Here is a 223,562-nt window from a genome sequence, read left to right as displayed (position 1 = left end):
GACCAACTTACATTTGAGCAGGTAATTTCTGTCTCTTCTTATAACTTTATCCTGGAAGCTCTATTCTATGCAGCTTCACATTGAATTGGTATTACGCATCAAGTACAAAATGTAGGGGCAATACCCTGTGGGAAGCCCTCCGGCTTGGTGCAGTCGCTGATGGGGTAAACCCCCTTCTCTACCAGACGCTGCGCGTTGGCGTAGCCTCTCGTAGAGAAGGCGTTAGCCTCTCCCTTTGGGAGAAGACCGCGCTGCTTCGCTGCTTTGCGTCTACATGAGTTGCCCCTACGGTAAATCAAGGCTTTCACTGCCTTTTTGCGTAAGTCCTGAGATTAACTTGATTTAATTATGAATTATGAAAGTCCCCTTACATAACATAATGATGAATTATCAATTATGAATTTTTAAGAGAACTTCGTCAGAAATCCCAACAATTTTTTGGTATTTAATGTCAGGAGTGTACGACGATAAGCATCAGCTGCTTTTTTAATAGCTTCGGCTTGAGTCGGATAAGGGTGAATTACACTGCTTAACTTATTTAAACCGATTTTATTCACTATTGCTGTAGTCACAAGTGATATCATCTCACCCGCGTGATTGGCAACAATAGTTGCACCGATAATTTCATCAGACCCTTTTTTATGGTGGATTTTGAGAAATCCGGACTCTTCACCATCTGCGATCGCTCGATCTACACTATCAAAAGGTATCTTGATTGTCATCACTTCAATACCCAATTTCTGCACCTCGTGTTCGCACATCCCTACATGGGCAATTTCTGGGTCAGTATAAGTTACCCAAGGCATCACCAGATTACTGAGTTTAGAGCGTCCCAAGCCAAAGGGAGAAAATAGCGTATTTTTAATCACAATCCGCGCCGCTGCATCAGCTGCATGGGTAAACTTCCAGTTCATGCAGATATCACCAGCTGCATAAATTTTGGGATTGGTCGTCTGGAGGTAATCATTTACCTTCGTACGCCAAAAACCTTACTCCTGAGCAAGTTAAATCTGCTATAAATTGGGATAAAGCGATATACGACGAGGATTTTCGTGCCAAACTAGGTTTACCACCAGAACCAGCTAAGTGAATACTTTGGGTTGCGTTTTTACTTCTACCCAATCCCGCGATGCAACTTTCCACAAACTTTTTCTACATCATTATTCGACTAAAAGTAGTTGTTTAGTGGTCTTCTTTGTCTCTATAGGCAAAACAAAAAGATTTATTTATCAGAGCAAGCAAAGCGATCGCTCTTTATCAGAGATTGCTTCGCTGGCAATGAGTTTGTATAATTAAGCGATCGCAGCAAACAAAAACTAACCCTGAAGTAACGTTCCGTCAACTCTGAAGCAGCTTTTGCGAACCCTGAAGCAACTTCCGCAAATCTCTACATCTAATCTGAAAAAATGGTATCAAAGAGCGATGCCTGCGGCGGTCTACGCCAACGCTTGACTCTAAAATTCATTGCCAGGATGCCTTGATACAATTGGTCTGTGCAGCTAAGTGATTTTCAAAGAATGAATTATCGCAAAGATAACCGCCCTTAGTACAATTATATCAACTACCCCAATAGCTACTTCCTCTAGATTATCAGGGAGAAAATGCCAGCAAAAGATGTATACCATGATGCAGTTAAAAATGCCTTAGTTAACGATGGTTGGATAATTACAGCCGATCCTTATCCGATTAAATATGAAGAAGTTAAACTGTTTGCCGATCTTGCTGGTGAAAAAACCATTGCCGCGAGTAGAGAAGGAAAACAAATTGTTATTGAAATTAAAAGTTTTCTAAGTCGCTCTCCTATGCGGGATTTTGAAACCGCATTAGGTCAGTATCTCATTTATAAAGCTTTACTTTCTCTTGAATATCCTGAAAAGCAATTATATTTGGCAATAAGTGAAATAATTTATGAGGATTTCTTTCAAAAACTTGCAATTGAATTTATTTTGGCAAAGTATGAAGTCTCACTATTAGTTATTAATATGAATAAACAGGAGATTGTCAAATGGATAAGCTAACTCCATATCAAAATCTGATCAAGCAAATTTTAACAGAGTATCAAAGAATATCTTCACAAGTTACTGTTGTTGATGTGGATGAAGTGTTAATGTTTGATGATCAAAGAAGTCAATATTTGTGGCTCAATATTGGTTGGAAAAAAGGCAAAAGAGTTAAAGCAATTTCTGTCTATATTCGCATTAAAAATGAAAAAATTTACATTGAAGAAGATTTGACTGAGGAAGGAATGGCAACTGAGTTAATGGGTTTAGGTGTTCCTGCTAGTGATATTGTCTTGGCTTTCCAGCCACCAGAAGTGAGGAAATATACTGAGTTTGCAACGGTTTAAAGATTATTTTATCTGGGAATGATTACGTTGACAGTCCCTACTAGAGCGGCTGAAAGCAGCTTATTAGAGCATCTCATCTGAAAAAATGGCATCAAAGAGCGATCGCTCTTTTCAGAGATTGCTTCGCTCACAATGAGTTTTTATAATTAAGCGATCGCAGCAGACAAAGACAAACCCTGTAGTTAGTTCCGGGAACTCTGCATCTAATCTGAAAAAATGGCATCAAAGAGCAATTATTAAGTGCCATAATCTACAATAAATCTGTTTCTCAATTAGTAATTTAATGATTATTAATCCTCAAGAAGTACCTAGTGAAATACGCACAAATTACCCTGATGAGTTCAAGCCAATGGTTGCAGGAAGAATACGGCAACAGTTAGGTAACTTTGCAGAATTGCAGAACTTTGGAGTAAATCTGGTAAAGTTAGAGCCTGGAAGCTATTCTTCTATAAGACACTGGCATTCTCATCAAGATGAGTTTATCTATGTCTTGGAAGGTGAACTTACATTAGTCACAGATAGAGGTGCAGAAATTCTCACACCGGGAATGGCAGCAGGATTTCCTGCAGGTGAGGCAAATGGACATCATTTCGTAAATCGTTCATCGGTGGTTGCTATTTATTTAGAGGTAGGAGATCGTACTCCCAATGACAAAGTTACTTACCCTGATGAAAATTTGATGACAACAGCTAGCCCTGATGGTAAATCTAGAAAACTTATTCGTAACGATGGCACACCTTATTAAATTTAGTCCTAATTTAGTCTATTGGTTATCAATCAGGTGAGTTGTGATTGAAAAGCGATACCTACGGTGGGCTACGCCAACGCTACCTACAAGTTCGCTTACAATTTAGCTAAATTTGATGTCATCCCCAACATTATTCCTATGACAGCGATCGCCATTAATCTAAACCCGATCATTCAACTTACCGACAACCAATTTTATCAACTCTGTCGGGAAAACCCTGAAATCAAATTTGAACGGAATGCAGAGGGAAAACTACTAATAATGCCACCAACAGGCGGAGAAACTGGAAATCATAATTTTGAAATTTCTGTTGAGTTCGGAATTTGGAATCGTCAAACTCAACTAGGAATTTGCTTTGATTCTTCCACCTGCTTTAAACTACCCAATGGTGCAAACCGTTCTCCTGATGTCGCTTGGATAAGAAAAGATAGATGGAATGCACTCACACCTGAAGAACAAGAAAAGTTTCCGCCGATCGCACCAGATTTCGTTTTAGAGTTAATGTCACCAAGCGATACTTTGCGAGAAACGCAAGAGAAAATGCAGGAATATATCGATAACGGAGTTAGATTAGGTTGGTTAATTAATCCGAAAATGCATCAAGTAGAAATCTCTCGTCTTGGTCAACCAGTGGAAATATTAATATCTCCACAACAATTATCAGGAGAAGATGTTTTACCAGGGTTTATTTTAAATTTATCAATAATCTGGAGATAAATAGCAAAGCTGGATCTAAATCTGGAAAAAAACTACTATACTGGCTCAACAACTCTATCTTGCTTCCAAATAACTGATTCTTCCATTATTCCAAGTTCTGCAAATGTCTTGGCAGCTTTCAGGGTTGTATTTAAGTCAATGCATGATTTAGCAGGGTAAACACCTTCTTGCCCTCCAACTATCACAGTTTCATCTATATTTGACTTTGATAGATCAACAAGGTAATAAAAATTCTCATTATCAAATGTCACATACACCACATATTTTTGTATACCGCCACCAATAGCCATATGAGTTTCACCCTCAGTTTTTAGGGTTACAAGCGTCTTACGGTGCCCATCTAGTTCTTTGATAGCTGCTTCTATTTTTAACCAACTCTGTGCTTGTTCTACACTTCCTCTGTTCTGATTTCCTATCCAATCTTCAACTGAAAACTTGGAAATGAACATATCAACCTCACTTCAGTGTAATAATCTGACGACCGCTAGGGCTAATAACTTCTATTTCTTCCAGCTTAAGCTGTCTAGCCATTCCTTTCACACCTCCATTCTGACTACATGCTCTGCAAAGATCCCGATCAACGATTAGACGAGATTAAGCTGTCGTGATTCCACAAACTTGTGTTGTTCATAGGATTGACGGAATGCACCCTATGGAAACCCCCAGCTCCCCCTATTGCTGTAGAACTGAAACCGTCCAAAGCCGAGAAATTGTCCGTGGGAATTTTCACCCACTGGGAACGCTGTCACACCTAGTAAATAGACACCAGAAAAGCTCGGATTTTTCACAGGGCGGAGGGCGATTGTGACTGTCTGTCCTGGAGTGACGGGCGGATCAAAGCTCACAGTAACTGTGCGTGTCTTGCGTTCGCCGATGACTGCGCCTAGTGTAAGTCGCGTTTCTTTGCGATCGCTCTTTCCGACAAACGCGTAGGTATGATCAAGATCGTAGCGGATGTTTTCTGATCCCTCCCTCTGGGTGATCGTTACCTTCTGGAGAGATTCTCCAGCATTATCCGGCAGGTTGATAGTGAAATAGTAAGTTGCGCCCCAAATATTCACATCTTTGTAAGTAGTTGTTGCGTTAACGAGTTTCGGCGGTTGGACAAAGTAGACTGTTCCATCTCTAAGCTGTACTGCAGGAGTCACCGGAACGGTTACTCCTGCAATGCTTATTCCTAACGACAGTGTTATCCCAAACAAAATTGCAACGCGCATAATTTCAGATATAAAAAACGCACTCATTTCAATTTTAGTTCTTTGAGAATAAGTGACTTGGGAATAATAGAAGCTTGTTTTTCCGAATCAGAAGATTTCGTGTACCACCAAGCCCAAGCAATTAAAACTGCTTGAAAGGGAAGCCTGACTACCTGTACCCAAGGTGAATCTGGTATGTGTTCTAAATGAATATGATTAACCGCCATATTGATATTGGCAGGGAAAACGGCAATAAAAAGAGCAATAAGTCCCCAAGCAGCAGCTTGACTTACAGGCGGGACTAATAACCCGATACCACCTAAAATTTCATAAAAGCCACTGAGATAAACTAATCCTAAAGGGTAAGGAAGTTGCGGTGGCATAATTTTGACATACGGTTCTGTAATAATAAAGTGTGTCACTCCAACCACAATGATGCATATAGCAAGGACGACACGTAAGATTTCCTTATACTTATTCATAGGTTTTGCCTGATTATATACTTGTCCCTATTACTTCAGTTTGGTTTATGGATGTTAATTTGTCTTGAGTCAATAGGAGTAAAAATCGGCAAAATTTTCCCAGATACCACTTCCTTCAGAGATTCATCTAATTGTTCATCACATCTTACAGCTATATGAGCGATTCTTTAACGCTCACATAGCTAACAATTATTTATAAAAAATATGAGCGATGCCTTTAGCCGACTTGCACCCTTCATCCAAGAATATATTTATCATCACCAGTGGACTGAATTGCGGCCAGTTCAAATTGCCGCTTGTCAAGTTATATTTGACACTGATGCTCATTTGCTAGTTACTGCTGCAACTGCTGCGGGTAAAACAGAAGCAGCCTTTCTGCCAGTTTTGACTTTATTACATGCCAACCCTGCCACAACGATAGGGGCATTATATATTAGTCCCATCAAAGCTTTAATTAATGATCAGTTTGAGCGCCTCAACGACTTACTCAAAGAAGCAGATATTCCAGTTTGGCACTGGCACGGTGATGTTTCTCAAAGTCGAAAAAACAAGCTTTTAAAGAATCCTCAAGGCATTCTCCAAATTACACCAGAATCTTTAGAAAGTTTGTTAATCAACAAAAATAACGACCTACTTCGCTTATTTGGTGATCTAAAATTTGTGATCATTGATGAAATTCACGCTTTTATGGGTTCAGAACGCGGTTGTCAAATTATTTGCCAATTACAACGTTTAGTAAAGTTGACGCAAAAACAACCGCGCCGTATTGGTTTGTCGGCGACTCTTGGTGATTACTCAACAGCTGAAGAGTGGTTGCGTTCGGGAACAGAGAAGCCAGTTATTACACCGCAAATTGACGGGATAAAACGTCAAATAAAACTAGCTGTAGAACATTTTTATATTACTGATGAAGTAGATGAATCAGAGGCAACAGCTGATGAACAATATATTTTCAACCTCAGCAAATCTCGCAAATGCCTGATATTTGCTAATAATCGGACGCGTACTGAATCTGTAATAGCATCTTTGCGACAAATTGCCACAGAACAAGGACTACCAGATATATATCATGTGCATCATGGAAGTATATCTGCTAGCTTACGGCAAGCAGCTGAGAATGCGATGCGTGAACCTAACAATCCAGCTGTTACTGCCGCTACTCTGACTTTAGAATTGGGCATAGATATCGGTCATTTAGAGCGAGTTATTCAGTTAGAATCACCCTTGTCTGTAGCTAGCTTTTTACAGCGATTGGGACGCAGTGGTAGAAGAGGTGAAGCTGCCGATATGCGCTTTATCTGTACCGAAGATAAACCATTACCAGAAGCTTCTCTACCAGAGCAAATCCCGTGGCAACTTTTGCAGTCTATCGCTATCATTCAACTTTATTTAGAAGAGCAATGGATTGAACCAATCAAACTGATTAAATACCCTTTGAGTTTGCTTTATCACCAAACAATGAGTATTCTAACAGCAACAGGGGAAATTTCACCTAATGCCCTAGCTAAACAAATTTTTAGTCTGCCGCCTTTTGCTGCTATTTCCAAAGAGGATTTCCAACTATTGCTCCGCTATTTAATTGATATTGGTCATATTCAGCATACTGAACAAGGTAAATTAATCCTGGGTTTGACGGGAGAAAAGGTGGTGAGAAAATTTCAGTTTTATGCTGTCTTTGCTGAACAACAAGAATATCTTGTTAAGCAAGGTGCAACAGAAATTGGCAGTATCGTCACGCCGCCTGCTGTTGGCAATCAATTTGCTTTAGCTGGGAGAACTTGGGAAGTCGTAGAAGTTGACTTTAAAAAGAAGGCTATTTTTGTTAAACAAGCCGAGGGGAAAGCTAGTATTTATTGGCGTGGTAGTTGTGGCACTATTCATACCAAAGTTTTGCAACGAATACGGCAAGTTTTATTTGAGAATGTCGAGTATAGTTACTTGCAAAAAAATGCTTTACAACGTTTATGTAAAGTTCGCCAATTGGTGCAGCAGGTTGGATTAGATAAACAAAATATCTTACAATTAGAAAAAGGGAAATGCTGCATTTTTCCCTGGATGGGTACGGTTGCTTATCGCACTTTGGAAAGATTACTCAACTCCTACTGTCGAGAATCATTGGAAATTACAAGTTTTGGCGGAGTAAATCCCTATTATTTAACAATTAAATTAGGCAAGAATAAATTTAAATATCTTTATCGTGAAATTGCTTCATTGTGTGAACAAAGAATTAGCCCAGAAGATTTAGTCAGTACTTCAGAAGCACCGGAAATTCAAAAGTATGATCAATTTATTCCTCATCCACTTTTACGGAAAGCTTTTGCTAGCGATTATTTAGATATCAGAGAACTCAGACAGCAAGTGGCACTCTGGAGAGAATGAACAAGAGTACAAATTCCCCTAGATGCAACATATGGTAGAGGCACAGCAATGCTTATTGGTGTTAACTTAACGTAAAAGCAAGTATAGATTTAAGTCCTTGTTAGTAAAATGGAACCTGAATTCAACTTTTTTCAGCAGTGGTATCCTCTCTCACCAGTCGAAGATTTAGCTTTAGAGCAACCAACTTCGGTGACACTTTTGGGAGTGCGTTTAGTTATCTGGAAACCCAAATCATCTCAAAGTTTTCGGGTGTTTTTAGATCAATGTCCTCACCGCCTTTCACCCCTAAGTGAGGGGCGCATTGATGACAAAACGGGGAATTTAATGTGTAGCTATCATGGTTGGCAATTTGATGAGCAAGGACTTTGTACTCATATTCCCCAAGCAGAAAATCCAGAACTTGTGAGTAAGAATAAAGAAAATCTGTGTGCTGTAGCACTACCAGTTCGTCAGGAACAGGATTTACTCTGGGTTTGGCCAGATGCAAAATCAAGCGAACAAGCTGTTAATACACCCTTACCTTTATCACCGCAAATAGATGCTACTATTGGCTTTGTTTGGTCTTCTTATGTACGGGATTTAGAATATGACTGGCAAACCCTTGTGGAAAATGTGGCAGATCCCAGTCATGTTCCTTTTGCTCATCACGGCGTGCAGGGCGATCGCTCAAAAGCAAGACCTATACCGATTAAAATTTTGCAATCTACACCAAATTTGATTGAAGCGGCAACAGTTGGGAGCTTTGAAACAACAATCACTTTTGAACCACCTTGTCGCTTGGAGTATGCAATCAAGTTTGGTAACTCTGAAAAGCAGGTTGGACTTGTCACTTATTGTATACCAGTATCTCCTGGTAAATCTCGGATTGTTGCTCAGTTTCCCCGTAACTTTGCCAAAACACTCCATCGTCTTATACCCCGTTGGTGGGATCATATTAGCGAACGCAATCAAGTTATTGATGGAGATATGGTTCTTCTCCAGCAGCAAGAGTATTTTCTACAACAGACACAATCGACCCCTAGCTGGAAAACTTCCTATCGACTACCTACAAGTGCAGATAGGCTAGTGATTGAGTATAGGAATTGGTTTGATAAATATTGTCAAGGACAGCTACCCTGGAATCGAGTAGGAATAAGTGTTCCAGAAATCAGGAATATAAATAACAATCGAGAACAAGTTTTGGATCGCTACAAACAGCATACGCAGCATTGTAGTAGCTGTCGGCGGGCGCTGAAAGGTGTGCAACGCTTGCAGGCAGCGTTTTTGATATACTTTGCTACTACTGTTTGTGCTGTTGCTCTCCTTCCTGACACTTTAAAAGTTAAGCTGGGTTTACCCCTAATTGTGACAGCACTACTAAGTTTAGGAGCTTACGCTTGGTTGAAATTCTGGCTTAGCCCGAGGTTTTACTTTGTAGACTATATCCATGCACAAAGATAGGCATCAAGGATTATAGCCGATCAGCTTATGTTGTACCATCACCTAGAGGGAAATACCTTTGCTTTGTCTTGTTTGTTGTTGTCGTTCTGATTCTATTATTTGTTGCAATATGCGTTCTGCTTCTTGCCAAAGGTTGAGGTCTTCCCTTTCTATCTCCCCCACATTAATCGGTGAATAAAAAAGCTTACCTGACTGGTTTCGGTTGACAGACACTCGAAAAATTTCATCTCGATTATCATGTGTAAACACCAGTTCTTGACCTTATTTCTCTAGAGTTGCACGTTTGAATCTAAGGCTATATTGTGTTCGCGCATCATTTACGCGAACATATTTTTTTTGATTTTACCTTCCATTTCCCTTAACCGAGCAGTATTGGAACCACTATAAGATTGCTAATATAATTCCTAAAAATCATAAGTAGGTAATCCAGTAACATCAGTTTGGAGAGCAAACAAATCACCAGAGGAGAAACTTTTTTCGATCTCTGCTTGGCTGAGTCCAACTGAAGCAGTGGTAATGTAAAGTGTTTGCAAATCCTCGCCCCCAAAAGTACAGCTAGTTGGCAATTGTACAGGTAGCTTTATCCGCAATATCTCTTCACCCTTGGTGTTAAAACGAATCACACACCATCCATCCCACATAGCTGACCAGATATATCCTTCACTGTCTATTGTCAACCCATCTGGGTAAAAGGATTCATTAGTTAAATCAACAAAAATACGGCGATTACTAATGTTTCCTGTTACTGAATTAAAGTCGTAAGCGTATATTTTTTTGTGAGGGGAATCTGTCAAGTAAAACGTCTTCTCGTCAGGACTCCACCCCAGACCATTAGAGAGAGTCAATCCCGTTTTCATCACATGCAATGAACTGTCAGGGTCATAGCGATAGAGGCTAGCCTGGGGTTTTTCCAAAGAACACATTGAGCCAAACCAAAAGCGGCCTTGAGAGTCGCATTTGCCATCATTAAGACGGTTATTTGGCAGATTTCCTTCAATTTCCAAAATGGGGGTAACTTCACCTGTCTGGGTGTTGAGGAATGCCAAGTGATGACGCAGCGCCATAATTAATCTATCTGCACCTGCTGTTGCGATCGCGCCTACGACATCTCCCACATCAAAAAAGCTGTTTTTCCCCGTGGCAGGATGAAACTGATGCACCCGATGGTTATAAATATCGACCCAGTACAGGAGGTTTTGGCTAGAGTCCCAGATCGGGGCTTCACCTAAGCGGGCACGAGCTTCTAAAACATTGTGGAGTGGATATTGCAACTCGTTCATTTTATCAACCAACAACACCATTTACAGAAAGTAATTTCAGTGAAATTGACGTAATGCGTTAACAAACGTCTGCCTTACCAATAGACAACAGGAAAAAATTTTATTCATATTCAAGTAAAAACTAAAGACACGATGAATTGCGTCTTTCCAAGGTAAGATAAAAGATTATTTATTTTGACTAAGGCTGAGATTCCCGACTTTTTAGAGAAGTCGGAAATCTTATTGTTAAACAGCTTGTAAAATCTCTTCATCTACAGAAAAATCTACTTCGGCTTTGTCTTTTGCATTAGCCAAATAATCATTTTCCAAGGAGTCATTCAGCCCAGAAATTAAATCATATTCAGGTTGCCAGTTTAATTCTATTTGCGCTTTGTTTACTGAAGCAAAGAAATGCTGCACCCGCATCGGAAAAGCTTTACGCTTGCCGAAATCAAACTTTTTCGGGTCGTAATGGACGATTTTTACAGTATCAGGTGACTTTCCAGCAGCTACAGCGCTAGCACGGGCTAAACCATCAAAAGTGACAAAGCGATCGCCAGAGATATTATAAATCTGTCCTATGGCTTGTTCATTACCCAAAACCTGAGTCATTGCCTTTGCTAAGTCTTTTACATGACCTAGCTGCGTGATATGCAACCCATTTCCAGGGATGGGAATCGGGCGATCGCGCACAATTCTATCGAAAAACCAGCCTTCCAACTCATTATAATTACTAGGGCCGTAAATGTAAGTAGGACGAATAGAGGTAAAGGGCAATCCCAATTGAGTCAGATAAGCTTCTGTTTCATGTTTACCCTTATGGCGACTTTTGGGATCTACTGGATCACCTTCTACATGGGGTAATTGGTCAGATTTGAGATACACCCCCGCAGAACTCATATACACAAAATGTTGCACTCGGTCTTGAAAAATCTCTGCTAGTGGTTGAGTATCACTCAGTTCTCGCCCATTATTGTCAAAAATGACATCAAACTTTTCTTGGGATAATTTTGCTTTTAATTGGGTAGCATCCGTGCGATCGCCTATAATTTGTCCTACTCCCTGTAAAGAAGGTGCTGGCCGATTCCCACGATTGAACAGCACCACCTCGTGTCCTTGTTTCACCAGTAGTTGAGTCAAATAGACACCAATGAACCGAGTACCACCCATAATTAGAATTCGCATAAATTTCCCCTTTCTATATCAGTTGTCGTCAAAGGATTGGAAACTGGGGACTGGAGACTAGGGAGACAAGGAGAATAACCCATGCCCAATTCCCAATTCCTAATTTCCAATCCCCAATCTGAGGTTATCAGGTTGCAGCATCCATCTGGAACCTCTGAGGGAAGATTGCGTCTTATGTGCTAATCTGGGGCGCTTCCCGTTAATTAATCACAAGGGGAAACTTTTCAGTTAACCTGATCAAGTTGTTTAAGTATTTTCCATTTATTCAAGTTAGCTGTGGCCTTGAAATATGCTCTAGTTCATGAGTGGCTGACACCCAAAGCCACCGGTGGTTCAGAACTCGTTGTCCGAGAAATTTTGAATCACATTAATGCTGATTTGTATGCCCTGATCGATTTTGAATCCAGCAATCCTGAAAGTTATTTATACAAGCGTCAGATTGGCAAGACGTTTCTTCAGGACTTTCCCTATGCCCGCAATGGTATACAAAAATATTTGCCAATGTGGCCTTTGGCAATTGAACAACTTGATTTGCGGCATTATGACGTAATTCTGTCTTCATCTCACGCTGTTGCCAAAGGAATCCTTACCACTCCCGAACAGATGCATATTTGCTACTGCCACAGCCCTATGCGCTATGCCTGGGACTTGACCTTTGATTATCTGTACCACAGCAAACTGGGTAGTGGTTTCGCTGGGTGGGTGACGCGATATTTATTACATCGTTTGCGCCAATGGGATGTATTGAGTGCCAATCGCGTTGATTATTTCATTGCCAACTCGCAGCATACAGCTCGGCGGATTTGGCGTTGCTATCGGCGAGAAGCAACAGTTATTTACCCACCGGTGAATATTGCAGAATTCCCATTTCTGTCTGAGAAAGAGGACTTTTACCTGACAGTTTCTCGATTAGTGAGTTACAAGCAAGTATCGTTGATTGTTAACGCTTTTAATCAACTAAAACGACCATTAGTAGTCATTGGTACAGGAGATGAAATGAAAAAGATTCGCGAGATGGCAAACTCCAATATCCAAATACTGGGATGGCAACCCGATAATGTGGTAAAAAAATATATGTCTAGGGCTAAAGCTTTTGTCTATGCAGCTTGTGAAGATTTTGGTATTGCCCTAGTGGAGGCACAAGCCTGTGGCACGCCAGTGATTGCCTACGGTGCAGGGGGTGCTCTAGAAACAGTGCGAGATATCCGCTCTTGTGGGGATACAGGGACAGGGATATTCTTCAGGACGCAAACAGAGGCGGCTTTGGTGGAGGCAGTAGAAAAGTTTGAAATGTATGAGGGTTCGTTCAGTTCCGAGTATATGCGATCGCACGCCGCGCAGTTTTCACCGCAAATCTTTGCAGATCGTTATCTAGATTTTGTAAACAAGTGCAACGAAAAAAGACCGTTTTTGGAATGATCGTCTTGGTTAATGTCTGATTTTTTTAGGCTTTTGGCAATTTCCCCCCAGAAGCACCTCATTTTGGCTTTAATATTGGGACTATGTGTGGTGTGGATTATTAAGGAGTATGATGACTGCCCAGAGCTCACTCCTCTCCGGCAAGCGAGGCGTACGGCAAGACACTAGAGCGTCTACGCGTACTTTCTTAAAACGCGGTCAAAAAACAAAGACGCCAAAAGTTAAACCCAAAGGTTTATCTTTTCAGGGTTTAAACGGAGAGTTTGCCAAGCGACTGTTCGATATAGTGTTTTCGCTGTCGGTGCTAATTTTGTTCTTCCCCGTCTACTTAATCTTGGCCTTGCTAATTGCTTTCAGTTCAGAAGGTCCAATTTTTTATGTCCAGGAACGGGTGGGGAAAAATTACAAAGCGTTTAATTGTATTAAATTCCGAACAATGGTGAGCAATGCAGACGAAATCCTCGTGCAAATGATGGAAACATCGCCCCAGTTGCGACAAGAATTTGAGAGCAGTTTTAAGCTGAAACAAGACCCCCGGATTACCAAAATTGGTCGATTTTTGCGAATTACTAGCTTAGACGAATTTCCCCAGTTCTGGAACGTTTTAAAAGGGGACATGAGTGTAGTCGGCCCCCGACCCTTAGTGGCAGAAGAACTGCCAAAATACGGTTGTTACATTGATGAGATTTTAACAATCCGTCCAGGAATTACTGGATTATGGCAGGTGTCTGGGCGTAATGACATTCCCTACCCTCGACGAGTCCAAATAGACCTGCATTATGTCAAATTTAGGAATTTCTGGCTTGATTTATGGATCATCTTGAAAACTGTTGATGTGGTCATTCTGCCCAAAAATAACGGGGCATACTGAATAACTACTTAGGGTCGATTCTGTGGGGCAGTTAATGCCCCTAAGTACCAATTGTTCTTGTAAAACTGAGTGTTCATCTTTTTTATAGTTATCTATATTTGTTTCTTTCTACTTAGCTCAGACCTCTTTAAGTGGGAATTTTTGGTTCGTTTTACTCATATTCAGATTTTTGCAAGAAGTATAATCTAAAAATACCTATTTTATTCAGTCTTCACAAAACCAGAAATATATGAAGTTTTGACAAAAAACAACGTATACAATAGACAATATTTAAAGAATATTGATCTATTTAGGATAAAAAATATACATGATTACACAAACTTGATCTATTTAAGGTTGAGCTTACGTGTTAAATTCCTTTTTATTAAGTATATTCATTGACGGCAAAAGTCTCCTAACGATAATAACTCGTAGGTTTCCCATTAGGCAATTCAGCAATTAGCTGCTAGGTTGTATCAGATTAGTTGTAACTTTTTAATCAAAGACAATAAGGGATAATTGAGCATGACGCAACAGAAGCGAGCGTTGATTACTGGTATTACCGGTCAAGATGGTTCATATCTAAGTGAGTTTTTGCTGGAACAAGGTTATGAGGTTCATGGCATTATTCGTCGGACTTCTACCTTCAACACAGACCGCATCGATCACATTTACGAAGACCCCCACAAAGAGGGAGTGCGGTTGTTTCTTCACTATGGTGACTTGACAGATGGTACGACATTGCGGCGCATTTTAGAAGAAGTCAAGCCAGTAGAGATTTACAATCTTGGCGCTCAATCCCATGTCAGAGTCAGCTTTGATTCACCAGAATATACGGTGGATGCTGTAGGAATGGGCACGTTGCGTCTGTTGGAAGCAATTCGGGACTACCAACAGCGTACCGGAATTCAAGTGCGATTTTACCAGGCGGGTTCTTCAGAAATGTACGGTTTAGTACAAGCAGTACCTCAAACTGAGACAACGCCCTTTTATCCCCGCAGTCCCTATGCCTGTGCAAAAGTTTACGCCCATTGGCAAACTGTAAATTATCGTGAGTCTTATGGTTTGTTTGCTTGTAATGGCATACTTTTTAACCACGAGTCACCAAGGCGGGGTGAAACCTTTGTAACCCGTAAAATTACTAGAGCAGTAGCTGGTATCGTTGCTGGTAAGCAGAAAAAAATTTACATGGGTAATCTAGATGCCAAGCGAGATTGGGGCTATGCGAAGGATTACGTCAAAGCAATGTGGTTGATGTTGCAGAAAGACCAGCCAGAGGATTACGTAATTTCTACTGGTGAAACTCACTCGGTGCGGGAGTTTTTGGAGCTGGCATTTAGTTATGTGAATCTCAATTGGCAAGATTATGTAGAGTTTGATGAGCGTTACCTCCGTCCATCTGAGGTAGAGTTATTGATTGGCGATTCTACCAAAGCACGGCAGAAGTTGGGCTGGACACCATCAATAACCTTTGAAGAACTAGTTTCCCTAATGGTAGAAGCAGACTTACAAGCATTGGGTCACACTTCACCCAATGGAAATGGTTCGCAATTTCCACATGATATTGCGACTGTTCGTCAAGAACTGGGCGCTTTGCACTTCTGATTCGCACCACAGAGGATAAAAATATGACCGCCTTAGAACTAAAAAATCAACGCATTCTCGTCACTGGTGGGTCGGGGTTTCTAGGTCGTCAGGTGATAGCTCAACTGTGTAAAGCAGGGGCTGCTCGTGAGAAGATTACAATAGTGCGATCGCGCGATTGCGATCTGCGTGTCTGGGAAAATAGTCAACGCGCAATTGACCAGCAAGACATAATTATTCACCTAGCAGCTCATGTCGGTGGCATCGGTCTGAACCGCGAGAAACCCGCAGAGTTGTTCTATGATAACTTGATCATGGGAACCCAGCTAATTCACGCTGCCTATCAAGCCGGAGTAAAAAAATTCGTTTGTGTTGGGACAATCTGCGCTTATCCTAAATTTACCCCAGTCCCATTCAAAGAAGATGATCTTTGGAATGGTTACCCAGAAGAAACCAACGCCCCCTACGGAATTGCTAAAAAAGCACTTTTAGTCCAATTGCAATCTTACCGCCAGCAGTATGGTTTTAATGGGATTTACCTACTGCCAGTGAATTTATATGGTCCAGAAGATAACTTTGACCCCCGAAGTTCCCACGTCATTCCAGCGTTAGTTTGCAAAATTCACGAAGCCCAAATTAAAGCAGAAAAGCAACTTCCAGTTTGGGGTGATGGCAGTCCCACCCGTGAGTTTCTGTATTCAGAAGATGCAGCGCGGGGGATTGTTATGGGCACTCAATTCTATAACGAATCAGAACCAGTTAACTTAGGAACAGGTAATGAAATCTCCATCCTTAATTTAGTAACTCTAATTTGCAAATTGATGGAGTTTGAGGGTGAAATTGTTTGGCAAACTGATAAGCCTAATGGTCAACCCCGCCGCCGTTTAGATACTGAACGGGCAAAGCTTGCCTTTAATTTCACGGCTCAAGTGAGCTTTGAGCAAGGGCTAAAGAATACGATTGAGTGGTATCGTCAACACGCTGCATAACGATGTACTGGTGAGTTTAGGGTGGTATAAGCTGGGCGATGCCCAGCTTATTTATTTGACGCTAAAAATTTTCATGGACAAAGTTAATCATCAACTAAATAAAGCAGAACTACGGCGAAAGCTTCTGAAAACACGTCAATCAATGTGCGTTCGAGAGTGGAGAGAAAAAAGCGATCACATTTGTTCTCATTTACAAAACTCTACTTTGTTTACCCAAGCAAAAACAATACTTGCTTATTTCAGCTTTCGCCAAGAACCTGATCTGACTCCACTATTTACAGACAGCAAATACCGTTGGGGATTTCCTCGCTGCGTTGATAAATCCCTATGTTGGCATATTTGGCAGCCTAACGATTCTGTCCAAAGTGGCGCTTATGGCATTACTGAACCCCACCCCGATGCTCCAATATTAGATCCGGCTGAAGTGGATTTGATTCTTGTCCCCAGTGTAGCTTGCGACTATCAAGGATATCGCCTGGGTTATGGCGGCGGATATTACGATCGCTTGCTCAGTTTACCGCAGTGGCAGACAAAGCCGACTATCGGAATTGTCTTTGATTTCGCCTATTTGTCCCAAATACCTATTGAACTTTGGGATAAACCATTACAAACTGTTTCTACGGAAATAGGATTTACTCAAAAAGGCTGAAGGATTCAGGATAATGAAGACACATCATCAAATGTTTTATGACTAATCCAACGTTATCTACCACTGAGCAACAAGCAATCATCGACGAGGTAGCAACTAGCCTCCAAACTCAACAAAAAACAGGCCCAGACCTTTGCCCTAAAAATCTGATAAATATTTAATTTATACAACACAATGCCTATTCTCAATTAGAGACCAACTATGAATAAAGACAATGAACTAACTGAAAAACTAAATAAGATGTTGACTGAATCCGTAGATCAAGAATCTGTTATTAAATTCTTGAGATTGAGTAATTATTCAAAAACCAAATCAATTGAAATTTTCAAAAAGGTTTTGGGTATTTCTTATTATGAAGCACAAGATATCATTCACAATAGTCAAATATGGAGTGATGTAAAAGAAATTGACGCCAAAATCATGAATGACTTTTTTGATATTCTGGAAGAATTAGGGAGTTCAGAAAGTGAAGAAACTTAATTATATTAATATGTAAATAAATTTAATAACAGAATTAGGTGAATTAATTTAACCATATTTCTCAATCATTTTTTCTCTTTTAATTGTAAGTCTTTAAGCGCAAAATAGTAGGTTTAGAGTATTTAGGTTATTAATCAAATGCTGAACTGGAAAAAATCACGATCGCAAATTCTGCTAATGTATGCGCTATTGGGAGCGATCGCACTGGTGATGCTCTTTCCTTTACTGTGGCTAATTAGTACAGCCTTAAAATCGCCTACGGAAAATATTTTCCAGTCGCCGCCACAGTTGTTGCCTGCCTCACCTACACTAAATAACTTCTTTAGTGTGTGGCAGTCTCTACCTTTTGGACAATACCTGTATAACAGTACTTTGGTATCAGTGCTGACTGTGGGCTTAAATCTGCTGTTTTGCGCTTTAGCTGCTTATCCCTTGGCAAGATTGTCGTTTGTGGGGCGAGACTGGATTTTTGTAGCGATCGTCTCCACGATTATGATTCCCTTCCAAATCGTGATGATTCCCCTCTATATTTTGACAGTCCAGTTGGGTTTGACAAATAGTTATTTAGGGATGATTTTTCCGAGTTTAGCTTCTGCCTTTGGTATTTTTCTGTTGCGCCAAGCTTTCATGAGTGTCCCCAAAGAGATAGAAGAAGCCGCCCGAATGGATGGTAGTTCGGAGTTAGGTTTGTGGTGGCATGTGATGTTACCTGCAATTCGCCCAGCACTGGTAACTTTAGCTATTTTTGTATTCATTGGTGCTTGGAGTGACTTTTTGTGGCCTTTAATTGTCATCCAAGACGAAAATTTATACACTCTTCCCTTGGGAGTCGCAAAGCTAGCAGGTACATTTTCCCTTGACTGGCGGTTGGTAGCTGCTGGTTCAGTGATTGCGATCGCCCCAGTATTATTACTATTTCTATTTTTACAACGTTATATTGTACCGACAGAAACCAGTAGCGGCGTCAAGGGTTAAAAATCTCTCTTTTCATGCCCAATGCCCCAATTTAATAAGCACCAGTCTTTTTAAATACTACCCAGATAGTTTTAACAATCAGACTCAAGTCGTAAGTTACAGACCACTTGCGTTGATAATCTATATCCATCTTGACAATGGTTTCAAAGTCTGTAATGCTCGAACGGCCATTAGCCTGCCATTCTCCAGTAATGCCTGGTTTGACTCGCAATCTATCCCAGTGGTGTAGATCGTAATGACTAACTTCATCAAGAGTAGGTGGACGAGTACCAACTAAACTCATGTCCCCTAACAAAACATTCCAAAATTGGGGTAATTCGTCTAAGCTAGTACACCGCAAAAATTTACCTACAGGAGTGATGCGAGGATCGTCAATAGATTTAAAGATGTGACCTTTGGCTTGATTTTCAACCAAATGCTTGAATTTATCGGCATCGACGATCATGGAACGGAATTTCCACATGCGGAAAGTTTTTCCGTTCAAACCACAGCGAGTTTGGGAATAAAATATTGGACTTGGCTCATGAATAAAGGTAGCAATTGCTACAGGAATTGCTACCATAAATGTAATTATCAGCCCCACAATGGCTCCAACAATGTCAATTAATCGTTTTCTGGCGCTTAAAGTTGACGGGTGTGAAGGCTGTTGCAAACAATTAACTGAATAAAGATAAAGATTATTCACGAGGGCTAACTTATTTTATAACTGGAATTTTTGTATCAGCAGTGTAGACATGGACATGGTTTTTAGTCAATTTTTACTGCTTTTGTCGCTCCTACTGAGTGTTAATATACACAAATTTGACACAATAGAAAAACTCAAAACTCAAAATTTACACAATCTTTCAATTAAACTCATAGATTGTAAATTTACAGTATTTTTATCGATCAAATAAAAAAGATACTACTATCGTACACATCCAAAAAACTACTGCTCTGAAGTACTAGTAGTACTTTACAAAATCCCAAATGCTTACGTTATATGTATTTGGGATTTTGAGTAGTATTCTTATTTCTAGCGTCATGTCCTAGTATCAATGATCAACCTCTAAGGCAAAATTCACCGTATATGGTTCCTCCAGTGATTGCTGATTACTAGCCTTGATCGCATCTAGATAATGACGCAAAGACAACAGTTGTTGGGAATTGGGACGATAAGTAAGACTCCCTTGTTTTTCAAAAAGTGGTGCTGTGGCGATCGCCTGATAGTCAGGATTTTCTTGCGAATTCTGGGTGAGCCAGGTTGAGTCTGTGACTGAAGGTATCAAACCCGAAGGCAGTTCACCTTCCAAAAAAGCCAGCAGGCGTTGCTGACAAGTGCGAGTATTGATCCCACGACCCTCAAATAACTGGATAACTTCACCGAAAGATAAGGGTCGATCTGGTAGCAGGCGCAGCAATTCTGTAAATAGGAAATAATCAGTGTATTGTTGCCTGGGTATATCTAATATCTGGGGATGTAGAGGCAGCATCGCCAAACCATAGGCAACCCGACTGCAATTGGGAGCGCCGTTTTCGCCGAGATATAAATCTTGAATAATCTTAGCGTTGGGGAGTTTTTGCCGTAGCCAGCGGTTCACTGTCCCGATACAAGCCACCCCACCAGTCAGGATAGCTTGATTAATTGCTTCTGTGGGGATGCCACGAGCTACCAATAACTTGTTGAGTTCTCGGTTCAGGCGGCGCACAAACGGGATAAATACCTGGCTTTCTAAGTCTCGTCGCTGCAAAATCCATCGCTGATCAGCTAATTCTAGGGTAAAAGAGTCTTGGTGTTGCAAAATCAGCTTTAGGGCTAGTGCCGCATCTAATATCGCCTGTCCCAGCAGAGAACTTTCTAGACGCTGCTGGAGGCGAATCCGAGCGGTGATATCTGGTTCTCCGACTCTAGGTAGTTCTAATTCTTCCAACCCTAAACTCTGCCAACGCATTTGGTCTAAACCGGGAATTGACGGTTGCCATTGCCAAGGATTACTGGTAATAGTTTTGCGTAGGCTACGCCCGCCGTAGGCATCGCTTTGTGTTTCTGGGCGTGATTGCCGAGATTTAGGTGGCAATAGCAGCTGGCAGATAATATCTTGTTCAATTCCCTTGCCAGCATAGGCAAAACTGTGGAGCATGAAATCATTGTATGTCAATTGCAGCAATGTTTCTGGTATATCGACCAGCAACATTTCTGTGGCAGTTGTCCCAATGTTAATCACCAGGGTGTTGCCAATAATCGGATGTTCGCTGGTTTTTGCCGGATGAGAACCCTGACGTTCGCTTAATTTTACTTGCTCACCGTTAGCAGCATCGAGTTCTGGGAGTAGACTAGCGATCGCTTCTTCTACAAAAAAGACTTGCTGCGGATGTTGGATAAGTTTGCTGGTGAGTAAAGCTTCTCGCACGTTAAAGCGGTATTGTTCTGACCAGCTAGATGGACACGTACAAATGATCCCAGCAATATTATTGATAATCTGCGGAAAATTTTGTTCGCTGATCCCAACAGCAGTAGCGATTAAACTAGGGGTGGTAGAAGTTTTTTCGGATTTAAGGGTCAATAATAGCTTAGAGAGCGATCGCACAACCCAAATCAAAGGCCCTGCCGAAAATTCATTTAATTGCAAAACAGGTTCCCATTTCTGTCGTTCACTTTTGTAGGGAATGGCTACTTGTAAATAGGGTTTCAACTGTGCCGAGTAGAGATTATTTGTCGTCTGATCTGCTGTTGATCTCGGTGTTGCAGGAGTGGTGGCCGAGCGATCGGGCACTTTATCTTGGGCAACAGCCGCAGGTGCTGTCTGCTCATGTGTTTCGATACTTTCACTTTCACCGTGGGGTACAGAAGCTGTAGGCAGATAAACCTCTGTTGGCAAACGAAACGATTGCTGGAAGGAAGTTGTTCCCGGCGGATTTTCTGCTGACCAGTAGATAGGGTGTACAACAAAAGTCGAGCGATTTAACAATGCAGCGGAAATTCCTGTTGTACCTAAATCAATTCCTAAATACCAGACTGATTCTAGAACATTGAGCTCAACTTCTGGATTGTTGATGGAATTGGAAATTGAAGGTAAAGAACTTTCTTGAACAGGAGTTGTGACTTCCTTTTTTTCAGTTTCTACCTGAGGAACTGCCAAACTGGAGAAAGCAGCAGTTGAGGTATTTTCTGCTATTTGAAGATTTTCTGGCGATCGCTGCTCAGGGGAAGTTGTGGAGATTGTGTCTTGACTTTTACCAATTAGTTCCGAGAAAATATCCAAGTTAGTAGCTGGCTGCGACTCAGAATTTAGCTGCTGATCAAAATTAGCCAAATCCCGATCTAATTGTTGCAACTGTTCTTCATCTAAAGAAATATTCGGTATGGCTGAAGCCTGGTTTGACTCAATAGAAAGCAAGTTTTCCTGGGGTGAAGCAGCAATGTAGTTATCTGAAGACGATTCTGGCTGATCATCGTTAATTAATACTTGCGAAGTGGCGATACCTTCTGGTGCGTCCGCTACGCCTAGCTCACTTTTGAGTAGGGGTACGGTAGGCAACTCTTGGAGACGCTGACGCTGCGCGTAGCTTGCTTCCCCGTAGGGGTATGCCAACCCAATTTCTGCTACTTCTGGAGTAACTGGTGCTGTAGTTGTGGCATTATCCACAGAGGATGACACTTCCAGCAGTTGCTGTTCACCACCTGCATCAACTTCCAGCAGTTGCTGCTCACTACCTATATCAGGCAATAGGTCAGTTAGGGTATTAATTGTATCAACACTAGCTGGCTGAGTGCCAAGTTCCACGGGGAAACTATCTGTTTGTGGCACAGAGTTACTAAGAGGCGAGTTTAGGTAAGTATCCTCTTCAAAAAATAGTTCTTCCTGTGGCTCTGATGATGAATCTGTGGTTTCTACTAAAGTCTCTGGGATTGAAAGACCCGCATCTGTTGTCACAACTGCAGAATCCACGGTTTGAGGGATAGGTGGGCCCTCAGCGATATTCAATGGTGATCGGGAGGCTGTGGAAGCAGATAAATCATTTGTGGCAACATTGAGGCTTGGATTATTAAGATCACCAGTACCAAATAAACTGGCGTAAAGTTGGTCTCCTTCATCACCAATTAAGGCAGAAATATCTTGCGGTAATTCGGTCGGGGTTTCAGAAGATTGAGATGAGTCTAAACCAAGCTGCAACAGCACTGCATCTAAATCCTCTGTGAGGGTAGTCTCCTGTTGCTCAGAATTAATAGTGAGTGGAGATGAAGTTTCTGGCTGTATAAGATCCAAGGGTTGGGGCGCAACTCCAGCAGCGATCTCGCCTGGATCAGCAAATGATTGTGGTGTCTTAGATTCTATCCCCAGCAAAGATGCCTGGGAACTAGGGGATTCTTGCTGCAAATGCTGAGTCAAATTGTTGAGAAAGCTGCCCATCAGCTGTTCGCCTTGCATCCCCTTGCTATGCATTCTTGCCAGTGCTTGCGACAGGGATTCGTAATAAGTATTAATGTTGCGCTGTAGTGCCTCAAAGACTACATTCACAGTCCCATCTAATGATAATAGGCGTTGATCCAACTCCCTGGCCAGCTGGGTTAATTGCTCCACACGGTCTGGGGATTCTAACAAAGGTTGAGTTGCAGAGGTTGCGTGATTAATTACTCCTGAAGAACTGGCGGGATTTTCCCCCGTCTGTGCTGCCAGTGGCGTTAAAGTTGGCACAAGACGACTCATGAGTACCTGTAAAAACTCGGTAATCATTTGCTCCTGGTTTGTTAACTGCTGCGCTAAGGAGTAGTTTTGCAAACGCTTTTGTTCTAGCTGCCGAATTTCCTGTATGAGAGTGGCTCGCTCTTGCAATAGCAATTCTAATTCCGATCGCAATGGCTGTATCAAGCTCAAAAATTCACTTTTTAAATGTCCTGCCCCAACAGTACTCTGTTCCTGATCGAGTTCGAGCGGCGGTAGTGGATACTGGTTATAATCATGAGCAATAAATTTTGTTAACAAAGGCGTTGGTGGAGCCATCGCCAAGGGCGAACGCGGTTCTTCAGAAAACTGATTTGGGATGCCGCTCTCTAATGCTTTTTTTTCTTGTAACTTCATTAAGAAGTCGCGAATTCGTTCTAAAACTTCTTTAGGCTCTTGCGCCTGACCAGACAGAAATCTAGACAGGCGCTTGCCACCGCTGGCAAGCAAGTTGTCAATGTCTGCAATCAGCTTTTGAATTTCATCTGCACTGGAAGTCACTTTTCTCACCTTACCTATAAATGTATGTCAACTAATGTGACAATTACTTTACAATTATCGTACCCCTGCTCAAAAGCCTGCTACGCGCAGCGTCAACCATAGAATAAGTTTTGAGTGGTAAAAGCCGCTGCTTGGACTTGTGACTGTCATTATGTTATGGATTAGTGGGAGTCGTGGCAATCTACAGTCATCTAAAAGGACAAGGGAAAACCCCATAGATAAATCTAGTTGCTCTGAAATAAGGACATACAGTACCTCGTTGCAAGCAATCAAGGGAACAATTTTTATTTTTCTCCATAAATGAATTCAGTTGCTCTGAAACTCTGTGGACAAGCGTTTTTTCTTTTTTCCCCTTGTCCCCCGAAGTTCAGCTCGTCGTCAGCCGACACTCCGACTTCTCCCATTGTCTCCCCTTTTGGTTGTCCTCTTTAGTCAGCGTTTGTTTAAGAAGCTTAGTTTTGCCGCTCATTGATTCCCTATTTCTGAAAATCGCTAAAATACCTGAGCAATAATTTACTCCCTTTAGTATCATTGATGTTGTTTGCCTATATTCTTAACTAATCAAGTTTGCAGTGCAGCTAGCCCCTAAGCAATACAACCGCCGGCTATAAACTACTTTTTGCAAAACTTTTACCCCGTTTAAACTTATAGGTAAAGATGGTTTAAAAAAACGTTCTTGTCGCTTTCTTATGTAGCATAGTTTAATTTTCTCTTTGAAAGGGGCTGTGCTTTGATGGCTGAGTCTGAAAATGGCGCTCTTGTTTGTTGTGTGTATATAGCAGCTTGAATAAAAATGTCGTAATGGAAGACCGATATAGCTTGCAAGCACAGGCTAATCCCTGGATGATCACCTCAGCTCCCTTTTTTCAAGGGTTGCCAGAAACTGCTGTGAAATCAGCCCTCATCCATCTTGTCACCCGTACTCACCCAGCCAATCAGGTGATTCTACTGGAAAATGACTGGGGCGGTTCTGTGTATTTTATTCTGGACGGATGGGTAAAAATTCGCACCTACAATCTGGAAGGAAAAGAGGTAACGCTGAATATTCTTGGCAAAGGGGAATTATTTGGTGAGATGGCAGCGCTAGATGAAGTACCTCGATCCACAGATGTGATTACCTTGGCCCCGACGGTAATTGGCAGTATGCCTGCTCAGGATTTTGTCAAGTTACTTCAGATAGAACCCTTGGCGGGAGTTCGATTGGCGCAACTAATGGCACGACGTTTGCGGCAAGTAAATCGCCGACTGCGGTTGCGGGAATCTGATAGCCAGTCACGGGTGGCAGATACGTTGCTATTTTTGGCAGAAGGACAGGGAAAAAAAGGACAAACAGGAACCGAAATCCCCAATTTACCTCACCGGGAATTGAGTAGTTTGAGCGGACTGGCGCGGGAAACGGTGACACGAGTGTTGACAAGGCTAGAAAAAAAAGGCTTGATTAAACGGGATCAAGACACTATTTGTATTCCCGATTTGTCAGCCTTGGAAAGAATGATCGTTTAAGAACTTGTCAGATATGAGTATTTTAGATTCTCTGCCAGATGAACCGGAGGAAGATCCATTCCCTGAATCTCCAACTCCCCACAATCATTGGTTAGATAAAGAACAACAGTTAATGCCTCTTCAACTTAAGGCTGATGCGCCCTTAAGGATGGTGGAAACGGCGTTTTTAGCCAGTACTGCTAGCTTAATTTGGTTTATTAATTTCTACTTTCCCTTGGGCCCAGTCTTGCGGATATTTTTTCCGGTGCCGATCGCTCTAGTTTATCTGCGTTGGGGCAAACGTGCGGCATGGATGGCAGCACTCACCTCCGGGCTACTGCTGACAGTACTGATGGGGCCAGCCCGCAGTTTGCTGTTTGTTATGCCCTATGGGTTCATGGGCGTGCTTTTGGGGGCGACGTGGTATCGTCGTCGTGTTCCCTGGATTGTTTCCATCACCTTGGGTACGCTGTTGGGTACTTTGGGAGTTTTTTTTCGGCTGTGGTTGCTGTCTGTTTTGTCGGGTGAAGACCTGTGGATTTATGTGATTATCCAAGTGAGTGAGTTCATTGAGTGGGTATTTTTGAAGCTAAGTTTGTTGGCGAGTCCCAGTGTATTTTTGATTCAAGTGGGAGCGATCGCTTTAATTATACTCAACAACTTTATCTACCTTTTTGTGATACACCTGGCAGCATGGTTGCTTTTTGACCGTCTAGGCAACCCTATTCCCCGTCCACCACACTGGGTGCAAGTCCTAATGGATTATGAGGGATAGTGAGGAGTTGTAAGTTAGGAGTTATGAATTAAACTGCTAACTCCTAACTTTCCAAATGATTAGTATTTATACCCAAAAAGAACAAGGTAAAGATTGGCTGCGGCAGTATCGTGGTTGTCTACCCGTATTTGCCTGTGTTTTAGGATTTACTGAAACTGGTTTAATTCCAGGGATTTCAGCAGCTGGTCGCACTCCAGAGGATCGGAAATATACTGCTTGTGCCGATGCCGAGTTTTTGTATTACGGCCCGGAACATAATGCCCAATATCCCCTACCACCATTAGCAGCTGGGGCTTCGCCTGTGCTGATTTCTCGCGCTGTCTTTGAGTCACTAAAGATACCAATTCATTTGTTTAATGCTGGTTTACCCCAGCCTCCTGCTGTGCCAGTAATTGATTTAGGTGGTGCTCCTGCTAAGTGTTTAAGTGGAGGTGCTGCTATGGAAATCACAACGGTACACCACTTGTTTGAACAAGGGCTACTTTGGGGAGAACGCCTGGCTGCCAATATCCAACAGGGGTATTTGATTGTCGGTGAGTGCGTCGTCGGAGGTACTACAACTGCCCTGGCAATCTTAACTGGTTTGGGTATAGATGCTGCCGGAAAAGTTAACAGTAGCCACCCCGTTTGTAACCACGCGCAAAAGTGGGCACTAGTACAAGCTGGGCTGGAGAAGGTGAAGGGGAGCAGGGGGCAGGGGGCAGGGGGAGAAAATTTTACCTTATCCTCATCTCCTCCAGTTAACCCCTTACAATTCGTTGCTGCCGTGGGTGATCCCATGCAGGTGGTGGTAGCTGGGATGGCGATCGCTGCTAGTCGTAGTTGTGGTGTAATGCTTGCTGGTGGGACGCAAATGCTGGCGGTTTATGCGCTGATAAGTGCGATCACTCAAGCTTATGCCTTATCATGGCGACCAGAAGCAGTAGTTGTAGGCACAACCCGCTGGGTGGCAGAAGACCCTACTGGGGCTACGGTTGACTTAGCCCTCAGCTTAGGAAAAGGCAGCTTAATTCAGAGTGGAGAAACCCCTCCCTTATTAGCAACTCATCTGAGTTTTGCTGATTCTCGTTATCCCCAACTGAGAGCTTATGAGCAGGGCTTTGTCAAAGAAGGTATGGGTGCTGGAGCAGCTTGCATAGCCGCCCATCTGAGCCAAGATTGGCAGCAACACGAACTTTTGGCAGCCATTGAAGCCCAACTTGAACAACTAATATAAGTACAGCATTTAATTAATTCGTAGCGAATCAAATTGGGCAAGACTCTGCGCCCCAATCGAAGTTATAAGCGGACGTTTCCTCCGATCATACTTCTCTGTGAATTTAAATTTTAACTAGCCCCTATCTGCTGATAGAAAAGGGGGTTATTAGGAGCAAGTCCCTTATATACAACTATTCCTGCTGCTTCTTGAGGGCTAAGTAGTTTGCCGAAATAGTCGTAATAGCCTAGCGGTTAAGTAGGAGCAGGTTGCAAAAGATAAATCTTAGAGGTTGTTTGAAAAGTGGTTGGCTGTAATTTTAGGCACTTATTGATTCCTCCTAGCCCACGCTAGTCGCTCCACTTGGGGAAACCCCTCTGAGCGACTGGCTCCCCTTTTTAAGGGGAAACGGAATCAAAGTCCCCCAATTTATCGGGAGATTTAGGGGGATTTAGAACGTTTTGCTACCAACAAAAGGACTTTTCAAACATCCTCTTAGCGAAAGCTGTCTGGCTTGCGATCAACCAACTTGATAACAAGATACCAAAAACACTAATAATAAAAACGCAGATCAATAAGAAAATCTTGATTTTTGAACCATACAATACCCTAACGACAGCAGTCTTAGGGTTGTTTTTTTTGTTTCATAGTTAGGAATGTACTAAAAGCTTATAGGTAGACATATTCCACTATTACGTAGATATATGTAATAGTGTATTTATAGTTTGTATCAATTTAATAACCTAATTAGTCGCTTATACTTATATATATGCCGACAAAGCCATCACTTGATATTAAACCTAAAGGCTTGCCTTCCTACCTCTAGTCATTTTTTCAATTCCTTGAACTCAGGTTAAATTTAATGAATTCTCTCTCTAAGTAATTGTTCTTCCAAGGCAGCAATGCGATTGTAGGCTGCTGTTAATTGCGCTGTCAGTCGTTGTATTTGAATTTCTGGTGTTATGTTATCTCCACCTTGACGATGCATGTCTAGATAAATACCATCTGTCAATACATCCTTGTGTTCCATTTCTGGATTGAAACTGATACGTCCTTTGAACTGGTAGCCTCCAGCCGCACCATTTTCCTGATAATTATCCCTTGCTTGTGTATTCGCTAAAGAACATTCTGAGAAAGCTTGAGTGACTTTCTCATCAAGATGCTCAATCACTTGGCAGAGGGCATCCAGTTTTTGTCTTAAATTCAGGACTTGCTTCTGTAATGGCTCCATTTAATACCCTCATCAGCAGATTTTCTTTATGTTATTCAATTTACTCTCAATGTTAACTATACTTAGGAATTATTTAAGTATTGACGTTTTTGGTGGAAATCCAGGATTTAAATCATTATTTTTAAATATAAGTAAACATTTACTAGAAGTACCATTAACGAAATTTATTGAGGAAAATTAATTATTAGCCAGTATTTGCCTAAAAAATCGCTACTTTGAGTGAAATATTCAGATTTATCGCTATTACCAACAGAAAATACAGAGAATTTTTCAACTACACTTTTTCAGCTGTCAGCCTCTGGTGAATCTCTGCTTAATATTAGGTATAATCAAAAATCTCAAATCCAAAATCAATGGATCGACGGTCTTTTTTGCTAGGTACAAGTACATTGGCACTTTCACAACTGCTTTTTGGCTGTGGTGAAAACAACCAAACGCAACTAAAAGTACAGTTATTAAAAGGTTCTATACCGGGTCAGGTAGTTAATCAATTCCACAAAGGTTTGCAGCAACAGGTGCAGTTAAAGTTTGCTCCAGTTGAGCAGATACAGGATTTATTTCAGCAATTACAAAATTGGCAACAAAAACCAAAAACCACTGATGAGCAGGGATGGAGTCGCTTTATACCCTTTAGGCAAGGTCAAAAAACGGCTGATGCAGACCTAGTGACATTGGGAGATTACTGGCTAAAAGCAGCTATTGAGCAGAAACTGATTCAACCACTTCAAGAGGTACAGGGAAACCAATTAAAGCAGTGGTCTGCTTTAGATGAAAGGTGGAAGAAACTGGTAACGCGTAACGACCAAGGTAACTTGGACACTCAAGGGAAGATCTGGGGTGCACCTTACAGGTGGGGTAGCACGATGATTGTTTATAACCGTGACAAGTTGCAAAAATTGGGATGGACCCCCAAAGATTGGAGTGATTTGTGGCGAGATGGAATGCGGCAACACATTTCCCTACTTAATCAACCACGAGAAGTTATTGGTCTAGTCTTAAAGAAGCTAGGAAAATCTTACAATACAGAGAACCTTGACCAAGTACTAGACTTTGAAAAAGAATTACAGACATTAAATCAACAGGTGAAGTTCTACAGTTCCAATAACTACTTGCAACCTCTAATTATGGGAGACACTTGGCTAGCCGTTGGTTGGTCAAGCGATATACTGCCAGTTCTGGGACGTTATCCGCAACTTGCAGCAGTTATCCCCCAGTCAGGAACAGCAATCTGGGCAGACTTGTGGGTACGTCCTGCAGGTATTACTACAAGTACTTTATCAGATCAATGGATTGATTTTTGTTGGCAACCAAACACAGCTAAACAAATTTCGGTGCTCACCAAAAGTAATTCACCAATTTCTACAAATATTGTCGCTGACGATATCCAAGAACCATTATGGAGCCTGTTGCAGAGCGATCGCAAAGTTTTCGATAAAAGTGAATTTTTGCTTCCCTTATCCCCATCAACAATAAAACAATACGAGTCTTTATTCGCCAAAATTAAAGTTTAATTGGGCATAAGGCATTGGGCACTTGTACTGAGCTTGTCCTGAGCGTAGCCATAAAGCCTGCGGCATAGCTTCTCTTCTTAGGCTGCGCCTTAAGCGTTGGCGCAGCCTCTCCAAGAGTTTTATTGGACATTGAGCATTAAAATTTTCCCATTTTCCTTATCTCCCCCAATTCCTAACTCCTAACTATTTAATACAAGAGAACACCACAGAATGATTGATCCTATGATCAGAGAAAGATAATTTCAGTATGCAGCCTACCTCATGTCTCCAAAATCTATCATTCAACTCACCGAGAACCTAAAATCTCTTTATATCAAAACAGCCAAAAAACTCAAGGGAAGCGACCGACGACAATTCATGGCAGAAGTGGTCAAAGGTTTGGGAATAGGTGGACAGACTTTAGTAGAACGTGAGTTGGGATGGAATAGACGCACTATCCGTAAAGGGATGCAGGAGTTGGAGAGTGGTAAGCCTTTTATTGATGGTTTCGAGCCTAGTGGACGTAAGCGGGTTGAAACAAAATTACCAAACTTGTTGGAGGATATTAAATCGTTAGTAGACCCACAAAGTCAAACTGACCCCAGCTTTAAGAGTACACGCTTATATACGCGCTTTACTTCAAGTGAAGTACGTCGTCAACTAATTGAACAATTTGGTTACAGTGACAAAGAACTACCTTCATCAGAAACAATTCGAAGACGATTGAATAATTTGGGTTATACCTTAAAACGAGTTCTTAAAACCAAACCTATCAAGAAGATTCCAGAAACAGAAGCTATTTTTGAACAAGTCGAGCAAATTAATGCTGAAGCTGATAATGACCCTCATACTCTCCGTATCTCCATTGATGCGAAGGTGGCAGTCAAGATTGGAGAATTTGACCGAGGTGGTAAAACTCGAATGCCAACTACCTCATTAGACCACGACTTTCCGACCGAGACGACTCTGATTCCCTACGGCATTTTTATACCTGAGTATAACGAGTTATTTTTATTCTTCGTTTCTTCCAAATTAACTGCTGATTGTATTGTTGACTTGCTTGAAAGTTGGTGGCAAACTGTCAAACACCGATTTGCTCATATTCAAAAACTGGTAATTAATCAGGATAATGGACCGGAAAATCATTCTCGTCGCACTCAGTTTATGAAGCGGATTGTAGATTTTAGCACATCATCTCAAATGAGGTTACAACTTGCTTATTATCCGCCGTATCATAGCAAATACAACCCGATAGAACGTTGCTTCGGTTGGTTAGAACAGCATTGGAATGGTAGTTTACTTGACACCGTTGAGACCGTACTGAATTTCGCGCCAACTCTTACATTCAAAGGTAAAAATCCGGTTGTCACATTGGTAAAAAAAGTTTACTCCACAGGAGTTAAACTCACAACTTCAGCTATGGAAGAAATTGAAACACAGATTAACCGCCTCCCCAATCTCAAAAAATGGTTTGTGGAAATTTTTGCTAAACCAGCATAGCTATTGGATCATCTTTTTTGTGGAGTTCTCCAAAGAACGCTGTAACCCTATCTTGTTCTTAACATTCGTTTGGATACTGCATAAAACTGGACTTGTAGTAAAGTTGCAAGTGTAGGTTGCCAAGGGTTCTTTTTGATAATTAAATACCCGGACATTGTAACCAAAGTTCCGTGCAGCGCTACCCAAGCGATTTACAAAGTCATAGCGCTCTACATACTCTAGTAAGCTCCAAATTTGCTGATTCACGATCAAGTCTACTCGTGCAGGTTCTTTTTCAGAAACTGGATATGCTATCCAATTATCCAATAGCTTTTCCTCAGAGTTTTGTTGTGCCCACCATAAACTGGGAACAGTTAATCGCGCTGGGTTTATGGTGTTAGCTGTAATCACATAGTCTTTTGGCTTGGTCAATAAGTCTAATTCCAGAGGCGCACTAGAAGGTAAGGGTATTGCGGGGGTTTGGGCTAGTGAGGGCGAGACTAGTAAAGTGGTCAGGCTAATGGTTAGTAATAATGAAAACGATGTCTGGCGATGGCTGCACCAACGCCTGCCGGAGGATGCCCAAAGGGCTGTAGGGCGATCGCACAATTTGGGTATATGCATAACTGATACTAATTCTTAATTAAGGCATAAGTCAAAATTGGCATAATCTAAAGTTTAATGGCAATGATCCGAATTCTTCGATAATCCGCTCTCCAAGTTCCTTGTTGATACAGTGTTGGCTTCAGATATTCTTCCACGACGCGAATTATTTGTATTTGTTGCTCATGAGAAAGTCCTGTTAAAAAACTGCTGGCGAACATCTGAATCCAGTTTGCCATACCGGCTTCTGCATCTGCTAAAGGAGTTGGACGAGCAAACAAGCTACTATAGATGACATCAAAGCCTTGCTGTTCTAATAGGGTAGCGTATCCACCAATACTAGGGTAATACCAAGGATTTTCAACTTGTGCTTGAGGGATACCAATGGACTCTAAAGCGCTGTATAAGGCTTTGACGATCGCTTGTATATTTCCTTTACCACCAAATTCTGTAACAAAACGACCTCCAGGTTTTAGGGCTTGGTGTATGGAAGCGATCGCACTATCTGCTTCTTTCACCCAATGTAATACAGCATTGGAAAATACAGCATCCAATGGCTTGTCTACTTGAAAGTTCCTAGCATCAGCAACATCAAAGCGGATATGGGGATAGTTTTGTCTTGCCTTCTCGATCATCGTGGCTGCATGATCAACTCCCATTACTTCAGCCCCAGCTTGAGCAATTTTTTCTGTAAGTTGTCCAGTACCACAGCCAAGATCCAAAATGGATTCTCCTGGCTTAGGATTGAGGAATTTTAGTAAGTCCTCGCCATACTGCCAGACAAAGGCGTGTTTGTCTTGGTAAAGGGCAGTATTCCAATTATTGGGTATAGAAATATTATGCATAACTGTAAAAGTACAGATTGTTGGCTTGCCAATTTTCAACCATATGTTTGAGGTGGATGACTGGCTGATCATCACACTAAAAAATATTTTTACTTATGTCCAATATATATTTTCACCTTAACTAATATTTTAAAGATATCCAAATCAGTAAAACTTTATACCCATATTTTTGCATTAAACCGATCTAAACTGAAGTAAATCGCATCTGCCCCATTTTCCACAGCAGCTTTAGCACAATTCTAATTACCTGCTGGTGTGAGTAGTTCTGGACATTGAAGGGAAGGTTGGGAAGCGATCGCTTTTGAGCAGATTTAGGGAAGGTTAACTAGCACCATAGTAATTTTATCGAAGTTTGCGGGGAAGGGGCGATCATAGTCCTCATTTCTCCACAACGATTGCCTGCCTATATTCCTCAATAGTTAACAATATATACCATTAATCTACCCAAAGCTACAAAATTTGATGAATACTCTCTACTACCTGCTCAATAAAATCTACTGTATCACCAACCATTGATTCGTCGATATACCAGCGATTACCTATGTTGAGGGTAGGATCGATATCTGCTTCATGAGCAATTTTGTTTCTGCGATCCACAATTAAAGTAAGTTGTTGCTTAATATCTTCAGGAGGTTTATTCATTTTCCTAGCAACCTCATTCCACAATTGTTTATCCGAAATTTGCCTAATTGCATCAGCTATTTTCTCAGACTGCTGAAAGCTTTTATAACTTAAACCTTTTCTAATCTCATCTTCTAACCATGAAGTATTATTTAATCTGTTCAAAATACTATTTGATATAGCTGGAATTAAACCAGAAATAGTATGAGACTGCTGTAAAAAGTTAGCTCCATAAACCTGCTGTATGTCACTCTCTATCCAAGAGGCGATATCTATGGCTATTTTTCTATCCTCACGAGCGCTTCCCAAGGAAACTTGAAAACGGGAAAAAGCTGAAGGTGTTGGTTCAGTACGTTGTCCTCGATGAATTTCTAGCATACCCAATGTGACAACCTCATGGATATAATAATCTAAGGCACTAACAGTTAGAACTAGGGCAGCTCGTAATATGTCTGAAAGATCCAGAACAGCAGTAGCTTGAGCCTTAACGGAAGTATGAAGAGCAATCAAATCCCGAACACGCTGGATACTAATGCGAAATTGGTCAAGCGCTGACTGCATAACTGGATGAGAGTGCAATAATTTTATCTGCTAAATCAGAAAAAGTTGTTTTAAATTCCTCTTGCTTTCTTTGATTATTCTCACGTACTATACCAGTTTGTCTTAATTGTTCCGTTGTCAGCGCATAAACAGGTGTACTGTGTTCCTGTGATAGAGCAATTAAACTGTTAAAATTAGAAATTTTTGTCAGAGTACAACTACCATTTATACCCTGTTCAGTATAGACTGCTTTAGGTAATAACAGATTATTTTTATCTAGAATTGGTACTAGTTTATCAAATACTGCATCCTCAATTTTTTCTATCCATGTTTGAAATGCTGCTGTTTCTTTACCCCTAATAATTCTATAGTTCTGAACTATAATTCCTAAAAACTTCAAGTTAAATTCTGGAAATGGATAAGTAGCTTCCTTTAATATAGGGCTTATGCTTGCCATCCTTGCCCAACTACACCACTTTGATAAAATTCTAGACAGAGAATCAATTGCCATAACAGAGAAAAAATCAGCCGTTGTAGGCACTAAGAAAAAGTCACTTGTCATCAGTAAGTTCTGATTGATTGCTCCTAAACTTGGACTCATATCAATCAGAATATAGTCAGCATTAAATTTATTAGCAGTTTTTTCTAAAAGATCAGAAATAGCACCTGGCAAGTTTTTGAGTGTCTGAATTGAGCCACTGAGTTCCTGCGCGATACCTAATGTTACTTCGTATTCAGCAAAACCTACATGACCAGGTAATAAAAATAAACCTTCTTGTCCTTCTATCGGAATACAATCTACAGCTTCAATAGCCCGTGGCTGTGACTCAAAAGCAGGAGCCAAGCCAGTTTTGATATTTGAATGTGTGTTGTAAATATTTTCTATTCTTGCTTCATCATCTTCAGTTTCTTCTTTGAGAGCTATTCCTGTTAGATTACATTGAGGATCAGTATCTACAAGGATAACTCTCTTACCCTTTGAAGCAAGCATCCAACCTAAGTTAAAAGTCGTTGTGGTCTTACTGACACCACCCTTGTGATTGAACAAGGCAATTTTGTGAACCATCTTATTTTGCTTTTGATACTTCTGAAATCTTTTGAATACAGGTATCATTTCAGAACCTGTATGACTTAAATATAGCTTCTAAAAAGCTTACAGAACAGCAAGTCAATCGTGTTTTGAAGCAACTAGGAGAAATAAAGGAGGAAGAATGAACGATCGCTACAGTATGGTAATTCAATGGTCAGATGAGGATAATTGCTACTTGGTACACTTACCAGAATTTCCTTGGCAGCAATTCCACACTCATGGTAAGAGTTATGAAGAAGCCGCTAAACATGGACAGGAAGTGATTGAGTCTCTGATTGAATGGTATTAAGAGCAAGGAAAAACTTTGCCAGAGCCAATTACTTTTCCTCAGAAATCGTTAAAAGTGGCTTAAATCTTTTTAAGATACTCTGCACAAGTAAAGCGATCACTACCCTACCCCAATTCCTCAACATCAGCACTTTCCCCTTCCGACTCAACAACCTCAAACTTTACCTTGTTGTATAAATCCTGTAGGGAAATCTCAAAGGGTACGGTTACAAGTGCGATCGCTTCATCTTCTTCATCATATTCACGAAGCGTCCATTGCTTTTTACCAGTTTTGGAAAATTGATCTACATGAATCCGAGTTTGGTCAATTAATAGATATTCTTGGAAAGTAGAAATTGTGCGGTAAGCCTCAAATTTATCTTCGCGATCGTAGCCTTTGGTCGATTTTGATAAAACTTCCACAATGATCTGTGGGTTGACAATTATATCCCTCCGGTTGTCGAAATACTCCGGTTCATCTGCCAAAATCATCACATCTGGATATGTGTAGGTACGCTTTTGGGCTATCCACAAACGAACATCACCCATATACACTCGGTAGCTTTGCCTTTTGAAAGCAAAATTTAAATCAGTACTTAAGTTAAGCGCTATTTGATTATGATTTATCGTCCCACCCGCCATAGGAATTATTTGCCCATTAATATATTCACTTTTGTAGTCAGCAGCTTCTTCTAGTTCTAAATATTCTTCTGGCGTGTAGTATCGCTGTTGTGTAACTTGCATAATTTTATAGAATAACAACTGCACTCAAGGAATTTCAGCAATTTATATCGAACAGTCTAACGTAGTTGGATAAGGGGCTAGGTGCTTTGACAAGGTAGGTGATCGCTATCTCAATTCACAAAGTAACTGCTAGCCCCCTTTGCTATTGATAACCAGCTGCTTGTAACTGAAACAACTTGGCATAACGTCCTCCTAGCTGTAATAATTCCTTGTGAGTTCCCTGTTCTATAACTTCACCGTTTTCTATAACTACGATTTTGTCAGCCATCCGTACCGTCGAGAAGCGATGGGAAATCAAAAGTACCATCTGATTTTGAGTAATAGCGCGAAAATGATTGAAAATCTCAAACTCAGCTTGGGCATCTATTGCCGATGTTGGTTCATCCAACACTAAGATATCTGCTTGTGATCGCATAAAAGCACGAGACAGGGCAATTTTCTGCCACTGTCCCCCAGAAAGTTCCTGTCCTTCCTTAAACCAACGACCAAGCTGAGTCTGGAAGCTTTGGGGTAATTGGTCAATAAAAGATTGGGCCATGCCTTTTTGGGCAGCAGTTTGCCAGTGAGTTTTGTTTTTGAGATGTTCTACATCACCCACGCCAATGTTCTCACCCACAGTGAACTGGTAGCGGACAAAGTTTTGAAAAATCACACCAATGCGACGCCGCAGCACATCCACATCCCATTCCTGCAAATCCAAGCCATCTAAGAAAATTCGCCCAGAGTCAGGCGTGTAGAGTCGGGTAAGTAGTTTAATTAAGGTAGTCTTTCCAGAACCGTTTTCACCTACAATTGCCAGTTTCTCTCCGGGTTTCAAATGCAGCGAAATGTTTCTCAAGGCTGGCTTGGAACTTCCTGGATAAGTAAATGATACGTTCTCAAAACGAATACCATCTTGGGAATCTAAACCAATGGTTGCCTTACCCCAAGACTTTGGTACTTCTTCTTCTAGAAAATCATAGAGATTTGATAGATATAGGTTGTCTTCATACATCCCTCCAATAGAAGTGAGGGCATTGGAGAAAGTAGATTGTCCTTGGCGAAACACAGTGAGATACATTGTCATATCTCCCAAAGAAATCTTACCTAGCACTGTTTCCAGCACAATCCAAGCATAAGCTAGGTAAAAAGCACCAGTACTGATTAAACTCAGGAGATATCCCCACAGTCCTCGCCGCAGAGTCAAATCGCGGTCTTCACCATAGAGTTGATCAAACAGATTACGGTAACGTTCTAGCAGCATCTCTCCTAGCTGGTAGAGTTTGACTTCTGTGACAAAATCTTCCCTCGCTAGGAGATTTTCTAAGTAGTTCTGTTGACGAGTTTCTGGCGCACGCCAACTAAACAAGCGAAAGCCTTCTCCAGCAAATTTCGTTTCCGCAATAAATACAGGCATAGCTGCCAAAACCAGTACCACCAACGCCCAAACTGAGAAATTTATTAGCAAAACACCGTAGGTGATCAGAGAAAGGGCACTTTGCACCAACCCAAAGGTGCGGCTTACTAGAGAAAGAGGACGAACTGATGCTTCTCGTCGGGCATTGGTCAATTTGTCATAGAATTCTGAGTCTTCAAACTGCCTAAGATCCAGTGTCAGCGCTTTTTCTAAGATAAGTACATTTACCCGCTGACCCATTAGCGCCCGCAATAACGACTGACAAATGATGATTCCCCGCTGACTGCCTGCTTGTAAAATTATAGCGATCGCTTCTAATCCTACATAAAATAGCGAGGGATAAATATTGACAAAACCATTGTGTGAGTTAACTTGAGATGCAAATACCACTGCATCAACAATTAATTTACTGATGTAGGATATCGCCGCCGGTAAAAGACCAGCGACTAAAGTTAAACTAGCCAGAAGAATAGTAAGCGATCGGCTAGTAGTCCATACTAAGCTTACAGCCCGTCCACTGTAGCGGAAAACCGTCAGTGATTGGCGCAGGACATTTCTTTTTTTTTAATTTTCATCTTTTTTTGGACGAGATACCCCAGGTGCAGCGGATCTTCCTGACTTTATTTAATCTTTATTAATTTTACATTTTTATGGGCTGTGATGCTGTGATAGGCGCAAAACATAAAAAGAGAGAGGCTTTAAAATCTTACCCTCCAAGGCTACAAGCGTTAGAGTTGGGGGTTAGGTCTGTATTCCATCCAATTAAGAATCGCTATAGAAATCAGAAGAGTGTCAATCCCATAATCTCCTACCTGCTTTCCCACTTAATTTTTGGTGAGTATCTTCCAATAAAGCTGGAATATTTAACTTTTCTGGACACCGAGGCAAACAGTCACCACATTCTGTACAGCGGTTGGCTTTCATTCCAGGGAACCAGTGACCAGCATTTTCAAACATTCCGTAACGATATTGTCCATAATCTTTCATGTCGTATGCTACGGCAAGATTACGTAACCGCAACACCTCAGGAATATTGATATTTTCTGGACAGGGTAAACAAGCATAACACTGGCTACACTTCTCAGTTTGCAAAGCAACTTTTTGGTGATTTTCTAATTTCTGTAAAGCAGAAATTTCTGCTGATGTTAACTCTCCATCATAGTCAGCTATTCGCAAAGGTTGCCTTAATTCATCTGGGTTTGCTGGCCCTATACTTAAAGTAGTAATACGGTTATCTGCAAGTAAAAAACGATAACTTAGCTCTAAGGGTGAATACGGCTGACACAGGTCTGTTAAGGTTTGGGGTGGCGTATAGAGGCGTCCTCCCTTGTCAGCAGGAGAAATTATAAAAATGCCCATGTCCTTTTCGGCAGCTAGCTGAATCGCTGGTGCGTGCCGTTGGAAAAAATAGTAATAATGCAGATAGACAAATTCAAAAAAATCTGTATTGATTGCTGCCTGAATTAGCTCTAATGGCCCGTGGGTGGAAAAACCAACGTGTCGGACTCGACCATCAGCAACAGCTTCCTCTACGGCTTGCATACAGCCATTTTTGGCTTGCACCCACTCCAAATGTTGCCAAGTGTTCAAGCCATGAACACCTAAGCAATCTAAATAATCTAGCTGTAATCGTTCTAAGGATTCATCGATATACCGACGCATGGAGTCAGCATCTGCTGTGGCTGAGATTTTGGTAGTGACGTGAAGCCTCGTTCGGGGTACTGACAACCCAGCTTTTAGCGCCCTACCAAGATACTCCTCACTTTTGCCGTAACCTTTGGCGGTTTCTAGATGATTAATTCCTAGCGCTAAGGCTTGTTCGATAGTCTGGTGAGCATTTTCAAAAGAAGCCAGGTAGCGCATTGTTCCCAGAGAAAAAACCGAGAGGCGCAGATTCGTTTTCCCAAAACGTCGGTATTGCATCTTTAACAAAGTTAGGAGCCATTCAATTTTAGATTTTAGATTTTAGATTTTAGATTTTTCCTTCAATCTAAAATCCAAAATTCAAAATCTAAAATTGGCCTAGCTGTCGCCATTACCAAAGCGCTTGATCAAATCTTCAGGACGGAGATTGGAAATAAATTCACGGAAGGCTTGCTGTTCGGCTTCATCTGCATCGCGATCAACAGGGATAGAAGCATCGGCAATAACTTCTTCCATTACCCATATAGGGGTATTTGTACGGAGGGCAATGGCGATCGCATCACTAGGACGCGCATCAATTTCTTTTTTGACCTCACCTTGCTGGACGATTAAAGCTGCATAAAATGTATCCTTTTGCAGTGAATGAATGATCACCTTTTCTAGAGTCATATTCCAAGTCTCTAGAAGATTCACAATCAGGTCGTGGGTTAAAGGTCTGGGAGGCTTTTGATTCTCCAGTGCGCCCATAATTGCTTTAGCCTGTTCCTGACCAATGTAAATTGGCAAAGCCCGCCGATCTGAAGAATCTTTCAAAAGTACGATCGGGCTGCGGGTTATGGCATCTAATGCTATGCCAGCGACTTTCATTTCAATCATTGGCTAAGCCTCTACAATCCTTTGAGAGCCTTGGATGCTGTGTAACAAATAGTACCCCTTTTTGGGCGGTTTGGTGAGAGTAATAAACATAAGCATTTGTTCTCTATAATTGCTTCTATTAAACTCCGAACTTGTGGTGAAAACCAGAGTAAGTCAAATTGGTCTTCTTAGACAATAACCTTCTTACCCAAGTATGCCTTGTGAAGGATGCTAATGTGTTAATATTCCTATACGAGAAAAAGTCAGAAAATATACTTGGATGCTCGAGATTTCTGTGACAATTACCAATTGATTTCAACCAAAATTAGGCCATAAATAGAGTTAGTTTGACAAAAAAGCCGTGTTTACAGGATTAATCCAGGCATTAGGAACGATGGAACCCTTAGGGGGTGATTCTTGGCAAATTACTTGTGTAAGCCAACCGGGTGAAGTAATTATGCAAGATTTGACTTATGGTGACAGTGTTGCAGTAGATGGCGTTTGCCTGACAGTAGAAAAAGTTTTAAACGACGGGTTTATCGCCACGGCTTCACCGGAAACGCTACGCCGCACCACGTTAGGAGGTGAGCAAACGCAACAGAAATATGTCAATTTAGAAGCGTCGCTAAGGGTGGGCAGCAAAGTTGGCGGTCATTTTGTGATGGGTCATGTAGACGGCATAGGTCGATTGCTAGTGGCAGAACAAACAGCTAGTTCTTGGGAAATGACCTTTACTGCATCCGATGCGATCGCCCGGTACATTGTCCCCAAAGGTAGTATTGCCGTTAATGGCATCAGCCTCACAGTAGCCGCATATGAGCCAGAATCCCAATTCAAAGTGGCGGTAATTCCCCTCACCTATGCCGAGACAAATCTTCGCTATTTGGTTCCTGGCAGTTTGGTAAATCTAGAAGGGGATATTTTCGGCAAATACGTGGAAAAATTCCTTTACTCTGGCAACCCACGCACCACAGCCCCTGATGACAGTAGTATAGATGGCATTACACCCGCATTCTTAGCAGAACACGGGTATCTCTGAATTTTAGATTTTAGATTTTGGATTTTAGATTAATTTAAAATTTAAAATCCAAAATCCAAGATTCCCAATCTAGCTGCCTGGTTGCTGGCTTACCTGAGCTGTTTGTAAGCCTCGCACTAACTGGCTGAGGGCGGACTGTAATTGCACACCTGGGTCAGTAGCAACCCACCCATCCGGTGTGAGATGACGGACTTCAAAGTGCAGGTGAGGACCTGTGGAGTTCCCAGTGCTGCCAACTAGCCCGATGACAGTTCCAGGTTGTACCCACTGACCAGGTTGAACAAGGATTTCTGACATGTGACCGTAGAGAGTTTGTTCAGCAGATTTGTGATTCAGGATAACGGTTAAACCATAACCACCCACCCAGTTAGCAGTTTCCACTTGACCAGCAGCAGCTGCCAAAACTGGGGTTCCCGTAGGTGCACCCAAGTCTGTACCAGCATGGAAGCGTTGATTACCTGTGATTGGATGAATTCGCCAACCAAACAACGAGGTAATGGGAGCGGGAATAGACAGTGGATACATCATTCCCGTACCACTATAGGCGACTGCTCCAGTGTAGGGGATTTGCGGCAATACTGATGCCAATGAGAAATCGTAAGCTACGTTGCTGGGGCGGGGTGCAATGTTGCCATCTGCCATTGGTGGAGGTAAAGTCCCGCCACTGGGCGTGATGGGAGTTGCACTCACTGTTGTGGGGCTGAACTCGCCGGGATTCGGGATAAACCGATTCGGGCGAAATGCGCTCTTGGTGACACCACTAGAACCACTTTCAGTAGGACGCCATCTGCTGGTGTTGCCAGTAGTTGCAATCTGCCGCACGGGTGGAACTACTGGTAATTGTGCATTTTGACTTCTTCTGAGCCAATTAGGTGCTGGTTTACCATTTGAATCAGCTACACTCCTTTGGGGTACTTTGGCACAAACGCCGCCTAATACGCTTTGCCCTGACGGCAAGATGGCTCGACAACCACTGGAGCGTTCTGTGAGAATTACGGAATTTGGTGCTTGATAAATACCTGTAGCACCACTGTCATAACTATTAGGATCAATATAGGCGTTATTATAATCCTTGGTTTTCCCCGCCGTTGCACTGACAGTGCTGTTCGAGTTATTTGCTGGTTGAGCAACTTCTGGAGGTTTTTCAGGTAAAGAGCGGGCAGGGGTATTGGGTTTTTCCGGTCTCACCCTTACAGGAGCAACCTGGGAGGCTTCTACTTTGGGCTTTGACTGTCTGATAATCACAACAGCTTGGGCAGCTTCGATTTTAGGTGTAGATTGCCTAACTGGCTCTTTTGATTGAGCAACCTTTGGCTTATGTAATCTCTGGCTGAGTCTGGCTCGTCGTTGGGAAAATTCCGGTTGCACTTGAGCAGCTTCCGGTGCTACAGCCTGTTTTTTAACTGGATTTGTAACTGCTGTTGGTTGGGAACTTTCAACAGTCGGAACGATGTTGTCTATTTGTGCTTCCGTTTGGGCAAACACAAAGCCGCCGCTAAGGAGGCTGACGCTACTCAGCCAACAGAGGCTCTGAGCTGGTAGCGTTGAGGCAAACCGTTTTTTCGTCAGACCTTGCTGCCATAAGTAATGCAAACGATGAGGGGCAGAATTATTGCGCTGCGTCATTTGTTCTCTCAGTTGTGTGTAATTAGCCTAAAGAGATGATGCTAGTGGTTTGTCTTGCCCAAAGAGGGAAATTTTAAACAAACCTCAAATTTAAACGGAAGATTTATGGTACCCCAAACTGATTGTACCGGGTTCAATATAAATTTCCGGTGTAATTAGTTCCTTTGTATCATCTGTTTCCAAATCAACTCGTAAATTTCCTTGAAGAGTCACCCCAACCACTGTACCTGAAAGATTATTGATGTATACGCGATCGCCCATGTTTGTAAGCAAATCTAGATAGCCAGACAAGAGTACCTTTACTCCTTCTTGACAAAGGCACTCCATACCGGATTCTATTCCCAGTAAGACTTTAGAGGTTAGCATTTCCAGACAAGAAATTGGTTTGAAATCTTGGGAAGCTTGCCACGATTCCAGATTGATTCCAGTTTCTGGTACTGGGTTTGTCCAATTAATCCCAACACCTATTACTGCTTGGGTGATTTGTCCTTGGTTTACTTTGGTTTCTGTCAAAATGCCGCCTAGTTTGCGACTATTTAAAACTAAATCATTGGGCCATTTTATCCCAACATCTACACCGCACTGACGCAATTGAGACGCAATTCCCCAAGCAGTAGCGAAAGTTAGCTGGTAGCTGTCAGTAGCCTCTATTTTGTGGTTGAAAGAAATCGCCACGGAAATATATAATCCCCCAACCGGAGAAATCCACTGGCGTCCCCATTGTCCCCGCCCAGCAGATTGCACAGTTGCGATTACTACTGTTCCTGAGATAGCCCCTTGGTTGAGTAAGTTCCAGAGGGTTTGGTTAGTTGAGGAGACACTTTCAAAAAAGTGGAGAGAAAATGGTAAATATGTATACTTACGCCCTGCTTTCAAGGCTGCTTCCAAGTTTTGCAGATTAAATCCCACAGCAGTTAACCCAAATTCCGTTGTTCAAGTTAGCATTGATTGGCTGATGAGTGATTTCTGTTTAGGTTTGGTTGAAGATGCACACTTGGCACTGGCACAATTGGGAAGGACTGCCCTATCTAACTTGTAGTATTCTGGAACGTTGGGATCACGGCTTCTTTACCCAGCATTTTTGGCCGCGATCGCCACAAGTTATCACAGAAGTATTGCAACCTGAGGCATCAGTCTATCGCTTAAAGCAGGTACATGGCAATACTGTTCTCACCCCCCAAGAAGTTGAAAGCTTCTTAAGCACTGTTGGGGAGGATTTAGTATCGGCGGATGGTTTAATTAGTGAACAGCCTCTACAAGCTGTTTGGGTAGCTAGTGCAGATTGTACACCCGTGCTGATTGGGGATGTGCAAACTGGACGGGTGGCAGCATTACACGCAGGCTGGCGGGGGACTGCCAAGAAGATTGTGCCCCTAGCGATCGCTCGACTACAATCTCAAGGCAGCAAACTCGATGATTTACGCATTGCGATGGGCCCGGCGATCGCTGGTGAGGTTTACCAAGTCTCTATCGAAGTGGCTGCTGAAATCGGAGCTAGTATTATACCACATGAAGACGAACAAAAAATTATAATTGCATTACATGAGCTACCAAATTCACCCTTACTAGAAGATCCCAATCCGCGAAAGGTACGGCTGGATGTCCGGCGAGTGAATACCTTACAACTGGAAAACATGGGAATTAATGCAGAACAAATTGCGATCGCACCTTACTGTACTTTCCAAACTCCAGAGCATTTCTTTTCTTACCGCCGAGAGAAAGAAAAAAAAGTTCAATGGTCAGGGATTGTCAGTGGGAAAAGGCAAAACTGGTTTTAAACTTTAGCATCAATATGTTAGAAAATAATCGCGCAATTGCTTGCTATACAAAAGCTCTAGAATTCAGAAAAGGCAAAAGTTTTTAGAGAGTAACAGAAGCTGTTTACGGACGCTATCGCTTCCGTTATGGATGGAAGAAACAAAATTAAGAAGCACCGAAAAAAATTACACTTTTATTATGTCCTGACAGTTAAGACCGTGTATGCTCTAGCTGATTGGTTGGCTGAATGTGGCGTGAAAACTGTAGCAATGGAATCAACGGGGGTGTATTGGATTGCATTGTTTCAAATCTTGGAGACAAGGGGCTTTGAAGTTAAACTTGTCAACGCCCATCACGTTAAAACATTGCCTGGACGTAAAACAGATGTTTTAGATTGCCAATGGTTGCAACAGTTGCATAGTTATGGATTATTGTCTGGTTCTTTTCGCCCGGAAGACCAGATTTGTGTATTGCAAAGTTATATCCGCCACCGGGATAGTCTCCATCAAAAGTGCTTGTATTCACATTCAACGGATGCACTCATGTTTTAACCCAGATGAACGTGCAACTGCATAAAGTAGTCAGCGATATCACTGGTATTACTGGCATGGCAATTATTCGAGCAATCACCGCTGGAGAAACAGACCCACAAATTTTGGCAGCTAAAAAGCATTACCGCGCTAAACGCTCGGAAGCAGAAATTGCCGCCGCGTTGAATGGAGATTATCGCAGTGAGCATATCTTTGTACTCCAACAAGAACTACATCTGTACGATGTTTATCAAACTCAGATAAGCTAATCGGCATTCAAATTGCATAATCAGGGCGCTCATGTTGCCTACCCCACAAGATATTGAGAAAATTTTAATATGCAAATTAGATGTGTTCTAGCTTAGCAGCTTGCGATCGCCAAATACAGGAGTGCTTGGCTCAATTTAGCAACAGAGTTAATTTGAATGAATCTCCGCTTCCACAACTAAAGCACCCCCGCCATAAACCCCAAGGCAATCAACCTGCTTTTGATTTACGTACCCATTTTTACCGAATTAGTGGTGTGGACTTCAGGGCCATTGATGGTCTTGGTATCCTAACAGTGCAAACCATTATTTCGGAGGTCGGTTTAGATCCTACCCGATTCCCAACTGTTAAACACTTTACTTCTTGGCTTGGTCTTTGCCCTTGCAATCGCATTACTAGTGGTAAAATTAAAATTTCTAAAACTCGCCTTGTTGTCAACCCGGCTACCAATGCTTTCCGAATGGCAACAAACAACAGGCAAGAGTAATTCTGCCGAGTCGTGCTTTTTACCGTCGTTTACGTTCTCGCCTGGGTACACCCAAAGCGATCACTGCTACTGCTCATAAGTTAGCACGAATTTTCTACCGACTTTGGATATCTGGAGGTGACTATCAAGATCCTAGCATGGATTATTATGAACAACGTTACCAAGAACGAGTCGTCAATAACCTCCAGAAAAAAGCTCTAGCTTTAGGTTTTGAGCTTGTTCCCCAGCCCGAAGCAAATACGGTTTCTTAGGAGAGGGATGAAATATACAGATAAATCAAAATGATAATCGGTCTTTGGCGCTAACCCAAGCGGATTGTAGCTGATGTTGGTTTTTACAGCCTCTAATCGGCCGTTCCCATGCAGAGCATGGGAACGAGAGAACAATGAGAAATCGAGCTTTTTTCGACTTGTGTATACACCGTAGCTCCGAGTCGGAGAGAGACGGTTTTGCGTAGTAAAACCTCTTAAAGGTTTTTTGATTCAGCTAATTAGGCGCACACTATATGAGCCGTCGAACTCATGTTAAAAGAACGCCGCTTGGTGGCGAATCAAGTTAAAAAATTCTTCGCGAGTTTTGTGCTCCTCTTGAAATACACCAACCATTGCGCTGGTAACAGTCCAAGAACCTGGTTTCTGGACGCCCCGCATAACCATACACATATGGCTAGCTTCCATCACTACGGCGACGCCTTGAGGTTCTAGAATCGTCTGAATTGCTTCGGCAATTTGGCGGGTTAACCTTTCCTGTACTTGCAAGCGGCGAGAATACATCTCAACAATGCGGGCCAGCTTACTCAATCCCACAACTTTTTGGTTTGGGATATAAGCAACATGTGCTCTACCCATAAATGGCAGCATATGATGTTCGCATAGACTAAAGAAATTAATATCTCTAACTAGTACCATCTCGCTATGCCCTTCATCAAAGATGGCATCATTAAGGAGTTCTTCAAGGGATTGGTTGTAGCCACTGGTAAGAAACCGCATTGCCTCGGCCACTCGCTTGGGTGTTTTGAGGAGTCCTTCGCGTTCGGGGTTTTCCCCAACTCCCAATATTAGTGTCCGCACGGCGTCCTTCATTTCCTCCATCTGTTCCTCTGTTGGCGGGAATACATCCGCTTGTCGCCCATTATGGGTATTGCGATCCGGTCTAGGAGTTATGGCTTCTGCCAAGTCGGGAATCAGAGGTGATTGAGAGCAATTGGAACCGTTGGAACTAGCAATAGTCATGATTAAGTCTTGGTTATGGTTTGATTTAGTTAGGAGTTATGAGTTATGAGTTAAAAATTCTAATTCCTAACTTCTAACTTCGCAATTAGAGTGCGCCAGCACTGGGCATTAGAGTCAATTCATCAATAACTGCCTGTTGTGGTAACAAGACTGTGTGGAGAATTGACTGAGCTACTATTTCCGGGGTTAACATTTTGGAACGGTCTAGGTTGGCATGGACTGTTTCTGTGTCCCAAAGTTCGGTATTGACTGCACCAGGACAAATAGCTGTGACACGAATGCCGTGGGTGCGTTCTTCCTGTGCCAGGGTTTGAGAGAGGGCGATCAAACCAGCTTTGCTGACGCTGTATGCTCCCCAATTGGGAAACGGTTGCTTGGCGGCAATTGAGGTGATGTTGATAATTGTGCCTGTGCCCCGATCGCGCATTGAAGGTAAAATCCCCACGATGCACTGAAACACGCTGGTAAGATTCAAATCAATTACCTGCTGCCAGTCCTCTACAGGGGTTTCGCTCAAAGTAGCTGTATAGGCTATGCCAGCACTGTTTACCAAAATGTCTATATCACCAAAGTCAAGGGCGATCGCTTGGATCTTTTCTTTGACTTCAAACAGCCGTGCTAAATCTACAGCGTAAGTTTTCGCTTCCACCCCACTATGCTGTAGAGCTTCTTTTACCACCTCTAATTTATCCAAAGAACGGCTGACTAAAGCCACATCTATTCCCGCTTTTGCAAAGGCTAAAGCCGTTGCTTTCCCAATTCCACTACTAGCCCCAGTAATCAGGGCGCGTCGTTTTTGCTCAACACTCATGGTGTCTCCCAATTTTTTGGCAGTTCCCAAAGTCCAATTAAACTCAATGAGGTTGTCACCAACCCCGTTGGTCTTCAAAACCGTGCGTGAGGCTTTTACCTCACACGGCTCCTCAATGACTTGGTGCTTGTCACGCATACCTCATTACCCATTTTTCCTCGACTTTTTCAAGTTTTCTGGTGGGCTTAGGCTCGGCACTATTACAGCCAGATTTTGTGCCAGGACTGCCATCTAAGGCTGTCTTTGTATCGTGGCAATGTCTGTGTAGAAGTTGCAAATTATCGTAAATATCCTTACCACCTTGCGATTTGGGGATTTTATGATCAACTTCTAGCACATCGTTTTCACGGAAGAACAAATCACAGTGAGTACATTTCCCTTTTTGCTTTTTCAGGAGTTTTGAAATTCTACTTGGCATTTCTGGGTTATTACCCATTCTTGTACTCCAATAAACCAGATTACCGTCGTATGGTGACGATTCGCCTTTAACTCTCACATGACGCACTATTGGCGTGTCGGCATGGTTTAGTAACCGAAGTGGGGTTAAACCTTCCTTCCTGGTTGCGAATACCCAGTTATCACCGCCTATGGACTGCCAATACCTTTTTGACACCCATTTCCAGTACTTTTTGGAGTGGCAGCGTTTTGCCCAAGCGTTTAACTTTTGGTATATGAGGTTGTCAATATCTGAGTAATTTTTCTTACTTACTACAGTCGCGTAGTAGTTTGCCCATCCCCTAATAATTGGGTTTAGATGGCTGATTAGCGCCGCTTGCGGTGCTGACTTATGGGCTTCAATAATACTGGCGATTTGGTCGTAATGTACCTTCTGTTTCTGCTTGCTTGGGGTGATGATTGTTTTAAAACCTTGCTTCAAGTGATACTTTCTTACTGGAAATTGTTGTATCTTAAAACCAAGAAAGTCAAACCCTGGTTTTTCTTGCTCATATTGGTTGAGGGTGTGAGTAAGTCTCGTTTTACTGGGCTTTAATTCCAAACCCATGCCATTTAGCCATTCAGAGATAATCTCTTTACATCTTTGGACTATGGTTATGTTTTCGTAGAGAATCACGAAGTCGTCGGCATAACGAATTAAACTTAGGCGACTGCGGTTATCCCGCTTACTTCCTTTCAGCGTTTCTGCAAATTGCTTAATCCGTTCTTCCATCCCATGTAGGGCTATATTTGCCAGTAACGGGGAAATGACCCCGCCCTGTGGCGTACCCTCAGATGTTGGAAACAACTGCTTGCCGTCCATCACCCCCGCTTTTAACCAAGCTCGAACTTGTCGGCGAATGGTGGGGGATGTATTTAATTTTCTTAGCAGTGCTTTTTGGTCGATGCGGTCAAAACATTTTGATATGTCGGCATCAAGTACAAATTTTGGTTTGAGCTTGATTGCATTAAATATTGCATCTACCGCATCATGGCATGAGCGTCCGATTCTGAACCCGTATGAGTTAGGCTCAAATCGTGCTTCCCATTCTGGCTCTAGTGTCAGTTTGACAAGCGCTTGCAAGGCTCGGTCTTTCATTGTAGGTATGCCTAAAGGTCGCTTCTCTTCCGTTCCGGGCTTAGGAATCCATACCCGCCTAGTTGGGCTAACCTTTGTCCCCAGGTTTAATTTTTGAGTCAGTTCTAGACGTTGCTTTGGAGTCAGCGATTTAACACCATCTACGCCAGCCGTCTTTTTCCCTTGGTTATCCTGGGTAACTCTACGAACCGCTAAAGCTCTTGCTGACCATGACTTCATCAACGTCTTTTGGAGTCTGCGATATGCTTTTACATCACCACGGGCAGAGGCTTGATAAATTCTCTTTTGGAGCTTATACACATTACGCTCTAGCTTACGCCAGTTTATTTTGTGCCATTCCACCATCAGTTTTTGAGACTGTGTATTAGACATATATACTCACTACTTGAGACTTTATCATCCAAATCACCGTAAATCTGTCAGCATATTCTGGGTATTACCCCAGACGTTCGCTTCTGACCCCAGACGTTCGCTTCTGATTTAATCTCCCCTACTCGCTGCATACGGTTAGCACCTACTCAGGTATTTGACTACCTGAGAGCATACGAAAGGTTATATCGTTCCGAATGACCATACTATGTACCTTTAGAGTGATGCTTTTCGCCGGGTTTATGGGATGTGCTTATTGGTCAATGGCAAACTTGCCAACTCCGTATCCTTTGCCTTTTAGCTCCAGCGCATTAAGCCTTATTTCGCTGGTTAACGGTTACGACGATTAAATAGCATCTTCAAGCCGTGGCTTTACTCATGGGTACTTTGCTTGATGCTTACCAACTTAGGCTGTCAGTAATAGCACCTTTTCACCCCGCTTCAGGCTTTGATGGCTAGTCTCAAACCTGGGGGTGATACTTTCACCGTTGCACCTACGGGGTAGGATTTGAGGTTTCTAGGATACTTACTCTCACCTACATGGTCATTCAGTTATCAAGGTGCAGCCTCTCCCTTTTTGGGAGAAGGTTCTGTACCTTGCGGCTAATCCTCAAAACCCTTATGGATTTTTAGTTTCTAGGCAACGATTCGCACTTACCACCCCATTATTCACACTTCTCGGTTTGGATATATTAAAGGAATCTAAAAATCTGATGAATTCCATTAAACAACTGCTATAATGCTGTTCAATAGTCGTGTATCTTGTGAGTTTTACCAGTGAAGACAACAAATCCCCGTCTGGAAAACCACGCCGTCCACTCAAATTAGATTACTTAATAATACAAAACCTACCCAATCAAATTGAGTAAATTTGTAAATATGCAAATGCCTATGGCTAGATTGTTAAAAATCTTTAAGCACATAGGCAATTATAGCATCGCAGTTCGGCTAATCAATCATTATGTAGTGCTGTTAGTGGGCAACTTCTGTAAAAACACCAATTTTGCGGAATTTTTCATACCGCAGTTGGCGGCGTTCTGGAGCTGTTAAACGATTGAGTTCGTCCAAATTTTCCAGCAGCACTTGCTTAAGAGTGGTAGCGGCTTTTAATGGGTCGGAATGAGCACCACCAGTGGGTTCAGGCAGTATTTGGTCGATAATTCCCAACTTTTTCAGGTCGTGGGAAATAATTTTCAGAGCAACGGCGGCTTGGGGAGCTTTACCAGCATCTTTCCACAAAATGGCGGCACAGGCTTCGGGAGTGGCGACGGTATAAACGGAGTGTTCAAACATCAGCAGGCGATCGCCTACGCCAATACCGAGTGCGCCACCGGAACCACCTTCACCAATGACTGTGCAGATAATTGGCACATCTAAGCAGAACATTTCCCGCAAGTTGTAGGCGATCGCTTCTCCTTGACCTTGGTGTTCTGCTTCTACGCCAGACCAAGCTCCTGGCGTGTCGATAAAAGTTAGTATTGGCATACTAAACTTGTTGGCGTGTTCCATCAACCGCATCGCCTTGCGGTAGCCGCCAGGGTAAGGCATTCCAAAGTTACGGGCAATATTGTCTTTGGTATCGCGACCTTTTTGATGACCCAACATCACCACAGGTTGCCCACTCAGACGACCGACACCACCAACTAAAGCCGGATCGTCACCACCACAGCGATCGCCATGCAACTCCATCCATTCATCACTAATAGCCTGAATGTAATCGAGAGTACTGGGGCGACGCGGATGACGAGCGACTTGCAATCGCTGGGACGGGGATAGACTAGTGAAAATTTCCTCACGCAGTTGCATGGCGCGTGTTTCTAGTTGACGAATTTGACCAGAAACATCGACGCCATTTTCTTCTGCAAGTTGCCGAATTTGATCAATTCGTGTTGCAAGTTCTGCTAGGGGTTTTTCAAAATCTAACAGTAGCGGTTTACGCTCGGTAGTTGCCATCGTAGGGGTTATGAATTACGAGTTATGAGTTTTTCAGAGTGAGGAGTTAGGAGTGAGGAGTCAGGAATGAGGAGTTAGGTATTAGAAGATATGTACTTATGAAAGTTATTAATTCTTAACTCCTGGAGAGACGTGATTAATCGCGTCTCTACTCCTAACTCTTAACTGTTAAACCAGCAGCGGTCTAAATCCATGTTTCACTGATACCCGACCAATCTGCTCCATTTTGTCTACGGTAATCTGATTGCGTCCCCACGAAAAGTTCGTGTATAACTTCTCAAATTCCAGCAGCATTGATTCGGCAAAACAAGCAAACAACTGGCGGGCTGGCACGTCCATATTGACTATTTTCATAATTTTCCAGTCAATATCCAGGGAATGCTCTACAATTCCACCATTTAACACGTGTACACCAGGATGCTGAATTTTCGTTGCTAAGTTTTTAGGATAGCCACCATCAATCAACAAACAAGGTTGTTTCAAAGTCGTGGCGTCAATTTCCACGCCTTTGGGCATACTGGCAACCCAAACTACCACATCAGCTTGGGGTAGTGCTTCTGTCAAACCCATGATTTTTCCCCGTCCCAGTTCGCCTTCTAACTCTTTGAGACGTTCTTGGTCACGGGCTATCAGCAGAAGTTCTTTAACATCTGTTCTTGCATCTAGCCAGCGTGTAACTGCACTACCAATATCCCCAGTTGCCCCACATATGGCAACAGTCGCGTTTGACAGATCAATTCCCAGTTGTTTCGACGCTTCTTCCACCTGCTTACAAATAATGTAGGCTGTATGCGTGTTTCCTGTGGTAAAGCGTTCAAACTCTAGTTTGATGTTGCGGACTTGGCTAAACTGCTCTAACTTAAAGTTTTCAAAAATAATTGAGGAAAATCCGCCTAAAGCTGTGATGTTAATACCATGCTTCTGTGCATGGGCCATGGCGTTGAGGATTTTGCGTGTTGCGGCTTTGATCCGACGAGTAGCTAGCATCTCTGGCAAAAAGCAAGATTCTACATACCGTCCTTCAATTTTTTGCCCAGTTACACTGGTGACAATAATGCTATCGACAATTTGCGGCGGGGCGCTGCACCAAAAGTCTAGCCCTTGATCGGCATATTCTGGGTATCCCAATTCTTGAGCTACCGCTTGAGCGTGTTCTAAACTAGTCAGATGTCCAATTAGACCAAACATGTAGTGATTATTAGGCTTATGCCGTCTTGAGCGCGTGGAATATTTAAGTGGTTCAGTAGTCCTGAGTCTTAAGTCCTGAGTTCTGAAGTTCTGAATTTAAATTTGAACTATTCAGCAACGCCAGTGTATTAAGTCGGCAGAGCCGACGGCAGTTACTACCCTACGGGTTCCGCTTTAGCGGTACAAGTCGGGAAACCGCAAAGATGCACTGCCTCCCCAACGCACTGGCTCCTCAGCACTAGTTACTCAGCAATTTTTTAAGCGGCTATGAGTCCATAGGCTGACAAGCGCATAATATCGCGAGTCGTGAAACCGATATTACTTAATGCTTCACCGTACTGAATCATAAAATCTTCTACCAAAGCATCTTTTTCCATGGCCATTGTGTGGGCATCACCTTCTACTTTGTTCAGCATTCTCCAGACGATGGGCAGGTTCTGGCGATTTGCTTGTTCTAGTTCAGCTTTGGATTCTGTAAAATGTTCTTTCAACCAAACTTCTCCAAAGTTGAGGTGGCTATATTCTTCTTTTACTACTCCCTCCGTGATTTTGCGGGCAAAAGCGTCAGCTACGGGGATGTAAATGTTGTATGCTGCGATCGCAAAACATTCAATAATCAAAGACTGAATCAACAGACAAGTGACGACCTTCCCTTCCACCGCCGCTGTTTGGAAATTTTGGTGTAGTCCAGAGAAAAACTCCTTGGCAAATTGTAAATCTGGTGTTACTTGCAAATTGCGTCCACAAGCTTCAAATCCTTTTTTATGGCGACTTTCCATCTTGGATAGGCGAATCAATTCATCATGAGATTCTGGCAGCAGTTGGGCTAGTGTGATGTAATTTTCATGGGCTTCTTGTTCCCCTTCAATCACGATCGCATTAATCCGGCTATAAGCATCTTTGTATGTTTCGCTCTTGAAATCTAATTCTTTAGATTGGTCTGCTAGCTGCTGCATGGTATGTTTACTCCTGTAAATTTGAATTATTTGATACCAGGATTTAATTTACCCTATGAGCTGAGGGTAACAATCACTGTGGTTTATTTAACTTAACTTAACAAGTAGACTATGTTTATAGATTAATTGTTGCTAGGGGCAATGCTCTAGTACTAGCGAAACAAATGCTTTGCAGTTCAAGTCATGTCCAAACTAAACCCGAATCTGAAATCTGGCGATTTTTTGAGCCTAGTAGTCTTACTGCTAGGGGCATTTATCGTTCTACTACCTCTATTTGTGGTCTTTCTCACCTCCTTTGCAGCGACGGCCGCCAGCCCGGAAAATTTGTTCAAAAATAACTGGTCTTTAGCTAATTACCAGATTGCATGGCAACGGGGAAAATTTTTGCTGGCGTTTGCTAATTCTACCTTGGTAGCGATCGCTGTGACGGCGTTTCAGATTGTCACTTCTGCTTTGGCTGGTTACGCCTTAGCACGGCTGAAGTTTCAGGGACGCCAAGCACTGCTATTGGTGGTTTTAGCAACTTTGGTGATTCCCTTTCAGTTATTGGTGATTCCGATCTTTTTGGTTTTGAAGTGGGGACACTTGATAAATACCTATGGGGCGCTGATTTTACCCACTGCTGTCAACGGCTTTGGCATTTTCTTGTTACGTCAGTATTTCCAGACAATTCCCGTGGAGTTAGAGGAAGCCGCAGCTATAGATGGGGCGAACCGACTGCAAATTTTGTGGCGGGTAATGTTACCTTTAGCTCGTCCGGCGTTGCTGACGCTGTTCTTGTTCACCTTCATCGGCGAATGGAATGATTTGTTTAAGCCTTTAGTGTTTACAACACGTCCCGAATTAAGAACGGTGCAGCTGGCGTTGGCTGAGTTTCAAGAGCAATTTACGAATAATTGGCCCTTGATGATGGCGGCGGTGACTATAGCGACAGTTCCAGTGATGGTATTATTTCTCATCGGTCAGCGTCAGTTTATTCAGGGTATTGCTGCGACGGGAATTAAGAATTAGTAGCGCTAATTTTGCAATTACCTTTATACAAGCGATCGCTATTTTGTCTTGTAGTATTGTATTATTTTGTAGGTAAACGGATAATCTAAGCAAAGTCTATATCTAAAGGGTTTATGTGCTGGAGTCGATAGTCAGTACCAAACCAAGTTTAAATCTATATTTAAATGTTTTACTGACGAATGACACCACTCTAAATGTTGAGCAGTATTAAAAGCAACGCAAGAGTCGGTTAGTGTGACTGCGCTGTAAAACTATGGCTCGTGATTTATTCCACAATATTGTGAGGTCTGCACTAGAGAAAGAGGGTTGGGTAGTGACAAATGATCCGCTCAATATTCGGTGTGGTGGGGTTGATATTCAGATTGATTTAGGTGCAGAGCGACTTAGAGGATGTTTTAAAAGTGTTTTGCTGTGACTTAGATACTTATTGATCCCCCCTAACCCCCCTTAAAAAGGGGGGAACCGGAATCAAAGTCCCCCTTTTTAAGGGGGATTTAGGAGGATCTAGAACGTTTTGCTACAGACAAGAGGACTTTTAAAACATCCTCTTATGGCTGCGGAAAAAGCAGGAGAAAAAATAGCAGTTGAAATCAAAAATTTTGTTAGTGCCTCAAAAATTTCCGAATTTCACATGGCGCTAGGACAATTTATTAATTATCAGACAGCATTGCGTGCCGAAGAGCCAAATAGAACCTTGTATTTAGCTGTATCATTGGCAACTTATAATGACTCTTTTACTCTTTTTAACTTGTCTTTTATTCAAACTGTAGTTAATGAAAATAAATTAAAGCTGATTATTTATAATGTGGAAACAGAGAGAATAGAACAATGACAAATTAAATGATATCGGATAAAAGTTAGGCAGATGTTAACTAAATATCTCCAGTACAAGCCTAGTCACTGAGATGTAGAAGTCGAACAAATTTTTGATACAGAACATGACCATTATCAAATTATTAGCATTGGATGGAACAATCAAAAGCGGATTTATGGCCCAATAATGCACATAGATATCAAGAATAATAAAATTTGGATTCAACAAAATACAACAGAGGCGGATATAGCTTTAGAACTGATAGAAATGGGTATAGATAAACAAGATATTGTGATCGGTTTTCATACTCCAAAAATGCGCCAATTATCAGGATTTGCTGTGGACTAAAGGAGAGAATAATACTAAAAAAATATATTTGTGTAGCGTTTCGTAGGAAAGGTATCGCTGATTCGCAATCACCTTCATACAAGCGTTCGCCTTTTCTACTAAACTATGCTGTCAGTGCGATCGCTGATTCACAATCACCTTCACACAAGCGATCGCCGCTTGTAATAAACTAAGTGTCAGTGCGATCGCTTCTTTGCTATGACCTTTATACAAGCGATCGCCCTTTGTACTAAAACTAAGTTGTTGGTGCGTTGGCGTAGCCCACCGTACTCCTACGGGGAAGCAAGCTACACGTAGTGTTCTGCAGAAAAGGTATCGCAAATTCCATCATCCTCAACACCCACACAAAAAACATATTTGATTTTTTGGTGGAATGAGAAAGATAAAACTTAGTAATGGTAAAGCTTCAGCCTGTACGCTTATCCAAACTGTAAGCAGAGTGTGAGAGTTGAGAAGGTATCAATTACTCAATCCTCTTGAGTAAGCAACGGTCAGTAGCCAGATTCATGAATACTTTAAGAAAATCCAACTGAAATATATGAAGTTTTGTTACGCAATACGTAATTGTTACTAGCCAAGCTGAAGTCATAATTATGGGATGTTCGCAAGAGCTTTAGAAACTTAATGCTTTCGTACCACTCTAAACTCTGTATTATTGATTCCTTTGTTGCCAGAATGTACTCATTAAAATCACGTTAATTTAGTACATCACAAGATAAGTTCACATATTTACCAATCTGCAAGGAGAGCAAAAGTCATGGAATCTCACACTTCACAGCCAACAGTCATAGTTCCTCATACATTACAGCAGTTAGAAGACGAGATTAAGAACGAATTGATTAACATACTGAAGAACTCTAATTTCGGCGAAACGCTTGAAAAATATGGCATATCAGGAAAAGACATTTTAAAAGTTCAATGCTTACTCGATTTAACTAAAATCGAAGTTAGTAATACTGTTAATAATCAGCAAGCCAATAAATTATTGCAAACAATTAAAGAACAAAACACAACCTTTAGAACACTTTCTTTAGGCGGTTTTTGTAACCCTTGCCCAGTACCTGGCTATCCTGGTGGCTGCTGGGTAGCTTAGATATAGCTAAACTCCCATATAGTGATGCTAGTGAAGGTAAGCAAGGCAAAGAATTTTCATAACCAATTTTGCAACAGTGAACAATGCTAGTGAAATTGTGACAGTAAAACTCTTGCCTGCTACTTCGCTATCTTCAAGATTTATACTACTAAGTAATATCACTTATCTTGCTAGCGAGAGCTTCTATAGTGAGTATGAAAATGCTAATTTATTCACTGATTAGCTAGGCTATATAGTTCACGTTACACAAGCATTGGTTTCAAGAATTAATCAGCAGGATTTCACTACTAAACTATTCTTTCTAAGGTGCAAATTTTGTTATGGCTCAAAACAGTAGCATTTGGTGCTGGCAGTTAAGTCTAATGAGTTTTTTAGCAATTACTGGAACATTCGCCTTATCTGAGTGTTGTGCCTTCGCACAGACTAAAGAGATTAAAGAGGATGGCACTCTCGGAACTAACAGTTCAATAGTTACACCCAGGCTGATTAATGGTCAACCTACTGACCAGATTGATGGTGGGGCAACTCGTGGTACAAACTTGTTCCACAGTTTTGAACAGTTTTCTGTTCTTACTGGCAGAACAGCCTACTTTAACAATGCAGCAAATATTGATAACATCATTACCCGCGTAACGGGCAAGTCTATTTCTAATATTGATGGTATACTTCGAGCTAACGACAAAGCCAACCTCTTTCTAATTAATCCCAACGGGATTATTTTTGGACCCCATGCTTCTTTAAACATCGGCGGTTCATTCGTAGCAAGTACGGCGAGTAGCCTAAACTTTGCCGATGGTACTAAATTTAGCGCCACAGATCCCCAAATTACACCCCTTCTGACAGTCAGTGTTCCCGTTGGCTTACAATTTGGAGCTACACCAGGAACCATCCGCAATAAATCCCAAGCAAGTCTAGATGGCGCAATCAATTACCAGAGTGCGCCTGTTGGTTTACAGGTAAAGCCAGGTAAAACCTTGGCACTTGTAGGCGGTGATCTTGTTTTGGAGGGAGGAAATTTAACAGCAAAGGGTGGACGAATAGAGCTAGGAAGTGTTGCTCTTAATAGTCTGGTTACAATGAACCAAATAGACCAAGGTTGGGACTTAGGATACGAAAGTGTAAAAAATTTCCAGGACATCAACCTAATTTCGCGAACTGAAATCCCTTCTTATGTAGATGTCAGTGGCGAGGGTGGAGGTAATATCCTGGTGCAAGGCAGGCGCGTGCTCTTAACTGGTTCTTCACAGATTTTGGCTAACAGCCTGAGTACGCAACTAGCAGTAAATTTGACGGTTACTGCCTCAGATACTGTAGAACTAATCGGTGGTAGACCTTTGACGGTTGGGATTTTTGGTGGAGGAGACGCTGGAAAGTTAACGATCAACACTAGGAAGTTGATTGTCAGTAATGGAGCACAAGTGTTTCTTGATAATTCTGTCTCCGATTCAGTGGCACAATTGACCGTGAACGCCTCAGATTCTGTCGAATTAATCGGTGGTTTATCCTTTCCAAGCTCTTCTTCACCAATTGGTAATTTTATACCTAGCGGATTGTTGAGCATAACTTATGATGTGGGAAATGCTGGTAACATCACGATTAACACTCGAAAATTAACTCTCCAGGAAGGGGCACAGGTGTCAACACAGTCTGACGGACGACTTCTATTTGCTGAGAACAAATTTAAACCCGCTACGGGGCAAGGAGGAAAGTTGACTGTGAACGCCTCTGAGTCCATAGAATTAATTGGAACCTCACCAAATGGTTCTAAGCCCAGTAGCTTATCTGCTTTAACTAGAGGTTCTGGCTCTGCTGGAAATTTAGATATCACAACAGGGCAATTGATTGTCCGCAATGGGGCTGAAATCAATGTGAGCAGTGAAGCTCGAAAGGATGTGAACTACCAAGAGGGTGTACCCAATTTAGGGAAAGCAGGTGAACTCAATATAACCACTCCTTCCATACTTTTAGACAAAGGAATACTCACATCTAATAGTGAGTCAGGTGAAGGTGGGGATATTAAGCTACAGTTGCAAAACTTATTACTAATGCGCCACAATAGTCAAATATCCACTAATGCAGGAGCTAATGGAGATGGCGGTAAAATCACCATCAATGTACCTAATGGCTTTGTTGTCACCCCTCCCTTAGAAAATAATGATATCACCGCCAACGCCAACTTTGGCTCTGGTGGTAAAATCACAATCACCGCCAAGAACATTTTTGGTTTTGTGCAGCGTACCCGTACAGACTTGGAGAGGCTGTTGAATCCTAAAGAGCCACTAGACCCAAGTAGGTTGCTAACAAGTGACATCACCGCATTTTCTCAGCAAAACCCTACATTAAACGGCACAGTACAAATCATCTCACCAGATGCTGACCCCAGTAAGGGATTAGTGGAATTGCCCGTAAATGTAGTTGATGCTTCCCAGCAAATAGCTGCTAATTGTAATTCTGGTGGAAAAATAGGAAGGGGTTCATTTATTAAGACTGGGCGTGGAGGATTAGTAGCCGATCCCACGCAGCCATTGATGGCTGATGATGCAGTACTGGCAGATTGGATCACACTCAAGCCAGAGAGTCAGAATCGTGCTGGCGGTATTCAGAAAAGAGCGGTTGTTCAAGCACAGCGAAACACAAAAGAAAAATCACAGAAAGTTAATTCTGTGAATGAACCTACTCAAATTGTAGAAGCTCAAGGGTGGATTATAGATGCCAATGGAAATGTGGTTCTGGTTGCTCAAGTACCCACTGCAACGCCCCATAATTTCTCACTCATGCCTACATTTTGCACTGCTCATTAGAATTTGAGATATCGTGAGATTCTCTTTATGAATCATCTTTAAGAAAAAATTAAGTTTTGTAAGTCGAAAATTATAGAATAACAGATTTTTATTTATTATGGTGAATGATCAGTTTATTAGGTATAGTGACACCTGGTTAAGTCACTATTAATTCTTGGAAAAAAGGAGCAATTCAAATATGAATAATATTTTGGGCAAAGTTAAAGGTTTAGGATTGGTAATAGCAGGTTTAGTAGTTATTTCTGGAAACTCTGCTATTGCTGTAATGAACCAAGTCACTACTCTACCTGAAAACTACAATACATCATCAGGAGAGCAAACCAGTAATGCTAATTACAGTATCGACAATAATAAAACTAAAACTGAAGGCAAAGATACTGTTGAGGAAAAGGAAACTAAAAGGTTCCTAAAAACAATTCCAAGCAACGAAATTATAATCGCTGGTTGTATTATTACTAATCAAGGTATGGTTTGTGGTTAACTCTAAGCTGTAACCCAGATATCAAATAATAATTAAAAGAGTATAAGCGGTATTTTTCACATTATGGTGATAAAACCGCTTTTATTTTGTATATGTAACGTTCAGTTTTCGTAACTTTGCAGTAATTGCGATCGCAATTACTCTCTACAAGTTGTGATGCCATGAGATTATGAAGAATTCATAGGCTTCTGAATTCTACAACAACGCAGATGATGACTTGCTTCCAGAGTAGAACTTTGACTATCGCAAAGCCTTGCCCAACCGTTTCGCCAGTCAGCAAGAAAAAGCTCCTTTGAGAGTTACCCTAGATGCTGATGTCGCTGAGATATTCAAAACATCAGAAGCTGTTAACAACGCTCTCCGTGCCTTACACTCAGCAATTCCAAAGGCTGAAAGATAAATTGCGTAGGCATCGCCCATTGCCTATTCTCTACTTCGTCTGATGGATAGAATAAGAATACCTTTAGCAAAAATTATGGTAAACATTAATGAATGTATCATTAACTCCAGAGCTTGAGCGGTTTATCCAAAGTCAGGTTGAAAGCGGTAAATACTCCTCGTCCGAAGAAGTGATTTTAGCAGCTATCAAGCTATTAGAAGTAGGAGAAAATATTTATAAGGGGCGATTTTAGGAGTTACAACGCTCAATTATGATTGGTGTTGAAGCTTCCGAACGAGGTGAGGTTGTTGATGGTGAAACAGTTTTCCAGCAACTGCAACAGAAGCTACAGCAGCGTCGGGAACAGGCTAGTTAATGAGTAATATTTGCTCTTTTACTGTTTCAGCTAGTCGAGATATTGAGAGTATTATCGATTTTATTGCTGATAGCAGTGGTTTGGATGCAGCTGATAGATTTCTCAATAAAATTAACGGTAAGTGTAATAATTTAGCAATGTTTCCCAGTCAGGGGCATAAGAGGATATCTGAAAAGTTTTTTTGTATACACCTAACCCTTGGAGATCCCCCTAAATCCCCCTTTTTAAGGGGGACTTTGAGACTCTTATTCACCCTTTTTTAAGGGGGGTTAGGGGGGATCAACAAATATTTGATACTTCTCAGACATCCTCTAAGCGGTCTGAGCTTTTACCTTCATTGCGGAGCTTTCCAGTTGATGATTATTTAATATTTGATCGCCCAATTGAAACTGGAATTGAAGTTCTGCGAGTGGTTAGTGGCTATCGTGATTTAGATGCGCTTTTTGATCAGCCAGACTATGAGTGAATGTCATATTAGATGACCCACAAACCCAAACTTATCCCCAGTGAAGGAAAAGAGGAGAGCAGGAGGAGAATAATTTCTAACTCCTAACTCCTAACTCCCCACTCCTTAACTCGTCTCCTGAATTTGCAAACGAATAGTGTGTTCAGTCGCACCACTAAGTTGCAATTCCATGATTTCACCACCCAGAGGTTCCAAGCAAGTGAGGAGCGATCGCAAGTTGGGTGTACTTGCGCCAGTATCCACATATAATCGATCTGCTAAATTACCAATCCGTTTCCAAGTCATGTAGAGTTTAGCGATCGTTTGTTCAATTTGCGATGCTTGATTTACCAAATCAGCAGCAATGCTCAAACAGCCAACTCTTTGGGCTTCTTCTAAGGCTGTTTCAATATCAACATCTTCCTGCGTTAGCGCCTGAACTTGAGCCGCCCCTTTGAGATATTTCGCCAAGTTACGCGCTTCGTTAGTTACCTGTTTGAGGGTGTCCACATCAGGGTTAGCAGCAATTTCCTTTTGGATAAACTTTTGGTGCGATTCTGGCAGTTTTTCCATTTCCTTCACCAGTGGGGCGATGTAGCGTGGAGGAAGGGTGTTATCTGCGGCTTTTTCCTTGACTGCTTCAGGTAATAAATCTGAGGACATAGCTGTCCATTCATCGCTGAGTTGACGCACTTCGCGCCTAGTGATGCGATCGCCTTTTTGTGCGGCTTCACTCACCATCTGTTGTACTTCTGGGACTGCTTTGGAGGTTTCGACAAAAGCCCGTTTGCTGAAGTTGTTCACAGATCCGGGATCAAGTTTACCGTCTTCGATGAGAGTATCGGCACTATTCGCTAGTTGAATCCAGGCATAAGCTTGACTTTTGCTGATTTCTCGCTCTTTTAGCCATCGCAGAAAGCCTGTACCACGTCCGTCACCACCCACTTTCTCTCTGTCGCGGATAGCCCGTAAAATTCGCCCCCGCCAGATTTCAGTTTGCAAATCAAAGCGATCGCATACCTGCCAAGCTATTTCTAGCTGCTGTTGAAAATCTGACTCTAAAATCTGTTCATCTTCTGGATCGGGCAGTTCAAAGCTGATATCTACTGGCTGTTGTAAGGCAGCAGCAAGGTCATTGATGGAGTCGGTGTCTTGCACGATTGATGACTAACTAGTGGATGCGATCGGCTTATTATGCCACAATCTGTGGACTATCACTTAAGGGGGAGTACGGTATTTAGAATTACAACAAAATAGTAGAAAAGGGTAAATGACCTCTGTCAAGTCTTTAATTGATCAGAGACAATAAAAATAAAACGATGAACCAGGTAGACTACCTCCGCATTAGCTTAATTGATCGCTGCAATTTTCGTTGTCAATACTGTATGCCAGAGGGAGTAGAACTGGACTATATTCTCAAGCAACAGCTATTGACTGATGAGGAGTTGCTCACTTTAATTCAAGAGGTATTTATTCCAGTAGGCTTTAATCGGTTTCGTTTGACTGGGGGTGAACCCTTATTACGTCCGCGTGTGGTAGATTTGGTAAATGCGATCGCAACTCTCCCCCAAACTCAAGACCTCTCAATGACCACCAACGGGTTTTTACTGGCTCCGATGGCGCAAAACCTCTACAATGCTGGTCTGCGACGAATTAATATTAGTCTGGACTCTCTTGATTCCGACATTTTTGACCAAATTATCGGTAATCAGGGTCGTTCTCGTTGGCAACAAGTTTGGCATGGCATTCAAGCTGCCCATCACGTCGGATTCGACCCCCTGAAGCTGAATGTAGTGGTGATTCCTGGCGTCAACGACCACGAAGTTCTAGATTTAGCCGCCTTGACAATTGACAAACAGTGGCACGTTCGATTTATTGAATTTATGCCTATTGGCAATTTTGATTTATTTGGCGATCGCGGTTGGGTATCTTCAGCCGAGTTACGACAACGTATCTGCGATCGCTGGGGCTTGACAGAATCCCAAGTTCGTGGCGCTGGCCCTGCTGATGTCTTTCAAATTCCTGGTGCGAAGGGGACACTGGGATTTATTAGTCAGATGTCAGAATGTTTTTGCGATCGTTGTAACCGGATGCGCCTGAGTGCTGATGGCTGGCTGCGTCCCTGTTTATTGAATGAAACTGGTCAAATAGATTTAAAAACTGCTCTGCGTTCTGGTATCAGCACCGCTCAATTACAAGAGCAGGTGAGGCATTTACTCGGAATCAAGCCAGAAATTAACTTTAAAGAGCGCGATTCTGGCATTTCAGGTACATATACCCGCACCATGTCGCAAATTGGTGGATAAAAATAGTTAGGAGTTAGGAGTTAGAAGTGAGGAGTTAGGAATTATCGTCTTTCAACTCATAACTCATAACTCCTGTACAGACGCGATTAATCGCGTCTCTCTAAGCTTGTCGTGAGTAGTATTCCACCACAAGTAGTTCATTAACCTGTAGTGCCACCCATTCTCGCTCAACAATGCTGTTGACTTTACCAACCAACTTATTTTTGTCAAACTCCAAATGACTGGGGAGGTTGGCCAAACCGGGATATTGCAAGTTAGCTTCCACCAACTTCCGTGATTGTGCCCGATCCCTGACCGCAATTACTTCGCCAGGACGGCATTGGTAGCTGGCAATATTAACCACACGACCATTAACAGTCACGTGACCGTGATTTACCAGTTGACGAGCAGATGGAATAGTCGGGGCTATACCCAAGCGGAAAACGGTATTATCCAAGCGCATTTCTAGCAATTGCAGCAGCACTTGTCCGGTAGAACCAGTAACACGTCTGGCTTTCCGCACATAGCGCAGCAATTGCTTTTCAGTTAAACCGTAATTGAAGCGGAGCTTTTGCTTTTCCTCTAGACGGATAGCATATTCAGAGCGCTTCTTGCGGTTCTGACCATGCTGCCCTGGTGGGTAAGCGCGTCTGGCGCTTTTACGAGTCAATCCTGGTAAGTCGCCCAAGCGACGGACAATTCTGAGGCGTGGCCCTCTATATCGGGACATGAGTTTCCTTAATCTAATCCTGTTTAAACTTTACCCAAACATTCCATTTTGACATTCCACTGATTAGAAATCAGAGATTCTTGGTTCTTTGAGGCTGCTTGCCTTGGTATGACGTATCCTACCAAAGTAGAGGCATCAACTTTTGCGCCAGTTGCTTTAAGTCGGTAGAGCCGACCACTAGCTGCCAAGCCTGAATTCCGACGTGCCCCGCCGTACTCCTGACAATAAGTTTTTTGTGTTTATTTAGTTTCGTAGGCTACTCAATCATCAGATTGGTTTACGCAGTATTCTTACTCTGAAATACTTTTTACGTCGCCTACTTATCTTTCAAACAGTTATACTAACACAATTTTCGGCATAATTAATTATGTCTATACCTTGCTCCCGCTGAAATTCTTTTATTGCAGAGGATTTTTAAAATATTTGAGTTAGCATAACCTTGGGTGTTTGGAGAATGGCAATGTCAATGAGCAAAAAAGTGGTTAACAAAGGTAAGAACAAACAAGCTAGTTCCACCTCCAGGATTTTAATAGTACCAGTTTTGGCTATAGCTGGATGGTTGACAACGATCTTGCCTAATGTGGCTGTTGCTGCCTCCTACAGCAATGATTATAGTGTCTGTGCTGGTCGCGTTTTGAAGGTGGGTGTAACGGCAGAAGCGGCATCAGAAGCTTGTGCAAAGGCACTGCGTCCAAAAGATTTGGCTGCTTGTGTGGTTAAAATTGAAAAGCAGACCCAAATTGCAGCCACAGATGCTCTTTATTCTTGTGGCAAGGCCCGGCGTCCTGAGGAGTTAGCTACCTGTGTTGTCGGTGTAAGTTCAAGTACTAAGGAAGCAATTAATCCGGCAGCTTTAGATTACTGTGGTCGCAGTTTGTTGCCCGTGCGTTTTGGTCAGTGTGTAGTTGGCTTGCGTAGTCAAATCGACCTTCCCCCTACCCAGGTATTGGATACTTGTATTAATGCTAGTGACAGTGTTATCGGTGCTTCATCTTCGTCTACACCACCCACTTTAATACCTGTGGAATCAAGTCCAAGTCTCGAGACTACCCCAGTTCCAACGCAACCGCTTGTTCCAACGCAACCGCTTGTTCCAACGCAACCGCTTGTTCCAACGCAACCTGGCACTAATTAAATTACAGTGCTTTGTAATTGACTGAAAATACAGATTAATTTTTTGTAGGGTGGGCATTATAATGCCCACCCACTATAACTTGAGCGACACTATTCATCTAAAAGTTGTCATAATTGCCTTCTGTTTACAAATTCTGCAAACTAAATACTTACAATACAAAAGTCACAAAACTGCTTGTGACTTTTGTACTACTAGTAGAGTTTTATAGTGTAAATAGACCAGTCATACCCCTACTTTTAACTGGACTTAGACAGATGACAGATGGTTTGAGGCGCAGGTGGGCAAATAAACCTTTGAACACTTTTACTCAAGCTTTAGAAGTCTTCAGAACAGCTATGTATGAGTCGATTTTTCGATTGGTTGACCCTTCATCGTGACGTGTTTGCTGCAAATATCGCCAGTTTGGGCTTGATTTGGGCTTAATTTTGGTCTAAGTCCCGTTAAGCAAGGGATAAAACCAGTGAAAAGCTTACTTTATAAGCTTTTTGAATTTTGAATTTTGCGTAGCGGTACTAGTTATAGCTTGGCAAAAATCCAGCTACCATCTAATTAACTAGACAATTAATTAAGCCCCTTGTTAAAGGTAGGCAAACTGACACCACAGGGTACTAGTACGTCACGGCGGAAATAGAGCAACCATTTAAAATCCCTAAAAAGCCCATTCCATAATACTTTTGACTTTTGACTTTTAACTTTTGACTTGCGGTACTAGTCTTCTCTTTCGCCAAAAGCCGTCTGCAAAATCACCGCAATACCTCCGTCTTGGTGATATTTATCTGCCCAGGCACGGATAACTTCATCCAATTCTTCCATAGCCTGCTCCATTTTTTCTGGAAGGATATCAAGTTCTTCCAGCAAGCGCATGGCATTTCGTCGCCGTTCTGCCCAATTTTTCATCATCCGGAAATACCGAGCGGTATCTTCCACCATGATGTAAGTGCGTTCTTGATCGTCTGCTGGGGCATAAAAAGGACGGGTAAGAGCGTAGAAGGGCATTCCCCAAGGAGAATCAACGCGTGTTACTGTGCCTGAGTAGAGCAGACGGCGCTTGATATGCTCACCCAAGGCTTCACTCAAAGGCATTTGGTGTTCAGGTGGCAAGTCTTCTTGCGATCGCTTGTGCAAAAACTCAATCAAATCCAGAAACTCAAAAGAGCTAACTAACTGGGCATCAGGTAGATTACTTGGCAGTTTTTGCTCAATTTGTCTTTTTTCTTCACTTGTTAAACTGCTACCAGGAACGCGCGATCGCCCCGGTTGCCAAGGATACTTTTCTAGCCAGACATAAGGCAATTGAATCAAATAGCGAGGTTCCTGAGAACCCAGCATTTTTAACAGTTTGCCTTCTGTTAACGCCTGTCTGACTTCTTCTACAATAATTTTTACCCGTTTCGGCTCCAAGTGGTGCAAATGCCCTGTCATTCGCAGGTTTTGTCCCTGCTCGAGATAGGTCATGTAAATTGCACACTTTGCTGCTGTTGCGGCTGCATCCAAAAATGCCCCATGCCTGTGCCCACTCGTCCGCATGGCACTAAAAGCCAGATAAAGCATGATCTGATCCATCGCACTGGGGTCAAGACGTTTGATCAGATCTATGTCGTTACTCATATTACAGACAATTGAATAGCACGTTTACACAATTTTTAATCGAGTGAAAATAGGTAGTATACACCTGGCTGAAGGCTATCTTTACTTCAGACTATATTAGTATGCGATAACGACGATATCGGTGGTAGCACAAACTACCATTTTCGCATATTTTCTGGCACAAAAGCAGATTTGGTGGTTGTGACTATAACTGTCTCTGCATCTAACGGAAAATTACAGACACCACCAAGTCCAGCTTAACGGCGGTTTATATCCCAAAAGTCAACTGTGTTGCAATTATTCTACAAAGCCTTTCAGTTCTCTGAAGTTTTTCTCATCTCTTAATAGCAACTAACGTCAAGCTGTTTACACCTAATTATGGCACTATGCCGACTTAGAGTAAAAACTAGTTTGCGCAGTTCATCTGGGATATTTGTTACTCGAAAAAGATGGTTTTTTCAGCTTTGGCGAATTATTTTTAGTACACAGGTGGCTAGAAATAATTGGGAGTGGTTTAAAAAGAAATCTCTTACCAGCTGTAACCACATTTAGAGGTTGAGCCACACGGCCTGTTGTCAACGATCATCCCGTTCACAACCTCCAGTGATGTCTCGGCAGTATCAGCCGTTGGCTTGAGGGAAGATAGTAGACATCAAGTAAAAAAAATAATTCCAATTTCAAAATACCTGTTGTTTTATCAAATATCGTTCATTATCATATCATTGTTTTTTGGATTTGGAATAAAATTATATATTTTAAAGTTTATAAATGATGCGTATTTAAACAATTCCTGTTTGGCTAAATCAAGGTTTGATGATATTTTTATTTTCCATCCCAAATCCAAGTTTTATTTATCCTTTTTCGTTAATAATTTGACACAGAAAGCCGCGATCAATTCTGATTAAATCGCGTCGCCATAAGGCTTTGTTGCTCGTGCTAATAACCTAAATATTAGTTACTAGCCATACATATAATAAAATACCTTGGATTCCATCTGACGATTATTTAGAGATTTTTTTCAATGAATTTATATTTTTTTCATGAAATAATTTTAAATTTTCATGATTTAACTAATTCATTGGCTACGTTCAAGTATGTTTTTACCTCCCTGTTTTATATATTTGAGAGACTTTAATTACGTAGATAGTTTGTTGCTAGAAAAGGAGGATAATCCGCAGCAAGCTACGATATAAGTCTTTCTGTTGGTGTCTGTGCGATCGCAGACCAAATTGACTAATACAGACCGACAGAAATAAATATACCATCTCACCAAACTCAATAAGTGAGTGGGCGTGAATAATTAAAGGTTTACAGTGAGTTGGTGCAGTCTTCTCCCTTGGCGTTAGCCTCTTCCTTTGGGAGAAGGGGAAACGCTTTAGCGGATAGCGCAGCGTAAAGCCTGCGGCATAGCGTCTCGTAGAGAGCGTCTGGGAGTTTCCCCCATGAGCGACTAACGCTCCTTCGCAGCGTTAGCGAGTCTTCTCCCTTCGCGCAGTGTCTCGTAGAGAAGGGGAGATGCCAAGCGGCGAACGAGCGTCACCCGTTCGTGCAGCGTCTCCGTCAGGAGAAAGGTAAGCTGCTTCAGCCTTTACTAGGAGACAATTTAATTAATTTTACATTGCGTAACATAGTTTAATTTATTCTTGCCCACTCACTTAGGCTCTCACGCTGAAAAAACGGGTTACTCTGAATACTTCTGCTACTTCTTCATCTCCTAGTTCCAAAAAGTGCTGCAATGGTCTTAACTTTTTGCCAATCTCCTCTGTGAGCAAGTACTCGTGCTTAATTGCTAGAGTCAGTACTACTCGTACTGCTTATATATACGTGTTTTCCCTACCTGTATCAGGCAAAATCCATAAAAATATATTACAAGTCAAGTTATTCTGATTACTGCTTATATACAAGTGTTATCCCGACCTGTATGAAGCTAAATCCATAAAATATATTATTAATAATGAGATATTAATCGCTGATAGCGCTTCTCGTACCCTCTAGGAAGCCGCTACACGATAAATGAGGCACAAGAGTAGGGTAGCACAGCTAGCTGTGCTACCCTACGAATTGCTGTACTTCATGCAATTGAAAACTGCTATATAGAGACGTTGTATTGCAACGTCTCTACACGGAGCAAATTACCACTCAATCTGATTGACGCTGACTACTCCAATTTTTTTATAGATATAAAAATTTAGTATCTAAATATATACCTGCGATCGCATTAGTGGCGTATTAACCTCAGGATTCATGCTGAGAGTGATGGAAGGTAAAGTGGCTCCCATCACACCTAAATTGATTGAACTCGCCATTTAATTCGTGGGACTAGAGGGTTTAACCTGATTTCGCATTGTTTCAAAGCTGAAAGCAGCAGTGCCAAAGGTCACTAACAACACTCCGAAAATTTGCCCGATATCCAAATTTTCTTGAATGATTAACCCAGCGAAAATTACAGTTAAAACTGGGATGCTACCACCGATGAGTGCCGATCGTGAGGCACCTAGTTTACTAATGCCAAGATTGTTCAGCAAATAGCCTGCAAGAGTCAGCACACCCAAAATAAATGCGCTTAAAACCAGTTCCAGCATCTTAGAGGGGTCAACTACCAAGTTCCAACTGCTTGGTAAAGGTAGCATTAAACAGATAAAGCTCAACAACAACATGGTAGCGAAGTTAATTAAAGTAAAAGTCACAGGATGCAGTTTGCTAGCACAAACCCGCGTCAGAATTATGTAGGCAGCAAAAGCCACGCCCGAAAGAATGGCGGCGCTGCTTCCCATTGAAATATTACCCAAACCTATACTGGCAGAACTCCCTAAAACCAACAATTCACCGCAGCAAATCGCAGCGATCGCACTGATGCGGAATATAGTAGGGCGATCGCGAAACAGAAACCACGACAATAGACCACTAACCATTGGATAGACAAAGAACAGTGCGATCGCCATTCCAGTCGTGACTTGAGCGATCGCAATGTATATGAGCACCTGAGACAAAAACAAAAAGCACCCACTCACAATCGACAACAGCAAAATCTGCTTGGTAGCTGCATTAGCAGATGTGGGATTTCCTCGGACTGAAGCGGCCAAGTTTTCCAGGTCTTGCCACAATCGGGGATGCAATATAGGAGACAACAGTACCATTAGTGGGACCACTACCATAAATCGTAGCGTCAAAATTAACAGAGTATTACCCAAAGTCGGCCGCAGCAACCGCTCCACCTCTAATACTCCAAAAATCTGGGAACCTTCATGGAAAATCACCTTGATGGCTACGTTGTAAAGCGATGACACTACTACCGATAAGACAATCAGCAAGAAACCGATTTGGATCGACGATAAGCCTGAAGATTTGTGCGATCGGGATTCTGGGGGTTTTGCTTCTGGCTGCGGCTCTAGCGCAGTTGCAGATGAAGATTTAGTTTTGCTTTGTGACACATTTCTGCGGAGGACAGAAGTTGGTTCAGCAGCGTTTCTCCTTAGTGAAGCTGGCATTGCTCCTGGCTGTGGCACGGATGCAGTCGGAGGCTCTGATCTAGTTTTGTTTTCCGGTAAGTCCTTATTGAGGACAAAAATTGGTTCGGTGGCATTGTCCTTTGGTGGCGGAACTACAGCAGCAGTCGGCTCTGATTTAGTTTCCCTTGAAAACAAGTCCTTGCTGGGGACAGGAGTTGGATTAGCAGCGTTTTCTCTAACAGATGGAGGCTCTAATTTAGTTTCCCTTGAAAACAAGTCCTTGCTGGGGACAGGAGTTGGATTAGCGGCGTTTTCTCTAACAGATGGAGGCTCTGATTTAGTTTCCCTTGGAAACAAGTCCTTGCTGGGGACAGGAGTTGGATTAGCAGCGTTTTCTCTAACAGATGGAGGCTCTGATTTAGTTTCCCTTGGAAACAAGTCCTTGCTGGGGATAGGGGTTGGGTTCGCGGCGTTTTCTCTAACAATCGGCGGCTGTGATGTCGTTTCCCTTTGTGAAAATTTATTAGGGATCGGGGAAATTGGCTTAGGGGAATTTCTTACTACTTCGCCAAACGGTGGCGGGGATGTCTCAAAAGAACTGTTTTTCTCTGGCTCCGTAAACTGCAAAACAGTAGGTGTACTTGCTGTTGCTGGTTTGCGTGAAGTTTCTTCTATAGTTTTTTCTAGTTCTCCATGCAGGCGATTAACAAACTCCGTCAAAATCGTTTCCCCTTGCTGCTGCTGGCTATACATCCGTGACAACTGTTGGGAAAGATTACTTTGATAGTTCTTCAGCTCCTGTTGCAGCGAGTTAAAGGTAACAGTAACGGTGTCATCCAGGCTGTCAAACATGTGTTCGACTTTTTCATTGATTTCACCTACTACATTGCTGCTGACTTCAGCGGACTTCAGCGCAGCTTGTTCGTAAGATTTGCCCTCTATAGTTTGGTTAGCTAAAGTTGCCAGAGAGGATTGCAGTTGTGAAGATATATGCTTTGCCAGAACTTCTGCCAGTTGACGAATTAACACTTGCTGCTCAGTGATTTGGCGCACTTGTTGTAAATGCTCTTTTTCCTCTACCAAGCTTTGAATGTCATCAGATAACTGATTTTTTTCTGACTGAAGCCGCTTTACGTCTTCCTGCAACCCTCTGAGGACATTCTGCTGAAGATTTTCTAAGTCTTCAACTACAGCCCAAAGAGCATTTTCTGCTGCTCTGGATAGCTCGCCTCTGACTCTCGGGTTTTCTGGTTGCTTCTCGAATCGCCCCATTAGCTTCTAACCTCTAACACCTTGACGATAAAGCTGCTTCCCGTACAATTTCTTGGCGCTCATCTTAATTTCCTGTATTTTGTCAGATAAATTAAAAATTTTAACAGCACTTCCGCATTTCAACGTAATTCTGTCATACTGAACACAACTTGGCAAAGCATCAATTTTACGATATTACTTAATACACAGTGTTTTCTTCAGCATTGACAGTATTTGCTCAGTTTAATTTACATCTATTCGCCAATGAGATTTTTACTTTGAAATAAATCTCACTCCAATAGGACTTACGCAAAAAACCTCTCAAACTCTTATTCCTCCGTGTTTTCTGCGTCCTTTGTGGTTCGATTTTCCGTTACCTGTGCGTAAGTCCTGTCCAAATAAATATTTATTGTTTAGCTGCCAATAGTAATTATCAAAGACTTGCAGATGCGTGCGCTACCGCCACAAAATTGTCTGACTTGCGAAACCAGCTGTAAATTCGTGTGGAATGTAACTTGTGTGACAGTTTACATCTCTCAATAGAGATTAAAGTATCTTTCTGTGGAAATTCAAAGTTACGCTATCCCCTGCACAACATTCTAATGAATGAGCAGCAATTCTGCAAAAATACGCTTTTTTGGCGTTGTTGCAGTCTAGGTTTTGCTGGGAGTAAATGCAGTAGAGAAAAAAGTTAGGAAAATATTAATAATTCTTAGAAGAATAAAATCCGGGCAATGCTAAAGATGGCAGCGCTAAGGACAGCACTCACGGGAATTGTAATTAGCCATGCGGCGGCAATACCTTTTAGTGTTTTGAATTTAATCGACTTGATATTTTGCACTAGTCCAATACCAACTACACCACCGACAAGGGCGTGGGAGGTGGAGACTGGTAAACCTAGCCGGGAGGCGATGAGGATGGTGGTAGCAGTAGCAAGTTCGGCACAAAATCCACTACTAGGTTGCAAGGCAATAATATTTTCGCCAATGGTGGCAATGACTTTTTTACCCCAGACAGCTAAACCACCAATAATACCAGCACCACCAAGGATTAAAATCCAAATGGGAATAGTGATACCATCTGTAGGTACGCTACCAGTGCGATTAATGTAGACGATCGCAGCTAAAGGAGCGATCGCATTTCCCACATCATTAGAACCATGAGCAAAGGCTACAAAGCAAGCACTTAGCAGTTGGAATCGTCCGAATAAGCGCTCAACTGGATCTTGGATTGATGGTAATTCCTGAGTCTGGAGTGGAAATTTTTCCTCTACTTCCGCCAAATCTCCCAATTGTCGCCAACTAATGATTGTGAGTCCAACTGCTGCTATTGCACCCGTTAACAGTGGGATGTCGTAAGCAGGGATTGTAAAACCAAGCTCAATTACAAAATTGGTTAGCGGTTCAGTCAGCGATGGTAATACAATCACGCCGAATACACCTAGCAGTAGAGTACTCAACCAGGGAATCCACTCTTGTAACTGCACTAGTTGATTGGGTTGATCCAAAATCCAGTGCTTGATTTGACTGTAAAATAAAGCGGCGATCGCACCACTAATTAACGGCGTCAAAACCCAGCCAATGGTAATTAAGCCAATTGATGACCAATCAATTGCATTTACTCCTAAAGCTACCCAACTAAATCCGGCGATCGCACCAACAACTGCATGAGAAGAGGATACAGGTAAACCGCGTGATGTGGCAATTTGCAACCATATACCACAAGAAATTAGCACCGTTACCATTCCAATAACGAATATTTGGGGTGTAGCAGCGAATAAGGCGGGATTAGCAATTTTCGTCGCTAGAGTTTGGGTTACCTCATGCCCAAACAATACAGCACCCGTAAACTCTAATACCCCAGCAATTATTAGTGCCTGTTTGAGAGTAACAGCTTTGGAACCTACAGAGGTTCCCATCGCGTTAGCAACATCGTTTGCTCCGAGATTCCAAGCGACGTAGAAAGCTAGTAGAGCAACTGCAACTAGGGTAATAAGCATTTTTTTGAGTTTAACAAAAAGACGAGGGAGCAGGAGGAGATGGGGGAGAAAAATTACTTCCTCATCTCCCTCATTTCCCTTTTACGGATAAATTAAGATTTTATAAGTATCCGGTGTGGGTGCGATCGCAACTTCGACAGCTGCTGATAAATCTTTTAATGGATAGCGATCGCTAATCAGCGCTTGCACGTCAATCCGCTGATTAAATACAATATCAGCTGATAGACTCTGAAGCCGATAAGATGAGCTGTAACTACCTATCAAGTCAATTTCCCGACGGTAGAGGATATTGGGGTTGATGGAAATTTCCACCTCATCAGGGAATTCGGCGAAAAACAAGATTTTCCCACCCTTGCGGGTACAATCAAGTGCTTGAAAGAAGGCTTTATCACTAGGAACAGCCAGCAGGGTAACATCAACACCCAGTCCACCAGTTAAGGCATGGATTTTTGCTGGTAAATCGGGATCACGAGCATCAAAAGCCGCCTCTGCACCGACACTCAAGGCTTTTTCAATTCTAGAGGGCAGTAAATCGGTGGCGATCGCTTTTGCTCCGAAATACTTCGCCAACATAATGAACATTAACCCAATTGGCCCAGCACCAGTAACTAAGACAGTTTGTCCTGGGGCAATTTGGGCTTTTTTAACAGCTTTCAAGCAGCAGTTAGTCGGTTCTACAAAACTCGCTTCTTCAAAACTGATGCGATCGGGGATGGGAATTAGCCCACCGTTTTGGACAATATGTCCGGGAACCTTGACATAATCAGCAAAACCGCCGCCACTAGCGTTAAAGCCTGCGGTTGTGGAGATGTTTTTGTAAACATCGCACATGGAGAAATTATCATTTAGGCAGTAGGTGCAACGCATACAGGGGATGTGGTGCATCACCGCTACCCGTTGTCCAACTTGCCAACCTTTGACATTATTGCCTAATGCTGCGATCGTGCCGGCAGTTTCATGTCCAAAAATGCGCGGCGGTTCATACAGTGGATAACGAATTTTTTTAATATCTGACTGACACAACCCCACTACCCGCACCTGTACCAGCACTTCATCTGGTTCTAGGGTTGGAACTGGGATATCTTCGTAAGACAGTTGATTGACGCCTCTAAATACTTGTGCTTTCACGTTGGTTTTCCCTGCTCAACGATACTAGATGTAACATTAGCAGTCAACGTTAGGCTATCAGTTTTCCGATTTCTGTGTTTTAGCTTGTTCTAATTGTTGCTCTAAGCTTTGTTCAAATATTTGGAATGCCTTGATATCCGCTGATAAAAGACTTCCCTGAATTTTCCCATTCTCAACTCGCAGGATTTCCCCTCGGTTGTCTTTAGCCGTAATTGTTAAAATTTCCCCTTTTTGCCAGAGTCGATACTGTTCACCCTCAAAATATCGACCACCCTTTGGTGCTATTCTTGCAAACTTACTCTTCAAGGTTGTTTTGGCAATTTGCACGATTACATCAGAATATTCATGGAAGCGAATGCTACCAGCAAATTTTGTAACATTATTCTTTTTTTCTAAGTTATCCAGCAATTCAACAACAGTCAGCGGAGGGTTCTTGAGATCCTCTGATTGCTGCCGAATTACTTCAATCATTTTTCCTGGAAATTGCTCATTAAGATAAACCAAAAAATCATCTGGATGCCAAGCCTCAATATCCCAAGGCTTTAAAGCTTCTGCTGGAAAGTCATCTAAATCAGCAGTAACAATTACTTTTGCCTTGGCAATTATAGCAGCAGCGACAACATGGTAATCACCTGGATGATTTGTCATTGATGCAACTAGCTGTTCTGGTACTTCCACTATTGCTTCAGGAAAATGCATCTTGAGCATTTCTTGAAAGCGTGCTGCCTTGGCATCTGTCATCTTTCCCTTCTTTACAAGGTTGCGAGTAGCACCTTCTAGAATTTCTTGTGAAAAATGAATTTGGTAAAGTTCTGCCTCAGCAGCACGGAATAACGTATCACACAGAGGCATAGGGTAGATAACGCAGGAGTCCAGAACAACAGAGAAAGAAAGCATCTTATTAGTCTAATTTGCTACTCTCCTCATCATAGAACCCCTCATCTTGCAGAAATTGAGTCAATTCCTTCAAACCTTCTCGGCGCTTGGTGTCCCGCTGTTGTTTATATTTCATTAAATCATCAAAACGAACCCGGCGATGTGAACCCACCTTGATGTAATCAATGTCGCCTTGTTCTAATAACTTGATCAAGTAAGGACGTGATACATTAAGGAGTTCAGCCGCTTGTTGTGTCGTCAGTTCCTGTTGTTGAGGAATTATAGATATAGCCTTACCTGATGCCATTGCATGGACAACTTGAAGCAACATCTGATAAATCGGCTCAGGAATGTTAATTTTTTCTCCGTTAGCTCCTACCAGTTTCGCCTGAAAATCTTTAACGCTCAGTATGCGATCCAGTTCTTTGATAGATTGAGCTTCTAGCTGTGGAGATATTACAGAATCTAAAGACATGTTCTGTCTTAACATCATATTAGTCTCCTACTGTGTTGCAGGCTTTGTCATTAGCAATGCAATTTACACTGACAATTTTATTCACTATCTTAATCATACACACTACATAAACGAAATATCCGAAAAAGAAAATAAATTATCTTGTCTGAGTCCAAGCTATCTGGAGAAAATATGTCGAAAACTCAGAGAGGTTAAGCGATGGTTGATCATACATATACATCTGATGTCTTAGCTGTCGGTGGAGGAACCGGAGGAACTGCGGTTGCTATCCAAGCGGTACGACGGGAAGCCAAAACTATTCTGGTGAGATAGTGTAGTAATCTGTCAAGTTTGATTTAATAGGTTCGTAGTTGGCGCTGTCTTTGCTAAAGCGCAAACTACGAACAATCCGCACCCCTCAATTATTTATTGACAGACTACTAGGGTGTGTTACGGCTTTCGGAACGCTGTTAACGCTGTATTATTTTTGAATATTTTCTCAAGATTTTCTCCAAGACGGTAGCAATGACTATTCGCCATGCAACTGAAACTGACTTGCCTACTATTGTGGCAATTTATAATGCTGCAATTCCTAGCCGCATCGCAACCGCTGATTTAGAGCCAGTATCTGTGGAAAGTCGCCTTCCTTGGTTTAAGGCGCGATCGCCTTCACAACGCCCACTTTGGGTAATCGAAGTAGAGGGGGTAATTGCTGGATGGCTTAGTTTCCAATCGTTTTATGGGCGGCCCGCCTATAGTACGACTGCCGAAATTAGTATTTACATAGCCCCTCACTTTCATCGATGTGGTTTGGGACGACAACTATTAGCACAAGCAATTAGCGAAAGTCCTAGTTTGGGTTTAAAGACCCTAGTATGCTTAATTTTTGCCCACAATCAACCCAGTTTAAAACTTTTTGAAACATTTGGTTTTCAACATTGGGGACATTTACCTAAAATTGCTGAAATTGACAGTGTTGAATGCGACTTAGTAATCATGGGACTCCGAATTATTGACACTCCCACAGCTTAAAGTTGTGGGAGTGCAAGGTTTCAGTGAATCTGTTCATTGTTGTCAATAAGTTATGGCAGAACCAATATTTTGATCATCCTATACTGCGAGCGCTTCAATTAGTTACCATAGTAGGCAAATGTAGAGACGCGAAATTTTGCATCTCTAAATATTTCTTAACAACGCTGCACCTGTGTTAACAACACAACAATTTCATCAATTGCTTGCCGCACAACTGTTGCAGGTTGCTCTGATTGATTCACAATAATACTAAAAACCAACGGCTCATATTTAGGCACATTCATATATCCAGATAGGGAAACTACACCCGTTAAAGTACCTGTTTTTGCTTGCACAATGCCCTCAGCAGGTGTATCTTGAAAACGGCCCTTTAGGGTTCCACTTTTCCCAGCCACGGGTAAAGATGCGCGATACACATATGCTGCTGGTGTTCTTGCTATTCCTCGCAAAGTTTGTACAAAAGCTTCTGGTGTGACTAAATTACGACGTGATAAACCCGAACCATCCACTAAAACATAATTTGCTGGATCAACTCCCAATTGAGTTAAACTCGCTTTAACAACTTCCAAACCTACATCAGCGCTAGTCTGATTTTTCACTCTGGTTTTTTTCACAGCTAATGCTCTCAGCAGTGCTTCAGCATAAAGATTATTACTATTCTGAAGAGTTTCCATTAATAATTCAGATAAAGGTGGCGACTCTACAAATGCTATTTCCTCTTGATTAATACCACCACTTACTACTAATGTTTGTCCCAAAGTAATTTTTTCTGTTGCCAAAGCACTACGAAAGCGCCGTAAGAAGTAATAATTAGGGTCAACTACAGGCAAATCTATTAAAGACGGTTCGGAATTCGTTGTCAGTTGTCCTTTAATTCGTAATACTGTTCCGGATAATTCACGGGTAACGTTAACGTAGCTTGGTTGATTTTGTGCAACGGTTACTGACTGATTAATTATCCGCCACTGTTTTGCCTCGCCAGCATCAATCCACTGCACTTGTAAAGATTTACCTACAGCCTGCGGTACAAGTTTTAAGCTAAAAATATTTTGATTTAGAATAAAGCTGCTGACTGGTGCGCCATAGTCTGACTGCACATCTTCCCATTGCCAGCTAGGATTAACAATATCACCTTGAATATAACTATCATCAGCTATCAACCGCTGAATTTGGGTAATACCTTTCTGTTTTAGCTGCTGTGCCAATGTTTGCAGTTGAGTATCACTTAAGCTGGGATCTCCCCTACCAACAACACGTAAAACACCATTGCCATTTTGATAAATTGAGGTACGAATCCGAAAATTAGCACCCAACTGCTGTAATGCAGCTGCTGTTGTCAACAACTTGAGGTTAGACGCGGGAGTAAAATATTTCTGAGCATCCCGACTGTAAAGAGTTGTCCTAGTTGACAGGGGTTGCACCAAAATTCCCCAGCGCCCTCGACTGAATAAGGGACGATTGATTACAGTATCTATAGCTGTTCCCAGTTGGCTAGAGCAAATTGATTTTGTAGAAGTTGTTGGTGCAACTGGGGTTTGTGCTTTAGCAACTCTAGAACTAAATCCTATGTGGCTAGTTAAAAATAGTAACAAAACACCTAGTGATTGATTGAAAGTTTTAAGTCTCACCAATTCTCCTTATCCCAAAGATAGATTTTTTAACCTTGCTAATAACTTCTTTCCGGAAAGAGAAGAATTAACTCAGTAAAGTTACTTAATTAGTATAAGGAAGATGTTCACATGTTTCATAGGTGGGCGATCGCACAAACATAGTTTATGGGACTACAAAATAGAAACGTAAGTCAACCTGAATATACACAAATACGGAATCGAGGCAATGGTGTGAGTACATTTTTATCTGGTGTAGCTGTATTACTCTCTACTTTGGCTTTAGGATGTAGCGGCTATGTAGCTTACGAAGTTTTCACGCTACAGCAGACACTAAATGCCAATAATACAGTCACTAACACCATTCCTATTCAAGTGCCAAGTCGTAGAGCTACAACTTCTCCCCAAGCAACGGCTTCACTATCGCCAGCCACTGCTACAACCTCAGCAATTAGCCCTGGTCAATTTGTGCAGCCTGCTTTTGGCAAAAAGGCAGAAATTGAGTTACTTTCAGCAAAGCGAATTAAAGATCCAGAAACTGGAAACCGTGATGTGGTAAATGTGCAAATGCGTATTCGTCGCCTTGCCACAGACAGAGTTGTTGGTGGTGATATTATATCGGTTGCTAGTACAACAGCCCGCAATCCTGACACTAGCGTAACCTATAAAGGAGTTGCTCTTGATCGCTCAACAGGAAGTGTTTCTTTGTTTCAAGTACGTCCACAAGCCTCCGCAGATTCTTATATCTGGCTAAGAGTTCCCGATGGGATCAATAATTTAGACATTTTTGTGCCAGATACAGCTGCATTTAAAAATGTACCAATTTCTAATTAGTGATCTATCGGATTAATTTTGATAACGTGCAAGATTCCCAACTTCATGGATAAATTGGGAATCTAAATAACTTAACTCAAACAAAATTATTTCGTACTCTAAATTAGCAACCCCAAATTAACGATGGTAGATGACTGAGGCTACAATTTAAAATGGATTACTCCTCTTCTTCGTCTTCCTCTTCTTCCTCTTCGTCTTCCTCGTCTTCCTCTTCTTCGTCTTTGAATACTTCGTCTATCAGTTCTTGTGCTCGCTTGTCTGAAATCTTTAAGGCTTCCTGAAGCTCAGAGATATAATCTTGTTCTGTTTCGGGTACTTCCTCATCAATCCCTACGACTAAGATCGCAGTGGTGTATGCAGCTTCGCGATAACCTTTATTCGGTAGGGATGCGATCGCCTGCTCAATTAAAACTTCAGGATCTTCTTCCTCTAGCAAGCTGGCGACTTTCTCAGTCAACTCTTCATAGTCTTCATCAGAGTAATCTTCAAATTGTGAAACGGCACCCAACATTTTACTCAAAGCGTATTGTTCTTCTAGGGTTATACCATCACCATCAGCAGCCGCAGAAAAGAGTCCAATAACTGCGATCGCAACTTCTGGTTCTAGAGCCACTGAACTGGTGCTACGGCCTTTGGGCAACTTGCGTTTAGACATAATTATCCTTTAAAAGTTACGTGATATTTCAGGAAGTAACACCTTGCGGTTTAGAACGCTTCCTAAATTTAGGGTTCCCAAAAGAATGCGGAGAAATACATTGGGATGAATCTTTTTTTCATCAAAAATCCGCTGAAGATCCATTCCTCTGCGGATAAAAACGGTTAAATTTCCTTGAATTATCAAGCTTTTTAGGACTTTGATCTCACTTCCATTCCTCTCTCTTAAAAGCAAAGAGGCTTTGAGGCTTACTCCCCAACGCTAGCAGTGAAGGGGCTGGGGATTAGGTCTGTATTAGACTCAATCAACTGCAAACTGCTATAATCCCGTCTTTACAAGATGTTCTATCATTTCTCTACTTACTTCTTATCTCTAGGATGATAATTGGCGCTTGGTTATTAGCAAACCTATGCTAATAAAAAGAATGTAGCTAAAACATTGTTCCTGGCGAGTTGCGTAGGTTGGGTTAAGGAACGAAACCCAATAATTAACGCTGAATGTTGAGTTTCACTTCGTTCAACCTAACCTACAATTATCGATTTATTATCTCATGATTCATTGATGGAATTAGGGGATGGAAAATAAACGGGTGATATGGCACAAAAAGCTGTCCAGAATTCTGGTCTTTTAATATGCTTTGCTTGATCACCAGAAACAATTTCTCTACGCAATGATTTGACTGTGGCATTGGCAGAGGCAAAGGTAGCGTAAGCTAAGTCAAATTATTTTGTGTTTTGGTATAAAATGTCGAGATTTAACAAAGTTTCTGCATGGTATTGAGGAAAGGCGCTGCGGATTCTTACTTCCAGTGCAGCAGAAAAAGCAGCGATCGCTAATTCAATCTTCTCTGCTCGTTCTCCGAATATTCTGTTACAAAGCCTAAGCTTTATTGCAAGATACTTTGACTTCTGCTGCTTGCCTCAACATATCGCTTTCTTAACAAAACCGTATTTCACCCCTTCAACAGTGCAACTTAGACGGGGTGATTTGTCATAAACATTTTTTGTATTAATTGAAGAAACAGACGAATGACAAAATATATCAGCTTGTGTACAGGTTTTGGCTGGTTTGCGGTTTGAGAAAAATTTGATTAGACAGCTTTTTAGAGAGGAAATTATGCAAGAATCTGTAATTTACCAAGACATTCTGCAAAAGGGAGAAGAACGAGGAAAGAAACAGGAGGCTCTACAACTGATTTTGCGTCTTTGACACGACGGTTTGGTGCAATTGAGCCAGAGGTGCAACAGCAGATTTGCACATTATCCATAACTCAACTAGAAGAGTTAGCTGAGGCGCTGTTGGATTTCTCTAGTCAAACTGATTTAGTCAATTACTTAGGAAATATCTCTTTACCTCAACCTAATCAGGGAGATTAAGTGATGCATAAGCAAGAGGAAAGGGGGCAGGGGGGAGAAAGAACCCCATAAATAAATTTATTTGCTCTTAAACTCTTGATTGCTGACGAATTCCAGCATCTTTCTCTCCTGCTCCCCTGCCTCTCTAGTCAAAATGATCAAAAAGCGTCACAACTTTGTCCCACACTCAGCGCAGAAGTTATGAGTTGGAGCATTTTTTGCATTACAGTGGCTACAATAAACTGGCTCTGCTGCTGCTTTCGGCGGTTGCTTCTGTAAGCCGACCATTTGAGCATTGCTCTTGCCAGGAGCTACCATTGGATAGCAGTTTTCGTCTCTAGTGACGTGGGCATTCAATATCACCGGGCCTTTGTGTGCTAGCATTTCGGCGATCGCATTTTTCAATTCACTGCGATCGCTGATTACCATGCCCTTAATCCCATAGGCTTTTGCTAACAACTCTACGTCTGGCATCCCTACCTCCATATTTGAGCATGAGTAACGCTCACCATAGAAGGCTTGCTGCCACTGGCGTACCATCCCTTGCCAGCCGTTATTGATAATTATTGTCTTGACATTTATCCCATACTGTGCTAGCGTACCAAGTTCCTGCAAACACATTTGGAAACTGGCATCACCGCTAATACAGATGACTTCTTCATCAGGAAACGCCACTTTCGCGCCCATTGCCGCAGGTAAGCCAAAACCCATTGTTCCCAAACCAGCGCTAGAAATCCAGCGCCTCGGGCCATTCTTCAAGAATTGTGCTGCCCACATTTGATGCTGTCCCACATCTGTGGTGTAGAAAGCATGGGGTGCTTGGTTACTGACTTCTACGATCACTTCTTGGGGGGAAATGCTGTCGGAATGCTGCGGCACTATTAGAGGATACTCTTCGCGCCAACGGTTAACTAGATTTAGCCATTCTTGGTTTTGATTAGGTGTAGCCTTGACGCCTGCTTCTTTGCATCGACGCAATAAGTCTACTAACACGTTTTGCACATCGCCGACGATGGGCACTTCCGGAACGCGGTTTTTGCCAACTTCTGCTGGATCGATGTCGATGTGAATTACTTTGGCACGAGAGGCGAATTCGTCTAACTTGCCTGTAACGCGATCGTCAAATCTAGCACCGACGCAAATTAGCAAGTCACAATCACTAACGGCAAAGTTAGCGTAAGCTGTGCCGTGCATCCCCAACATTCCCAAAGCTAGGGGATGATGTTCGTCAAAGGCACCGATCCCCATTAAAGTTGTGGTGACAGGGATGTTGAATAATTCGGCTAGTTCTTTGACTTCTTCATGGGCACCAGCTGCGATCGCACCACCACCGACATATAGTAGAGGACGGCGACTTTCTGTAATCAACTGGATCGCGGCATTAATTTGCCGGGGATTTCCCTTTACTGTGGGACGATAACCGCGTAACTTTACTGAACCTGGTTTCACAGGTATATAGTCAAATTCTTCTAAAGCTACATCTTTGGGGACATCAATCAAAACTGGCCCCGGACGCCCAGTGCTTGCGATGTGAAAGGCTTCGGCGACAATTCGCGCCATATCTTTAGGGTCACGCACTACATAGGAGTGCTTGACGATCGGTAGGGTAATCCCGTAAATATCAGTTTCCTGAAACGCATCTGTACCAATCGACGGACGTGCTACCTGTCCTGTTACTACAATCATCGGGATCGAATCCATGTAGGCTGTGGCGATGCCTGTCACCAAGTTAGTTGCTCCTGGACCAGAAGTGCCAAAGCATACTCCTACTTTCCCCGTTGCACGGGCGTAACCATCAGCGGCATGAGCTGCACCTTGTTCATGTCTCACTAAAATGTGCTTAATAGCACCAGTTGCTTCTACCTTATACAGGTCGTCGTAAATTGGTAGAATTGCCCCACCAGGATAACCAAAAATATAATCAACCCCGTGGCGATGAAGGCTGTCAAGCAGAGCAAAACCGCCAGATGCACGTTTGGGCACGACTGGAGGGCTAGAAGTACGAGACTGTTTGTGATTCTCGATTTGTGGGAAACTAATTTGGGAAGGTAATTCTCCTGCGGAGATACTTTGTGAACGCACGGCCAAACCTCAGATTATAGCTAAAATTAATGCTGAATTCTGTAGTTAAGATTTCATTTTAATTGAAAACTTCAATCAAAATCTTATAAATTTTTATATTAAATATAAAGTTAGACTATTAGCCTACATTAATTAAATTACGTCTTGCAAGACTGTGCGAGTATTTTTCCAAGCCCAAACACCGACAACTACGACAACAATACTCATCCCTACAAGCACAAATCGCAAGCCCAGAGCATCAGTTAATGGCCCAGCAATCGCCAGAGGTAACGCCAGAGCGATGTTGACGGCATGATTTTGAAAGCCAAATACTTTACCGTGCATCGTAGGTGGTGTTTGCTGTTGAATTAAAGTTTGCATGGGCACACCAATTAAGGCAGCACCTACACCTAAAAATGCACAGAGTCCTAACGCCAGCAATAAATTGTGCGTAAAAGTGAACACCCCTAAAACTAGTGCAATCATCAAAAATCCCATCAAAGGTAGGGGCTTGTGACGCAATTTATCACCCCAGTGACCTAAAATCGCTGCACCAAATACCATACCCACCCCTGCTGCTGCCAAGAAAAAGCCAAACTGTTTTTCTTTGAGACCAAACTCTGCGGCTAATCGAATTGTCAGCACTGTTAAGGCTGCAAACACACAATATAAAGTTGTCAGTTGCAACATGGCGTTTAAAATCAAAGGGTTTTTCTTGAGATAGCGCAGGCTCTCGGTGAATTCAGCCCAAGGGTTATTTGATGTCCGCTGTTCCTTCGGTCGTTTGGGTTCTTTAAACTTAATCGGCTGGATGATAGCAGCCGATAATATGTATAATCCACCAACTACAAGCTCTTGACCGTATTCTTCTCCCATCAAGCTTTTCGCCAAACTCAAAATCGGCTCTCCGACTGCAAAGCCAACAATTAAAGCTCCCATCATCGTGCTGCTAAACAGCGCATTAGCTGCCAACAAATTCTCTCGCTTCACCAACAAGGGAATGGCTGCTTGTTCAGCTGGTGCAAAAAACTGCGTCACCGTGGAAATGGCAAAAGTCAGGATTAACAGAATCAGGAACTGCCTTGGCAACAAGGGAAGACACAGCGTCAATAGTCCACGCACAACATCTGAGCCGACCAGAATCAGTTTTTTTGGCAAGCGGTCAACAAAGATACCACCAGCAGAGCCGAACAGAATTGCTGGTATTGTAAACGACAGCATCAAGGTTGAGTACATTGAGTTTTGTGCCAACCCAGGAAGCGGTGGGTAGTTCTCCAGCAGAGCAATCAGCAAAACGAAGAAGACCTTATCTGCTAACTGGGACAGCAGTTGCCCAATCCACAGGAGCATAAAACCACGGTTTTTTAGCAGTGCGCCAAACCCGTTATTAACAGCAGCAGGTTCAGTTGGAAACATTAGATACTTTGGGTAGATGGGTTATGGGGCATAGGACATGGGGCATAGGGCAGAGGGGAGAATAAATACTGATTCCTAACTCCTAACTCCTAACTACTCACTCCTCATTCCTAACTCCTGCTTGCTTACTCTATTGTCCGGACTAATTTGCTTCATAGCGCTTTAACAGCATAAGCAAAAACTCAGCTGCTGTCAGACGACCTTTGGGTGGAGAAATTCCAATGGACGAATCTACCCAGCAGCCTTGTACAGTTTGGAGCACAGACGCAGAGCGGCTTGTCGCTAGACATCGCCACATAGACAAATGATCAACTGCTGGCTGTGCATAAAAGTTATTTTGCCCACTACCTAGCAAACAAGAACTCCAATGGGTGAAATAATCATGACTTATCCGATGAATAGGGAAATTACCTTGTAATGGTACTCCCCATCCATCTATAGCAATAAACGCTTTCACACGACCACCCAAGAGTTGCCACAAACACGCCGCCCCTATTGCCCCGACTACGCCAGCACTAAAGCTGATGAATATAAGTGGTGATTTTAGCTGATCGCTTGGGCGATCACGCAAAAACTGCAAGATGTGAAATGCTGATAAAACCAAAACATCTTTTCCCGGATAAATCAGTATATTTGCGGTATTACAGGCGATCGCGCCATTAAAAACCATATCTAATAATCCGACTTTAAAGCTTTCAGTTAAGTTTGACTCATGAATTCCAGGGCAAATAATTATACTCATTTGTCAATTTTGAAAATTGGGTATTGGAGGATTAATATTTGTGCCTGCACGATCGGATGTATATCGTACTAGCAGCTTTATAATATTAATAACTTAAATCTGCTGTGGCGGTCTATTAACCCAAGTTGCGGGTTATCAAGCTGTGAATGCTTTGCACTTGAATAGTCGTGCGATCGTTCACGATGAAGTGGCGGTTGCGCGACGCGTAACCGCCACTTCAACTAATTCAAAAACACAAATACTGAATTAGATTAAAGCATTATATTTGACTCATTCAATAAATGCTTGTTTCAAAGTAAAAGCAAAAATGAATGCTTCTAACTTCAGTAAAAACCCTTTATAAGTTACTGCATGGATTGACTTTGGAAAGATACAAGTGATGCTACTAAATACCGTTTCAATGTAATGTCTAGTGGACTGCTTGATATACTGATTCCACGGCTCATCCTTACGTTTAGAGTTCTTTTTCCGCATTACTTTCAACTCGATCTCAGATGAGTCGCAAAGGTCATCCTCAGCATGATAATCAGTGTACGCTGCATCACTATATACTTCACTGCCGGATGGTAAATTTAATGGTAGAGCATTTAACGCACGCACATCCGAAGCACTACCAGGCATAAATACAAATTCAACCGGAATACCATTTTTTGTGGTTAATAGCTGAACTTTCACCCCATAGAAATAGCGTTTTTTAGAAGCAATGTAACCCCTGTATTCCTCGGACTTTATTAACTTTACGTTGAAAATCCGAATATTATCACACATTGGTACAGGAAATGAATCTAAAAGATACTCAGTACAATTACTATTTTCTTTGAGTATCATACCTATTTGATGAAATAAATCGTTAATTAACATCGCAACATTGTGTAATCTCCGATTATATCGTGACTTTTCTAACATATCTGGTATGAAGTTGTGGTCTTTCATATAGCTACAAGCATTACTATGATTACCATGAAAGAATATTGCCGCAACCAAAGCCGTTGTAATAATTTCTGCGTCACTCATCCCACGACGAATATCATCTTTATGCCCGATCGCCTTCAACAGGTCATCAGTGATAGCATAAATTGTAATTATTTCGTTTAGCATTACCCCTCCTAATTTTTCCTCTGGAGGGGATTTTATTACTTATGCAACGCTACCCGAACACCTGCAAGCATAACTAGCAACTTGGGTTATTAGCGAAGGACACGTTTGCAGAGCGTCTCGTTGACACAGCCTCTTATAGAGAAGAGAAAACAATAAAAAAATGAACTTTTCACAAATGCTTTAGGATTGCTACATTACCTTATTTCTACTGAGTAGATTATAGCTAATCTACATATTTTTCCGAAATAATACTATTTGAAAAACTATTAGTCTAAGTTATGAATAATCTTAAATCAACTATGTCAGCAACTCCTGATTAATGAACACAAACCAACGAGAAAATGGGCAAAACAACTTTAATTTACAGAAAAATACTGCAAAATGTTACAATTGTTCAACCAAAATTTATTAACGCCAATATTCATACTATTAATCTTGCTAAGAAACAGGTAATTAAATTAGAAGATCCAGAATTTGCTAAACTTTTCACTGTTTATGGTGATGATCAAATAGAAGCACGTTATGTCTAACAGCGTATTGCAGGTAAATGAAGTACACGGATAGGGGCACAATATGTTGTGCCCCTACGATGATCTGTACCTCACCTCGGCGTAGCCTAAGAAGAGAAGTTGTAATCTGCTGTATCTATTAATTTAATAGATAAAATAGTTAGCTTTCGTAAAAAAACCAATAAAAATTTTTATATTTCCTTTGTTGATGACATGATACACATAGCTATTAAAGAAGCAATAGAAAATAATATTATTTCAACCTAATCTCTATAAAAGTGTGTTAAGTTTTGCACCTTTAAGAGAATATTTTGCAACTCTCAACTTGATGTTGGAAATTGTTGAAGATTTAAATATTGATAGAGATATTTGGCAAAAACCTGCACCGAATTAATTTCATTGAGAATGCAACTTTTCAGCATCTTAACCGCTTTCGCTATTCCAGCGATATAGCCATTTTCAATTAGATGAGGTACGCAGATAGACCTACCCCCCTAACCCCCTTCCCGTGTCGGGAAGGGGGAAGAATTCAAAGCCTCTCTCTTTTAGGAGAGAGGTCAAAACTGTACCTTTGATTCAATTTTCCATGCTCAATACCTAATGCTCCACATAAATCTTGTATGTCTTTTGATGTATTATTTTGATTTTCCTACCTATCCTATCCCCCTGGATGGGATATTATTTTACTAGTAGGGGAAATGTGCAAGCTATTCCCTAACTTTATATCTCTCTGCACTCTGGTTATATTGAGGAACTCATTGTGGTTGCCACGCCGGAAAAAGTACAACACACCCACGAGCAATTATCAGGTAAAGACCGTGTAGCCGTACTGCTTATGGGCTACGGCGAAGTCGAAAGCTACGAAGATTTCGCCAACTATAACGAACAGGCTTTAAATCTACTGACAGCAAAATTCGCACCAGTACCAACCTGGATTTATCCCCCCCTGGCGAAACTTTTGGCGCTATTTGACCGCCATGAGTGGGGACACACACACCATGATTTTATTTCCCCACACAATGCCATCTTTGAACAGCAGCGGGCTGGGATCGAGAAGCATATACAAGAAAAGTGGGGTGAGAATGTTCAAGTTTTCAAGGCTTTCAACTTCTGCGCCCCTTTCTTACCCAATCAAGTTCTGGCAGAAATCAAAAACCAAGGCTTCGATAAGCTGCTAATCTACCCACTGCTGGTTGTTGATTCTATCTTTACCAGTGGGATTGCGATCGAGCAAGTTAACAACGCTCTTGTTGAGTTGACTGATGGTGAAGAACACTGGGTTAAAGCACAGCGCTATATTCCTTCTTTCTTCAATGAACCAGCCTACATAGATTTAATGGCTCATCTAGTTGAGGAGAAAATTACCGCTGATTTAACCACAGCTTACCTACCTTCTCAAATCGGCATTGTGCTAATGAACCACGGCTGTCCCCACAAAGCCAAAGGATTTACTTCTGGGATTATCGAAAGTCAGGCGCTGTACGATTTGGTTCGGGATAAATTGATTAACCGCTATCCCTTAATCTCGGTGGGTTGGCTCAATCATGATACGCCCTTAATTGATTGGACACAGCCAAACGCCGAGCAAGCAGCAAATAACCTGATTCAATTAGGTGCAAAAGTGGTAATTTTTATGCCAATTGGCTTTGCCACAGAAAACCACGAAACTTTATTGGATGTACACCATATCATCCATGCTTTAGAAAAACAGCATCCTGGTACGAACTACGTGCAAATGGCTTGCGTCAACGACCATCCGGAATTTTTGGCTATGGCGGGCGAATGGGCTGATGCTCATATTGCACAGTTGCTGTCAGACCAAAATTTGGCAGTTAATCCCCAACTAGCTGGGGATCACCATCATCACCACCATCATCATTAAGTAAAGTTTGAGTTTAGTAGGGTGGGCATAGCTATGCCCACCCTAAACTTTATAGTGTACTCAGTTAACACTCCTACGCTTCAAAGTGTGGAGTTTTTTTATTGAAACTAAGCTTTCTCTGTGCCTGTTACTTAAGCTTAAATTTCCCCATGCTGCATGATATTGATATACAATTATTTTTTTTAATCTATTCTCTAAGTAAAATTAAGATATTACTTACGCATATTCACAGAAATTGCAAGCTCTTGACCATAGCAGGAGCAGACTTTTTAGGTAATATTACATATTGAAAACTGAGATGCAATTTTAACTTTTTATTGATCAGAGCGACAAGCTTTGCAAAATATTTGGTTGGAAGTTTTGAAAGAGCAATACTTGAGTGATTATCTCCGTGTGGGCGAACGATTAAAAAGTAATTGTTGAATTTGAATCACTTAAAAAGAAAATATTTACGTATTTTTACTTATTCATTCTTTATAAATGTTGTAATTAGACTGTAGTTTATACCGGTTACAACCAGATGGAAAATTCATATCTTTAAAGCATGTTTGAAAAACATAAAGTTTACTAAATGCTTATCTGCATTAATACTGTCGTGTATCACTGTGACTGGATTCTATATTTTTCCGAGAGGTCAAGCATACGATTACCTTAGGCTGTTTCGGAAAAAGTAAAACATCCCTTTATTTTGGGCGAAGGTATTGTTAAAAAGACATTTTTTCAAACTTTTTTAGATAGATATTTATAAGATAGACGTGAGGTAATTAATTATAGTATTTACGCACTGTACAAATTGATTATTATGTGCGTTTACAAAAATATTTAGTTTCAGACTTTTCTCAATTATCCTTTGATCGGTAACGTGGGTATCGCTGAAAAAACCTCGAAAAATCAAGCTTAAATACCTGAAAACCGTACTACATATTTGGTCTTTTCTGTCAATGTGTAAATCCAATAGTGAAAGTAAAAACCCGCAATATTTATCACTCAATTTGAGTGAATTAACACCATGAAAAACCACATTCAATCTCGGTCTAGCGCTACCACTTTAGAAAAATTTCCAGAGCATAATAGCTATCTTTTGAGCCAGCCTCAAAATCCAGTTTCGATGCTGGTAGTCATAGACCCCAGAGTTGAAGACTATCCGATGCTAGCAGCAGGAGTTCATGAAGGGGCAAATGTTTTAATTCTTGATCTTCATCGCGATGGTGTTGAGCAAATTACAGAGATGCTTGTCGATCATCCTGCTTCAGCGCTGCATATCGTCTGCCACGGTTCACCAGGCTGTTTAGCTCTAGGTAACACTTACCTCAATCTAGAAACCTTAAACTACTATTCAAGGGAACTGCAAGCTTGGTCAGCTTTTCTCGCCTCTGCCCCTGTATTTCTCTACGGTTGTAACGTCGCAGCCGGAGAAGTTGGAGAAGCCTTCTTAGCACGACTTCACCAGCTTACTAGAGCAAACATTGCAGCTTCTGCCAACCCCACTGGCAGTGCTAAAAAGGGAGGAGACTGGGAACTGGAAGTTACCCTTGGCGACATTGAGGGTCCCTTAGCGTTTTCGGAAGCTGTCAGGGAAGCTTACACTTCGGTGTTGATTATCTCAATCAATCGCCTAACAGGTCCACTACCAGGTCCAGGTTTAGCTGTGAGGGAAGGGGATACTACTCCACTGACCTTAGCAGTAGGCATTGACCTGGGTACTGACGGTCTCGGTAACCCCATTGCCACCCTAGCCGATGCAACAATAACTCTCACACCCAATGCTCAACTTGACTTGGGAAATGGGGCAGGCGCTCCCATTAACGTCACTATTGCTGCTGGTAGCACGGTTGGAAACACCAAAAACGTCTCTGTCTTTGCTGTATATGACGGTATCCCTGAGAGCAATCAGACTGGTACAATTAAGGCCACTATTTTAAGCAGTAACTCCATTCTCAATGCACTGCCTCCTGTCAGTGTTACTGCCAATATCAGCGATCCACTATCACTCCCTGTGCTAAGTCTGACTTTACCCAATAAGCCACTAACAGAAGGGGATAATACTCCACAGACATTAGCAGTGGGCATTAATTTAGGTCTTGACAGCTTGGGTGTCCCTATCCGCACCTTAGCTGATGCAACGATTACCCTCGACCCCGACGATCAGCTTGACTTGGGAAATGGGGCAGGCACTCCCGTTAACGTCACTATTGCTGCTGGTAGCGTTGGAAACCCCAAAAACGTCTCTGTCTTTGCGGTATATGACGGTATCCCTGAGGGTAGTCACACTGGTACGATTAAGGCGACGATTTCAAGCACTAACCCCATTCTCAACGCGCTGCCTTCTGCTAGTGTTACTGCCAATATCAACGATCCAGTATCACTCCCCGTCCTAAGTGTGACTTTACCCAATCAGCCACTAACAGAAGGGGATACTACTCCATTGACCTTAGGAGTGGGTATTAACTTAGGTCTTGATAGCTTGGGTGTCCCTATCCGCACCCTAACCGAGGCAACGATTACCCTCGACCCCGACGATCAGCTGGACTTGGGGAATGGGGTAGGTAAGCCCGTTAACGTCACTATTGCTGCTGGTAGCACGGCTGCAAACATTCAAAACGTTGCTGTCCTCGCCGTCAATGATGGTATCGTTGAAGGCAATCATACTGGTACGATTAAGGCGACGATTTCAAGCGCTAACCCCATTCTCAACGCCCTGCCTTCTGTCAGTGTTACTGCTAATATCAACGATCCACTATCGAATGGCACTGGTTCTGGTGGCACTGGTTCTGGTGGCACTGGTTCTGGTGGCACTGGTTCTGGTGGCACTGGTTCTGGTGGCACTGGTCTTGGTGGAACTGGTTCTGGTGGCACTGGTTCTAGTGATTTAGGGTCGTTGAAAGTGATTAACTTAAGTGCCCAAGCCAATCAGCTAGTTAACTTTAACATTGATATTAAGAGCGAAGCTACTTATAACAATAGTTGTGGTCTATATGTCGTTCAAGATTTACAGGGTACTATTATCGATCAATTGACGAACGCCAAACTTACCCCAGGCGACGCCAACTATGCACAAGTCGCAGTTCGGCAAACTATATCTGTCTCCAAATTTGAATTGGGAAACAATCGAAGCGCGTCGGGATCAGAGGAGTTGAACGGTGGGGCTATCTATGCACCTTATTTAATTGCCAACGGGACTCGTGATGGATTTCTATCGTCAAATCCCTCAGACCATACAGACCAAGGAACCAAAGGACAAGTCCCGCTCGCTTACTTTGCGTTTTTAGGGGCTAATCCTGATAAGTTTGAGCATTTGAAATCACTTGGTAACAATACCTTTGGCTTTGAAGATTTGTTTGGTGGCGGCGATAAAGACTACAACGACTTGGTCTTGAAAATGACTCCGACTGTAGCTGCTTAACCTCACACGAAAGTGCCCATTCACCCCAACTCTATCCTTACGCCACTTTGCTCAACAGGGGAACTTCGCCCACGCAAGTGACTCCCTTTATCAAGGGGAAGGTTGGGGCGGGTTACTTTTTTCTCCAGTATCTAATGACATCAAGTCCGATTAATTCCTTATGATATATCGTTGCGTTGGCGTAAGCCTTCCCGTGGGGTACGCAACGGAGTAGAGTGAAGGTGAATTGAGAGTACCACGCTACACTGTGCCTTCCCTCACAATTTTGACTTATATTTAAGCGGACATGATATGAATAGTAGTTTCGACTGACGGTTCCAAATCAGTTAGCGATCGCTCCACGTTCCCATATAAATGTTCTAACTAATTTAATGGGCTGGTTTACAGTATTTTTAAAGGCACTTCAGCATTTAATAAATCCAGAAATCCCGGATTGATAGCTGTGGGGTGGGCAAAGCTTTGCCCACCTCACAACTAATTTACACCCCGTAGCTTGCGAGTATTATCAACTAAACTCTGAGCAAATTGATCAAATCTTTGAGAGAGTTTCTCATCTACTAGCTTGCCTTCAGGGCTGAATGCACCCCAAGCTTGTCCAATCGCAATTTGTTCGGGAATCACCCAACCATGTACCCAACGAATAATTAGCCGTAGCTCATTTAAAGCATTACTATTAGACTGACCACCCAAAACACTGATTAGTCCTGTCACTTTATCCGATAGTTGGTCAAAACTCATCAAATCCAGGGCATTTTTTAGGACACCACTAACCCCACCATGATACTCAGGTGTGGCCAAAATTAACCCATCGGCACGACTAACTGTGTCTTGCAAGCGCTGAACATCTGGATACTCTGGATACTCCTTTGCGCCAGTACAAAACGGTAGCTGCAACTGCCGTAAATCAAGAATTTCTACCTCTGCACCCACAGCTTCAACCCTTTGCACTGCTACTTCTAAAGCAAGCTGGGTATAGGAGTTGGGTCTTAAACTACCACCAATGCCAACAATTCTAACCATAATTAACCCACAAACTATTAACTAGCTACTATCATCAGATTTTTTCTAAAGCGAAATCGTTATGACTATGCTTATTGTAGCGATTTGTGTCGGAATGTGTCAAATTAAAATCTCCAGGAAAATTTTATAACAAAGGAGTTAAGCTGTTGTGCATTTAATTTACACAACAAGGGCGCTCATGTTGCCCACCCCACAAGAGATTTATTTTTTGGAGGATGCAAATTAAAAGATTTTTAACTTAACCGCTAGGAGTCAGGAGTAGCCAGCATCTTGGTGGTTGCAAGTATGCTGAAACCTTTGTTATAAAGTTAAATTTAGTTTTGTAAGTCCCATATGTATTCTTTTTTACCGCCCAAAAACTATCAACCTCTCGTTTCTATTGCTCTGCATAGGAATGAATTTGGGTGGGCTGCTGCTGAGGACTATAGGCAGAGCCTCGCTTATAAGCATTCTTATGCTCTGCATGGGAACGAGAGCATGTCACCAAAACGCGGGCTAAAGTTAGGAGTCAGGAGCCAGAATAATTATCTAGGTTGCTCAACTTCATGTAATAACCGGAAGAAACTTGGGAATGGTTTTGTGTGGAAGTTAGACTAGATAAGAAAAGTGTAATTTCCAGTTATTACAATTTTTGCTAGAAGAATAGGCATAAAACCAGCGCTCAACTTGTGGCAGCAGACAAAGGGTAATTATTATGACAAATTTGGGAAAAAAAGCATTGATAAAAAGGCAGTCCTCAAAGCGCGTTGCTTGGGTTGGTGCGCTAGCAGCTAGTTTGATTATGTTGCCAGGAATTTTTGAGAGTACTCCCGTCTTAGCCCAAAAAGCAGAGAGCACCTCTTTAAATTATGGCGACTTGCTCAAGAAAGCGAACGCGGGAGAAATCCAAAAAGTAGATATTGACGAAACCGAACAGATAGCAAGGGTTTATCTCAAGGGGCAAAAAGATAATACACCACCCCAACAGGTAAGACTTATGACACAAAACACAGAGTTGATTAACATACTCAAAGAGAAAAATGTTGATTTTAGCGAAGTTTCCTCTGCTAACAGTCGAGCTGCTGTTGGGCTGTTGATCAATCTCATGTGGATTTTGCCGCTGGTGGCTTTAATGCTATTGTTCCTCCGTCGCTCTACTAATGCTTCTAGCCAAGCGATGAATTTTGGCAAATCCAGAGCTCGCTTCCAAATGGAGGCAAAAACTGGAGTGAAATTTGAAGATGTAGCCGGGGTTGAAGAAGCTAAAGAAGAACTTGAAGAAGTTGTTACTTTTCTCAAACAGCCAGAAAGATTTACTGCTGTAGGCGCACGTATTCCCAAAGGAGTGCTGTTAATTGGCCCCCCTGGTACAGGTAAAACTCTACTAGCAAAAGCGATCGCAGGTGAAGCAGGTGTACCATTCTTCAGTATTTCCGGTTCAGAATTCGTGGAAATGTTCGTCGGTGTGGGTGCATCTCGCGTGCGCGACCTCTTCAAAAAAGCCAAAGATAATGCCCCATGTCTAATATTTATCGATGAAATAGATGCAGTAGGTAGACAACGGGGCGCTGGTATCGGTGGCGGTAACGACGAGCGCGAACAAACCCTCAATCAACTCCTCACCGAAATGGATGGTTTTGAAGGTAACACAGGCATTATTATCATTGCTGCTACTAACCGCCCAGATGTTTTAGATGCAGCCCTGCTCAGACCAGGACGCTTTGACAGACAAGTGATGGTGGATGCACCGGATCTCAAAGGGCGACTGGATATTTTGAAAGTCCACGCGCGGAATAAAAAAATTGATCCTAGCGTATCATTAGAAGCGATCGCTCGCCGCACTCCTGGTTTTACTGGCGCAGACTTAGCCAACTTACTCAACGAAGCTGCCATTCTCACTGCTAGGAGGCGCAAAGAAGCTGTCACCCTTTTAGAAATTGATGCTGCTGTAGATCGAGTCGTTGCAGGTATGGAAGGTACCGCCTTGGTAGACAGCAAGAGCAAGCGCTTAATTGCCTATCATGAAGTTGGACATGCTTTAGTAGGCACATTGCTTAAAGACCATGACCCTGTACAGAAAGTTACACTCATTCCCCGGGGACAAGCGCTAGGATTAACTTGGTTTACTCCCAACGAAGAACAAGGGTTAATTTCGCGTTCCCAACTCAAAGCCCGAATTACTGCTACTTTGGGTGGTCGCGCCGCCGAAGAAATTGTTTTTGGTAAGCCAGAAGTGACCACAGGTGCAGGAAATGATCTGCAACAGGTGACAGGAATGGCACGGCAAATGGTGACACGGTTCGGCATGTCAGAATTAGGCCCATTGTCCTTAGAAAATCAGAGTGCAGAGGTATTTTTGGGACGTGACTGGATGAATAAATCAGACTATTCTGAGAAAATTGCCGCCAAAATTGACGCACAAGTACGCGAAATTGTCAATAGTTCTTATATCAAGTCAAAAGAACTGTTGCAAGAAAACCGCATAGTTTTGGAGCGTTTAGTAGATTTGCTAATAGAACAGGAGACTATTGAAGGTGATTTATTCCGCAAAATTGTTGCTGATAATAGCCAGGTAGCCGATGCAAAATTGGCTGTACCTCATTAGAGAATAGGCAAAAGTCAATAGTCTATCAACTTTAGACTAGTACAGTGTGGCGTCAGTTTGCCTACCTTTAACGAAGAGGCAGGGGGCAGGGGGAAATGAAAAGAGACTCCTGCCTGGTTTGCGGAGTGGAACATGGGTCTGAGTCCCCCACTTCTATGCTTGTGGTTCTTGTTCAGGTGGGGTCGAATCCCCATTCTTTTTTATCCCCCTTGCTCCCTGCTCCCTGCCCCCTGCTCCCTTGCCTCTTTTTTAACAAGGGATTTTGCCCGATTGCAATTTGTTCGGGAATCACCCAACCATGTACCTAAGGAATAATTGCCCCTTGTTAGCTAGCTGGATTTACGCCGTGGTGTACTAGTGAAAATCCAAAAGCTCAGATTCCTGACTTATTTAAAAAGTCGGGAGTCTTTTTGAGCCTTTCCACGGCTTAAACCCTTTGTTAGTTGATAAATACGCTTGACTAGCTACTTCGTTGTTTGAGATTTAAAAAGTCGGGAGTCTTTTTGAGCCTTTCCACGGCTTAAACCCTTTGTTAGTTGATAAATACGCTTGACTAGCTACTTCGTTGTTTGAGACAGACGCTTTACTGATGACTTTTGACTTCCCCGTTCGCGTAGCGTCTCCTTGGCGCAGCCTCTCGTAGAGAAGAGTTGGGGCTGACCTCTGTTCAGATAAGACTGCGACCAATACTTGCTCCACCGTCTACAAATAAGGTTTGTCCTGTGATGAACGCTGCTTCCCCAGAGCAGAAGAAGGCGATCGCGGCAGCAATCTCTTTGATCTGACCGAACCTACCCATTGGAATCATGCTTGAATATAGCTGTTCTTCCTTACTGCCGGGAGAAACTTTTTCATGAAACATTTCAGTTTCAATCATCCCAGGTGCGATCGCATTCACGGTAATTCCAGTTTTTGCCAGTTCTAACGCCCAAGTGCGGGTCAAGCTGATTAATCCTGCTTTAGCCGCCCCATAACTGGTGCGATTAGCCAAACCCAAAGCCGCTAGGCTGGAAATGTTAACAATGCGTCCCCATCCTGATTGTTTCATCGTGGGCAGCAGCGCTTGTGCGATCTGCACTGCCGGACGTAAATTAAGATCCAAGACAGTGCTTAAATCAGGCAAATTAATTCTTTCTACTCTCCTTAATCTCCGTAGACTGACAGGATGAATATTGCAAAGTACACAACTGTTATGTATGCAACGCCCTTTTTTCCAGTGGGCTGCGGACGGTTGCTTTGAGATAGATGCTTCTTAAGGGCAGCATACATACTACATACTCAGCAATCAATCAGTTTGCAATACTTAATATTCGAGAAACTAATAATTAGTATTTCATGATATTGTGATCTCCAGTACATATTTTTTTGTATCCATCGTGTAAACTTTATCTGCGAAGTAAGATTGCTAGATAAATTTATGATAATTCGAGCGCCAAGCAGCAGCATTCCTAATTCTGCTGTGGTATTAACCTGACTTAAAATTCTGTTATTTCATTCCTTATAGAGGAACTAGTAGGCAACTAAAGCGTAAGTTTAGTTGCTGCCAAAGCATTCCATTATTAGATTCAGTGTCTAGCAAGAGGTGAATACCTGAGAGCCAGACACGAGTACTTCAAAGCTTTATAGGGAAAGTATTTTATCGATCTGCCATCCTTTATATTTTTTGGGCGGATGTCAGCGGTTGAAAGTAAACATGCTGTTGTCTACTCATCAGATATTTGCCGCCATGAAGGTTTGACCAAGATGTGTCAGGCATTTGAGCAGTTAGGAATTAACCAAGCGATCGCAGCAGTAGTGAAAGTAATAGCTGACGTTACATAAAAAGCCATTAATTATACGCAAATCAGCAATCATACTATAAAAAAGAAAAAAGCATATGAGCACAACACGCAAGTTTCGTTTAGGTGCATTTATTCAAGCCACTGGTCATCACGTATCTGCTTGGCGTCATCCCAATTCACAAGCAGATGCTGGATTTAATTTCGAGCATTACAAGGAAATTACCCAGACTGCCCAACGCGGCTTGTTCGATGCAGTTTTCCTTGCTGATAGCCCAGGAGTCTGGGGCGACGCTCCAGAAACTCAGCATCGCAACGGTAAAATCGTCCATTTCGAGCCGGTCACCCTCTTCTCAGCCTTGTCCTCCGTGACCCAAAACATCGGCTTCATTTCCACCGCCTCGACTACCTATGAAGAACCCTACACCCTAGCGCGGAAGTTTGCTTCCCTGGACTACTTGAGTAATGGCCGGGCGGGGTGGAATGTAGTCACCACAGGAAATGAGAATGTCGCTCTTAATTTCGGACTTGAGCATCACCCAGAACATAGCCAGCGTTATGAACGCGCCGAAGAGTTTGTGGAAGTTGTGAAAGGATTGTGGGATAGCTGGGAAGATGATGCTTTCATCCGTGACAAAGAATCTGGGATCTATTTCGACCCAGATAAATTACATACACTCAACCACAAGGGCAAATATTTTTCCGTAAAAGGCCCTTTAAATGTCGGTCGTCCGCCTCAAGGCTACCCAGTGATTGTTCAGGCTGGAGCCTCCGAATCAGGACGGGACTTGGCTGCACGCACTGCCGAGGTAATTTTCACTGCCAATCAAACCCTAGCCGATGCCCAGGAATTTTATGCTGACCTCAAAGGTAGGCTGGGGAAATATGGGCGCTTCCCAGACGATTTAAAAATTATGCCTGGTGCTTTCCCAATCATTGGCCGTACCGAAGAAGAAGCTCAAGAGAAATACGAATTCCTGCAATCATTGATTCATCCCGATGTGGCCTGGGGGATTTTAAAGAACTATTACAAGGGTGTGGATCTGGCGAAATATTCCCTAGATGATGTGGCTCCGGAACTACCCAGCGACACCAACACCAACAAAAGTCGTCTCAAACTAGTCAGAGATTTGGCTACTCGTGGAACTCTCACACTGCGCCAATTGTATCTCTCTCTTGCCACCGCCCGAGGACATCGCACCATACTTGGGACTCCCGAAACCATTGCTGACCAGTTAGAAGAATGGTTCAACAACGGTGCGGCAGATGGCTTTAATATCATGCCACCAATTCTCCCCACAGGATTAGATGATTTCATTAACTTAGTCGTTCCCGTTCTCCAGAAACGCGGACTGTTCCGTACTGAATACGAAGGCAGTAGCTTGCGAGAAAACCTGGGATTGCGTCGTCCGGGCAATCGTTTTGCCGCCAAACAAGTAGATGAAAAATTGGTATTGGCATAAATGACTTTTAATATCTGCACTGTGCTTAAGCAGCCCATCTTCTGTAGATCGCCGCCCTATAGAATCGGAAGATTGTAGCCAAAAACTTGACACAAAATATGCTTACTCCCTTGCCTTTTCCTTTGCAACGGGGAGGCAGTTTATTGTGCGGCTTTGCAGACATGGACTAATACAAATTAACCAGCATCCAATGCTGCGAGAAAAACCCTGTAATTTTTTTGAAGGAAAAAAACATGAGTGAATATAGCCGATTGAAGACTTCGCCCTCTGCGGCAATCAAAGCAACCCTCGATTATCCAGTAATCGACACTGACGTTCACACCAATGATTTCACCCCGGCATTTGAGGATTACATCGCCAATTACGGCGGCGTGAAACTGGTAGATGAATTACGCAAGACCGAAGCTTCGCGTCTCAACTCCAAGAGTGGGGGTAAAGACTGGTATCAACAAACCCCTGAAGAACGTCACTACAACCGCACAATCCGATCGCCTTGGTGGGCTAGAGTCACCAAGAACACACTGGATCTCGCTACTTACACCCTCCCTGGACTGCTCTATGAGCGTCAGGCAGAGCAGGGATCAGACTATTCGGTGTTGTTTCCAAACAATGTCCTGGCACCGGCTGGAGCCAATCCAGAGAACCGTCAGGCACTGCAACGTGCGGTCAATCACTATCATGCTGATATCTACCGGAAATATAGCGATCGCCTGACACCGGTAGCTGGCATCCCATTAACTACTCCCCAAGAAGGCATTGAGGAGCTAGAGTTTGCTGTGAAAACACTGAGATTAAAGGTAATTAATATAACTGGTGGTGTAAAACGGCCAATTAAAGCGATCGCTGATAAGTATCCAGCTGATAAATTCCCGGAAATCGCCAAGTATGCGTCTTATATCGACTTTTACGGACTGGATAGTGAATACGACTATGATCCCTTCTGGGCCAAAGTAGTTGAACTAGGCGTACCCGTCACCACCCATTACGGCAGTCAGGGTTGGACTGGACGCTCCTCCACTAGTAATTACATGAATAACCATATTGGCCACTTCGCCGATGGTTCGGAAGCCTTTGCTAAGGCGCTATTCTTTGGCGGTGTTACCAAGCGTTTTCCGCAGCTGCGAGTGGCTATGCTGGAAGGTGGCGCAGCTTGGGGTGCCAATGTCTACATACATCTGGTGGATCGCTTCTCCAAGCGCAATCTGAAGGCGCTGCAAAACTACAATCCAGCGCTGACAAATGCCGATGAGCTGTTTGAGATATTTGAGCGCTACGGTGCGGAAATTACTCAAGGGCATTCCCTCGACAAGGAGGAATTGACCAAGAGTGTCTTGGGATCTTCATTCAGCCGTTTTAGTCGGGCGCCAATTGGTAGCGAATTGGAAGATTTTGCAGCAGCAGGCATTGAAACAACCGAGGACATCCGCGATCGCTGGGTGAACAGTTTCTTCTTTGGTTCCGAGTCCGACGATCGCACGATCGCTGCGGCATTCAATGACAAAGCTAATCCCTTGGGAGTCAAAATTAACGCGATCTATTCCTCCGATGTTGGTCACTGGGATGTACCAGACCTCACCGCCCCCTTAGCTGAAAGCTGGGATTTGGTGCAAGAAGGCGTTATTTCTGAAGCCGACTTCAAGTCTTATGTATTCGCTAATCCCTACAAGTTTTACACCCAAGCCAACCCCGAATTCTTCAAGGGTACGGCGATCGAATCCAAGGTAGGTAACACCGAATTTAAACAAGTGGACAAGAGCCTGGTAGTGGTCTAAAAGGCAAAATGAGGGAGAAACATGAAGAATATTCTCCCTCATCACCTTCTTCGATAACAAAGAATATACGCTTTCAGCCTGGGAGATCGACATGACGATAACGACTGACCCTGATGTTGGGGCCCGCGAGGCACTACGCCTAATCGGCCCTGATCCCGATAACTGGATACCCGACCGCCCAGGCATCGATCACAACGTCACGGTGGTGGGTGGCAGCGGTAGCGGTAGCACCTTTGCATTTGCGCTGCGGCGTGCCGGCATCGGCCGCGTGACAGTGATCGACGCGGCTGATAATGAGGCTCATGCTGGCGTGTGGCTCAACCGAGCGCGGATGAATAAACTACGCACGCCGAAGAACCTGCCTGGCCACGAACTTGGGATTCCAGCGCTGTCGTTCCAAGCTTGGTACGAGGTGCGGCACGGTACTGAGGCATACGCAGCGATCGACCGCATCCCCCGCTTGCTATGGGCTGAGTACCTCAGTTGGTATCGGCAGTTTTTGGGCATTTCGGTTCGGTACCGGACACGGCTGGTGCGGATCGAGCCAGCAGAAGGTTTCTTTCGCCTGCACCTTGAGGTGAATGGTGTCGCGCAGGTGGAAACCACGCGCAAGATCATCTTTGCCAACGGTGTGGCTGGCACTGGTGGCCCCTACGTGCCATCGGTGCTAGCTGGCTTACCACGCACGCTGTATGCACACACCGCCGATGCCATCGACTTTACGGCGCTACGCGGCAAGACCGTGGCAGTGCTGGGCGCTGCGGCCTCGGCCTTCGACGCCGCAGGGGTAGCGCTCGAATCGGGAGCAAAGGTGGTGCATCTGTTCGCGCGGCGGGCAGCGATCGCATCACTGCCTATAATTCGCGTGCGCGGGTATCCTGGCGCTTACTACAACTATCCAGAACTGCCTGATGCAGCTCGCTGGTTCCAGGCTTGGCGCTTTCGCCAAGTTGGTTCTACGCCCCCACCCGACGCGATTGAACGGGCGATCACCTTCCCGAACTTCCACCTACACCTGTCGGCAACATGGAGATCAGCGCACGAGCAGGGCAACCGCATCGTCGCGCAGGTGAACGACGATGTTTTTGAGTTCGATTTCGCGATCGCTGGTACTGGTTACTTCGTTGACCCGACGAAGCGGCCTGAACTAGCCGACTTTGCACAGCACATCGCCCTCTGGCGCGATCGCTACGAACCACCGGCTGACCAACGCAACGACGATCTGGGCATGCACCCCTACCTCGGCAGTGCCCACGAATACCAGGAGAAGGTATCTGGTAGCGCACCTTACCTGAAGGATATCCACGTCTTCAACCCAGCCGGCTTTGTGAGCTTCGGTCTGCCCATCGGCGACGTGCCCAGCATCCGACGCGACGTGCCGGCGGTGGTGGCACGCATCAGCCACGACTTGTTCTTCGCCGACTGGGCGCTACACGAGGCACGGATCACAGGCGACAACATCGCGCCAGACTTTGATGCCTCGCTGTACGCAGCCGCACTGTGGAAACAGCCAGCCAAGGCGGCAGTTAGCTAGGAATTTTAGATTTTGGATTTTGGATTTTGGATTGAATTCCAATCCAAAATTGCAAATCTAAAATCCAAAATTGAATTGCCCAAATCAAATTAGGAGTCACAACTATGCCCCTCGAACAACGTTCTCACGACACCAGCAATGGTTCCTTGCCTTATCTTTTCTCGCCTGTTTCTGACAATGCCAACAAGCCTGCAACCCTCGTGCTATTTTTGCACGGAGCACGCGATCGCGGGACGGATCTGAATGTGCTACTGAAATGGGGTCTACCTCGTTTCGTGGATTTATCCGACTCCTTATCTTATGTCTTCGCTGCACCCCAGATTCCAGCCGAACAGACTTGGGTAGATCGAGCAGATGATGTGCTTGCTTTGCTCGATGAACTGATCGCCTCCCAGCCCGTCGATCCAGCGCGGGTGATATTAGCCGGGTTCAGCTTAGGCTCGGCGGGTATCTGGCATATCGCTGCTTTGCATCCCGATCGCTTCGCAGGTCTGGTACCTGTGTCTGGACGTGTACCCAAAACATTAGGAGAAACCGAACTAGCTGCACTCAAAAACATTCCCATTCAGATATTCCAAGGTGGACAGGACAAAAACCTGCCGATTGAGGATACAAAGAATTTTGTTGAGCGCTTACGCAAAGTAGGAGGGAAAGTCGATTTGACAGTCCTACCGGAAGGCGATCATTTTATTGCAGATGAGGTATACGGCGACTCGAAGTTGCAACAGTGGCTAATTTCACAGAGACGTCGTGAAATTTCTGTAATTGTTTAATGGATTATGTCTTACGCACCACCCGATCACTGGAATCAAGTCTTTGCTAAATGGAAGGATGCTGGCACCGATCTAGATTGGGGAACCCAATGGACGAAAGTTCACCTTCCCTTCCTCAAGTCCGCCAACGTTAAAACTGTGCTTGACCTTGGTTGCGGGACAGGGAACGACGTGTTACGTCTTGTAAGGCAAGGTTTTATAGTAATTGGTGTGGATTTTTCAAATGAAGCAGTGCAACAAGGACGCGAGAAAGCAAAAAAGCTAGGACTAAGCGTACAGTTTGTAGTTGCGGATATGGCAAAACGTTTGCCTTTTGATAGTGCAACATTGGATGCTGTCATGTCCAATGTTGCCATCCACATGTTTTCAGATCAGATTACACGCCAGTTGTTTAAAGAAATTCGATGAATAGTACGCCCCAACGGATTATTTGTTTTCCATGTTAATTCTACAGAAGACGCTTTAGTTCGGACAGAACGCCACCCACCCATACGCGAAATCGAGCCAAATTACTTTCTAGAACATGATGGACAAACTATGCATTTTTTCTCTAAAGAATATTTGCTAGACCTTTTATCTGACTGGAAAGATGTAGAGCTAAAACATTACGAAATATTGTATCAGCAAACAGGCAAGCCGTTTAAAAGAGTTTGGTGGGGTAAGGCAACACAGCCTGACTAATCGCCTCGTTAAGAGTCTTAAGAATGGGATGTATTACGAGAGGGCTGCTGCGTCTGGATGGGAACCAGTCAATATATTAATATCTTTGTGAGATGGAAAATAAAATCATGAACATAATGCTTCGTCCCAAGTCAAAACCGAACTTTTTCGCCAAAATTCAGTTGATTTATGTCAGATTCTCGCAAAGAAATCAGAATTTGTTTTATTGGTGAATCCTTTGTCAATGGCACAGGTGATCCAGAGTTTCTGGGTTGGACAGGTAGAGTGTGCCGCAATGCTGAGTCAAGAGGATACGCTATCACCCATTACAATTTAGGGGTGCGGGCAGAGACGAGTCGGTATCTTAAAGAACGTTGGTACTCAGAAGTCTCCTATCGTCTCCCAAGAGAATCCGATGGTCGAGTTGTGTTTTCCTTTGGCGTAAACGATTCAGGATGGGCGGGTAAACAGCAAGGAATCGAATTGTCAGAGTCAATTGCAAATGCTCGCAGTATCTTAAGCCAAGCAAAGCAACTCTATCCGATCTTGATGGTTAGTCCGCCACCCTGTGGTGATGTCGCTCAAGAAAAAAGAAATCAAATTCTCGCAAATCTGTCACAAAAATTTGCGTTGGTTTGTGATCAACTAGATGTTCCGTATCTCGATGTGTTTTCCAGTTTGGTGAAGTCACCCATCTGGCTAGCAGAAGCAAAAGCCAATGACGGTGCTCACCCAAAAGCAGATGGTTATGCAGAATTTGCAGCGATCGTACAAAACTGGGAAGGTTGGTTAAATTGGTTTACACCTTAAAAAATGCTGACATCGTTATCCTATTGGCTAATCATGGCTTAGTACAGTTTTGCGTAAAAGCGTAGCATTAACAATGCAAGCGACGCATTAATAATGCAAGCCGATGCATTAACAATGTAAACCGACGCATTAACAATGCAAGCCGACGCATTAACAATGTAAACCGACGCATTGGCATTGCAGGGTATTACCTTTCATTAATTCGCTACGAATTAATGGAAAGGCTGTACTGAGTCGATGTGTCCTACAGGCTTTTAGTTCTGCGTTAGCGAAACGGGGCGGAACGCACGTCGCATTCTATTTAAAAATTTCAACACTTTCTCAATCAACTACTTTCAATCAACAACATCTCCATGACATTACCAACTACCAAGCTCGGTAAAACCGGATTGACCGTTTCCCGCCTTTGTCTCGGCACCATGACATTTGGATTGCAGACCGACGAAGAAACTTCCAGGGACATCCTCGACACCGCTGCTGATGGCGGTATCAACTTTCTGGATACAGCCGACGTTTATCCTCTCGGCGGCGGCCTTGCCACTGCTGGTAGCACCGAAGAAATCGTTGGGCGCTGGCTCAAAGGCAAACGCGAACATTTTATCTTGGCTACCAAGTGCGTCGGCCGCGTTGGCCCTGCACCTTGGGATCAGGGGGCTTCGCGTAAACATATTCTGGATGCGATCGATGCTTCCCTGCGGCGGCTGGGAACTGACTACATCGACCTGTACCAATTGCACTCCGACGATGCCTCAACTCCCCTCGATGAAACTCTGGAAGCGCTGGATGCGGTGGTTCGTGCTGGCAAAGTACGCTACATCGGGGTTTCCAACTTCTTAGCCTACCGACTCGCCCGTGCCTTGGGTCGCGCCGAGACGCGCAATCTAACTAGGTTCATCTCAATTCAGCCCCGCTACAACCTGCTGTTCCGCGAAATTGAGCGAGAACTATTGCCCCTGGCGAAAGAAGAAGGACTGGGTGTAATTTCCTATAATCCTTTAGCGGGCGGTCTGCTCACCGGCAAACACATTCTCGCCAAAGGCCCCACCTCAGGCACCCGTTTCACGCTAGGTGCTGCCGCAGAACGCTATCAAGATCGCTACTGGCACGATCGCGAGTTCAATACTGTCGAGGCTTTACGCACAGTAGCGGATCTCGCCGGATTTTCCCTTACCACCCTAGCAGTGGCTTGGGTTTTATCTAATCCGATTATCACTGCCCCCATAATTGGTGCTAGCCGCCCAGAGCAACTTGCCGACTCTCTGAAGGCAGTAGAACTAAAGCTCGACGATAATTTGAAACAAAAGTTAGATGACCTAACCGCTGAATACCGAAGGGGAGATTCTCTTCGTTAGTTTCTATTTATTTAGGACTTACGCAAAAATTGCTAAAAAGCTTAATTTATCGTAGACACGTAGTGGCTTGCCGCAGGCTACCGCCATCTCTACGAAAGGCTGACGCCAACGCGCAGCCTCTCGTAGAGAAGAATCTTAGAGTGTGCGTAAGTCCTATTATTAAAACTCCAAACCTCATGCTTGCAAAGTTGTATTAATACCAATTCGCGATGAAGATGCACTTAATTTTTCTTAAACGAACCGCCCGGATGGCTTATCCAGTCATCCATTTTTCTATTGCAGAAAAGCTAAAACAATGCCACGCGACCGACTTTCATGACGAAAAAAGCCAGACAATCCAAATCCTTTCAACGTGCTGCTGATGCACCAGATTTGCCATCAACTCCATTCAGGTTCATTTGCTATTTCATTAACCAGTTCCGCTGGTGGTATGTGGCAGCGGTGATCCTGGAGATAATACACGCAACCTGTGGCATTATGTTGCCCTATGCCATTGGTGAGATCATCCGGGGCGTAACGCGATCGACGGGCGACAGCAAGCCCATTTTTGATGCCATGAAGCAACCCCTGATGCTGTTCACCGCCTTGAGTGTGGGTGAAGTGGTATTCGGGCGATCGGCTGGACTCTTGCACACCATCCTCCATCCAATCCACCGACAGCACATTGTGCGATCGCTATATGCTTACTTGCAGCACCATTCGCATCGCTACATGAGCAACAGTTTTTCCGGGGCATTGGCACATCGGATTAGCGAAACTTCTCTGGGTGTTACCCAGACGATGCAAATGATGATTACTGAATTTATGCCAGTAATCGTCGTGTATACCGTCGCCACAATGTTACTGTATCGCGCCTATCCTCCGCTTGCTGCACTGGTGGGGATATGGGCAGTTCTTTTCATCAGTATTTCGTTTTGGCTAGCAACTCGCTGCCGAATTTACTCCCGAAAGGCCGCAGCTGCAAGAAGTGAGACAACTGGCATCATTGTAGATGCAGTAACAAATATTACTAGTAGTAGACTGTTTGCTCGCTTGGGTTTTGAACGACGCTATTTGAATGAGCAATTAAGGCGCGAAATCAAAGAGGTGAGAGAGTCCAATTGGTATTCGGAGCGAATCCGCTGGTTTCAATTCATCTCAGCAGCCATTCTGAAAATCAGCACCCTATATTACTCACTCTCCCTCTGGAGTCAAGGAGTGATTGCTACTGCTGACTTCGTTGTGGCAACCAGCCTGTCGCTGCTGATTATCAGTGAAGCCCGCAATTTGAGCCGCCGCTTTCTGGAATTTTTTGAACATATTGGTAATGTCGCTAATGGTGTCTTGATCATCGTTCAACCCCACGAGTTGATTGATCGCGATCGTGCGATCGCCCACTCAATTACCCAAGGTAAGATTGAGTTTCGGCGGGTGAATTTCAACTACTCAGATGAGAAGAAAGTTTTCCACAACCTTTCTGTTACTGTTTTAGCGGGACAGCGTGTCGGCCTAGTGGGCTTGTCCGGCTCTGGAAAATCCAGCTTTGTCAATCTAATTCTGCGTTTGTTCGATCCACAATCTGGACAGATTATCATTGATGGGGTCGATATTCGAGACATGACTCAGGATGCCTTACACGCTCAGATCAGTTTGATTCCCCAAGATCCGTCTCTGTTCCATCGCACTTTGCTAGAAAATATTCGTTACGGACGCTTGGATGCAACTGACTCCGAAGTGATCGAGGCGGCGCGAAAGGCTAATGCTCATGATTTCATCATCCAAAGTAAGGATGGTTACGATTCTATGGTGGGCGAACGTGGTGTCAAGTTGTCTGGAGGGCAGAGGCAGCGGATTGCGATCGCCCGGGTAATTCTCAAAGATGCGCCGATCCTGATCTTGGATGAAGCCACCTCCAGTCTCGATTCAATCACTGAAAAAGTAATCCAGGATACCCTCGACTTAGCAATGAATGGGAAAACGGTGATCGTAGTAGCTCATCGACTATCTACTATCGTCCATCTAGACCGGATTTTGGTGTTCGACAAAGGTCGCATTATCGAAGATGGTTCCCACACCAAACTGCTGGCACTCGGCGGCGCTTACCACAGGTTATGGAAAATGCAGGCAGGTGGATTTCTACCGGAAAATCTCGGCGAGGAACCCATACGTGAAGCTCGCACTGGCACAGATAACATCGAAGAGGGAATGATTGCTTGACATTTGCCGCTACTTAAGGTTTATTTGCAAATTCAATTCAGGAATTGTGCGGGAAAGAGTCCACAAAACTAAAGTAATGTAATTGAAGTAGGGTGTGTTATGCCGGAGCCTAACGCACCTAAAATTGTCAGATTTCACGAATAGCTTATCAGCTTCAGCTTGTTGCTGTGTCAACATAGCCTAATAAGCATCATCCAGGAATTTTAGCCTGTGTTTTGGGAGACAGAAGCTCTGAAACATTTAAATTGTTGTGGTCGATTATTAAATGTTGGAATTTAGATTCCCAAGTACAGATAGTTATCCCGTTTATCCTTATTTTATAGCAATACGATGTCTACATTGTTAGCAAAATATAATTGACTTGAGTAGAAGCTGAAAATAGCCGTTTCAGGCATTATCTTGCTCGTCTACATCGTAAAACTTTCTACTACTCTAAAACCGAAGAAATGCTGAAATATTCAATTCAATTAGTAATATATTATCTCAAGTACGGTTCTGTGGCGCTGTGGGGCTATGCGCCCACAAGCTTGAGGCGATGTCTACGACGGGCTACGTCTACGCCTGATTCATAATTCCTATTCAGCAACACCCACAGCCGAATTACAGGCAGATCGAGTTTGGGAAGCAGCAGAAAACTTAGTCAAAGCATGGGAAACTCCAGCAGTTGAGTACACAGCTCAAATTATAGGCATCGATGGTGGTGACGTTGTTGTGGAAATTGAAACCCATGAGAGGCTGCCTCTAAAGAAATGGATAAAGCGTTTACGTCTTTTTACTTATTTTTTACCGTTATAATTATATCAGTAAACCAAAAAGTTTTTTCCCTAAGAGCGATCGCCAAAGTTTTTGTAGTCTACGATACTGTTTCCGACCCAATCCTTTAACTAGCAGACATAGTGCAGATAATGATTACTTATGATTAGCTGATTAATAATTTTTTGACGCTAACCTGATGGAATATAAATACCTTCAACTACTTGATATTTACGCTCAATAGCTTTAGATAAAAAGGCTAACATCTGTTTGAGTCCGAAAAGTGGGCGATAAATCAATCGACTACTTTTCCTTTTACAATTGATTCTCAACCAAAAAAGATTTACCCAAATATTAACTAACAAAAAAGAGATAACAATAAATAATAATCTCAATAATTACACGAGATTTTAAACTATTTACGTATATTTTTAAGCATTCTTTTTTTAATTTTTCAGAGTAACCCTGCTGTTTATAATAATCGATAAACTAACGGCTAAAGTTAACACATACATGCCCACAGTTTACCATATTTTTTGCGATTTTTGCATATATGAGTTGATGCACACCTTGGACATTGGATAGCCATATCTATGATGATCACTGACTTGTACTGAGCGCAGCAATGCACTGAGCTTGTCGTTGGCGCAGCCTCTCGTAGAGAAGTGTCGAAGTAGCTTTGTCGTATCACTTCTCCTTCTCCTGACGGAGAGGTTGCGCCAACAAAGACGCTAGCGCGAACGTGGAAGCAAGCTAGCAAGAGCGTCTCCAAGAGTTGTGCGGGCTGTTAGGCGTCACTTGAATTCATACTTAAATTATGCAACACCAAGCAGGTTATTAATCTTGCATTTAATTTTTTGCATAAATCTGCTTTGGTCTTGTTTGATTACTATTAATCAAAAACATTAATGTCATAAAATTGGTCTCCTTCTCAAGACTGATTTTTACTAAAGAAATTAAATAGAAGAGATGATTTAAGTATGATTTAATAGTCTGAAATTTGACGTTAGCAAACAATCTGTAAGGACTATGCGTTGATTAGTAAAGCTTTTACTGAGAACAGACAGATGGTAGTCTTTGATAGCTTCTGTTCGGAGAGTTTTAATCAGCACTAATCATACTGTAGGTAGATTCCAAGGAAATGAGAGAATATCGAAAATAGTATTACAAATAGTAATAATTTCTGATTGCAGATGAATATACTGTGTCGCTGTTCCCGGAGATGGAAAAATGGTTTTTATGGAAAGTAAGCGCTTGTCCTTCGTTGCTGACTTTCCATCTGTACAACTCGATAAAAACTTTCCTCAAACTTTAGTCCAAATACCGCCATCAGTGCATTGTGAAGTTTGTGTAATTGTTCCAGTTCGTAATGAAGCTCAGACGTTGGCAGCAACCCTTACTGCCCTAAGACATCAAGTTGATCTAGAAGGACAGGTTTTAGACCCCAGACGCTACGAAATAATTTTGTTGGCAAATAATTGTAGTGATGATTCAGCAACTATAGCCCGGAGTTTCGCTCAACAACATCCAGATATAGCACTGCATGTAGTTGAAAAAACTCTGCCTGCTGCGGAAGCCTATATTGGTCGAGTGCGTCAGATTTTGATGGATGAAGCATACCGCCGTTTCTGTAGTTTAGGACGCACAAGGGGGGTAATTGCTTCAACTGATGGAGACTCGCAGGTAAGCCCAACTTGGATTGCTGCCAACCTGTACGAAATTAACTGTGGTGCTGATGCTGTAGGTGGGCGAATTCTCACCGATCGCACTGATCGCACTAATCTAGACCCCTACACCAGAGCTTGCTATCTGCGCGATGTAGGCTACCGTCACTTAATTGCAGAATTAGAAACTTACCTCGACCCCGACCCCTATGACAGCTTTCCTCGGCACTATTATCATAATGGGGCAAGTCTAGCGGTGACAGCAGAAATGTATGCACTGGCAGGAGGCTTACCACCTGTGCGGACTCCCGAAGATGTAGCGTTTTATCGGGCTTTAGTGCGAGTGAATGCTCGTTTTCGCCACAGTTCGCTAGTGCGGGTAGTAACTTCTGCAAGACAAATTGGACGCACTAGCATTGGTATGGCGAATCAGTTGAGTAAGTGGGCAGAAATGGGACGGAAACAGCAATCATTTTTAGTAGAGTCAGCAGCGGCTATCGAAACTCGTTTTGTTGCACGTCGCCAATTACGAGTGATGTGGTCGTGCGCTCTCAATGGCTATCAGCCAAGTCATCCCAGTGTCGCGTCTTTGGCACAGATGCTGGGAGTTTCAGCCCAATGGCTTGTCCAGAAATTAACGCAACCTTATACCTTTGGTGAGTTGTTTGAATTAATCGAAGAACGCCAGCAGGAAGAAGGAATTTGGGCTTCGCGCTGGAAATTTGTGGAAATTGAACAAGCAATTGGGGATTTGCGCTTGCGTCTTGAGAGTTTACGTCAGTAATTGCTAAAAGGAAGCATTACCCTACTCTAGGGTGAGGCTTCCAAAGCGGTTTCTTCTAAAAAGTAAAACTAAACACCAAAAAATAAAGCAGGTTTAATTTCTTAGACTCGCTCGAATAAATCAAGTCGATATTCTTCCTGGCGTTGATCTTTTAAATACTGTACCCGTTGACCTTTTAAATGCCGCAGTTTATTTGGGGCTAACTCAAAAAACGAGTTATGAACTTCATCACCACTCAACGGATAATCACGGGCATAGAGTGTCCAATGAACTAAAAGTAGATGTCCTCCAGGTTCCAGGTGTTCTAAAATGCACTGTTGGGATTTTTTCAGGTCTTCCCAGCTCCAGTAATAGCCAACTTCCGAGACTAAGGTCAAATCAAACATCTGATCAGGATATTGCTCTGGGACACGCATAATCTGGAACTTGACATTGGAGAGATGCTGACAGCGCTCTTTTGCTCTATTCTGCGCTAGGTTTGACACATCAATCGAGAGCAGTGAGTCACAACGCTCTTGTAGCTTTTGAGTCAAAACACCAATGGAACCGCCGATTTCAAAGGCAGACCGATAGCGCTCTTTTGGTAAAGCCGCAATCGTGGCAGCATATTTGTTAGCTTCATATTCCCTGGTCTCAAACTTCCATGGGTCAGGATCTTCGCTGTAAAGTTTATCGAAGTAGCTAGGTGGTAAGGAGTCAGATTGTAACGGGTTCATTGGATTTCCTCTAAATAAACTTCCCAAGGATGAGTAAAGTTTGCTAACATTTCGGCACTCAGGCGAAAACCTTCTGGGTCATCGTCAATTAAGTCTGTAATTTGGGAACGATAAGCAGCGATCGCTTGCTGTTTCAACTCCACTACCGTGCTAATATTCAACCGCCAGGTTGTCACCTCAAGAGATGCTGGCAGACTCCCTCGTTGCTCTGAGTCCCAATCCCAAATAGGATACTCAATCAATCGTGGGGATAAGTGCAAATCATCCAAGGCTGCTTTGATTAACTTCCACGTCGCTCGGTGGTCTGCGTGAGGGTCATACCGCCACGGTAAAAAGATAATTTGTGGGGCGATTTCTGTGATGTAAGCACGACAACTAGCTACTGCACTTTCATACTGTGTTGAAATTGACCCATCTTGCATTCTACAGAAGGTGACAGCATTAACCTCTACACCCAGCAATTTCATTGCTGATAGCGTTTCCGCTTCCCGCAGAGTTAGGAGTCTATCTGCGGGATATTTCAGAGAACGAGGGTGTGAAAGGGTACCATCACTGATAACTAAAACTTGCACATCACAATTTAAAGACCGTAACAGAGCGATCGCACCCCCACAACCTAACGTCTCATCATCAGGATGGGGTGCAACGATTAATGCCGGACTACAAGCGATCTCGTTAACTGAACGCCAGGGCAAAATACTAGGATTGCTTAGTGGTAATCCAATCATGCCGAATTTATTCATCATTCCAAAGCAAATAACCAGGATTACTTTCATGCAATACATACTGCCCGACATTTGCCAAGGCCGCATCAAAAGCAGGTTGACGCAGATATAGAGTCAAATCTCGGATAATGCGTTCCATCGGATTTGGTGGGAGTAAGCCGCGAGTCCCAACAGAACGTTCGCACAAATTCATTACATCAATGCAAATTTGTTCAATTGCTGTCCTCACCATATTTGCATAAGCAACGAGTTGGTCTGCTTGCGGGTGGGGAACTGTGGGATCGCCACCAAACATAGGCGCATACGCTGCTACCTGATCCGCAGCCCCCCGCAGCCAGAGATTGCCACTTTCAATGGCGATCGCCATTCTGCCAAGTCGTTCTTTTTGATATGGATCATTTGTGTATTCCAACTTCTGAAGATACTGGCGAGTCAGATTAAATAGTGCTTCTGCCCCACCTAGTTGCACAGCGGCAAACCGAATTACCCCAGCAGACAACCAGGGCTGTCGATGGTAATCTCCTGCTTGGCCGATTAAAGCGCTCTGATCCAACTCTACACCGCTAAAATCCACTTTGTAACTTGCAGTAGCTCGCATCCCAGAAGGTTGCCACCAACTTGGATCACTAACTGTTGTAACTTCCTCCATTGGCACAATGCATATTTGCCAACCGCCGTCTGGCAATACTCCATTCACGAAAGGACGTTCTACATAGCCTGCACCAGTACAAAACGTTTTAGAACCTTCCAGGCGATAACGTCCATTCTCCAAAGAAATTACCTTGACACCATCTGAGGCTTCGGCATTCCAAACGCCAAATATTTTATGACGATCGCGGGCATCACGAGCGTAGCTTGTGATTTGTTCTCCAGTACCAAAGGTCTGAATCAGTTGCAGGGCGTTGATATGTCCTTCATAAATTCGCCCAACAGCCAGATTGCCATACCCCATCTGCTTTAATAGGATTAAAAGCTCATAGGTAACATTAGCATCTATTCCTGCACCCCATCCGCCTAATTCTTTCGCCAATGGTGCAGTCAATAACCCAGCCTTAGCAATCAGCTCAAACTCCTGCTTGGGAAAAGCATTATTGAAATCTATAGCAGCGGCATTATTTGCACAATAATCAGCAATTTCCGTGGCACGTTTTAGATCCAGAGCAATGTTGGAATCATGCCATTTTGGGATGACAACATTTTTTGATAATTGGATGCTAATAGCTGACTCCTTTGTGTAATATTTCTTTATATATTGTTGATAGTAATGAAATTAAGTCGGTTAATATCTCTATCTTTTGTGTGATTCTATACTCAATAAAAAGGGAGAAAATTAAAATACCTCTAAGAGAATATTTTAACTGTCCGTGCGCTTATTTCGATCTAACCTTTCAAATTACAATCGGGTCAAGCTGATTTTAGTCTCTGCCAGCCATGCAAAATTGGCATGGTAAACAATCCCCACGCCAAACCCGTAATTAACCCAAAGGGAGTGACCAGATAGTTATTAAAATTCCACAAACCAAAAATCTCTGCTGCCAATTCCAAAGGATAAGCCATCATCAGCACACTTGCGTAGCTTGCCCCCGTAAGGATTGCCGCACTACTCCAGCCATACTGACTTAACCAGTAAAATCCCTTACCCCCAGTTACCCCATACAGCAGGCGAGTAATCAGCAAACCTGTGACAGTACCGTAACAGCGCATACACACAGCCATAATAAACGGGGGAGTCAAATCTAACCCCATAGTCGGTTGCGGACATACATGATTACCCATGAAATAAATGATGTCCGCAATCCCAGGAACCAACCAGACTCCAGACGCAGCCAGAAAGGGAGCCACTGGCGGGCCAAAAACCATCCCCGCCAGCATGAAATCAGCAATAAAACTGACCCAATTTACTTGCAACTTTTCACTGAAAGCTACTCTTGTCATCTCCATTTCTCTGCGCCCTCTGCGCCTCTGCGGTTCCTTTCTTAACCTACCTTATTTACATAGGGACTTGTCAACTTATCCAACTGCTGAATTAACAAACTAAGGAACAATCCCACATCTGTCACCACACCTACCGATTCCACAGAACCGCGATCGCTTAACTTAGTCACCACAGCTGGATTAATATCCACACACACCATCTTCACCCCAGCCGGAGTCATATTTCCGACGCCAATGGAGTGCAGCATTGATGACAGCATCAAAATCATCTCCGTACCTTCGAGGTGTTTAGCATAAGCCTCCTGGGCTTTAATCAAATCCATTTGGGTATCAGGCAAAGGCCCGTCATCCCGAATCGACCCAGCAAGCACAAAAGGTACATTATTGTGGACACATTCATACATGACGCCACTTTTAATTGCTCCCGCTTCCACAGCTTTCGGAATGCTGCCATAACGACGGATACTATTAATTACCTTCAGGTGATGGCGGTGTCCACCATGCACGGCGACACCCCGCTTCATGTCCACACCCAAGGAAGTGCCCATGATATTTTGCTCGATATCATGAACTGCGATCGCATTACCAGCCAACAGTGCTTGTACATATCCTTGACGAATCAGTTGTGCTAGGTGTTCACCGCCACCAGTGTGAATCACCACAGGCCCAGCCGTGACAACTACCTTACCACCAGCATCGCGGATTTTCCGCAATTCCCAAGCCACTTGCTCAACGACTAATTCCACCCGCCGTTCACTGGAAACGCCCGCGGACATAAAACTAAATTCTTGGGTGCTGCGTAGTTCGCGCGATTCAGTTTTGCGAATGGTGCGGATACCTAGCACGTCTACAATTACCTGTTCGCCAACTTCTAAATCGCGGAGTATTTTACACCGAGCGACTAAGCCATTGGCAGTTTGGGTAATTGCGATCGCCCCATCCATGCGCTGATTTTCCACCTTCATCCACTGACTATTAATTCGGACTTCGGTGGGATAAATCGTACTGACGTAGAAATCATCAGGTGCTACGCCATCTTGGATTACAGGCTCTAAGATCGCATCTCGCTCATCATGCGGTAAATCTACTGCACCCAAATCAATCAACAGCGAGATGATTTCTTCCATCACCTCATGAGATGGTGCTGATACCCTGACTTCGGCAGCTGAGGTACTTTGGCGCTGTTCTCCCAAGTTGAAATTTAGGACTTTAAAGCTTCCGCCGGCATCTATAATCAAATCCAAAGCACGGTTAATTAAGCCTGCATCCAGCAAGTGTCCTTCCATGCGAATGACGCGGCTTTCTACCGAGACAGTGGCATGAATTTCATCTCTAACTGGTTCTGTTACCCGCAGAGTTAAACATTTAGCTGCGCCACCAGCTTTGAGAAATTCCGTAAGCTGCGTTTCCAGTACTTGGAAACCTGCATCCGTAAGGCGGGTTTTCAAAGCATCACTCGCCTTATTCATGATCACGATGCTATCCACATTCACTGCATTACAAGCGAAATTGACTGCATCAGCTTCTTCAATTGCGATCAGCTTTTCTGCTGCGACTCGCATTTCGATTAAGCGATTGGAGTAAGAATCAAAAGCGCCTGGATAGTACAGCAAATACCCATTTGCTAGGGGACAAAAACAGGTATCCAGGTGATAGAAACGTTCGTCTATGAGTCGCAGGGATAGCACCTCAATATCAAGCCATTTAGCTAGATAAGGGTGAGAATCTAATTCCGAGCGGAAACCGTATCCCGCCCATAACCAGCGGCCTTCCCGATCCAGCAGTGCGTCCCCTGCTCCTTCAAAGGGCAAATCTTTGGGAAGTTCATTGACTGTATAACCATTTGCCTCAAACCATTGTTTGAAGAAAGGTTCCTCTCCCTGACGTTCTTTGTGCAAAAAGCGACTAAGGACGACGTTATCCCCCAGTACTAAGCCCGCGTTGGCGGTAAAAACTAAATCAGGCCAACCTTTTTCAGGTGGTACTAAGTCTACAATGGCGTGTTGTTTAAGGATCTGGTGTAGTCCCTGCCACTGTTCCACGGCGCGATCGCGTGATGATTTGTGAATATTCCCTTCCATCCAGGGATTAATCACATAGTCCACATCGTAGTGGTCAGGGGGACACATTAAAAAGCGAATACGGGAAGTCATAAAAATCTTACAAGCGTTTAGATGTTAGAAGCTTACTTTGAATACAGATTTTCATTTTTCTACATGTAAAATCTGCCACGAGAGCTTCTATCTTTTGATAGTTGAAGTCTTTACAAAGGCTTCGTTCTTAATTCTATTACTGGAAGAGACAAAGTGAGGAGAATAAGTACAGAAGGTGGCAAAATGGCGTTAGGCTAGAGCTAATCTTACAGATGAATGACGTTAGATTCTCCCGTTTCTTGGTGTCGCTGGCGGTGCGATTTCATGTTACTCTAACGGCACTTAGTGCTGATAACTCGGATAGCAGAGCTAAAAATCACAGTTAAGGATAATCCTGACCCAGAAGCAATTCGGCTCTTGATCAGCAATCTGGTGGAATATAACAACGATCATCAACTAGAGAAAGACGAATACCAGCCATTGGCTATCTGGCTGCGAGATCCTAGCAGCACAATTGTTGCTGGATTAGTTGGTAAAACACAATAGACATCTGGTGAAATTAAATATGCGTTATCCACAACCCTTGTAGAGACGCGTTAGCGCAGCAAGAGGAAGCCCAGTCCAATTTCGCGTCTCTACATTCTTTTCCAAAGATGTCTAATGGGGATGGTGTCTCGTGTGTCTCGTTAAGAATATCTGACTGGGAATGCCTAATTGGGGGGCTGCCGCCTCAAGTTGGTGTTGGGTTTCGTTCCTCAACCCAACCTCAGAATATTTTTCTTTTTTCAGAGGAATAAAAGAGCGCTAAAAGATTTCCCCCAAGATATAAACGGTGTTTTTGACAATTTTTAAATATAGAGCGACAAATCAGTCAATAATCAGTTAAGAATAGAATGAGTTAGGTAAGCCATGAATAGGCGATCGCTAGCTTCGTCTACTCGATAAACCCGACTTAGGATCTTCCTCTGTTACAAGGTTGGGGTTTAAACAAACGTTAATTTACCTTTGGTTTCAATGCAACTCGAAGAAGTCTTTATAGTCTTTTTATATAAAATTTATTAAATCTTTTTATTTTTTAACACAAGTATTTTACATCTCGATTAACTTATACTATACGATCACAGATAAACAATTGTCTTTTAGTATGGAATATTATTGCCAAAAACTGCCAAATCATTGAAACTCATTCTGTGGACATAGAATATTTTTAGCTCAAATATTTTTAGACAATTTGATAGTACTTAAGTATTAAACTTGTGAGATAAAATCTAGATGTTGACTTGCTATTATACTAAACACAAAGAGTTAGAAAAACGGCAAGACTAAAATAAATTAACTTTTGGTCTTAATCTTATAACTGAATATTATGCGTTAAATTTTAGGTAATTATTTAAATTAAACTTAGGACAAATTAAGCTAGTAATAATCAATCAAAACTCCCTTGTGCTAAATTTGTAAATTAGATAAATCATAATTTTTGTCCATTAGCATATTCCGAGATACTAATTTACTTTTGCTATTGCCAATTGGCTATTAAAAATGTCTGAATTGCCTTTTACAAATGTGGATACAAATATTTTCATCTAATGATTCATACTTATTACAGTGGGTGACAATATCCACAATTTGCAATTTCTGGGTTAACCGGAAACTGAATCTGGCAGTTGATCAGCATAAAATAGTTGTAGCGTCTGGCAATACGTCTTAAAGGATGGCTTAAAAGTCTAAATTTATACTGTTTGTGGTAAGTATAAATTGCCTGCCACCGTTTATTAAGGTTTTGAGGAGATTGAAAACTGCATGAAAAAGCAATTGTCACAGAACTGGATTATTTCTAAATCTTGGCTACGTTTTTTAATCATCATTTTATTAGTAATAGGTGTATTTTTTCGCTTTGTCAATATTGACAAAAGAATTTATTGGGGTGATGAAGTTTTCTCATCATTACGCATTTCTGGCTATATGCAGCCAGAAATGATTGAGCAGTTAAGTAATGGTCGTTTAATCAGCATAAAAGATTTGCAGAAATATCAGTATCCCAATCCTGAAAAAGATACAATTGATACAATTAAAGGGGTTGTTTTAGAAGACTCACAGATTTTGCCGTTATATATTTTGATGGCCCGGTTTTGGGTAGAGTTGTTTGGCAATTCTGTAGCAGTGACAAGAAGTTTTTCGGCATTTATTAGTCTGCTCACTTTTCCTTGTCTTTATTGGCTATGTCAAGAATTATTTAAGTCTTCACTAATAGGGTGGATAGCGATCGGGTTGGTAGCTGTTTCACCTGTTCATGTCGTGTATGCACAAGAAGCACGAGCATACAGTTTATGGATAGTAGCGATCTTAATATCGAGCCTAGCACTGCTGCGAGCCATGCGCCTTAAAACAAAGGTTAGTTGGTGCATTTATACAGCAACATTAGTACTAGGGTTTTATAGTCATATCCTTTTTACCTTTGTTGCTCTTGCACAGGGAATTTATGTAGTTGCAATCGAACGCTTCCGATTCAGCAAAATATCGATTTCTTACCTGCTATCATCGTTTGCAGGGTTTATAACTTTTGTCCCTTGGCTGTGGATTATTATTACTAACCCTCAGCCAGAAGCAGTAACTTGGGCGAATATTAAACAACCATTATTTTCATCAGTTGCAAGGTGGGCTGGTATCTTTAGTCGGACATTTCTTGATTTAGGTATTAGCCCTAGCGATCCAGGAAAACTTAAGATTGCTTTAATTCCTTTTATTTTAATTATTTTAGCTATTATCAGCTACTCAATTTATTTTCTTTGTCGAAGAACCTCTAAAGAAGTTTGGTTATTTGTCTTAACCTTGATTGGATCTATAGGGCTTCCCCTACTGGTAGTAGATTTTGTCTTTCAAAAGCGATATGCAACTAGTCGATATACACTTCCTTCAGTTTTAGGTATACAGTTAGCTGTTGCTTACCTATTTACCACTAAGCTCACGTCTATTTATACTAAAATTTGGCAAAAAAAGCTCTGGTCATTTGTAGCGGTTATGGTAATTATGGGCGGAGTTATATCTTGTATCATCCACTCTCAAGCCCGGATTTGGTGGAACCAACTCCCTGAAAGATACCAAGAATATCCGAAAATTGCTAATATTATTAGTCAAGGGAATAAACCGCTTTTAATTACTGATGATAGCATAATCCCATCAATACAAATACTTGGTCACTTAGTTGCTCCAAAAGTGCAATTGCAAATTGTAAAACCAAATAAGTTACCAGAGATTACTAATGGCTTTAGTGACATATTCTTGTTCAGACCCTCTGACTTCTTAAAAGCTGGAATCGAGAAAATTTATAACTCAAAGTTACAGCAGATAAACGACTTACTCTGGAAAATAATAAAATCCACTTAAACCCAAAATACAGGTGCATCTAGCGTTTGGAAGACTGCAATGCGGAACCTAAAAGCAGACAGTTAGCATTTGAATATCGTTCGGAGGTTAAAAATTAATATCAATTAGCTTAATAAGTGGCACAATTAGAGCCAAAATATACTTTAATTAAACCCATGATTTAAGTATATACTCATATGGCTGCGGCTTATGTCATTGCCTCTTGACCACCCGCTAAAATTTGAAATCAGACTGCCATCTTCCCATCCTCAGTTATTAGAAGGACTGGACATATGGCTGCGCTTAGGTTTGATATCCGACACCCAAGTTAGGCAGCTATGCCAAGAGTTTCTCGTCTGTACGGTGGTGTTGCAACCCCAGGCTGAAGCTGAAACAAAGGTAGCGTTTGTAACTTCTGAACCTGTGCAGCAGTCGCCTGTAGCAGCTTTACAATCTAGTAGCCGTAGACAACCGCAACAAAAACCAGCTAAACCCAACTTTCTCAGCACAATGTTGCTGTCCTTGGGGGCAGAACTGAGTGTGCGTTGGCTGCTTTTTCTAGGGGTATTCCTAGTAGTGGTGTCTTCTGGGGTACTGGCTGCGAGTCAGTGGGAGAGGTTTCCTGCTTCTGGACAGTATGGAGTTTTATTTGCTTATACTTTGAGTTTCTGGGGATTAAGCTTTTGGGCGACTAGGCAAAGCAACCTCAGATTGACGGCTCAGACATTGCTGATTGTCACCCTTTTGTTAGTCCCAGTAAACTTTTGGGCAATGGATAGCTTTCGGTTGTGGCAAAATCCTCTGGATTGGATTGTAGTTGCGATCGCCTGTCCTGCTCTTACTGCTATAACTTTTTTACTCTTCAAAAATCGGACTATTTTTGCCAATTTACATACCCGCAAATTACCTCTAGCAAATATTTTGGGGCTGAGTTATCTGCATTGGGGTTGGCAATTAAAAGGATTTCCCTTAATTGCTGTTTATGTGGCAATGATCGGCACAACTATTATTACCCTCTATCACAATCTTTACCAACAGCCTAATCCGATCAGCGAGGAAGATCAGCGCGATGTCTACGACGGGCTACGCCTACGCCGCAGGTTAAGTATTAGTTTACCTGCGGCTGTAATTATTTATGCTTTAATAATCCTGCTAGTGCGGGCAATTTTTGTTGCTGGGGTAGATGTTACGCAGTTGGGGTTAGCTATTGGCATTTGCGGCTGGTTGGTGACTTGGTTAGCAGAGCGAGTTGGGGAAGCAGGGGAGCAGGGGAGCAGGGGAGCAGGGGGAGCAGGGGGAGCAGAGGAAGTAACAGTAATATTCTCCCCATTTCCCTCATCCCTCTTACTCTGGGAAAAACTCGGTGGCATTTTAATCTTCCTGGGTTGGCTGGTTTCGGTAGTAAATTATCCCTGGCAAGCAATAGCTGTGAGTGGCTTGGGTTTGTGGTTTGTGGGAAGTTGCTTGCAGCGGTACAGTTTAAAGGCTGACTTAGCAGCAGTTTTTGTGATCGGCTTACAGACAATTTGGCTCTTTTGGCGGTTAATACCTGATAACTTACAGAAATGGGCGATCGCAACTGGCACTCAACTCACCAATTCTCAAAATGAACCTTGGGCGTTACTGGGGGTAGCTTTATTTCCCTACGTAATTTTGATGGTGGCGCTTACAGATAGCCTATATCGCAGCCAAAAGCGAGAATTGGCTAAGTTTGGCGAACTGCTCACCCTCTTACTTGGAACTTTTTTAACAACGATCGCTATAGTAAATCCCCCATTGCGAGCCCTAAATCTGCTATTTTCCACAATCACTCTGGCATTCGTCACTCAACGCCGCTCCCCCTCATCCCTTCCTCTAATATATCTAACTCACATCATCGGGGTGCTGACATTTTGCTCGACGATTAATTGGTTATTACCAACCCTAACTCAACAAGCCTGGGCAAGTATTTTATTAGCTCTGATGGTTGCAGAATGGCGATTTAGCCTGAGCGAAGGTTTATGGGAACATAGTGCATGGGACATTGGTTTAGGACTAGCCGCCGCTAGTTTTTTCCTATTGTGGATCAATGCAGAATCATCTTGGTATGGTATAGCTGATAGCCGAGCTGATTGGGGACTCATCTGGCTAGTTACGCCTATAGCTCTTACGGGTGTTGCCAATGCCACAATTATAGAGCGTCGGACTACTAGCCGTTACTTGAGTGTCTTGACTGTAGGAGTTGCCCAATTACTTACTTTACAGCTACCAGGAACCAGATTAATCGGTTTGGCTGTGGCTGCCGGATTGATGTTCGCAAATACGCGCTATTTGCGAAACCAAACATCTGCGGTAATTACAGAAGGATTTGTTCTGAGTTTTATTGGGGCGCTGCTATGGACAGGTGTGCCTGGTTTACCTCGCCTGGCGCTAGCAGGTTGGTTTGTCGCCGGAGCGATCGCAACCCTAACTCTATGGTTAGCACAGACAGTTTTGAGCCGACGGGGTAGCGAATTAGCACTTATATATGCAGCCGCTAGTGATAAATGGGCGATCGCATTGTGTGGTTTTGAGTTGTTGAGTTTGACGCTGCACTCAGTGCTGATTTACCGAGGGTTTACTACTTCCGGTTTTTTGTACTTAATTGCCACTGCTATTACCTTGGCAGCCATTGTTTATCGCAGTTGGCGTGAACCGACAAATTGGGCATTTTATGGCATTGGTTGGTGTTTGGAATTGTTGATTGCCCAGGTGCTAGGGTTTGGGGAACGCTCAATTATTAAAATAGCGATTGCAAATATCGCCTTAGGTTTAATTGCTCAACTTGTCGGAGAGTGGTGGCAACGACGACATCAATTAGAAAGGCTTCCCAGCAGTTTTCACATTTTGCCATTAATTTATGGTGCATTCGGTGTATTACTGCGTTTGGACACCTTCACCGAGTGGACTGGTTTGTGTTCTTTGGGTGTAGCTTTAATTATCATTGGCGTGGGGCGACGGCACGAGAACTTTAAACCCCTGCTGTATTTAGGAATCATTGGTGTATCAATTTCTGCCTATGAACTTTTGTTCTATCAAATGTTACAAGCTTCAGGAGGAGCATTAGGTGATGGATTGATAGCCATGTCTGCACTTGGTACTAGTATCATGTATGCTTACCGCATTCTGTCGCCTTGGCTTGTCAGCTACTTACGCCTAACTTCCCAAGAACTGAAAGGAATTGCTCATATTCACTGGGCTTGGAGTAGTTGCTTATTAATGGCTGCCATTCCTCTTCCCATCGGAGTTAACCGTTTGGTGGGATTGGCAACTGGGGTATTTTTGATTCGCTATGCCATCTTTCAGGGACGAAATTCGCGCACTTCCCCCAGTATTTTGGCAGGAATTACAATAGCCGAGATGTGGGTTTACCTTGGCTTATTAGAGGTAGCCGGCATGAGAATTTATTGGCGCGAGACAGCAGTAGGAAAATTTTGGGCTGGGCCGTTAGTTCCTTGGAACGGTGCGATCGCCTGTGTGGTAGCCTATTTTCTGTACATCCTACCTTGGGAAAGTTGGGGTTGGTCTAAAAGACCTTGGCAACAAGCTGCCTACATCGTACCACTGATCATTTTATGGGAAACCAGAGTGCGAGTTTACCCCATTACCTTGCTACTCGCAGCTGGATTCTACATCTTCCTCGCAAAAGTGGGTGAAAACATCCGTTTTACCTATATTAGTGTGGCGTTGATTAATTGGGCGCTTTACCGTTGGTTTAATTCCTTACATCTAACTGATGCTTTATGGTATGTAACACCCATTGGATTATCACTGCTTTACATTGCTCAAGTCGATTCCCAACTAAAACTACCAGACTATAAAGTATCTCGTCATATTCTGAGAGTGCTAGGTAGTGGTTTAATTTGTGGGTGGGCAATTTTCTTTGATCAAGATACAGCCTGGATACCGGGAATTTTTAGCCTCATCGCCATTTTTGCCGGATTAGCTTTGCGAGTCCGGGCTTTTCTCTACATTGGTACAGCCACTTTTTTAATCACTACAATCTATCAATCGGTAATTTTCAGTTTGCAGTACTCTTTTTTAAAATGGATTGTTGGCTTGCTTGTTGGTATCTTACTGATTTACATCGCCGCCAATTTTGAAACTCGTCGCGCTCAAATAACTTCCTTAATTCGTAGCGCCATTGATGAATTTCAATCATGGGAATAGCGGTAGTTAGATTAATTCGTAATTCGTAATGACGCTCTTTACGAGTATAACTATTTTCGTCATTGGCAACGTTTAGGAGTAGGGCAAAAAATTCACACACAATTGCAACGCCAAGTTCGTGAAAGTATAAATAAAAAATAAGAGCCAACTGCTGCCATCATTGATAGCCAATCAGTGAAGACGACAGAAAAAAGGGAGGTATATCAGTAAACCACAAACTTTTGGGAATGAATCTTAAAATAAGGGTTTCAGCCCTCATGAACCAGGAGTATTCATCATTGGTTTAAGAGCGATGTCTACGACGGGCTATTCGGCGTCGCTTTAAAGTCGCTAGTGCCATCGGCTGAAATGCTCAACTTCAGGTTGATTTGTAGTATGCTTGGATTTGAAATGATTCACGAATGCCATAAGTCATGTTTATGAGGCTTGATTTAATTTTGTCGCCAGAGTACCTTCAGCGGTGTTTACAAATGTGTCTCTATCTTGAATAATTGCTTGGGGTATTAAAGTAGCGGAGTGGGTGCTAATTCCTGGCAGCTTTTTGATAGCAGTACCAATCGCCATAAACTCGATAATCCCACTACCTAACTGATAAACATAAGTTTTAATACCAATTACTTGATCAGCGCCACTATTACGAGCATCTGTGGCGATGTGGGCGATAGCTTGTTCGCGTGCTTCGTAAATTAATGTAGTCAATTCATTAATTTCACCACGGACAAAGGACTTGAAGGCTGATGTGATTCCCCCAACAAAACCAAGAGAATATACGGAAACACCCAAAACCAACTTTAGGGGCATATAACCCAGGTTAATCAGGTTCCACATTTCCTGATTAGTTAAATCGCTGGTAATGAGACTATGACTAAAACCAGAGGTAAGGATGGGATGGTAGGAAGCAGTACCAATCATCACCATCTCTTGCATCCCGGCAAAGGGAATAATTGATGTCTGAATTCCTACCACAGCATTAGCACCTGCATTCTGGGCTTCAGACTGAATTCGCTTTAAGGCTAAGTGACGGGTTTGGTTGAATATTTCAGAGAATTCTTTAATTTCTCCCCGTTTTAAACTTTTGAGAGAGCCAAGTATTCCACCACCTAATCCAATGGAGTAGGCAACATTGCCAAAGACAAACTTTTTCGGTGTAAATCCTGCATCTATTTGGCAGTAGAGTTCCTGTCCGTCAGCTGAGGTAGAAAATTCCAATTTTTCAGCTTTTTCCTCACCTTGGTGAACACAGGAGCCAATCGAGAGGAATTCTACATTGCCGACTTGTTGGATTAACTCATTATTAACACCTGTGATGCCAATTCCGCCATGCCTTTGGGCTTCAGCCAACATCCGGGCATAAGCTTTTTGCCTTCCTTCATGAATTATGCTGGTGACTTCGCTGACTTCTCCACCGACAATCGTTTTCAGTCCTGATGCAATTCCCCCAATTACCCCCAGTGAAAAGACACTGTTCCCAATGACTAAATCTCCCGGATACATACCCTGTTGTCGAAGACAGAAGATTTCATTGCCAGACAGTCCGCTGATTGCAACCATGCCTTTGACTCCAGTAATTTAGATGAGTCTATGATAATACCGTTGAAAAAGGGGGTTAATCATTAGTTATAAATTATTACTCATATTCGCGCTCATAACTAGAGAGTGCTGCTGACTCTAACGCACCCAGAAATCCAGTTAAAGGGAAAGAGGCGTTTTCAGTCAAACTCCTCGGCCATAGTCAGTAACCAAATCTGTAGCCATTAAACATCTCCAGTGTTGTGAAATATTTCTGAAAGAATAAATAAAAGTGCGATCGCGCCCTAAAGAAGATAATAGTAGAAATAAAGCATAATAATTTCGAGTTCAGCACCTGATAATTTCGCGGTGTTGGCTGCGCTCGCCTATTTATTATGCTTCAATGGTCTTTTTCAGTGTGCATTGGCACAACCAACACTTTATCTACTCGGTTTCCATCCATACTAACTACTTCAAAGCATAATCCCGCCCACTCAAAACGTTCAGCAACCAAGGGAATATGTCCAAGCTGGTTAACGACAAATCCCCCTAAAGTTTGATAGTTGACCCCTGCGCCTGGTAACAACTTTCTAACGTCTAAAATTTCTTTGAACTCGTCAATCGGTAACAGTCCATCTAATAACCAAGACCCATCTTCACGCTGCACCACATCGGGGTCAGCTAGCTCTTCACTAGTTGGGATATCACCTACTATCGCTTCTACAATATCAGTGATTGTAACCAGACCCTGTGTCACGCCATATTCATCTACGATTAAAGCAAGGTGAGTAGCAGATTTCTTAAATAACTCCAAAAGTTTCAAAGCCTTCATGCTTTCCGGCACATATAAAAGTGGTTTTAATAAGACTTGCAGTTCAATGGGTTGAGTTGGATTTTGGGCTAAAAATTCTTTGGTTTGCACGATACCTAGCAAGTTATCAAGGCTCTGTTGACCGACTGGGAAGAAAGAATGAATACTTTCGATGACTTGGCTGCGGATTTTTGACAACGGGTGATCAATGTCAAGCCAAACCATCTCTGTACGTGGTGTCATAAATGCACTGACTTGTCTGTTACCAATGCTAAACACTCGCTCTACTACGTCTTGTTCTGCTTCTCCCAATAGACCCCCTTCATGACTAGCCGCCACTAAAAGTTTCAACTCTTCAGTGGAATGAAGCAATTCTTCGCTACTTCCTGGTTCCAAGCCTACAAGCTTAAGAACAAAATTTCCTAAACTATTCAAAGCTTGGACAGCGGGGCGAAATATCGCTAAGTATAGTTCTAAGAGATTGATAACCGCGAAGGCAGTTCTTTCCGTGCGTTGGAGTGCTAAACTCTTCGGAGCCAATTCTCCCAAGACGATGTGGAGAGACGTGATGATTGTGAAGGCAATCAGTGCTGATAAGGTATGGGCGCTAGTTTGCGATAAAGATTTTGGCAGCCAGTGGAAAGCGGGTTCGACGAGTACAGCAATTGCTGGTTCTCCAAGCCAACCCAAGCCCAAGGAGGATATGGTAACGCCAAGTTGGGTAGCTGCTAGATAAGCGTCCAAGTTGTTCACTGCCCGTTGTAAAGCTTTTGCACGGGGATGGGCTTCTGCAACCAGCTGCTCGACACGACTACGGCGGAGTGCAACTAAGGCAAATTCAGCTGCCACAAAGAATCCGTTGGCTATCACCAAGAAAAGCACGGATAGCAATTTGCCCGCAGTAAGCCAACTCAATGGATTGTTCATGACTATCTATTGTAGCTGTAGCCTTTGATTTTACCAGCTGTGTTAAAACAGTTCTTTTTTATGTTTAAGAGTACTTTTTTTAACTGTTTGATAACGAATTTTATGCGCACGTAGTTCTCCAGTAGGCTAGCCAGGAGACTTTCCACGGGTTTTGGGTAGGTATACCAATTGTGGCGAAAATTGCACTCATCGCTTAAGCAAGCCGTCCTGGGCCAACTTAGACTGTTTCTTCTGCCAAGCATCTGAAAATCGAAGTTTTTATAACCTATCAATCCCAATTTTGAGACTCATGGAAGTTTTCTAACTTGTAAAGGGAAAACTAAGGTTATAGGACTAGCTTTTTCAAGGTGACTCATAAAATCTCTTGTTTTCTCAGCGCTCTCTGTGCCTCTGTGGTTCAAAAATAGTTTATTTTACCGCAGATATATAGAAAACACAGAGATAAGAGGTTAAAGAAGAATTTATGGACTAAGATTTCCACCAACCTTGAAAGGGCTAGTACTAGGTTATATCCTTGAGGAGAAAATCATATGAGTCAAGAATGCTTCAACAAAAATAACCTAATAGGGAAAACACCTGAACACGCTCTGAGTTTATTAGAAGGAACAAAGTACTGTTTCTTAGGATTAGTCACACAAAAGACCAAGTATCTAGCACCAAAAACAAATCTGGAAAACCCTACAGTCTATGCTGTAATCACAAATGGATTAATAAGTGAGATTGTATCAACTCTGAATCAAGAGAACTTACAATAGCCAAATTTTCCCCATTTCTAGCCATGCCTTCCCACCACACAAAGGGACGGCTTTTTTATGATTTTATAACGGAACCCAACTAAATCCAGTTAGAGAATAATCTGTTATGATTCATTATCTTGCTCCTGCCCAGACTTGATGTAGAACTCTCGGTTTGAATCGACAATCTGATAGCTGTTGGCTTCAATCCACTACAAAACTGCTGCGTAGGCTGAAGTGAGCGTTTTGTAACTACTGTCATCAACAAATGTACACTAAGAAATTTTCGGTTGCTGCCATATAATGAGTTTCAATTGAGAACAGTAGTAAGCCCTATTAATGATTTGGTCTTCGTGTTCAGCTATCCAATCATAAATTTGTACGGCTTTTGCTAATGCCACTTGTTCTGAACGATAAAGCCGAGGGGTGGGGCAGTAAGCTTGACCATTGATATGTATAGCTGCAATCTGCCAATAATCGCTCTCTGGTACAACTTCTAAAAACCCGTTACTGTAAGGCTCGATTATTCCTATATTCATCTACAACCATCAAACTTTCAACGAAGGGCACAACAAAGCTGATACCAGCCAATTCTTGCAAGTCTTTGCTGGAATCACAGGGAATGCAGTAGCAACCCCCACTAATCATTTTGTGTTCGTGGTCAATGGAAATCTGAATTATTGGTCACTTTTTTGCTAGTTGTCTTAGTACTAGTTTGGGCTTGATGGTCAAGCAATTTTGGATTTTGGACTTTCCTGCGGAACGTTACGCGTAGCTTGCTTCTCCGTTCGCGGAGCGTCTGTCTGCGACACGCTGCGCGAACGTAGAGAAGGAGTACGGCTACGCTCAGTCGAACGATTTTAGATTTTAAATTGAAAAGAGCAATCAAGTCAGGCGATGCACGCTCGCTAGCCGAAGTGGGCAAGTCAATTAATGCATAGACTCAGTCTTACAGGTGACTAGTCGTGAACTAGCTGCCTAGCGGGCACTATATCAAAAAATGTTTCCTTTTTGCCAGTAAATTTGCAATACGTATGATATTCTTGCTATGTGTTGAGTGCCATGCTGTAGCAGCCTTTTATTTTTTTTAGTCTTTTAATATTGTAGAAAAACTGGAAAAGTCGGACTTTGCCAATTCCTCATTATTCATGAACGCAACCATTGCCAATCCACAAAAATACTATACTCGTATCTTGAGCGTAGCTATAGCAGTTTTATTACTGTTACTGGGCATATTTGCCAGTATTGCCTACGGTGCTGCTGACATTGCCATTGCCAAAATACTTACCGCCTTTACCAACTTTGATGACTCCACCGAACACATAATTATCCGCTCGATGCGCCTACCGCGTACACTGATTGCAAGTATGGTCGGTGCTAGTTTGGCTGTAGCCGGGGCGTTAATGCAAGGACTGACTCAAAATCCCTTAGCTGCGCCTGGGATCTTGGGGATCAACGCAGGTGCAGCCTTAGCAGTGGTAGTAACGGTCTTTGGCTTGGGTACATCTTCACCAGCCTTGATTACTCTTGTAGCATTTTTAGGAGCATTGTTAGCAGCGATCGCAGTTTATTCTGTCGGTTCCTTGGGACAAGGGGGTGCAACACCACTGAACTTGACTATTGCTGGTGCAGTTCTAACTGCCTTGCTATCTTCAATTACCGCAGGCGTACTGATTTTGAGCTCACGCACTCTTGAAGAAGTACGCTTCTGGCTAGCAGGTTCTTTAGCCGGACGAGATTTCAATTTATTTCTGACTGTCCTGCCCTGGATGATAGTAGGGTTATTAACAGCTTTTGCCTTGAGTAGACAGATCAATGTCCTCAGCTTAGGAGAATCGGTAGCCACAGGCTTAGGTCAGCAAACAGGTTGGATCAAGTTGGCAACAGCATCGAGCGTTGTCATATTAGCCGGGAGTGCTGTAGCATTAGCAGGGCCTATAGGCTTTGTTGGTCTGGTAGTTCCTCATCTGGTACGGGGAGTGATCGGTGTTGATTATCGTTGGGTATTGCCTTGTGCAGCTGTGTTTGGTGCAGATTTAGTCGTATGGGCAGATTTAGCAGCCCGTTGGTTAATTAGACCCCAAGAATTGCCTGTTGGTGTGATGACAGCAATGTTAGGAGCGCCCTTTTTGTTGTATCTAGTGCGTTGGCGGGTGAAGAGAGGATGACAACAATTCAAAATTCCAAATTTAAAATTCTAAATTCAATACTCGGTAACCAGCCTGTAACTAGAGTATTATTGTTGCTCCTATTACTCACCCTCGCTGTCTTGGGGATCAGTCTCAGTTTGGGAGATTATCCTGTCCCACCAGCAGATATAGTTAAAGCTGTTCTTGGTTTACCAACAATAGATCCAGAATCTCCTTTTGTTGTTGTTACCTTACGTTTACCAAGAGTGTTAATCTCCTGGTTGGTAGGAGTTGGCTTGGCAGTTGCTGGTGCAATTTTACAAGGATTGACACGTAATCCTTTAGCTGACCCTGGCATTGTTGGAGTCAATGCAGGTGCAGCCTTAGCAGCTGTTACCTTAATTGTATTATTTCCGGCTGTACCGACTATGTATTTACCCTTTGCTGCCTTTGGTGGTGCTTTTGTTGTGGCGTGTTTGATCTACTTGCTAGCTGGGACAGGAGAAAAATCACCTCTGCGATTGGTTTTAGTGGGAGTAGCATTAGGAGCAATTATGGGAGCTTTTACGACTTTGATGCTAACTTTTGGTCAAATCAACGATGTTACTAGAGCGCTGGTATGGCTGGCGGGTAGTGTTGCTGGTAAAAGTTGGGAGCAAGTCTGGCAACTGCTACCTTGGATAGTCATCTTCGTTCCCTTAGCTTTACTGCTGGCGCGGGAACTTGATACTCTGCAACTGGGTGATGCAGTAGCTAAAGGACTCGGTAGCCGAGTCACATGGCAGAGGAGCAAATTATTGTTAGTGAGTGTGGCGCTAGCTGGATCAAGTGTGGCGATCGCCGGGACAATTGGCTTTGTTGGATTAATGGCTGCTCATTTGGCACGTAGACTTGTTGGGTCAATACATCAAAATTTACTGCCAGTTGCCGCTTTAATCGGGGGATTATTGGTAGCAGCAGCAGATTTTTTAGGTAGGACTTTATTTTCTCCGACAGAATTACCCTGTGGTTTGCTGACTGCTGCTTTGGGAGCGCCTTATTTTATCTATTTAATGTATCAAAGACGGCGGTTATAAAAAGTCAAATAGCTAGCTCGGTAAGTCCCCTTAGATGCAGTTAAATCACTCTTTTGTCAGCTGGTTAGCTGCTGACAACTGTCTTTTGTCATGCTGTGAACCAAAATACTCAGAGTAGGAGTAGTTGCGAACCGAGCGGGTATGCCATTCAGTAACAATAGCCTTACGGGTGAGTGATGGATTGGGTGCAGGCATAGTCCCATGAATTACGTTTGGATCAAACAGCACCACGTCGCCCTTATTAATCGAGAACGGAACTCTTGGTAGTCCTTGTGTTAAGGAAATCGTCTTCTGACAAACCACTTTCCAAATAGCTCGGTTTTCTAGAAATGCACTCTCTGAATCATTCAGCGACGGTGAGCGAAGCAGATCAAAAATCTCAGGATTGCTGCCCAGAACCTCGTCATAAATACGAAGACGCTCATTGTTGTGCGTTCCAGGTATGACATAAAACATTCCGCAGTCCGGATCGATGTCTTCGAGCGCACACCATGTACGACAGACCTGATCAGGTGGATCGCGGAACAACATCACTGTGTCTGAGTGCGGCTCACGGCCTCTCTCCCATAAGAGGATGTCTGAAAAGTTTTTTTGTATACACCTAACCCTTGGAGATCCCCCTAAATCCCCCTTAAAAAGGGGGACTTTGAGACTCTTATTCCCCCTTTTTTAAGGGGGGTTAGGGGGGATCAACAAATATTTGATACTTCTCAGACATCCTCTAAGGATGTAGAGCCGTATTTGAGTACCGCCTCTTCTTGGAAAAGGGCATTTAAATACTGACGAAGTGTGGGATCATTTCTAAGACTCTTTGTGGGTTCATGGTTATCATCTAGGGCAAGTGATTCCTCCCCAAAGGCTTTTTCGTTTTCCAATGGGTCTTTTCTCCAAGGAAATTTTTGATAAATGCCATGTCGGCGTTGAATTTCCTCACAAGCTGCTACATGAGCATCAATTAATTCTAAAGGCAGAATCTTTTCGAGTACGACGTAACCGTGCTTACGGTAGTGGTCGATCTAGTAGCTATTCGCTTCCTCACTGTTCATGATCATACATTTAGTAAAGATTAGTTTAAAAGTTTGATTGAGATTGACAGCTAGTTAAATTTATTACCTCAGCTTGAATGAAAATCGTAGAATATAATACCACTTCCAGAATTTTTACCAACTATATTGGTAAAAATCTTAATATTACATCAGTAGCGATCGCATTTTCTCAAAATTCCTGGTATATCGGTATTCCCGTTGCACCACACGTACCTAACGATCAACTGTTTTGATTGGTTACTCATTGGCAATCAAATTCTTTGAGATGATTTTGGAGAATTTCTTTGCTAGCAGTTCTAATTTGTCACCATTCTATTACCAAATATATTGGTAATAATAACCAATGGTTGGTATTATCTTAGCATTCATGTTGATCAAAGATAAAGGCTGATTGTTTTTGCGATCGCGCCCAAAATGACCTTTTTAAGTATTTACTCTCAATTATAAAGCGTCCTTGAAATCTACTAAATTACCTATTATAATGACACTCATTCTTTCACAAGCAGATTATTCAAAACTACTGTACCAAGCAGACATAATTCATAATAATGATATTTCAGATAGTTTTGATATTACCAGAAAGTATCAATTTGGAGAAGGGTATTGGCGACATATTCAGCTACGAGATGGCATATCCTTAGACATCTCCGATTATCAGCAGCCCAAATCATTAATTTTAAAATGTCATGAGCGAAAGCATCCATTAGAATTTCGATTCTTGGTTTTGCTAGAGAGCGAATTTAAAGACCTTGAGTTCAAGACTGGAGAATACTTTTTGAGTGGTAGTGGGATGGCATCTGAGTGTGATGTATTCGAGGCTAAATCACAGCGAATAGTAGAAGTAGCTGTTCACATACATCCAAATGCATTTCGCTACTTTACAGAAAATACATCTGGTAAACTTCCAAGAGAATTAGAACATCTTATTAGACGTTGGGATCAACCGACTTATGAACGCTATGGGACTCAAACTTCTGCAATACAAATAGCAGTACAACAAATTCTTCAATGTCCCTACCAAGGCTTTACTAAACAAATTTATCTTGAAGGTAAGATTTGGGAGCTAGTTGCAATGGTAGTTGATCAAGAAGTACAAATCAAGCAAGGTTGCTTCCAGATTAATCGACTTAAACCATCAGATATTGACTGCATCTATGATGTTAAGGAAATTTTGTTGAAACATTTAGACAACCCCCCCTCTCTTATCCAGCTAGCACGACAAGTTGGTTTAAATGATTGCACAATGAAGCAAGGCTTTAAGCAGATTTTTGGAACTACGGTATTTGGTTATCTGCACCACCGCCGGATGGAACTAGCCTATAAGCTGCTTATTGAAGGAAATATGAAAGTCACAGAAGTTGCACAGACAGTAGGCTATGCTAGCCTGCCTTCATTTAGTAATGCTTTTCGTAAGAAGTTTGGGGTAACTCCTAAGTCTTGCCAGAAATAAAAATTCCGGATGGAATAAAAAAATTCCGGCTCGAATAAGACGCAAATATTGAAAAGTTGTATATTTTTACAATAATTAGGTTGGTATAAACACATTTTTTCACCAACTTAATTAGTAACAGTACTTGGGAACTAGGAGCTGAGAAGGAAATTATACTTAATTGCCAATTTTAAGACTTAGTACCCGTTGAGGAGTGGATGTAAAATGTTCATTAAACTACAATATACTGCTGTTTGCTGGTTAATATCTGTTGTTTCTCTTACTTTAGCTAATCCAGCATATTCTCAACAAGCGTTAGTCAAAAAAACTTTAGTGCGTTCAGGTGAAGTTTTCCAAGAAATTCAAACATTGAATCAGTTAGAACTTCCTAAAACTAACGCTTCATATTTATGGAGAGTACCTAGAGAACAGAACAAACTTCTTGAACTTAGTCAAGCAACTACAGATGTGGTGTTAGTTACGGATGTGAAGGTTAACTCTACTGATAAAGGGATAGAGTTAATTTTAGTCACAGCTAATTCTCTTAAATTACAAGTTTTACCAAAGACTGAGGGTAATTCCTATATTGCAGATATCCCTAATGCCAAGTTGCAATTAAGAAGTGGGGATTTTAAACAAGAAAAGCCAGTAGCCGGAATTGCAGAAGTAACAGTTGCAAATGTAGATGCGAACACATTGCGAGTAACGGTGACTGGGGAAGCTTTTGCGCCTGCGGTGGAGTTGTTTGATAGTACAAAAGAAGGTTTAGTTTTTGGGGTGACTCCTAGTGCTTCCACTGCTCAACAGCCAACAACAACGCCAGAACAAAAACCATCTACAACAGAGCCAGAAAAGCCTATTGAGTTAAACGTGATAGCTCCACCAGATATTTATCGGATACCAGATGCAACTACTGCAACGAAAACAGATACACCATTGCGTGATATTCCCGCTTCGGTTCAGGTGATTCCACAGCAGGTTATCGAAGACCAACAACCGCGTAACTTAATTGGGATACTCAGAAATGCTGGCGTTGTCCAAAATAATTTTTCATCTCGAATTGAAGATACTTTTTTGATTCGAGGTTTTACAGCCAGAAATGTTTACAGAAACGGTGTGAAAGACCGCTTTGCAGATGTTGCTGCTTTTTCAAGTTCGCTGACAAATATAGATAGAGTAGAAGTTGTTAGAGGGCCAAACTCTGTAATTTACGGTCAAGTCAATCCAGGTGGGATCATTAATGTAGTTACTAAAAAGCCTTTGAGTCAACCTTACTATGCCTTAGAGGTAAGGCGTGGTGCTTATGAACTTTTTGAACCTTCACTTGACCTTTCTAGTCCTCTAACAAAAGATGGCAGTCTGTCGTATCGTTTAAACACTTCTTACAGAACCACAGAAGACTTTACTGATTTTTATAATGAAAAGCGTTTTTTCGTTTCGCCTGTTGTTAATTGGCGTATAGGGAAAAATACAAATCTAACTTTTGATTCAGAATATGAAGACATACAACAGTCGCTAGGTACTGGTGATGATCAGATTGCTAGTGCAACTATACTTCCTAACCCAAATGGCAAAATCCCTATTAACCGTTATTTAGGGGAACCGACTGATTTCCTTAACCGTCAGCTTAATAGATATAATTACAATCTAGAACATCGCTTTAACGATAACTGGTCTATTAGTAATTCATTTCAAGCTGCATTTTTAACCATTGATTTACGTGAAACAGATGTTTCCAGTCTACTGGAAGCAGACAACCGCACTGTCGAAAGAACACAGATTACTTATTCAAAGCCAACAGAGTATGAAGCTTATACTTTAGATACTCATGTTGTTGGTGATTTTAACACTGGTAGTATTAAACACAAAATATTGCTAGGGTTTGACTTATTTAGACAAACCCGAAGCACTGGTATAATTAGAACAGCTGCGGCCCCTCTTGATGTCTTTAACCCAGTGTATGGTCAACCACTAGGTGATACTCTTGGAAGAATTGATATCTACACCAGAGATGATGCTTTGGGCTTTTATCTTCAAGACCAAGTGACACTTGCCAATAACCTCAAACTGCTTGTGGGCGGACGTTATGACTTAGTAGAGAACGAGTATGCTAATCGGATTGCTTCAACGGCGAGTGTCCAGTCTGATTCTGCCTTTAGTCCAAGGGTAGGCATAGTTTATCAACCCATAACGCCTGTCTCCCTCTACGCCAGCTACAGCCGCTCTTTTGAACAAGTAACGGGTGCAGGTCGAGATAACAGCCTTTTTAAACCACAGCTGGGTACTCAGTATGAAGTGGGCGTTAAGACTGATTTATTCGATAACAAACTCTCAGCAACACTTGCTTTATATCAACTGACATTAACTAACATTTTGACTCCCGATCCTATTGATCCCGATAATTTTGAGGTGCAAACAGGAGAACAAAGAAGTCGGGGAGTAGAACTGAGTGTCACCGGAGAGATTCTTCCCGGTTGGAATGTGATTGGCTTCTACGGTTATACAGACGCACGCATTACCAAAGACAATGATCTTCCAGTCGGGAATCGAGTAGAAGGAGTACCAGAAAATGTCGCTAGTTTGTGGACAACTTACACCTTTAGTACTGGCTCTCTCAAAGGTTTTGGAGGTGGAATTGGCTTTAACTATGTTGGAGATAATAAACCAGATAATTTCGATACATATACGATCCCAAGCTACTTTCTTACCGATGCAGCTCTGTACTATCGGAATAATAACTTTAGCATTGGACTCAACTTGAATAACATATTTAATGTTCGATATTATGAAGCAAGCTTTGACTATCTCCAAAGAATTATTCCTGGTCGTCCGTATACAGCACAGTTGACAGTGAAGTGGGAACTTTAATGAGAACAACTCATTGGTTAACCAAGTGTTTTGTCCTATGCCTGCCCCTTTTAGGATTGCTTGCTGTGGTAGTGTGGCTAAACGGTTGTTTCTTTTTTAATTACCCAAAAGTTAGTCATGACAAAAGTGTTTTTTCTTTAAGTCAGGTTCGAGTCGTTCAGCACTTAATGGGTAAGACAATAGTTCCTGCTCATCCTCAACGAGTTGTTGTGCTTAGTGGTCGTTGTTTAGAAAATGCTTTGGCGTTGGGGATCAAACCTATAGCTGCCTCAAAGTTATTTGTCTCACAATTGCAGCGATTAGTAGGCCCGCTATCAGGTATTGAAGATGTAGATTGGCTCTCTCCTAGTATCGAAAAGATATTGGCTCTTAAGCCAGACCTAATTCTTGGTATGCATTTTCATCAAGATATTTATCCACTGTTATCACACATTGCACCCACTGTTTTGGCTCCTCCTGGAGCCAGTGGAGCTTGGAAAGAATCTTTTGCTTTCACAGCCAGTGTTCTGGGTAAAACTAAAACAGCCCAGCAGGTAATGGATAATTATTATGCACGTTTAAAACAGTTTAAAGCAAAAATGGGCGATCGCCTGAACACAACTTTAGTCTCGGTTGCCGAATTGCGTACTGATGCACTTTGGCTGTGGGCGAAGGCAAGTTTTTCAGGAGTTATTCTTAAAGATACGGGTGTTGCACGTCCTTACTCTCAAACTTTGGATAGTCAAGCAACCCTAAGTCTAGGGGGTGGCCCTGCTGCCTATGCTTTATCAGAAGAATTCTTGAGTGAGTTAGATGGGGATATTTTATTTCTAGTATCAGAAGACGCATTGGGCACAAGGGATTTACACCCAATACTTGAGCAACTGAAAACAGAACCGTTGTGGTCGAAGTTGAAAGTTGTCCAACAGGAAAAAGTTCATGAGGTGGGGTTTTACTGGGTTCAGTTTGGCCCCCTTGCAGCCAATCGGATGATAGACGATTTGGAGCGATATTTAGTTAAACAGCAATAAACTATTTGAAAGTTTTTTAGGAGGGATTATGTTGAACTTGAGTGCAATTAGTAATGCAACTATGCAGTCAATTCCTTATAAATGGATTGTATTTGAAAACTTGCTTGACACTTCAGTACAATCTGAACTAGCAAATAGTTTTGCTACTACAAACTATAAAGAATATCATGCTAGAGACTTTGAGCCAGATGGATACCCGGAATATACATATGATGACTACAGGTTTTTTGCACGCTGCATTCTGGATGAAAGTAAGTACAAAGGTCTACAAGATATCAAGGATCTGAGTCTGAGTTGGCAAAAATTGATTGAACAACTTCTCACTCCTGATTATCGAGAGGCAATGGAGCATCTTACTAATTTGGATTTGAAAAACCATTCACTAACAATTTATTTAACACGACATGATTTAGGATTCTGGAACCGTCCTCATACAGATATCCCGCGTAAACATGTAACTCAACTTTTCTATTTCAATGAGGGATGGAACCCAGAGTGGGGAGGGTATTTTCAAGTTCTTAAAGATAATCAGACTACTTCTGTAATTCAAGAAGTTCCACCATTGCCGCAATATTCAGTTGCTATTGTCCGTTGCGATCGCTCTTGGCACATGGTTTCCCCTATTTCCTTGAATGCAACTCAACACCGTTTGCATCTAGCGACTACCTTTTGGCTACCAGAGTCTTAGGTTATTAGACCTCTTGCAAAAATCCTTGAATCACCCCTCCCCAACCCTCCCCGATATATTGGGGAGGGTGCAAGATTTCAAGTTTCCCCCCAATATATCGGGGGGATTAAGGGGGGTCTATTCGACTTATGCAAGAGGTCTATTGTTTAGCAGATTATGAGGATAATTTTGCTCAAAATATTAATAACTAACTAATTTAACCATAAATTATTGCTGATAGGGCGACAATTTGTCGCTCCGTTAGCAATCGTTGGTTTTAAATAAATGGGTTCAAGTATCTGATATTTGTGATACCTCCAGTTTTAAACCGCCCCGCAACGTGAGTATCTAAATCATAAACGTAGTAATTGACACCTCCTGGATTAGTGAAAGCATCTCGTCTTAAGGTTCTGTTATCTTCTAATAGACCCAGGGGACGTGTTTTCAAATCGTTACTATATTTGGTAAAAATTGCTTGGAAAGCATTCTGCAAAGACTAGTTATCATTGAAGCGATGCTCTAGTTTGTAACTCAATCGAGTGTCTGAAGTGTTTTGGTTTTCTTTGTCTGGTTCACCCAAAAATCGAGTTCGAGGGAGTTTACTCAAGGGATTAGAAAATAAAGTTCCCAAGGTAGGTATCTCTTGATAGTAAGCGCTACGACTAAAATCCGCATAGCTTGTATAGAATGTCAGTTTCGTGTTTGTGCCAATATTCCATGCTAGCGCCCCGGCAATCTGCGATCGCTGCTGGCTATAAAAATCAACAAAACCGTTTGAAGTTAGGTAGGAACCATTGAGGCGATACAAAACACTTTTATCGGTTGTAAGTGGCCCAGATAAATCAAGTGTGCCTTGATAAGTGTCGTAATTACCCACAGAAAAAGAAGCTGAGTAAAAAGGATCTATTAGGGGCTGCTTAGTGACTAAATTAATTGTTCCACTCAGGTCTCCTTGTCCGTAAAGTACAGAAGCTGGGTCTCGCAGCACTTCAATTCGCTCAACATTGCCAATGCTAGTTAGGTCTCTGACTCCAGCAAAATAATTTCTCAAACCGTCTGTAAGAATATTAGTAGTACCAGAGCCTCGAAGAATTAATCTGTCTGACTGAGCAAAAGTACCTCCGCCTACTACACCAACATTTCTTAACGCTTCCCCAATGTTTTTAATTAAAATTATCTAAGAAAGTGCTGTGATGTTGATCCAAGTCTTTTGTCAGAATATCTTTACCAAGCGCCGTACTAAGTAGCCAATATTATTGGTAATCTCATTACAATAGGATTTACATATTTATCAAGAAGGGCGATGTCTGCGACAAGCCCTTATGGTCTACGCCATTCTTGAGAGAGTCTTGGTATGTGATGACTCAAAAGTTCAATATTTAGCAGCGCAAGGTCGTTATCCATATTAAAAAAGTTGGCTGCAATCTTGATTGCTTGAAGATGAACGCCAAGTCTGTAAAGCATTGACGACTACAGACCTAAACTTTTTTGTTACCAACTATTTGGGAGAATAGTAGTGATTATTACAATTCCTGCAACTGAATAATATTAAGTTTAGTGTAAATCTAGGTTGAGCTTATATTATTTGTAAGCTGATCACAAAACTAAAATGAGTGTTTTATTTTCAGATGAGGCGATCGCTAGGTTAATTCAGGAAGATGTTCCCTACCTAGATTTGACAACCTACGGACTTGGCATTGGCAAGCAACCCGGTGAAATCGAGTTTTCTACCCGTCATCCGATGACCATTTGCGCTACTGAAGAAGCAGCTAGAGTATTAAAATATTGTGGTGCCGAAGTTCATTATCAAGTGGAAAGTGGTACAGTCTGCCAGGAAAAGCAATTAATTCTTCAAGCTAGTGGCACTGCTCAAGCTTTACACAGTGGCTGGAGAGTTGCTTTAAATTTAATGGAATATACTTCTGGCATTGCTTCACGTACCAGAGTATTAGTAGATACTGCCAAAACAGTGAATCAGTCTGTTTCTATTGTGACTACTCGTAAATGTTTTCCAGGTACTAGAGCGCTTTCCATCAAAGCAATTCTAGCTGGCGGGGGCTTTTTTCATCGCTTAGGATTATCTGAAACAGTTTTGATCTTTAACCAACACCTGATATTTCTGGGAGGTATAGCTGGGCTAATTGAGCGGATGAATGAACTACGACGACAGTTTCCAGAACAACCTATTTGCGTTGAAGTAGATACACCAACAGATGCCTGGATGCTTGCTCAAGCAGGTGTAGATTTAATTCAGTTTGATAAAATTCCGATCCCAGACCTTGAGCCTCTGGTTTTGAAGTTGAAGCAGCAGTATCCGAACTTAAAACTAGCGGTGGCTGGTGGTATTACCTCTGAAAATATAAAAGATTATGCAAGCAGTGGTGTAGATATTTTAGTGACAAGTTCACCATACTTTGGTAAACCGTGTGATATTGCAGTCAAGATGAGGATGGCGCAGTAGTGCATTTTTAATTTAGTTTGATACTTCAGATTGCAGTTGTCTCTACAATATTTTGAAAGGAAAACAGTGCTAATTGCATTTGAAAAAAAAGCTAGTGATGGTAAAGTTGTGTCTTTAATAGATGAAGGATTTGCTCGTTTAGTAGTTTTAGGTGACAAAGCTGGAGGTCGTTATGTGACTAATGTGAGAAATATCCTCATATTATCTGCTCCGGCTTATCCTTTGAAACCAAAATATTTCTCATGAAGAGGCTATATTTACTGTCAAACTCAAATTTAGCAATCATGTACATATATATGTGAAGTCGGAAACATAATCCAAAGAAGATTGGAAATGCTAAATTTAGATGCCATACGTCATATAGGAATGCAGTTAGTTCCATATCGCTATGCTGTGATCGAGAATTTGTTGCCCAAAGAGGCTAGTTTGGAACTTGCTGTGAGCTTTCCCCAAGAACAGTTTCGCTCATCAACAGGCGAAGGATATGGATACCTCTGGAGTGAGATGCTTGCTAGTAATGAGGATATTGCCTTGATTTGCAAGTTTTGCGATCGCGCCAGTCCTGAGTTGGCAGTTCGCTGGCGCGATCGCATTGCAGACGGAAGATTATCTTCTAATCTTGAGAATCTTAGCAGCATTTGGCAAGAACTGATCGAAGAACTGTGGACACCTGGTTACCGCCAAGCCTTAACAGAAATGTCTGGGGTGGAACTCAAAGACTGTGCAATGGTGATTGGGTTTCGTCGATATAATCCAGGGCACTGTCATCGCCCTCATACTGATGAACCATCCAAAGCTCTAACTCATCTGCTATTTTTCAATGAGCAATGGCCTATGGGTTGGGGTGGTTGTTTGCGAATTCTCTATGACGAACAACCAGAATCTATCTTCCAAGATATTCCACCACTGGGCCAGCTTTCGGCTGTGATTGTGCAAGCACATAATTCGTGGCACATGGTGACGACTGTAGCATCGGGTGCATCACAGTGCCGATTGGCTCTCAGGATCACTTTTTTTCATAAGCTCGATGCTGGTACTTAGTCTATTGCATCGACTTTGCACTATTGAAAACAATCTCTCTTTATTCCACTTCTTTAGGCTTGGTGCAAGATGTCAGTTTAGCCTTTCCCCAACCCTCATCTAACAATTTGGGTTAGCAGACTACTAAATAAACGTGAGTTCGACGGAACTAAAAAAGGGCAGGAGGTAGTGCAGGCAAATCTTTTGGGTAAATGTCAATCGAAGGTTTTTTGGGCAGATAGGTGTAAGCAGCTAAACCAGCCATCAAGTTGACTAAAAAGTTAAATACACTACGATGTCGAGAGTGTTCTATTTGACACATATTTTTGAGATGGTCATTGACCGACTCAATTACTACCCGTTTGCGTAAAAGAATTTTATCAATCAATTTTACCAAGCGGTTTTTCATATTCTTCTTGGATTTTGTAATTAACTCTAAGCCTCGCTCGTATAACTCTTCAAATAGTTTTTGTGAAACATATCCTCTGTCCCCAAAAAGTTTACCAATCAAATCTTGAGTCATCTCAGGTACTGGCTTTCGGTCATCTACATTTGCAGGAGTTAATTTAAATGCCAGCAATTCTCCTTGGTCATTAATTATCAAATGAAGTTTAAAACCGAAATGCCAGCCCACAGAATTTTTGCCCCATTTTACCAACCCTTTAAAGACTTTATGTGCATGAGCGCGGCAATTATGGCAAACATTGATTGGAGTCGAATCAATAAAACTAATTCCTGTAATTTCTCCCGTTCTTGTATGCAAAAAACAACACAACAACATCAAACACCAGGGCATCAGTTCCACAAATCTGGTATAGCTCACCAAGTTGGGAAACGCTCCACGCCAACTTTGTAGTACGTGCAACGTGTAGAACTCCTTGAAAGTCTTATAACCACTACCATGAAATGCGATTGCAATTGTCATCACCTCTGATAAATGCATTTTTGATTTACTGCGGCGCTCTCCCCTTATGGATGGTAACTGTGGTACTTGCTGCCATAGATTTTCCCATTGGTTACAGAAATCATCTACATCGCAGAAAATTTGCGTGACGTCGAGGCGAGATACAATAGTGGACACAGCCGAGACCCTTATTTTTATTAGATATTCTTAGTCTCGGCATTTTTTTGTGACTTTTTTGCTGATTCTCAATCAATCGTAGCGATCGCACTTCACCTCCCCTGTTAACCCAATTCCCATCTAGCGGGCTTTTTGGGCTTTTCTATCCGTCGAACTCACATTAAATAAGCTTGTGAAATGAATAGATCACAGGACTTACGCACAGGTAACGGAAAATCGTAGACGCATTCGCGTAGAGTCTGTCTGCGACACACTGCGCGAACGTAGAGAAGCGGCTTGCCGCAGGCTACCGCAGAGTCCGCAGAGAAGCCAGTGCGCCCTTGCGGTTAAGAGACTTGTACTCCTACGGAGAAGCAAGCTACACGCAGCGTCTCTCCGCAGGAGTTGCAACTGGCGCGACACGGAGAAATAAGAGTTTCAGAGAGTTCTTGCGTAAGTCCTGGATCAGCTACATGAAGTTCAATGCACAAAATTAGTCAAATATATTCAAAAAGTTTAATTCTAATAATTGGTTGATTTCTGTTACTTATTTGCTTGATTTCAATAGTAATACTATTTGTCAAAATTTGATCACCAAAATTTTTGGTAATAGTTACCAAAAATTTTGGTATTATTTTAGAAATATGAATGCTCAAAGACAAAGGTTCATTGGTTCTGCGATCGCCTATATCTTTGACATATTTTGTTTGTCGTGTGCTGATTTCGTAGTAAATAGCGAATTGTGAGGAGTGATAGTGGCTGTGAAAAAATTATTTGTCTTGTTTCGGCGATGTCTTTTATTTACCGCCTCAATGGTGGCGTACACTCTTCCTGTTCTGAGTCAGGAGATACCAAAAATTGAAAAACAACCATTACCCCAACAGACAGCATCCAATCAAGTTGAACCAACTCAAAAGATTTATAGTTTGAGTGATATGCAGTCTGCTTTCACCAGCCCAACTTATTTACTGAGGACACCCAGAGATCAGAACAAAGTCTCCCAACTTAGTCAAGCTACAACTCCTGTAGTGTCGGTGATGGATGTGAAGGTAAACACCACTGTCAAAGGAATAGAGATAATTTTAGTTACGCCCAGTTCTGAGAAATTGTCAGTTTCTGGGAAAGTAGAAGGTAATTCCTACGTTGCAGATATCAAAAATGCTCACTTTCAACTGACAAGTGGTGAGAGTTTCCAACAATCAAAGCCATCTGCCAGCATAGCACTAATTACAGTTACCAATGTGGACACTAACACAGTGCGATTAACAGTTGTGGGGAAAACGGCTGCGCCAGCAGTGGAATTGTTTGATAGTCAGACTGAGGGTTTGGTGTTTGGGGTAACTTCTACTGCAACAACACAGCAGACACCAGGGGAAAAGCCAGCGATAGAACTAGAGGTAATTGCTCCCCCAGATACTGGTTATCGTGTACCGGATGCCACTACCGGGACAAGAACAAATACGCTAAACCGGGATATTCCACAAACGGTTCAAGTTGTCCCAAGGGCAGTGATTGAAGACCAAGCAGACAAACGCGTTGGCGATGTCCTGAGAAATCTTGGTATCGGTCAGAACTCGGAACCAAGCCGCCTTGGCGAGAGTGTGATTATTCGCGGTTTCGATGTTGAGTCTTCAAATAGTCTCAGAGATGGTTTGAGAGATAACCTCACTAGTTTTATTGGCACTCCATTTCAAAATGACCTTGCCAACATAGAACGTGTAGAGGTCTTAAAAGGACCAGCTTCGGTACTTTACGGAAATGGCTCACCGGGAGGTGTGTATAATCTCATAACTAAACAGCCACTCAGTACACCTTACTACTCAATAGAGGGTAATGTCGCTAGTTATAGCTTATATAAATCCTCCATAGACTTCACAGGTCCTCTGACGACTGATAAAAAGCTGTTGTATCGCTTCAATGCTGATTACGAAAATTCCGGCAGCTATATTAATCATGTATACGCAGAGCGGACTTTTTTTGCACCCGTTATTAGTTGGCAACCGAATCGTGACACAAAGCTGACTGTATCTGGGGAGTATCTCAGTTCACGACAAGCGGAACTCTCTCCTCTAGGTTTACCTGCGATTGGAACAATACTACCAAATCCAAATGGCAAGTTTTCTCCTAACACCTATGTGGGAGATCCGACGCAAGACAGAGAAAAGGTGACAGTAGGTCGAGTTGGCTACAAATTTGAGCATAATTTTAGTGATAAGTGGTCTTTGTACAATAGCTTGAGCTATGCGTTTGTAGAGCGACCTTATACTACTAACGTCACACCAACGAGTTTAGAGGCAGATAACCGTACCGTTGATCGCTTTGAGCAGATTTGGGGCCCGACTAGCGTCAGCAACCTTTCTCAAGATACTCATGTGGTGGGTAAATTCAAAACTGGTTCTCTAGAACACCAATTGCTCATCGGTGTTGATTGGTATCAACGTATCGTTTCACCCTTCAGTTTTATAGACCGAACTTTTCCGTCGCTTGATATTTACAATCCAGTTTATGGACAGACACCAGGAGATTTTTTGGACACTCGCAAAGATAAGGAAAGACTCGATGACTTAGGAATTTATTTTCAAGACCAATTAGCAATCGCACCTAATCTGAAGTTGGTCTTAGGTGGACGGGGGGACTTTGAGGATCAAAAGATTGTCGCCGCAACCACAAGCGACCCCACAAGCCCTATTGAGAGAAGTGTTACCTCCCAATCCAATTCAGCGTTTAGCCCACGCTTAGGCATTGTTTATCAACCGATTCCACCTATTTCACTCTACGCCAGCTACAGTCGCTCTTTCGATCAAGCTTTGGGTACAGATGTTAACAACAATTCCTTTGAACCTACACGCGGTACTCAGTATGAAGTTGGAGTCAAAACCGACTTGCTCAATAATAAACTTTCCGCAACACTCGCTTTGTACCAACTCACCCAAAGCAACATTGTAACAACAGATCCAAACGATCCCACCTATGCTATCCAAGTTGGTGAGCAGAGAAGTAGAGGTGTTGAGCTATTTTTCACCGGGGAACTTGCCCCAGGATGGAATATCATTGCCGCTTACAACTATATTGATGGTCGTGTAACTCGTGACAACACTTTTAAAGTCGGAAGTTTACTTGCTAATACTCCAGAAAATAGCGCTTCTTTATGGACAACCTATATTATCCCCAAAGGCAAATTGCAAGGGTTGGGAGGCGGCTTGGGTGTGTTCTATTTTGGTGACAGAGAAGGTGATTTAACTAACACATACACTTTACCGAGTTATGTTCGCACCGATGCTGCTTTATACTACCGCCACAACCACTTCCAAGCAGCACTAAATTTCCAAAATTTGTTTGACGTTCTTTATTATGAAGGCGCTTACAATATTAATCGCGTTTTTCGAGGTGAACCTTTCGGGGTAGAGGCAACTTTAAAGTGGCAATTATAAAAGTAACAATTATGGTGAGGTGGCTATCCCTAATTGCAATGTTGCTGCTGCTATTTTTGTATGGTTGCAGCTTGTGGAAACCTTCATACAATAATGGTCATTCCTTAAATAAATCACCATCCCAAGTCGATGTCCGCGTAGTCAAACACGTTATGGGTGAAACGATAGTTCCTACCCATCCTCAACGGGTAGTGGTTTTGGTTCAAGCTTTATTAGAACCTACTTTTGCTTTGGGAGTCACGCCTATCGCTGCCCCAAAGGATGCTGTTTCTGACTTGCAGCAATTGGTGGGCAAACTTAAAGGCATTGAAGATGTGGGTTCGGAGTCTCCCAATCTAGAGAAGCTTTTGCGACTCAAGCCAGACTTAATTCTGGGGTTGAGTTCCCATCAAGATATCTACAGCCTGTTATCCCACATTGCACCTACAGTTTTGGCTACTTTTGATCCAGCTGCACCGTGGAAGGGGTTCTTAGCTTTTACTGCTGATGCCTTGGGGAAAACTCAGTCAGCACAGCAATTAATGACTAATTATTATGCACGTTTAGCACAGTTGAGAGCTTCTATAGGTCAGCGTCTCTTAACTACACTTGTATCGGTGGCTGAATTGCGTACTGATGGAGTTTTCCTGCCTGAGGCGGCTTCTTTTGAAGGAGAGGTTTTTAAAGATGCTGGTATTCAACGTCCCCCAAATCAATTACTCAGTTTTGAGACGAGCAACAAAATGCGCTTGGGGGGACGCTATGCTTTTCTTCACATATCTGAGGAACTCTTGGATGAAATTGATGGAGATATCCTATTTTTAGTCACCCAAGATATCATGAGTCATGAAAATCTCGATTCTAAACTTCAAAATTTGAAGGCATCTCCACTATGGTCTAGGTTAAAAGTCGTGCAGCACTCTTCAGTGGATGAAGTTGGTTTTTACTGGCGTGGTATGGGCCCGATCTCAGCAAACCTGTTAATAGACGATTTATTCCGATATTTGATTAAATCTATTAAACCAACAACTACTATGCCATAAGTGTCCCACTAAGTCTAAGGTGGGACTGATCGATTTCAAGCCTCAATCCGACGCTGTGCTCTATCAAGTATTTTAGACTCGCGTTTGGGACATGATATAAATCACTTTTCTATTATTAATTATGTGCCAGGATAAAAACTGACTTCTAAACTGAACTGTACAGCACTAAGATAAACAGAATTGGGGCTACTTGACACCCGCATTATTCAGTATATTTAAATTATTTATTATAAATATGTTGAGCAATTCTATGTAAATTTTTGGTGATTGCCCGAATTCAATTAACGACTATCCAAATTCAATCAACGACTGCCTGAATTCAATCAACGACTGCCCGAATTCAATTAACGACTGCCCGAATTCAATCAACGACTGCCCGAATTCAATCAACGACTGCCCGAATTCAATCAACGACTGTCCAAATTCAATTAACGACTGTCCAAATTCAATATAGGAACTTAGAGGGTGTTTATAAAATAAATCTTAAGCAGTTGAGCAACGATGATTGTGGGTTAATCGACGTAACAAAAGAGTTGCCGAAAGTCGGTCATTCAAATCTGCATTTGTAACTGTTATTTCAGTAATTCCTGCAAGTGGTTTCTCCAAACGAAATGTGAACGCTTCACCGTCAGCTAGTCGTAACTGTCCGCCAGATACATCTGCAATAAAATTATTGCCCGTACTGCGTGTAACTTGTAGTTGAGTCCCAATAAGTGTCTCTAAAATCACCTTCACACCAATGTTAGTGGGATTGGCTTTTACCCCCGTTATTTGAATTGTTGGTGCAGGTGTGGTTTGCGGTGTGGGCGACTGCACTAGTAAATATTCTGCGCTGGTGAGAGGGATTTCTAACTCGCTGGGTTGCCGGATTTTTTGATTTCCACCACCCTGCCTCAAAACGGAGGCTTTTTGAATATTATTTTCAAATTTCATCTGTGCTGAGGCGACTTGAGTTACTAGAGTGCTGATAATTATGACTAAAGTTGCTGCCAGCCATAAATAGATATTGAACTGCCGATTTTTCATCCCGCTCCTCACACAGTTTTGATTAAAAGGCTTATTGCAGATGATAGTTATTAATTGCAATAAAGCTTAGTGTAGAGGAGCGATCGCAGGTTAGTCTATTCCAAAACTTGCACACTATCCCGAAACAATCTTTTTACCAAAAAAACATTCACTCGGTGTAATCCCAAACCTGCGTTTAAAAGCAGCACCGAAGTGTCCCTGTTGAGCATAACCCAATAAATTTGCAACTTCGGCAACAGTCAGGTTAGCACTTCGCAGTAATTGTTCTGTTCTAGCTAGCTCAATTTTATGCCACACACAATCGCGAAAAGCACACTTTATAATCAGTAAAAGACATTGGTTGATCAGAAATTGATAATTTTTTTTAACTCACACATCTGCAATACTTGCCTCGAAATTCCTCAGATCTAAATTTGGACAATTTACTGTTGATAGTGGCAAAATAATACCAACTATTTATGAAACAACCAACTTTTTGGTAATAAAATTTTGGTAAACAGAATTTATTGTATAATCAAGCGAATAAGCGGCAAGAGCTATCAATACTACTTATTTTAGGACTTATACAAAAAACCTCTTAAACTCTTATTCCTCTGTGTCGCGCCAGTTGCTACCCTACGGGAACGCTAAGAGCGTAGCTTGCTTCCCCGGAGGGGTACAAGTCTCTTAACCGCAAGGGCGCACTGGCTTCTCTGCGGACTCTGTGGTAGCCTGCGGCAAGCCGCTTCTCTACAAGACGCTACGCGAATGCGTCTACGATTTTCCGTTACCTGTGCGTAAGTCCTGTATTTGTTTGATTAGGTAATTAGACATGAAATATCGTCGACTCTATTTGCTTTTTTTGGCTCTAGTTTACCACTTTAAGGAGCAATCGCCCTGTATTATTTTCACAGAGCATTACTTTGCAGTTGTGCATCACCAAAAAAGTTTTTAATCAATGCTCTGCCAAGCTTTGACTGTCTCTTTGACTATTCCACATCGACTTTTTTGCTATCTTCTAATCCTATTCTGTTATCTAAGTTCTTCTGTAAGGTAGAAGATAGCATCCCACTAAATGAGGATAATCCAATAACCTGATATTTGTTAGTATTATTAAGTAAATTATCTTCTAACTAAGGAGTATCAAAATATGGAAGTTAGCGCTCGTAATTCCCTAAAAGGAACTATTAAGAAAATTCACCCAGGAGCAGTCAACTCTGAGGTAGTATTAGAAATTGTGGCTGGGGTGGAAATAACTGCAATTATTACCAAGGAGTCGGTAGAGCATCTTCAACTTCAACAGGGAAAACAAGCGATCGCTGTGATTAAAGCGTCAGATGTGATAATTGCTACAGAATAGCCCGAAATGAGTAAATAAGTTATGGCGATCGCTCCGTAAGTGGTCGCCCAATAAGTAGCTAGGCGAAATAAAATATAAAATGTCATTGCGAACACTTCGTACCCTACGGGAAGGCTGCGCTAACGCAATGACGAACTATTTTACAGCGTATTGTAGGTAAATGAAGTACACGGGTAGGGGAACAACATGTTATGCCCCTACGATGATCTGTACCTCACCTTGGCGTAGCCTAAGAAGAGAAGTTGGAATCTGCTGTATATTTATTTAGATCCATCTACTTAGCACTATTAATAAATATTGAAGTCATTTTTAATTAAAATAAGCTGGAAAAATACTGTTAAGTTGACCTAAGTCTTTTGTCAGAGTATCTTTACCAAGTGCAGGACTAAATAGCCAATATTATTGGTAATATCATCACAATATGATTTATGTATCTATCCTGAAGGACGATATCTGCGACAAGCCCTTATGGTCTACGCTAACTTGAGGGAAAGTTTTGGTATGTGATAACTCCACAGTTAAACTCGAAAGCTATCTGCCAGCAGCAGCTTTGCAGCTACGCACTTTCAGACTAATTATCCTTGCAATCAGAAAGCTCTATGGAAAACACAGTCCTTGAAACCCAACATCTGGGCCTCGCTTACGACGGCAAACCGATCATATCCGGTCTTAACCTGTTGATTCCCACAGGACAAATTACTGCTCTAGTTGGCCCCAATGGCTGCGGTAAATCTACTCTACTGCGGGGTTTGGCTAGATTACTCAAACCGCATATTGGTACTGTATATCTCAATGGCGCTGATATCTTTCGACAGTCAACAACTAAAGTTGCACAGCAACTCGGTATTCTTCCTCAAGGCCCATCTGCACCAGAAGGATTGACTGTGCGAGATTTAGTAGCACAAGGTCGTTATCCATATCAAGATAATTGGTTTCAATCTTGGACTGCTGAAGATGAACGTCAAGTCCGCAAAGCATTAACAACTACAGACCTTAATGAATTAGCTAATAGAGCCGTAGATACCCTCTCTGGTGGACAGAAGCAACGTGCTTGGATAGCCATGACTTTAGCACAAGATACACAAATTTTATTATTGGATGAGCCGACTACTTTCTTAGATTTAGCTCATCAAGTGGAGGTGCTGGAATTACTGGGGGATTTGAATCAACTTGAGGGGCGGACAATTGTCATGGTGTTGCATGATTTGAATCAGGCGTGTCGTTATGCTGATCAACTAGTAGCTTTACGCGATGGCGCTATTATGGCTTATGGAAATCCGACAGATGTAATGACAGAAGAAATGGTGCAAGAGGTGTTTGGATTAGCTTGTCGAATTGTACCAGATCCAGTAGTGGGAACACCTTTGTGTTTACCTTTGGGACGACAATCTTATAAATACCGAAAGTAATTATTACTTTATATCTTTTACTGTTTGTTGCCTTTATATCTTCAAAATCCTAACTAGCTTTAAGAAGTTCTAAACCATAATTGTAAACAAATCGCTTAAATCCGCTATTACCAGGCATTTGAAAAACTTTCTTTTATTTACAGCGGATTGCAGGTAAATAGACCTCTTGCATAAGTCGAATAGACCCCCCTTAATCCCCCCGATATATTGAGGGGAAACTTGAAATCTTGCCCCCTCCCCAACACATACAGGGAGGGTTGGGGAGGGGTAATTCAAGGATTTTTGCAAGAGGTCTAATGAAGTACACAGGTAGGGGCACAACATGTTACAATCTGCTGTAGTTTTAGTTCCCGCTTTGTAGCATATATAACTAAATATTTATAAAGATGTTGTTTAAGAATTTTTCCAGTAAGAATGGTCACCACACACCAGACATGAAGGATCATGATAAGAATGTCGTTTGGCAAATTCCATTCGCATCAAGTCGATTGTCAGCAGTTGTGACAATAGGGGTTGACTAAACTTAGTAATCAGCTTTATTACCTCTAATGCACTAAGACAAGCTAGTGTCCCAGAAACAGCACCGATAACCGCAAACCCATGTCGATTCCAATCCGGCTTTTCTGGGAACAAGCATGATAGACAAGGAGTGATACCAGGAATAATCGTCGTCAGGTAAGCTTCCATTCCGTCCATTGCAGCTTCCACCATTGGTTTTTCCCAGCGCACGCAAGCCTCATTGAGCAAGTTCCGCTCTGTGAAATTGTGGGCGCAATCAACAGCTATATCAGCAGATTGCACTAAAAAATCTACATTCTCTTTTGTAACGTAATCATCAACTGCTTCTACCCGAATATCAGGATTAATAGCTTGCAGAGTTTCTTTAGCTTTGAATACTCTTGGCTTACCTACCCAATCATTTGTCATCAGAACCTGACGATTTAAATCATCTAGCCGCAAGTTACCACCGCGAACTAGGATTAACCGCCCAACACCCGCTACTGCCAAATAAAGCGCTGATGTACCGCCTAATCCCCCCACACCTGTAACTAAAACTGTTGCCGACTTCAAGCGCTTTTGTGCTGCCTCTCCAAAATTGGGAAGCATCATTTGGCGGTGATAGCGTTCTAACTCGCTGGGTGTTAAGTTCATCGCTTTTTACCTCTTTATCAGTCGTAAAACTTATCACCTAGTTGGTAACAAATATTGTAGTTGTCTATACACTTTGATAATTTATTACTTGTAAAGTTGGTATTTATTCCAGGCACTATTAAGGGTTTGCGCTTTACAAGCGTACCATTCAGATTTGAGCGTTTTCTCTTAACTTCTTTGCTTCAATTCAAATCTGAGTTTCTTCATCGTGTTCAACTACTTCAGATTTATCTTGTAATCCCAATTCTGTCACTTTCAGTGGAGAATAATCTAGAACCTTTATATTTCGTACTTTCGCAACAAAGAAATTTAAATGACAAAATGGAGACGCGATCGCACAACTTCTGATTAAATCTGAGGTTTAGAAAAGGTAGTATATTTTCTCTGCCCAGAGTAACAAAAGCGGGATAAGGGCTTAACCACTCGTGCGATCGCTTCTTGAATAAAAGCCTTGATAAATTCATCAAAGTAAAACTAGCGTCCCACAAAGCTTTCAGTGTCAGCTTGAGTGTTGCCAAAAAATGGATAAAGTCGAGCTGAGAATAGAACTGACGCAAAAAATCGCCGAAACTCTTATTTTTATGTAGTGGCAATTTAGAAATTGCCGTTACAAGGTGTAGTTTTGCGTGAGTCCTAAAAAAGTCGGAAATCTGAGCCTAATATTATAATAAATTCATGTATATAGCAGTCTGTTTTGATTTTTGAACTAACTTGCGTCGGTAGGGAACAGGAAAGAAGCTTCATCGAGTTATACTGAGTTTTTTCAAAAGTCAAATAGCAGTCTTATGACATTAATTCGCTTCCATTCCTCAAAATGAGTGAGCTGACAGATTTTACTCGTCATTGCCAAACTTGTCGCTTGTTCAGATGGATTCACGGCGATTACTTCCACTCTCAAAAGCAATCAAGTACACTTTGAAGTCCGGTTGAGGACATCAGTATATCCAAGCGGTAGTCTCCTGGAAAAAGTATTACCAATTATTGAAAATATATATCAATAAAACTAAATACATATAAAATAATTATTAACAGCTAAATCAACAGCTATCTGATCCATTTAGCCTTTCGAGACTTTGGCATAATCAGAAAAAATGCGGGAAAATAAATCTCCCACAAGCAATGCTGACATAGGAGGTTATAGTATCTATACAAAAATAATTTAACAAATAATTTGAATTATTGCAAAAATTTTGCAATAATTTTAGATAAATAGTGATCGCCAAAACCAACGAAGGGATGATTAACATGAGTGCATACGCGCAGGAATTGAGAAACACCGCCAAGGCAATGGTTGCTCCTGGTAAAGGTATCCTGGCAATGGATGAAAGTAACGCTACATGCAACAAGCGATTTGAAAAGTTAGGTATCCCCACGACAGAAGAACGACGACGTGCTTATCGAGAGTTAATTCTGACAACTCCTGGTTTATCTGAATACATCAGTGGAGCTATTCTCTACGATGAAACTATTAGCCAGTTTTCTCAGGCTAAAGTTGCTTTTACGAAGGTGATGCAAGATGCGGGTATGATCATTGGTATCAAAGTTGATGCCGGAGCTAAAGACTTAGCAGCTTGTCCAGGTGAGAAAGTCACCGAAGGATTAGATGGTCTAAGGGAGCGCATTGCTGAATATTACAAAATGGGCGCACGTTTTGCCAAATGGCGGGCTGTGATTACCATTGGTAATGGCATTCCCAGCGGTACTTGCATTGAAGCTAATGCTCATGCACTAGCTCGTTATGCTGCTTTGTGTCAAGAAGGAGGACTTGTACCAATTGTGGAGCCGGAGGTATTAATTGATGGCGACCATACAATAGAAGATTCTTACGAAGTAACAGATGAAACATTAAAAGCAGTATTTAATCAACTGCGTCTGCATAAAGTTGAGTTTGACCAAATGATACTTAAACCTAGTATGGTGATTTCTGGCTTGACTTGTCCCAATCAGGCGAGTGTAGAGCAGGTAGCAGAAATGACTATTCAATGCCTACTCAAGAACGTACCTGTTACTGTTCCCGGAATTGCTTTCCTTTCCGGTGGACAGAGTAACGAACGCTCAACGGAACATCTGAATGTGATGAATGCTAAATTTGCTTCCCAGTGTCCTTGGTCTATTACCTTTTCCTATGCCCGCGCTATTCAGCAACCAGCTTTAGATTACTGGCAGGGTAATGATCATAATACATCTGAGGCACAAAAACTACTCTATCATCGAGCGAAGTTAAACGGAGCAGCCAGCCTTGGTCAGTACAATGCAGAGATGGAAAAAGCACCGACTTTAGTCTGATGGTTTAATTGATGAGTTTTTAGCGACTTTCCTCGACATCAACACAGGATTGTAGCGGTATTTGGGAAATAGTCTTTATCTATCCAGTACCGCTATTTTATCGCTCTTTCATCACTCTCTCCAGATAAAAAACAATAATCCTTGCTGCACAAGACTTTCAGCCAAAATAGATAATCTAGTCATAATGTTAGAAAATAAAGCTCAAAACCCAGTTTGTGTCTCTTGTTTAAAAGTTGGCTGAGATTTTTCTTTGACCAGAGTGATGAAAGAGCTCAATACTTACAATTTGCAACAATTCCGAATCTATATTAATAAGCTAAAACTGCAAGATCCACAACTGCGCCGCCTTACTAACTCTTAAGAGCCTCTCACGGGCGAGTTTTTCGCTCCCGCAACATATCAAACAAACACCTTCTTCTCCCTTACACCCTTGTGTTTCTTAGGAGTCAATAGCTTGATCATAGACAGAAACACGATAAGCGCAGCGGCGATCGCCACTTAAAATATGTTCGACTCGTTCAATGTTAACTGTAGAACCGAGTAACCTTGTGAAGACTTGTAATTCTGAATTATCGGCGATCGCTCCAGAGTTAGTTTCCCACATAACCAAGGGCGATCGCACTTTAAGGAAAGAAAGCATTGATAGGAGTACAGAATATTTTGGCCAAGTCCGGCACAAAAAAATTAATTTTACGTGTTTTTACTGTTAAATTCTTATTAATACATCTGTACCATTGTAAACACCGATCTTTAGGAAGTAAAAAATACGTAGCTGTAAATGGAAATCAAAGATTTAGCTGGCATTAATGAACCACTGAAGAGACTTATTGAAGTAATAGCTGAAGGGTTTGGTGCAGTTTCACGCCCATACCTGAGCAAGAAAAATGCTGAGGCTAAAGCTTACGAAATACGAGTTATTTCCGAAGCTATGGCTGAGAGCCGTAAGTTGCTTGGTGGTGCAGATTATGAAGACGGTAAAGTTAAGATGATGGGATCTTCTGAGACACCTAGCCCGATCCTCTCACTTCCTGAGCGTGTGGCAAACCGTAGTGAATACCAGGAGTTACGAAAGCAACAGAATATAGAATCCGTATGTGCAAACGCTGCTGAGGAACTAGCAAATAAAAGTGAGATCCCAGAACAGAAGCCAGAACCAGAATGGATTAATCATTTCTTTGATATAGCAGAGAAAATTTCAACAGAAGATCTCCAATACTGGTGGGGGAGAATTCTGGCTGGGGAGATTACAAAACCTGGTTCTTTCTCGCTACGTACTCTTGAGATATTGAAAAATCTTTCACGACAAGAAGCAGAAAACTTTGTTGAATTAGGGAAATATGTCCTAAGTGAGAAGAACAAAGCTTTTTAGCTTGACCCAAAAGAATATATTTTTAAGAAAGATAATACTATTGGCTTTTCTGAAATTCTTGATCTAAAAGACGCTGGTCTTATAAATGATAGTGATTCTATAAGTTTTTCCTTTGAAGCTAGTACCTCCGGCAGTACCTCTAATTTACTTTACTCCTCTTTAATTCTCTTATTTGAAAGAGAGAAGGATACGCCTAAAATCGGAAATCAAGTTGGAGTATTAACAAAAGCAGGTATAGAACTATTGAAACTTATATCAGTTCAGCCTGATATGGAATATATAGAATTTGTTGCTCAAAAACTTAAGCAAGAAGGTATGAAAATTGCTTGGGCACCTATTATTAGAGAGGATGGTGAAAATTCATTGATAGGAGACAAAACATATCTCGTTACTGAGGAACCAGCTTAGTTATGTTAAAACGATTATGCACACAGTATAACAATCTTTGTGTAGCGCAGATTGCTGTCTATCAAAGTAAGCAATCAGCCCCAACCGGGTAATAAAGCTATGCCGCACTGCCTCTTAAATACCCTTGATATATGAGGCTTTGACCATCCTTGGTAAGAAATTAATTACTAGAATTTCTTAGTTTGCGCTTTTGAGTGGCCAGAGGTGAACAATGGTTAAAAAATTAGATTAGGACAATAATCCGCAACTGAGTTTTACAGGCTACAGAAAATGTGGCTAGGTAACGCTCTTAATTAACTAGAGGTAAAAACTATAAACATCCAACTTCAAGCGGAATACGAGCAATTTATACAAACCTGAATTGCTATAAATAGATATAAAAATGCTAAAGATGTCATTGTGAAAGCATTAAAACTGCTGGAAGAATGGGAAAAGGGTTATCAGGAATGGGAAGAAGAAACTAAGAAAAAACTAGCGGCTGGGCTGGCTTCTATCGAACGTGGAGACGTAGTAGGTGGTGAAGTGGTGATGGCACGACTGGAGGATAAATTACGCAAGGCCCGTGAGACTCAAGGATAATGGAATATTTTATTGCTAAGGAAGCAAGCCAAGATCTAGATGAGATTTTGGATTATTTTTTAGTTCGCAATGTCAAGGCAGGGTCAAACATCCGGGAACGCCATTGGCTGATATTACCGAGGAAGAATTTGATCGCCAGATGAATATCAACCTGAAAGGTGTTTTTCTTGGCATGAAGTATCAAATTCCCCTGATCCTCAAAAGCGGCGGTGGTGCCATTGTCAACACATCTTCCGGTGCAGGGGACTTGAGCCGCGTAACAAAGGTTATGTTCCTGACTTGGTTGCATCTTGGTGTTGATCTTCAGTCTGCCTTGGGCTTTTCTTAGTGCCATTGGCCTGTAACCCTTATTCACTCGTTAACCCTGTAAACGGTTACAAATCAACTGTAATTTACCAAAAATAAATATTGCCCTCCTCTTCTCAGAATATCCTAACCCTCAGCTTCCGTATCTTCCTCAACCACCTCAGATTTTTCTGTTAACGGCTTCACCACTCGCGCGATCGCTTCTTGAATAAAAGCCTTGATAAATTCATCTCTGCGGTTAATTTGAAACTGTCGCTGGACAACTTCCGTCATTCCACCATCACCCCAATCTTGATCATGGCGAAAATATTCAATAAAACTTTTACCAGCAATTCGTGTTAAATAAGCTGCTGTCACGCCTTGAATAGCCCTACCAATAATAAAGGTGGCAACATTAAGCTGCAAAGCTGTAGATAATAATTGAATTGCTCCCTTGACAATGCCCAAACTGGCGATCGTTTTTGCTAAAGAAAGGGCTAACTCTCGCCCCCGTTCCATATTCAATTCACAGCCGTACACTCTGCCAATTTCTACAACCATTTGAGCATTAACAGCGGCTGTTGCTAGTAAATCTACAACTGGAATCGGCGTGACTGATACTACACCAGCACCAATCCACTGAAACCGTTCCACGATTTTGTCAGCTTGACGGCGACGCTGGCCATCAATGAGTTTTCGCGCTTCGTCTCCCAATCGCAGAGATTGCAAAAGAATGTTATCTGCTACCAAATCTTCACCCTCAGCCCGTAAAACAGCAGCTGTCCGCCGCAGCAAAGGAACAATATCCGGTTCTGGCTGGAAGGTTTCGCCAGTTTCTAGTTGTGCAGATTGGGGATTAGCAGCGATCGCCACCACATCATTAGTAGCAATAAATCCCCGTACCCGTTGACGCAATCTCGCGAGGATAGCTTCTTTATCTTCATCTGTATATAAATCAGTTTTGTTAAGCACCAAAAGCGATCGCTTTCCAATTTCTGCCAACCCCCGTAGCGGTTCATATTCTGAGCGCCGTAAATCATTATCTACCACAAACAACAGTAAATCTGCTTCTGTTGCCAGTTCTCGCGCCATTTGTTCCCGTTCCGTTCCCACCACCCCTGCTTCTAAAATCCCTGGCGTATCCGTAATTAAAATCTTGCGTTCTAATCCCTTCAACCTCAGACAATAAGTTTCCCCAACCTGGGTTGTACCCATTGGTGCATCAACCTGACCGACCATGCGTCCCATAATCGCATTAACTAGGGAAGTTTTGCCAGCACTGCCGGTACCAAATACCACTACTTGAATTTCACCCCGGGCTAAGTTCGCTTCAATCTCTCGCGATTTACTTAATAAAGCTTGGCGTGCTACTTCATCTTGAATTTGCCCTACCTGTTGCCGCACAGCCTCTAGAGTTGTAGAAGCAGCATCAGATTTAGCAGCAGGAATTTGCGCCGCAGTCACTCGCTTTACTTTGCGGCGCGATCGCTTTTCCCCAGACTGAATCACCAATACATAATAGACAAAAGCGGCAACCAACGCTCCGATAAGCACAATCAGCAGCAGTAGCAGCAAATTGCCTAGCAATGGCGAATAAGACAATTGCCAATAGAGGCGCGATAGGGAATCAATTAGCCATAGGACTAGCCCCAAAATGACGATCAGACCAACAATCAGCGTTACTATGCGTGACAGAGGCATGGTTGGGAAAGATTAGTGGGTATTCAGTAGGCAGATGCTTCTAATCTTAATAGTTTCAGTATTTTTTACCAGAGTAGTCAGAAGCAGCTTTTGATAAACCAGCAACGCTCACTCCATTTTTGCATCTATGAGAGCCAAGTATACAAGTGAGAGTGAAACTTGAACTCATTTAAGCTGGCGGCTCTATGTTTTGAAATTCCTTATTGACTTTCATATGGGCTTCATTTACCTTTATATGCTCCTTTATTGCTTCTGAATACACATCTGTTGAAGGATCTTCTGCTAGTCTATACACCAAATCTTGAAATTTCTGCGCGTGCTTGTGCATGGTTTCTATATTGGCTAGGATACGTTCTTTTTGTTCTTCGCCGATTTGGTCATTTATTTGTAAACTCTTAGCCAACTGTTCTACCTCTTTACTCTGCTCAAGCGCTTCCTGAGCATGTTTTTGTGCTTTCTCTATAGTCTGCTTTGAAATTTGATGCATAATGTTAATCCTAACTATCGCCTTAAAATAACTATAAAATAGAAGGCATTTCGCCTATTTGTAACAGTTAGTGAAGAACTCAATAGTATAAAAATATCATGTTCAAAAAATATTTTATATACTATTGAAAACCTGACTAACTAGCTAAAGATGGATGGGATTGGCGTTTAAACTAATCCCTCCGACTGCCGCGTAGACGTAGCCAGGCGTAGGCATCGCTATTGAAATTAGAAATTGTATGGCTGTTCTTCCTCCTAGCTCCTGCCTCCTTCAATCAAATTTCGCCTCTTGACCTGAACAATCAAATAGATGTAACCTTAACCGTTGGGAAAGTTCTTCACACACCTTTACCCCCCGCACACTGTTACCACGCACATCCAGTAGCGGCGAAAAAACTCCAATGCCCATCTTATTGGGTACAACGGCGATAATCCCACCACAAATACCGCTTTTCGCCGGAATCCCAATTTTATAAGCCCACTCACCTGCAAAGTTGTACATGCCACAGGTATACATAACACTCAGAATATCTTTGATGTAATGCTTATTTACCGCCCGTTCTTTGGTGATGGGGTTAATACCTCTGTTAGCAAGGGTAGCCGCCATCACCGCTAAATCTTGGCAATTCACCATCACAGCACACTGCTGGAAATAAAGATCCAAAGCTTCTTCAATATTCCGGTCAATCATACCAAAGTTGAGCATCAGATGCGCCATTGCACGGTTGCGATGCCCTGTACTCCGTTCTGAGGTAAAAACTGAAATGTCAACGAACACGTCCCGGCCAATATATCGGTGAAACATATCGAGCATTCGGTTGAGGCGTTCGGTTGGGCCGGAACCTTTGATTAAACTGGTGGTGGCGATCGCTCCAGCATTTACCATTGGGTTATAAGGTCGCTTCGATTGCTCATCTAAAATAATCGCGTTGAATGCATCCCCCGTTGGTTCCACGCCAACTCTAGTCAAAACATAATCCAGTCCATGATCTTCTAAGGCAAGTCCATAAGCCAACACTTTGGAAATTGATTGAATGGTAAAGAGTTGCTCATAGTCCCCAACTTTGTAAACCTGACCATCTACTGTCACAATGCAAATGCTGAACAAGTCCGGGTTTACCTTTGCCAGTTCCGGAATGTAGTTTGCCACTGCACCCTCTAGCAGTGACTTGTACTGGGAATGCAACTCGTTGAGAAAAGCTTTTAATGGCGATTGGTCTATTTCTAAATCTCCTTGATATGCTTGGTTTGTCATCAGGCTGATCGCATTTCCCAAAATATCTACTATATATAGTAGGGGTGCAGGTGTACACATTGGTGTCAACTTAAGCCCAAACACTTAATTTTCCGTTCTTTTAGATCCCCCAACCCCCAATGAATTGGGGGCACTCAATTCTAGTTCCCCCCTTTTTAAGGGGTTAGGGAGAATCAAAATCTAGGTGGTACATCGAAAAATTTTCACTCTTCTGATCAGACTAGGCTTTTACGTTAAGTTGACACCAATGCCAATCCAGTAATGCCTACATCCCTACACCCACAAAGATTTTTGAAAAGACGGCTTGCTCTCAAAAATCATACTTGATCAATTACCTAGGGCAAAAAATAGCCATTGTACTTTTTAATACTAATAAAAATTTTTCTCCAAGCGATCGCGAAGTTTTATTAATTTTTTCATCATTAATCCGGAAAAATATTGAGTTGAGTATATTCCTTTTTTTTATACTCAGTAATACTGTTATATCAAGTTACATATATCACTATTTGTAGCCTAGTCATGGAGAATAAAAGTGATGATTAATCTAGGTAGAAAAAACTTTCAAAAAAGAGATTAAACTCAAACTGATTTGCATAATTATTTCAAATGTAACTCGGATGACGACTTATTCATAGGTAAATCTAAATATTTCATTAAATAAGTTATTTTGAGTATTTATGCAGATGTAATTTAATTAAACTTATATTATCTTCTGATAGTAAATAGCCAAAACTGATGTAATCTAGAATACATAAGTAGTTACGAACCTTTAGAAGCGATATTAACAGGGTATCGTCGCTTTGGCGTACAATAAGCGTAAAGTTTTTTTAAGAAATTTTTGACTTGCATTAAAAAGCGTTACATAGCCAAAGTCCTGATTTGAGAAAGGTTTCGCCCTTAAAATTGGAATTTAAATTTGAGAAAGTTGCTGAGAATTACGCTAAAACCCTGATCCCCAAGCCAAAAGGTTCATGCTAGTCTGTTGCAGTTATAAATAAAAAGTGAAAACGGAACGAGTTCAAGTTTTTCAGGAGGGAAGTCACTTTCCGAAAGTGAAAAATCCCGCAAATCATAAAACTTAAGTTCTACAGTCGCTTAAAAAACGGACGCATGAATCAAAGATATTTCTGGACTATTGTCACCCTGCTTGTGACTGTTTTGGGTTTACCCACAGTCGGTTGCACTCAAACCACCAAGGGAAATGCGCTAGCTTCCCAAAAATCACCTACCACTGATGTGGTGAAGGTGGGAGAGTTTCAATCAACAGCAGGGAAACAAACGTTGGATGCTGTGATTACAGAAATTCATCCTCACAACATCGGGGGACGTAAGGCGGCAACCCTTTTTATCAAAAATATTCCCGTTCTCACCTTTTTGAGTTCTGTAGCAGATACGAGTCTAGAAACTAAAAAAGTTGGTGCAATTGGAAATACTGGGGGCGTACAATCGTACGCCCTTATTGCTAGCAATTCATCGGCAGTGGGTACTGGGAACGTAACGGGTGCAAATAACCAGATTAGCTCTGTTGACAATGACCCGGTTCAGATAGCTGGTGTAATAGCAGCTAAGATCAACCAGTTGAATCGGGAAAATGTGGACGGCAGTAAGATTACCGTAAGTTGGAAAGCAGGGGGCGAATCTACAGTTGCTAATCAAGCGCAAAACAAAAGCGCCCCCCTCCAGCAAAATGGCGATCGCTATGTAATCAAAATTAACGGCGAAGAATTGGTCGAAATCAACGAAGGTACGCGATTAGCAGGTACTACCAACAATCTTGCGGAAGATGCATTGCAAGCAACCAATCGCCTACGGAGGCTACTAGGCAATGCATCTCCCTTAAAAGAAATTGCGAATTTACCAGTGCGTCTGCCAATATCAATACCCAAATTGCCAAAAGAGATTGTCGTCGGCCCAGTGCGAATCTCTTTCGGAGGCATGGCTTCCTATTATGGCTATGATGGTTCTGGTAATCGGACTGCTAGCGGTCAGAGGTTCAATCCAGAAGAAATGACTGCCGCCCATCGTAGCTTACCCTTTGGTACGCAAGTTCGTGTAACTAACACCCGCAATGGTCGTTGTGTGGTAGTGCGGATTAATGACCGAGGTCCATTCGTTCGGGGTCGAGTCATAGACCTATCTGCTGGCGCGGCTCGAATTTTGGGAATGATGGGCAGTGGCGTGGCACCAGTGCATATTGAAGTCTTAGGGAATAGGGAATAGGGACTGGGGAGATGAGAGAGACAAGGGGGACAAGGGGGAATTATTGAATAAGTCTCTCCCTTGTCTCCCCCCTCTTCTTTGTCTCCCTTGTCTCTTCTCCATGCCCAATGCCCAATCCCCAGTTCCGTATCACTTAATTCCCCTAGTTGAATCATCTCTTCCCTCTATTTCAGATATAAACTAGCGGGGGAGGGATCGATAAGAACTAGGGGTATTTTTGTGCGCCTGCTGACAACAGTCGCAGCTTTACGCTGCTATTTAACTAAACGCTGCTCAGAAAACAAGCTGATTGCAGTTACTGAGGATCTGAGACTAGATGAGATGACTGGCTGGTATCAGACGGCAGTCGGTCTGGTGCCAACGATGGGGAATTTGCATCAAGGTCATTTAAGCTTAATCCAACGGGCGCGGCAAGAAAATTCTACAGTGATTGTTAGTATTTTCGTCAATCCTCTACAATTTGCTCCCAATGAGGATTATCAACGCTATCCCCACACTTTAGAAGAAGATCAACAACTTTGCGAACAAGCTGGGGTAGATGCTATTTTTGCACCGACTCCGGAAGAAATGGCAGTTCCTCAGAAGAGTATACAAGAATCAAAGGTTACACAAGTTATCCCCCCATCTGCTATGATAACAGGCTTGTGTGGTCGTTCTCGGCTAGGTCACTTTCAGGGTGTCGCTACGATTGTGACCAAACTTTTCAACTTGGTACAGCCTGACCGTGCCTACTTTGGTCAAAAGGATGGTCAGCAACTGGCAATTATTAAACGCTTAGTAGCTGACTTAAATTTGCCAGTAGAGATTGTCGGTTGTCCAACAGTGCGGGAAGCCTCGGGTCTTGCCTTCAGTTCTCGTAATCAATATTTGACTGCAACGGCAAAAGAGCAGGCAGCGGTGTTATATCGTGGCTTGCGACGAGCTAAAGCTGCGTTTCGGGCTGGGGAACGCAATAGCAACAAGTTGATAGCAATGGTACAGCAAGAAGTGGCAATGGTCAGCACGGTCTCAGTGGAATATATTGAATTGGTTGAACCGACTACGTTGATGTCTTTAGAAAAAGTTCAGGAGGAAGGAATGTTGGCGATCGCAGCTCGTCTTGGTTCTACACGTTTGATTGACAATACGATATTGCGCGATCGCCAACCCATCATTGCCATTGATGGCCCAGCTGGTGCTGGAAAATCTACAGTGGCACGTCAAGTGGCAGCAAGCCTGAATTTAGTCTATTTAGATTCAGGAGCAATGTACCGTGCTGTCACTTGGTTAGTACTGCAAAAGGGTATTCTCATTGATGATGAGTGTGCGATCGCCGAATTAGCTAACCAGTGTAAAATTGAACTGACTCCCAATCAGGATTTACAATCTCCGGTGCGGGTTCGGATTAACGGTAGTGATGTTACCCAGGCAATTCGCACGATTGAGGTAACATCTCTTGTATCGGCGATCGCCGCACAAACTGCTGTCCGTCAAGCACTGGTTAAACAACAGCAAAACTGGGGTAAAAGAGGTGGTTTAGTCGCTGAAGGTCGGGACATTGGCACTCATGTGTTCCCCGATGCCGAAGTTAAAATCTTCTTAACCGCTTCTGTAAGTGAACGCGCCCGTCGCCGCCAGCAAGACTTTAACAAACAAGGTCAACCTGAAGTGAGTTTAGAGCAGCTGGAACGCGATATTGCCAAACGTGACTGGAAAGATACTACACGCAAAGTTTCTCCTTTACAAAAAGCAGCGGATGCAATTGAAATTCAAACCGATGGTTTGGACGTGTCTGAAGTCACTGCACAAATCGTTAACTATTACCAGCAGCGTTTATCTCAGTGGTAATCACCGCTATTTGCTGTTAGTTTTTTAGTTTCAAAGGATGGTGGGTGAGTGATTATTTACTTACCATCCTCAAAACTGCATTTAAAAACAAAATAGATAATTTGACTATTGGCTATCTTCATTGCAAATGTAAGCCTTGTACGAGAAATTTTAGATTATTTAAGCATTAAATCATCTCGCTTTAGAATGATTTTTTATATCGTAATTAATCCTACTAAAGATAGAAGTATGCAAGCTTTAATTCCAAAATGCTAATTAATAGCGCTCTCTGGCGATGAAATATTAGCCATTTTTATTTATAATCATTAATTACTAGCGATTTGACTTATCACAAAAGTACTTTGTTTTCATCTTCACTTTCTCTTCACTTTGGTAGTAGAATGACGAAGTTTAGTTTTATGTTTGATCATGAAAAACATAAAACTTTCAAAAACAAAAGCTGCTAATTTCTCAAGCTTTTGCAATAGCTTTCAACTGGAAACCGATAAAGAGAGGATTTCACACAATGGTATTTGTACAAGAACCACTACCCTTTGACAAGGATGCTCTAGAGCCTTATGGCATGAAAGCTGAGACTTTCGAGTATCACTATGGCAAGCATCACAAAGCTTATGTAGACAACCTGAACAAGCTCACTGAAGGTACCGAACTTGCTGATAAGCCTCTGGAAGAAGTGATCAAAATTTCCTTTAAAGACTCCTCTAAGGCAGGAATCTTTAACAACGCTGCTCAAGTTTGGAACCACACCTTCTTCTGGAATTCTTTGAAACCCGCAGGTGGCGGCGCACCCACTGGTGAAATCGCAGCCAAGATTGATAAAGACTTCGGTAGCTTTGACAAATTCAAGGAAGAATTCTCTAATGCAGCCACAACTCAATTCGGCAGCGGCTGGTCTTGGCTGATTGATGATGGTGGTACGCTGAAGGTGATCAAAACACCAAATGCAGAAAATCCACTAGCTCATGGACAGAAGGCACTCCTAACCTTGGATGTTTGGGAACACGCTTACTATATTGACTACAAAAACGCTCGTCCAGCGTTTATCAAGAATTTCCTAGAACAGTTGGTGAACTGGGACTTTGTTGCTGAAAACTTGGCTAAGGCTTAATAAATTGCCAGTTTTGAACTGGCTGCGATGCCTTTTGGCAAGCTGCTTCTCTACGAGAGGCTTCGCCAATGCGTCTACGTGGCTTGTGCCAAATATGTAAAGTAGAAATAATCAGTTAATTGACCAACCTTGTTAGCAGTCACGAACTAGTCTCGTGGCTGTTTTTGGTTAACTGTTGAGGAGATGGGGGAGATTAGGGAGCAAAATCTAGCTTTTCTGAGAATTGCGATTCATTAATTATGACCGGGATAATGCTGTTGGTTTTGTGTCACAAATCGTAAAATAGCATTTGGATCGTAACTGGGACATACTCTATTTGCCCCAAGTTAGAGCTAAAAATTTTGAAAACTAGACTTAGGAGTAAAAACAATAGTGCAAGCTGTACAACAAGAACTGACGCTAGAAAAGGTAAATAAAGCTATTGAGGCAATCCTGAATGTTTTGGATGTTCCCGAACCTGGAAATGATTTACACGCCAAGGCTTTATCTGCCTTTATAAATGGCGATTACCAAACTGTAAAGCGGTTAGCCTCGACCAATTTATCTGATTGTTATGTTAAGGCACTGGGTTATTTAGGTGGGGCTTTGAAGCTAACACCAAACACTGACACAATTCTGGCAGAGTCGGCACGAGCAGCGGCTGACTTTGCACGAGAGAGAACATTACGTAAACTTGGAGATGCGTTGGCGAAAGCCTTATCGTAGACATTGCATCTGCACTCAACTAAAAATTTTTCTTAGAGGAAACGCAGAGGCACAGAGAGAAAAAACGAGATTTTTCAAGTCACCTTGAAAGGGCTAGGCTTTCCTAGAATAGCGTAGGCGTAGCCCGTCCTAAACATCGCCACTTAATAGTTCATCTGAACTATAAATTATAAATAAAAAGGGAGATTAAAATTGTCTACGAAAGTTGATATCCTGATCAGATATAGATTTTCTTAAATTCGAGCAAATGTCAAATAATGAGCTAACGGGCAGTAGTAAAGAACTAGCGCAATACATCGAAGCAACGAATAGCATCTCTAAACCTTGGCTATTGGTACAACTGCGCCTCAAAAAATTGCAAGAGCGTCGAGCCACCCTTACAAACGATGTCTATACCAAAGAATTAGAAGATATTTACCAAGATTTGATGAATTTGGGGGAATGGTGGCGTGGTATTGAAGATGAGGTATTTTAAAGTGAGGAGTTATGAGTTTTCCTAACTCCTAACTTTTAATTTAGAGGATGTTTGAAAAGTCAAAACGAGTGAAAAATTATGCAAGTCGTCTGACCATGAGCTGAATCATTGCTATGTATATAAAAGTCTCCGAATTTTTTGGTAGTCGTTCATAATCCGTGACTTTTACGCCGACACCAATTAAGCCAACCAAAAGTTCGCTCTACAACCCAACGCTTAGGTAAATGGACAAAACCTTTCTTCTTCTAGGGGTCGAAGAACAATTTCCACAATCCACCGAAACATATCCATTGACGCGCTGTATGGCTTTTACACAAATCAACAGCGAAGTCACTCAATTGCAGCAAGTGCATATCGACTTGACTAGATACGGTTTCTTTGGGCTTGGTGGTAAGGTTCATAGCATCACATTTTATAATGCCGATCAAAAGCAAGAAAAGATTGTCTGTAAATCTAATTGTCGTTTATGAGCAGCAGAAGTCAATTAACGGGACTTAAACATTTTTGAGGAATAAACAAGCCTCAAACCCATACAGGGTATGGGAAATACACCAAATGCTCAAAAATGGCTCGAACCCAGATATATCAATAAACCAAGTAAAACGATGTTAAAGTCTCTCTGTATATACATTTGAGGCTTTTTTCTGGGTGTTTTTGTCTAAGTCCCATTGATTAGCGATCGCAAACATTGACAAATTTGTTACTTTTATTAAACAATAAAAGATTATGAAATTAAGCAGAATTGGCTTAGTTTTAACAATGAGGTGACTGAATTTGAAGCAAGCTCATCAAGCAATTACATTCATAATCGCAGGCGTGGTTCTATCCACGTTCCCTAACATAGCTCTGGCTCAATCTAAAATACAGTCAAGTCAACAAGTTAGATATACCGGCCCATTTACTAATACAACTTTTAAGGAGAGTGGTAACGTAGTTATAGAACTTTTGCTTGAACCTCAAAATAGAATATCTGGCTACATCAATTTTACAAACTATCCAGGTGTATCGACTCTCTGCGGAGCAGGGAAATTTGCAGGAATACGACAAGGGCGTAATTTGCTATTTAATTTTGTTTCTAGTGACCCAGATCGTGGCTGCGGATTTGATCGGGGATTGAAGTTTACAGTTAGGGCAACTCTTTCACAGGAAAACCGTACGTTACAAAATGGAAGTTACCGAATCAATGATTCACAGGCAGGTGTTTTTACAGCTAGTTCTTCTAATGCACTTGTACACCCCTGCAATGATGATAGAATAAACGATAATTACAAGAAAAATGATTTAAATTATCATTATTATAGTCTTATAAGTAGAATTTGTTCTAAAACTCTGAAAGGCTGCACTAGGGAAAAAGTTTTTCAAACTATGATTTCACAAGAGCAGTTCATTGTGCCTTCTCCTTTTGATGATAAACCAGTAGTCAATTGCCGAGAAAAAACTTTACCTATTGGAAATCCAATTAGAACTACTATCAATTCAAGTGACTACTCAATAACAAATTACACACTTCCTAGACATATGTTTTATCCAGGCAAGATTACTCGGAGAGTTATTGAAACAAATGATGCGATCGCAGTAACAACAATTGGAGAAGGGGTAGGCGACTACAAAAAATTCAACATATGGGCGGCTCCAGATATATGGAGTCGTGCTGATATCCTTTTAAGTGCAAGAGTAAGGTTGATTTTGTCAAACAAAAATTAATTAGTGTAAAGGCTCCAAGTATAGCAAGCACAACATAACAACCCGTTTGAAGGGGAGCATCCCAATTCGTGTTCCGAACACACCTGAGTCATTTAACCACCTGTGTGTGGATGATCGTTTTCTGACTGTTTTTCATTCATATTATTGATAGTTGATTGGTTTTATGAAACGATTTTTTTTGGGGGAGATGGGCAAAACCCCCACCACCTCACACCAGGTAGTAGGGGATTATTCTTTAGTCAAAATTTCAAAGCTGAATCTGCAGCAAACTGGCAGGGTGACATTATGTCTATGAAATATTAAAAATGCTTCCAGAAACTCCTGAGCCTATTTTATTAACCCAAATTTTTGCCAAGCTTACTTCTTTAGGACGTATTCATCCTATTTCTACAGGCGCTGAACCCTCTTAAATTGGTTAAGGTATTGTCGTATAGTCCAGCTTCGTGTCTACTATCTATCAAGAACGTATACCGATAGAGCTTTTTTACAATCTGCCAGACTTTTCAAACATCCTCTTAAAATGCAACCTGATGCCTGAAGCTCTCGATCAAGTCGATTATGATACTCTCGATGCCGCAAAGCGACGCTTCATTGATGCCGCAAAACGCACACTTGGGTTTGCAAGCGCTTATGGTATCGTGCCTGCATCGGGTCTCGGAGCAAGCGCTAATGCTTTCAACTTCAACCTTACTCCGTTTCTGGAGGCAGGGGCTAGAGAACTTTCTATGACACTTGTCCCGGAAGGACTGGGCACCGCAGACGATACCCGCCCTGACGACCTCTGTGAAGAAGAGCTTCGACGATTCTGGTGGAACATTGGTATCAAAATTATCTCGTGTCTGACGAATGACGCTGCAACCTCAGGTATGCAGACTATACTTCTCGGTCTCTATCTGCCGTCGAGTACTCCTGAAACGATCTTCACCCCCGCTTTTCTTGATGGGTTTCTTGATGGAGTAGTTGAGGGGTGCAAACAAGTGGGGTGTGTCTATCTCTCAGGAGAAACTCCTCAACTAAAAACTAAGATGATTTCAGGCCGGCTCGACATTGCAGGCTCGGTTTTTGGAGTCATGCCTGCTGGTGTCATTCCCATTGATAGCTCGCGTCTGGATGCCGGAAATACCATTGTTCTTGTCGAGAGTTCCGGGCCCCATGAGAACGGCTTTACTCCAATGCGAAAGCTCGCTGAGTCTCTCCCTGACGGGTACAGAACAAAACTTGCGAGTGGGCAGGAGTTCTGGAAAGCGATGAATGCCGCGTCATATCTCTACACACCGCTTGTGCAGGCGGTGCTTAGCGAAGGAATCCGTCCCACTGCGATGGAGAACATCACTGGCCATGGATGGCAAAAGCTGATGCGGTCAGTGAAGCCGCTCCGGTATGTCATCGAAACGATGCTCCCAGTGCCGGAGATATTTACGTTTGTCGAAGGTCATCTTGAAGGTGGGGCAGCGACGATGCTTTCCGTGTTCAATTACGGAGCAGGATTTGCATTCTATACAGAGTCGGAGCAGGATGCAGAGAGGATCGTTCTGCTCGCAAGAGAACATAAGCTCTCGGCTGTGGTTGCAGGACGGGTTGAAGCGTTTCTTACGCGTGAGGTAGTGGTAAAACCGCTTGGAGTCACCTTGAAGGGAGATTCTTTTGGAATTGCACGAGGGGTATAATTAACCGCAGTGATCGCCAGTTTTCTTGGAGCTATTGTAGATAATTATCTATTTTTAATAACAGAATATTCTTACTTATGATTACATTAGAGTGTAATTACTGACACAATTTAAAATTTTTATACACTAAATTGGGTAGCTTTTCCAGCTTATTAGAAATAATTACTCTACTAAGCCTTTAGTTTCTAAGTCATTTACCACAAATACTATAAACGTATTTATGCAATTTGTGATGCAATATTTATTACTACTTAATTTTAAAGTAGTCCAAAACACGCATGACTACTGAGGTTAAGATTTGCTAACGTAGTCTTAACATATTGAAAAATTTGCTGAAAAAGCTGAGAAAGTAGCAGCCAACACTAATTTTTAGTGCTGGGTCCTTCTCATCTCTAGGTGTGGGGTTTTAGTGTGTTGAAAGTATATATTTTTATTCAGAGGGAGTTATGGCTGTAAATTTGGCCCAAACTACTGCTTCTGCAGAACTTTTGAAGCAAGTATTCCAGAACATTGATGCACATAGTTGTCCGAGATTATTCAACTTTCATATGCACACTCTCTACTCGGATGGGAGGTTGCAGCCGAATAGATTGATGGAGCAGGCGATCGCTATTGGGCTAAAAGGGTTAGCGATCACCGACCATCATGGTATTATCGGCTATCAAGCTGCACTTGCTTGGTTAGAAGACTGGAAGTGGAATAATCCTGGTGCAAGCACTCCTTACCTGTGGAGTGGCGTGGAAATTAATGCCAACCTTTTGGATATAGAAGTTCACATTTTAGCTTACGCTTTTGCAACAGAACACCCTAGTATCAAGCCCTATCTACAAAGAAGGGCGACTACAGGCCAAGATTATCAGGCAAGTAACGTGATTGCCGCTATTCATGAAGCTGGGGGATTAGCAGTTCTGGCTCATCCAGCTCGTTACAAGCGATCGTATTTTGACTTAATTCCAGCTGCTGCTCAAAAGGGTATCGATGGCGTGGAAACTTTCTACGCATATAATAACCCCAACCCCTGGCAACCCAGCATATTGGAATCAGAACAAGTGCAAAAGTTGGCTGATGAATACTTTCTTTTCAATACATGTGGTACTGACACCCACGGTTTGAACTTGCTACAACGCTTGTAAAGATGAATCGAATCAATTTTTTTCAACTCTCCTGGTTCAATCTGCCAGGAGGTTATTCTATTTTGAATTTTCCATTAGTCAAGCCTGATATAAACCCAGATTTTGCAGGTTAGTTTGAAAATCATGATGCTAACTAAACAAAGAAACTGCTGACTACAATATTTCTGGACTTTGGACTAAAAGGCTAGAGAAAAGCAGTCAGCTGTAACACTGACTGGCGTAAAGTCAATGAAAGTAATTGATAAATCATTGACGTGATGATCCTGACACGATTAGAAAAATTCCGCCAAGCTATCTACAATTATTTGGGGAAGGCTAAAGATGCAGTATTTGAATTGATGGATGCAGTATTGACAAGTCCGAGTATCCCATCATTTGTAAGCTTGTCGCAAAGCCCAGTATTTCGACGGCAATGGTCGAGCATTTATACAGCACTGCATGATAGTCGTCCACCGAAAAGGAAGCGAAAAGGAAGCTGCTGGTACAAGAGGTAGCGACGGATGAACAGCCATTTCTAGCAGGAGATCATAGCTTTTGGGCACGACCAGAAGCGAAGACACTAAAAGAAAGAACTTTTCATGGGGATAGAGGGGGAAGCATAAGCATCGGACAAAGTTACAGTACGTTAGCGTGGATACCAGAGGCGCAAATCATTAATTTCACCCATCAGCCTCACCCCATTGCACCGCATCCAAAAATTCCACCGCATCGCTTCCCCAAGTTCCCCAAGCACCCGTTCCTGGTTCGCAATGTTTTTCCCACTCCCGCCAAGTTGATTGTCTAGCCTGCCTAGCCTCTCTATCCTGATGCTCCTCTACAGCAGGGAACAGAGACAACCTGCTTTTAAGAAACATCCGGCGGCATGCGGACGCAGCACAGGAGCATCAAGGCACGGCATCTGCTGTCAAGGCTTCCAGTTCACGAAGAGCACGATCAAGGCAGGCGCCAAGATCAGCTGTCGGTTCGGACAACCAGGACGCCACCGCGTGGACGAATGCAGCCATACCAATTTGAGCGCCTAGGCTTGCCAACTGATTGTCAACGCCTCGGTCCCGCAATGCCTCCGCTAACGCTTCCGTAAGTGCCGAGATTTTCGCTAATTCCCGCTCACGGAGGGCTGGCGTGCGGGCGATGAGTTGCTGCCTTGGCTTTGCGAAGGAACGGTTCATCTCCAACACAGGCGCGACTGATCGAAACGCTTGAAACAGGATAGCCAATGGTGCTAGCCCATTGGGCACTTGCGCGACAGCAAGCGTCAAGGCTGAACGCAGTCTGCCCTCACCATCAAACAATACCTCTCGCTTGTCCGGAAAATACCGGAAGAAAGTCCGCTCCGTTACGCCTGCGCACGCGGCAATCTCGGCAGTCGTAGTCTGATCATAACCGCGCTCGCGGTACAACTCCAAAGCCGCCTGCTGCAAACGACTCCGCACATCATCCCGACCCTGTGTCACAAAACTCATTATTACCTCTTGTCAGTCACTGACAACGCATGTATATTATATATGTCAGTCACTGACATCATGTCAATTGCTCAATCTCGCACGGATGGCCGAAACGCTTCAATATAACAAAAGGAAACATAATATGCGTGTATTTATAACAGGGGCAAACGGCTGGGTAGGGTCCGCTGTCACGCGTGAGCTGCTTAATGCCGGCCATGTCGTGACCGGGCTGGTTCGCTCGAAAGAGAAAGCTGATGCGCTTTCTGCCGCAGGGGCCAAGCCGCTTATCGGCTCTCTGCGCGATCTTCACATTCTTCAGGAGGGCGCTGCTGACGCGGACGGAATTATCCATACCGCCTTTGGCCTCGATATGTCGAAGATCGTGGAGCTGAGTGAAGAAGACCGCCGAGCAATCGAAACTTTTGGGGAGGTGTTCGCGGGGTCGGACCGGCCGATTATCGTGACAAGCGGCATTGGCTTGATGCCGCTGGGCGAGACTTTTAGGGAGGACTCGCCGTCGCCGCCCATCAACCCGGCGTTCCCACGCGCATCCGAGCAGACGGCCTTCGCGCTTGCCTGCCGTGGGCTGCGCGCAACCGTTGTCCGACTTCCGCGCTCGGTTCACGGCATCGGGGAGCAGCACGGCTTCATCCCCCAGTTGGCCAAACTGGCTCGCAATAAGTCTGTTTCCGCCTATGTTGGCGACGGGCAGAACCTATGGCCCTCAGTGCACAGGCTGGATGCAGCGCGCGTCTTTTGTCTGGCGCTCGAACACGGTGTCCAAGGCGGTCCGTTCCACGCGGTCGCTGATGCAGGCGTTCCATTCAAGCTCATCGCCGAGGCCATAGGCCGGCAGGTGGGCGTGCCGATTCGGTCGCTGACACCTCAAGAAGCGGAAGCGCATTTTGGGGGGGTTGCGTTATGGGTGGCGGGTAATGGACCTGCTTCTAGCGAACGGACAAAGTCAACTCTCGGCTGGCAGCCAAGGGAAATGGATCTCATTTCCGATATTGATCGGCAGGACTATTTTGCGTAGTTGCCTTTTCAGTTACAAGCGCAGCATGTCGGAAGCAGACGGTATGTGTGCCGATACTAGGATATATAACCACCCTATGGGTGGAAAATCTTAGCAACTCATTACAAGCCTTGCTACACCCCATGTTGCGCTATGCGAAATATTAACCCTCGCTCAAGCCTATATCGGCGGCACGGGAAAAACTGCTAGGTGCATTCGCGGCTAGTCCGCCTTGAGTCAATAAATCAATTTTATCTGTGCCAATGGTGAAGTCAGTAATGCGATCGCTTGCTGATACTAATGATTGTCCAAACTGGAAGATAAATATATCTGTGCCTACGCCACCATTTAAAGTATCAGCACCAGCACCACCATTCAAAAAATTATTTTCATCGTCGCCATTAAGAACATTGGCTATAGAGTTACCCGTGATCATGTCATTGAAAATCGAGAAGGTTAGCCCTGATTTCATCACTATTACAAAAGAATAATTAATAAGCTTTACAGTATAAAACTTTTATCCAAAACATTGATTTAGCAAGTCTGTGAGAAAATCAAAGTTTAAATTCTTGCCCTATATATAGTTGAAAAATTAAGTCTTATTTTTCTTTGCCTAGAGTAATAAAAGAGCGTTAAATAGAGAATTCTCATACTTTTGATAGATATGTTACAAAAAAAATAAATTAATAATTAGTCAGGAGCTAGGGCGATCTTATCCCAAGGAGAGACGCCAAGGGCAATAGCGTTCGTGTAGCGTCTCGTAGAGAAGTGGTAACGAGTCATCAAGCGTCTGGGGTCTCCCCAAGTCGAGCGACTAGCGTCGGTTAGGGAGGATCTAAAAGTGTCTAAGGTTACAGCCAAACACTTTTCAAACAACCTCTCAGTTAAAAGCCCAATTTAAAACTCAGGAGAAAACAATGTCTAACATCAACAACTACGGAGTAGATATGAACAATAAATCTTTAACAGAATTGAGCCTCAGCGCAGTGACGGAACTTAGCGATGAGGTTGCTGCTACTTGTAGTGGAGGTAGTGCAACTATATACCGGGATGTTGACTTTAAGGGGGGGGGTATAAAGTATTTTAATGGTGATTCCAACCTCGTTGATAACAATTTCAACGACACAACCTCATCTATTATTATTACAGGAAATGAAAGATGGAGGTTTTATAGAGACATAAACTTTAGGGGTCCGGCTAGAACTTTGGGACCAGGACGATATTCGTTTGTTGAGAATGAAGGTATTCCAAACGATTGGATTAGTTCTCTCAGACGTGTATCATAGATTTGACTTCTGTGCATCCGTTCTAGGAATTTTGCTTAGATAGTAAAAGGCCTCAGAATATTCATCCATTTCTGAGGCCTTTTACCATCTCAGTCCTCTGTTAAAACTTCCCTCATCCCCTCTCTAACTTGTAACAGAGATGCCGCAGGTGGAGTATGAGTTTTTGCACTCATCATCCGAACTTTATATTACTTAATCGTCTATATTGTGTCAAAGGCAGCGCTTAAAGGAGGGATGTTTGACAACAACCGCTCCGCGTCTACGCATTTTCTAAAAAGATAACGGCAAAAGTCAGATCCTAATCCTTTGATGACAAAACCCAGGAAGAATTACCCAAACAATTGCAAACTGCTTAAACCACAACTGTTTTGGCTTTACAAGCTTGCTATTCGTCTATAGTCGATTCTTGGTAGGAATCACAATCATTGAGAAATAAGGTACTTCATCTGGATCAACTTCATCCAGGGGTACAATGCGTTGCTGTGACGTTGATGCCCGCTCAATATATCTTGCGCGTGATGCTAACCCTAATTTATGCAGGATATCCCGTACTTTCGTAAAGTGGCGACCTAGCTTCATAATTGCCGCTGCATCGGTCATCAGCAGATGTGTAGTCAGTTCTTCTGCTGGCAGGGGGGCAGGTAAGACGGTGAGAATATCAGTGTAGTAGGTGAAAGGTACACCCAAGGCTACCGGACAAGCCATCAGTGAGGAAACTCCAGGGACAACTTCTGTTTCGTATTGGTCAGATAACCGTGTGAATAGGTACATGAACGAGCCATAGAAAAATGGATCACCTTCGCACAGCACCACGACATCTCGACCCGCTGCTAAATGGTCGGCGATTGGTTCAATTTCCTTGTCATAAATAGACTTTGCCTTTTCTGGCTCCAAAGCGCGGGGGAGGTGAAATAGCACCTCGATTTGATTACCAGGAAGATACTGTGCCACGATCGCTCTAGCGATACTCTTTTTATCTGTTGCTGATTGATAGGCAACCACGGGAGCCGCACGTAATAGCCGCAGCGCTTTCAGGGTCAATAGTTCTGGATCGCCTGGGCCGACACCAATTCCATAGAGACGACCTTTGGTTTTCATATTCATTCTTCCTCCGTTGCCAGGGCGTTAACTGCTGCTGCTGCGATCGCACTCCCACCGCGCCGACCATGTAAGGTCAAAAATGGTACATTTCTGCTGTCTGCGGCCAGTGCGGCTTTTGATTCCGCTGCACCGACAAACCCCACTGGAAAGCCTAAGATAATAGCAGGTTTGTCAGCTCCTTCATCGAGCATTTCTAACAGTCGGAACAGGGCTGTAGGCGCATTGCCAATTGCGATCACTGCGCCTTCCAGGTGCGATCGCCATAATTCTAAAGCTGCTGCCGACCTTGTAGTACCCATACACTGGGCAATTTCTGGCACTTTTGGTTCATTGAGGGTACAGATAACTTGATTATTTGCAGACAACCGTCGCCTAGTGACGCCATCGGCAACCATCCGGCAATCGCACAGAATTGGTGCTCCTGCTGCCAGTGCTGCCCTTGCGGATTGTACTGCTGTTGGTGAATATCCCAAGTCAGTGACAATATCCGTCATCCCACAGGCATGGATGAGACGTACAGCAACTTTTGCTACATCTGGTGGCAGCACATCTAGGTTTGCTTCTGACCGGATGATTGCAAAGGAATTACGGTAAATTTCGTTGGCATCTCGGATGTAGTCGGGCATTCAATTTTGAATTTTAAATTTTGGATTTTGGATTGATTTGTTAGTCAATATAGATATTCCCTTTTGATTAAAAGGATACCTAATTTAATTAACCGCAGAGGCGCAGAGAACACAGAGGAAGAGAAATAGAGGAATTGGGTAATCTTGCACTGTGAAGGGAGTAATCAATATCTGTATTTATCTGTATGCATTTGTGGTTCCATTTTCTAAATATTCATCAAATAACTGCTGTAATTGTGCTAAAGGATATCGATTAGCAAATTTCCAAAAGGACTCATTAGAATTTAGGCGTTGAATTTTATATACATATAGCATCCGCTCTATTAATACAGGTAGTTCGGCAAAAGTCACATATTGATGTATTTCTCGTCCGAATTTATGCTTGCTGTCACCAACATAAACGTGATAGGCCTCCACAGTTCCATTCTCAGCCTCAATGCTGACACCGAGTAGAGTAATATCACTCTTGCTATGCTGGGCACAAGATTTTTCGCAGCCACTAAAGTGGATATTAACTGGGCAATCCAGAGTAACGCGAGTTTCAAGATACTTTGCTAATGCCAAGGCATGATTCTTGGTATCCGTAGCAGAAGCGGCGCAACCCTTTTTGCCAGAACAAGCAACTAATGCACCCTTGATGTTGGTTGTTGAGGAATCTAATCCTAAAAAAGAAATTTCACTTTGGACATCGGCAACCCATTGCTGAGGAATATCTGTTAGAAGCAGATTTTGCCAAGGTGTTAACCTAAGAGTGCCGCTACCATATTTTGTTGCTAAATCTGCCAAACCCCGTATTTGCTTACTTTCCACTCGCCCAAGGGGCAAGACAACACCAATATAAAATAATCCCTGCTGACGTTGGCGATGGACGCCAATATGCTGATACTTAGCATCTGACCGCTGCCCCAACCCATCTCCTGCAAGGAAAGGGGAGAATTCCTCCTCTTTCCCTATTAAGGAAGGGAGTTGGGGGGTTAGGTCTTCTTTTGTTTCACTACATAAAAGAGAAAAAGGTAGATGCTGCTCAACTTCCTGGAGATAGTTTTCACAACCCAAAGTATTTAATAACTCTAAGAAACGTAGCCGACGCTTACTCGTAGTATTACTATGAACTAGATATACATCCGCCAAAGCTGCCAAGACGGGCAAACATTCCTCTGGTGGTAATAAAATTCCCATATCGCTAGGTGGTTGACCCTTTGCGCCTACACTGAGATGGAGGCGAAAATAAATATTATTGTCAACTAACACAGCGACAAAGGCGATATCATTCAAGCGATCGCCCACCCGAATTATCCCACCACCATCAAAGCAAACGCTAAATTTTGCCGACAGTCCCGAAAGCGCCGGATGTGCAGCAATATAATCATCCCAACCTTGGACAAAAGGGTGAGTGTTGATTAATTCCTGTGGGTCGATACCAGCAGTTGGGCTGGTCATAATATTGCGGATGTGGTCTACAACAGGATTGTGAGAACCCAGCCCCATATCTTGTAGGTGCTTCAGAACTTCAGCATTTATCCCCGTGTAGATTTCACGGACTTGTAAGTTAGCTCGATTAGTCACATCTACATAGCCGCCACCGTGCTGTTCTGCTATATCTGCGATCGCACGGCACTGCTGACTACTAATAATTCCACCTGGTATTCTAATGCGAGATAATATACCATCTGCGGCGGGTGTAGCATAAAACAAGCCAGGACAAGTGGCAAATCCTGAAAGCAAACTTGGAACTCCTTCCCTGTGCAGCGCAGGGAGTAGACGGTGAGTGTATCCTGAGGACATCTTTAGAGTTGGCATTCTGACTTGGGTAATCCCATCACAGCTGCGGCACAGTCCCGGAATTTCACCGGAGTTTCCCAACTCCAAGCTTTAGTAATTTAGCACGAGAAGGTAGTCAGAAAATTTAATGCTTCATATTTTGAACAGAAATGTTGAGCGCAGTGCCCACCTAAAAATACTAAGCTTAGATATCTGGTTCTCGCAGCCATCGGGCAACCATACCTGCCAAAACTGCACCGAAAATTGGGAACACGATGAAAATCCAAAGGTCAGCCAATGCCCAACCGCGAGTAAAGATAGCTGTGGCTAGCGATCGCACCGGATTGACGCTGGCATTTGTCACCGGAATGAGAATAAGATGCGCCAAGGTCAGCCCTAAACCGATGGGGATGGGTGCAGAGTGCTTGAAAGCGGGAGAAGATGTTACCCTCAAGATCAGTAGCACAAAGCCACAGGTAACAATCAATTCAGCTAATGCACAAGCCCACCAGCTATAGTTACCAGGGGAGTGAATTCCTACCCCATTAGAACCAAAGTTGGCTGTTGTAAACTCAGGCTTCCCTATACAAATCAAAAACAGGATAGTAGTCCCCCAAATTCCGCCGAGAACCTGACTTGCTATATAGGGCAAAATTTCTTTAGAAGAAAACTTGTTAGCTACCCAAAAACCAATTGTGACTGCGGGGTTGATGTGACATCCACTGATTGAACCAAAACTATAGGCAGCAGTTAACAAACTTAAGCCAAAAGCGATCGCTACCCCAGTAACTCCAACCCAAGGTACTGTACCAGAGATAACCGCAGTACCCACGCCCATCATCATCAACCAAGCTGTACCTAGAGCTTCTGCTAAACATCGTTTTGCTAATGAGTAACGATTCATGATAAATGCTATAACTAGCTAGTAATTCGCTATTTCTACCAAGACTATTGTCAATCAAAGGTGGCGCACTATTTGGGTCACCCTGCCGCAGCAATTAAGCAGCCGGACTGTTAGCAATGTTAAAAGAAATACTGCTGCGGTCAGCGAAGCTAGTCCCGCAAAAGATGGTTTTTTTGCACTTTTTAGGTGGCTGACTCATAACATTTATCTGCACTGCTCCAGATGCATAAGTTGGTAAGTTCTGATGAATTTTGATTTTTGAACAGCAAGATAAAATAGCACAAATACTTAATGAAATTTCGGTAATAATTTCTTGCCCAACACTTCAATCTCCTCATAACCAGGATACATGGTTTATTGAGTATTACCAATAGGAGAATTAAGTTTAAGTTTAATATTTGTACCTTTTTTGAGAGCAACTTCTCCACCAGGGCTAGATAAAACAAAAGCAGCCGCAGTTATACCACCTGCTAGTCCACCATGCTTGAATAGCTAAAACTTGGTAATCAAAATCAGCTAACTTTCCAGATTATACTCCTAAAAATCATTAAAAATTAACACAGAAAATCTGATAGTTGAGAAAAAATAACTGACAGCGTTTTTAAAATAAACCACAGACTAGGGATATAGCAATGCCGTGTCCCACAAAAATCTGTGATTCAATTAACTGAAAATAGCTGTAAACCAAAGTGCAATAATTCTAAATGGCAGGGCTGAGGGAATCCCTAAAATCAAAAATCCAAACGTTGCTCCAGCACCCATAAATATGATCCTATCCCTGTTCCAAAAATCCAACCCCGTAATCTAGTCAATCAGGGGGTGGCTTACCTAATATTTGCTGCTTAGTGGATTACAAATTTGCAATTTATGACCTACTAAACATCAAGAGGAAAATTTATAATTAAATCTAGTTTATCACCTCCAAAAATAATTATTAATTTCAATCAGCAGATTCACTTCTTTGGAATAATTACAAGCTAAATTACAGAAAGTTTATGAATATAAAATTGGAGATAATCCAAACTTTACCCAAAAGCTAAAGAAAAACTCAAAACTTTAATGATTGATTCAATCTTGAAAGATATATAATAAAGAGTAAAGCTTCTGATCATGATTACAAGTAACAGTGAAAATTAAATCAGAAATAATTAATTGGTTGACTTCACTGAAAAATGGTCAATAAAGAAACTTTAAAAACAAGCAAACAAGTAAAGGAGGGATAGGCTATGTCATACGTAGATCGAACTGGAGATAATATCGTTAGTGAACCAGTTGTTACTAATCAATTAGTCGATTATCATGACCGTGTTCGTTGGGGTCCCATAATATCTGGACTATTAGTTGCTGTAGCAACTCAGTTAGTTTTGAGCGCTTTGTTTGGTGCAATTGGTGCAGGTTCTGTAGCAGAATCAGGTAGACCTAGAACAATTGCATCTGATGTTGCTGGTCATGTAGGAATTTGGTCAATTATTGGTTTATTGATTTCTCTATTGACTGGGGGCTGGGTAACAGCCCGTGCTTGTGGTCCAATGAACCGCAACACAGCTCTTCTCAACGGTGCAATTCTTTGGGCGACAACTTTGGCTTTAAGCTCTTGGCTTTTAGCAAGTGGTGTATCAGGTGCTTTTGGGATTGCTGCTTCAAATGCTGGGCAAGTTATTAACCAGGTGCAACAGTCAGGTGGTCTGAATATACCGCAAAACGCACCGAATGTATCTGCCCAAGAAACTCGTGATATTGCATCAAATGTACGTCAAGGATTGTGGTCGTTTGTATTCGGTTCCTTATTAGGTTTAGTCGCCTCAATGATTGGAGCTGCTGCTGGAGCTCGTAGCCCCCGCGTACAGAGGAACGAAGTGTACAGAAGTGAAAGAGTAAGCTAACTGCCTAAGAATTGGGTAGCCAATCTTCAGGAGTCTGAAAAATATTTGCTGCTATCTAATTAGTACGTGACTATCGTCGAGACTTGTGAGCATTCCTTTCTATTCATATAGCAATCAGGAATCAAGCGTGCAGAAAATTATTGAGACAAAAATCTTGATTTTACAAACATTCCAGCCTTAATTCCTGATCACAGATCATTTAGGACTGCTATAGTTTCTGAGAGTTTTCATTGCTGAGTAACTGGAGAATATAGTTAAGCCTCTCAAAAGAGAGGCTTAACTATAAACTTGTAAAACCTTTAACCAAATAAGCTAAAACCTGATACAGCCAAGGCTCCGGCTATTGCTGAAGCCGTCAAAGAAACAAAAGCTGTGTTAAATAACCACCAAGCAGCACCTGCAACAGTTTTTTTAGTTTCAACAGCTTGCTTTTGTGCCTGCTCTTTAATTGCTGTCAGGCGTTTTTGAGTTTCTTTCTGGATGCGTTCGGCTCGATGCAGTACGCTATCCCGTGTAGCTTCAATTTGGTCGATAATCTTGTTAGCTTGCGCTTCGGAAATATCCTCACGCGAACTGAGGACAGCAACTAGAGTATCACGGTCAAATTGACCAAGGCGATCGCGCAAAGCCTCAAATCCAGATTGCGGGTCATCAAACAATTGAGCAAAATCTTGCTGGATGCCTTCATAATTGAGTTCAGGACGATCGAGTGAGTTGAGAGAGTTGCGAATCTTCCCAAAAACACCATCAAGCACCGATTGCACTTTTTGCTGAATCTGCTGATATTGTTCCACAATCGAGTTACGCACAGAATCGATTTGATCCACAATCCGGTTAGCTTCTTCTTCTGAGATATCCTCACGTTGGGACAGCAAAGCCACGATTGTAGAACGGTCGAATTTGGAAACACGCTCACCTAAAGAAGACACACCAGCACTAGGAGAAGATAGCAACAATTGCAAATCACGTTTGATACTATCAGGGTTGAGTTCTTCTTTATTGGTATTACGCAGATAGTTTTCCAGATTAGCTTCAAACTCCTGCGCTTTTTGAGTAGCACGGTTTGCCAAGCGTTGCGGTGCTTTGACAATGTTATTAATGGCTTGTTGTGTTGAGTCGATAGTACGGTTTACTTGCTCCTCGCTCAAGTCTCCCCGTTGCGTCAGCAGCTTAACTAAAGTTTCGCGATCTACTTGTGAAAGCCTCTCTCTGAGTGCATCAGCACCTTCTTTAGGGTCAGCCAGTAATTTTTGCAAGTCTTGTTGAATACCTTCTGGGTTGAGTTCTTCCAGATCGGTATTGCGGAGATATTCACTAATCGCACTTGTGGTTTTCTCGTACTGCTGTTTCGCTGTCTCGGCTGCTTTTTGCGGAGCTTGCAAAACGCTATCTCTTACTGTGAGCAACTGGTCAATCGTTTGGTTTACCTGCTCCTCGCTCAAATCTTGCCGCTGACTTAGCAATTTAACCAAAGTATCGCGGTCAAATTCTGATAATCTTCCTCTTAAAGCGGAAAGTCCTGCTTGTGGGTCTTCTAACAAAGTGCCAAAATCGCGCTTGATACCTTCAGGATTGAGTTCTTCTTTGTTGGTATTTCGCAGATATTCTTCTACACTTTGCCGCACTTCATCAGCTTTAGCTTTAGCTTGGTCTTGCAGTTCTTTTGCTCGACCTAAGACATTATCGCGTGTACGCTCAAATTGACCAACAATATTGTTAGCTTCCTCTTCTGATATATCTTCGCGGTTAGCCAGTAGCTTAACTAAAGTATCGCGGTCAATTTCCGAAAATCTCTGAGTTAAATCTTCAATGCCTGCTTCTGGATCTTCCAGCAACTTTGTCAAGTCTCGCTCAATACCTTCAGGGTTGAGTTCGTCCTTCCCAGTTGAACGCAGGTAATCTTCTAGACGGGTACGAAAATTTTGCGATTTTTCTGTTGTATCTGCCTGCTTGACAGTTTCTAAAACTTCCGTGCGAACGCTTTCCATCTGCTCGGAAATCTCTTTGACTCTGGCTTCGCTGATGTCTTCCCGTTGCTTGAGTAAGTTGGTGAAATATTCTAAGTTTAATTCCTCCAATTGCCGTCTTACAGTTCCTGGGTTAGCATTCGGATCATAGATAACTTCTTTAAATTCATCTTGAATTGTAATCCGGTTAAAGTGCCAAGGAAAAGAATTCAAGATGTATTCTTCTATATCTGCCTTGACAGTATTATTCGGAAGTTCAGGCAATTTTTGACCTACAGAACTACCAAGCTTATTAGCTTGCTGGGTTGCTTGGTCTTTAAATTGTTGCAACTGCTGTGTAATTTTCTCGATATCAACTTGCTGAACTTTTCCAGACAATTGTTGTAGCTGTTTAGTAACTTTTTCTACATCTATTTGGGAAAAGTCTACCCCTTTCAACACTCCTGGTAAAGCCGCACCTAAGCCAACTTTAATAGCTTGCTTAATTATTCCATTACCTAGCTGACCATTGACACCAACAACTGTCGTTAATTGCTGAAGTTTCTCACCTAATTGCTCCGGTTGTAGTTCTTCGGGAGTGGCTTGTTGGAGTAAATTAATTATTTGGTCAGTGGGATTTTGCCCTTGAGTTACTTGGTTCCAAGCACCTTGCAATTGGTCTGCAATTCCATTGATATCTGATTTTGATAAATCTGTCCGAGAGCTAATTAAATCGATAAAAGTCTGGCGATTAACATTTTTTAGTAAATCACTATCAGCAATCGATTGTAAGTCTCCCTCTTTCAGCAGTTGATCAAATTGAGAGCGAATTTGTTTAGTATCAAGTTGCGGTAACTTTACAGAAGCTAAAGAACTTTGTAATGTATTTTTGATACTATCTGGGTCAAAACCAGATGTGAGTTCCTGACGGACGGCGGCGGTAATTTCTTCAGCTGTAGAAACCATTTGATTTTTAGCAGCATTAGCACCCAAAGCTGTAGTTGCTACACCTGTAATTCCTTGCAAACCGCTAGTAACAGTGTTAACAACAGAACCAATTAAGGAGCCGACTGCACTGGAACCTACCCAAACGATCAGTGAGAAATAGGCAGACCAGATAACTACACCAATAATTGCTCCTAAAAGCGCACTTTCAATTAAGCTGAGTTTTACTGCTAAGAAACTAGCACTGAATAATGCAATAGTTACGGTAACAAGTGCCCACAGACCGGCAGCTGTTTCAACTTTGCGAATTGTACCACCCAAGCTTTCAGATTCATCAGAACTTGAGCTACCGCCTAGAGCTGAAATTCCTACAGCTATTGAGAAGTTTGTTAATAGTAATTGAAAGGCAAATGCCATCAATACACCAGCAAGTAATGCTACCAAAAATTTTGGACCAGAAAAAACAAGTGATGCTGTTTCTGGTGTTAAAACTTCACTTCCTACCGGAATTTGTGCTATTCCTGGGAAATTCTCCAATTTCAATCCAGTAATCATACTATGAAACATCAGATTTTTCTCACTTAGAGGTTTGTTTACAATCTTTGCTAACAAGCTCTTGTATTCCTAAATAAAAGTCACTCAAATTAGTGTTAAGTTTCTCTCAAAACTGGAATACAAAGAGCTTGAGCAAGACAATTCCCCAAAGCAAGCATGACTTTTTGGGGATTGTCCTTAATTTTTTAAGCATCCATCTGTGGATATATTTACCTAAGACGATCGCTTATTTCCGACCACCAAACCATTTAGCTGCGATCGCTCCTAAAGCTGCTCCGACAACTGGATTACTGAGAAACTTAATCAACGCTGGTTGTTCAGCCATCACTTCTCGGAAGATATCAGGATGATTGTGATAAGTGAAAGATGCCAGTTTGCTCAGGTCATCTGTATTTATGTGCTTAGGATTATGGGAAGAAAGTCCCAAGTCTTTCTCTAGATGGCGCTCATCTAGACCTCTTTGCTTTAAGTGCTTGAAAAATGATCCGGCGACATCATCCCGCTCGTTAGGTTTAATCTGAGCGATCGCCTTCTGCAATTCTGGCTCCATCTGGGTAGGAGGAATGCTGTCATGGTTGAAAGACCGACCAAATAATTGACGACGTTCTTCGTGAGATGAGCGTTGAGCAAAATCGTCAAAATTTTGGTATTCCTTACTTGGGTCAGATGAAACATCATCTAAAGATTTTGTATTCCCATGCGCCAAGTCGTTCATGATTTCGCGTTTATATTTGTCGCTGCTACTCATTTTAATTTTCTCCTTTTTTAGTTCAAATCAACGAAAATCAGCTTTTTGACGAAAATTGAGTTAATTATTTATACTCAATTTGAGATGATTGCACATCATACAGACCTGTCAAAATCAGTTTTTTGTCTGGTGCGTACATCAAAACTGTTAAGTCTTGATTAGGGAAATTCTTGTGAAAACCTTGGAGTAAGGATTTTGCTAATGGTCGTACTTCCGTCGGACGAACTTGAGGCGTAATCACCACACCTAACTTGTTGTTGTCACGGACATAAGCATCTTGGACAATTCCCTTTGCTGTACCGATAACCCAGTTACCAAAATCCTGACCTTGGATGCTGTTACCACGCTCTAACAAGGCATAGTCACCACTACGACTGATTCCGGGTGGTAATTGAGCAGGTTGTTTAGCTTGAACGACTGCGTTACAAGCAAGAGTTGTGGTCAAGATTAAAGCCAAGACTAAAGCCGTTAAAATTTGGCGAAACTGTTGAATCATATTCACACTTGTCTCCTAAAAAAATTAAGTTGGAAGTTTCACAATCCCAGGCTATAGCAATCCTATTTGAGTTATGAAAATTCTCGTAGACGCGCAGCGGCTTGCCGTAAGCTACTGTCTTATCTACGTAAACGTAGAGCGTCTCGTTAGAGAAGAGCACCAAGAGGATAAACAGAAAAGTTCATAAATCATTTAGAACTGTTATAGAGGTTTGAGTAATTGCTTGAATAAGCTCTAGCCTAAGATGCAACATACATGGCATGAATTTTAAGTAGATGTTCAAGCACTTTTGTAATTTGTATCTATCCAACATTGTGGCAAGCTCTCACCAGAAGGAAAATTTAATTTGCCTTTCTCAAAAGATTCTGGGTCTTGTTCTTCTTCTCCCACCTGATATTGACCTTTAACAGTAGTTTCTTTTGGGCTAAACAGTGCCTCAATGTCGAGGATTTCTACTAAATTGCCATTCTCTTTTTCTTGTAGTAACATAGCAAAACTTAAGTTTGAGGTTTGAGGTTTAACTTACTGATGCATTCTTTTTAATAGTTTCAGCCCAACAGCATAAGGTGTACCACTCAAGAGTGCAGCAAGCGTCAGAAAGAAAGTGCCGACAAGTTTAGCCAACGCAGATTTGAGGCTTTCTGCTTTGAAGAAGTCTTTCCTATGGCTAAATCGGAAATTAAATCTAATTGGGGATCTCTACAACTTTTGCGATCACATACAAAAAGCAATACATTTGCTCGATCACAAAAATGTCGAAAACCCTTGAAGAAGAGGCAAGGGAGCAGGGAGCAATAAGCAAGGGAGACAATTCAGGTGGGGATTCGACCCCACAGCCACGAAAACCACGCGACGTGAAGTGGGGGACTTAGATCCATGTTCCGATGCAGCTTCACAGCATGAGTCAGGAGTCATTTCCCCAAGCTTTAAGCCCCCATTCAAGAGCCTCTTCGTTGGAGAGATTCCAGACTAAACCTGGAATCTCTGTGCTGTCTGACAAGCGATGAAGGCTAAAAGCAGTCTTCTTAAATACGGTCCTTGGGCAACTTGTTACCAGTTCTTTCCTCAATAGTACGACCCTCAGCATCAACATCTAACTCTTCACGTCGAATGGTATCTTCAACTTCAACAGTTTCTTTGTCTACAACTTTCTGCACTCTGACTTCTTCCCGTAAAAAAGCTTCTTTTTGGACATCAGCAACTTCTTGATAAATTTCCATCCGAGCTACTTCGCCCTCGCGGAAGTTAGCTGTTTCAGCAGACACAACTTTGCCTGCATCTTGAGGAGTAACTCGCTCAATCACGACTCGCTCTTTTTCCACTGGAACAGAAACTCTTACAGTATCTGTTTCAACGTGCTTGCCAATTGTCACTTCTCCAGTTTTACGGCGCTGTTTGTTGGCAACCAGCCTTTCTTCGTAGAGTTTGAAGGTTTGGTCTTCATGAGCATTGACATCATATAGATCCGCGTCGTTTGCATATGTGTAGTTGTTACGATCATAAGTGGGAGCAGTACGACCATCTGTCGATGCTACCGCAGCTGAACTTCCTGCAGACGGTGTACGATATCCTCCACGCACTCGTTCTTCATAGTCGTAATCAAGCGCTGTGTGTTCTTGATATTCAGGCAACTTGTCCGCTTGGTCTTTTGTGATTCCAACGGCATATACACGGTTTGCTCTAGAGTCAATACGCGATTTCCCTACTGGTAGTAATACTTTCTTGCCAAAAATCCAAAGGCCTAAGTCAACAATTAAATAGCGGAACGCTCCTTGTTCGTCTATTACAGCATCACTTACCGTGCCAATTTTCTCATTAGTTCCCTGAACATACACATCCATTCCTTTGATATCGTTACCTTGAATAGCATCCCGGTAGTCTGTATCAAATTCACTTATTTTTTGCAGTGGCATTATTCTATTCCTTAAAAATGTACTGTTTCTTTTTTAGAATTTAGCACATTTAATTTAGATAAATCTTCTTTCCAAAGATTGAGTTAAATCATGTTGAACTTTTACAAAAAGTAGTAATTCAATCTAGTTTTACTTGCATCAGAAAGAAGTCTTATTTCAAGATATTGATTTTTGTGACTCTGATGATGAAATCAATTATAACCAATTTTTTCCTGAAGGCAGTCTGGCAGGGCTTTTCAGCCGGATATTTAACCCCAGATGAAAATAAGCAACTTAACAAAGTAGGGGTTTAAACCTTGCTCACGACTGTCGCGACAGTAAACTCTAGAAGGCAGTATTCATAAACCAGAACAGCTGTATTATTAATATTTTTGTGACTAGTTTCTAGCTAAAAATGTCAGGTTAAAACTCACTTAAATTCATATATATTCAGAACTTTAAGCTAGTTAAATTTCTTAAAACCTTACATTTCAATCAAATATCCTGATATTTTTTTAGCGCTTATTGTTAGAGTTGAAACTCTGATCTCTCTCTAGAGAGAAAAACTTACTCCGAGAGATTGATGATAAACTAATATAAAAATGCATTAATATTATTAAAGCCCTAATAAATTAAGCGTTCGCTTCAATTGAGCCGATTACTTAGTAGTAATTAAAACTAATACTACGGGGGATAAGCGTGCGGAAGCGATTCTCAAACAGCGAGGAATTGAGGATTTCATTATTGATGATGCCTCCGCAGGTGACAACTGAGGAGTTCGTCGAACAGTGAGCTTTGATAACAACAGTGAAGACCCTGCTGTTTGTTCTTGACTGCCGCTATGAAACCGTTTAACTTACTGTGTAGAGTCAAAAGTTCATAGTTAAGGAAATAAAAGGCATTAAAAATGTAGTTGTTAAAGCAACTGTTGCCACAGTTGATAGCAACAAAGTCTGAACTTTAAAACTGTTCTCATTGCAAAAAATTAGGAGAGAATTATGGAAACTGAATTAGAGCAACAGCAATACGTCGATGCTGCCTCTGAAAACCGGATAAAAGCACTTAAAGGTTCAGAGGCTACAAACTTGCCGATGTTACCGCCTGCCTCAGAAACTGAAGAACAATGGCAAAGAATTGGTAGACAGATTTCTACATTTTTGGCACAACTACCTGAGTACATAGGTAGGTTCTACCAAGAATACAAACTACCAATTATCAGCTTTGCTTTACTTGTGATAACGGTTACAGCACTGAGAGTATTTCTAGCAGTACTGAACGCAATAAATGGTATTCCATTAGTTTCCCCAATTCTACAGTTCATTGGATTAGGTTACACAGTTTGGTTTACTTTCCGCTATTTGCTCAAAGATTCTACTCGACAAGAATTAGCAGCAGAAATTCGTTTGCTTCAAAAACAGATTTTAGGCAGGCAAGAATCCCAGAATTAGAGCTAACTACAGGATAGTGGCGAATGAAAAAGTTTTTTTCGCTATATATGTGTATTAAAATACTTGTAATCAAGTAAAACTCGGCTTTTTACTTGATCATTGTACAGATATAGCAGATTGCAACTTCTCTACGAGAGGCTACACCAAGGTAAGGTACAGGTAATCGTAGGGGCACAACATGTTGTGCCCCTACCTGTGTACTTCATTTACCTGAAACACACTGTATCCCTCTTCTGTCACTCTCCGAAAATATTTGCCTTTTCTGAATTCTAGAGCTTTTGTATAGCAAGCAATTGCGCGATTCTTTTCTAATAATAAATACAAGACCAATTTTTTCTAATAGTATAGCTTGTATTAATTGCCTCATGAGGCTTCTAGCGATCGCCCTCCCGGAAAGTGACAGAAGAGGGGTATAAGTCCAATTAATAATGATGTAAATAACCTTATCTGATTTTTATAGCAAGCTTGACGATAAAAAACAACAATAAATAACAGGAAAAAAATGCCTAGACTCGTAGGACAGCGCTCTAATACTGGAGCAAACATCACCGTTCTCATCATCCTTGTCGCCATTTTTGGGGTATTCATGGAATACTTTGGCGTTATTGATATCGTTCCCGGATTTGGTAGAGAGGGACGATATTTTCAGCTAAAAATTCAGCCAAACAACGAACAAGTCACTAAATAACCCAATCAATAATAACTGCGAGGGATAGATAAATGCGTAAAGGTAGTGATGTGATCGATAAAGTAGTCGTCACCTCTGACAAGGGTCAGAAAATTCAGCGAATTCTAGATTTAATTTTTGATCACAAACGCAATCAACTTTTGGGTTTCCTGGTTGAAGAGAAGGGACTATTTCGGGATACAAAAGTAATTCCCCTACAAGAGGTGCAAGCGATCGGGTCAGATGCGATCATAGTAAAATCGAAAGAATCTGTTGTTAAAGCACATCGTGTGCCTGCAATTAAAGAGATTCTGCACCAGAATATCGTACTAAGAGGAACGAGAATTCTAACCACTGAGGGACTTTACCTTGGTGGACTGGTAGATTTGTTCTTCGATGAGCATAGTGGCCTAGTAGAAGGATACGAAGTTTCTGGCGGTATATTTGCCGATGCTTACTCCGGGCGATCGTTCGTTCCTGCTCCCGAAGCACTGACAATTGGTGATGATGTTGCTTTTGTGCCTCCAGAAACTGCTCAAATGATGGAAGAACAGGTTGGTGGTATCCGGGGAGCCGTCCAAGCAACTGAAGACAGGTTGCAAGAATCGGCTCAAACGGCTAACCGCAGGTTACAGTCAGCTAGCCAGAATGCAGGTGAGCAACTACAAAGCTCAGTAGAGAACGTAAACCGCAGGCTACAGTCAGCCAGCCAGAATGCAGGTGAGCAACTACAAAGCTCAGTAGAGAACGTAAACCGCAGGCTACAGTCAGCCAGCCAGAATGCAGGTGAGCAACTACAAGCCGCAACTGATGCTACTAGCAGCAAACTGCAAGACCTGAATCGAGATGCAGCCGCCTCCCTGACAAACAATTTGGTTGACCCTGCCGAGCAAAAAGTATATGTGATTGGCAAGCATGTTGAGCGAGATGTGCTAACTCCAGACGGTAGTGTACTCCTACTACAGGGGCAATCAGTCACGCTAGTCGATGCAGAAGCGGCCGAGCGCATAGGTATCCTCGATGAACTCTATCGAGTCACGGGTGGCAGTCTGACTGCAAACATCAGCCGCAATTTGAAAGCAGCAACAGAATCTACTAGCAATCGAATTGGGAGCGCAACAATGAGCAGTGCTGCTAACCTACGTCACTCCGTTAATGGGCTGGCAGCACAGGCGATGCAGCAGGTAAGAGGGCGCAGAGTCCTGCAAACAGTGCGTGCTGACGATGGCTTAATTATTGCGGCATCTGGGCAGATTGTAACTGAATCTATCCTTGCTCGTGCCCAGAATTACGGCAAACAAGCAGAATTACTCAATGCTGCTGGTCTGGCTCTGGCAACCGCAGTTCGTTCTACCACAAGTGACACGTGGTTAGAAAGCAAAGTTCAACTGCGCCAGGGGGCAAGTGTCGCCCAAGAGAACCTCAACACTTTGTGGCAAGCCTTGAAACAGAAAGCAGAAATGCTACAAAGACGCAGCACACGGGCGATGAGGAAGCAACGAATTGAACTTGCACTGGGTCGTCCAGTCACCCGTGTCATTCTTGATCCAGAAGACAACGTGATTCTGAATGTGGGTGAATTGATTACACATTGTGCTGTGCGTCACGCTGAGGAAAGTGGAGTCCTGAATATCTTATTGAGTTCGGTTTATATTAAGGAGCCAGAAATATCTGATCAAGAGCTACGTGCCCAAGAACATGGAATGGCGGCTCTGGCGCATCAGGATAATGGGCGATCGCAACTTGAATCCAAATCAATCTTAGTAAATTAATGCTTGACTTTAGCACCTTAACTGAATTTTCAAGCACTTATTGCATTGGAATTTGTGCATTTTTAATTCCAGCCAACCTAGTTACTAAGTCAAAAAACATCTAAATTGCATAATTGAATTAAATCAAACTCTTGTGGAGTGGGCATATTGCCCACACTAAGGAATGCAACTTCAATGTGGAACAGCTTACCTGATCAACAATAATTTTTACACTGTTGGCTGATCCGGCTATTCATACTTGGCAAACTGCTGAAATTGCTAGTTGAAATCAATACCTGTTAAGGTGTAGTTCCAGTGTGTTGAGCAACTTGGGCAAGTCCTTCTGAGAAACCTTACGTGTACCCGTCTCGACTGCATCAACCCAGGAAACGCTTTTCCCCATCGTTGTAGCGAAAAATGCCCTAGACCAGCCTTTTGCTTTTCTAGCTTCTCTGATCACATTACCTGATAAAGGCTGGATATTGTCTGCATTTAGCTGATTTGAGTCCATAGTCAAGCGTTCCTGTACTTCTACTGGTAGATGAAAACGCCATTTAGAATTCAGTATTTCACTCCAGTAACCTATAGGTCTTTTGGCGCTTTTGCTGCTTGTTAACCAAGCTGGGCCTGTTTCAAGTTCTGCTTGCCAGCCTGCTTCTTTGACAACTTTCAAGTCAGTTTCAAAGTCATCAGCCATTTGCCGTCTGAGCTGTCTGTCTTGCTCTGCTGTTGACACTTTCTCTGCACTGTAAGCAATCTCCATCAAAGTCTTGCCCATTACACAATCCGGGAATCCCGGTTGGATTTGGAAGGTTAGCCAAACTAATATTCTAGCCGCACCAGCATTTTGTTTCCCAATGCTAAATAGTTTCTGTACAGTTTTCTTAGTAATAATTCCAGTATGGTAATAATATTTAGATTTATTGAGGAAGTATTTTGTCCATACTCCAGCTTGACCGATCACTTTTAAACCCACTAGCTTGCTATTGCCAGCTTTATCTGTTTCAAAATCTCGTATTATGCTAACGTCCCAAATTTTTAAATCAGCAACAGTAAAAGCTCCTACTTTCCCCTGTTTAGGCCATGCAATACAGGCTAGTACCTGAGCGGGTTGTCGTAACAAGTGGTGCAAAATACTCAATTTTTCATGCTTGCATAAGTCCCTGCGTTTAACAAGCCCTGTGTATTCAAGTAGTTGCCTGTCATCTATAACAAAATTGCCTGACCAAGGTTTATCTAAGCTGGCTACCAAAGCACAGTAAATTAGGTGAATTGCACACGCTCTTGGGTCAAATTGATCTATAACAACTAGAGCAGCCTCTCCAGCCAGAGTTTCTGGTTGTGAAGTTTCGGGATTATCTGTTACATAGTAAAAGATTTTTCCTTTTCCACTTTCAACTTCTTTTTCATAGCTGAAAGTACTACTTACTTCAGCTTTCCATGATAAATTCATTTTTTGAGATAAGACTTCAGCAACTCCATGCAAAACTGACGACAACGCGGCAATACTAGTCTGATCAGGAAATAAGGAAGCTCTTTTGAATTGTCGGGGTTTAGTTGGATACTGGTTATTTAATACTACCTTTTGCTCATCTTTTTTAGAGGATATCTGAAAAGGAATTTGCTTTTCTAATAGAGCAGTCGGATCTTCTACAATTTCTTCACGTTCAGCAAGATTAGTTTTGTTTGGATTTGGATTACGGGAAATGGTAATTGCTATTACCTGCTGAACTAGATGTGAAAACTTTTTATGTAACGTTTTTGCTAACTGTTTCATTTCTCTAAAAATACACTGCTCATGCAGGTAAAAATGGTAGACAATAACTGTGAAAGCTTTTAGAATATAACTATTAAAGAAGTTTTTACCTGGAAGAATTTATTTTTGGCAAGTTCCTAAAGTCGATCCAAGAAATAAAATGCCTAGCCCAAATGGTGTGGTCGTTGCTGTTCGCGTAGCGTCTCGTAAAGCCTGCGGCATAGCTACGCTTAAGGTGCAGCCTCTCCAACAATTGATAATACAGGAAGTCACTCATGGGAGAAACCCCCTGTTCCCGCGCTGCCTCATCGGTTCAGGGAGGATAATTTGCACACCGTTATATATTTGGTACTTATAAGACAGGAAAGCTTTCATTGACAGTTGGGCATTTTATTACTAGTAAGTGCCTAAACAAGTAGTAACTTATTTCGGTACTGATTTGGTCGTACCGGATGTAATCCGTCTGATCAATGGTGCTATCGCCTCCATGAGAGCGACGTTTGCGTCGCTTATTGCGATTGGACGGAAGTCAAAGTGACAGATCGTCCCAAACATCTTGCCGTCTTCATCCAACAGTGGTACACCACAGTAGGATTGCACCTCTTGCCACTTAGGGTGGCCGTGAACCCGGTCGTCTTGGAGCGAGTCGGGTGTCGTAAACGTGCCGCGGCTGCTACGGACAAAAACGCAATATGAGGCCATCACCGGAATGTCCGGCGTTAACTCTTGCATCGGATTTTCCCGGTCGAAAAAGCAAAGGTTATGCAGTATATCTTCATCAAACCGATACAGTGACGTGAAGCGATGCGGGGTCAGTTCGTTCAGGAAGATGACTGCTGCACGGAGTTCTTGGCGGTCGAGAATAGTCTTCAGTTCGCGCAACGAATCTGTAAAGTTAACCATACGTGTAATGCCTAACTATTTATTTAATAAATCTCAATCCAGCTTTATCTATCCCCACAGCAAGCTTTACCACCATTGCAATTAACTGATCTGGGTCAAAAGGTTTAAAAATAACCTCTTGAAATCCGGCATCAAGTGCTTTAGTGCAATCTTCTGGATACGCATAACTTGTCAGAGCAATAGCAGGAAAAAACTTACTTCTCAAGGCTTCAAAGTTTCTGATGGTACGAATTAGCCAATATCCATCTTTGTCTGGCATACCGATGTCACTAATCAAAACATCAGGATTCCACATTTCTATCACTTCAATGGCTTCATTCGCTGAGATAGCCGTCTTAACTTCCACTAGGTACTCTTCTAAAATGAACTTCACCATACACAGGCAATCTTCATTATCATCTACCACAAGCACCCTAAAACCATTAAGCAATGGATATATATTTCGTGGGATTTGGTCAAAAATCTCTCTGTCTTTTTCAGGACATAACTCGGTGTTAAGTTTTGACAAAATAGACAAATCTCCTACTTGGTGATCTCAATTAGGAGCCTTAATAAGTAGATGGCGGATACCATCTGCTTTTAGACTTTTTCATTCATAAATCAACAATACATTAATCTACATAACAGCTTTGTTGCATAATCAAAAATTTATTATTGCTTTATGGCTGTTAGATATTCAACTGCATGACTAAAGCCATACTGAGAGCAACTGAGCGGGTGGGATTAATGGTGATTGAGGAGCTACGATCGCTAATGAGACATGAAAATAGAAAATATTCAAACTATCTGACGCTACTAGAAAATTACATCTTCATGGGCGGAATCAGTAGCTAAATCAGCTTTGGATAACTTGTTCAATAATATATAAAATTTCTAGTCATTAGTTGTATGTATTGTTCACTAAAGTATTAGTTACTCAATTTACAACAGAGTATTGCACATACTCCGAATCAGGAGAGTCTGGGTTCAGGTAATAACTATACTGAATAGTTTAGTTTAGTTAAATATTGGCGATCGCCTTTGCCGCCAACCAAGACTTATTACGCCTTGTACTTATAGCAAGGGCATCCAGCTTCACCTTAATTTCTGGCGTTAATCTAACGGTGACAACTTCGCTTTGAGACATGAAAAACTCTCCTTTTATCAGTCATTCTAGCCTTATGTATAGGATGTATACAAGCAAATCATACGCTTGGTTCACAATTCCAAATTCGGCTGCTGGCGTTTAGACGTGAGAGAAGAATCGTTAGAAAATTACTTTAGTTAATCGGCAAAAATTATGCTATGTGAGCAGTGCAAAACATCATGATGCAACTTGCATTGCGTCTATAAGTACCAAACTATCAAACTTTGGTAGAAGAAGCGATCGCCAGGCATTACAATTTTACAATTGGGCTATTCAAAAACATAATTTTGAGCCACTTTCCAATAGCGCGAGAACCGCTTCAGGTCAATATAGCCGTCATAGTTAAAAAATGGTTCTACCTCTAAGACTTCCACTGCTATAGAACCCTCCATTTGATTGCAGATATGATCAAACCGGGGACTGGGACTGTTGGCTGTGACGACTAAATTCGCATCATGTTCTTCAGCAAAAGCTAAAATTTCTTGTGCCATATCGCCACGACGGATAACAACAGGTAACTCTAGCAAACATTCGTAGATGAAGGCGAGGCGTTTGAGACTCAATTGCCATTCCTCTATCAAAACCTCGTCCCAAACCCAGATAGCTGGGGCATCGGGGTATTTTTGTAGTACAGGGTTGTATGGACTGAGGCAATCTCCATGCACCCAAACAATTGGTTTATTCATTTTTCACTTTTTACCTTTCTTTGCACGCTGCCAACTTTGGCTATTGGCTTGTTTACTAAATTCTCCTTTGGGAAAAAGTCGCTGTTCTAATTCTTCATAGCTACCTTCAAAATCACAATCACCGTAAAGGGGACATTTCTGGCAATAAACGCTTTGGGTGTAGCGTTCTAAATTTTCACGGTTGAAAAAATACGGTTTATGACTAAAGGTGCTGGCAACCCACTGCCATGACATATTATTGCTAGCAGGATCTCCATCTAAAAGGTGTTCAAGAAACCACTTGGCTCCTGTTTGCCAACGAATACGCCGCCAATGGACAATGTAAGCCGCTAGCCACATCCGTGCGTGGTTATGTAGATAGCCAGTTTCTTTCAAGTCACGGCTAAAGCTGTCGATACAAACTCTGCCTGTGATTCCTTGTCTGATATTTTGCGGCAATTCGGGTGCATATTCACCCACAGTGTAACCAGTTTTGTACTCTTCCTGGTCTTTCCAGATTCCATCCCCTAACTTGATATACAACCGTTGCCAGTAGTCGCGCCAGCCTAACTCGTTAATTAGTTTAGTAGCATCAGCTTGGTGCTGTACCCGTTCAAGGACATAATCTCGAATTTCTCGCAAGCTCAAAACGCCATAGCGGATATAAGGCGAAAGTCGTGTGACGGCACCTGTGAAAAAATTACGTGTTTGGGCGTAGCCGACTGGATCGATTTTTTGCAGCGCTTCTTGTGCCGCTTTGCGTCCCCCCACGATTTCACTGATCTGGTCATCGCGTTGTGCCGCATCTGGGAATTGTTTGCGGAGGTAGGCTACCAACTCATCGCGGTTAGTAAATTCGCGTTGCATATCTTTAATCATGTGAACTTTGAAGGGTGAGAATAGATAAACAAAAATACCTGTAGGTTAGATCATTATTATCGCGCAGAAACACAAGCGTACACGGCAGGGGTTGCCGCAGGCATCGCTTATTGTCCTAACCAATCTCAGTTTCTTCTAGTCAAGAAAAAATTGAGTTGATTGGTAAACGGGAAGGTTGGAGAGTATTACATTGTAACTGTGATTCTTTTTTTGATATTATTTATTGAGTTCTGGTTGGAAAACAAAGTCATGATAAAACTACCACACCGGAAATGACCGCTTAAGATTTGGCGGTGACGCAGCCAGAAAATCTGAAGAAAGTTTTTAATTTATAACTCTGCTGCTAATTTAACAACACCAATAACAATTCAAAATTCAAAATTGAATTACTTATTATGATTTCCCTTTGGGAATTGACCCTTCAATTCCCTCAACATACCAATCCATCGCCAGTTGTCCCTGATCGTCCAACACCTTACCTGTTGGTACTCGCACTACCCCTTTTTGGTCTTTCACCGGCCCATCAAAAGGATGTGCAGTACCCTGAATAAACTGATCGCGCTTCGCATTCACCAGTTGTTGCACATCAGCCGGAATTGCCTGATTCATCGGGGAAATATCCACCATCCCTTCACTAATGCCATCCCAAACCTCTTGAGACTTCCAAGTATTACTGATTACAGCCAAGGCTTTATCTGTATAGAATTTGCCCCATTTGTTAATAGCTGATGTCAGGTGGGCTTGTTGACCAAACTTACTCATATCAGTGTTGTAGCCAAAAGCATAAATGCCTTTTTCCTCAGCCAATTGGACAACGGCACCAGAATCGGTATGCTGCGTTAGTACATCCGCACCTAAATTGACCAAAGCTTGAGCCGCTTCTCTTTCTTTAGCTGGATCGTACCAACTTTGTACCCAAAGTACCTTAATTTTTGCTTGAGGATTTGTTACCCGCACTCCTTGAGTGAATGCACTGATTCCTCGAATTACTTCCGGAATTGGGTATGCGCCAATAAAACCAACTACATTCGATTTTGTCATCTTGCCAGCAATCATGCCGGTTAAGTAACGCGGTTCTTCAAAGCGTCCCAGATAAGTACCGACATTGGCAGCACGTTTGTATCCTGCACAGTGTTCAAAGACAACATCACTAAAGTTCTTGGCAACTTTAATTGTTGGATTCATGTACCCGAAGGAAGTTGTAAAAATTAACTTATTACCATCTAATGCTAGTTGGCGAATCACCCTTTGGGCATCAGCACCTTCGTTGACATTTTCGACAAAGGTAGTTTTTACCTTATCTTGAAGACTGGCTTCCATGTCTCTGCGGCCTAAATCATGGGCATAAGTCCAGCCAAAATCACCCACAGAACCCATATAAACAAATCCCACCTTCAGAGGTTCATTTACCGCCACAGGCGACGCTGAGGGAGACACCTCACCCTGCGATTTGGAATTTTTGCCTTGAACACAACTAGTTAAGGCAAAGCTAGATCCTGCTAAAGTGGCATACTTTAGAAAATTCCGACGATCCATATTTTATCGATGGGGTTTAGTTGCTGAAAAAGATTTTTCTGATTTCTAGTAACGACAGATACTCTATTTAGTTAATTTTAGCTCTTGTTTTTTGCCGTCAACTTACTGACAAAAGAAAGCAAATAATGGTTGAATTGGGCATTGGGCACTTGTACTGAGCAGCGTCGAAGTATGGGGAATGTGGACAAGGAAGATAAGGAGGACAAGGAAAGAGTTTCTTTGCCAATGCCCAGTCCCTTTTACTAACAACTCCCACAAGGGGATGCGGTTTACTGGAGGTTTTTAATGAACTTATTTGAGCTTTTAGCAGGGGAAGACAATCATTCAGCCCTAGTTACGCCTGAGGGGCGATCGCTAACCTATAAGCAACTGCGCGAGAATGTTGTTGGACTGGTATCCCAACTCAACAGCTTTGGATTGAAACGAGGCGATCGCATTGCCATTGCCATGACTAACGGTTCACCAATGGCTATTACCTTTTTGGCTGCCGCCCTGTGTGGCACTGCTGCACCCTTAAATCCCAAATACAAGCAAGAAGAATTTGCCTTTTACTACGAAGATACCGAGGTAAAAGCAGTGATTATGTTGTCTGAGGGGCCAGAAGCAGCCATTGCCGCCGTCACACCTAACATGATGCTGATTAATGCCAAGGTAAACACTAACGGCACATTGAGCTTTGAATTAGTCAAAACAGGCTCAGAACCAGCAGAATCCTCGAATCCTGTAGCCCCCAATGTCAATGATCTGGCAATGATTCTCCACACTAGCGGCACTACCAGTCGTCCCAAGCGTGTGCCGATTCGTCATCGCAACTTAATCGCCTCAGCCGACAACATCATTGCTGCTTACTCACTCACCGCAACTGACACTACACTTTGCCTAATGCCGCTGTTCCACATTCACGGATTGGTGGGCTGTTTGCTGGCAACTCTGGCATCGGGCGGCACACTAATTTGTCCCAATGGTTTTAATGCCCTAGAGTTTTGGAAACTAGTAGATACCTACAAACCTAGCTGGTACTCCGCAGCACCAACTATGCACCAGACAATTTTGGCCCGCGCTAGCCGCAACACAGAAATTGTCAAAGCTAATCGCTTTCGTTTCATTCGCTCTAGTAGCGCTTCCTTGCCCCCAATTATCATTGAACAGCTAGAGGCAACTCTCAATGCTCCTGTGGTGGAATCTTACAGCATGACTGAAGCATCTCACTTAATGACCACTAACCCTCTACCGCCAAAAGTTCGCAAACCAGGTACTGTAGGTTATGGCTTCGGTGTGGATGTCGGCATTATGGACTCTGAAGGCAACCTATTATCTCAGGGAAACTTGGGCGAGGTGGTGGTAAAAGCACCTAATGTCATAGATGGCTACGAAAACAACCCCCAAGCCAACGCCACAGCTTTTGTAAACGGTTGGTTCCGCACAGGGGATCAGGGCACACTCGATGCAGACGGCTACCTCCGCTTGACTGGACGCATTAAAGAATTGATTAACCGAGGTGGGGAAAAAATTTCTCCCTTAGAAGTGGATGATGTCTTGCTGCGCCATCCTGCCGTCGCCGAAGCCTTGGCCTTTGCCGTCCCTCACAAATCTTTAGGAGAAGATATCCACGCCGCTGTTGTCCTCAAGGCAGAAGCTGGCGAAAAAGAACTTTTAGCCTACTGTTCAACCATGCTGGCAGACTTCAAAGTTCCCAAACAAGTTCACATTTTGGATCAACTACCTCGTGGTGCTACCGGGAAACTGCAACGGTTGGCTATGGCGAAATTGCTTAACATCGGGCAGTAGTGAGATGAGCAATCATTTGTTACATTTACGACTAGCTTGGGTCAATGGACGCCTACTGTATGCAGAAGATATTGCCTTCTTGATGGGCTACAAGGCAACCCTATTTCAATGTACGAGTTCAAACGACAGCTTAAGTCAGTGCTTGACATTCTTCAATAGTACATTTAAACTAATGTTTAATTAACCGATCGGTTAAATAAAAATGTCTACCGATCAACTAAGCGTCATCTTTGCCGCCCTTGCCGATCCCACACGGCGTGCGATCCTGGCTCACCTCGCCAAGGGTGAGGCATCGGTCACTGAGTTAGCCAAGCCCTTCGAGATGAGTCTGCCGGCAATTTCTAAGCACCTCAAGGTGCTGGAGCGTGCCGGACTGATCACCCGCAGTCGTGAGGCTCAATGGCGACCCTGCCAGATCGAAGCACAGCCGCTCAAGGACGCGGCGGATTGGATCGAGCAATATCGCCAATTCTGGGAAGAGAGTCTTGAGCGGCTGGATGATTACCTACACGAATTACAAACCCAGGAGAAACAAAATGAGCAATAAAAATGACTCCACTGATGCTCAATCGGAACGCGAGATCGTCATCACCCGCGTCTTCAACGCGCCGCGCGAACTCGTGTTTAAGGCATGGACTGACCCAAAACACGTAGTGCAGTGGTGGGGACCAAAAGGCTTTACGACCCGGGTAACTGAATTGGATCTGCGTCCGGGCGGTAAATGGCGCTACGTCATGATTGGCCCAGACGGCACGGAGTACCCAGCCAAAGGCGTCTTCCGCGAAATCGTGCCCTTTGAACGGATTGTTACCAGCGATGAATTTGATGAAGGCTTTGAAAAGGTTGTGAACGCTGATCTGCCGAGGGGAATGGTTACGACGGCGGTTTTCGAGGATTTGGGCAGTAATACCAAACTCACACTCCGAATTATGCATGAGTCTGCTGAGGACCGTCACAAGCATGAAAAGATGGGGGTCATCGAAGGCTGGAACTCAAGCTTTGACTGCCTCGACGAGTTATTGGCGAAGTTTTGAGTCTTCCTAGCCACGGATAAGACGGTCAACTAGCGGTCTGCATGAAACGACTCGAGCGGAACATTAGCGTCGGCTTGGCGATACTTCATTCACGTAAATGAGCTTTCAAAAGGAGAAAACATGGCTACTAAAATTTTCGTGAATCTCCCAGTAAAAGACCTCAATCGGTCTGTCGAGTTTTTTAGTAAACTTGGCTTCAGTTTTAACACCCAATTTACTGACGAGACGGCTACCTGCATGATCGTGAGCGATGACATATTCGTCATGCTATTGACTCACGAAAAATTCAAGACTTTTACGCCCAAAGAAATCTCTGATGCCACGAAAAGCACAGAAGTGCTTGTGTGTTTATCTTCCCAAAGCCGAGAAGAAGTTGATGAAATGGTTCGTAAGGCAGTCACCGCCGGCGGAACAACCTATAATGAACCACAAGACCACGGTTTTATGTACGGACATGGTTTTAGTGACTTAGATGGCCATATTTGGGAAATTATCTATATGGAGCCAAGCGCAATAAATCAAGGTTGAAAATGCAATGACACAATGCGCTCTCCAAGGCGCTCCAGCCGACCGTCTTGCCTCGGTTTTACCGTAGCAAAACCGAGGCTGAACTGGGGTGTAATGCTGCCTGAGTGACCGCTGAGGGCAGCATTTGGAGATCATTTTGTTGTTACTCCTGGATCTGAGCAAGAGTCAGAAGAACCACAAGATTGAATCCCTGTATTATTCGCGATGGAAACTCACGAATAATATAGGGATTCTTTTATTTTTGCAAAATCAGGATGTTCGCTCTCCTTTTATCTTCTAAACACCTAATTGTACTCCACTTAACTGGATAGCTCCTGCTTTAATGAAAATTTTAAGACCGTCTATGTTTAAACCTAGATTTGTGAATGATAATTTAAGTTTATCGGCTGTAATGCTAATTGCTCCTCCCGATATAGATTCCTCTTCATGATCAAGTAGTTCCACAAACATATTTTCAGTCTTTAAATTTGAGATCAGCATTGAGTTACTCCTGGTAATTATTAAAAATCTCCCGATAGTACTTGATTTTTATTATCAAATACTAAAAATAAATTATTAAGCATGTTTAGGATACAAATTTAAACACATAACATAACTTAACATAACTTAACTTAGTTAAAAATTATTTGTGCATCTAGGTGTGAGGAGACAAAAATTTAATGATGAGCCAGTTGTAGCGTTCGCGCAGCGTCTCGTAGAGAAGCGGTGACTGAGCGCTCCTCCTAGATGTATAACTTTGACCCAGGAGTACATACGTTCCCTTTGGGACGAAATACAGAGAATAATTTATCCCCTTGATGATTGATCTGCTAAACATTAGTTCTGGTTCTGAGCAAGAGTCAGAAGAACCACAAGATTGAATTCCCAGATTATTCGTGAGTCTACATCGTGAATAATCTTTCTTCTTTTATTTTTGCCAAATTGGGATGCTCCCTCTAAACTTACTTGCATAGGCAGGTAATAGGCAACATTCAAGAAGTATCTTAAAATTGTACTGAGTTTTTAAAAATAAAATAGGAGTCCTTTCTGCCTATTATAAGAAACAGAAATACTTCTGATAAGAGGGATATATAACTGAATAAGAAAGCCGTGGATTCTTCCGCAATAGAAGTAGATTTAACCCTCCATATTCGTTGAACGATTGAAAATGACCCTGATTATGGACTGTATTAATACTCACCAAATTTAACGAATTATAACAATACTATTTTTAGTAACTTGGGATAAGCGATACACTAAGGAAAATTCCTTGAGGAAGCGTTGATGGCACGGTCAAACGGGGTTAAAAATGAAACATCTGCACAGGAATTGCCGACAATTTCAGATAAAGATACAGTGACAATTGAAGATTTGCCTGAAGATTCGGCCGTACCAGTGGAAGATGTCCAGGATATTGACGACATCTTGAACTCACTCAAAAGCTTACTGAGTAACCTAGAAAAGCTCCAAAAAGTCCGGCAGGAAGTGGGCGACATCAAACCGTTGATCGGGCGGATGCTTGATGGGGAACTGGTTGCTGGTGAAGAACTTGAGCAACTCAAAGCAGGTGTGAGCAGTCTTTCTCGCCTTGTTCGTGCTTATAATGACCATCAAGCAGCGTTGGCTAAAGCACAATCTGCTAGAAATTTGCTAGATCAAGTCCTCAAAGAGCGTAAAGCTAATTGAAACAAGAAGCGATGTCTACGACGGGCTGTTCGACGTCGCCTTTTTTAAGGAAATGCGATCGCACCCCTATATTACTCAAATGCGTAGACACACAGCGGCTTGTCGTGAGACATCGCCTCTCCATCACTTCAAATCACAGCTTCTTGAAGTTGACAATCAAAAATCACCACAAAGCAAGCATCAGGTATCAGCTGACTGGATCACACTGACTGCAAAATTGCGGGACAATCACCTGTGTGCTATAGCCGAATGGCACTAAAAAAAGCCGAAACACTTATGGGTTTAGCGGTCTACAATTGCTTACGTAATTCATGTCGGGGATTGTATACTGCCCGATGGAAAACTACTCTCTGGAGAAAAGCTGATGACCGATGCTGGTAAAAACAAGCAGATAATCCAGAACCTTGTCCAAGTCGTTTGGAACGATCAGAACCTCACGGCTTTGAAAGATTTCTGGACGGAAGATTGTATCAACCACGCGATGCCAGGATCAGATAATCGCGGTCTTGACGCGCTTCGGGTCTATCATGAGTCGTTCTTTGCTGATTTATCCGCTTTCTCCAACATTCAAATTGAGATCGTGCAGCAGGTTGCGGAGAGTAATCGGGTTGTTACTTACATCACAACTCAAGGCAAACACAGCGGAATGTTTTATGGCATACCGCCCACTGGCAAGAGCATCTCGATATCGGCGATCCGGATTGATCGTGTCCAAAACGGTAAGATCGCTGAGCATTGGTCTGTTTCTGACGCGGCAGGTCTGATGCAGCAACTTCAAGCCTGAATTCGCCTTTGTATAACGTCGGGAAAAAATGGTCGCTAACAGCATTGGCTAAATTAGGACTTACGCACGGGTTATGGAAAAACGAACCACAGAGACACAGAGTACACGGAGGAATAAGAGTTTGAGAGGTTTTTTGCGTAAGTCCTATAAATATTAAAACCCAATCACGCAAACAGCTTTTCGCTTCTGCTCTGGCGTGATCTCCAGATAACGCTGCAACGTCCTGAGGTCGCTGTGACCAGAGATTTCTTGAAAGAGAACAGGCGCTTAAATTTTTTTGTCAAACCCCAAACTGCTTGATAAATTTTATACTTTAGTTCTACTCTTAATTTATTCACCGCCGTAATTGATACTAAATATACAAAGACTTATTGTAGATATTTTTGCAAATAGAGTAAGCTTTTTCTACCTACAAAAAATTTATAGACAACCCGTATATCAATTTCCACCTCTGGAAGGCACAGCGATCACTATCAAGCGATGTCTACGACGGGCTATTCGGTGTCGCACTTCGCACGAAGTCGTTACATGTCTAAATCTGTGGTTTCATTTGAAGGATATCAAATTTTGCAAGATATCTACTTATGATGATCAACGTTGCACCCGCCATTGTATTACTAGGTCAAAATAGCATGACAGTCGCACGCAAAATAATTACTGTCCTACCAGGGGCGACACTATACGGTCTAGCGGGTCGCACATCGGGAGTTGATGTCAGCTTTACTAATTTTGGCGAGACCTTACGCGAGTTATTTGCCCAAGGAACGCCGCTGATTGGCATTTGTGCCGCCGGCATTCTGATCAGGACGTTAGCTCCGGTACTCTCGGATAAACAACAGGAACCACCAGTGCTAGCTGTGGCTGAAGATGGTAGTGCTGTTGTACCCCTCTTGGGCGGACTTGCTGGGGTAAACGATTTGGCACGCCGCATTGCCGAAGCGCTTGATATCAAGCCTGCAATTACAACCACAGGCGACCTACGTTTGGGCACAACGCTGTTGTCTCCTCCCCCTGGATACCATTTAGCGAACCCAGAGGATGCGAAGAAATTTATCTCAGATTTGCTGGCTGGGGCACAAGTCAAATTAGAAGGTATAGCACCTTGGTTGAGCGACAGTAAACTACCCATAGATCCAAAAGGAGATTTGACTATCCAAGTTACCGAACGTTTGGTGACTCTTACAGCTAACTGCCTTGTCTATCACCCAGCAACTATAGCGATCGCAATTAATGGCATCATTAGCTATGCAGATGATCCAGTCGCTTTAGTACAGCAGCTACTAGCTGATGCCAAACTAGAAAAAGCATCAGTCGCCGGGATATTTGCACCCATCACCGCTGCTGCTGATCCAGCAATCCATGCCGTAGCTAGCGCCTTGGGAGTGCCTGCCCGCTTTTTTACCCCAAATCAGCTAGAAAGTCTGTTATCAGCAGATTATAGCCCCGCCCAAGCAGCAGTGATCACCGCCACAGGCACATCCCCCTTATCTCCCTCATCTCCTTATTTAGCGATCGCCATTGCCCCTCAACCAATTGACCCCAATACCATCGGTCAGCCACGCGGACGGTTAGCGATTATTGGCACGGGCCCCGGTGGATCGCAGTGGATGTCTCCAGAAGTGAAGGAGATACTCAAGTCAGCAACTGACCTAGTGGGTTATAAAACTTATTTAGATTTAGTCGGTTCTCTGGCTGATGGCAAGCTACGGCATGAGTCCGACAACCGCGAAGAAGAAGCACGGGCAAAAATGGCCCTTGATTTGGCAGCATCTGGACGATATGTAGCTGTAGTTTCATCTGGTGATCCTGGTATCTATGCAATGGCAACAGCGGTTTTTGAAGTATGCGATCGCTATGCCAAACCCGAATGGGACAGTATAGATATTCATGTAGCACCAGGTATCTCAGCCATGCAGGCAGCAGCAGCAGCGATTGGTGCGCCCCTTGGGCATGACTTTTGTGCTATTTCCCTTTCTGACATCTTGAAACCTTGGTCAGCGATCGCACAACGAATTGCCGCTGCTGCCGAGGCTGATTTCGTAATTGCTTTCTACAATCCTGTTTCTAAAAAGCGTACCTGGCAACTGGCAGAAGCGAGAAATATTTTACTACTACATAGAACAATAGATACCCCAGTAGTGCTAGCGCAGAATCTCGGCAGACCAGGACAGACGGTGAAGGTGATCACACTTGACCAGTTAACACCAGCAAGCGCTGATATGCGGACAATTATTCTCGTTGGTTCTACAAAAACCCAAACCATCAAGCGCAGTAATGGTAGTATCTGGGTTTATACGCCGCGTCGCTATACCGAACAGTAGGGATAATCAGCGCTGTCAACGAAGAGAGCAGGGGAGGCACTTTTTTAAGCGATCGCATAATATAGCGATTCTCACTTCGTTGGGATACAGTCTGAACCTTACCCCGTATTTGAGAGGCGTAAACACTCCCCTTTCCTTGGTAAGGAAAGGGATTGGGGGTGAGGTTTAAAAATGTACTTCATGCAAACGAGAACCGCTATAAAACCCCAGGACTGGGAATTCATTCCTGGGGTTTTATTATGCACACCTCGCGCAAAGGATTAAATATTCTCCGCTGCGGGAACGCCTAAAGGTAAACGATCAGCAAGGGAGGAGAATTATTAAATTTTGGCTAATCAGGAAAAGTGAGGAAACTAATGATAGCTTGAGAGCATAGAAAACAGATAACAAGCCATTATGAATAATTCAGCATTAATTACCCTTCCTCTATTAGCGTGTATGATCCTGTCGCCAGTTAGCAAAGCTGATATTGTCCAAAGTTCAACCAATCATGCCATCAAAATGTCTTCATTTAACCTGAGTTCCCAAAAATGGAAAAATCGAGTGCTACTAGTCTTTGCACCGTCTGTTGATAACCATACCTATCAGCAGCAAATGCAACTATTGCAAGCGCATAACAACGGTTTTGCAGATCGGGATTTAGTTCTCGTTCAGGTTTTGGCAACAGATGAAAGCTATGCCAACAGACAGCCAATAGATGAGTCTTCTGCTGCCAAGTTGCGCGATCGCTTTGGGGTTGACAAAGAAAATTTTCGCGTGATTTTGGTGGGCAAAGATGGTGGTGTTAAGCGCAGTAATGCTACACCAGTTCAGGCGACAGCAATTTTTGAGGAAATTGACGCTATGCCAATGCGTCGGCAAGAAATGCAAGAGCGAGGCAGAAAGTAACTAGAGTTGCTGTAGTTAAGCTTCTCTAAAGTTTTCTTTACATGACTTACGCAAAATTAGGAAAAAACGTAGACGCAGAGCGGAGCGGCTTGCTGCAGGCTACCGCATTCGCGCAGCGTCTCGTTAGAGAAGGACGCAAAGGAGAGGCAGCGCGTTGCGGGGGTTCCCCCCGTTGTAGCGACTGCCGTCACAAAGGAATAGAGTTTTAGTCCTACTTTAGTTTAAGACTTACGCAAAAAACCTCTCAAACTCTAATTCCTCCGTGTCCTCTGCGGACTCTGTGGTTCGATTTTCCGTTGCTTGTGCGTAAGTCCTATAGTTGAATGACTAGCCAAGACTTACGCAACGATGAGGAAAATACGTTACCTTTGCGTAAGTCCTAACTAGCTTTGAAAAACTTTTGTCAAGTTTTGTATAACAGAATAATCTGATGATCACTGTCCATCACTTGAACAACTCCCGTTCTCAACGTGTGCTCTGGCTGCTGGAGGAACTCGGCGTAGAGTACGAAGTCAAGCGCTACGATCGCGACCCGAAAACCATGTTAGCACCGGCGTCACTGCGCGAGGTACATCCACTCGGCAAGTCGCCAGTGATTACCGATGGTGCATTAACCCTGGCTGAATCCGGTGCAATCATTGAGTATCTCGTCGAACGCTACGGTAACAGACGGCTGATTCCGGCTCCGGGTACGCCGGAGCGGTTGCGCTACACCTACTGGCTGCATTACGCGGAAGGCTCGGCAATGCCTCCGCTAGTGCTGAAGCTCATCTTCGACCAAATCGAGAAGGGGCCAATACCATTTTTCGCCCGGCCGATCGCCCGAGCGATCGTTAGTCGCGTCAAGAACTCGTTTATTGAACCTCAGATCGCGCAGCACTTAGATTACCAGGAGGCGGAGATTAAAAAAAGTACGTGGTTCGCTGGCAACGAATTCACCGCAGCTGATATCCAGATGAGCTTCCCCCTAGAGGCGGCAGCCGCCCGAGCTGGACTTAATGCGAGCCGTCCGAAGCTTATGGCTTTCCTAGATCGCATTCACACGCGTCCGGCCTACCAGCGTGCACTGGAGCGTGGCGGTACTTACGAGCTTCTGAGTTAAGCAGAAGGCTCTTATAAACACGCGCCTAACTCTGCATCAGCCGTAGTTAGCTATGGGATTGACGAAGAAGCAGGGGGTATTCTTTACTATCAATGTAAATTACTCCCGAACCAGCTTCCACAAAGAATACTTCACACATATCTTGATGCGCGTGTGCTGGTGCGGTTTGTCCGGGAGCAAAACGTGCTTGAGAAAAGTTAGTCAGGTGAGGTAAATCGCCGAAGCGTAGCATCACCTTTTTCTTGATTTCAGGATTGTGAGAAACAGACTCTTCTGTAAGTTTTTCACCAGAAGTGGTAATCATTCAGGTCTCAAATCGTTAGATAATTCCACAATACCTCTAGACCCATCAATCCTTACCCGTTGACCATCTTGCAGGAGCCATGTAGCACCTCGAACATCCATCACAGCGGGAATCCCATATTCACGAGCAACGATCGCACCGTGAGAAAGCCGTCCACCAACTTCGGCAATTAATCCTCCAGCCCTTAACAACAAAGGGGCCCAGCCGGAATCTGTGTAAGGTACTACCAGAATTGTATCTCGGTCAATCTCTGGCACATCTTGTAAATTTCGCAACACCTTCACCCTACCTTCGACTTGCCCCGGACTAGCGCCAATACCTTGTAAGATTTGGTCAGAGTAGAGCGCAGAGGGAGCTAAGGGGTGAGGGGGTGTATTGCCGTAGACTAAAAGAGGTACTTGAATAATCTGGCTATCTTGGACAAATTGCGATCGCCTCAATTCCACTAACTTATCTAACTCCTCAATTAACCTAGAATCGTCACCCACAACTAAACGCCGCACTTCATCAAAGTTTAGAAAAAAGATATCTCCTGTTTTCTTGAGTAAGCCGGACTTTAACCAAATCTTCTCTAAAGCAACAAAACTCCAACGCAATTCAGCCAAAAGCCGTGAATAAACTTCAGTAACACGTCCTTTGATATCCACACGCCGTTGCACAAAAGAGCGTTTGCGCTTACCAGCAAAGATGCTATTAATCGCGTCTTTAGCGCCTGATTGTGGTTCGTTACCCTGCATTAACTGCACAAACATCTGCTTAATCATCAGGGGATTCTCCCGCCAAGTGGAAACGGAAATATCAGTTCCCACTTCACTCAAATAGCCGTAATCTTGAAGCAATTCGTCAAATTCTCGGAGGATCTTCTCTCCTTGGGGCGTTTGTTTCAACTGCTCAAATACCTGCTGTGGCTCAAACTCAAGCAATACTTGCTTGGCATCTGTAGCCAAAGCACTCAGCGATCGCAATGCCGCCACTTCTGGGGTAACGCTGTGATCAATTTGCCCATCCTTCACCCGAAAAATCCCCTGGCGGAGGGCAGCACTCAAGGGAGCTAAAATGCTGTAATACGTCCCTTGACGCACCAACTCTAGGGTAAAGTCAATTCTTGCCAACAGCTTGGATGGTTCAAAGTTATCTATATCTGACTGCGCCAATTGCGACAACCCAGGAATGAACCGGTTGTGATAATCCCGCTTGAAGTCTTTTTCTAAACTTAATTCCCGTCTTAGTAACTTCCCTAGTCCTGGCAAATTTTTCCAGGTTGACTCCCAAGACGGCTTACTTAATTTAGCTCCTCTGGTTAAAAATTCCAGACTTTCGGATGGTAGTCCCATCCGCAGAAAAATATTCCCTAAAAGGGATGCATTAAAATAAGCTCTGGAATAATGGAGAGTTGCTGTTTCGCTGAAATCTAACCCCAAGGCGCGTTCGCCCAAAACTAAAGTAAAAAGTTCTCCCCAAACTCCACAAGTTAAGGGACGATTAATTGACCATGTTAAGGGGTGAATTACTCCGGGAATCACTTCGGCGGCGATTTTGCGTGTCCACATGGGCAGCAGAGTGGTAATCGGTCGAGATTGCAACACCCAGAGTGTTTGACCGTCATAACTCCACTCTATATCTTGAGGAGTGCCATGATAGCGTTTTTCGATTCGGTAGGCTAAGTATGCAACTTGTTTAATTAGTGCTTGTGGTACTCGTCCTTGACCCTCTAATTGCACAGAGGAAGAATTTTCTGTTTCAAGGACAAAAGCGCGATATTGTTCTGGTGTGACTTTTCCCGAAACGACTTGCGTCGGGCTTCCTGAAAGGGCTTCAATGATGATCGCATCACCTTGCTGAGTAATGGGATCACGGCTGAAAGCGACGCCAGAATATACACTCTGGATTTGTTGTTGAATCAGCACAGCCATTGCTGTGTCATTTGAGCCGCGATCGTGCCGATATTGCACGGCAGATGGCTGATTATAAGAAGCTTGAACTTGGACGATCGCTGACTGCAATGCCTCTGGGCTGGTAACATTTAAAACTGTTTCATACTGCCCAGCAGCGGAAGCCTGTTCTGAATCTTCTCCAATAGCAGAAGAACGCACCACCAAGGGAGATAATTCTGATGGCTGGAGAAATTCTGTCAACAGTTGAGGATTGTCGATTGGGGCAAGTACCCATCCCTTCGGGACTGGATAGCCCCAGCGTTTAATTTGAGATAATGTAGCCGCCTTTTCTCCGACAATGGCAGCATCCAACTCTTCATCTAGAGAAACCATCACGCGATCGCCGCGTAAAAATTCCAACATCGCCTGCGATTCTGTTTGTGCCTCTTGGGCTGGCAGATTCAGATCATCAGGAATTTTTGTATAAATCCAGCCCATTAAACCAGCTAAGGCAACAGCAGCAAGCATTCTGGGGATATCACTAATGTGCAAAAGTGCCACAAACAGAGGAAAGAGAAGCAAAACCCCAAATTTGACTACCCGTCTCGATTGCAGAATTGTAAAGCTAATGATTGCAAAGAAAGATACAAATATTGCCACTAGTGGATCATGTACGACAAATCCCCAGACTACATTTGTCGTACCTGCACCTCTGCCTACCCAGTATCTACCTATTACCAGAGCGATCAGGGCAATCAATTCCCAATGCGATCCCTCTGGGAAGAAAACGCGGGTGAGTAAGACTGCTGCAACTCCTTTAAAAGCTTCTGACAAGACTGCCAGAATTCCGACAAACCTACCGCCGTGATAAAAAGCAGCTGATACACTAATGTTTCCTGTACCAACTTGTGATAATTGCTTGTGCGTAAGCGCGTAAGTGATCCATCCAATCAGGGGTAATCCGCCCAAGAGGGGGCAGGCAATTAAAATAACTAAGATACCCCAAGGTTCAAACATTCTGGATTTTGGATTTTAGATTTAAATTTTCCATCTAAAACCTCAAATCTCAAATCTAAAGTTTTTCTGAAATTTTTGATGGTTAATAGGGCGTTTTTATTTACTAGTTACTTAACGGACACTTGGCTACGATGGAAACCGTTTAAGACAAGTGTCCTTCTAAGCTACTAATGGTTTTAGTTTAGCGCATAGGCAGCTTGCAGCGCCCAGATTATCAGAGCAGCGATCGATCCCAGAAGCAACACGGTAGAGATAGTGACTACTTTTGGGGAATCTGCACCCTCAAATTTCATAATTCCTCGATTTAAGTCGGACACAGCTTTGTAATCCTTTTTTGTTGGAGCATGAGATATTTGTCCGTTTTGATTGTAGTCCTTCTATTTGTGGATGATGTTAAATTCCTAATATTATTTTGTTTAAGCTTGACAATTTTTCCATCACCATAATTACTTATTTCTTTAGAGGTATTAGTCTTATTTTTACAATGCTCGGGTATGGGGCATAGGGCATGGGGAATAAGCAGAGGAGCAGAGGGCAAAGCTAAAAATACTAAGAATTTTGTAACTAAATTACAACAAGAAGCAGAAAAGCAGAGGGAAGGCTAGAAAATACTAAGAATTTTGTAACTAAATTACAACAAGAAGTAGAAAAGCAGAGAAGAAAGCTGAAAATGATCGGGATTTTGTAACTAAATTACAATATGTACTAAAATCAAGGACTTGAGTCATAAAGAGAGCAATCATGGCATCCATCCGCGAGTTGCACGAACAACTGGTTAAAAAAGAACGTTCTGCCGTTGAAATTACCCAAGAAGCTTTAGAACGCATTCAAGCGTTAGAGCCGAAATTGCACAGCTTTTTATGTGTGACCGCAGAACGGGCATTAGAGCAGGCGGGTGCTGTGGATGCCAAAATTACTGCGGGGGAAGAAATTGGTCTATTAGCAGGGATTCCGATTGGGATTAAAGACAATTTGTGTACCAAAGGGATTCTTACCACCTGCGCCTCCAAAATGTTGGAAAATTTTGTACCGCCCTATGAATCTACAGTGACGCAAAAATTGGCAGATGCGGGGGCGGTAACGGTGGGTAAAACTAATTTGGATGAGTTTGCAATGGGTGGTTCCACAGAAAACTCTGCCTACCAAGTCACCGCGAATCCTTGGGATTTGTCACGGGTTCCTGGTGGTTCTTCTGGGGGTTCTGCAGCAGCAGTGGCGGCGCAAGAATGTGTGGTTGCTCTCGGTTCTGATACTGGCGGTTCGATTCGACAACCTGCATCCTTCTGTGGTGTTGTGGGAATAAAACCGACTTATGGATTGGTTTCTCGTTATGGATTAGTAGCTTTTGCTTCGTCTTTGGATCAAATTGGTCCATTTGGACGCTCAGTAGAAGATGCAGCAATATTGTTGAGTGCGATCGCAGGTCATGACCCTAAAGATTCTACCAGCCTCAAAGTTGCTATTTCCGACTACTCTGCTAGCTTAAAACCAGACCTCAAACCTAGAGGACGGCTAAGAATTGGTGTTATCAAAGAAACTTTTGGTGAAGGTCTGGATGCTGTGGTGGAACAAGCTGTTACCAAAGCAGTAGATGAATTACAAAGTTTGGGAGCGGAAATTCATATCATTTCCTGTCCTAGTTTTCGTTATGGCGTACCTAGCTACTACATCATCGCCCCATCCGAAGCGTCAGCAAACCTGGCTCGTTACGATGGCGTTAAGTATGGTTACCGCGTTCCTGGTGCAGACAATCTACTGTCGATGTATACTCGTACCCGTGCCACTGGTTTTGGTGCAGAAGTCAAACGCCGAATTATGATCGGCACCTACGCCCTTTCGGCTGGCTATTACGACGCCTACTATCTGAAAGCACAAAAAGTCCGTACCCTGATTAAGCAAGACTTTGAAAAAGCTTTTGAACAAGTTGATGTCTTAGCTTGTCCTACTGTTCCCACGACAGCTTTTAAAGCAGGGGAAAAAAATACTGATCCCTTGAGTATGTACTTACTGGACTTGATGACAATTCCCGCAAATCTCGCCGGTTTACCAGGGTTAAGTATACCATGCGGTTTTGATGACAAGGGATTACCAATTGGATTACAGCTAATTGGCAAGGCACTACGAGAAGACCAACTATTTCAGGTAGCTTATGCTTATGAGCAAGCCACTACTTGGCATCTACGTCAACCGCAAATATCTTGAAAATGGGCATTGGGCATTGGGTAATACAATTTTGGATAATGGAATTGACGATAGTGCAGCGTAAAGCCAACTCTTGGAGAGGCTGCGCCAACGAATCCGCGTCTCTTGCGCGTCTCGTAGAGAGCGTCTTTTGGATTAAATTTCAATCTAAAATCTAAAATTTTTCTCCCCCTGCCCTCGTGCCCATTTATCAGCCTGATTACTGTTCATTGACTGTTGACCATTGACTGTTGACCATTGACTTTTGGAGTCAGGGATTCAGATGTAATTTGTGGTGGATTAAGTATATATAACAGACCAGCAGATGCAGCTACTAATAATAGAATGTAGGTAACAACAAGAGGTATGTATGTATTTGGTTTGTTGTCTGAATCCTTGTGATCATTATGAGCATTATTGGAGTCTTGGCGGACTACATTGCTTATAAGAGCATGTGATAAAGCATTTCCATCCAATCCTAAAGCATCTCCATAGCGACGGATGAATCCTTGAACAAAAATAGGCTCAGGCAATTCTTCAAATCGTTCTTCTTCTAAAGCCTGCAAAATACCTGCTCGAATCAGTGTTTGAGAGGCTATTTCTTCTATACGGATGGATTTTTCTTGTCTTACTTGTCGCAAGTGTATGGTTATTTCCTTTAGCTGCTCTACTTGAGCTTCGTTTAAGAGCGTCACAGTCTTCTCTTGGTATGGGCTAATTCTACTATTCATTCAGAAGACTTCAATGTGCATACGTAAATTTACTGAATATTTGTTTTTTGGATAAATTTTTTTGATAATCGCTTAATCCAGCATTTTTAAATGCTAAAGCGATACAGATTAAGTGTTTTTTAGTTATAATCTATACCTTATTATTTTATAAATCAGGCATGAAAGTTAATAGACTGCAATTTATAATACAAGTATTTTCCCAACTGCTACTCTGGGCTGGGATAATTGCAGCGATCGCCTACTGTGCCATCTGTATATTTCTTTTTATTGGGCAACCTCGGTTCATTTTCTTTCCCTCTGCTGTGATTGAAAAGACACCAGAGTTTTTTAATCTCGCTTACGAAGAGGTTTGGTTATTTGTAGCAGTTAAAACAGGCAAGGTAGAACACATTCACGGTTGGTGGATAGAAGCCAAGCAACCGAATGCTAAGGTGTTGCTATACTTACACGGAAACGGTATTAATATTGGCGCAAATATAGCTCATGCGAATCGGTTTCATCAGCTAGGGTTTTCAGTATTGCTGATTGATTATCGAGGTTATGGTCGCAGTGAGGGTATGTTTCCCAACGAAAAGCGGGTTTATGAAGATGCAGTCACAGCTTGGAATTACTTGGTGCAGCAACAAAAGATTCCACCCAGCCAAATTTTTCTTTATGGACATTCTCTGGGGGGTGCGATCGCCATCGATTTGGCAGTCAAACACCCACAAGCCGCTGGTTTAATCGTGGAAAGCTCTTTTACATCCATCCGTGATTTAATAACTTATCGAAACATGTTTTGGATGTTTCCTGTGGATTTAATCTTGACACAGCGATTTAATTCCATTAAAAAATTGCCAAACTTAAAAATGCCAGTTTTATTCATTCATGGCGCTGCTGATTCGACTGTACCTTCTTTCATGACCCAAAAACTGTATGCCGTTGCTCCTGAACCAAAGCAACTATTATTGGTTCCAGGAGCAGATCATAACAACACAGCAGTAGTTGCTGGTTCACAATATTTGCAATGGGTAGAGTCTTTTGTGCAACAAGTGCAAGCTAGTAGCTATTTGAATTCCTGAGCCTCTATCAGCTTCGAGTAGCTTTGCGTTGGTACAGCTCGGACAACTCTTGGAGACACTGCGCGTAGCTTGCTTCTCCGTAGAGTACGGCAAAGTGACACAGTGAGCCTGTCGAATTGCTCAGTGACCACCGCAGGCATCAGTTATGGTGTTGGCACAGTTGCTTACTTCAAAAATCTTCATCAAAATTCTATTCCGATATATCGCGATATATTCCGATATATCGTATAGTAGAGAAAGTTGATGTGAGATTCATTTATGTTTAGACACTTTCGGTCACGTTTAGGTGCACCTGCATGGGCAGGAGTTAGCGAAGATGATTCATTGCTTGTCAGGTCTTGGTTTGGGCATGGCAAGCATCATGGTAGAGATCATGGCAAACACTTCGGCAATGAAATGTTTGGTCGTGGTTGGGGAGATGAATATCGGACTCGTCGGGGTGACATCAAGTTCATCCTGCTGGAATTGTTATCCGAGCATCCTAGTCATGGTTACGACTTGATTAAAGAGATGGAAACTCGTTATGGTGGTTTTCGTCGCCTTAGTCCTGGCTCAGTGTATCCAACACTCCAATTACTAGAGGAAGGTGGTTTTCTCAAGAGCGCACAGGAAGGTGGCAAGCGGATTTACACGATTACGGATGAGGGTAGACAATTATTGGCAGAACGTGCCCAACAGGAAACTTCAGACTCTCCTTGGGATACCTTCAAAAGTTTCGTGACAGGTAAGCCTCAAGAGTTTATTGAGTTGCGGAATGCTGCAACAGAATTAGCTGCTGTTGTGGTGCAGGTTGCTCGCAGTGGCAATATGGAGCGAATAAATCGGGTGCGTGAGCTTTTAGAGCAAGTTAAACGGGAAATTTACGCGATTCTGGCTGAGAAATGAGTCGGGAGTTGGGAGTTGGGAGTGAGGAGTGAGAATATATAGCGTTTCTCAATTGAGTCCAACACAGACAGACCTAACCCCCAGCCCCTTACGCCAGGTGCTTCTCCTAAGGGAGACGCTGCGCGAACAAGTTGGGAAACCCGCCCAACGCACTGGCTCCCCTGCAAGGGAAGGGGAGCAAGATTCAAAGCCTCTGACACCACATGCAAGGCTCGTCGGTAGAGCCACCCAATGCAGTGGCTCCTCCTTTTAGGAGAGAGGAATGGAAGTGAGGTCAGAGTGTATTGCATACAAACGATCGCTATAGGGTTCTGTTAACTAATGAAGCGATCGCACTTAAATCTGGCTCGATGAGTGAGTTCAGGAATGTCCACAACTGCAAATCAGTAAAATCTGGAATTGCCAAAAATGCGCCGATTTCCTGCAAAAGTTGCGGATCGTGGGTGGAGGCGATGCCAATAGTGCGGATACCTGCGCTCACCGCCGCCCAAATACCAGAGGGAGAGTCTTCTAAGGCGATCGCTTCTTCTGCTGTAATCGCCAACTTACTTAGGGCAACTTGGTAGGGCGCAGGGTCGGGTTTACCTGCAATACAATCATCCGCTAAAACAATTGTGTGAAAAGCTTCTTTAATTCCCAAAACCTCTAGCATAAATTCTGCATTTAATCTAGGGGCATTAGTTACTAATGCCCGTTTTAACTGATGTGTATCTGTCCATGCTAGTAGTTCAGAAAATCCACTCAGCGGTTTGAGATCAGGGGCAAGTTTGCGGAAAAGCGCCTCTTTTTCGTCTGCAAATTTTTGCCCTTCTGCTACTGATAATTGTGGCAGAATGTCTTTGACAATTTCTGGATTTAGCCGCCCACTAATTTGGGATCTATAAAATATTTCGTCAATTTCAATGCTGAAATTTAACAGCATTTCCTGCCAAGCTAGGTAGTGTATAGGATCAGTGTTGACAATAGTGCCGTCTAGGTCAAAGAGAATTGCAGCCAGCATGATTTTTAGGTAAAATGTAAATAATTGTTAACTTAATTTAAATAGTTTACATTGTTTTTTTGTCTTTATACAGCGCAAAAAGTCACAAATTAATCTGCTAAATCCTAAAATCTTAGGACTTACGCAAAAAACCTCTCAAACTCTCATTCCTCCGTGTACTCTGTGTCTCTGTGGTTTGTTCTTCCATGACCCGTGCGTAAGTACTGAATCTACACTGGATTGAGCATGTAAGGGCAGACAGGTAGAGCCTCTTAAGTAACTGTCGTATAATTGATAACCTTCTGTGTGAGCAAATGCTAGCCGCTACAAACTTTTTTCGCGTTGATGATTTATTAGTGCAGATTTACAACTCTGAAGTCGAAATGGCCCAAGATGTTGCAGAAATCGCGCAAAAGCATTTACAGCAAGTTCTTACACAACAAAATACAGCTGCTGTATTGTTAGCAACAGGTAACTCCCAACTCAAATTTCTTGATGCTTTGATTGCATTGGGTGGTGTAGATTGGTCACGGATTATTCTGTTCCATTTAGATGAATATTTAGGAATTACTGCTGACCATTTTGCCAGTTTCCGGCGCTATATGCGAGAACGTGTAGAGAAGCTGGTTATTCCTAAGAGATTTCACTATATAGAAGGTGATACATTGCAACCAGTAGCAGAGTGCGATCGCTACACTAAATTATTGCAAGCACAACCAATTGACTTATGTTGTCTTGGTGTTGGCGAAAATGGACATTTGGCTTTTAATGATCCAGCAGTAGCAAATTTTCAAGATCCTTACAGTGTGAAGCTGGTGAAACTAGATACAGTGAACCGTCAGCAACAAGTAAGCACAGGTCACTTTCCGAATCTAGAAACTGTTCCACAATATGCTTTTACTGTCACCATCTCGACAATTTGTTCAGCTAAAAAAATTATCTGTCTGGCTCCAGAAAAACGTAAAGCGAATGTGGTAAGAGAGATGTTGCAAGGAGCTATAAGTACAGACTGTCCGGCTTCTATTCTCCGTCAACAATCTCAAGCGACGTTATTTTTAGATGTCAATTCTGCTAGTTTGCTTTCTTGAACTTCTCTCGAATTTTCAGAGGATGTTTTAAAATTTTTTGGTGGTGAAGTCCAAATCACCAAATACTAAACGCTGAGTGGGGAATCTCACTTTTTTACTCCAATACGGTTGAGTTAAGGTTAAAACTCTTTGTCAAAGTCAATTTTTTTAACGTAGACGCAAAGTGTTGAAGCAGCGCGGTCTTCTCACATTGGGAGAGGCTAACGCCTGCCGTAGGATGCCCGAACGCAAGAGCGTCTCCTTTATATTAGATTATTTTTTAGCTCTGTTTTGAGCTTTTATTTCCTCTTCGATTTTCTCTTGTTTGTATTGTTCAGATAAAATATGCTGGTCAATTAAGCGGTCATTCATTGTTGGAAGACCTTGCCGATATTGATTTGTTTGCTTAACGACTTCGTTGCTTTTGGTTTGGTCGTATGCACCTTGATCTATTGCGCTTTCTTGCATATTGTTTAAAGCTTGCATCGCGTTTTGATAATCAGGATGCTTTTTAGCTCCAGGCTTTACTTGCTTTTTCGTAAGTGTTTTTAAAGCATCGTCTGCGCTTCGTTTACTATTTCCATAGGTAGCAGCATTATCTAACCCATTTTCGCTGTATTCAACTTTTTGTTTCCGATATTCGCTTTCTATTCCCATTCCTGAATGGAAAGGGAGGTTACCGCCTATAATGTCTTGGGTGTCCCCTATAAAGTCATTAAAGACATGATCTCCCTGCATTCTGCGTTCTTCCTCTGGCGGTTTTTGTTTTTTGGGGAGTGTTTTGTTTTTTGACATCAGTTGGACAGGTTGCTTCACATGTAGCTTTGGCTGTACTGCGGTAATACCTGAAATACTACTTGAGTGCGTCCGATTCAAATGATGCCCGTATTTCTCCGCTCGTGTGAACAATGTATTCAAGTCAGGTATCGGTCGTGACGCTTTTTTTGCCTGCACTGTAAATGGTCGTGATTCAAACAGGGACTGCCCTGAAGTAGTTGACAAATGTTGTGAGTGAATGTGTAGTCCTTCCGTCATAACAATCCTAACTTGAATTAAAACACAATTGATAAATAGAAGTAAAAATCACGCTTACGTAAGCCTCTTACTTTATCCTAATAACTTACAGGTAACAGCGACACTAATTTATGCATAGTTGCTGATCCTGAAGCCGATATTCGATATTGCCTCTTGCCAGTAGTTTGCTGCCATCCAACTGGCGATCGCCTAAAGCATTCACTGCCAGTTTTGTGATAGCCTCCAAGGATTTCCCCACCAGTTCACGGGTAGTATCCTTGAGAAGGATGATTTGTCCCTCGACTTCTACGTATTTGCAATTCCCATCAATCCACACTTGAATCACCTGGAATTGCCCCACGTCTGGCGGTAAGTTGATTCCCTAAGAGAAGGGCTGTAGGGGGTTTTCCCCATGAGCGACTGCACCAAGCCGGAGGGCTTGCCGCAGGCTACTGCAGAGGCGCAGAGGACACAGAGAGAAGGAAAAAATCCTTAACCCAAGCATATTGTTCTTTACTCAGAACTAGGAACTGTTTTGCCTAATGCCCCATATCCAATTCAAGCGATTACACGAACAGTGAGATATAATCCTAGTAACCACATACTGTTAGCAGTATCGAATGCTGCCATCAACAGAAAGTGCATCCCCCTGCTAGCACCAATCCCAAAAAACTCCAAGACCTTTTCTTAGTATGCGGACTTCAAAGTTTAGGACAACATTGTGTTGCAGTCCTAAAGGAGTACGATGTTAGAGTCAACGCCATTGACGATGTACAACCCGAACATTGGGAAGTCCAAGAAGTACCTAGCTTACTAGAAAAGTTAATCATCGGAGACTGCCGCCAGCCAAGTGTTCTAGAGCAAGCAGGTATAAGCCAGTGTCGTTCAATACTTTTAGTGACAAGAAATGAGCGGATGAATATAGAAGCTGCATTTGCAGCACGGCGTCTTAATCCGCACGTTCGCCTGATTGTACGTTCTGACAAACAAAATTTCAACAAACTCTTGTGGGAAAATTTAGGCAATTTTGTTGCCTTTGAGCCTACTCATCTCTCAGCTCATGCCTTCGCTCTGACAGCCCTTGGCTCTGAAGCTATTGGATATTTCACTTTAGAAGGGCAACTATTGCAAGTGATAAAGCACCAGGTACAAGCGAAGGATAGCTGGTGTAATGGCAAGCCAGTACATAGACTCAATCTCACAACTCGGCGCATCTTGAGTCACACACCTGTTTCATCTGCTCCACTCAAAGAATTGTTTGGCTGGGACCCAGAGGCAGAAGTGCAGGTAGGAGACACGCTAGTTTACATTGATGTTGCATATGATTTGGCTTTATCCGAGCAACACCGGAAATATCATAGCCAAAGGTGGCAATGGCAACAGTTTGTCCAAGGCATCACAGCAAAAAATCTCAAGCAGGAAATAGTGCAATTTTGGCAATCTAACCACCAAAGCCAAAATCAAATCCGGCGAATTGCGACAATCTATGCCATTACTGTACTCATCCTGTGGCTTGTTGGAATAATTCTTTACCACTTATATTATCCTGACATCACTCTCCAAGAAGCTTTTTATGCAACAGCAGTCTTGCTCTTGGGAGGATACGGAGATTTATTTGGCGGTGTTGAGTTTACATCGCAATCACAACCCTCAGACCATATGCCTTGGTGGTTGCGGTTGTTTAGCCTGGGACTGACGTTGACAGGTCAAGCTTTCGTGGGAGTATTATATGCACTGGTGACTGATGCTCTTGTCACTTCAAGATTCCAGTTTTTCAATTCCCGTCCTCCCATACCACAACGCAACCATGTAGTGATTATTGGCTTAAATCGCTTGGGACAGAGAGTGGCTGCTCTTTTGCAAGAACTCAACCAGCCGTTAGTAGGAATTCATCCTACCACTCTCGACCAAGACACTTTACCCGATATGCCCCTTATCGTTGGCAATGCTACTGAAGCACTCACTAAGGTGAATCTCTCCCGTGCCAAAAGCATCGTTTTAGTTGGGGACGATAACATGGAAAATCTGGAAATTGGTTTGATGGCTCATGCAATGAACCCTGCCACTAACTTGATTATCCGCTCTCAGGACCGCCAATTTAGTGATAATGTAGCCCCTCTGTTTCCCTATGCCCAAGTTCTGTGTGGCGCAGCTTTGTCGGCAGAAGTCTTTGCTTGTGCTGCCTTTGGAGAAAATGTTCTGAGCTTGTTTCACTTGAGCGAGCAAATAGTCATGGTGACGGAATACAAGATTGAAGATGGCGATACCCTGAATGAGTTGCTTCTATCTGAAATAGCCTATGGCTACAGTGTTGTGCCGATTCTCTACCAGAAATATCAGCGAGATAATTACTCCTTAATGC

General features: G+C 42.6%; 194 protein-coding genes, 11 pseudogenes and 1 riboswitch (1 of these 206 only partly in view). Of the genes and pseudogenes, 110 read left to right on the top strand and 95 right to left on the bottom strand.

Going from position 1 to position 223,562, the window contains the following annotated elements; translation table 11 throughout:
* Positions 1-404 precede the first annotated feature (404 nt).
* Positions 405-974 (bottom strand): annotated as a pseudogene (locus tag V7K48_RS29735) (FAD-containing oxidoreductase); the annotation flags it as partial.
* A 627-nt stretch (positions 975-1,601) separates the two neighbouring features.
* Between V7K48_RS29735 and V7K48_RS29730 the strand changes: the two are divergent.
* The 4 genes from V7K48_RS29730 to V7K48_RS29715 all read left to right on the top strand — a co-directional run bounded on the left by V7K48_RS29730 (position 1,602) and on the right by V7K48_RS29715 (position 3,812).
* The gene (locus tag V7K48_RS29730) at positions 1,602-2,018 is read left to right on the top strand and encodes a XisH family protein (RefSeq protein ID WP_335078058.1); all 417 of its coding nucleotides are present in this window, start codon (positions 1,602-1,604) and stop codon (positions 2,016-2,018) included.
* Complete coding sequence (locus V7K48_RS29725) at positions 2,006-2,347, top strand: XisI protein (RefSeq protein ID WP_335078056.1); 342 nt, start codon at positions 2,006-2,008, stop codon at positions 2,345-2,347. Before V7K48_RS29730 ends, V7K48_RS29725 begins: the two co-directional genes overlap by 13 nt.
* Before the next feature lie 283 nt (positions 2,348-2,630).
* Positions 2,631-3,092, top strand: coding sequence for a cupin domain-containing protein (locus V7K48_RS29720; RefSeq protein WP_335078053.1), 462 nt, complete (start codon positions 2,631-2,633; stop codon positions 3,090-3,092).
* Positions 3,093-3,233: 141 nt separating this feature from the next.
* Positions 3,234-3,812, top strand: a complete 579-nt coding sequence (locus tag V7K48_RS29715; protein WP_335078086.1) for a Uma2 family endonuclease — start codon at positions 3,234-3,236, stop codon at positions 3,810-3,812.
* A gap of 35 nt (positions 3,813-3,847) precedes the next feature.
* On the opposite strand, the gene V7K48_RS29710 is transcribed toward V7K48_RS29715, so the two are convergent.
* The 3 genes from V7K48_RS29710 to V7K48_RS29700 all read right to left on the bottom strand — a co-directional run bounded on the left by V7K48_RS29710 (position 3,848) and on the right by V7K48_RS29700 (position 5,490).
* Positions 3,848-4,261: an Imm1 family immunity protein gene (locus tag V7K48_RS29710; protein WP_335078051.1), complete on the bottom strand. Its 414-nt coding sequence runs from the start codon at positions 4,259-4,261 to the stop codon at positions 3,848-3,850.
* Between the two features lie 201 nt (positions 4,262-4,462).
* The gene (locus tag V7K48_RS29705) at positions 4,463-5,029 is read right to left on the bottom strand and encodes a DUF2808 domain-containing protein (RefSeq protein ID WP_335078084.1); all 567 of its coding nucleotides are present in this window, start codon (positions 5,027-5,029) and stop codon (positions 4,463-4,465) included.
* A gap of 23 nt (positions 5,030-5,052) precedes the next feature.
* A complete protein-coding gene (locus tag V7K48_RS29700) occupies positions 5,053-5,490 on the bottom strand; it encodes a DoxX family protein (RefSeq protein WP_335078049.1) in 438 nt (145 codons plus the stop codon).
* Between the two features lie 204 nt (positions 5,491-5,694).
* On the opposite strand from V7K48_RS29700, the gene V7K48_RS29695 reads away from it, so the two are divergent.
* Together V7K48_RS29695 and V7K48_RS29690 are read left to right on the top strand one after the other, a co-directional pair.
* Entirely contained in the window at positions 5,695-7,869 is a 2,175-nt protein-coding gene (locus tag V7K48_RS29695; RefSeq protein WP_335078047.1) for a DEAD/DEAH box helicase, read from the top strand.
* A gap of 108 nt (positions 7,870-7,977) precedes the next feature.
* Entirely contained in the window at positions 7,978-9,309 is a 1,332-nt protein-coding gene (locus tag V7K48_RS29690) for an aromatic ring-hydroxylating dioxygenase subunit alpha (RefSeq protein WP_335078045.1), read from the top strand.
* 42 nt (positions 9,310-9,351) lie between these two features.
* On the opposite strand, the gene V7K48_RS29685 is transcribed toward V7K48_RS29690, so the two are convergent.
* The 3 genes from V7K48_RS29685 to V7K48_RS29675 form a co-directional block, all read right to left on the bottom strand.
* Positions 9,352-9,558, bottom strand: coding sequence for a hypothetical protein (locus tag V7K48_RS29685; RefSeq protein WP_335078043.1), 207 nt, complete (start codon positions 9,556-9,558; stop codon positions 9,352-9,354).
* A gap of 155 nt (positions 9,559-9,713) precedes the next feature.
* Positions 9,714-10,589: an SMP-30/gluconolactonase/LRE family protein gene (locus V7K48_RS29680; protein ID WP_335078041.1), complete on the bottom strand. Its 876-nt coding sequence runs from the start codon at positions 10,587-10,589 to the stop codon at positions 9,714-9,716.
* A 225-nt stretch (positions 10,590-10,814) separates the two neighbouring features.
* Complete coding sequence (locus V7K48_RS29675; RefSeq protein ID WP_335078039.1) at positions 10,815-11,753, bottom strand: NAD-dependent epimerase/dehydratase family protein; 939 nt, start codon at positions 11,751-11,753, stop codon at positions 10,815-10,817.
* 276 nt (positions 11,754-12,029) lie between these two features.
* Here V7K48_RS29675 and V7K48_RS29670 point away from each other — a divergent pair, with 276 nt between their 5' ends.
* The 8 genes from V7K48_RS29670 to V7K48_RS29635 all read left to right on the top strand — a co-directional run bounded on the left by V7K48_RS29670 (position 12,030) and on the right by V7K48_RS29635 (position 18,699).
* Positions 12,030-13,172, top strand: a complete 1,143-nt coding sequence (locus V7K48_RS29670; protein ID WP_335078037.1) for a glycosyltransferase — start codon at positions 12,030-12,032, stop codon at positions 13,170-13,172.
* Positions 13,173-13,284: 112 nt separating this feature from the next.
* Positions 13,285-14,043 carry a sugar transferase gene (locus tag V7K48_RS29665; RefSeq protein WP_334979741.1) on the top strand — a complete coding sequence of 253 codons (759 nt, stop codon included), beginning with the start codon at positions 13,285-13,287 and terminating at the stop codon, positions 14,041-14,043.
* Positions 14,044-14,547: 504 nt separating this feature from the next.
* Positions 14,548-15,627: a GDP-mannose 4,6-dehydratase gene (gene gmd, locus V7K48_RS29660; RefSeq protein ID WP_335078035.1), complete on the top strand. Its 1,080-nt coding sequence runs from the start codon at positions 14,548-14,550 to the stop codon at positions 15,625-15,627.
* Between the two features lie 23 nt (positions 15,628-15,650).
* Positions 15,651-16,595: a GDP-L-fucose synthase family protein gene (locus V7K48_RS29655; RefSeq protein ID WP_335078033.1), complete on the top strand. Its 945-nt coding sequence runs from the start codon at positions 15,651-15,653 to the stop codon at positions 16,593-16,595.
* A 73-nt stretch (positions 16,596-16,668) separates the two neighbouring features.
* Positions 16,669-17,244, top strand: coding sequence for a 5-formyltetrahydrofolate cyclo-ligase (locus tag V7K48_RS29650; protein WP_335078082.1), 576 nt, complete (start codon positions 16,669-16,671; stop codon positions 17,242-17,244).
* Positions 17,245-17,282: 38 nt separating this feature from the next.
* Positions 17,283-17,405: a hypothetical protein gene (locus tag V7K48_RS29645; protein WP_334815822.1), complete on the top strand. Its 123-nt coding sequence runs from the start codon at positions 17,283-17,285 to the stop codon at positions 17,403-17,405.
* A 40-nt stretch (positions 17,406-17,445) separates the two neighbouring features.
* Positions 17,446-17,724 carry a hypothetical protein gene (locus V7K48_RS29640; protein ID WP_335078031.1) on the top strand — a complete coding sequence of 93 codons (279 nt, stop codon included), beginning with the start codon at positions 17,446-17,448 and terminating at the stop codon, positions 17,722-17,724.
* A gap of 138 nt (positions 17,725-17,862) precedes the next feature.
* Complete coding sequence (locus V7K48_RS29635; RefSeq protein WP_335078029.1) at positions 17,863-18,699, top strand: carbohydrate ABC transporter permease; 837 nt, start codon at positions 17,863-17,865, stop codon at positions 18,697-18,699.
* A 31-nt stretch (positions 18,700-18,730) separates the two neighbouring features.
* Here the strand turns inward: V7K48_RS29635 and V7K48_RS29630 are convergent, their stop codons facing one another.
* Both V7K48_RS29630 and V7K48_RS29625 read right to left on the bottom strand, forming a co-directional pair.
* Positions 18,731-19,384 (bottom strand): sugar transferase, encoded by a 654-nt coding sequence (locus V7K48_RS29630; RefSeq protein ID WP_335078027.1) that lies wholly within the window; start codon positions 19,382-19,384, stop codon positions 18,731-18,733.
* 349 nt (positions 19,385-19,733) lie between these two features.
* Entirely contained in the window at positions 19,734-23,903 is a 4,170-nt protein-coding gene (locus V7K48_RS29625; RefSeq protein WP_335078025.1) for a hypothetical protein, read from the bottom strand.
* 801 nt (positions 23,904-24,704) lie between these two features.
* On the opposite strand from V7K48_RS29625, the gene V7K48_RS29620 reads away from it, so the two are divergent.
* From V7K48_RS29620 to cobT, 3 genes are read left to right on the top strand one after another with little or no spacing between them, the layout of a single operon-like run.
* The gene (locus tag V7K48_RS29620; protein ID WP_334979739.1) at positions 24,705-25,406 is read left to right on the top strand and encodes a Crp/Fnr family transcriptional regulator; all 702 of its coding nucleotides are present in this window, start codon (positions 24,705-24,707) and stop codon (positions 25,404-25,406) included.
* 13 nt (positions 25,407-25,419) lie between these two features.
* The gene (locus tag V7K48_RS29615) at positions 25,420-26,160 is read left to right on the top strand and encodes a DUF2232 domain-containing protein (protein ID WP_335078023.1); all 741 of its coding nucleotides are present in this window, start codon (positions 25,420-25,422) and stop codon (positions 26,158-26,160) included.
* A gap of 55 nt (positions 26,161-26,215) precedes the next feature.
* Entirely contained in the window at positions 26,216-27,376 is a 1,161-nt protein-coding gene (gene cobT / locus V7K48_RS29610; RefSeq protein WP_335078021.1) for a nicotinate mononucleotide-dependent phosphoribosyltransferase CobT, read from the top strand.
* Between the two features lie 838 nt (positions 27,377-28,214).
* Here the strand turns inward: cobT and V7K48_RS29605 are convergent.
* On the bottom strand, positions 28,215-28,586 hold the full coding sequence (locus tag V7K48_RS29605) for a hypothetical protein (protein WP_334979578.1): 372 nt from the start codon (positions 28,584-28,586) through the stop codon (positions 28,215-28,217).
* 353 nt (positions 28,587-28,939) lie between these two features.
* Here V7K48_RS29605 and V7K48_RS29600 point away from each other — a divergent pair, with 353 nt between their 5' ends.
* Both V7K48_RS29600 and V7K48_RS29595 read left to right on the top strand, forming a co-directional pair.
* A complete protein-coding gene (locus tag V7K48_RS29600; RefSeq protein ID WP_335078019.1) occupies positions 28,940-30,097 on the top strand; it encodes an extracellular solute-binding protein in 1,158 nt (385 codons plus the stop codon).
* Between the two features lie 279 nt (positions 30,098-30,376).
* Positions 30,377-31,576: an ISAzo13 family transposase gene (locus V7K48_RS29595; RefSeq protein ID WP_335078080.1), complete on the top strand. Its 1,200-nt coding sequence runs from the start codon at positions 30,377-30,379 to the stop codon at positions 31,574-31,576.
* Here the strand turns inward: V7K48_RS29595 and V7K48_RS29590 are convergent, their stop codons facing one another.
* The 4 genes from V7K48_RS29590 to V7K48_RS29575 form a co-directional block, all read right to left on the bottom strand.
* A complete protein-coding gene (locus V7K48_RS29590; RefSeq protein ID WP_335078017.1) occupies positions 31,577-32,179 on the bottom strand; it encodes a hypothetical protein in 603 nt (200 codons plus the stop codon). It lies immediately after the preceding gene.
* A gap of 47 nt (positions 32,180-32,226) precedes the next feature.
* A complete protein-coding gene (locus V7K48_RS29585) occupies positions 32,227-33,003 on the bottom strand; it encodes a class I SAM-dependent methyltransferase (RefSeq protein WP_335078015.1) in 777 nt (258 codons plus the stop codon).
* A gap of 450 nt (positions 33,004-33,453) precedes the next feature.
* A complete protein-coding gene (locus V7K48_RS29580) occupies positions 33,454-34,185 on the bottom strand; it encodes a HEPN domain-containing protein (protein ID WP_335078013.1) in 732 nt (243 codons plus the stop codon).
* A complete protein-coding gene (locus tag V7K48_RS29575; protein WP_335078011.1) occupies positions 34,169-35,230 on the bottom strand; it encodes a ParA family protein in 1,062 nt (353 codons plus the stop codon). The genes V7K48_RS29580 and V7K48_RS29575 overlap by 17 nt, the downstream gene beginning before the upstream one ends.
* Positions 35,231-35,375: 145 nt before the next feature.
* Here V7K48_RS29575 and V7K48_RS29570 point away from each other — a divergent pair.
* Positions 35,376-35,606: pseudogene (locus V7K48_RS29570) on the top strand (type II toxin-antitoxin system HicB family antitoxin).
* A 41-nt stretch (positions 35,607-35,647) separates the two neighbouring features.
* On the opposite strand, the gene V7K48_RS29565 reads toward V7K48_RS29570, so the two are convergent.
* The 4 genes from V7K48_RS29565 to V7K48_RS29550 all read right to left on the bottom strand — a co-directional run bounded on the left by V7K48_RS29565 (position 35,648) and on the right by V7K48_RS29550 (position 40,181).
* A complete protein-coding gene (locus tag V7K48_RS29565; RefSeq protein ID WP_335078009.1) occupies positions 35,648-36,265 on the bottom strand; it encodes a Uma2 family endonuclease in 618 nt (205 codons plus the stop codon).
* Positions 36,266-36,407: 142 nt separating this feature from the next.
* Positions 36,408-38,210 carry an ABC transporter ATP-binding protein gene (locus V7K48_RS29560; RefSeq protein ID WP_335078078.1) on the bottom strand — a complete coding sequence of 601 codons (1,803 nt, stop codon included), beginning with the start codon at positions 38,208-38,210 and terminating at the stop codon, positions 36,408-36,410.
* A gap of 243 nt (positions 38,211-38,453) precedes the next feature.
* Positions 38,454-39,584 (bottom strand): aldo/keto reductase, encoded by a 1,131-nt coding sequence (locus V7K48_RS29555; protein ID WP_335078007.1) that lies wholly within the window; start codon positions 39,582-39,584, stop codon positions 38,454-38,456.
* Positions 39,585-39,683: 99 nt separating this feature from the next.
* Positions 39,684-40,181 carry a bifunctional nuclease family protein gene (locus tag V7K48_RS29550; protein ID WP_334979556.1) on the bottom strand — a complete coding sequence of 166 codons (498 nt, stop codon included), beginning with the start codon at positions 40,179-40,181 and terminating at the stop codon, positions 39,684-39,686.
* Positions 40,182-40,521: 340 nt separating this feature from the next.
* On the opposite strand from V7K48_RS29550, the gene V7K48_RS29545 reads away from it, so the two are divergent.
* Positions 40,522-41,199, top strand: coding sequence for a riboflavin synthase (locus V7K48_RS29545; protein WP_335078005.1), 678 nt, complete (start codon positions 40,522-40,524; stop codon positions 41,197-41,199).
* 69 nt (positions 41,200-41,268) lie between these two features.
* On the opposite strand, the gene V7K48_RS29540 is transcribed toward V7K48_RS29545, so the two are convergent.
* On the bottom strand, positions 41,269-42,825 hold the full coding sequence (locus tag V7K48_RS29540; protein WP_335078003.1) for a peptidoglycan DD-metalloendopeptidase family protein: 1,557 nt from the start codon (positions 42,823-42,825) through the stop codon (positions 41,269-41,271).
* A gap of 90 nt (positions 42,826-42,915) precedes the next feature.
* Positions 42,916-43,734, bottom strand: coding sequence for a biotin--[acetyl-CoA-carboxylase] ligase (locus V7K48_RS29535; RefSeq protein WP_335078001.1), 819 nt, complete (start codon positions 43,732-43,734; stop codon positions 42,916-42,918).
* 77 nt (positions 43,735-43,811) lie between these two features.
* Between V7K48_RS29535 and pgeF the strand changes: the two genes are divergently transcribed.
* The 3 genes and pseudogenes from pgeF to V7K48_RS29515 all read left to right on the top strand — a co-directional run bounded on the left by pgeF (position 43,812) and on the right by V7K48_RS29515 (position 45,867).
* The gene (pgeF, locus tag V7K48_RS29530) at positions 43,812-44,603 is read left to right on the top strand and encodes a peptidoglycan editing factor PgeF (protein ID WP_335077999.1); all 792 of its coding nucleotides are present in this window, start codon (positions 43,812-43,814) and stop codon (positions 44,601-44,603) included.
* A 198-nt stretch (positions 44,604-44,801) separates the two neighbouring features.
* Positions 44,802-45,379: pseudogene (locus tag V7K48_RS35235) on the top strand (IS110 family transposase); the annotation flags it as partial.
* An 83-nt stretch (positions 45,380-45,462) separates the two neighbouring features.
* Entirely contained in the window at positions 45,463-45,867 is a 405-nt protein-coding gene (locus V7K48_RS29515) for a transposase (protein ID WP_335077993.1), read from the top strand.
* 524 nt (positions 45,868-46,391) lie between these two features.
* Here the strand turns inward: V7K48_RS29515 and folE are convergent.
* The 6 genes from folE to V7K48_RS29485 all read right to left on the bottom strand — a co-directional run bounded on the left by folE (position 46,392) and on the right by V7K48_RS29485 (position 53,910).
* On the bottom strand, positions 46,392-47,099 hold the full coding sequence (folE, locus tag V7K48_RS29510) for a GTP cyclohydrolase I FolE (RefSeq protein ID WP_335077991.1): 708 nt from the start codon (positions 47,097-47,099) through the stop codon (positions 46,392-46,394).
* 85 nt (positions 47,100-47,184) lie between these two features.
* Positions 47,185-47,910, bottom strand: a complete 726-nt coding sequence (locus tag V7K48_RS29505; RefSeq protein WP_335078076.1) for an SDR family oxidoreductase — start codon at positions 47,908-47,910, stop codon at positions 47,185-47,187.
* 130 nt (positions 47,911-48,040) lie between these two features.
* Complete coding sequence (gene ltrA / locus V7K48_RS29500; RefSeq protein ID WP_335077989.1) at positions 48,041-49,816, bottom strand: group II intron reverse transcriptase/maturase; 1,776 nt, start codon at positions 49,814-49,816, stop codon at positions 48,041-48,043.
* Between the two features lie 969 nt (positions 49,817-50,785).
* Positions 50,786-51,766: an acetyl-CoA carboxylase carboxyltransferase subunit alpha gene (locus V7K48_RS29495; protein WP_334978112.1), complete on the bottom strand. Its 981-nt coding sequence runs from the start codon at positions 51,764-51,766 to the stop codon at positions 50,786-50,788.
* 168 nt (positions 51,767-51,934) lie between these two features.
* On the bottom strand, positions 51,935-52,954 hold the full coding sequence (locus V7K48_RS29490; protein ID WP_335077988.1) for a long-chain acyl-[acyl-carrier-protein] reductase: 1,020 nt from the start codon (positions 52,952-52,954) through the stop codon (positions 51,935-51,937).
* Positions 52,955-53,211: 257 nt separating this feature from the next.
* A complete protein-coding gene (locus V7K48_RS29485; protein WP_335077987.1) occupies positions 53,212-53,910 on the bottom strand; it encodes an aldehyde oxygenase (deformylating) in 699 nt (232 codons plus the stop codon).
* Between the two features lie 183 nt (positions 53,911-54,093).
* On the opposite strand from V7K48_RS29485, the gene V7K48_RS29480 reads away from it, so the two are divergent.
* The 4 genes from V7K48_RS29480 (at position 54,094) to V7K48_RS29465 (ending at position 56,083) form a co-directional block, all read left to right on the top strand.
* Entirely contained in the window at positions 54,094-54,921 is an 828-nt protein-coding gene (locus tag V7K48_RS29480) for a carbohydrate ABC transporter permease (protein WP_335077985.1), read from the top strand.
* 253 nt (positions 54,922-55,174) lie between these two features.
* Entirely contained in the window at positions 55,175-55,336 is a 162-nt protein-coding gene (locus tag V7K48_RS29475) for an element excision factor XisH family protein (protein ID WP_442949488.1), read from the top strand.
* A gap of 135 nt (positions 55,337-55,471) precedes the next feature.
* Positions 55,472-55,753, top strand: coding sequence for an element excision factor XisH family protein (locus V7K48_RS29470; RefSeq protein ID WP_442949487.1), 282 nt, complete (start codon positions 55,472-55,474; stop codon positions 55,751-55,753).
* A 90-nt stretch (positions 55,754-55,843) separates the two neighbouring features.
* The gene (locus V7K48_RS29465; RefSeq protein ID WP_442949491.1) at positions 55,844-56,083 is read left to right on the top strand and encodes a XisI protein; all 240 of its coding nucleotides are present in this window, start codon (positions 55,844-55,846) and stop codon (positions 56,081-56,083) included.
* Positions 56,084-56,194: 111 nt separating this feature from the next.
* Here the strand turns inward: V7K48_RS29465 and V7K48_RS29460 are convergent, their stop codons facing one another.
* Entirely contained in the window at positions 56,195-56,404 is a 210-nt protein-coding gene (locus V7K48_RS29460) for a hypothetical protein (protein WP_335077983.1), read from the bottom strand.
* Positions 56,405-56,840: 436 nt separating this feature from the next.
* Here V7K48_RS29460 and V7K48_RS29455 point away from each other — a divergent pair, with 436 nt between their 5' ends.
* From V7K48_RS29455 to V7K48_RS29425, 7 genes are all read left to right on the top strand, one after another.
* Positions 56,841-57,176 (top strand): hypothetical protein, encoded by a 336-nt coding sequence (locus V7K48_RS29455; RefSeq protein WP_335077980.1) that lies wholly within the window; start codon positions 56,841-56,843, stop codon positions 57,174-57,176.
* Between the two features lie 320 nt (positions 57,177-57,496).
* Positions 57,497-59,977: a filamentous hemagglutinin N-terminal domain-containing protein gene (locus V7K48_RS29450; protein WP_335077978.1), complete on the top strand. Its 2,481-nt coding sequence runs from the start codon at positions 57,497-57,499 to the stop codon at positions 59,975-59,977.
* Positions 59,978-60,155: 178 nt separating this feature from the next.
* Positions 60,156-60,458, top strand: coding sequence for a hypothetical protein (locus V7K48_RS29445; RefSeq protein ID WP_335077976.1), 303 nt, complete (start codon positions 60,156-60,158; stop codon positions 60,456-60,458).
* Positions 60,459-60,711: 253 nt separating this feature from the next.
* Positions 60,712-60,858, top strand: a complete 147-nt coding sequence (locus V7K48_RS29440) for a hypothetical protein (protein WP_335077974.1) — start codon at positions 60,712-60,714, stop codon at positions 60,856-60,858.
* 88 nt (positions 60,859-60,946) lie between these two features.
* Positions 60,947-61,090 carry a type II toxin-antitoxin system ParD family antitoxin gene (locus V7K48_RS29435; protein ID WP_335077971.1) on the top strand — a complete coding sequence of 48 codons (144 nt, stop codon included), beginning with the start codon at positions 60,947-60,949 and terminating at the stop codon, positions 61,088-61,090.
* Between the two features lie 122 nt (positions 61,091-61,212).
* Positions 61,213-61,476, top strand: coding sequence for a type II toxin-antitoxin system RelE/ParE family toxin (locus V7K48_RS29430; protein ID WP_335077969.1), 264 nt, complete (start codon positions 61,213-61,215; stop codon positions 61,474-61,476).
* Positions 61,477-61,550: 74 nt separating this feature from the next.
* Positions 61,551-61,679: a hypothetical protein gene (locus tag V7K48_RS29425; RefSeq protein ID WP_335077967.1), complete on the top strand. Its 129-nt coding sequence runs from the start codon at positions 61,551-61,553 to the stop codon at positions 61,677-61,679.
* A gap of 105 nt (positions 61,680-61,784) precedes the next feature.
* Here V7K48_RS29425 and V7K48_RS29420 read toward each other — a convergent pair whose 3' ends face one another.
* A complete protein-coding gene (locus V7K48_RS29420; RefSeq protein ID WP_335077965.1) occupies positions 61,785-62,816 on the bottom strand; it encodes a hypothetical protein in 1,032 nt (343 codons plus the stop codon).
* A gap of 161 nt (positions 62,817-62,977) precedes the next feature.
* On the opposite strand from V7K48_RS29420, the gene moaA reads away from it, so the two are divergent.
* Positions 62,978-63,964 carry a GTP 3',8-cyclase MoaA gene (gene moaA, locus V7K48_RS29415; protein WP_335077963.1) on the top strand — a complete coding sequence of 329 codons (987 nt, stop codon included), beginning with the start codon at positions 62,978-62,980 and terminating at the stop codon, positions 63,962-63,964.
* Between the two features lie 100 nt (positions 63,965-64,064).
* Here the strand turns inward: moaA and rpsD are convergent, their stop codons facing one another.
* Both rpsD and V7K48_RS29405 read right to left on the bottom strand, forming a co-directional pair.
* Positions 64,065-64,673, bottom strand: a complete 609-nt coding sequence (gene rpsD, locus V7K48_RS29410; RefSeq protein ID WP_334978133.1) for a 30S ribosomal protein S4 — start codon at positions 64,671-64,673, stop codon at positions 64,065-64,067.
* Positions 64,674-64,696: 23 nt separating this feature from the next.
* On the bottom strand, positions 64,697-64,861 hold the full coding sequence (locus V7K48_RS29405) for a hypothetical protein (protein WP_335077961.1): 165 nt from the start codon (positions 64,859-64,861) through the stop codon (positions 64,697-64,699).
* A gap of 272 nt (positions 64,862-65,133) precedes the next feature.
* Between V7K48_RS29405 and V7K48_RS29400 the strand changes: the two genes are divergently transcribed.
* Both V7K48_RS29400 and V7K48_RS29395 read left to right on the top strand, forming a co-directional pair.
* Entirely contained in the window at positions 65,134-65,808 is a 675-nt protein-coding gene (locus tag V7K48_RS29400; RefSeq protein ID WP_335077959.1) for a hypothetical protein, read from the top strand.
* A 251-nt stretch (positions 65,809-66,059) separates the two neighbouring features.
* Positions 66,060-66,231 (top strand): annotated as a pseudogene (locus tag V7K48_RS29395) (IS701 family transposase); the annotation flags it as partial.
* Between the two features lie 285 nt (positions 66,232-66,516).
* Here the strand turns inward: V7K48_RS29395 and hetR are convergent.
* The 6 genes from hetR to V7K48_RS29365 form a co-directional block, all read right to left on the bottom strand.
* Positions 66,517-67,416 (bottom strand): heterocyst differentiation master regulator HetR, encoded by a 900-nt coding sequence (hetR, locus tag V7K48_RS29390; RefSeq protein ID WP_335077957.1) that lies wholly within the window; start codon positions 67,414-67,416, stop codon positions 66,517-66,519.
* A 2,285-nt stretch (positions 67,417-69,701) separates the two neighbouring features.
* Entirely contained in the window at positions 69,702-72,116 is a 2,415-nt protein-coding gene (locus V7K48_RS29385; RefSeq protein ID WP_335077955.1) for an EamA family transporter, read from the bottom strand.
* Between the two features lie 691 nt (positions 72,117-72,807).
* Complete coding sequence (locus tag V7K48_RS29380; RefSeq protein ID WP_335077953.1) at positions 72,808-74,094, bottom strand: inorganic phosphate transporter; 1,287 nt, start codon at positions 74,092-74,094, stop codon at positions 72,808-72,810.
* Between the two features lie 81 nt (positions 74,095-74,175).
* Entirely contained in the window at positions 74,176-75,222 is a 1,047-nt protein-coding gene (locus V7K48_RS29375) for a zinc-dependent dehydrogenase (RefSeq protein WP_335077951.1), read from the bottom strand.
* A 57-nt stretch (positions 75,223-75,279) separates the two neighbouring features.
* Positions 75,280-76,119: a PIN domain-containing protein gene (locus V7K48_RS29370; RefSeq protein WP_335077949.1), complete on the bottom strand. Its 840-nt coding sequence runs from the start codon at positions 76,117-76,119 to the stop codon at positions 75,280-75,282.
* Between the two features lie 4 nt (positions 76,120-76,123).
* A complete protein-coding gene (locus V7K48_RS29365) occupies positions 76,124-76,591 on the bottom strand; it encodes a helix-turn-helix domain-containing protein (RefSeq protein WP_335077947.1) in 468 nt (155 codons plus the stop codon).
* A 486-nt stretch (positions 76,592-77,077) separates the two neighbouring features.
* On the opposite strand from V7K48_RS29365, the gene V7K48_RS29360 reads away from it, so the two are divergent.
* Positions 77,078-77,584 carry a GNAT family N-acetyltransferase gene (locus V7K48_RS29360; protein WP_335077945.1) on the top strand — a complete coding sequence of 169 codons (507 nt, stop codon included), beginning with the start codon at positions 77,078-77,080 and terminating at the stop codon, positions 77,582-77,584.
* 155 nt (positions 77,585-77,739) lie between these two features.
* Here V7K48_RS29360 and dacB read toward each other — a convergent pair whose 3' ends face one another.
* Positions 77,740-79,212, bottom strand: a complete 1,473-nt coding sequence (dacB, locus tag V7K48_RS29355) for a D-alanyl-D-alanine carboxypeptidase/D-alanyl-D-alanine endopeptidase (RefSeq protein WP_335077943.1) — start codon at positions 79,210-79,212, stop codon at positions 77,740-77,742.
* Between the two features lie 213 nt (positions 79,213-79,425).
* Here dacB and V7K48_RS29350 point away from each other — a divergent pair, with 213 nt between their 5' ends.
* Entirely contained in the window at positions 79,426-80,025 is a 600-nt protein-coding gene (locus V7K48_RS29350; protein ID WP_335078074.1) for a hypothetical protein, read from the top strand.
* A gap of 157 nt (positions 80,026-80,182) precedes the next feature.
* On the opposite strand, the gene V7K48_RS29345 is transcribed toward V7K48_RS29350, so the two are convergent.
* Positions 80,183-80,680, bottom strand: coding sequence for a tellurite resistance TerB family protein (locus V7K48_RS29345; protein WP_335077941.1), 498 nt, complete (start codon positions 80,678-80,680; stop codon positions 80,183-80,185).
* A 1,205-nt stretch (positions 80,681-81,885) separates the two neighbouring features.
* On the opposite strand from V7K48_RS29345, the gene V7K48_RS29340 reads away from it, so the two are divergent.
* Positions 81,886-82,056, top strand: a complete 171-nt coding sequence (locus V7K48_RS29340) for a DUF4351 domain-containing protein (protein ID WP_335077939.1) — start codon at positions 81,886-81,888, stop codon at positions 82,054-82,056.
* Between the two features lie 147 nt (positions 82,057-82,203).
* On the opposite strand, the gene ilvB is transcribed toward V7K48_RS29340, so the two are convergent.
* The 4 genes from ilvB to V7K48_RS29320 form a co-directional block, all read right to left on the bottom strand.
* On the bottom strand, positions 82,204-84,117 hold the full coding sequence (gene ilvB, locus V7K48_RS29335; protein WP_335077937.1) for a biosynthetic-type acetolactate synthase large subunit: 1,914 nt from the start codon (positions 84,115-84,117) through the stop codon (positions 82,204-82,206).
* A 132-nt stretch (positions 84,118-84,249) separates the two neighbouring features.
* Positions 84,250-85,512: an MFS transporter gene (locus V7K48_RS29330; RefSeq protein ID WP_335077935.1), complete on the bottom strand. Its 1,263-nt coding sequence runs from the start codon at positions 85,510-85,512 to the stop codon at positions 84,250-84,252.
* A 142-nt stretch (positions 85,513-85,654) separates the two neighbouring features.
* Positions 85,655-86,254 carry a hypothetical protein gene (locus V7K48_RS29325; RefSeq protein WP_335077933.1) on the bottom strand — a complete coding sequence of 200 codons (600 nt, stop codon included), beginning with the start codon at positions 86,252-86,254 and terminating at the stop codon, positions 85,655-85,657.
* 270 nt (positions 86,255-86,524) lie between these two features.
* Complete coding sequence (locus V7K48_RS29320; protein WP_335077932.1) at positions 86,525-87,352, bottom strand: IS982 family transposase; 828 nt, start codon at positions 87,350-87,352, stop codon at positions 86,525-86,527.
* Positions 87,353-87,693: 341 nt separating this feature from the next.
* Between V7K48_RS29320 and V7K48_RS29315 the strand changes: the two are divergent.
* The 3 genes and pseudogenes from V7K48_RS29315 (at position 87,694) to V7K48_RS29305 (ending at position 93,146) form a co-directional block, all read left to right on the top strand.
* Positions 87,694-88,128: pseudogene (locus V7K48_RS29315) on the top strand (DUF3137 domain-containing protein).
* A 493-nt stretch (positions 88,129-88,621) separates the two neighbouring features.
* A complete protein-coding gene (locus V7K48_RS29310) occupies positions 88,622-89,743 on the top strand; it encodes a ferrochelatase (RefSeq protein WP_335077930.1) in 1,122 nt (373 codons plus the stop codon).
* 1,009 nt (positions 89,744-90,752) lie between these two features.
* Entirely contained in the window at positions 90,753-93,146 is a 2,394-nt protein-coding gene (locus V7K48_RS29305) for a DUF4347 domain-containing protein (protein ID WP_335077928.1), read from the top strand.
* A gap of 474 nt (positions 93,147-93,620) precedes the next feature.
* Here V7K48_RS29305 and V7K48_RS29300 read toward each other — a convergent pair whose 3' ends face one another.
* Positions 93,621-94,166: an NADPH-dependent FMN reductase gene (locus V7K48_RS29300; protein WP_335077926.1), complete on the bottom strand. Its 546-nt coding sequence runs from the start codon at positions 94,164-94,166 to the stop codon at positions 93,621-93,623.
* Between the two features lie 694 nt (positions 94,167-94,860).
* On the opposite strand from V7K48_RS29300, the gene ftsH reads away from it, so the two are divergent.
* Entirely contained in the window at positions 94,861-96,750 is a 1,890-nt protein-coding gene (gene ftsH / locus V7K48_RS29295; RefSeq protein ID WP_335077924.1) for an ATP-dependent zinc metalloprotease FtsH, read from the top strand.
* Between the two features lie 667 nt (positions 96,751-97,417).
* On the opposite strand, the gene V7K48_RS29290 is transcribed toward ftsH, so the two are convergent.
* Positions 97,418-97,921 carry an SDR family oxidoreductase gene (locus V7K48_RS29290; protein WP_335078072.1) on the bottom strand — a complete coding sequence of 168 codons (504 nt, stop codon included), beginning with the start codon at positions 97,919-97,921 and terminating at the stop codon, positions 97,418-97,420.
* Positions 97,922-98,421: 500 nt separating this feature from the next.
* Between V7K48_RS29290 and V7K48_RS29285 the strand changes: the two genes are divergently transcribed.
* From V7K48_RS29285 to V7K48_RS35230, 11 genes and pseudogenes are all read left to right on the top strand, one after another.
* On the top strand, positions 98,422-98,571 hold the full coding sequence (locus V7K48_RS29285; protein ID WP_335077922.1) for a hypothetical protein: 150 nt from the start codon (positions 98,422-98,424) through the stop codon (positions 98,569-98,571).
* 55 nt (positions 98,572-98,626) lie between these two features.
* Positions 98,627-99,991, top strand: coding sequence for an LLM class flavin-dependent oxidoreductase (locus tag V7K48_RS29280; protein WP_335077920.1), 1,365 nt, complete (start codon positions 98,627-98,629; stop codon positions 99,989-99,991).
* A 233-nt stretch (positions 99,992-100,224) separates the two neighbouring features.
* Positions 100,225-101,763 (top strand): amidohydrolase family protein, encoded by a 1,539-nt coding sequence (locus tag V7K48_RS29275; RefSeq protein WP_335077918.1) that lies wholly within the window; start codon positions 100,225-100,227, stop codon positions 101,761-101,763.
* Positions 101,764-101,854: 91 nt separating this feature from the next.
* Entirely contained in the window at positions 101,855-103,297 is a 1,443-nt protein-coding gene (locus V7K48_RS29270; RefSeq protein WP_335077916.1) for an FAD-dependent oxidoreductase, read from the top strand.
* 104 nt (positions 103,298-103,401) lie between these two features.
* Positions 103,402-104,070, top strand: coding sequence for a dienelactone hydrolase family protein (locus V7K48_RS29265; protein ID WP_335077914.1), 669 nt, complete (start codon positions 103,402-103,404; stop codon positions 104,068-104,070).
* Between the two features lie 6 nt (positions 104,071-104,076).
* The gene (locus V7K48_RS29260) at positions 104,077-104,478 is read left to right on the top strand and encodes a class I SAM-dependent methyltransferase (RefSeq protein WP_335077911.1); all 402 of its coding nucleotides are present in this window, start codon (positions 104,077-104,079) and stop codon (positions 104,476-104,478) included.
* A 129-nt stretch (positions 104,479-104,607) separates the two neighbouring features.
* Complete coding sequence (locus V7K48_RS29255; RefSeq protein WP_335077909.1) at positions 104,608-104,751, top strand: hypothetical protein; 144 nt, start codon at positions 104,608-104,610, stop codon at positions 104,749-104,751.
* 168 nt (positions 104,752-104,919) lie between these two features.
* On the top strand, positions 104,920-105,540 hold the full coding sequence (locus V7K48_RS29250) for a GDSL-type esterase/lipase family protein (protein ID WP_335077907.1): 621 nt from the start codon (positions 104,920-104,922) through the stop codon (positions 105,538-105,540).
* 353 nt (positions 105,541-105,893) lie between these two features.
* Positions 105,894-106,892: an aldo/keto reductase gene (locus V7K48_RS29245; RefSeq protein WP_334725588.1), complete on the top strand. Its 999-nt coding sequence runs from the start codon at positions 105,894-105,896 to the stop codon at positions 106,890-106,892.
* A gap of 315 nt (positions 106,893-107,207) precedes the next feature.
* Positions 107,208-109,088, top strand: a complete 1,881-nt coding sequence (locus V7K48_RS29240) for an ABC transporter ATP-binding protein (RefSeq protein WP_335077904.1) — start codon at positions 107,208-107,210, stop codon at positions 109,086-109,088.
* Between the two features lie 365 nt (positions 109,089-109,453).
* A pseudogene (locus V7K48_RS35230) lies at positions 109,454-109,564 on the top strand (IS1 family transposase); the annotation flags it as partial.
* A gap of 468 nt (positions 109,565-110,032) precedes the next feature.
* Here the strand turns inward: V7K48_RS35230 and V7K48_RS35225 are convergent.
* Positions 110,033-110,239: pseudogene (locus V7K48_RS35225) on the bottom strand (ISH3 family transposase); the annotation flags it as partial.
* A gap of 832 nt (positions 110,240-111,071) precedes the next feature.
* On the opposite strand from V7K48_RS35225, the gene V7K48_RS29235 reads away from it, so the two are divergent.
* Positions 111,072-112,289 (top strand): glycosyltransferase family A protein, encoded by a 1,218-nt coding sequence (locus tag V7K48_RS29235; RefSeq protein ID WP_335077902.1) that lies wholly within the window; start codon positions 111,072-111,074, stop codon positions 112,287-112,289.
* Positions 112,290-112,390: 101 nt separating this feature from the next.
* Here V7K48_RS29235 and V7K48_RS29230 read toward each other — a convergent pair whose 3' ends face one another.
* The 5 genes from V7K48_RS29230 to argZ all read right to left on the bottom strand — a co-directional run bounded on the left by V7K48_RS29230 (position 112,391) and on the right by argZ (position 117,818).
* A complete protein-coding gene (locus V7K48_RS29230; protein WP_335077900.1) occupies positions 112,391-113,005 on the bottom strand; it encodes a class I SAM-dependent DNA methyltransferase in 615 nt (204 codons plus the stop codon).
* Positions 113,002-113,751, bottom strand: a complete 750-nt coding sequence (locus V7K48_RS29225; protein ID WP_335077898.1) for a PIG-L deacetylase family protein — start codon at positions 113,749-113,751, stop codon at positions 113,002-113,004. Before V7K48_RS29225 ends, V7K48_RS29230 begins: the two co-directional genes overlap by 4 nt.
* On the bottom strand, positions 113,741-114,865 hold the full coding sequence (locus tag V7K48_RS29220) for an acyl-CoA dehydrogenase family protein (RefSeq protein ID WP_335078070.1): 1,125 nt from the start codon (positions 114,863-114,865) through the stop codon (positions 113,741-113,743). Before V7K48_RS29220 ends, V7K48_RS29225 begins: the two co-directional genes overlap by 11 nt.
* A gap of 269 nt (positions 114,866-115,134) precedes the next feature.
* Entirely contained in the window at positions 115,135-115,665 is a 531-nt protein-coding gene (locus V7K48_RS29215; RefSeq protein WP_335077896.1) for a DUF2085 domain-containing protein, read from the bottom strand.
* Between the two features lie 41 nt (positions 115,666-115,706).
* Positions 115,707-117,818 carry a bifunctional arginine dihydrolase/ornithine cyclodeaminase gene (gene argZ / locus V7K48_RS29210; RefSeq protein WP_335077894.1) on the bottom strand — a complete coding sequence of 704 codons (2,112 nt, stop codon included), beginning with the start codon at positions 117,816-117,818 and terminating at the stop codon, positions 115,707-115,709.
* A 285-nt stretch (positions 117,819-118,103) separates the two neighbouring features.
* Between argZ and V7K48_RS29205 the strand changes: the two genes are divergently transcribed.
* The 3 genes from V7K48_RS29205 (at position 118,104) to V7K48_RS29195 (ending at position 125,309) form a co-directional block, all read left to right on the top strand.
* Positions 118,104-118,304, top strand: a complete 201-nt coding sequence (locus V7K48_RS29205; protein WP_335077892.1) for a hypothetical protein — start codon at positions 118,104-118,106, stop codon at positions 118,302-118,304.
* Positions 118,305-119,558: 1,254 nt separating this feature from the next.
* Positions 119,559-121,142 carry a glycosyltransferase family 39 protein gene (locus tag V7K48_RS29200; RefSeq protein ID WP_335077890.1) on the top strand — a complete coding sequence of 528 codons (1,584 nt, stop codon included), beginning with the start codon at positions 119,559-119,561 and terminating at the stop codon, positions 121,140-121,142.
* A 189-nt stretch (positions 121,143-121,331) separates the two neighbouring features.
* A complete protein-coding gene (locus V7K48_RS29195) occupies positions 121,332-125,309 on the top strand; it encodes a DUF2157 domain-containing protein (RefSeq protein WP_335077887.1) in 3,978 nt (1,325 codons plus the stop codon).
* Positions 125,310-125,726: 417 nt separating this feature from the next.
* Here the strand turns inward: V7K48_RS29195 and V7K48_RS29190 are convergent, their stop codons facing one another.
* Complete coding sequence (locus V7K48_RS29190; RefSeq protein WP_335077885.1) at positions 125,727-126,860, bottom strand: heavy metal-binding domain-containing protein; 1,134 nt, start codon at positions 126,858-126,860, stop codon at positions 125,727-125,729.
* Positions 126,861-127,218: 358 nt separating this feature from the next.
* Positions 127,219-128,556 carry a hemolysin family protein gene (locus V7K48_RS29185; protein ID WP_335077883.1) on the bottom strand — a complete coding sequence of 446 codons (1,338 nt, stop codon included), beginning with the start codon at positions 128,554-128,556 and terminating at the stop codon, positions 127,219-127,221.
* Between the two features lie 530 nt (positions 128,557-129,086).
* Between V7K48_RS29185 and V7K48_RS29180 the strand changes: the two genes are divergently transcribed.
* Positions 129,087-129,311, top strand: a complete 225-nt coding sequence (locus tag V7K48_RS29180; RefSeq protein ID WP_335077881.1) for a hypothetical protein — start codon at positions 129,087-129,089, stop codon at positions 129,309-129,311.
* A 254-nt stretch (positions 129,312-129,565) separates the two neighbouring features.
* Here the strand turns inward: V7K48_RS29180 and V7K48_RS29175 are convergent, their stop codons facing one another.
* The gene (locus V7K48_RS29175; protein ID WP_335077879.1) at positions 129,566-129,829 is read right to left on the bottom strand and encodes a hypothetical protein; all 264 of its coding nucleotides are present in this window, start codon (positions 129,827-129,829) and stop codon (positions 129,566-129,568) included.
* Positions 129,798-129,938, bottom strand: coding sequence for a hypothetical protein (locus V7K48_RS29170; RefSeq protein ID WP_335077877.1), 141 nt, complete (start codon positions 129,936-129,938; stop codon positions 129,798-129,800). The genes V7K48_RS29175 and V7K48_RS29170 overlap by 32 nt, the downstream gene beginning before the upstream one ends.
* A 500-nt stretch (positions 129,939-130,438) precedes the next feature.
* On the opposite strand from V7K48_RS29170, the gene V7K48_RS29165 reads away from it, so the two are divergent.
* Positions 130,439-131,458 (top strand): FecCD family ABC transporter permease, encoded by a 1,020-nt coding sequence (locus V7K48_RS29165; RefSeq protein WP_335077875.1) that lies wholly within the window; start codon positions 130,439-130,441, stop codon positions 131,456-131,458.
* Positions 131,455-132,495, top strand: coding sequence for a FecCD family ABC transporter permease (locus tag V7K48_RS29160; RefSeq protein WP_335077873.1), 1,041 nt, complete (start codon positions 131,455-131,457; stop codon positions 132,493-132,495). Before V7K48_RS29165 ends, V7K48_RS29160 begins: the two co-directional genes overlap by 4 nt.
* A gap of 45 nt (positions 132,496-132,540) precedes the next feature.
* Here the strand turns inward: V7K48_RS29160 and V7K48_RS29155 are convergent, their stop codons facing one another.
* On the bottom strand, positions 132,541-133,071 hold the full coding sequence (locus V7K48_RS29155; RefSeq protein ID WP_335078068.1) for a phytanoyl-CoA dioxygenase family protein: 531 nt from the start codon (positions 133,069-133,071) through the stop codon (positions 132,541-132,543).
* 134 nt (positions 133,072-133,205) lie between these two features.
* Positions 133,206-133,370, bottom strand: coding sequence for a hypothetical protein (locus V7K48_RS29150; protein ID WP_335077871.1), 165 nt, complete (start codon positions 133,368-133,370; stop codon positions 133,206-133,208).
* Between the two features lie 248 nt (positions 133,371-133,618).
* Here V7K48_RS29150 and V7K48_RS29145 point away from each other — a divergent pair, with 248 nt between their 5' ends.
* From V7K48_RS29145 to V7K48_RS29125, 5 genes are all read left to right on the top strand, one after another.
* On the top strand, positions 133,619-133,774 hold the full coding sequence (locus V7K48_RS29145) for a hypothetical protein (RefSeq protein ID WP_335077869.1): 156 nt from the start codon (positions 133,619-133,621) through the stop codon (positions 133,772-133,774).
* A gap of 248 nt (positions 133,775-134,022) precedes the next feature.
* The gene (locus V7K48_RS29140; RefSeq protein WP_335077867.1) at positions 134,023-134,991 is read left to right on the top strand and encodes a helix-turn-helix transcriptional regulator; all 969 of its coding nucleotides are present in this window, start codon (positions 134,023-134,025) and stop codon (positions 134,989-134,991) included.
* A gap of 204 nt (positions 134,992-135,195) precedes the next feature.
* Positions 135,196-137,838, top strand: coding sequence for a TonB-dependent siderophore receptor (locus tag V7K48_RS29135; protein ID WP_335077865.1), 2,643 nt, complete (start codon positions 135,196-135,198; stop codon positions 137,836-137,838).
* A complete protein-coding gene (locus V7K48_RS29130) occupies positions 137,838-138,848 on the top strand; it encodes an ABC transporter substrate-binding protein (RefSeq protein WP_335077863.1) in 1,011 nt (336 codons plus the stop codon). The genes V7K48_RS29135 and V7K48_RS29130 overlap by 1 nt, the downstream gene beginning before the upstream one ends.
* Before the next feature lie 28 nt (positions 138,849-138,876).
* Positions 138,877-139,536, top strand: coding sequence for a 2OG-Fe(II) oxygenase (locus V7K48_RS29125; protein WP_335077861.1), 660 nt, complete (start codon positions 138,877-138,879; stop codon positions 139,534-139,536).
* Between the two features lie 256 nt (positions 139,537-139,792).
* Here V7K48_RS29125 and V7K48_RS29120 read toward each other — a convergent pair whose 3' ends face one another.
* Both V7K48_RS29120 and V7K48_RS29115 read right to left on the bottom strand, forming a co-directional pair.
* On the bottom strand, positions 139,793-140,008 hold the full coding sequence (locus tag V7K48_RS29120; RefSeq protein ID WP_335077859.1) for a hypothetical protein: 216 nt from the start codon (positions 140,006-140,008) through the stop codon (positions 139,793-139,795).
* A 3-nt stretch (positions 140,009-140,011) separates the two neighbouring features.
* Complete coding sequence (locus tag V7K48_RS29115; RefSeq protein ID WP_335078066.1) at positions 140,012-140,674, bottom strand: TonB-dependent siderophore receptor; 663 nt, start codon at positions 140,672-140,674, stop codon at positions 140,012-140,014.
* A 450-nt stretch (positions 140,675-141,124) separates the two neighbouring features.
* Here V7K48_RS29115 and modD point away from each other — a divergent pair, with 450 nt between their 5' ends.
* The 3 genes from modD to V7K48_RS29100 all read left to right on the top strand — a co-directional run bounded on the left by modD (position 141,125) and on the right by V7K48_RS29100 (position 143,017).
* Positions 141,125-141,976: a ModD protein gene (gene modD / locus V7K48_RS29110; protein WP_335077857.1), complete on the top strand. Its 852-nt coding sequence runs from the start codon at positions 141,125-141,127 to the stop codon at positions 141,974-141,976.
* A 66-nt stretch (positions 141,977-142,042) separates the two neighbouring features.
* Entirely contained in the window at positions 142,043-142,222 is a 180-nt protein-coding gene (locus V7K48_RS29105; RefSeq protein ID WP_335077855.1) for a hypothetical protein, read from the top strand.
* 87 nt (positions 142,223-142,309) lie between these two features.
* Positions 142,310-143,017, top strand: a complete 708-nt coding sequence (locus V7K48_RS29100) for a 2OG-Fe(II) oxygenase family protein (RefSeq protein ID WP_335077853.1) — start codon at positions 142,310-142,312, stop codon at positions 143,015-143,017.
* A gap of 148 nt (positions 143,018-143,165) precedes the next feature.
* Here the strand turns inward: V7K48_RS29100 and V7K48_RS29095 are convergent, their stop codons facing one another.
* Positions 143,166-144,077 carry an IS982 family transposase gene (locus V7K48_RS29095; protein WP_335077851.1) on the bottom strand — a complete coding sequence of 304 codons (912 nt, stop codon included), beginning with the start codon at positions 144,075-144,077 and terminating at the stop codon, positions 143,166-143,168.
* Between the two features lie 734 nt (positions 144,078-144,811).
* On the opposite strand from V7K48_RS29095, the gene V7K48_RS29090 reads away from it, so the two are divergent.
* Positions 144,812-147,487: a TonB-dependent siderophore receptor gene (locus V7K48_RS29090; RefSeq protein WP_335077849.1), complete on the top strand. Its 2,676-nt coding sequence runs from the start codon at positions 144,812-144,814 to the stop codon at positions 147,485-147,487.
* Positions 147,475-148,509 carry an iron-siderophore ABC transporter substrate-binding protein gene (locus V7K48_RS29085; RefSeq protein ID WP_335077847.1) on the top strand — a complete coding sequence of 345 codons (1,035 nt, stop codon included), beginning with the start codon at positions 147,475-147,477 and terminating at the stop codon, positions 148,507-148,509. The genes V7K48_RS29090 and V7K48_RS29085 overlap by 13 nt, the downstream gene beginning before the upstream one ends.
* A gap of 549 nt (positions 148,510-149,058) precedes the next feature.
* Here the strand turns inward: V7K48_RS29085 and V7K48_RS29080 are convergent.
* Positions 149,059-149,442 (bottom strand): annotated as a pseudogene (locus V7K48_RS29080) (AMIN domain-containing protein); the annotation flags it as partial.
* 207 nt (positions 149,443-149,649) lie between these two features.
* Positions 149,650-149,832 (bottom strand): helix-turn-helix domain-containing protein, encoded by a 183-nt coding sequence (locus V7K48_RS29075; protein WP_335077845.1) that lies wholly within the window; start codon positions 149,830-149,832, stop codon positions 149,650-149,652.
* Between the two features lie 832 nt (positions 149,833-150,664).
* On the opposite strand from V7K48_RS29075, the gene V7K48_RS29070 reads away from it, so the two are divergent.
* A complete protein-coding gene (locus V7K48_RS29070) occupies positions 150,665-150,874 on the top strand; it encodes a TOBE domain-containing protein (RefSeq protein ID WP_335077843.1) in 210 nt (69 codons plus the stop codon).
* 599 nt (positions 150,875-151,473) lie between these two features.
* Positions 151,474-152,283 carry an ABC transporter ATP-binding protein gene (locus V7K48_RS29065; RefSeq protein WP_335077841.1) on the top strand — a complete coding sequence of 270 codons (810 nt, stop codon included), beginning with the start codon at positions 151,474-151,476 and terminating at the stop codon, positions 152,281-152,283.
* A gap of 393 nt (positions 152,284-152,676) precedes the next feature.
* Here the strand turns inward: V7K48_RS29065 and V7K48_RS29060 are convergent, their stop codons facing one another.
* On the bottom strand, positions 152,677-153,435 hold the full coding sequence (locus V7K48_RS29060; RefSeq protein ID WP_335077839.1) for a HesA/MoeB/ThiF family protein: 759 nt from the start codon (positions 153,433-153,435) through the stop codon (positions 152,677-152,679).
* Between the two features lie 1,245 nt (positions 153,436-154,680).
* Here V7K48_RS29060 and V7K48_RS29055 point away from each other — a divergent pair.
* Positions 154,681-155,721 carry a class I fructose-bisphosphate aldolase gene (locus tag V7K48_RS29055; protein WP_335077837.1) on the top strand — a complete coding sequence of 347 codons (1,041 nt, stop codon included), beginning with the start codon at positions 154,681-154,683 and terminating at the stop codon, positions 155,719-155,721.
* 439 nt (positions 155,722-156,160) lie between these two features.
* Here V7K48_RS29055 and V7K48_RS29050 read toward each other — a convergent pair whose 3' ends face one another.
* The gene (locus V7K48_RS29050; RefSeq protein WP_335077835.1) at positions 156,161-156,361 is read right to left on the bottom strand and encodes a hypothetical protein; all 201 of its coding nucleotides are present in this window, start codon (positions 156,359-156,361) and stop codon (positions 156,161-156,163) included.
* Between the two features lie 138 nt (positions 156,362-156,499).
* On the opposite strand from V7K48_RS29050, the gene V7K48_RS29045 reads away from it, so the two are divergent.
* From V7K48_RS29045 to V7K48_RS35220, 4 genes are all read left to right on the top strand, one after another.
* On the top strand, positions 156,500-157,090 hold the full coding sequence (locus V7K48_RS29045) for a DUF2806 domain-containing protein (RefSeq protein ID WP_335077833.1): 591 nt from the start codon (positions 156,500-156,502) through the stop codon (positions 157,088-157,090).
* Between the two features lie 243 nt (positions 157,091-157,333).
* The gene (locus V7K48_RS29040) at positions 157,334-157,498 is read left to right on the top strand and encodes a hypothetical protein (protein ID WP_335077831.1); all 165 of its coding nucleotides are present in this window, start codon (positions 157,334-157,336) and stop codon (positions 157,496-157,498) included.
* Positions 157,499-157,858: 360 nt separating this feature from the next.
* On the top strand, positions 157,859-158,077 hold the full coding sequence (locus tag V7K48_RS29035; RefSeq protein ID WP_335078064.1) for a type II toxin-antitoxin system ParD family antitoxin: 219 nt from the start codon (positions 157,859-157,861) through the stop codon (positions 158,075-158,077).
* A 139-nt stretch (positions 158,078-158,216) separates the two neighbouring features.
* Positions 158,217-158,405 carry an SDR family NAD(P)-dependent oxidoreductase gene (locus V7K48_RS35220; RefSeq protein ID WP_442949490.1) on the top strand — a complete coding sequence of 63 codons (189 nt, stop codon included), beginning with the start codon at positions 158,217-158,219 and terminating at the stop codon, positions 158,403-158,405.
* Between the two features lie 104 nt (positions 158,406-158,509).
* On the opposite strand, the gene V7K48_RS29025 is transcribed toward V7K48_RS35220, so the two are convergent.
* The 3 genes from V7K48_RS29025 to glsA all read right to left on the bottom strand — a co-directional run bounded on the left by V7K48_RS29025 (position 158,510) and on the right by glsA (position 161,804).
* Positions 158,510-160,063 carry a YcjF family protein gene (locus V7K48_RS29025; RefSeq protein ID WP_335077829.1) on the bottom strand — a complete coding sequence of 518 codons (1,554 nt, stop codon included), beginning with the start codon at positions 160,061-160,063 and terminating at the stop codon, positions 158,510-158,512.
* Between the two features lie 169 nt (positions 160,064-160,232).
* Entirely contained in the window at positions 160,233-160,550 is a 318-nt protein-coding gene (locus tag V7K48_RS29020; protein ID WP_335077827.1) for a hypothetical protein, read from the bottom strand.
* Between the two features lie 270 nt (positions 160,551-160,820).
* Positions 160,821-161,804, bottom strand: coding sequence for a glutaminase A (gene glsA / locus V7K48_RS29015; protein ID WP_335078062.1), 984 nt, complete (start codon positions 161,802-161,804; stop codon positions 160,821-160,823).
* 1,110 nt (positions 161,805-162,914) lie between these two features.
* Here glsA and V7K48_RS29010 point away from each other — a divergent pair.
* The 5 genes from V7K48_RS29010 to V7K48_RS28990 all read left to right on the top strand — a co-directional run bounded on the left by V7K48_RS29010 (position 162,915) and on the right by V7K48_RS28990 (position 168,139).
* A complete protein-coding gene (locus tag V7K48_RS29010; protein ID WP_335077825.1) occupies positions 162,915-164,024 on the top strand; it encodes a septal ring lytic transglycosylase RlpA family protein in 1,110 nt (369 codons plus the stop codon).
* 219 nt (positions 164,025-164,243) lie between these two features.
* Positions 164,244-165,851 (top strand): bifunctional pantoate--beta-alanine ligase/(d)CMP kinase, encoded by a 1,608-nt coding sequence (locus V7K48_RS29005; RefSeq protein WP_335077823.1) that lies wholly within the window; start codon positions 164,244-164,246, stop codon positions 165,849-165,851.
* Positions 165,852-166,356: 505 nt separating this feature from the next.
* Entirely contained in the window at positions 166,357-166,959 is a 603-nt protein-coding gene (locus tag V7K48_RS29000; RefSeq protein ID WP_334722134.1) for a superoxide dismutase, read from the top strand.
* Between the two features lie 372 nt (positions 166,960-167,331).
* Positions 167,332-167,664 carry a hypothetical protein gene (locus V7K48_RS28995; protein WP_335077821.1) on the top strand — a complete coding sequence of 111 codons (333 nt, stop codon included), beginning with the start codon at positions 167,332-167,334 and terminating at the stop codon, positions 167,662-167,664.
* A gap of 247 nt (positions 167,665-167,911) precedes the next feature.
* Positions 167,912-168,139, top strand: coding sequence for a hypothetical protein (locus V7K48_RS28990; protein WP_273765020.1), 228 nt, complete (start codon positions 167,912-167,914; stop codon positions 168,137-168,139).
* Positions 168,140-168,215: 76 nt separating this feature from the next.
* Here V7K48_RS28990 and V7K48_RS28985 read toward each other — a convergent pair.
* Positions 168,216-168,378 (bottom strand): annotated as a pseudogene (locus V7K48_RS28985) (transposase); the annotation flags it as partial.
* Positions 168,379-168,384: 6 nt separating this feature from the next.
* Complete coding sequence (locus V7K48_RS28980; RefSeq protein ID WP_335077819.1) at positions 168,385-168,540, bottom strand: hypothetical protein; 156 nt, start codon at positions 168,538-168,540, stop codon at positions 168,385-168,387.
* Positions 168,541-168,913: 373 nt separating this feature from the next.
* Between V7K48_RS28980 and V7K48_RS28975 the strand changes: the two genes are divergently transcribed.
* The 4 genes and pseudogenes from V7K48_RS28975 to V7K48_RS35215 form a co-directional block, all read left to right on the top strand.
* Positions 168,914-169,843: a hypothetical protein gene (locus V7K48_RS28975; RefSeq protein WP_335077816.1), complete on the top strand. Its 930-nt coding sequence runs from the start codon at positions 168,914-168,916 to the stop codon at positions 169,841-169,843.
* Positions 169,844-170,286: 443 nt separating this feature from the next.
* Complete coding sequence (locus V7K48_RS28970) at positions 170,287-171,510, top strand: AIR synthase related protein (RefSeq protein ID WP_335077814.1); 1,224 nt, start codon at positions 170,287-170,289, stop codon at positions 171,508-171,510.
* A 446-nt stretch (positions 171,511-171,956) separates the two neighbouring features.
* On the top strand, positions 171,957-172,643 hold the full coding sequence (locus V7K48_RS28965) for a PHP domain-containing protein (protein ID WP_335077812.1): 687 nt from the start codon (positions 171,957-171,959) through the stop codon (positions 172,641-172,643).
* A gap of 257 nt (positions 172,644-172,900) precedes the next feature.
* A pseudogene (locus tag V7K48_RS35215) lies at positions 172,901-173,289 on the top strand (NF041680 family putative transposase); the annotation flags it as partial.
* A 13-nt stretch (positions 173,290-173,302) separates the two neighbouring features.
* Here the strand turns inward: V7K48_RS35215 and V7K48_RS28960 are convergent.
* Both V7K48_RS28960 and V7K48_RS28955 read right to left on the bottom strand, forming a co-directional pair.
* Entirely contained in the window at positions 173,303-173,497 is a 195-nt protein-coding gene (locus tag V7K48_RS28960; protein ID WP_335077810.1) for a hypothetical protein, read from the bottom strand.
* Positions 173,498-173,527: 30 nt separating this feature from the next.
* Positions 173,528-174,106, bottom strand: coding sequence for a TetR family transcriptional regulator (locus V7K48_RS28955; RefSeq protein ID WP_335077808.1), 579 nt, complete (start codon positions 174,104-174,106; stop codon positions 173,528-173,530).
* 67 nt (positions 174,107-174,173) lie between these two features.
* On the opposite strand from V7K48_RS28955, the gene V7K48_RS28950 reads away from it, so the two are divergent.
* The gene (locus V7K48_RS28950) at positions 174,174-175,124 is read left to right on the top strand and encodes an SDR family oxidoreductase (RefSeq protein WP_335077805.1); all 951 of its coding nucleotides are present in this window, start codon (positions 174,174-174,176) and stop codon (positions 175,122-175,124) included.
* Between the two features lie 142 nt (positions 175,125-175,266).
* Here the strand turns inward: V7K48_RS28950 and V7K48_RS28945 are convergent, their stop codons facing one another.
* Positions 175,267-175,575 (bottom strand): M10 family metallopeptidase C-terminal domain-containing protein, encoded by a 309-nt coding sequence (locus tag V7K48_RS28945; RefSeq protein WP_335077803.1) that lies wholly within the window; start codon positions 175,573-175,575, stop codon positions 175,267-175,269.
* A gap of 445 nt (positions 175,576-176,020) precedes the next feature.
* On the opposite strand from V7K48_RS28945, the gene V7K48_RS28940 reads away from it, so the two are divergent.
* Entirely contained in the window at positions 176,021-176,389 is a 369-nt protein-coding gene (locus V7K48_RS28940) for a beta/gamma crystallin-related protein (RefSeq protein WP_335077801.1), read from the top strand.
* A gap of 393 nt (positions 176,390-176,782) precedes the next feature.
* Here V7K48_RS28940 and V7K48_RS28935 read toward each other — a convergent pair whose 3' ends face one another.
* The 4 genes from V7K48_RS28935 to aqpZ all read right to left on the bottom strand — a co-directional run bounded on the left by V7K48_RS28935 (position 176,783) and on the right by aqpZ (position 180,781).
* Positions 176,783-177,487 (bottom strand): precorrin-2 C(20)-methyltransferase, encoded by a 705-nt coding sequence (locus V7K48_RS28935; RefSeq protein ID WP_335077799.1) that lies wholly within the window; start codon positions 177,485-177,487, stop codon positions 176,783-176,785.
* A 2-nt stretch (positions 177,488-177,489) separates the two neighbouring features.
* Positions 177,490-178,116: a precorrin-8X methylmutase gene (locus V7K48_RS28930; protein WP_335077797.1), complete on the bottom strand. Its 627-nt coding sequence runs from the start codon at positions 178,114-178,116 to the stop codon at positions 177,490-177,492.
* A 177-nt stretch (positions 178,117-178,293) separates the two neighbouring features.
* Complete coding sequence (gene cobG, locus V7K48_RS28925) at positions 178,294-179,901, bottom strand: precorrin-3B synthase (RefSeq protein ID WP_442949486.1); 1,608 nt, start codon at positions 179,899-179,901, stop codon at positions 178,294-178,296.
* Position 179,902: 1 nt separating this feature from the next.
* Positions 179,903-179,986, bottom strand: a riboswitch (adenosylcobalamin-variant (AdoCbl-variant) riboswitch).
* 96 nt (positions 179,987-180,082) lie between these two features.
* Positions 180,083-180,781 carry an aquaporin Z gene (gene aqpZ, locus V7K48_RS28920; protein WP_335077793.1) on the bottom strand — a complete coding sequence of 233 codons (699 nt, stop codon included), beginning with the start codon at positions 180,779-180,781 and terminating at the stop codon, positions 180,083-180,085.
* Between the two features lie 1,226 nt (positions 180,782-182,007).
* Here aqpZ and V7K48_RS28915 point away from each other — a divergent pair.
* Positions 182,008-182,664 carry a hypothetical protein gene (locus V7K48_RS28915; protein ID WP_335077791.1) on the top strand — a complete coding sequence of 219 codons (657 nt, stop codon included), beginning with the start codon at positions 182,008-182,010 and terminating at the stop codon, positions 182,662-182,664.
* A 299-nt stretch (positions 182,665-182,963) separates the two neighbouring features.
* On the opposite strand, the gene V7K48_RS28910 is transcribed toward V7K48_RS28915, so the two are convergent.
* The 5 genes from V7K48_RS28910 to V7K48_RS28890 all read right to left on the bottom strand — a co-directional run bounded on the left by V7K48_RS28910 (position 182,964) and on the right by V7K48_RS28890 (position 189,267).
* Complete coding sequence (locus V7K48_RS28910; RefSeq protein WP_335077789.1) at positions 182,964-186,122, bottom strand: MFS transporter; 3,159 nt, start codon at positions 186,120-186,122, stop codon at positions 182,964-182,966.
* A 214-nt stretch (positions 186,123-186,336) separates the two neighbouring features.
* Positions 186,337-186,858, bottom strand: a complete 522-nt coding sequence (locus V7K48_RS28905; RefSeq protein ID WP_335077787.1) for a hypothetical protein — start codon at positions 186,856-186,858, stop codon at positions 186,337-186,339.
* 64 nt (positions 186,859-186,922) lie between these two features.
* Positions 186,923-187,360 carry a hypothetical protein gene (locus tag V7K48_RS28900; protein WP_335077785.1) on the bottom strand — a complete coding sequence of 146 codons (438 nt, stop codon included), beginning with the start codon at positions 187,358-187,360 and terminating at the stop codon, positions 186,923-186,925.
* A gap of 273 nt (positions 187,361-187,633) precedes the next feature.
* The gene (locus tag V7K48_RS28895; RefSeq protein WP_335077783.1) at positions 187,634-187,843 is read right to left on the bottom strand and encodes an acetyltransferase; all 210 of its coding nucleotides are present in this window, start codon (positions 187,841-187,843) and stop codon (positions 187,634-187,636) included.
* A 536-nt stretch (positions 187,844-188,379) separates the two neighbouring features.
* Positions 188,380-189,267 (bottom strand): DUF2382 domain-containing protein, encoded by an 888-nt coding sequence (locus V7K48_RS28890; RefSeq protein ID WP_335077781.1) that lies wholly within the window; start codon positions 189,265-189,267, stop codon positions 188,380-188,382.
* A 977-nt stretch (positions 189,268-190,244) separates the two neighbouring features.
* On the opposite strand from V7K48_RS28890, the gene V7K48_RS28885 reads away from it, so the two are divergent.
* The 3 genes from V7K48_RS28885 (at position 190,245) to V7K48_RS28875 (ending at position 193,133) form a co-directional block, all read left to right on the top strand.
* On the top strand, positions 190,245-190,694 hold the full coding sequence (locus tag V7K48_RS28885) for a CAAD domain-containing protein (RefSeq protein ID WP_335077778.1): 450 nt from the start codon (positions 190,245-190,247) through the stop codon (positions 190,692-190,694).
* Between the two features lie 502 nt (positions 190,695-191,196).
* On the top strand, positions 191,197-191,382 hold the full coding sequence (locus tag V7K48_RS28880; RefSeq protein ID WP_335077776.1) for a hypothetical protein: 186 nt from the start codon (positions 191,197-191,199) through the stop codon (positions 191,380-191,382).
* Between the two features lie 32 nt (positions 191,383-191,414).
* Entirely contained in the window at positions 191,415-193,133 is a 1,719-nt protein-coding gene (locus V7K48_RS28875) for a PRC-barrel domain-containing protein (RefSeq protein WP_335077774.1), read from the top strand.
* A gap of 268 nt (positions 193,134-193,401) precedes the next feature.
* On the opposite strand, the gene V7K48_RS28870 is transcribed toward V7K48_RS28875, so the two are convergent.
* From V7K48_RS28870 to V7K48_RS28860, 3 genes are all read right to left on the bottom strand, one after another.
* Positions 193,402-194,889 carry a helix-turn-helix domain-containing protein gene (locus V7K48_RS28870; protein ID WP_335077772.1) on the bottom strand — a complete coding sequence of 496 codons (1,488 nt, stop codon included), beginning with the start codon at positions 194,887-194,889 and terminating at the stop codon, positions 193,402-193,404.
* Positions 194,890-195,291: 402 nt separating this feature from the next.
* On the bottom strand, positions 195,292-195,771 hold the full coding sequence (locus V7K48_RS28865) for a GAF domain-containing protein (RefSeq protein ID WP_335077771.1): 480 nt from the start codon (positions 195,769-195,771) through the stop codon (positions 195,292-195,294).
* A 19-nt stretch (positions 195,772-195,790) separates the two neighbouring features.
* Positions 195,791-196,288, bottom strand: coding sequence for a response regulator (locus tag V7K48_RS28860; RefSeq protein ID WP_335077769.1), 498 nt, complete (start codon positions 196,286-196,288; stop codon positions 195,791-195,793).
* Between the two features lie 167 nt (positions 196,289-196,455).
* On the opposite strand from V7K48_RS28860, the gene V7K48_RS28855 reads away from it, so the two are divergent.
* A complete protein-coding gene (locus tag V7K48_RS28855; RefSeq protein ID WP_335077767.1) occupies positions 196,456-196,605 on the top strand; it encodes a hypothetical protein in 150 nt (49 codons plus the stop codon).
* 166 nt (positions 196,606-196,771) lie between these two features.
* On the opposite strand, the gene V7K48_RS28850 is transcribed toward V7K48_RS28855, so the two are convergent.
* From V7K48_RS28850 to V7K48_RS28835, 4 genes are all read right to left on the bottom strand, one after another.
* A complete protein-coding gene (locus V7K48_RS28850; RefSeq protein ID WP_335077766.1) occupies positions 196,772-196,897 on the bottom strand; it encodes a CopG family ribbon-helix-helix protein in 126 nt (41 codons plus the stop codon).
* A 269-nt stretch (positions 196,898-197,166) separates the two neighbouring features.
* Entirely contained in the window at positions 197,167-197,583 is a 417-nt protein-coding gene (locus tag V7K48_RS28845) for a hypothetical protein (RefSeq protein WP_335077763.1), read from the bottom strand.
* Positions 197,584-197,586: 3 nt separating this feature from the next.
* On the bottom strand, positions 197,587-198,441 hold the full coding sequence (locus V7K48_RS28840) for an FAD-binding domain-containing protein (protein WP_335077761.1): 855 nt from the start codon (positions 198,439-198,441) through the stop codon (positions 197,587-197,589).
* A gap of 393 nt (positions 198,442-198,834) precedes the next feature.
* Positions 198,835-199,977, bottom strand: coding sequence for a BMP family ABC transporter substrate-binding protein (locus V7K48_RS28835; protein ID WP_335077758.1), 1,143 nt, complete (start codon positions 199,975-199,977; stop codon positions 198,835-198,837).
* A gap of 285 nt (positions 199,978-200,262) precedes the next feature.
* Here V7K48_RS28835 and V7K48_RS28830 point away from each other — a divergent pair, with 285 nt between their 5' ends.
* The 4 genes from V7K48_RS28830 (at position 200,263) to V7K48_RS28815 (ending at position 203,327) form a co-directional block, all read left to right on the top strand.
* Positions 200,263-201,765 (top strand): acyl--CoA ligase, encoded by a 1,503-nt coding sequence (locus V7K48_RS28830; protein WP_335077756.1) that lies wholly within the window; start codon positions 200,263-200,265, stop codon positions 201,763-201,765.
* 202 nt (positions 201,766-201,967) lie between these two features.
* Complete coding sequence (locus V7K48_RS28825) at positions 201,968-202,312, top strand: ArsR/SmtB family transcription factor (RefSeq protein WP_335077754.1); 345 nt, start codon at positions 201,968-201,970, stop codon at positions 202,310-202,312.
* Positions 202,302-202,799, top strand: a complete 498-nt coding sequence (locus tag V7K48_RS28820; RefSeq protein ID WP_335077752.1) for an SRPBCC domain-containing protein — start codon at positions 202,302-202,304, stop codon at positions 202,797-202,799. The genes V7K48_RS28825 and V7K48_RS28820 overlap by 11 nt, the downstream gene beginning before the upstream one ends.
* Before the next feature lie 120 nt (positions 202,800-202,919).
* Positions 202,920-203,327: a VOC family protein gene (locus tag V7K48_RS28815; RefSeq protein WP_335077750.1), complete on the top strand. Its 408-nt coding sequence runs from the start codon at positions 202,920-202,922 to the stop codon at positions 203,325-203,327.
* Positions 203,328-203,603: 276 nt separating this feature from the next.
* On the opposite strand, the gene V7K48_RS28810 is transcribed toward V7K48_RS28815, so the two are convergent.
* Positions 203,604-203,807 (bottom strand): hypothetical protein, encoded by a 204-nt coding sequence (locus V7K48_RS28810; RefSeq protein ID WP_335077748.1) that lies wholly within the window; start codon positions 203,805-203,807, stop codon positions 203,604-203,606.
* 783 nt (positions 203,808-204,590) lie between these two features.
* Here V7K48_RS28810 and V7K48_RS28805 point away from each other — a divergent pair.
* The 5 genes from V7K48_RS28805 to V7K48_RS28785 all read left to right on the top strand — a co-directional run bounded on the left by V7K48_RS28805 (position 204,591) and on the right by V7K48_RS28785 (position 210,087).
* Complete coding sequence (locus V7K48_RS28805) at positions 204,591-204,992, top strand: hypothetical protein (RefSeq protein ID WP_335077746.1); 402 nt, start codon at positions 204,591-204,593, stop codon at positions 204,990-204,992.
* Positions 204,993-205,356: 364 nt separating this feature from the next.
* A complete protein-coding gene (locus tag V7K48_RS28800; RefSeq protein ID WP_335077744.1) occupies positions 205,357-205,776 on the top strand; it encodes an ester cyclase in 420 nt (139 codons plus the stop codon).
* Between the two features lie 587 nt (positions 205,777-206,363).
* Positions 206,364-208,097 (top strand): precorrin-3B C(17)-methyltransferase, encoded by a 1,734-nt coding sequence (gene cobJ, locus V7K48_RS28795; protein WP_442949489.1) that lies wholly within the window; start codon positions 206,364-206,366, stop codon positions 208,095-208,097.
* A gap of 396 nt (positions 208,098-208,493) precedes the next feature.
* On the top strand, positions 208,494-208,985 hold the full coding sequence (locus tag V7K48_RS28790) for a DUF4174 domain-containing protein (protein WP_335077739.1): 492 nt from the start codon (positions 208,494-208,496) through the stop codon (positions 208,983-208,985).
* Positions 208,986-209,415: 430 nt separating this feature from the next.
* A complete protein-coding gene (locus V7K48_RS28785; protein ID WP_335077737.1) occupies positions 209,416-210,087 on the top strand; it encodes a glutathione S-transferase family protein in 672 nt (223 codons plus the stop codon).
* 67 nt (positions 210,088-210,154) lie between these two features.
* Here the strand turns inward: V7K48_RS28785 and V7K48_RS28780 are convergent.
* The 3 genes and pseudogenes from V7K48_RS28780 to V7K48_RS28770 form a co-directional block, all read right to left on the bottom strand.
* Positions 210,155-210,391 (bottom strand): annotated as a pseudogene (locus tag V7K48_RS28780) (cupin domain-containing protein); the annotation flags it as partial.
* The gene (locus V7K48_RS28775; RefSeq protein WP_335077735.1) at positions 210,388-213,282 is read right to left on the bottom strand and encodes a glycerol-3-phosphate acyltransferase; all 2,895 of its coding nucleotides are present in this window, start codon (positions 213,280-213,282) and stop codon (positions 210,388-210,390) included. The gene V7K48_RS28775 and the pseudogene V7K48_RS28780, both read right to left, overlap by 4 nt.
* Positions 213,283-213,458: 176 nt before the next feature.
* Positions 213,459-213,599, bottom strand: coding sequence for a hypothetical protein (locus tag V7K48_RS28770; RefSeq protein WP_041565237.1), 141 nt, complete (start codon positions 213,597-213,599; stop codon positions 213,459-213,461).
* Between the two features lie 424 nt (positions 213,600-214,023).
* Here V7K48_RS28770 and gatA point away from each other — a divergent pair, with 424 nt between their 5' ends.
* On the top strand, positions 214,024-215,484 hold the full coding sequence (gene gatA, locus V7K48_RS28765; RefSeq protein ID WP_335077733.1) for an Asp-tRNA(Asn)/Glu-tRNA(Gln) amidotransferase subunit GatA: 1,461 nt from the start codon (positions 214,024-214,026) through the stop codon (positions 215,482-215,484).
* A 206-nt stretch (positions 215,485-215,690) separates the two neighbouring features.
* Here the strand turns inward: gatA and V7K48_RS28760 are convergent, their stop codons facing one another.
* Positions 215,691-216,194, bottom strand: a complete 504-nt coding sequence (locus V7K48_RS28760; protein WP_335077731.1) for a helix-turn-helix domain-containing protein — start codon at positions 216,192-216,194, stop codon at positions 215,691-215,693.
* 158 nt (positions 216,195-216,352) lie between these two features.
* Between V7K48_RS28760 and V7K48_RS28755 the strand changes: the two genes are divergently transcribed.
* Both V7K48_RS28755 and V7K48_RS28750 read left to right on the top strand, forming a co-directional pair.
* The gene (locus V7K48_RS28755) at positions 216,353-217,255 is read left to right on the top strand and encodes an alpha/beta hydrolase (protein WP_335077729.1); all 903 of its coding nucleotides are present in this window, start codon (positions 216,353-216,355) and stop codon (positions 217,253-217,255) included.
* A gap of 258 nt (positions 217,256-217,513) precedes the next feature.
* Positions 217,514-218,140: a PadR family transcriptional regulator gene (locus V7K48_RS28750; RefSeq protein ID WP_335077727.1), complete on the top strand. Its 627-nt coding sequence runs from the start codon at positions 217,514-217,516 to the stop codon at positions 218,138-218,140.
* Between the two features lie 301 nt (positions 218,141-218,441).
* On the opposite strand, the gene V7K48_RS28745 is transcribed toward V7K48_RS28750, so the two are convergent.
* Positions 218,442-219,140, bottom strand: coding sequence for an HAD family hydrolase (locus V7K48_RS28745; protein WP_335077725.1), 699 nt, complete (start codon positions 219,138-219,140; stop codon positions 218,442-218,444).
* A gap of 293 nt (positions 219,141-219,433) precedes the next feature.
* Here V7K48_RS28745 and V7K48_RS28740 point away from each other — a divergent pair, with 293 nt between their 5' ends.
* On the top strand, positions 219,434-220,207 hold the full coding sequence (locus tag V7K48_RS28740) for a glucosamine-6-phosphate deaminase (RefSeq protein ID WP_335077723.1): 774 nt from the start codon (positions 219,434-219,436) through the stop codon (positions 220,205-220,207).
* 252 nt (positions 220,208-220,459) lie between these two features.
* On the opposite strand, the gene V7K48_RS28735 is transcribed toward V7K48_RS28740, so the two are convergent.
* Together V7K48_RS28735 and V7K48_RS28730 are read right to left on the bottom strand one after the other, a co-directional pair.
* On the bottom strand, positions 220,460-221,221 hold the full coding sequence (locus tag V7K48_RS28735; RefSeq protein ID WP_335077721.1) for a hypothetical protein: 762 nt from the start codon (positions 221,219-221,221) through the stop codon (positions 220,460-220,462).
* A gap of 103 nt (positions 221,222-221,324) precedes the next feature.
* Positions 221,325-221,546, bottom strand: a complete 222-nt coding sequence (locus V7K48_RS28730; RefSeq protein ID WP_335077719.1) for a hypothetical protein — start codon at positions 221,544-221,546, stop codon at positions 221,325-221,327.
* Between the two features lie 293 nt (positions 221,547-221,839).
* On the opposite strand from V7K48_RS28730, the gene V7K48_RS28725 reads away from it, so the two are divergent.
* Positions 221,840-223,562, top strand: the 5' portion of a protein-coding gene (locus V7K48_RS28725) for a potassium channel family protein (RefSeq protein WP_335077717.1). 338 nt of this gene lie beyond the right edge of the window; only the first 1,723 of its 2,061 coding nucleotides appear in the window; the start codon lies at positions 221,840-221,842; its stop codon lies off the right edge, out of view.

The sequence above is a fragment of the Nostoc sp. genome, from assembly GCF_036919615.1.
Lineage (GTDB): Bacteria > Cyanobacteriota > Cyanobacteriia > Cyanobacteriales > Nostocaceae > Nostoc.
Note: the sequence above shows the minus strand (reverse complement) of the source record. Positions and strands in the feature narration are given on the sequence as shown.

Bases quoted from the DNA above. Each gene is read 5' to 3' on its own strand.
- V7K48_RS29730 (WP_335078058.1), top strand. From the start codon at position 1,602: ATGCCAGCAAAAGATGTATACCATGATGCAGTTAAAAATGCCTTAGTT.
- V7K48_RS29725 (WP_335078056.1), top strand. From the start codon at position 2,006: ATGGATAAGCTAACTCCATATCAAAATCTGATCAAGCAAATTTTAACA.
- V7K48_RS29720 (WP_335078053.1), top strand. From the start codon at position 2,631: ATGATTATTAATCCTCAAGAAGTACCTAGTGAAATACGCACAAATTAC.
- V7K48_RS29715 (WP_335078086.1), top strand. From the start codon at position 3,234: ATGACAGCGATCGCCATTAATCTAAACCCGATCATTCAACTTACCGAC.
- V7K48_RS29710 (WP_335078051.1), bottom strand. From the start codon at position 4,261: ATGTTCATTTCCAAGTTTTCAGTTGAAGATTGGATAGGAAATCAGAAC.
- V7K48_RS29705 (WP_335078084.1), bottom strand. From the start codon at position 5,029: ATGCGCGTTGCAATTTTGTTTGGGATAACACTGTCGTTAGGAATAAGC.
- V7K48_RS29700 (WP_335078049.1), bottom strand. From the start codon at position 5,490: ATGAATAAGTATAAGGAAATCTTACGTGTCGTCCTTGCTATATGCATC.
- V7K48_RS29695 (WP_335078047.1), top strand. From the start codon at position 5,695: ATGAGCGATGCCTTTAGCCGACTTGCACCCTTCATCCAAGAATATATT.
- V7K48_RS29690 (WP_335078045.1), top strand. From the start codon at position 7,978: ATGGAACCTGAATTCAACTTTTTTCAGCAGTGGTATCCTCTCTCACCA.
- V7K48_RS29680 (WP_335078041.1), bottom strand. From the start codon at position 10,589: ATGAACGAGTTGCAATATCCACTCCACAATGTTTTAGAAGCTCGTGCC.
- V7K48_RS29675 (WP_335078039.1), bottom strand. From the start codon at position 11,753: ATGCGAATTCTAATTATGGGTGGTACTCGGTTCATTGGTGTCTATTTG.
- V7K48_RS29665 (WP_334979741.1), top strand. From the start codon at position 13,285: ATGACTGCCCAGAGCTCACTCCTCTCCGGCAAGCGAGGCGTACGGCAA.
- gmd (WP_335078035.1), top strand. From the start codon at position 14,548: ATGACGCAACAGAAGCGAGCGTTGATTACTGGTATTACCGGTCAAGAT.
- V7K48_RS29655 (WP_335078033.1), top strand. From the start codon at position 15,651: ATGACCGCCTTAGAACTAAAAAATCAACGCATTCTCGTCACTGGTGGG.
- V7K48_RS29650 (WP_335078082.1), top strand. From the start codon at position 16,669: ATGGACAAAGTTAATCATCAACTAAATAAAGCAGAACTACGGCGAAAG.
- V7K48_RS29645 (WP_334815822.1), top strand. From the start codon at position 17,283: ATGACTAATCCAACGTTATCTACCACTGAGCAACAAGCAATCATCGAC.
- V7K48_RS29640 (WP_335078031.1), top strand. From the start codon at position 17,446: ATGAATAAAGACAATGAACTAACTGAAAAACTAAATAAGATGTTGACT.
- V7K48_RS29635 (WP_335078029.1), top strand. From the start codon at position 17,863: ATGCTGAACTGGAAAAAATCACGATCGCAAATTCTGCTAATGTATGCG.
- V7K48_RS29620 (WP_334979739.1), top strand. From the start codon at position 24,705: ATGGAAGACCGATATAGCTTGCAAGCACAGGCTAATCCCTGGATGATC.
- V7K48_RS29615 (WP_335078023.1), top strand. From the start codon at position 25,420: ATGAGTATTTTAGATTCTCTGCCAGATGAACCGGAGGAAGATCCATTC.
- cobT (WP_335078021.1), top strand. From the start codon at position 26,216: ATGATTAGTATTTATACCCAAAAAGAACAAGGTAAAGATTGGCTGCGG.
- V7K48_RS29605 (WP_334979578.1), bottom strand. From the start codon at position 28,586: ATGGAGCCATTACAGAAGCAAGTCCTGAATTTAAGACAAAAACTGGAT.
- V7K48_RS29600 (WP_335078019.1), top strand. From the start codon at position 28,940: ATGGATCGACGGTCTTTTTTGCTAGGTACAAGTACATTGGCACTTTCA.
- V7K48_RS29590 (WP_335078017.1), bottom strand. From the start codon at position 32,179: ATGCATATACCCAAATTGTGCGATCGCCCTACAGCCCTTTGGGCATCC.
- V7K48_RS29585 (WP_335078015.1), bottom strand. From the start codon at position 33,003: ATGCATAATATTTCTATACCCAATAATTGGAATACTGCCCTTTACCAA.
- V7K48_RS29580 (WP_335078013.1), bottom strand. From the start codon at position 34,185: ATGCAGTCAGCGCTTGACCAATTTCGCATTAGTATCCAGCGTGTTCGG.
- V7K48_RS29575 (WP_335078011.1), bottom strand. From the start codon at position 35,230: ATGGTTCACAAAATTGCCTTGTTCAATCACAAGGGTGGTGTCAGTAAG.
- V7K48_RS29565 (WP_335078009.1), bottom strand. From the start codon at position 36,265: ATGCAAGTTACACAACAGCGATACTACACGCCAGAAGAATATTTAGAA.
- V7K48_RS29555 (WP_335078007.1), bottom strand. From the start codon at position 39,584: ATGCAATACCGACGTTTTGGGAAAACGAATCTGCGCCTCTCGGTTTTT.
- V7K48_RS29550 (WP_334979556.1), bottom strand. From the start codon at position 40,181: ATGATTGAAATGAAAGTCGCTGGCATAGCATTAGATGCCATAACCCGC.
- V7K48_RS29540 (WP_335078003.1), bottom strand. From the start codon at position 42,825: ATGACGCAGCGCAATAATTCTGCCCCTCATCGTTTGCATTACTTATGG.
- pgeF (WP_335077999.1), top strand. From the start codon at position 43,812: ATGCACACTTGGCACTGGCACAATTGGGAAGGACTGCCCTATCTAACT.
- V7K48_RS29515 (WP_335077993.1), top strand. From the start codon at position 45,463: ATGTGTTCTAGCTTAGCAGCTTGCGATCGCCAAATACAGGAGTGCTTG.
- folE (WP_335077991.1), bottom strand. From the start codon at position 47,099: ATGACTATTGCTAGTTCCAACGGTTCCAATTGCTCTCAATCACCTCTG.
- V7K48_RS29505 (WP_335078076.1), bottom strand. From the start codon at position 47,910: ATGAGTGTTGAGCAAAAACGACGCGCCCTGATTACTGGGGCTAGTAGT.
- ltrA (WP_335077989.1), bottom strand. From the start codon at position 49,816: ATGTCTAATACACAGTCTCAAAAACTGATGGTGGAATGGCACAAAATA.
- V7K48_RS29495 (WP_334978112.1), bottom strand. From the start codon at position 51,766: ATGGCAACTACCGAGCGTAAACCGCTACTGTTAGATTTTGAAAAACCC.
- V7K48_RS29490 (WP_335077988.1), bottom strand. From the start codon at position 52,954: ATGTTTGGTCTAATTGGACATCTGACTAGTTTAGAACACGCTCAAGCG.
- V7K48_RS29485 (WP_335077987.1), bottom strand. From the start codon at position 53,910: ATGCAGCAGCTAGCAGACCAATCTAAAGAATTAGATTTCAAGAGCGAA.
- V7K48_RS29480 (WP_335077985.1), top strand. From the start codon at position 54,094: ATGTCCAAACTAAACCCGAATCTGAAATCTGGCGATTTTTTGAGCCTA.
- V7K48_RS29475 (WP_442949488.1), top strand. From the start codon at position 55,175: ATGGCTCGTGATTTATTCCACAATATTGTGAGGTCTGCACTAGAGAAA.
- V7K48_RS29470 (WP_442949487.1), top strand. From the start codon at position 55,472: ATGGCTGCGGAAAAAGCAGGAGAAAAAATAGCAGTTGAAATCAAAAAT.
- V7K48_RS29455 (WP_335077980.1), top strand. From the start codon at position 56,841: ATGGAATCTCACACTTCACAGCCAACAGTCATAGTTCCTCATACATTA.
- V7K48_RS29450 (WP_335077978.1), top strand. From the start codon at position 57,497: ATGGCTCAAAACAGTAGCATTTGGTGCTGGCAGTTAAGTCTAATGAGT.
- V7K48_RS29445 (WP_335077976.1), top strand. From the start codon at position 60,156: ATGAATAATATTTTGGGCAAAGTTAAAGGTTTAGGATTGGTAATAGCA.
- V7K48_RS29435 (WP_335077971.1), top strand. From the start codon at position 60,947: ATGAATGTATCATTAACTCCAGAGCTTGAGCGGTTTATCCAAAGTCAG.
- V7K48_RS29430 (WP_335077969.1), top strand. From the start codon at position 61,213: ATGAGTAATATTTGCTCTTTTACTGTTTCAGCTAGTCGAGATATTGAG.
- moaA (WP_335077963.1), top strand. From the start codon at position 62,978: ATGAACCAGGTAGACTACCTCCGCATTAGCTTAATTGATCGCTGCAAT.
- rpsD (WP_334978133.1), bottom strand. From the start codon at position 64,673: ATGTCCCGATATAGAGGGCCACGCCTCAGAATTGTCCGTCGCTTGGGC.
- V7K48_RS29400 (WP_335077959.1), top strand. From the start codon at position 65,134: ATGTCAATGAGCAAAAAAGTGGTTAACAAAGGTAAGAACAAACAAGCT.
- hetR (WP_335077957.1), bottom strand. From the start codon at position 67,416: ATGAGTAACGACATAGATCTGATCAAACGTCTTGACCCCAGTGCGATG.
- V7K48_RS29385 (WP_335077955.1), bottom strand. From the start codon at position 72,116: ATGGGGCGATTCGAGAAGCAACCAGAAAACCCGAGAGTCAGAGGCGAG.
- V7K48_RS29380 (WP_335077953.1), bottom strand. From the start codon at position 74,094: ATGCTTATTACCCTAGTTGCAGTTGCTCTACTAGCTTTCTACGTCGCT.
- V7K48_RS29370 (WP_335077949.1), bottom strand. From the start codon at position 76,119: ATGCTTTCTTTCTCTGTTGTTCTGGACTCCTGCGTTATCTACCCTATG.
- V7K48_RS29365 (WP_335077947.1), bottom strand. From the start codon at position 76,591: ATGATGTTAAGACAGAACATGTCTTTAGATTCTGTAATATCTCCACAG.
- V7K48_RS29360 (WP_335077945.1), top strand. From the start codon at position 77,078: ATGACTATTCGCCATGCAACTGAAACTGACTTGCCTACTATTGTGGCA.
- V7K48_RS29345 (WP_335077941.1), bottom strand. From the start codon at position 80,680: ATGTCTAAACGCAAGTTGCCCAAAGGCCGTAGCACCAGTTCAGTGGCT.
- V7K48_RS29330 (WP_335077935.1), bottom strand. From the start codon at position 85,512: ATGTTTCCAACTGAACCTGCTGCTGTTAATAACGGGTTTGGCGCACTG.
- V7K48_RS29325 (WP_335077933.1), bottom strand. From the start codon at position 86,254: ATGAGTATAATTATTTGCCCTGGAATTCATGAGTCAAACTTAACTGAA.
- V7K48_RS29320 (WP_335077932.1), bottom strand. From the start codon at position 87,352: ATGCTAAACGAAATAATTACAATTTATGCTATCACTGATGACCTGTTG.
- V7K48_RS29305 (WP_335077928.1), top strand. From the start codon at position 90,753: ATGAAAAACCACATTCAATCTCGGTCTAGCGCTACCACTTTAGAAAAA.
- V7K48_RS29300 (WP_335077926.1), bottom strand. From the start codon at position 94,166: ATGGTTAGAATTGTTGGCATTGGTGGTAGTTTAAGACCCAACTCCTAT.
- ftsH (WP_335077924.1), top strand. From the start codon at position 94,861: ATGACAAATTTGGGAAAAAAAGCATTGATAAAAAGGCAGTCCTCAAAG.
- V7K48_RS29285 (WP_335077922.1), top strand. From the start codon at position 98,422: ATGTCAGCGGTTGAAAGTAAACATGCTGTTGTCTACTCATCAGATATT.
- V7K48_RS29280 (WP_335077920.1), top strand. From the start codon at position 98,627: ATGAGCACAACACGCAAGTTTCGTTTAGGTGCATTTATTCAAGCCACT.
- V7K48_RS29275 (WP_335077918.1), top strand. From the start codon at position 100,225: ATGAGTGAATATAGCCGATTGAAGACTTCGCCCTCTGCGGCAATCAAA.
- V7K48_RS29270 (WP_335077916.1), top strand. From the start codon at position 101,855: ATGACGATAACGACTGACCCTGATGTTGGGGCCCGCGAGGCACTACGC.
- V7K48_RS29265 (WP_335077914.1), top strand. From the start codon at position 103,402: ATGCCCCTCGAACAACGTTCTCACGACACCAGCAATGGTTCCTTGCCT.
- V7K48_RS29260 (WP_335077911.1), top strand. From the start codon at position 104,077: ATGTCTTACGCACCACCCGATCACTGGAATCAAGTCTTTGCTAAATGG.
- V7K48_RS29255 (WP_335077909.1), top strand. From the start codon at position 104,608: ATGCATTTTTTCTCTAAAGAATATTTGCTAGACCTTTTATCTGACTGG.
- V7K48_RS29250 (WP_335077907.1), top strand. From the start codon at position 104,920: ATGTCAGATTCTCGCAAAGAAATCAGAATTTGTTTTATTGGTGAATCC.
- V7K48_RS29245 (WP_334725588.1), top strand. From the start codon at position 105,894: ATGACATTACCAACTACCAAGCTCGGTAAAACCGGATTGACCGTTTCC.
- V7K48_RS29240 (WP_335077904.1), top strand. From the start codon at position 107,208: ATGACGAAAAAAGCCAGACAATCCAAATCCTTTCAACGTGCTGCTGAT.
- V7K48_RS29235 (WP_335077902.1), top strand. From the start codon at position 111,072: ATGGTTTTTATGGAAAGTAAGCGCTTGTCCTTCGTTGCTGACTTTCCA.
- V7K48_RS29230 (WP_335077900.1), bottom strand. From the start codon at position 113,005: ATGAACCCGTTACAATCTGACTCCTTACCACCTAGCTACTTCGATAAA.
- V7K48_RS29225 (WP_335077898.1), bottom strand. From the start codon at position 113,751: ATGATGAATAAATTCGGCATGATTGGATTACCACTAAGCAATCCTAGT.
- V7K48_RS29215 (WP_335077896.1), bottom strand. From the start codon at position 115,665: ATGACAAGAGTAGCTTTCAGTGAAAAGTTGCAAGTAAATTGGGTCAGT.
- argZ (WP_335077894.1), bottom strand. From the start codon at position 117,818: ATGACTTCCCGTATTCGCTTTTTAATGTGTCCCCCTGACCACTACGAT.
- V7K48_RS29200 (WP_335077890.1), top strand. From the start codon at position 119,559: ATGAAAAAGCAATTGTCACAGAACTGGATTATTTCTAAATCTTGGCTA.
- V7K48_RS29195 (WP_335077887.1), top strand. From the start codon at position 121,332: ATGTCATTGCCTCTTGACCACCCGCTAAAATTTGAAATCAGACTGCCA.
- V7K48_RS29190 (WP_335077885.1), bottom strand. From the start codon at position 126,860: ATGGTTGCAATCAGCGGACTGTCTGGCAATGAAATCTTCTGTCTTCGA.
- V7K48_RS29185 (WP_335077883.1), bottom strand. From the start codon at position 128,556: ATGAACAATCCATTGAGTTGGCTTACTGCGGGCAAATTGCTATCCGTG.
- V7K48_RS29180 (WP_335077881.1), top strand. From the start codon at position 129,087: ATGAGTCAAGAATGCTTCAACAAAAATAACCTAATAGGGAAAACACCT.
- V7K48_RS29175 (WP_335077879.1), bottom strand. From the start codon at position 129,829: ATGAATATAGGAATAATCGAGCCTTACAGTAACGGGTTTTTAGAAGTT.
- V7K48_RS29170 (WP_335077877.1), bottom strand. From the start codon at position 129,938: ATGATTAGTGGGGGTTGCTACTGCATTCCCTGTGATTCCAGCAAAGAC.
- V7K48_RS29165 (WP_335077875.1), top strand. From the start codon at position 130,439: ATGAACGCAACCATTGCCAATCCACAAAAATACTATACTCGTATCTTG.
- V7K48_RS29160 (WP_335077873.1), top strand. From the start codon at position 131,455: ATGACAACAATTCAAAATTCCAAATTTAAAATTCTAAATTCAATACTC.
- V7K48_RS29145 (WP_335077869.1), top strand. From the start codon at position 133,619: ATGAAAATCGTAGAATATAATACCACTTCCAGAATTTTTACCAACTAT.
- V7K48_RS29140 (WP_335077867.1), top strand. From the start codon at position 134,023: ATGACACTCATTCTTTCACAAGCAGATTATTCAAAACTACTGTACCAA.
- V7K48_RS29135 (WP_335077865.1), top strand. From the start codon at position 135,196: ATGTTCATTAAACTACAATATACTGCTGTTTGCTGGTTAATATCTGTT.
- V7K48_RS29130 (WP_335077863.1), top strand. From the start codon at position 137,838: ATGAGAACAACTCATTGGTTAACCAAGTGTTTTGTCCTATGCCTGCCC.
- V7K48_RS29125 (WP_335077861.1), top strand. From the start codon at position 138,877: ATGTTGAACTTGAGTGCAATTAGTAATGCAACTATGCAGTCAATTCCT.
- modD (WP_335077857.1), top strand. From the start codon at position 141,125: ATGAGTGTTTTATTTTCAGATGAGGCGATCGCTAGGTTAATTCAGGAA.
- V7K48_RS29100 (WP_335077853.1), top strand. From the start codon at position 142,310: ATGCTAAATTTAGATGCCATACGTCATATAGGAATGCAGTTAGTTCCA.
- V7K48_RS29070 (WP_335077843.1), top strand. From the start codon at position 150,665: ATGGAAGTTAGCGCTCGTAATTCCCTAAAAGGAACTATTAAGAAAATT.
- V7K48_RS29065 (WP_335077841.1), top strand. From the start codon at position 151,474: ATGGAAAACACAGTCCTTGAAACCCAACATCTGGGCCTCGCTTACGAC.
- V7K48_RS29060 (WP_335077839.1), bottom strand. From the start codon at position 153,435: ATGAACTTAACACCCAGCGAGTTAGAACGCTATCACCGCCAAATGATG.
- V7K48_RS29055 (WP_335077837.1), top strand. From the start codon at position 154,681: ATGAGTGCATACGCGCAGGAATTGAGAAACACCGCCAAGGCAATGGTT.
- V7K48_RS29050 (WP_335077835.1), bottom strand. From the start codon at position 156,361: ATGCTTTCTTTCCTTAAAGTGCGATCGCCCTTGGTTATGTGGGAAACT.
- V7K48_RS29045 (WP_335077833.1), top strand. From the start codon at position 156,500: ATGGAAATCAAAGATTTAGCTGGCATTAATGAACCACTGAAGAGACTT.
- V7K48_RS35220 (WP_442949490.1), top strand. From the start codon at position 158,217: ATGAATATCAACCTGAAAGGTGTTTTTCTTGGCATGAAGTATCAAATT.
- V7K48_RS29025 (WP_335077829.1), bottom strand. From the start codon at position 160,063: ATGCCTCTGTCACGCATAGTAACGCTGATTGTTGGTCTGATCGTCATT.
- V7K48_RS29020 (WP_335077827.1), bottom strand. From the start codon at position 160,550: ATGCATCAAATTTCAAAGCAGACTATAGAGAAAGCACAAAAACATGCT.
- glsA (WP_335078062.1), bottom strand. From the start codon at position 161,804: ATGACAAACCAAGCATATCAAGGAGATTTAGAAATAGACCAATCGCCA.
- V7K48_RS29010 (WP_335077825.1), top strand. From the start codon at position 162,915: ATGAATCAAAGATATTTCTGGACTATTGTCACCCTGCTTGTGACTGTT.
- V7K48_RS29000 (WP_334722134.1), top strand. From the start codon at position 166,357: ATGGTATTTGTACAAGAACCACTACCCTTTGACAAGGATGCTCTAGAG.
- V7K48_RS28990 (WP_273765020.1), top strand. From the start codon at position 167,912: ATGTCAAATAATGAGCTAACGGGCAGTAGTAAAGAACTAGCGCAATAC.
- V7K48_RS28980 (WP_335077819.1), bottom strand. From the start codon at position 168,540: ATGAACCTTACCACCAAGCCCAAAGAAACCGTATCTAGTCAAGTCGAT.
- V7K48_RS28965 (WP_335077812.1), top strand. From the start codon at position 171,957: ATGGCTGTAAATTTGGCCCAAACTACTGCTTCTGCAGAACTTTTGAAG.
- V7K48_RS28960 (WP_335077810.1), bottom strand. From the start codon at position 173,497: ATGTTTCTTAAAAGCAGGTTGTCTCTGTTCCCTGCTGTAGAGGAGCAT.
- V7K48_RS28955 (WP_335077808.1), bottom strand. From the start codon at position 174,106: ATGAGTTTTGTGACACAGGGTCGGGATGATGTGCGGAGTCGTTTGCAG.
- V7K48_RS28945 (WP_335077803.1), bottom strand. From the start codon at position 175,575: ATGAAATCAGGGCTAACCTTCTCGATTTTCAATGACATGATCACGGGT.
- V7K48_RS28940 (WP_335077801.1), top strand. From the start codon at position 176,021: ATGTCTAACATCAACAACTACGGAGTAGATATGAACAATAAATCTTTA.
- V7K48_RS28935 (WP_335077799.1), bottom strand. From the start codon at position 177,487: ATGAAAACCAAAGGTCGTCTCTATGGAATTGGTGTCGGCCCAGGCGAT.
- V7K48_RS28930 (WP_335077797.1), bottom strand. From the start codon at position 178,116: ATGCCCGACTACATCCGAGATGCCAACGAAATTTACCGTAATTCCTTT.
- cobG (WP_442949486.1), bottom strand. From the start codon at position 179,901: ATGTCCTCAGGATACACTCACCGTCTACTCCCTGCGCTGCACAGGGAA.
- aqpZ (WP_335077793.1), bottom strand. From the start codon at position 180,781: ATGAATCGTTACTCATTAGCAAAACGATGTTTAGCAGAAGCTCTAGGT.
- V7K48_RS28915 (WP_335077791.1), top strand. From the start codon at position 182,008: ATGTCATACGTAGATCGAACTGGAGATAATATCGTTAGTGAACCAGTT.
- V7K48_RS28910 (WP_335077789.1), bottom strand. From the start codon at position 186,122: ATGTTTCATAGTATGATTACTGGATTGAAATTGGAGAATTTCCCAGGA.
- V7K48_RS28905 (WP_335077787.1), bottom strand. From the start codon at position 186,858: ATGAGTAGCAGCGACAAATATAAACGCGAAATCATGAACGACTTGGCG.
- V7K48_RS28895 (WP_335077783.1), bottom strand. From the start codon at position 187,843: ATGTTACTACAAGAAAAAGAGAATGGCAATTTAGTAGAAATCCTCGAC.
- V7K48_RS28890 (WP_335077781.1), bottom strand. From the start codon at position 189,267: ATGCCACTGCAAAAAATAAGTGAATTTGATACAGACTACCGGGATGCT.
- V7K48_RS28885 (WP_335077778.1), top strand. From the start codon at position 190,245: ATGGAAACTGAATTAGAGCAACAGCAATACGTCGATGCTGCCTCTGAA.
- V7K48_RS28880 (WP_335077776.1), top strand. From the start codon at position 191,197: ATGCCTAGACTCGTAGGACAGCGCTCTAATACTGGAGCAAACATCACC.
- V7K48_RS28875 (WP_335077774.1), top strand. From the start codon at position 191,415: ATGCGTAAAGGTAGTGATGTGATCGATAAAGTAGTCGTCACCTCTGAC.
- V7K48_RS28870 (WP_335077772.1), bottom strand. From the start codon at position 194,889: ATGAAACAGTTAGCAAAAACGTTACATAAAAAGTTTTCACATCTAGTT.
- V7K48_RS28865 (WP_335077771.1), bottom strand. From the start codon at position 195,771: ATGGTTAACTTTACAGATTCGTTGCGCGAACTGAAGACTATTCTCGAC.
- V7K48_RS28855 (WP_335077767.1), top strand. From the start codon at position 196,456: ATGACTAAAGCCATACTGAGAGCAACTGAGCGGGTGGGATTAATGGTG.
- V7K48_RS28850 (WP_335077766.1), bottom strand. From the start codon at position 196,897: ATGTCTCAAAGCGAAGTTGTCACCGTTAGATTAACGCCAGAAATTAAG.
- V7K48_RS28845 (WP_335077763.1), bottom strand. From the start codon at position 197,583: ATGAATAAACCAATTGTTTGGGTGCATGGAGATTGCCTCAGTCCATAC.
- V7K48_RS28840 (WP_335077761.1), bottom strand. From the start codon at position 198,441: ATGATTAAAGATATGCAACGCGAATTTACTAACCGCGATGAGTTGGTA.
- V7K48_RS28835 (WP_335077758.1), bottom strand. From the start codon at position 199,977: ATGGATCGTCGGAATTTTCTAAAGTATGCCACTTTAGCAGGATCTAGC.
- V7K48_RS28830 (WP_335077756.1), top strand. From the start codon at position 200,263: ATGAACTTATTTGAGCTTTTAGCAGGGGAAGACAATCATTCAGCCCTA.
- V7K48_RS28825 (WP_335077754.1), top strand. From the start codon at position 201,968: ATGTCTACCGATCAACTAAGCGTCATCTTTGCCGCCCTTGCCGATCCC.
- V7K48_RS28820 (WP_335077752.1), top strand. From the start codon at position 202,302: ATGAGCAATAAAAATGACTCCACTGATGCTCAATCGGAACGCGAGATC.
- V7K48_RS28815 (WP_335077750.1), top strand. From the start codon at position 202,920: ATGGCTACTAAAATTTTCGTGAATCTCCCAGTAAAAGACCTCAATCGG.
- V7K48_RS28810 (WP_335077748.1), bottom strand. From the start codon at position 203,807: ATGCTGATCTCAAATTTAAAGACTGAAAATATGTTTGTGGAACTACTT.
- V7K48_RS28805 (WP_335077746.1), top strand. From the start codon at position 204,591: ATGGCACGGTCAAACGGGGTTAAAAATGAAACATCTGCACAGGAATTG.
- V7K48_RS28800 (WP_335077744.1), top strand. From the start codon at position 205,357: ATGACCGATGCTGGTAAAAACAAGCAGATAATCCAGAACCTTGTCCAA.
- cobJ (WP_442949489.1), top strand. From the start codon at position 206,364: ATGATCAACGTTGCACCCGCCATTGTATTACTAGGTCAAAATAGCATG.
- V7K48_RS28790 (WP_335077739.1), top strand. From the start codon at position 208,494: ATGAATAATTCAGCATTAATTACCCTTCCTCTATTAGCGTGTATGATC.
- V7K48_RS28785 (WP_335077737.1), top strand. From the start codon at position 209,416: ATGATCACTGTCCATCACTTGAACAACTCCCGTTCTCAACGTGTGCTC.
- V7K48_RS28775 (WP_335077735.1), bottom strand. From the start codon at position 213,282: ATGTTTGAACCTTGGGGTATCTTAGTTATTTTAATTGCCTGCCCCCTC.
- gatA (WP_335077733.1), top strand. From the start codon at position 214,024: ATGGCATCCATCCGCGAGTTGCACGAACAACTGGTTAAAAAAGAACGT.
- V7K48_RS28760 (WP_335077731.1), bottom strand. From the start codon at position 216,194: ATGAATAGTAGAATTAGCCCATACCAAGAGAAGACTGTGACGCTCTTA.
- V7K48_RS28755 (WP_335077729.1), top strand. From the start codon at position 216,353: ATGAAAGTTAATAGACTGCAATTTATAATACAAGTATTTTCCCAACTG.
- V7K48_RS28750 (WP_335077727.1), top strand. From the start codon at position 217,514: ATGTTTAGACACTTTCGGTCACGTTTAGGTGCACCTGCATGGGCAGGA.
- V7K48_RS28745 (WP_335077725.1), bottom strand. From the start codon at position 219,140: ATGCTGGCTGCAATTCTCTTTGACCTAGACGGCACTATTGTCAACACT.
- V7K48_RS28740 (WP_335077723.1), top strand. From the start codon at position 219,434: ATGCTAGCCGCTACAAACTTTTTTCGCGTTGATGATTTATTAGTGCAG.
- V7K48_RS28735 (WP_335077721.1), bottom strand. From the start codon at position 221,221: ATGACGGAAGGACTACACATTCACTCACAACATTTGTCAACTACTTCA.